The sequence below is a fragment of the Pseudochrobactrum sp. XF203 genome, assembly GCF_020341615.1.
Taxonomy (GTDB): Bacteria; Pseudomonadota; Alphaproteobacteria; order Rhizobiales; family Rhizobiaceae; genus Pseudochrobactrum; species Pseudochrobactrum saccharolyticum.
The window spans coordinates 2,932,844-3,110,000 of sequence record NZ_CP084392.1; the positions used below are offsets into that span (position 1 = coordinate 2,932,844).

Genomic DNA, 177,157 nt, shown 5'->3' on the forward strand with positions numbered 1-177,157 from the left:
GCCCAGACCGATGCCGTGGCTGCCGCCCCGAAAGATGAGGACTGAGCCATGCTGCAAGCAGGATCAACAATCGGGATTATCGGCGGCGGTCAGCTTGGCCGTATGCTGGCCATGGCGGCAGCGCGCCTGAGCTTCAAAACCATTATTCTGGAACCGCAGGCGGACTGCCCTGCCGCACAGGTCGCCAATCGTCAGATCGTGGCTGCCTATGATGATCGCGCCGCCTTGCTGGAACTGGCTGAAGCCTGCGATGTTATCACCTATGAGTTTGAAAATGTGCCGGTAGAAGCCGCACAGTTTCTGGCAACAAAAAACATTGTCTCCCCACCACCGCTGGCTTTGGAAATTTCTCAGGATCGCGTTGCCGAGAAACAGTTTCTCAATGAGAGCGGCATTGCCACCGCACCATGGCGTGTGGTTGACGATGTGCAGGATCTGGTCGCAGCGCTTGGCGCGCTGAACGAGCGCGGCATTCTGAAAACCCGCCGTTTCGGCTATGACGGCAAAGGTCAGGTGCGCCTGAACAGCCTCGATAATGACGCTGCGGCTGAAGCCATTGCTGCCATTAAAAATGCTCCGGCAATTCTTGAAGGCTTTGTGGAATTTACCCGTGAAGTTTCTGTCATTGCCGCACGTGACAAGGCAGGCAATGTCCGCCTTTATGACATTGCAGAAAATGTTCACAAGAACGGCATTCTCGATACCTCAACCATACCGGCATCAATCAGCTCTGAAACCGCAGCCGCCTGCACCGAGGCCGCACAGAAGCTGCTTCATGCGCTGGATTATGTTGGTGTGCTCGGCTTTGAATTTTTCGTTCTGCCGGACGGTTCTGTCGTTGCCAATGAATTTGCACCGCGTGTGCATAATTCCGGTCACTGGACAGAAGCGGCCTGTGCTGTTTCGCAGTTTGAGCAGCATATCCGTGCCGTGGCAGGTCTGCCGCTCGGTGATCCGCGACGTCACAGTGACTGTGTCATGGAAAACCTGATCGGTGATGATGTACTCAAAGTTCCGGCGATTCTGGCAGAATCGGATGCGGTACTGCATCTCTATGGCAAGGCCGAAGCACGTGAGGGACGCAAAATGGGGCATGTCACACGCATTAAAAACGGAAAATAACACCGTTTTGCGGGTTCCGTGCGCATCAATGGTTGACAATTGACCCATTCATTGACTATTTCACCTCAACCATTCAAACGTGCTCTTTGGCTCGCTCTGAAACATGCTCCCAAATACGGGAAACGGTTTTGGGAACAAGGCATGTATAGAAACAAAGAGCTGGAACGAGCGCAGCGTTTCTAATGAAATGAGACACGTTCCAGGAATATGCCCAATTCGGGCCAAACACATTGGTGAGTAACATGAAGATCAAGAATTCGCTTAAAGCGCTCAAAGGCCGTCATCGTGACTGCCAGCTGGTTCGTCGTAAGGGCCGCGTATACATCATCAACAAAACTGCTCCTCGCTTTAAAGCCCGCCAGGGTTAATACGCTGAGTGAGACAGCTCTGAGAGTTGTTTCAGACAGTAAGTTGTAGAGAATTTAAACAGCGCCGGTATTAATTTACCGGCGCTGTTTTTATGCCTTTAATCAGCCGGTTTCTGCTTTATGATAGCACTATGACCAAGACACGCAGCTCCCTCACCGTTTCTCTGATATCAGCCCTGATGATCACGGGCGCTGCGGGCTTTGCTGCGGCAGAAGATATCAGTGCTACCGGCAAAACAGAGCCGCAGCCCATGCCGCCTGCCGTAACCATACCTGAAGCTCCGAAACCGGCACCAATCAACAACACGACGGCAAAACCCAAAGAGAAACCGAAAAATCCCGATGTGGAAATGGCAGGGCCGCTCACAGAAACCCGCCGGAAAGAACAGGAGCAGCTGTTCACGGATTTGCGTAAAGCATCCACGCCGGAGAAGTCCCATGCTATTGCCAGCCGCCTGCGCCAGAGCTTTGTGCGCACCGGCAGCGATAGTCTGGATCTGATGCTGCGCTGGGCAGAAACAGCCCTCAATCAATCACGCGATGCGGAAGCGCAGGATTATATTGACGAGGTGATGGCACAGCGCCCTGACAATGCAACGGTCTGGCAATTGCGCGCTCGCCTGCATCTGCGCCGCAACGAGCTGGCTCCTGCCCTCAATGACATCAGACAGGCAATGATTTTAGAGCCGCGCAATTTTGATGTTCTCATCAATTATGCAACTTTGCTGCGCGAAACCGGAAACCGCAAAGGTGCCCTCCGGCTTTATGAACAGGCTTTGAGTGTTTATCCGATGATGAAAGAAGCGCAGGATGAAATGCTGAAGCTCACTGAAGCTGACAGCGATACCGCCCTCTGAACCCGCAATTAGAGCATAATTTTAAAGTGTTAGAGCGACCTTGTGTAGTGCCAAGTCTGGCACACGGCGCTCTAAAAGCCCCTTACGGGGCTTTTAGCTTATTCGCTGATGATTTTCACACGGTCGCCCGCAGAAACCGTACCGCCGCTCGGCAGAGCATTCAGAAGGCGGAAGAGATCAAGCTTGCGATCAGTTCCCTGCATCCGGTTGGCCAGCGAGCCGAGCGTATCTCCGGCTTTCACACTGATCACGCGGATGCGCAGCGGTTTCGCTGCAGCCTGCTCGGCTGGTGTCAGCACGCGGAAGCTTTGTGTGGTCGCTTGTGTCGTCGCGCTCAAAGCATTGCTGTTTTTCGGTGCGGCGATGAGGAAGCGATAAACTTTCTGGCCGGAAGCGATGACAACAATTTCAAACTGCCATTTATCGGCACTGGCGCGCGCAGTGGCTGCAGGCAAACCATTGATTGTGGTTGTCTGCACAGACTGCTCATCAAGGCCTGTCACCCATCCGCTGCGCAGATAGGCTGCAAGATCACCGCCCTGTGGCAGTGCTGCACCGTCAAAACGGATAGCCAGTTCACCCGGACCGCTGGCCATAACGGCACTGGCTGAATTATCAATCGTAAAGCCCTGCGGAACACTGAAAGTCACACCGAGTTTCGGGTGAATAAAGGTGCGCTCACGCACAAAACCTTCCTGCGGCGTGTCACCATAGAGCAGGCCGTCAATTCCGTTCAGGAATGAAGGGCGGTCAGTGGTGCCGACACCCGGTGCACCGATGCGGCGTGCATGGCCGATGGCCAGATCAACGCGCTGTGGTGTGGCCGGATGGCTGGCCAGAAAGTCGAGGCTGGCATCGGTCGCACCGGAGACAGAGCGGAACCCCGTATAGGCTTCCATCGACTGCAGAAAACGTGCCGAGGCAAACGGATCATAACCCGCAGCGCCGATCATTTTAATGCCGATTGCATCGGCCTGTAATTCCTGATTGCGCGAGAACTGGGCAAGGCGCAGCTTGCTGCGGATTGCCGCCTCACGACCGGCCGCATCATCATGCAACACCTCGGAGGCAACGCGCTTGGCAAGCACGGATTCCGCTTCTTTTGCCTGTCGCAGAATACCATGATTGGCCGTGACATGCCCCATTTCGTGGGCGATTACAGCAGCCACTTCGGATGAATCATTAGCAAGCGCCAGCAAACCGCGGGTCACATAGAGATAACCGCCGGGCAGCGCAAAAGCATTGATATTCGGGCTGTTGAGAATTGTAATGCGGTATGTCTGGTCAGGATTGTCAGAAACCGTTGTGAGATTGCCGACGATCTTTGCAACCATGCGCTCAAGCTTGGCATCTTTATATTCCCCGCCATAGGTGGCGAGAATACGCGGATGCTGCTGCGCGCCAAGCTGTGCCAGCTTGTCATTCTTGCTGACATTGGCAACCGTAACCGGATTGGACGACGGGCCGATCACATCGGGATCACTGAAATCTACAGTACGGCAGGCAGATAAAAGCGCGACCAGACCAATAGCGGCTGATCGTTTGAAAACTGGAGAAATAGAGGGCTTTTCCGCTGCGGAAAACCGTGCTGCCCTTAAAAGCATATCCAGTGTCGTGTCCCCGTTTACTTCAAAGCTGATTTGGCGGTGCCGGTTGCACGGCCTGTTCAGCGATTCTGTCTGCTCGTCTGCAAGCGAATTGCCCGCAATATAAACAATGCTCTTCTGAATAGAAGTGAAATGATTTTTGCGGTATTTCACAAATTGTCAGCTATTGCATCATTAGTAGATATAGGCTGCTTCTCTGTTTAACCAGAGCCGGTCGCATTAAATGATCGTAATGCACCCGCTCCGGATCGCCTGAACAGCCGCATAGGCGGCGGCTCAAGTCGAGCATTTAACTGCGCATGCTTTGTGTCAATATCACGTCATTCGCTATGATAATCTGATTATCATATTGTAATCAGGATGTTTTATGCTCTGACGTGCCCATATAGTCACGCACGGGCTGAGGGCCGGAGGGCGAGAGCATCATGGCTGCATCACCCTGCTCTCTGATTTGCCCGTCTTTGAGAAAAAACAGCGTTGAATCGAAACGCAGTGCATCTTCCGGCGTATGCGTCACCATCAGAATGGTGATACCGGTTTCCTGTTGCAATTCACGGATCAGATCCAGCATTTGCTGTCGCAAGGCGGGGCCGAGAGAAGCAAAAGCCTCGTCCAGTAGCAAAACAGGCTTGTCACGCACCAATGCGCGGGCAATCGCAACACGCTGCCTCTCACCACCGGAAAGCGCTTCCGGTTTGCGGTTTTCTTTGCCGGTCAGCTCCACACGGTCAATGGCATTCTGCACCGCAAGATGATCCGCCTCATTCAGTTTGAGCGAAGGTGACCGGCCAAGGCTGACATTGGCGCGCACATCAAGATGCGCGAACAGATTATTCTCCTGAAACACCATCGTAACCGGTCGTCCGGCGGGGGCCTCAGTGCTGATTTCCTCGTCACCGATCAGAATACGGCCGGATAACGGTGCTTCAAATCCGGCAACCAGATTGAGCAGTGTCGACTTTCCGGAACCGCTCGGCCCCACAATCACACCGGTTTCACCGGCCTTTAAATGCAGGTTGAACAGCATGTCTGTCGCTCCATAGGAGAAACGAACATTATCAAGGGTGATTGCAGCATTATGTCGTGTCATGAGGCATTCCGCTCAGTAGATTTGCCTGAATTGATCCGGTTGCCGGTTTTATCAGTGATAAGCATCAGTGCAAAACAGATTGCGGCAAGGATCAGCGCAAGGCCTGCTGCGTCACTGGTACGATAGCTGCCCATGCGCTGCAGTAGAAGATAAGGCAAGGTCTGCACCGCATCGCTGCCGAAAAGAGCAATCGTGCCGAGATCGCCCATAGACAGCGCCATGGCAAAGATAAAGCTCAGGATAAGCGGACGGCGGATGACCGGCCAGTCGATCAGACGCAGACGGTTGAGCCCGTTGATACCGAGCGACGTGCAGAGCCGGTTATTCTGTGCCGCTGCACTGTCCCATGCAGGACGCAGCAAGCGCACCGCAAAAGGCATAGCCATGACACCATTCACAGCAATGACCATGAAGGGCGCGAGCGTGAATACATCGGTGAACTGGCGCAGCAATATGAACCAGCCTGCACCGATCACAATCGGCGGAATAATCAGCACCAGACTGGAACCGCTGTCGAGGGCAGTGGTGAAAAAGCTGCGCAGCCGGTGCGGCGATTTAAGATTTTGCGCAGCACTAAATTCGCGTGCGGTGACCAGCGTGAGCGATAAAATCACACAAAGACTGGCTGCGCCAAAAGCCAGCAAAAGCGAGGTGATAATTGCCTGCTGCACCACGGCTTCATTCAGCAAACGCCACAGATCAGACCCCAGACCGGACAGAACCATCCCCAGAACAGGCAAGGCAATGAATAAGGTGGCAATGAGGATAATGATACCTGATGAGATTTTCGACCATCGACCGTGGTGAATATAATCCCTGCTGGTCGTGACCAGCGACAGCCCCTCTTCTGTCGGCTTGCCGGTCAGACGCAGCAGGCACAACACGCCAATAGTCAGCAGCAGCTGGGTGAGCGTGAGGGCAACAGCACGCGCCAGATCAAAGTCGAAATGCAAGGCCTGATAGATAGCAACTTCCAGCGTGGTTGCGCGGGGGCCGCCGCCTAAGGTCAGCACGATGGTGAAGGAACTGGCGCAGAGCATGAAGATCAGCCCTGCAATACCGCTCAGATTTCGGGCGATCACCGGCCACTCGATCAGCCGGAAACGGGCAAAGCTGCCCATGCCTAATTGCGCCGAGAGTTTCCAGTAATCTTGCGGAATGGATTCGAGACTGGCCAGCAGCAAACGTACTGCAAGCGGCATATTGAAAAACACATGCGCCAGCAAAATACCGGTCAGCCCGTAAATATCCGGTATCAGCGGCAGACCTAAAGCCGTACTGCCCTGCGCAATAAAACCATTGCGCCCGTAAATACTGGTAATACCGAAAACAGCAACCAGTGACGGCAATGTCAAAGGCACCGCGAAAAAGCGCAGCAGCAATTTGCGGCCGCGAAATGCCGTATTGGCATGGAGTGCACGGGCAACCGGCAGTGCAAATAACACGGAGAGCAGAACTGACAACAGTGCCTGCAGCAACGTAAAACGCGTAATATTCCACAAGTAACTGTCAAAAGCAGCAAGCGCATCGCTATCGGATTGCAGCCCCTGAATGCCAAGTGACAGCAAGGCCCCGCCGGTCAGCACCAGCAGCAGCATCAACGCGATAAAGCCTGAGACAGTTTTAAAACGGAAGGCCTGCATATTTCTCCGTAAATGCCCCGCCGCACGATGCGGCGGAAGCAGTCATGTTGAGCTCAGAAACAGTTGTACCTTAGCGGCTCATGGCTTTCAGCCACTCATCAACCCATGCTTTGCGGTTTTGTGCAACGGTTTCAGAAGCAATCAGCAGGCTCTTATCCGGTTTTGGCAGAGCATCAAAAGCCGCATCGAGCGGCGCAGATGTGTCATAGGCCGGATACATCCAGTTGGTCTGCGGAATAACATCCTGAAAACCGGCTGTGGTCATGAATTTCAGAAACTCTGCAGCACGCGGGTTTTTAGCACCGTTTATCGTCTGGCCGGCCAGTTCAATCTGGAGATAATTACCTTCCTCAAAAGTCACTGCTTTATAGCGCTCGGTTTTATCCGAGGTCATGTGATAGGCGGCAGAAGTCGTATAGGACAGCACCATCGGCGCCTCGCCTTTGGTAAACAGACCATAGCCCTCAGACCAGCCCGGTGTGACTGTCAGCACGCGTTTGCTGAGCTTCTGCCACTGTTCCCCAGCCTTGTCGCCATAGAGGTCTTTCACCCAGAGCATCATGCCCAGACCTGGCGTGGATGTGCGCGGATCCATCAGAATGATTTTCTGCGAAGCATCGCCGTCAATCAGTTCTGCCATGGATTTCGGCGGATTTTTCATCTTCTCACTGTCATAAATCACAGCGAAATAACTGTAATCATAAGGCAGGAAAACCTCGTCCTGAAAATTATCAGGCACATTGCTTTTCACATCGTTCAATCCGTGCGGGGCGAACAGGCCGGAGGCTTTGGCATCATTGATAAGATTGGTATCAAGCCCCAGCACAATATCGGCCTTGGTGGATTTGCCTTCCAGCTTCAGGCGGTTGAGCAAGGCCACACCATCGGCAACAGCGACAAAATTGACGGTGCAGCCGCAGGATTTTTCAAAATTCTCTTTAACCTTCGGCCCCGGCCCCCAGTCAGATGTAAAACTGTCATAGGTATAGATGGTCAGGTCCTGAGCCTGTGCTGCACTTGCGCCGAGGCTTAAAACGGACAGAAGACCGGTTGTGAGAAGTAGATTTCTGATAAACATGAGATAACAGCCGCGCGGGCTCTCCTCTGGTTATGAATTGATCCAAGGATTGAGCGCCGGAAGCCGGACAGCATCTAATCCCTCCGCCGGTACAAACCGGATCAGGTTCAGCGGGTTAGCCGGAGACCGGCCTCTCAGCCTCCGAAACCGAAGGCACCCCGTTAGAGCGAGCGGACAATAGGATAAAACAGCGTCACGGAGCAAGAGGATTGTTAGAGCATGTCGGGCTCGAATGGTTTCATTTGAGCTGCTGCGAACATGCGGCAATTAAAAAATCCGGAGCGAGCGCAGTGGGTACGATTAAACGCGACACGCTCCAGACTTCCGGTCTTTGAAACAGCGTGATATGCAGCACCATGTCAAAATTTCTCATTCTTCTCGGCGGTGATCTGACCGTCACTTCGCGGCTGAAAAAGCAGATTTCCGGTGCACGCGTTTTGGCGGCAGATAGCGGTATGCGCCATGCGGCCGGCCTTGGCGTGGTGCCGGAATTATGGCTCGGCGACTTTGATTCCACTGATACGACACTGGCAGCACAATATGGACACATTGAGCGGCAGGTCTTTCCCGTTGCAAAGAATATGACCGATGGCGAACTGGCATTACATGAAGCCTATGAACGCGGCGCAACAGAGGTGATTTTGGCCGGTGCTTTTGGCGGCGAGCGCACCGACCACACATTTCTGCATCTCAGCATGGCAGTAGCGAAGGCACATACAGGACGTAAAATATTTCTCTCCAGCGGCCACGAGGAAGCAACACCACTGATCTACGGGAAAACCGGTTTCGACCTGCCGGAAGAAACATTATTCAGTATTCTGGGCTTTGAGACATTAACCAGATTATCAATTTCCGGCGCCGAATGGCCGCTGGATAATGTAACTGTACCGTTTGGCTCTTCTTTAACGCTTTCAAATAGGGTAAAAGAAAACTTAACAGTGACGTTAGGTGGAGGCGCGGCAATTTTAGTCGCATCGCCTGCCATTGATTCAATCTGATGTGACTGAACGTAAAAACCTGTAAATTGTTTTGATAGTTGCCGTCTTCTTTTTGCTATAAAATGCAGGAGATTATGGCAAGTGAGTAGCCTCAACGGGAGTAACTTTAGATGAAATCACGTCTTTCTATGATCGCAGTAACAGCAGTGCTCGCGTTTTCGACTGTTGCCTGTACAACAGGCGAACAGCGCACCGCCGGTTACGGTGTGGGCGGCGCAGCACTCGGCGCGCTTGCCGGTGGCGCAATTGGCGGTAACGGCCGTGGCGCCCTGACCGGTGCTGCAATCGGTGCGGTTGCCGGTACGCTGCTCGGTGCAGCACAGACCCGTAACGGCGTTCAGTATTGCCGCTACCGCGACAATTACGGCCGCGTTTACGAAGCGCCTTGTAACTAATAGTTACAAAATTGAATTTAAAACAGGCCGGTTTCCGGCCTGTTTTTTTATGCCTGCGCATTGATCCAGGAATTTAGCAGTAAGGGTTCCTGTTTGCAGCAATATGCAGTAATGAGCAGTAACAATCTTCGGCCTCTCTTTTTAAAGCGTAATTATCCATGGCTCCTCCTCTTCTCCGACTTGACCAGATCAGCCTGACTTTTGGTGGCACACCGCTGCTGGAAGATGCAGGCCTGTCGATCAGTGAGGGAGAGCGGATTGCGTTGGTCGGGCGTAACGGCTCCGGCAAATCCACACTGTTGAAAATTGCAGCCGGTATGGTTGAACCAACCGGCGGCGAGGTTTTCCGCCATCCTTCCGCAACCATTCGCTATCTGGCACAGGCACCGGATATGGATGGTTTTGCCAATGTGCGTGATTATGTGGAAGCAGGTCTCGGCCCGACTGATGATCCGTATCGCGTGGCCTATCTTCTGGAAAATCTGGGACTGACCGGCGATGAAACACCGGAGCAGCTTTCCGGCGGTGAAGCACGCCGTGCGGCATTGGCGCGGGTGATTGCACCGCAGCCGGATGTGCTGCTGCTGGATGAACCGACCAACCATCTTGATCTCGCAACGATTGAATGGCTGGAACAGGAATTGCGCCAGATCCGCTCGGCGATTGTGCTGATTTCCCATGACCGTCGTTTTCTGGAAAATGTCAGCCGCGCCACGATCTGGCTGGATCGCGGTGTGACACGCCGTATTGAACAGGGCTTCGCGCATTTTGAAGAATGGCGCGACAAAGTTCTGGAAGAAGAAGAGCGCGATCATCAGAAACTCGGCCGTCAGATTGTTCGTGAAGAACATTGGTTGCGCTATGGTGTAACCGCACGTCGCAAGCGCAATATGCGCCGCCTTGGCGAACTGCACACAATGCGCCATGAATTCCGCACCCATCGCCATGCGCAAGGCGTGGCAACGCTGCAGGCCAGCGACGTGAAAGAATCCGGCAAGCTGGTGATTGAAGCAGATAAGATCAGCAAAGCCTATGATGAGCGTGTGCTGGTCAAGGATTTCTCCATCCGCGTCAATCGCGGTGACCGTATCGGTCTTGTCGGGCCAAATGGTGCAGGCAAAACCACATTACTGTCGATGCTGACCGGTAAACTTGAACCGGATTCCGGCACAATCCGTCTCGGTGTTAATCTGGATTTTGCCGAGCTGGATCAGAAGCGTGAGCTTAATCCGGATGAAACCCTGTCGCATTATCTGACCGACGGGCGCGGTGAATCGCTGGTGGTCAATGGCGAACAGCGCCATGTCGTTTCCTATATGAAAGACTTCCTGTTTCAGCCGGAACAGGCACGCACACCGATCCGTGAATTATCCGGCGGTGAGCGCGCACGTCTGATGCTGGCGCGGGTCTTGTCCCGTCCGGCCAACCTGCTGATCCTCGATGAGCCGACCAACGATCTGGATATGGAAACGCTGGATCTGTTGCAGGAACTGGTCTCCGGTTTTGCAGGCACCGTTATTCTGGTGAGCCATGACCGTGATTTTCTCGACCGCACGGTAACATCAGTGATTGCACCGGAAGGTGACGGGCGCTGGCTGCAATATGCCGGTGGTTATGCGGATATGATGGCACAGCGCAAAGAAACAGCGCTGGCACGCCGTCAGGTAAAATCTGCCGCACCCGCAGGTAGTGACAAGGCGGAAGCTGCCCCCGCACCAAAACGCGATGAAAAGCGCAAACTGTCCTATAAGCAGAAATTTGCGTTGGAATCACTGCCGGCGAAGATGGAAAAGCTGAGTGCAGAAATTACAGCACTTGAGGCGAAAATGGCTGATCCGGCACTTTATACCAAAGATCCTGCGCAGTTTGCCAAGATCGCCGCTGAGATTGAAAAGAAACGCAGCGAGAATGAAACTCATGAAGAAGAATGGCTTGAGCTGGAAATGCTGCGTGAGGAAATTGAAGGCTAATCAGTCCTCCACAATGCTCTGATAAAAGCCTGCCTGAATGATGTTTCAGGCAGGCTTTTTGTTTTATGCGCTGGCCTTGTTCAGAACATCCAATGCATCCTGATCGAGCGTCAGCTGAGTCGCTTTAATCAGCTCTTCCAGCTGCTCAATCTTGGTGGCGCTGGCAATCGGCGCGGTGATTGACGGCTGCGCCATCATCCATGCAACCGCAATTTGCGCCACAGTCACGCTATAGCGTTCCGCCACCTGATCCATAGCTTCCAGAATCTTCAATCCGCGTTCATTGAGATAGCTGGTGCCAACCCTGTTGCCACGCGGGCTAATGCCCAGATCTTTCTCGCTGCGATATTTCCCCGTGAGGAAACCGGCCGCCAGCGTATAATAAGGAATAACGCCAACCTGATTGGCGCTCACCACCGGCTCCAGCGTGGTTTCATAATCCTTGCGATCATAGAGATTATACAACGGCTGCAATGAGTTATAGCGCGGCAGATTATGTTTCTCAGAGATTTCCAATGCGCTTTGCAGGCGCTCGCCGGTGATATTGGATGCACCGATTGCACGGACTTTACCGGCTTTGATCAGATCCTGAAATGTACCGAGCACATCCTCAAACGGCGTATTCGGATCATCATAATGCGACTGGTAAAGATCAATATAATCTGTTTGCAGGCGCTTGAGCGAAGCGTCAACACATTCACGGATATGGGCAGGCGCCATGGTAAAGCCTTCGCCCATATCGGCACCAACCTTGGTGGCAATGATCATCTTGTCACGACTGCCACGGCTTTTGAGCCAGTTGCCGATAACGGTTTCCGATTCACCGCCCTTATGCCCCTCTACCCAGCGGGAATAGACATTGGCCGTATCAATAAATGTCAGGTCGGCATCGAGCAGGCGGTCGAGTAAGGCAAAAGATGTGGTTTCATCGGCTGTCCAGCCGAACACATTGCCGCCGAAGCAGAAAGGTGAAACCTGTAAATCTGACCGTCCGAGTTGTTTCATGCGCATTCCGTTTCCTCCGCAGGATATGCATTATTCGTTCAAAGCGGATTATGACCAAAAAGATGCGGAGGGAAAGAAAAAGCGCGACAAACTATTCTGATAACACAGCTTTGTGTTTCATGCCGGAGTGATATTCCCAAGGCTGAGCAGCATTGAGCGCAAAAAATCACCGTTACCGTTCAGAAGGTTATTTTCCAGTTCTGCATGGGTCTGCCGCCAGACAGACACGGCTTCTGCCAGCAGAGCTGAACCTTTGGGTGTCAACAGTAATAATCGGCTGCGCCGGTCCGTTGCATCTGGTATAATTTCTATCAGTGCTTTTTTCTGAAGCGGTTTAAGTGCGGCCGTTAATGTCGTGCGATCCATAGCGAGCAATTGGGCAACCGGTGCGATGGATGGCGGTTCAGGCCTGTTTAAAGCCATCAGCAAAGAAAACTGGCCGTTTGTCAGTCCGAAGGGCCTCAAAGCATCGTCAAAATAACGGGCTAAAGCACGGGCTGCGCGCTGTGCGTGCAGGCACAGACATGTATCACGGACTTCCAATGTGGTCGAAAATGGTACATTCATTGACATTTTACAATTATGTTGATATCAACATATTAAGTCAACGCAAGAATAAAGTTGCCCACAAGGAGGAGAATGAAAATGGGATATGTCGAGGGTTTTGTCGCTTCTGTGCCGGAAAACCGTAAAGAAGACTACCGTAAACATGCAGCTGAAGCGGCTGTGATTTTTAAAGAATTTGGCGCCACCCGCATTGTTGAGTGCTGGGGCGATGATGTGCCGGATGGCAAGCTGACGGATTTCCGTCGCTCCGTGCAGGCAAAAGACGGCGAAGTTGTCGTGTTCAGCTGGATTGAATTTCCGAACAAAACTGTGCGCGATACAACCTGGAAAAAAATGATGGAAGATCCCCGCATGCAGGCGATGGGTGAATCCATGCCTTTTGACGGCAAGCGGATGATCTATGGTGGTTTTGAGAAACTGCTTGATGTTTGACACTGATTTTTAGCAATAAAAAAGGGGGCGAAAGCCCCCTTTTTGTTTCAGCACTGCTGAAATCAGCTCATGCCGAGCGCGTCCATATAAAGCTGGATCATCGCTTCTTCTTCCTGACGCTCATGCGCTTCTTTCTTACGCAGGCGGATGATGGTGCGTACAGCTTTAGAGTCAAAGCCGGAGCCTTTCAGCTCAGCGAAAACCTCTTTGATATCATCAGAAATGGTTTTCTTTTCTTCTTCCAGACGTTCAATACGTTCAATAAATGCACGCAGCTGGCCGACTGCAATGGACTGGGCGTTGTCGCCGGTAATATCGTCGCTCAATATCATTCTCCGATTATAGACAAGACCATATGAAACGCTGGGCGAGTCGCAGGCCTTAAAACAGGTGGTCTTGGTTGCCTCACATGCAGCGCATGGTCAAGCAATGGATTTAAGAATCTTGGAACTTAAACTAGCCGCCAAGCGGTAAGATACTGGTTAAAATCTACAGAGTGGTTCAATTTTCGAGTGAAAACCCACTCTGTTTTTTATCTGTCGCTGCTTCGGGCAAAAAACCGGTAGCCACTTTTTCTGAAGCAGCTTTATTAGTGGCTTGGTTTTCGTGCAGAAAAAGCATCCTGCTGCGCCTGACTGGCCGGTGTCTGATATTTTTCCCGCCATTCATCATAAGGCATGCCGTAAATCTCGGCGCGTGCTTCGTCTTTGGTCAGCGCATTGCCATCAGCATTGGCCGCTTCCTGAAACCAGTTGGATAGGCAGTTGCGACAAAAGCCGGTCAGGTTCATCATATCGATATTCTGAACATCGGTGCGGTTGCGCAAATGCTCAACCAGCTTGCGAAAAGCGGCCGCTTCATAGGCCAGACGCTGATTACCTGTAATATTTGTCATGCAATTTCCTTTCGCAGCTCAAATCCGTTCAACGGAACCGGTGCGTGAACCATAATGGCGGATATCGTGAATACCATCCATCATATTGATATGTGCCAGCATCGGCGCAAGACGCTCAGCCCAAACCTGCACACCTTCCGGTGTTGCGATCAGATCCTGCCGCACTTCAATCAGCACATTGGCATAGCCTTTAGCGGTACAGTGGCGGAACAATGTGTCATTACGCAGAGCGCCGTCATAGGGCTCATTATCGCCGACAGATAATGTGCCGTCATCACGCAGCATCGATAAAAGCGGTGTTATCGCCCGGTCATCATTATCCCAGAGCAATGCAACCTGCCACGGGCGCGGTATGGTTTTCCAGACCGGCGTATAGGAATGAACAGAGACGACAAAAGGGGCGCGGCCACCAGCTTGCAGCATCTTGTTGCAGGCTGCATCAACCGCATTGTGATAAGGGCGGTAAAAGCGGTTCAGCCGGTTTTCGCGCTCTTCAGTCCGCATCGGATAATTGGCCGGAATAACAGCACCGTCCGACAACTGCATAATCAGCGTCGGATCATCCTCGCCGCGGTTCGGATCAATCAGCAGCCGCGAAAAACCGCCGAGCACCGCCGGACTGTTCAGCTTTTCTGCCAGCGCTCTGGTCAGCATCTCAACGCCGATATCATAGGCGATATGGCGCTCAAAAACACGCGGCTCCAGCCCGAGCGTGCCGTAATCTTCAGGCACTGCACGGCTGGCATGATCGGCAATCAGCAGCATGCCTTGCTCAAAATCACCGTCAATGGTCTCAAAAGGGGAAAAACCTGTCATCTCGTTTCCGGCTATGGATTGGATGATCAACATATAAATGGATTGCAAGGAATTGCGAGCCATTTGTGACCGGCGCTCCATTTTGCAAGATAGGCCAGAGCATGGCTGGTTCAAATGGATAGACGTAAAAACAAAAAGATAGAGCACACGCAGCGGATATAATTAAACGCGATACGCTCTAGTATCCGGTCGGAGTGTGGGCTATAGACAAAACAGCAATTAAATCGATTTGATTACAATTATGACAACTGAAAACCACTGAATTCGCAAAACAGGAGGTATTTTTCAGACTGTGATCCGTCACTATCTGCCGGAGATGATTACAAAGGTTGCCGATAGCGGCTTGACCGGCAAGACAGGCTATTTTGCAATTAGTTCTGATTTACAGCGGAAAACTGACCTCAGGCTCTTGAGTCTGCCTGCAACTTGCGTGAATTATGCGGCTTTACGGCATCGCATTTTCATGGTGAAGCAGATACGGTGCCGCAACCCGGTTGTTTACAGTGCTGTATCATTTGTTTCTGCCCGAAACAGAGCCGAACAAAAGATGCAGTCCGGTGGTAATGGTCAGGCTGTTACACCTTGCTGTCATATTTAAGCAGTACCGTGCGCTGAAAGGTTCTGGCGGATGCGTCTTCATTCTACCTTGTTCTATTGTCTGGCTTTTGTTTCGGTCACATTGATTTCTGTTATCTTTTCCGCACCTGAAGCCCGTGCCGATTTTCGCGTTTGTAATTCGACGCAAAATCTTGTCGGTGTCGCAATCGGCTATCGTGCCAAGAGCGGATGGATCACGGAAGGCTGGTGGCATATTAACGGATCAAGCTGCAAGACCCTGATCGAAGGCCCGCTGACCTCCCGCTATTACTATGTTTATGCTGAGGATTCAGAAGGCGGCGGCCGCTGGGACGGCAAGGTCAATATGTGTGTGGCTGAAAACGAATTCAAAATTAACGGCGTGAATGACTGTTTTGCCCGCGGTTATCAGCGCTCCGGTTTTCAGGAATATGATACGGGCGAACAATCAAGCTGGATGGTGCAGCTGACTGATGATGCACCGGCCGGCAATGCCACAGTGACAGGAACCAATCACCAATGAGACGTGCGCGTAAGGTAAAGATCCTCGCAACACTTGGGCCCGCATCTTCGGATGAAGCGGTTATTGAGAAATTATTCGCGGCCGGTGCCGATGTCTTCCGCATCAATATGAGCCACGCCGATCACGATCTGATGCGTGAGCTGGTGCGCCGCATCCGCAATGTAGAGCGCAAGCTCGGACGCCCGATCGGTATTCTCGCAGATTTGCAGGGCCCGAAACTACGTGTCGGCAAATTCAAAGACGGCAAAGTTGAACTCACACCGGGTCAGATTTTCACGCTTGATGATGATGAGACACTGGGCGATGAAAATCGTGTTTTCCTGCCGCATCCGGAAATTCTGCAGGCCGTACAGGCCGGTGACCGTCTGCTGATTGACGATGGTCGTTTAGCTTTGCAGGCTGAAGCGACCGACGGTAAGTCTATCCGTTGTAAAGTAATCTCCGGCACCAAAATTTCTGACCGCAAAGGCGTGAGCCTGCCGGATACGACATTGCCAGTCGGTGCGCTGACAGAAAAAGACCGCCGTGATCTTGATGCCGTACTGCTTGAAGATATTGACTGGGTAGCCCTGTCCTTCATTCAGCGGCCGGAAGATCTCGCGGAAGTCCGCAAGATTGCCCGTGGTCGTGTGGCACTGATGTCCAAGATTGAAAAACCACAGGCAGTTACCCGTCTCGATGAAATCATCGAATTGTCGGATGCGCTGATGGTTGCCCGTGGTGATCTCGGTGTGGAAATGCCGCTGGAAAGCGTTCCGGGCATTCAGAAGCAAATCGTCCGTGCCTGCCGCAAAGCCGGTAAGCCGGTCGTCGTTGCCACCCAGATGCTGGAATCCATGATTACAGCTCCGGTGCCAACCCGTGCGGAAGTCTCCGATGTGGCGACTGCCGTGTTTGATGGTGCCGATGCGGTGATGCTGTCTGCAGAATCCGCCGCCGGTGATTATCCGGTGGAAGCGGTTGCGACCATGGCGCGGATTGCTGAGAAAGTAGAACGCGATCCGAATTATCCGTCCATCGTCAATAATCAGCGTTCCGAACCGGAAGCAACCGGTGCAGATGCGGTATCGCTGGCAGCCCGCCAGATTGCTACCACGCTGAACCTCTCGGCGATCATCTGCTACACTTCATCGGGCACCACAGGCCTCAGAGCGTCACGTGAGCGCCCGCTGACACCGATTATTGCCCTGTCACCGGTCGTTGAGACAGCACGTCGTCTGTCGATCGTCTGGGGGCTGCATTGCGTGGTGACTGAAGATGCGCGTGATCTGGATGATGTGGTCAACCGCGCCTGTCATATTGCCCATCGGGAAGAGTTCGCCAAACCGGGTGACCGTGTGATTATCACTGTCGGTGTGCCGCTCAGAACCCCTGGCAACACCAATATGCTGCGCATTGCCTATATCGGCATGGACGGCCTGACAGGCATCTGACGACAGCTTCAACCTGAAACGAGAAAGCCCGCTTTAAAGCGGGCTTTTTTATAGGCACATTGGTCGTGCTCAGGCGTGATAGGCTGCAATACCATTCTGGGAAAGCAACGCAGCCCGCAGTTTTTCCAAAGCACGGTTTTCAATCTGGCGGACACGCTCTTTAGAAATACCAAGTTTTTCTCCCAGCATTTCCAGTGTCACGGCATCATCTTTCAAACGACGCTCGCGGATAATACGCAATTCACGATCATTCAGCACGGATAATGCCTGTTTCAGCCAGCTGACACGTCGCTCGCTGTCGATCATATTCTCAACAATTTCATCCTGCAGCGGGTGATCATCGACCAGAAAATCAATCTTCTCCGCACTGCTGTTGTCATCCGGCGAAACAGTCATACTTAAAGAACTGTCGGGGCCGGATAATCTGGAATCCATCAGTTCCACATCTTTTTCAGACACGCCGAGCTGATCGGAAATGCGGGTATATAATTCGCGCTTCGACAGGGTTTCATTGCTCTGCACCAGTTTGGCACGTAAGCGACGCAGATTGAAAAACAAAGCTTTTTGCGTTGAACTTGTACCACCACGAACAATCGACCAATTGCGCAGAATATAGTCCTGTATCGATGCTCTGATCCACCAGATCGCATAGGTGGAAAAACGCACCTCCCGCTCCGGTTCAAAGCGGAAAGCAGCCTCCATAAGCCCCACTGTCCCTTCCTGTATGAGATCGGCCATCGGCAGGTCAAATTTGCGGAACCGTCCGGCGGTGGAAATCACCAGCCGCATATGGGATGAGGTAATTTCATCCAGCGCATGCTGATCGCCCTGCTCTTTCCAGCGCTGAACAAGTTCCTGTTCTTGTTCCCGTTCAAGATAAGGGGCGGACATAGCACTGCGAATAAGATTTCTGGAGGATACAAAAGAGACGGTACGTTTCGTAACTTCGGTGGAGGAGGACGCTACAGGCTTCATTTCAATCTCCATAACGAAAATATCAACGCAACCTGCTTATGAGGATCACGTCATCCGCTAGAGCATTTCACAGTCAAGTTGGATCAACTTGACGCCCGTGATAATGCGGCCAAATAAAGAATCTAGAGCGAGCACTATGATCCAATTTGGACGTAAACCGCTCTAGGAGTTAAACGCATCAATGGAAGGCCGGTTCCTTCATCTTCTGCTAATTTTATGATTTTTTTGAACAGAGAGCTTGAAAAACATTTTTTGTGCTCCAGCACATGCTTCAGAGCAGATACATGCTGTGCAATCATTACTACGTAGCGAAAATATACATAAAACAATAACGCCGCTCTGAGTGAACAGAACGGCGTTATTGTTATAAAGGACTATATTTCAGCCTGAGTTGCGTAAAATTATGCAGCTTCGGCTTCATCATCCTCAACTTCAGCTTCATCAGTCTTCGCACCGCGTTTCGGTCCTTTAGCCAGATTAGCTTCAATGAGGCGTACAGATTCTGTATCAGACAGCTTATTTACAGCTGCAACTTCACGCGCCATACGATCCAGAGCTGCTTCATAAAGCTGACGCTCGGAATAAGACTGTTCCGGCTGGTTTTCTGCACGGAAAAGATCACGCACGACTTCTGCAATGGAAATCAGATCACCGGAATTGATTTTTGCATCATATTCCTGAGCCCGGCGCGACCACATGGTGCGCTTGATACGGGCACGACCCTGCAAGACTTTCAAGGCGCGTTCTACGAAATCACCTTCTGACAATTTACGCATACCAATGGTAGCCGCTTTAGCCACCGGCACTTTAAGGCGCATCTTATCTTTATCGAAATCAATAACAAAAAGCTCAAGCTTCATGCCTGCAACTTCCTGCTCTTCGATTGCAACGATCTGTCCCACACCATGCGACGGATACACAATCGACTCACCCGTCTTAAAACCCTGACGGACGGCGGCCTTCTTCTGCTGGGATGACATACGCTTCAATACTCCCTGTAGTGTCCGGCACCTGGAGCGCCGGTTTACACGCGGTGATACAATCAGTCCTGCGACCAGCCCCGCGGGAAACGGAACAGGCATAACAGCTGATTAAAACAAGTGCCGAAACAGAATGTAAAAGGGATGCTGAGGCAAAACTTAAGCAAAAAAAATCACAGGATAAACGGTGGGAGCAAAATTTAAAAACAAACTTGCCCCGGCACTATTTCAGCCTGTAATTTATATCAGCCTTTCAGTGAATACCTGTAGCCGCCACGAAATGACGCCTGCTCATCGACATTATCGTGGACAGTAACACAAAAAACCGGCAGAATCAACAAAATGCCGTCACAAGCCGCCCGACCGGGCGATTTGTGTTAATAAACCGTTAATTGACAGGGCTGATCCTGTGGTTATTCCGGCATATCAGCGGAGAATCAATCGCCTTCGCCAGGCTCTGCCGAGAAGAACTGTTCAAGCTTATTAGCGACGCCATCCATTTCAGCGGCTTCAGGCATCTGGTCTTTTTTCACGGTGAGATTTGGCCACTTCGCTGAATATTCAGAATTCAGCTCAATCCATTTATCAAGACCCGGCTCTGTATCCGGACGGATTGCTTCTGCAGGACATTCTGGCTCACATACGCCGCAGTCAATACACTCATCAGGATTGATGACGAGCATATTCTCGCCTTCATAGAAACAATCGACAGGGCAGACCTCCACGCAATCCGTATATTTGCAACGAATGCAGTTATCGGTCACGACATAAGTCATTGTCGAACTCCCAGAGCTTTGAACTGCCACACATAATCTGCGGCCAAAATTACAATCATATCATTTGGCATAACATCCGGCAGAGTGTCAGGATAACTGACTGATCCTGCCATCCGGTCTGCGAAACCGGAATGCCGTTTTTCAGCAACTGCGCTATATGAAATACGGCAGAAAACCTGTCTGTCAGGTAAAGGCTTTAGCCGCAGCTTGCAAGAGGGTTTTCCCTCAGCCGCGACGCTCCGCCGCAAAAAAGAACCACATTCTGTATCGCCGTAATTTCTGAAAAACTGCGTCCCCGCTGGCTTTTAACAAAGCACAATCCTTCCGCCGCATCATTCTTCATTCCGGACAGAAAATAAGCCAACACGAAGATTTGAAAGAATGGTCAGACCCGACTCAGTATCTCAAGCATAGTTCAGCTTCTGAAAACACCGGTCAGCCTGCGGAATTATGCTCTGAATGCGACTCACATCAGCCCGATCAAGCAGTTCAGAACTCATCAAAACCGGAACCACCTTGTTTCAGCCGTTCCGTTGCTCTGCGGTCACGTTTTGTCGGACGGCCGGAACCGGCATCCCGTTTTTCACCAACCGCAGCCATCTGCTCTTCCGTCTTTTCAGCTGGCGGTGTCAGATCTTCATAGAGCAATTGCGCTTCGGGAAAAGAGCCGCGACGCTCTCCGAGTTCGCGCACTTTATAAATCAATATGCGGCGATCCAGCGTGACCGTCACTACATCTCCGATTTTAATACCGTGAGATGCCTGATCTATTTTATCGCGGTTAATACGAACACGCCCGCCGGCAGCAAGTTTTGCCGCGAGCGAGCGTGATTTAACGACACGGGTGAAAAACAACCATTTATCAATGCGCTGTTTTAAAGCACCCGTATTCATGCGCTTATTTCTTCAGCTGCTCTTTCAGAGCAAGCAGCTTGGCGAATGGTGAATCAGGATCGATCTGCACCGGGCGCTCATTGCGCTCAACGCGTTTCTGATCCTGAGCATGATCCCGTTTGCCATGACGCGGCTTGCCGTGATGTTCATTACGGCCGGATTTCTGCTCACCGTTACGGAAGTCAACCCGTGCGGCTTTTTCAAACCGCTTGCTGCGACCTTCACGGTTCTGATTATCACCCGCATTATCTTTAGCTGCATCAGCCGGTGCGCCGTCTTTAGCAGGTGCACGGCGATTGCCCTGCGGACGGTTGCGATGCTGCTCGCGTCCCTTGCCCTGTTCGCGGCCACGGTTGTCGTGACGCCCCGGACGCCACAGCAGAACCATTTTCACTGGTTCCTCTGCAACTGCATCAGCAGTCTCAGCCGCTTCTGCAACCGGTGCTTCAGCTTCTTCCGTATTCACGGTTTCTGCCACAGCTTCCGGCTGTTCTTCAGCTTCTGCGGCAGCTTCTGTTACAGCTTCGCCGGTCTGCTTGGCAGCATCGGCTTCAGCAAAAGCATCAAGTTCTGCAAGCTTGGCAGCAACAGCCGGCGCTTCCATCGCTTCATGACGGTAGCCGAGGCTTTTCAGCACTTCTTCCATGTCTTCCGGTGTCGCACCAAGAATAGACATCATCGACGGCGTTACCATGAAACGGGCACCATCATAGGCACCTTCGGCGCGCAGACCTGCACCCGGACGCCAGGCCAGAGCCGGACGGATCAGATCAGCCAGACGCTCCAGAATGTCGAAACGCACAGCGCGGCGGCCAAGAACGCGGTAACCGGCCAGCGTGTAGAAAACCGGATCGAAAGCCGGATCAACAACAACCGAGGTACGACCTGCGGCCAGAACATGAACAACATCACCGTAACCGGCACGTTCACGGCCATCATTGCTTAGCGCCCAGAGCAGTGTCATCAGACCGGCAGGTGCCGGTTTCAGCAAGGCAGGGATAAACACATGATAGGCACCGAAGCGCACGCCGAAACGACGCAGAGCTGCACGGGAATCCTGATCGAGACCACGGATTTCCTCAGCAATGTCACGACGCTGGATCACGCCGAAGCTCTCAACCAGACGGAAAGCCAGACCACGGGTCATGCCGGTCAGGGCATCGGCCTCAGTCAGATCGTGCAACGGCTTGAGAACTGTCTCAATATGATGAGCGACAAAGCGGTCAATACGGCTCTGTACTTTCTCACGGGAAGCACCTGTCAGCTGCTCGTCAGCCAGCAGAACGCTGCGCGGACGCATCACGCTGTCACCGGCAACCAGAGTTGCAACCGGAGCGCCGACCCAGCGCAGAATACCATCCGAGCCAAGGGCGAAATCGCCATTGGCCGCAGCAGAGAAGCGCTCTGCACGACGGTCATATTCAGCGGCCAGCGCTTTTTGTGCAGCCCCCTTTACCGCTTTCGCGTCCGGCCCTTCGGCCTTGACGTCGGCGGTAAATCGGAATCCTTCCAACTGCCCGACATTGTGGTCTTCGACAAGTACATCCCCTGTCGGGCTAATTTCTGCTTCTAGCATGGCATTCTCTCTCAGGCGCTTCATAAGCACGCTTGTCCTGCGGTCTACAAAGCGTTTCGTCAACCGTTCATGCAGCGCGTCAGACAATCTGTCCTCAATTTCGCGCGTCTTTTCTTGCCAATGTGCCGGATCTGCCAGCCAGCCCGGCCGATGCGACACAAAAGTCCATGTGCGAATTTGTGCAATACGATGAGATAGAGTGTCGATCTCACCGTCAGTCCTGTCGGACCGATGCACCTGCTCGCTCATATAGTCTTCATCCACAAAACCTTTGCGGATGATATCCTTATAGATTGCGGCAATAATATCGGCATGTTGTGCCGGCGCAATCCTTCTATAGTCGGGAAGCGCACAGGCATCCCACAAAATTTCCACACGCTTGGGTGTATCCGCAAGCCGCATGATGTCTTCATCACGCGCCAGATTTTCAAGCGCCTGCATGTCAACCGCAGGTAGCGCCCGTGTCAACCCTTCCAAAGGCGCTGAACGGTCTAATGAGTGCTTCAATGCGCGAACAGATGAATAATCAAACTGAGCCGTGCGCCATTGCAACACTTTAACCGCGTCGAAATTATGCGATTCTATCCGTTCAACAAGATCTTTATCAAACGGATCAACCTGTCCGGTGACGCCGAATGTACCATCGCGCAGGTGACGACCCGCACGACCGGCAATCTGCCCGAGCTCACCGGGGTTCAGATCACGATACTGAAATCCGTCAAATTTACGCGCCTGCGCAAAGGCCACATGGTCAACATCAAGATTAAGTCCCATGCCGATCGCATCGGTGGCCACCAGAAAATCCACATCGCCGGACTGATAAAGCTCCACCTGCGCATTGCGGGTGCGCGGGCTCAAAGCGCCCATCACTACGGCTGCGCCACCGCGCTGACGGCGGATCAGCTCGGCAATCGCATAGACCTCATCAGCAGAGAAAGCGACAATGGCACTGCGGCGCGGCAGGCGGGTAATCTTTTTCGAACCTGCATAGGCCAGATGCGACAAACGCGGACGGGTAATAATATTGATACCGCGCAGCAATTTTTCGAGAATAGGCCGCATAGTTGCCGCGCCCAGCAGCAGGGTTTCCTGCCGGCCACGTAAATGTAAAAGACGGTCTGTGAAAATATGGCCGCGTTCCAGATCGGCAGCCAGCTGTATTTCATCAATAGCAACAAAAGCTGCATTGGTCTGGCGCGGCAGAGCCTCAACGGTACATACGGAATATTTCGCACCGGCCGGAATGATTTTTTCTTCGCCGGTGACCAGCGCCACTTTTTCAGGGCCGACTTTGGTAACCAGCTTATTATAGACTTCACGCGCCAGCAGGCGCAGAGGCAGACCAATGATTCCGCTCTCATGGGCGAGCATACGCTCCAGCGCCAGATGAGTCTTACCGGTATTGGTAGGCCCGAGCACAGCGGTTACATCGCGACCACTCACAATAAGCGGCGCTGTTCCCTGATGCAGAGACGCCGCCCCAAGCGGAGGCGTCAATGAGTTCTTCTGGTCATTCATGCGGAATTGATTATTCCCCGTCTCATGAAGTCGTTACACATGAAATCCGCCCCGCAGGTCAGTGCCATATTTTGCAATATAGCCAACCCGATCCGGCAAACCCCATTTTTTCTGTCTGCCTGCCGTCAGCCAGTACAGATTGAGCAAAGCAGGTAGCATTATCTGTCTCTGACTAAAAGGGTAACAACGGCACCTTTATGACTTCTTTTGTATCAAAACTTCAGAAAATGACAGGAAACCATGTCAGCTCTTCACAAAAACCCGGTCTTGTCAGAATTTTACGCGCATTTTAAGCGTTAGAATCCACTAAAATGCCCGCAAAAACCCTGTATTTTAATGAAAAGAACACGAGAAGAACAAAGAGGCTACGAATCAATGGTTTTCACGAGTTCTCATTTTGTTCAAAACAACATCCTGTGTTTTCTATAAACAGAGACACAATATACAGATTCAGCAGCACAGGAACAGCGCGGTAAAAAACAGAGAAATTAACTTTTACCGCCGATCGCACATAGCGATGTGGTAATATGCACATAATACCAATTTAAAAACCCGCACAGCATTAATAAAGATTAAAAATACATTACCGGAATGCGCTACATTGCAGCGAAACAACATGCTTTCATTAAGCTTTCGGCCAAACCCTGAACGAATCGGCGACGAATCGCTGCTATATGAAAGTTCCTGTTTCGTTTTCACAAAATACAGCATCAAAAAGGTCGATGCACACCACATATAGTATTAGACCTTTGTGAAACGCAGTTTCACTGCAACAAAAAGACCCGAAAAGGTTAATTTCTTTCGGGGCTTCGATTTTCGTAACAATACGCCTTGTTAACTTATCGGCAAACGCGCTCAGTCGCGCTCAACACAGAGCGCAACCCCCATGCCGCCACCGATACACAGCGTCGCCAGACCTTTCTTGGCATCTCGGCGCTGCATTTCATAAAGCAGCGTGGTCAGAACACGGGCACCGGACGCACCGATCGGATGACCGATAGCGATAGCACCGCCATTCACATTGACTATAGCCGGATCAAGCCCCAGCTCACGGGTTACACAGCAAGCCTGCGCCGCAAAAGCCTCATTGGCTTCAACCAGATCCAGATCTTTCACTGTCCAGCCGGCTTTCTCCAGCGCTTTGCGTGAGGCCGGAATAGGTCCTGTGCCCATCACTGCCGGATCAACACCTGCCGTTGCCCATGAGGTGATGCGCGCTAATGGTCTGATACCGCGACGCTCCGCTTCCGCTTCACTCATCAGCACAGTTGCTGCGGCACCATCATTAATGCCGGAGGCATTACCGGCAGTGACTGTACCTTCCTTGGCAAAAGCCGGACGCAGTTTCTGCAAAGCTTCAATCGTGGTGCCGTGGCGGATATATTCATCCTCACTCACAACCACCTCACCCTTACGGGTTTTGATGGTGACAGGCACGATCTCATCCTTAAAATGACCTGCGACTTGTGCAGCTTCAGCCTTGTTTTGGGAAGCAAGGGCAAAATTATCCTGATCCTCACGGGTCAGCTGCCAGCGATCAGCAATATTCTCCGCTGTCACGCCCATTGGATAGCCGTGGAAAGCGTCTGTCAGACCATCTTTCATCATGCTATCGATCATGGTCATGTCGCCCATTTTTGTGCCGGAGCGCAGATGTGCGCAATGCGGAGCCATCGACATAGATTCCTGACCGCCGGCAACAATCACCGACGCATCACCATTAGCAATCTGCTGCAAGCCCAGTGCAACAGAGCGCAAGCCGGAGCCGCAAAGCTGGTTCACAGCAAAACCGGTCGTCTCAATCGGACAACCGGCAGCAATCGCTGCTTGGCGCACCGGATTCTGTCCCTGCCCTGCTGTCAGCACCTGACCGAAAATCACTTCATCAACATCAGCGGCAGCAACACCAGCGCGCTCCAGCGCAGCCCTAATTGCTGTTGCGCCCAGCTCATGGGCAGGCACATTGGCGAAAGCCCCGTTGAATGAACCGACAGGAGTACGCGCAGCGCTGGCAATAACGACTGTTGTTTCTTTGCTCATGACAGATAACTTCCTCACATCCCAATAATGCCTGTTTTCCGCATATACGCAGAACCGGCTTTCCTTCAGTATAACGTCAGTTACAAATGATGCTGGTACTAATTGCGATCAAGGTTTTGAATTTTTCGCATAACCCCGTGCTGCATTACAGGCAGATTGCCGTGCTTTTGCGCAAAATACGCCAGAAACAACTGGTCCTCGCTGCACAGGTGATGCGCTGGCGGAATAGACAGGCAAATTGCAAACAAAAAAAGACCGGCTGAAAAGCCGGTCTTTTTAAAAGCTCCAAGAAAAAGCGAAATTACGCTTCCTTTGGCTCCAGAACCTGACGGCCGCGATACATACCGCTTTTCAGGTCGATATGGTGCGGGCGACGCAGTTCGCCGGAGTTCTTGTCTTCAACATATGTCGGAGCCTTCAGCGCATCAGCCGAACGACGCATGCCGCGCTTCGAAGGGGAAGTTTTTCGTTTAGGTACAGCCATTGATTCTGCTCCAGTGATTAGTCAATCGAATGTCCGGTGCCTTAAAGCAAGGCTGTCACATCGGACATTGTTCCGGAAAGTTTTGCTGCCTATACACGCTCAAACGTCTTTTGACCAGCAGGACTCGCATTTTTTTTATGCAAATCCCGATTTACCGGCTTAAAAACCTGCTCAGAAATGTATTTCAGTCGCTGCCCTATAGCATCATTCCCGGCCAAAGGACAAAAGATTTCGCGCTTTTGCTCAAATTTTGCTGATTTTATTGCACGCAACCGACATAAGCACCGCTGTTTTGGGCTCTGCGCTCAATAATACGGGAAATACGCACCATACCGCGGCTTGGCTTGGATGCATCGCGGAGAATCGGATTCGGAAGTGTAACTGCGAGATAGGCAGCCTGCCGCGCCGTCAATTTGGATGCGGGACGCTTGAAATAATGCCGGGCAGCGGCTTCAACACCATAAATCCCGTCGCCCCACTCCACGATATTGAGATAAATCTCCATCATCCTGCGCTTGGAAAGAATCAATGAAGCGGCCTGTGCCAGCGGGAACTCCAGCGCTTTACGTAGATAAGAGCGCCCGTTCCAGAGAAAGAGATTTTTCACAGTCTGCATCGGAATCGTCGATGCGCCCCGGCTTGGCTCACCATCACTGCCCAGCACAAGCTTCAGCTGGTTCCAGTCAATGCCATTATGGCTGCAAAACTGCCCGTCCTCGGACATCATCACCGAATTGACCAGTACCGGCGCAATATCCTCCAGCGGCACCCATTGGCGCTCATAACCTTGCAGCGTCACCAGATCCTTGATCATCAAGGTTGATACCGGATGCACAAAAGGCAACTTGTAAAGAAAAAGCAGAGCGAAAGGCGCAATTGCCAGCAACAGCAAAAAGCGCTTCAGCCAATACCACGGCCGCACGCTCACCGGATCCGCCACAAAGCTGGCGACGGTTTTCGGAGCTGCGGTTTCATGATGACCGTCCCCTTTATCTCCGTCCTCCTTATACATGACAAATTTTGTCATTGTGCCCGCAGTGTCTCCGTTACTTGCCATATCGTTACTGCATAATTTCGTCCGATTGAAAAGCCGGAGCGGCAAGACATATCAGTTTTCAGGCATTTTTTGTTGGTAAAAAACATTTCGCGGCTTTTCTGCATCACCTCTGATACAGAAATTTCATATTGAGCCGACCGGACAGGAGTTGATTATTACAGGCGAATGGTTCATGCCCTAGACCCATGAAAAACGATCATGACATTTCCGGTTTCGGTCAGCGGCTGGCAATCCATGCCGCATCTGTTGAACAATTACTGATCACGCTGCTGGATGAGCGCTCGCGTGCCGGTGAGGTTATCCGCCCGCCCCGCCTGATGGCTGCTATCCGTCATGGCGCATTGAATGGCGGCAAACGCCTGCGCCCGTTTCTCGTCACGGAAACCGCACGTCTCTATGATGCTGATCCCCAAGCTGCATTGCGTGTTGCCGCAGCACTGGAATGCATCCATTGCTATTCGCTGGTTCATGATGATCTGCCTGCCATGGACGATGATGATATGCGTCGCGGCCAGCCAACCGTTCATAAAGCCTATGATGAAGCAGCAGCGATTCTCGCCGGTGATGGTCTGCTCACTTATGCTTTTGACATCATCGCCGATGATGCCACAGAGCTGCCAGTGAAAACCCGTCTTGATCTGGTGCTGGCTTTGTCACGTGCCTCCGGTGTCGGCGGCATGGTCGGCGGTCAGGCACTTGACCTGATGGCAGAAACCACCAGCCCCGATGAAGCAGACATTATTACTCTACAAGCGATGAAAACAGGTGCGCTGATCCGCTTTGCCTGTGAAGCCGGTGCGATTATCGGCAATGCCAGCACGGAAGAGCGTGAGCGCCTTGCAGAATTCGGCTCAGCCATTGGTCTGGCTTTCCAGCTTGCCGATGATCTGCTGGATGTCACCGCCGATGCGGCCACTATGGGTAAAGCCACGGGCAAAGATGCTGCTGCAGGCAAAGCGACCCTTGTTTCACTCCACGGCATCGACTGGACGAAGAAACAGCTGGCCGGTCTGGTCGCGCAGGCAGAAGACCTGCTCGCACCTTTTGGTGAAAAAGCACAGGTTCTCAGAGAAGCTGCGAATTTTATCGCTCTGCGCCAGAACTAAATTCAATAAAAATCGCAAATAAAAAAGCTCTCATATTTCATGAGAGCTTTTTTATTATTCTTATTCTGCGGCTTCCGGCTTTTTCGCGCCGAGCCCGTAACGGTTTTCAATATATTCGGCCACCATTTTCTGGAAGTCTTCAGCGATTGCCGGACCGCGCAATGTCGCGACCTTCTTACCATCTACGAAAACCGGTGCGGATGGTGTCTCACCGGTTCCCGGCAGAGAAATACCGATATCCGCATGTTTGGATTCACCCGGACCGTTCACGATACAGCCCATCACCGCAACAGACAGACCTTCAACACCCGGATATTTCTCACGCCAGATCGGCATGTTAGTGCGGATATCATTCTGAATGGTCTGCGCCAGTTCCTGAAACACTGTTGAAGTAGTGCGGCCGCAACCCGGGCATGCCGCCACAATCGGGATAAACTGACGGAAACCCATCACCTGCAGCAATTCCTGCGAGACCTGCACTTCGCGGGTACGGTCGCCATTCGGCTCCGGTGTCAGGGAAATGCGGATTGTATCACCAATGCCCTGCTGTAACAAAATGCCCATGGCAGCAGAAGACGCCACAATACCCTTGGTACCCATACCGGCTTCGGTCAGCCCCAGATGCAGCGCATGATCGCAGCGCTTGGCAAGCTCTGCATAAACGGCAATCAGATCCTGTACCTGACTGACTTTGGCGGAAAGAATGATCTTCTCACGCGGCAGGCCGATTTCCTCAGCCAGATCAGCAGAGATCAGTGCAGACTGGATAATTGCCTCGCGCATCACTTCCTGCGCGGTCATTGGTGCACCGGCAGCCTGATTGCGATCCATCAGAGTGGTCAGCAATTCCTGATCCAGCGAGCCCCAGTTCACACCGATACGCACCGGCTTGTCATAGCGGATTGCCATTTCGATAATTTCGGCAAACTGCTTGTCTTTTTTGTCTTTGAAGCCAACATTGCCCGGATTGATACGGTATTTCGCCAGCGCTTCCGCACAGGCCGGATGGTCTGACAGCAGCTTATGGCCGATATAATGAAAATCACCGATCAGCGGAACATTGAGACCGAGGCGCTCAAGACGTTCACGGATTTTCGGCACGGCGGCAGCAGATTCATCACGGTCAACCGTGATACGCACCAGCTCGGAACCCGCATGATGCAGGGCAGCCACCTGCGCAACTGTACCGTCAATATCCGCCGTATCCGTATTGGTCATGGATTGCACAACCACCGGCGCATCACCGCCAACAATCACGCCGCCGACATTGACCCCGACAGATGTGCGGCGGGCAAAGGGATGGGCATAATAGTGCAGATTATCAGAAGCCATAATTATACAATCTTAAAGTGGGCAATCTTACAGTGATACGGGAACATCTCGGTTCAATGCTGTTCCATAACCGTGACGGAACAGCTTTTGAACCGCAATTGTGACAGTCTTACAGCAGGTCGTTCAAAACTTCTATTCTCTTTTCTGATCTGCGGCACTTGCGAGCGATGAAAGCATAAACACCACCACCAGCATCAGCGCCAGCACCATATAGACAGGACCAAAACCGATATACCCGCCGATATAGCCGATCAGTGACGGTGCAACCAGAATGCCTGAATAGCCCATCAATGTGACAAGACTTAACGCCGTGCCCGCATGGATGCCGCTCTGATTGCCTGCCGCCGAGAAAATGATCGGCACAATATTGGCCACACCAAGTCCGGCAACGGCAAACGCCAGAATTGCTATCCACGCATGTGGTGCAAAACCGCTGACAAACAAGCCCGCTGCGGCAATAATGATCGACACGCGGAATGTCCGCACGGCTCCAAACCGATTACGCACGCCGTCTCCGAGAAAACGAACCAGCGCCATTGTGGCGGAAAAAGCCGCATAGCCATAACCGGCTGTGGTCAGATCTGCGGAAAAGGCCTGCTGAATATAGACCGCTGCCCAGTCCAGCACCGCACCTTCCGGCACCATTGCAAACAGCGCCATCATACCGATCAGATAGATCACCGGCTGATTAGGCAGGCGGAAGCGGATTTTCTCGCTGGTCTGCTGCTGACGATCCATGACCAGTCGCGGCAAAGTTATCAGCATAATGATACCGGCAATCACGCTCACCAGTACCGCATGGCTGACTGCGCCCTGATAGTGCAGATAAAAGCTGCCAAGCGCACTGCCTGCAAAACCGCCAAGGCTCCAGAAACCGTGAGAGGAAGACATCAGCGCGCGACCGAGCGTTTTCTCCACCGCAACGGCATTGGCATTCATCGCCACATCCATACCGCCGAAAACCGCGCCCAGCATAAACAGCACCGGCACAGCCAGATAAAGATTATTGGTGAGGGCGACGACAATCAGCCAGAACGCCACGCCGACGGCAAAGCTTTTGGTGACGCGATCCGAGCCATAGCGCGCCAGCAACGGGCCGCACAGTCCCATGGCTGCCAGAGCGCCAAGACCGAAAACCAGAATGAGTAATCCGAAGACACCTTCAGAAACGCCCAACCGGCTCATCATCAACGGAATATGCAAAGCCCAGCTGCCGGTAACAAAGCCGTTGGAAAAAAATGCACCCGCCACTGCCCAGCGGTAATAACGCGCACCACTGTCTATGACAGCAGGCTGCACTGTACTGATCCCTGCATCTCCGCTCACAAAACCGCTCCATCAGGTTCAGAACATTATTTAAAGCGTATCCCGAAAAGCGAGAGTTGCTCCTGAGCCTCTGTTTAGTCGATTTTTATGACAAAAGAAATCACCTAACCGTCACAAGCCTGTCAGCTGTTGCAGCCAAAGAAAAAGGCGGCCGAAGCCGCCTTTTGTCTGATTATTAAAGCCTTTATTTCATGCCCAGCGTATGTGGCAGCCAGAGCGTGATCTGCGGCACATAGGTGACCAGCCCGAGGAAAATCAGCGTTGTGATAATCCATGGCAATGTCGATTTGGTCACGGCCGTGAGCCCCATTTTCGATATGGATGAGGCCACATAGAGATTGAGCCCCACCGGCGGTGTACACAGACCGATCTCCATATTCACCACCATCATCACCCCGAAATGCACCGGATCAACACCGAGCTTCACGGCAATCGGGAACAGGATCGGCGCCATAATCAGCACCACAGCAGAAGGCTCCATCACCATGCCGATCAGCAGCAGAATAATATTGACCATCAGCAGGAAGCCGATCATGCCAAAGCCCTGCTCCACAATCCATGCACTCATCTGCTGCGGAATTTGTTCCGAGGTCAGGATGAAGGCAAACATCACCGCATTGGTAATGATATAGAGCAGCATCGCGCTCATCGCCGCCGAAGACAGCAATACTCTCGGCACATCGCGCAGTTTAATGTCCTTATAGACAAAGACTGCAATCACGAATGCATAGACGGCAGAAACCGCAGCAGCTTCAGTCGGTGTGAAAATACCGCCATAAATACCACCCATAATGATGACGATCAGCATCAGCCCCCAGACGGAGGAGCGGAAGGCTTCCCAACGCTCACGCCAGCTGGCTTTCTGCATCCGCGGATAGCCGTTCTTCCATGCGCGCCAGATGGTTGTGCTGCCAAGCATTGCCGCCAGCATCAGCCCCGGAACAACACCGGCCATAAACAATGTGCCGATTGAGGCCGACATGACCGGCGCACCGTCCGGCCCGGTCACCACCATGCCGGAGGTTGCCACCGCATACATCACCATCACAATCGACGGCGGAATGAGAATGCCCAACCCGCCGGATGTGGCGATAACGCCGGTACCGAATTGCGGCGGATAACCCTGTTTGACCATTGCCGGTATCAGGATGGAACCAACCGCCATCACCGTTGCCGGTGACGAGCCGGAAATTGCAGCAAACAGCGAACAGGCGGCAACCGCAGCCAGCCCCATACCGCCATACCAGTGCCCGACCATCGAGGTGGCAAAGCGGATCATGCGCTTGGCTACCCCGCCATGGGTGAGGAAGTTACCGGCAAGGATGAAAAACGGGATCGCCATGATCTCGAATTTTTCAATACCGGTGAACAGTTTCAGCGCAATTGAATCCATCGGGATCGAGGTGAACCCGAAAAGGAAGGTGAAAACCGTCAGACCCAGCGCAATGGAAACCGGCATCCCTGTCACAAGCAGCAGCGCCAGAATGAGGAAGATAATCAGAGCGGTCATCGTGCGGCCTCCGCATCTTCCAGCCCGTCAACATGACCATGATCGTGATGGGCGATAGTGCCTGTGGTGAGATAGAGCCACAGCGCCTGAATAAAGCGGAAACACATCAGCGCGGAACCGAGCGGCACGGCGAGATAAACAATCCACATCGGCATTTCGAGATCAGCGGAAATCTGGCCGGTTTTGGAAATATGCCAGACGAAATCCGTGCCGATCCACGCCACGATACCCGTGAACAGGATACAGGCCAGAAAAGCGATAATAATCATCAGGCGCTGGTTTTTCGGTGACATACGCTCCACCAGCACATCAACGCCGACATGGATGCCAATACGCACGCCATAGGCCGCGCCGAATTTCGCCATCCATACAAACAGATAAATACAGGCTTCCTGAGCCCAGGTCAGATTGATTGATGCCAGCCAGCGATAAAAGCTGCGGGCATAGCCCTGTAATTCGGCATAATCATTGGCGCGTGCCCAGGACAGCACATCGGCAACCAGTCCGATAGAATAACGGTGAGCAACCGCGACAAAGATCAGCACAACGGCCGCTGCAATCAAAAAAGACAGCAATACTTCTTCAAAGCGGTCGAGGATACGCAACACCATAGGATGCTCCTCATGTGAGGGCGCACCGCTTTTCGGTGCTCCGTCTTGTTAATTATGAGCGCAAAAAACCAGCCGTGATAACAGCCGATACGCACAAATGTGATTGAAAACAGAATTCGGAAAATGTGCCTGCCCCAAGCACCATCGTCAGGGCAGGCAGGCCCGCTGCGATCGGAGAAACTCCGGCAGCGGGGCTTGAGAAGATTACTCTTTCATACCGACGGCTTCATAAACCTGCTTAATCAGGTCTGCGCCTACGCGGTCAGCCATTTCAGTATGCACAGGCTTGAGCGCTGCAACCCATTCTTCACGCTCTTCCGGTGTCAGTTCGTAGAATGTAGTCGTACCGGCCGCCTTCATTGCCGCCAGAGAATCGTCATTTTCTTTCTGGGCGATTTCGTTGGCAAAGGCAGTTGATTCAGCCATGGCTTTATCAAGCTGGGTGCGCACATCTTCCGGCAGGCCTTCCCAGAACGCTTTGTTGACGATCACCGCATAGCCCAGATAGCCGTGGTTTGAGACCGTGGCATGTTTCTGCACTTCATGCATTTTCTGGGTATACATATTGGACGGCGGGTTTTCCGTACCGTCCACAACGCCGGTCTGCAAAGCCTGATAGACTTCGGAGAAAGCCAGAACCTGCGGCACGGCACCCAGCGCCTTCATCTGTGCTTCCAGAATTTTGGAAGACTGAATACGCATTTTCAGACCAAGGAAATCATCCGGCACATGCAGCTGGCTGTTTGCCGACATCACTTTGAAGCCGTTATCCCAATAGGCCAGACCTTTGATGCCCTTGGCATCCAGCTTGTCGAGCAGCGCACGGCCAACCGGACCATCGGTGATTTTGCGCAGATCATTATAGTCTTTCATAATGAACGGCAGATCGAAAACTTCAAATTCACGCACGCCGAGCGGGCCGAATTTTGCCAGAGACGGTGCCAGCATCTGCACAGCACCAAGCTGCAGGGCTTCCAGCTCTTCTTTATCCTTGTAAAGCTGCGAGTTCGGATAGACCTCGACCTTCACTTTACCTTCGGTGTAGGATTCAGCGAGTTCCTTGAACTTCTCAGCGGCTTTGCCTTTTGGTGTATCAGGTGCCACAACATGGCTGAATTTAATAGTAATTGCCTGCGCAAGCGCAGTTGTGCTCACACCAAAAGCGAGAATTGCAGCAAGACCGGCAGTTGTAAGAAATTTCATTGAGAGGCCCTCCCAAGCCTGCATCTTTCAGTAAAACATTCCGGCGGATAAACCGGCACGGACTCCAAACGGAGTAAAAATCAGATAAAATCCTTAAAAGGAGTAGAGCCTCAATTCTATTGTGGAAACCCACAGTATTTCTATTGTGGTTTACCACAGGCATAACTTCGTGCAGACAAGAGGTTATGCTTATAAAGCATAGTGAGGATATTCAGACGAGCGCATGAAAATTCGTCATACAGCAGCAAATCCGCAAGACAACAGCCAGAGTCTCTCCGGCTTCCGCGCATCTGTGCGTGATTATACGCTGGCTATCCCCCTGCTCGCGATTCTGCTGATTGTGACCCTGATCGTCGCGCTGATTTGGATGACCTCGCGTGATAACCAGTCAGAAACAGAGAAAAAACTTACAACTGACGCGCTTTGGGTTGAGCAATATCTGCGTTTTCAGCTGCAAACCTTTGAGACAGAATTACGCGATCTCGGGGCAGATATCGAACGCGATCCGCAGCAGAAAGACACGATCAGAACCAAAGCCCAGCATCTAGTTTCCATCCATTCGGAATTCATCGATATCAGCTGGTTCACGCCGGACGGCCAATTGCTGGAAAGCGCACCACCCGGTCTCAATGTTATCGCCGACTATAAACCGGCACTGGCCGAGCATAGCCGCCTGTTCGGCAAACCGGTCTATTCTTCTCCCCGCCATACGAGCGAAGGCTGGGTGGTCGATATGGTGGCACCGGTTTATAATAATAACCGTTCCGCAGGCACGATCTGGGTCATCATCTCACTGGACAGGCTGCTCTCGCGCAATGTGCCCTGGTGGGTTGCGGGAAAATATCAGGTCTCGCTCACAGATTCAGGCGGCGATCCCCTGATCTCAAAATCCAGCATCATGCCGACCAACGATCAGGCGCGTCACACGATTTCTTTCGATCCGCCGCTGACCGGCACCTATATCACTGTCACGCCCTATCAGAGCCGTGCCGCCATCGGCCCGATTGTCATTTCCGCCGCCATTATCGGCCTGACCATTCTGGTGATTATCAATCTCTGGATGGCCTATCGCCAGAACCGGCGCAGAGCCGCAGCTGAACACGCTTTGCGCACAGAATATGCATTCCGGCAGGCGATGGAAAATTCCCTGACCATCGGCATGCGTGCCCGTGACCGCGACGGACGCATTATCTATGTGAATCCGGAATTCTGCCGCATGGTCGGCTATGAGGAGAAACAGCTGATCGGCATGATGCCACCGCATCCCTACTGGGCACCGGAAATCATGTCGGAAGGCATCCAGCGGCAGAATGATATGCGCAGTACCGGTATTGCCCCGCGTGAATTTGAAACACGTTTCATCCGTCCGGACGGTAAGCTGATTGATATTCAGGTCTATGAAGCACCGCTGATTGATGCGGATGGCACCCATATCGGCTGGATGGGTTCTCTTGTTGATGTGACCGAGAAAAAGAAACTGGAAGAGGCCCGCCAGACGGAAGCTGAAAAACTTCAGCATAATGCCCGTCTGATTACGATGGGAGAAATGGCCTCCACACTGGCGCATGAGCTCAACCAGCCTCTGGCCGCCATTACCAGTTATGCGACCGGCAGTCTCAATCTGCTGCAATCAGGCACGGTACAGCCGGTTGATCTGACCGGAGCCTTGCAAAAACTCTCCGATCAGGCACAGCGCGCCGGTACAATTGTTCACCGTGTGCATGATTTTGTGCGCAAGCGCTCCGTAACGCCGGAGCAACATGACCTGCGCAAAATTTTGCAGGATGCTGCCAGTTTTGTCAGTAGCGATATAATCAAGGGTGGCGGTCATATCGACATGCGCCTGCCCGATGCGCCGGTAGCCGTGCGGGCTGATGCGGTGCTGATCCAGCAGGTCCTGCTGAACCTGATCCGCAATGCCCGCGAGGCAGCCCTAGGCCTGCCGCGTAACCGGCAGAAATTACATATCAGCCTTGAGAGTGATGAGCATGAAGCCGTTATCACAATCACCGATCACGGGCACGGTATTCCGGAAGGTATGGAGAATGAGATTTTCACGCCCTTCATCTCATCAAAATCGGAGGGCATGGGCATGGGGCTACCGATCTGCCGTTCCATTCTGGAATCGCACAAAGGCCGCTTATGGTTGCAGGCAACACCTGACAGGCAAGGTGCCAGCTTCTGTCTTTCTTTACCGCTAAGCACGCAGGAAATCACGCAATGACCGTCCATATTGTTGATGATGATGAAGCCATTCGCGACAGCCTGTCATGGCTGTTTCGCTCCCGTGGTGTGGGCGTTGTCACATGGCCGTCCGGTGAGGCTTTTCTGCAAAACTGGTCGCCGGATCTTCAGGGCTGTATTCTGCTGGATATGCGGATGGACGGCATGTCCGGTCTTGAGGTTTTCGACAAGCTCATCAAGCTTCATGCCCGTCAGCCGGTGATTTTTCTGACCGGACATGGTGATATTCCGCTGGCCGTGGAATGTCTGAAACAGGGTGCCGCGGATTTTCTCGAAAAGCCGTTCAATGATAATAATCTGGTCGACAGGGTTCTTGCTGCCCTGCACAAAGCAAAAGAGCGTGCCGCCTCAGACCGCCAGCGCGATGAATTGCGGCGTAAACGCACCCAGCTTTCGCCGCGCGAGAATGAAGTCCTGTCGATGATATTGGAGGGTCTGCTCAATAAGCAGATTGCCGACAGGCTGGAGATCACCATCCGCACAGTTGAAGTGCATCGCGCCCATATTATGGAGAAAATGGGTGCGCGTAATGCCGTGGAACTGGCGCGCCTGATCAGTTTCAGCGAACAGAATTAACCGGCAGAGCAAATACACTCTGCCGGTCTGAATTTTATGCGTAAATAATCAACAGATCCTTGGCATCAATCTGATCACCGGCGCGTACCAGCACTTCTGCCAGCACACCGTCCCGCTCGGCATGAAGGGCGGTTTCCATCTTCATCGCCTCAATCGACAGCAAGACATCTCCGGCTTTCACACTCTGCCCGCTGGCCACCGCCACTGTCGAAACAATGCCGGGCATCGGCGCACCAATATGGGCCTCATTGTTCAGCTCGGCTTTGCGACGGGCGCCTTTGGCAGCACCGCGTGTACGATCCGGCACTTTGATACGACGCGGCTGACCATTCAGTTCAAAGAACACCGTGACCATGCCCTGATCGTCAACATCGCCCACCGCCTGATTGCGGATAACCAGTGTCTTGCCGCGCTCAATCTCAACAAAGACTTCCTGTTCCTGCGCCAGCCCGTAAAAATAGACCGGCGTCGGCAGCACGCTTGTCGGCCCGTAAAGGGTCTGCGCACCGGCAAAATCGGTGAAGACTTTCGGATACATCAGATAGGACGCAAATTCCTGATCGCTGATTTTGCGCTCCAGCTTGGTTTCAATCTCTTTGCGCTCAGCTTCCAGATCAGCCGGTTGCAGCAATGCACCCGGCCGCTCTGTAAACGGCTTCTCACCCTTCAGCACTTTGGCCTGCAAATCCTTCGGCCAGCCTGCTGGCGGCTGTCCGAGATCGCCGCGCATCATCGACACCACGGAATCCGGGAACGCAATATCCTTGGCAGGATTGGTCACATCCGCCGTTGTTAAGTCCTGACTGACCATCATCAGCGCCATATCGCCCACCACTTTGGAAGACGGCGTGACTTTGACAATATCGCTGAACATCAGATTCACATCAGCATAAGCCTGCGCCACCTCATGCCAGCGGCTCTCCAGCCCCAATGAGCGTGCCTGTTCCTTCAAATTGGTGAATTGTCCGCCCGGCATTTCATGCAGGTAAACTTCCGAGGCAGGGCCTTTCAGGTCACTCTCAAAAGCTGCATATTGATTGCGTGCCGCCTCCCAATAGAAGGAAATCCGGCGGATCGAAGCCGGATCAAGTTGCGGATCGCGCTCACTGCCTGCGAGTGCTTCAACAATCGAGCCGAGGCATGGCTGTGAGGTATTGCCCGACAATGCATCCATCGCCGCATCAACAACATCCACACCGCTCTCCACAGCCGCCAGCACTGTTGCTGCCGCAATACCGGATGTATCATGCGTATGGAAATGAATCGGCAGATCGGTTTCCTGCCGCAAGGCCGTGAATAATTTGCGTGCCGATTGCGGCTTCAGCAGCCCCGCCATGTCTTTAATGGCGATGATATGCGCTCCGGCCTTTTCAACCTCACGCGCCAGTTTCAGATAATAATTCAGGTCATATTGCGGGCGCGCTGCATTCATCAAATCGCTGGTATAGCAGATCGCTGCCTCGCAGAGCTTGCCCTCGCTCAGCACGGCATCCATCGACACGCGCATATTCTCAACCCAGTTGAGACTGTCAAACACGCGGAAGAGATCAATGCCGCCGCGTGCCGCTTCACGCACAAATTGCGTCACCACATTATCGGGATAGCTCTTATAACCCACGCCATTGGCACCGCGCAGCAGCATTTGCAGCAGCAGGTTCGGTGCACCATCACGCACCTTGCTCAGCCGCTCCCACGGATCTTCTGTCAAAAAGCGCATGGAAACATCGAAAGTCGCACCGCCCCAGCATTCCAGAGAAAACAGGTTCGGCAGCAGGCGCGCATAGGTTTCGGCAATCTGCGCAATATCATAGGTACGCATACGTGTGGCGAGCAAAGACTGATGCCCGTCCCGCATGGTCGTATCGGTTACCAGCACCCGCTTTTGCTCACGCATCCATTGTGCAAATTTCTGCGGCTCCAACTCTGCCAGTTTTTGACGGGTGCCGTGCTGAATATCCCCATCAGGCACATAAGGCACTTTTGGTGCAGCCGCATTCATGTCCGGCAAGGCACGGCCTTTGGTTTCCGGATGACCATTGACCGTCACATCGGCAATATAGGTCAGAAGTTTGGTCGCACGATCCTGTCGTTTCACATGCTCGAACAATTCCGGCGTCGTATCAATAAATCGCGTAGTATATTCGTTACTGCGAAATTTCGGATGCGTAATAATCGCTTCCAGAAAGGTCAGATTGGTCGACACACCTCGGATACGAAACTCCCGCAGCGCACGATGCATACGCAGGATCACCTCTTCGGGTGTCGATGCCCATGCGGTCACTTTCTCCAACAACGGGTCATAATAACGGGTGATGAAGGCACCGGAATAGGCTGTACCGCCATCCAGACGAATGCCGAAACCGGTCGCTCCGCGATAAGCCGTAATCCGCCCATAATCCGGAATGAAATTCTGCTCCGGATCTTCCGTTGTGATGCGGCATTGCAATGCATGGCCGCGCAGAACAATCTTGCTCTGCTCCGGCACACCGGATTCCGGCGAGCCGATAGCTGCGCCTTCCAGAATACGGATTTGCGCTTTGACAATATCAATGCCCGTGACTTCTTCCGTCACCGTGTGCTCCACCTGAATGCGCGGATTGACCTCGATGAAATAGAATTTTCCTGATGTCACATCCATCAGGAACTCGACCGTCCCCGCCCCGATATAATGAGTGGCGCGGGCGATCTTCAGCGCATAATCAGCCAGTTCCTGACGCTGCCCATCATTGAGGTAAGGCGCCGGTGCACGTTCCACAACTTTCTGGTTACGCCGTTGCACGGAACAATCACGCTCAAACAAATGCACGGCATTGCCATGGGTATCGCCGAGAATCTGCACTTCCACATGGCGCGCATGTTCAATGAGTTTTTCGAGATAGACCTCATCCTTGCCGAAAGCGGCTTTGGCCTCGCGCTTGGCTTCCGTGACCTCACGCGCCAGATCTTTGGCCTCGCGAATAGCGCGCATACCGCGCCCGCCACCGCCCCATGAGGCTTTGAGCATCAGCGGATAACCGATGCTATCAGCAATCTTGCGCACCTCATCCATATCCTCCGGCAGAGGGTCACTGGCAGGCACCACCGGCACACCGACCTCAACGGCCAGATTGCGTGCCGCAACCTTATTGCCGAGGCGGCGCATCGTATCGCCTTTCGGACCAATGAAGATAATGCCGTTCTCAGCGCAGGCATCGGCAAATTCAGGACTTTCCGACAGCAGACCATAGCCCGGATGAATGGCATCGGCACCCGAGAGCTTGGCAACGCGGATCACTTCCTCAATTGAGAGATAGCTTTCAATCGGTCCCAGATCACGCTGCAGATGCGGGCCGCGCCCGACCTGATAACTCTCATCGGCTTTGAAACGATGCAATGCAAGTTTATCTTCCTCTGCCCAGATCGCCACGGTTTTCATGCCCAGCTCATTTGCAGCGCGGAATACGCGGATAGCAATTTCAGAGCGGTTTGCGACAAGAATTTTATGGATAGGCAAAGCAGGTCTCCCTCACTGCAAAACTAGAGCGCCGTGTGCCAGACTTGGCACACAAAGGTCGCTCTAACACTTTAAAATTAGAGCATAATTTTACCTTAAACTGATCCAAGTTTAAGGAATTATGCTCTATTCTGACACATGCCGGTCGTTCCCGTGACCGGCAAAATTCCGCCTGCATACTGATCGTTTTTTTTGTGAAAGAACAGCGAAAATACGTCTTAAAATAACAATGCCCGACACAAGTGCCGGGCATTACTGAACCAATTATTCCAAAGTATTAGACCTCTTTTCAAGAAAGAGAATACTATTCTAATTCTGAAATAATTCCCTGATTTCAGGAATTATTTTTTCTGGAAATAATTATATTTTCCGTCGTCGCCTTTGCGCCATTCAAACATGACATAAGGCGAAAGATTCGGATCGCCCTTTTCATCATAGGAAATTTCGCCGAGAACCGTCTTGAACGGACCTTTTTCCTTCATGGCTGTCGCAACAGTCATAGGATCATTGGTACCGGCAGCCTTTGCCGCCGCAGCCAGAGACTGCACTGCCGCATAGGAATAGAAAGTATAGGCTTCCGGCTCAAATCCGGCATCACGGAATTTCTTGATCAGTTCAGCATTGGCCGGATCTTCACGCGGATCAGGGCCGAAAGTGTTCAGCACACCGGCAACCGCATCACCGGCAATCGAAGCCAGTTCGTTGGACACAATACCGTCACCGGAAATGAACTGCGCCTTCAGATCCTGATCGCCCATCTGACGGATAATCAGACCGGCTTCCGGATGCAGACCACCCCAGTAAATAACCGTAACACCGTCACGCTTCAGCTTGGCGATCAGCGCGGAATAGTCTTTTTCACCGACATTCACGCCTTCATAAACTGTCTCTTTCAGACCCAGTTCATTCATCGCGTTCTTGGTGGCGTCTGCAAGTCCCTGACCATAAGGGGTTTTGTCATGAACAATTGCGATTTTACCGTCTTTGAAATTATCGACGATATATTTGGCGGCAGCGATACCCTGATTGTCATCGCGGCGGCAGGTACGGAATGTATTCCAGAGACCACGATCGGTATAAACCGGATTGGTTGTGCCCGGTGCAATCGCAAGAATACCGTTTTCGGCATAAACTTCCGAAGCCGGAATGCTCACGCCCGAATTAAAGTGACCGATGACAAATTGCACACCATCGGCAGCAAATTTATTGGCAACGGACATGCCCTGCTTGGGATCAGAAACATCATCGCCATAAACAAGAACGATCTTTTCGCCGTTCAGACCGCCTTCTGCATTCACAACTTCAACAGCTGCTTCCACACCGTTTTTAATCTGTGCGCCATATGCGGCACCACCGCCCGTCAGAGGTGCACCAACACCGACCAGAATATCGGCCCATGATGAACCGCTAAAGGCCAGCATTGCAGACAGTGCAACACCGCAGAACAGAGACTTCTTCATATTTCCTACTCCCGTGAATATGCTCAAAAACTGACAAAAAGCAGGTTTTGAGGTCGCCGGAACACCGGCATTTTTCTGTCGGAATGAGACATCCGGCAGAATTTCTTTCGACAGCTCCTCTATGAAAACCGGTTTCATACGGAACTGTTCTGAAACAAAAAACTGTCTCCGCTGTCTGCAATACAGCTTTCAATCAAACGGGGCCGGACTGAGCCGGCCCCGCTGATTTTCAAAGACAGGTTTACTGCTGAATGTAAGTGAACTTACCGTCAGCGCCTTTTTCCCACTTATACATGACATAGCCCGGCAGCTTCGGATCGCCTTTCTCATCGAAAGAGATATCTCCGAGCACAGTCTTGAATGTGCCGGACTTCAGTGCTTTCGCAACTGTTTCCGGATCATTGCTGCCTGCAGCTTTCGCTGCACCGGCCAGCGACTGCATCGCGGCATAGGAGTAAAGTGTATAAGCTTCAGGCTCGAAACCGGCATCGCGGAACTTCTTCACCAGATCAGCATTGGCCGGATTGTTGCGCGGATCAGGACCGAAAGTATTCAGAGTTCCTTCAACCGCATTACCGGCAATGGAAGCCAGCTCATTGGAGACGATACCGTCACCGGAAATGAACTGCGCTTTCAGACCCTGATCGCCGAGCTGACGAATAATCAGACCAGCTTCCGCGTGCATACCGCCCCAATAAATAACGGTAATGCCTTCCTGCTTCATTTTTGCGATCAGTGCCGAGAAGTCCTTCTCGCCAATATTCACACCTTCATACAGGGTTTCTTTCATACCTGCTGCATTGAGTGCTTTCTTGGTTTCATCAGCCAGACCCTGACCGTAAGGGGTCTTGTCGTGAACAACAGCCACTTTGGCGTCTTTGAACTTTTCAGCAATATACTGACCTGCAACAATACCCTGCTGGTCATCGCGGCCGCAGGTACGGAATGTGTTCCACATACCGCGATCAGTATAAACAGGGTTGGTCGCACCTGGTGAAATCTCCAGAATGCCGTTTTCCTGATACACTTCCGAAGCCGGAATTGTTACGCCGGAGTTAAAGTGTCCGATAACGAATTTAACACCGTCAGCGGCAAACTTGTTGGCAACCGAAATGCCCTGTTTCGGATCGGAAACGTCATCACCAAGAGTGAAAACGATTTTCTCTCCGTTCAGGCCACCTTCAGCATTGATGACTTCTGCTGCAGCCTCGGCTCCTTTTTGAATCTGGAGACCATAAACCGCGTTCGGTCCGGTCAGCGGTGCGCCGATACCCACCAGAACATCCGCAAAAGCCGAGCCGCTGAAAGCCACGAGAGCCGACACTGCTACGCTGTAGAATAAAGATTTTTTCATATTAACTGCTCCCATTACAATGATTATGCCGGAAACCGTCTGCCGCAGATCAGTTTCCTTGTTTTATTAAATACGGAGATCAAAGTTTTGCGGTGCAATACCGATGATCGGCCGGTCATTTTTATTACAATCATTAAGCAGAAACCGGTTTCCCGGGCAGTTCATACCGGAGTGTTACACCGGCGTATCACAATACTCACTTCGTTCCCGCAAAGCGGAATATTGCAATTTCAAAACACCCCCAAATTCAATAATCAGCTCAGGGATGTTGTTTCTTGGTTCCCTTAAATCGCCTGTTATTTCGACTTATAGGAAAATGGTGAAGTCTGTTCATAGAGCCAGTTATATTGACGCACCATCTGCTTCACCTTTGTGAAACGATAGCCAAGCGTGCCAATCACCAGCAACACAACAAAATCGACCAGATAGTAATGCAGCGACAGCAATGTTCCTTCAAACATTGCAAAATGAATAAAACGAACCATCGCTGTCAAAGGCAGGAGATAGAGCACAAACATTGCATATGGACGCCATGTTTGTGCGCAGGCCCGCCCTGTCATCCATGCGGCCCAACCGCCGAGAATGCAGGTAATCAACAAAAACAGCCAGAATGACGGCTCTTCATAGAGAATGCCTTGCATCAATAATTCTCCCCAATTCACCGGATTTCTGAACGAAATTTCCGGCTGGTGCAGTTTCCGGAAGTGAGGCTGATTTTTGAGCGCCCCGGCTTGTCAGAAACTGCGTTAATTCGTCTAAAGCTGAACATTATGAAGAGTGCCGGACAATTTGTTTGTCCGGCTTTCCCATCAATGACGTCCGCCTTCCAGATAGGCTGCGCGGACTTCCGGATTTGCCAGAAGCTCCTGCCCGCTACCGCTCATAGTAATCACACCATTGACCATCACATAACCGCGATGGGCAAGTTTCAGCGCACCGAAAGCATTCTGCTCCACCAGAAACACAGTCAGTCCGGTGGTGCGGTTCAGCTCTTTAATCGCCTCAAAAATCTGTTTGACGATCAGTGGTGCCAGACCAAGTGACGGCTCATCCAGCATCAGCAATTTTGGCCGCGCCATCAATGCACGGGCAATCGCCAGCATCTGCTGCTCACCGCCCGACAGAGTACCGCCGCGCTGATTGATACGCTCTTTAAGACGCGGAAACAGATCAAACATCAGTTTCACATCTTCATCAAAGTATTTTTGATTATCGAGACTGGCACCCATTTGCAGATTTTCCATCACGCTCATGCGCGGGAAAATACGACGTCCTTCCGGAGACTGCGCAATACGCAGTTTTGCAATCTCGTGAGGCGGCATAGAAGTAATATCTTTGCCCTCAAAAAGAATGCGTCCGGTGCGGGCACGCGGTGTACCGAAAATCGTCATCATCAGAGTTGATTTTCCGGCACCGTTTGCACCGATCAGCGTGACGATTTCACCGGATTTAACCGTGACATCAACACCTTTCAGCGCGCAGATATTGCCGTAATAGGTTTCAACCTTATCGATAACCAGAAGCGGGTTCTGAGCCTGCATCATTTACCCCCCTCAGTTTTCTTCGTCGAATCTGTATCTTCGGATGTCTCATGGCTGGACGGTACTTTGCCGGCTTCCACACGGGATGAGAATTCCGTTTTTCCGCCGCTGGCCAGCTGACGTGCCTGCCCTACCCAGTCTTCACGGGCAATACGGCCGTCAAAGCTCAGATACATCTCAGCCTGTTTGATTTCAGCTTCTGTCCACGCAGCAATCTGATCGAAATGATAGATGCCATGGGCATTGAGCTTGGTCTCGTTAACACTGCCGATCCCTTTAATCAGGGTCAGATTATCAGCGATACCGCCGCGCGGCGCATCCAGACCACCGGCCAGATGCTCAGGTGCAGCAACCTCATCCGCAGGATCAACATCTGCAAGCTGCGTGACCAGCTGATCAACTTCCCCGACGTCACCGCCGGAGCCTTCAATCAGATCGGTTACCTCATCATCATCAACACCAAGATAGGCGGCGATAACTTTAGGGTCATTCTGCACAAAGCTCGGAGCGCCGTCAGAGATTTTCGTGCCATATTCAAGCACAATCACATGATCGGAAATTTCCATAACCACCGACATATCATGCTCGATCAGCAGAATGGACGTGCCTGTCTCTGCACGAATATCCAGCAAAAGCTTGTTAAGCTCCGCAGATTCTCGCGGGTTCAGACCGGCTGCCGGCTCATCAAGACACAGCATTTCCGGATCAGTGCACATAGCACGGGCAATTTCCAGACGGCGCTGATCGCCATAAGGAAGATCACCTGCCGGATCATCAGCACGATGGATCAGATTGATCTTCTCAAGCCAGATACGCGCTTTTTCAATCGCGTCTTTCGCTGCCTTTTTATAGCCGGGAAATCCGAGCAGTCCCAGAAAGGTAAAGCCGGATGACACCATCAGCGGATTATGCTGGGCAACCAGCAGGTTTTCCAGAACTGTCAGACCTGTGAAAAGGCGGATATTCTGGAAGGTACGGGCAACCTTGGCTTTTTTGGTAATCACAAAATCCGGCATCCGTTCCAACAGGAACTTATCGCCGTTTTTATGCTGCATTGTCACCATGCCGCCGGTCGGCTTGTAGAAACCGGTCAGGCAGTTAAACACGGTGGTTTTACCCGCGCCGTTCGGCCCGATCACCGCAGTGATCTCGCCGCGCTTGGCTTCAAAGCTCAGATCATTAATTGCCACCAAACCGCCGAAACGCATGGAAAGATGCTCGACTTTCAGAATGGTATCGGCGTTTTGTCTTTTTTCAGCAAGTTCAGAATTTGCCATAGTATTTATCCCCGCCATCAACCGTGACCTTCCTTGGTAAAGGAACCGGACACCAGCTTACGCTCATTCAGGAAGGCGCTTGGTTCACGATGACCGACAAAACCACGCGGTTTCCAGACCATCACAACAACCATAGCCAGACCGAAAATCAGCATACGATAGAGTTCCGGCGTAAAGCTTTGGCCGAACACGGCTTTCAGGAATGAAAGTTCGCGCAGGATTTCTGTACCGCCGATCATCACGATTGCAGCAATCGCAATACCGATCAGCGATCCCATACCGCCAAGAACCACGATAGCAAGAATAACCGCAGATTCGAGGAAGATGAAGGATTCCGGGCTGACAAAGCCCTGACGCGCGCCGAAGAAGGCACCGGCAAAGCCGCCAAACATCGCACCGGTTGCAAAGGCGGTCAGCTTGGTTGTTGTCGTATTGATACCCAGCGCACGGCAGGCAATTTCATCCTCACGCAGGGCTTCCCATGCACGGCCGATTGGCATACGGCGCAGACGGATTGTAACCCATGCGGTCAAAAGCGCCAGCAGCAGAATGACGTAATAGAGGAAGATTTTATAATGGGCTGCGGAAAATTGCAGACCGAACGTGGCAGCAAAACCATCAGGACCGGCTTTGAACGGAATACCGAAGAACGTGGCTTTGGCAATACCCGACACACCATAAGTACCTTTGGTGACCGCCGTCCAGTTTATCAGCACAAGTCTGATGATTTCACCGAAAGCCAGTGTCACGATCGCAAGATAGTCCCCCCGCAGACGCAGCACAGGGAAGCCGAGAATAATGCCCCAGAAGGCTGCGAGAATACCGGCAACCGGCAGCAGCGTCCAGAAAGACAGACCGAAATAGGAAGACAGCAATGCGTAGGAATAAGCACCAACCGCATAGAAGGCGACATAACCCAAATCCAGCAGGCCGGCGAGACCGACAACGATATTCAGCCCCCATGCCAGCATGATATAGATGAGGATCTGTACGCCGAAATTATCCACCCATTTCAGGGAGCCTTGAAAACCGAGTGTCAGAACAATCAGCACCGGATAGATAAACAGGAACAGGATTGCCAGTTTCGAAAAGTTCTTACGGAAGAACGAAACATCACCGCTGGCAACAACCTGTTTTTCGGATTTCCCGCGCTTTGCCATATATGGCACAAGAAAAGCACGGTGCAGAAAACGGCCGATACCTGCCAGAGCTACAAGGGTAAACAACAGCCCCCAGCGCTGAACCAGCACCAGCTCATTATTGATATTCTGCTCGGTTTTGAAACCGACGATCAGTACGAACAGGCCGAATGCCAGAATAGCTGCAATGATACCTTCGCGGATACCGGCTGCAATATCTGACGGTTCAGCCTTCGGTGCACCCGCCGGAGAAGTTTGAAAAGCATTGGTCATGTTACACCTTTTCAACTTCTGGACGGCCGAGAATGCCGGAAGGCATGAAGATCAGCACAATCGCAAGGATCGAGAACGCAGCAACATCTTTATAATCAATCGAGAAATAGGCAGACCAGAGCGCCTCGATCAGACCGATCAGCAAGCCACCGATCACAGCGCCCGGAAGCGAGCCGATGCCACCGAGAACCGCTGCGGTAAACGCTTTCACACCCGGAATAAAGCCGTCTGTAAACGAGATAACCCCGTAGAATGTGAGATAAAGCGTACCGGCCACGGCGGCCAGTGCGGCGCCCATAACGAAGGTCAGAGAAATCGTGCGGTCAACATTGATACCGAGCAGCGATGCCATTTTACGATCCTGTTCGCAGGCACGCTGGGCGCGCCCCAAGGATGTACGGTTAACAATATACCAGAAGATTGTGAGCAGAACGATGGTAACTGCAATGATAACGATCTGTTTCAGCGAGATGATAACACTGGTACCGAATAATGAATAAGAGTCATTAATCAGCGAAGGGATCGGCTTGTTACGCGGCCCCTGTGTGACCTGCACGAAGTTGGACAGCGCAATGGACATACCAATTGCTGTAATCAGCGGTGCAAGCCGGAAAGACCCGCGCAATGGCCGGTAGGCGACCCGCTCAATGGTCCAGCTCCACATACTGGTCAGGATCATAGCGACAATCATCATCAGCAGGATTGCAAGTACGACAGGTACTGCACCAACAAATGTTGTCAGCAATAAAAAAACAATAAGCGCCATAAAGGCGCCGAGCATAAAAACATCACCGTGAGAAAAATTGATCATGCCGATAATACCATAAACCATGGTATAGCCGATGGCGATCAATCCATAGATCGATCCGAGCGTGAGCCCGTTGATCACTTGCTGGATAAAATATTCCATTGCAAAGTCACCCTTTTATGATCTGAATTATTGTCACCTTTAACAGGCTCTTCCCTTATATTTCAGATCGTTTACTCCTACTGCACAATCCGGCAGGCAAAATCTGCCTTGGTACCGCCCAGCATTTATAGATCCGCCGCATGTCCCTGAGGACAGACCGGCATTATTCATTTCAGCATTTCAGGCAAAATTCTCCCCCGATAGTTTCTGCGTAGTCAGACAAGCTTCCCTCTGTCTTTGGCTGAACATGCGCCAAACCGGATAGCTCGCATACACAGAAACTATAGAAATAACGACTAGTAATATAGTATTATATTCCCCCTGCTCTGCTCCTGAAATTTAAGATTACTCATAATTTAATGCCGGTCAATCGCCCTTCTGCATTGTTTCAAAGATTGAACAATGTTCCGTTTGCGACGTCTTTAACGAACTACAAATCCGTGCGCGAACGGGTCACGGTCATCAATAAAAATCGTATTATATCCGGTCATGCGCGCCCAGCCGGCAACTGACGGAATTATCGCTTTCTTATCAGCAACTTGTACCTCTGCCTCCACACGTCCGTGGAACAGTGACCCGATCACAGATTCGTGAACAAAATCGTCGCCGGCCTTCAGCTCTCCGCGTGCCGACAGCTGCGCCATACGCGCCGAGGTACCGGTGCCACATGGTGAACGATCAATCGCTTTTTCCCCGTAAAAAACGGCATTTCGTGCATGAGCTTCCGGTTTCGTCGGTTTTCCTGTCCACAAAATATGGCTGAGGCGGTTGATATCAGCCAGTTCCGGATGCTGAAATTTATACAACTCATTGAGTCGCTGACGTAAAACAGGGCTCCAGCCGATCAGATCCAGTACCGAATAATCGGCAAGATCCGTGTAATTTTGTTGCGCCTCAACAATTGCATAGAAATTTCCGCCATAGCTGACATCAACTTTCAGCATGCCGAGATCAGGACATTCCACTTCCAGACCTTCCGCATAGAGAAATGCCGGCACATTTGTCAGTCGCACGCTCTCCACATACTGGCCGTTCTGCTCATATTCGATCGCGACTTTACCGGCCGGTGTATCCAGATTGATCTTGCCCGGTACTTTCGGTGTGATCAGCCCCTGCTCAATCGCCATGGTTACAGTACCGATCGTGCCATGTCCGCACATCGGCAGGCAGCCCGATGTTTCAATAAACAGCACTGCCACATCGCAGTCTTCCCGTGTCGGCGGATACAGGATCGAGCCGGACATCATGTCATGACCGCGCGGCTCAAACATCAGCCCTGTACGGATCCAGTCATATTCGGCCAGAAAATGAGCCCGCTTTTCCATCATGGTTGAGCCATGCAGGTTCGGCCCCCCGCCAGCAACAAGCCGGACGGGATTGCCGCAGGTATGACCATCAACACAGAAGAAGGAATGTTTTGCCATGATGTTTCTCAAAAACGTTTCGGACTGAAAGCACTGACAGGCAGTGCGGTTGTTTCGTGATTAAGCAGCTGCGTTACCAGCCGTGCTGTTGCCGCCGATTGTGTCAACCCCAGATGTCCATGGCCAAAAGCATAGACAATATCTTTGGAGGCCGATGAATAACCGATGACCGGCAGCGTATCCGGCGTTGAAGGACGATAGCCCATCCATTGCCGTCCGCCCTCAATATTCATCTGCGGCAGGAACTGTTTTGCTTTTTTCAGCATAGCTTCTGAACGCGCATAATTCGGCGGCAATGTCAGCCCGCCGAGTTCGACCGCACCGCCCACGCGCACGCCGGTTGTCAGCGGCGTAATCACAAAAGCATGTCCGGGGAATGTCAGCTGACGGCGAATGTCATAAGCCCCGACCGGCAGTGTCGTATTATATCCGCGTTCTGTTTCCAGCGGCACCGCATCGCCCAGCTGGGCACTCAGATGATGTGACCATGCCCCTGCGGCAACAATGAGTTTTTTGCACTGCAGCTTACTGCCGTCAGCCAGCGTGACTTCAGCTCCGCCCTGCATATGCGCGATTTTAGTAACAATACCCTGCTGATAGCGACTGCCGAGTTTCTCTGCATAAGCCCACAGAGCTTTGCCATAAAGTTTCGGATCAGAAACATTTTTCCATTTCGGAACAAAACAGCCAACCACAAAACGCGGTGATAATCCCGGTTGCAAGGCTGCCAGTTCAGCGCCACGCACCACAGTATAATCAATGCCCGCCTGTTTTTTGGCTTCCCAGCCCGGCATAGCCGCCTGCAGTTCAGCTTCACTTTCATAAAGCTCAAGATTGCCTTCATGATGGATCATGTCCGTCACACCGGCACGTTCAGCCAATGCCAGCATTTCACGCTCGGCAAGTTGCATCATCTGCCCTTGCACGACAGTACTGTTGCGCAAAGCCGAAGGGCTGCTGGCACGCCAGAAGCGATAAAGCCATGGCAGCAATTTCAACAAGTAAGACGGACGGATAGCGAAGGGCCCCAGCGGATCCATCAGCCAGCCCGGCACTTTTTTCATCACACCTTTGGAAGCGAGCGGCAAGACTTCAGAAAATGCCAGTGCCGCCGCATTACCGGAACTTGTCTCCTCACAAATACCGGTGCGATCCACAACCAGTACAGAATGCCCTGCCTCACTCAGCACAGCTGCTGCAGCGATACCGACAATACCTGCCCCGATTATAATAACTTCAGAATTATTCTGCTTCCCATCCACATTGACGCTATTGACCGACGCCATGTGCCCTCCTGCCTGCTACACTTATTGTTATTTCAGCTGGTGCAGACCTTACGCCGTAAAATACATTCTTGCTATGAAAAAACCCCGATTATTTTTGAATTAACCGGGGTTCAGATTGTCAGATTTTTGGCAGTTCAGGCCGTGTCGCCAGAGCCTGTTTTACAATCTTTTCGACCTGTGCACGGCGCTCTCCGCTCAGCGGCTGGCGCGGCAGACGAACACGGTCATTCGACTGAATAGCATGTACTTCAATCAACTTGAGATTCTGCACCAGATAGGTTGAAACATCGAGATCAAGCAGCGGACGCATCCAGCGATAAAGCGGCAGCGCTTCATCATAACGCTTCTGTTTGATGAGCTGATACAGAACCACAGTTTCACGCGGCAACGAAGTCACAACACCGGCAACCCAGCCGATTGCACCAGTTGTCAGTGCTTCAAAAGCCAGATTATCTACGCCGGTGAAAAGATCAAAACGATCGCCGAACTGATTGACGATATCGATTGTGCGACGGATATCATCCGAGGATTCCTTGATCGCAACGAACAGATCGTCCTTCGCCAGTTCCTCAAGGCATTCACCGGTCACATCCACACGATAGGCCATGCGGTTGGAATAGATCATCACCGGCAGACCACCGGCAGCAGCCATGGCTTTCAGCGTGGTGACAGTTTCCTGAGGATTGGTGAAATAGATCGGGCTTGGCACAACCATCAATCCGTCTGCACCGGCTTTCGCAGCAGCTTTGGCAGCAGCAGCACCTTCACGTGTACCGGCCTCGAAAACGGTCATCAGCACCGGACGTTTTCCGGCAACCGCACGGGCGGTTTTGAAAACTTCCAGCTTTTCCTCTCCCGACAGCATCGGGCCTTCACCCAGAGAGCCGCCGACAACAAAACCGTCAACGCCCGCATCAATCTGCAGACCGAAGCAACGCTCCATCTCTTTATGATCCAGAGCATCATTTTCAGTAAATTTTGTTGTGACTGCCGGAAAAATACCTGACCACATAATCATTCTCCCAATTGATATATTTCTGATATATCTAAATTCAGAATGCGCGTCAATTAAATTCTGCACGGGATAATGCAGACTTATAAACAATCGCCCAGCCAGGACGACCGGCACTCATATTGAGAAAACCGGCTTCTTGTAGTATCTCTCAGAAAAATATCATTGAAATTTATACATCCTGCATATTGCGCTTCAGCGATATCGGCTTCGCAAAAACTAAAAGCAGAGCACAGCTTGCCGCAAATCTTGCCGGCAGCAGAACTGCTATCAAGAACAAGGATAAAGCCTTTATGTCAGGGCAGTCAGACTATTCCGACGACCAGCAGACCGTAACCGCACTCAGCCTCTCGGATCAGGCTTACCGGTTGCTCGAACGCCATATTGTTACACTGCAGCTGCAACCGGGAAGTGTCACCAATGAACGTGTCCTGATCGAGCTCACCGGTATGGGCAGAACACCGGTGCGCGAAGCTATTCAGCGGCTGGCATGGGAAGGCCTGATGGAAGTGCGGCCGCGCTCGGGTATTGCGATTACGGCCCTTGACCCTAAGGATTTCACCAAGGTTCTGGATGCCCGCGAAGGTGTCGAGCAAATTCTTTGCCGCGATGCAGCGCGTTATTCCGGTGCTTATGAGCATGAGAAACTGCGCGAAGCTGCAGTCATGATGAAGCAAGCCGCCACAACGCAGGATATCCCGTTATTTCTGGACGCCGATAAAGCGTTTGATGAAGTTCTTGGCAGCGCCTCACTCAACAGCTATGCCACACGACTGGCCGCGCCTTTACAAAGCCACAGCCGTCGCTTCTGGTTCCGCCTGCGCCGTGACAACAGCTTGCAGGATTCTTCAACCGCCCATACGCAGATGATTGATGCAATTGTCTCCCGCGATGAAACAGCCGCCATTGAAAGCGCAAAACAGCTCATCGCCTATCTGCGTACACTCACCCCATAAGTGCCGTAATTGCTGCCGATAAGCCTGTTTCATCTCCGAAAGGCTTGTCGGCTATATGTTTGTTTTTAATTCGCATTTTTCATTCAAATTATTAGCAGCACCTTGCCTGCTATTCCTGTTCAGCAGTACCGGTTTTACGCAAACAGCTGAGAGTGATTATCAGGGGCCGGTTGTAACCAGCTGCAAGACCATTGGTACCCTTGCAGACAAATGGGACAAAACATCCGAACAATGGCCGGAAATTACTCTGCAGGCAAAAGTCAAAGCTGTACATGAGGCCAATCCGATTGCCGTAACAGAGCTTTGCCCGAACCAGAGACTGCAAGTCATCTGTCTTGAATATGACAATAGTGCATTGAAAGCCGGAGACCATGTTGAAGTCAGCGGTATGCTAACCAACAGCTTTGAGGGCGGAGTGGTGATTGATCCCTGCTCCACCCGCCTGCAGCAGGACTAAGTTCCTCCTATGCGGCCATTCAAACAGGTAATTTATTAAATACAGGAACTTATTACGCGCTGCATCGTTATCTCTTTGAATAGTTTTCTGAACCGGCAGATACCCGTCTCCGGTTTATGGCCATCACACAAGGAGATCACTATGGCTTCCAAATTGCGTAATGATGCAGAAAAGACATTTGAAGACCAGATTGCGGAACTGAAAAGCGAACTGGCTTCGGTGACCAAGAAACTCTCCGAGCAGGGTTCTGCATTTTACGATGATGCCCGCGAAAATGCATCCGAAACCTATGAGACTCTCCGTAAACGCGGCCGCGTTGCAGCAAGAGAAGTCAGACATCAGGCACAGGTCGTGACCGAAACAGCCAAAGAAAATCCTTTGGCAACCGCAGCGCTTGTCGCCGGTATCGGTCTGGTGCTGGCTCTGTTAGCCCGCCGTTAAGATCGTAGCTTTCAGCAAGACAGGAGTGATCCCTGTAATACGGGGATCGCTGAACAACACTGCACATCTGAGGTCTTATGAATAAAAACGGATTATATATTCTGCTCGGAGCGCTCATTGTAATTATTATCGGCTTTTCGATTTACACCTATCAGCAGGAATCCAAACCTAAGGGTGTCGAATTGAAAATCGATGAGCAAGGCGTATCGATTGAACAGAACTGATTTTGTAAATCTATTTAGATACAAAAAAACCGCGATAAATTTATCGCGGTTTTTTTATAATCAAAAGGCTGCAAACGCCCTGCATTATGCAGGCAGAATAGCGCCTTCAAGAGTTGTCAGTTGATGCAGGAACAATTCTGCTGCTGTGCGATGCTCCGGTGAAGCAGCATCATCAATCAGTTGACGTGCATGCTCGATGCGGGCAGCAATATCTTCACGCTTAACTTCATCAATATGAAGTGCGGATTCTGCCAGCAATGAGCAGCCTTCCGGTGTAATGTCAGTGAAGCCGCCGAAAACGATATAAGCATCGCTCTTACCGTCAGCAGTTTTGACTGTTACTTTACCGGGAATAATGGTGGTCATCAAAGGAGCATGACCGGCCAGAACTGTCAGATAGCCTTCGCTACCGGGAATGACCACTTCGCTCACTTCTGCAGAGAGCAACAGGCGTTCCGGTGATACCAGTTCGAATTTGAAGGTTCCAGCCATGATTCTCACTCAAATTTCCTGAACAAGCTGCTCTAGAGCAGTGTTCCGGCGTTGAATTCTATAGGTCAGCGTATCGAAACAACGCTGTCAGTTTTAACTCTGTTTTACAAGAGGGTTTGAAGAGACACACCTGTTGTAAGAACGGTCAGGCAGACCAAAGCCTGCCTGACCAATCACATTAAGCGGCCTGTGCCAGCTTCTGTGCTTTTTCAATCGCTTCTTCAATCGAACCGACCATGTAGAAAGCTGCTTCAGGCAGGTGATCGTAATCGCCTGCGCAAAGGCCTTTAAAGCCTTTGATTGTATCCTGAAGATCAACCAGCTTACCTGGCGAACCGGTGAAGATTTCAGCCACGAAGAACGGCTGGGACAGGAAGCGCTCGATCTTACGGGCACGGGTCACTGTCAGCTTATCTTCTTCAGACAATTCGTCCATACCAAGGATGGCGATGATGTCCTGAAGCGACTTGTAGCGCTGCAGAATTGACTGAACCTGACGGGCAGTCTCGTAATGCTCTTCACCAACGATCATCGGGTCAAGCATACGGGATGTTGAGTCAAGCGGATCAACCGCAGGATAAATACCCTTTTCAGCGATCGAACGGTTAAGAACCGTAGTCGCATCCAAGTGCGCAAAGGAAGTCGCAGGCGCAGGGTCAGTCAAGTCATCCGCAGGAACGTAAATTGCCTGCACCGAAGTGATCGAGCCTTTGGTTGTGGTGGTGATGCGTTCCTGCATCGCGCCCATATCCGTTGCCAGTGTAGGCTGATAACCCACAGCGGAAGGAATACGGCCGAGAAGCGCGGACACTTCCGAACCAGCCTGTGTGAAGCGGAAAATGTTATCCACGAAGAACAACACGTCCTGACCGTCATCACGGAAGCTTTCAGCGATCGTCAGACCGGAGAGAGCAACACGGGCACGCGCACCTGGCGGCTCGTTCATCTGACCGTAAACGAGAGCTGCTTTCGAGCCTTCGCCGCCACCCAGCTTGTTAACGCCGGATTCGATCATTTCGTGATAAAGATCGTTACCTTCGCGGGTACGCTCACCAACACCGGCGAATACCGAGTAACCACCGTGGGCTTTAGCCACGTTGTTGATGAGTTCCATGATGAGAACGGTTTTACCAACGCCCGCACCGCCGAACAGACCAATCTTACCACCTTTAGCGTAAGGGGCGAGAAGATCCACAACCTTAATACCGGTTACCAGAATCTCGGATTCAGGTGACTGTTCGATATATTCAGGAGCCGGCTGGTGAATACCGCGGGTCGCAGCAGTCACGATCGGACCAGCTTCATCAACTGGTTCACCGATCACGTTCATGATACGGCCGAGTGTTTCAGGCCCTACCGGAACGCGGATCGCATCGCCGGTATCACGTACTTCCTGACCGCGAACCAGACCTTCGGTCGAGTCCATAGCAATGGTACGTACTGTATTTTCGCCAAGATGCTGAGCAACTTCCAGAACGAGACGGTTACCGAGGTTGTCGGTTTCCAGCGCGTTCAGGATCAGAGGCAGATGATCATCAAACTGGACGTCGACGACAGCGCCGATGACCTGCTTGATACGGCCGACTGCACCAGATGCAGCCTCGCCGGACTTAGCCTTTGCCGTGGTCTTGGTAGTTTTCGGTGTCGCTGCTTTAGCCATCGATCCTTACCTTCCGATTAGAGCGCTTCCGCGCCCGCAATAATTTCAATCAGTTCTGTGGTGATCTGAGCCTGACGCTGACGGTTATATGTGATCGACAGCTTGTTGATCATATCGCCCGCATTACGCGTTGCGTTATCCATCGCGCTCATTTTTGCGCCCATTTCACCGGCCACATTTTCAAGCAGAGCGCTGAAAATCTGGACAGAGATGTTGCGCGGCAGAAGATCGTCAAGAATAGCAGCCGCATCCGGCTCATATTCATAGATCGCACCACCAGTAGAAACCGCTTCCCCAGCATCACCAGCCCCGCCATTGGCAGATGCCGGAATAAGCTGCTGAGCAGTCGGAACCTGATTAATCACCGACTTGAACTGCGAGTAGAACAGTGTCGCAACATCAAATTCGCCCTTGTTGAAAAGCGCGATCAGTTTGCGACCGATCTGGTCGGCATTGGCGAAACCAAGCTGCTTAACTTCGCGCAGATCAACGTGATCGATGATCTGACCGCTAAAGTCACGACGCAGAATGTCCGCACCTTTTTTGCCGACAGTAATGATTTTTACTGTCTTACCCTTTGCCAGCAACTGGCGGGCATGTTCACGGGCGAGACGTGCGATCTGCGAGTTGAAACCACCGCACAGACCACGTTCCGCAGTAGCGACGATGAGCAGATGCACATCGTCTTTACCGGTACCCGCCATCAGTTTCGGTGCATCATCACCGCTTACATTCTGGGCAATATTGGCCAGAACTGCACTCATCCGCTGAGAATACGGCCGTGCCGCTTCGGCTGCTTCCTGGGCACGACGCAGCTTAGCCGCGGCGACCATTTGCATCGCCTTGGTAATTTTCTGCGTCGCCTTAACCGAGGCGATACGGTTTCTCAGATCCTTTAGTGAAGGCATCCGTTCATCCCGTCAGAGTTAATCAAGCAAAGTTCTTGGCGAAAGCGTCGATAGCTGCCTTGAGTTTGCCCTTGATTTCGTCGCTGATTGCCTTCTGATCGCGGATCGCATCCAGCACATCTTTGTGCTCGTTGCGCAGCGATGCCAGAAGACCGGCTTCAAATTTGCCAACCTGATTAACAGCCAGCTTATCGAGATAGCCGTTAACACCGGCGAAAATCACAGCAACCTGTTCTTCGGTTTTCAGCGGCGAGAACTGTGGCTGCTTGAGCAGTTCAGTCAGACGCGCACCGCGGTTCAGAAGACGCTGGGTTGCAGCATCCAGATCGGAACCGAACTGCGCAAACGCAGCCATTTCACGATACTGAGCGAGCTCCCCCTTAATCGAACCGGCAACCTGTTTCATCGCTTTAATCTGAGCGGCAGACCCCACGCGGGAAACCGACAGACCAACGTTAACAGCAGGGCGGATACCCTGGTGGAACAGGTTGGTTTCAAGGAAGATCTGACCGTCTGTGATCGAAATCACGTTGGTCGGAATAAACGCGGAAACGTCACCGCCCTGAGTTTCAATAACCGGCAGAGCGGTCAGAGAACCTGCACCGAGTTCGTCATTCAGCTTAGCCGAACGCTCGAGAAGACGGGAGTGAAGATAGAATACGTCACCTGGGTAAGCTTCACGGCCCGGAGGACGACGCAGCAGCAGGGACATCTGACGATAAGCAACAGCCTGCTTGGAAAGGTCATCATAACCGATCAGAGCGTGCTGGCTGTTATCGCGGAAATATTCACCGATTGCGCAGCCTGTAAACGGCGCCAGATACTGCAGAGGCGCAGCATCGGAAGCAGTCGCAGCGATAACAACCGAATATTCCAGTGCGCCGCGCTCTTCGAGCACTTTAACGAACTGGGCAACGGTCGAACGCTTCTGGCCGATCGCAACATAGATGCAGAACAGCTTGTCTTTGTCAGGGCCGTTATCATGGATCGGCTTCTGATTCAGGAAGGTGTCGAGAATGATTGCGGTCTTACCGGTCTGACGGTCACCGATAACCAGCTCGCGCTGACCACGACCAACAGGAATAAGAGCGTCAATGGCTTTCAGACCGGTCGACATCGGTTCGTGAACCGATTTACGCGGAATGATACCAGGAGCTTTAACGTCTACGCGGCGACGCTCGGTTGCAACGATCGGGCCTTTGCCGTCGATCGGGTTACCAAGAGCATCAACAACGCGGCCGAGCAGGCCAGGACCGACTGGAACGTCAACGATGGCGCCGGTACGTTTAACGGTATCGCCTTCTTTAATGTCACGGTCAGAACCGAAAATAACAACACCAACGTTGTCGCTTTCAAGGTTGAGCGCCATACCGCGGATGCCACCCGGAAATTCGACCATTTCACCGGCCTGAACATTGTCCAGACCGTATACACGGGCGATACCGTCACCAACGGAAAGAACCTGACCAACTTCGGAGACTTCTGCCTCCTGGCCAAAATTCTTGATTTGCTCTTTCAGAATTGCGGAAATTTCCGCAGCGCGGATGTCCATCAGCCGACCTCTTTCAGTGCAAGCTTAAGAGAAGAAAGTTTAGTGCGAAGGGAAGTGTCAATCTGACGCGATCCCAGCTTCACAATGAGACCGCCAAGAATCGACGGATCGACAGTGACATTGATTGTCACGTCCTTGCCGGCCACACTCTTCAGCGTCGCCTTCAATTCATTTTGCTGCGCCTGCGTCAATTCGCGGGCAGAAGTCACATCAGCTGCAACTTCACCGCGGCTTTCAGCGGCGATCAGATAAAAAGCTTTGATCATGTCCGGCAATACGAAAAGCCGGCGATTACCAGCAACAACACGCAGGAAATTGCCGACCAGACCGGTGATACCGGCTTTGTCTGCAACTGCGGCGATTGCATGGAGCTGATCTTCAGCAGAGAAGACCGGGCTGTGGATCAGGCGGCGAAGTTCTTCGCTTTCACCGATCATAGCCTCGATGCGGCCAAGATCTTTCTCCACCTGAGCAACGGATTTAGACTCAAGCGCCAGATCAAACAGGGATCCAGCATAGCGCTGAGCAACACCGGAAATGAGCGAAGACGATCCTGTCACGAATAACCATCTCTCTTGGTTGAAATCCCGCTTTTAACGCATAGTTTATCCATGCACAAAAACAGCGATTTTATTGATGTTTTTCAATACCCCCCGATGAAGTGCCGATTTGCACCACCATCTGTGCCCTGCGGACGACCCGCCTGACTGCATTGAAATTCGAAAGCCGTCTAGCATAGACAATCAGGACTCGCAACACGCGAATCCCGCCGTTTCATGCGCTTTACAGTGCTATTTTGATGCGACGGACAGGTTTCATGAGCTAAAGTTCATAAGCACTGCAGGCTGCAAAAATCAGCGCCGCTTATAATTATTCAAATATAACAATAACTTAAATGAATATGCAGGATGATTTTACCGCGAAGAAAATGCCGGATTATCCAAACAGGCATTTCGCTAACCATTTGCAGAATTCCGGCAAAATTATGCTCACATCATACGATTTTTCTTTGGAGCATAATTCAGCCGCAACTGATTCCCGCTTCAGCCTCTGTCTGACAGATTCTGCTGAAGCGCGGCCTGTTTCAAAAGTCAGGCAACAAAGCCGAAAGCAAAGAGCAACGGGCCTGCGGCCAGCATCAGCTCGACCACAACGGCAATCCAGTTATAAAAACTGTTAGCCTTATCCGACATCATCGAAATCAGACGGCCGAAAAGCACAAAGCCCCAGACGCAACCCAGCGCCATCCATAAGAACGGTTGCGCGAATAACAGGCAGGCCACGCCAAGGCCGATATAAGGCCCTGCAATTGTCGCCCGTACCGATGAAAGAGCATTGGCACGCAGATCAGGAGCGTTGAGACGCAGAATTTTCAGCGAAATTCCCGGTGCAAACATCAGGATCAAACCAAAGAGCAACGTGATAACGCCCACAGTCCATGCCAGCCATTCACCCTGACTTGAAGGTAGATAAAACGCCACGTTACACCTCTTAAAACAGTCGTTGCTTCTCTGTGAGCAGCACCAAACATAACACGATAAGTGAGCTATATTCCTGACTTCGAGCCAAGCAAAGCAAAATTATCGGTTCGCATTGATACCGCTGCCAAGCAAGGCTTCTAAAACTCTGCAAGTTAAAGGAAGCTTTGCGGATCAATATCCACCTGCACCCGTAAGGAGCCGCGCGCTTTTGGCGCTGCCTGCAGCAATGCCCGCAAATAGGACTGCAGATCAGAACGTTTTGATCCCTGCACCAGCAACCGGAAGCGATGCCGCCCGCGAATCACTGCCAAAGGCGCTTCGGCAGGCCCCAGCACTTCAATCTCGCTATCTCTCGGCGCAGCACGTCGCAATGCACGGGCATGGCTCTCCGCTTCTGCTCTGCTGTCAGCCGAAATAATCAGCGCCGCCAGCCGCCCGAAAGGCGGAAGCATCCCGCGCTGACGCTCTTCAATTTCCCGTTCATAAAAAGCATGCGCATCACCGGCAATAATCGCTTTCAATACCGGATGATCAGGCTGATAGGTCTGAATCAGACCAACACTTTTACGCCCTGTACGACCTGCACGACCTGTCACCTGATTAAGCAACTGAAATGTGCGCTCTGCGGCACGCGGATCACCATTGGCCAGACCGAGATCGGCATCAATAACCCCCACCAACGTAATCAGCGGAAAGTTGTGGCCTTTGGCGACCAGCTGGGTGCCGATCACAATATCCGCCTCCCCTTTGGCAATCGCCTCCATCTCCATGCGCAGCCGTGTCACCCCGCCAAGCATATCGGATGAAAGCACGATAATTCGCGCATCCGGAAAGGTTGCAGCAGTTTCCTCGGCAATACGCTCCACACCGGGACCGCAAGCCACCAGATGATCCAGCGCCCCGCAGGACGGACAGGCTTCAGGACTTTTCTCGTGATAGCCGCATTGATGGCACATCAGCTGACCACGGAAGCGATGTTCCACCAGCCAGCTTGAACAATCAGGACATTGAAAACGGTGCCCGCAGACGCGACACAAAGTCAGCGGCGCATAACCGCGCCGGTTGAGAAACAGCAAAGCCTGTTCTTTACGCTGCAAAACCTGCCCGACAGCTTCTGTCAAAGCCGGCGACAAAAACCGTCCTGCCACTGGCGGAGAACGGCGCATATCAACCGGTTTCAGATCCGGCAATGCCGCATCGGCATAGCGTCCCTGCAACGGCACATAGCGATAGCGCCCCTGATTGGCATTGACCAGACTTTCAATCGACGGTGTTGCCGAGGCCAGAATAACAGGGAATTTGCCGATAGAACCACGCACCACCGCCATATCACGGGCATTATAAAACACGCGGTCTTCCTGCTTATAGGCGGGGTCATGTTCTTCATCGACAATAATCAGACCGGGATTAGCAAAAGGCAAAAACAAAGCCGAGCGCGCTCCGGCCACGACTTTGACCGTACCTTCCGCAATCTGCCGCCAGACGCGTTCCCGCTGGCGTGGCGCCAGATCAGAATGCCATTCTGCAGGACGCGTGCCAAAACGGCTTTCAAAACGGTCGAGAAACTGCTGGGTTAGCGCAATTTCCGGCAGCAAGATCAGAACCTGTTTGCCCAACTCGACAGCGCGCGCCACTGCTTCAAAATAAACTTCTGTCTTACCGGAACCTGTCACACCATGCAGCAGCGAGACCGAATAGACTTGCTCTTCCACCGCTTCGACAAGACATTGTGCTGCGGCCTGCTGATCCTCGGACAGATCCGCCTGCCCGTAAAACGGATCAGGTTCACCGACCACCGGCGGCGGCGGGATCATCACCTCTTCGAACAGCCCCTGTGCTTTCAGCCCTTCAACCACGCTGCCGGAAACACCGGCTGCATGGGCAAGGCCGGACTTCGTCCAGCTCAGACCATTATTGGCAACCTCCAGCACTTTTTCACGCGCTGCTGTCAGCCGCTCGGCTTTGCCGCCAATATAGCGCAAGCCCGGAATGAACGGTTCAGGATCGAAAGCGGCCGGTGCACGCAGCACCATTTTTGCCACCATACCGGGCGGTGACAATGTATAATCTGCCGTCCAGCGGATAAAGCGCAGCATATCGCGGCTCACCGGCGGGCAGTCGAAAACATGCAGGATGGATTTCAGCTTTTTAGGATCGACCTGATCGCTCGCATCATCGGTGACAATACCGGCCACTTCGCGCGGCCCCAGCGGCACGCGCACAATTGAACCGGCCTGAACGTCCATTTCCTCAGGAACCAGATAACTATAGGGACGTTCCGCCGGCATCGGCACAAGAACCGGAACAACACGGCGCGTCTTAATCTCTGTTTTCCCGTTCAAAAAATTATCCCGATCAGTTCCGGCATGCTGTTTTCACCGCTGTTTTTCACAACTGCACTTAACCGCAAACACTGCTTATATTCAATTCTTGATGAGATGCGCTGTTATTCACCAAAGGCAGTTTCGGTTTATAGAAATATGCGTTAAACAATCCTATCTTTGTCGGATATAATACCGTCTGTACAGCAAGCCCATAACGGAGGATAAGCTGAAATGAAATTCTTTGTGGATACCGCCGATGTCAAAGACATCCGTGAACTCAACGATCTGGGACTGGTTGACGGCGTTACCACCAATCCATCGCTGATCCTGAAATCCGGTGGCAACATTATTGATGTGACCAAGGAAATCTGCTCGATTGTTAAAGGTCCTGTTTCCGCAGAAGTCACCGCGACTGACTATGCAGGCATGATGAAAGAAGCAGCTGTGCTGGCGAAAATCGCCGACAATATCTGCATCAAACTGCCGGTAACGCTGGATGGTCTGAAGGCCTGTAAGGCTCTGACCTCTGATGGCCATGAAACCAACCTGACCCTGTGCTTCTCGGCCAATCAGGCGCTGCTCGCAGCCAAAGCCGGTGCGACTTATATCTCGCCTTTCATCGGCCGTCTTGATGATATCGGTCTGAATGGCATGGATCTGATCGGTGAAATCCGCACGATCTATGACAATTACGGTTTTGAAACCCAGATTCTTGCTGCTTCCGTGCGTACCGTCAATCACGTTAAGGAAGCTGCATTGATCGGCGCGGACGTCATCACTGCTCCACCTGCCACACTGAAAGCCCTCGTCAAGCATCCGCTGACTGATAAGGGTCTGGAAGCATTTCTGGCAGACTGGGCAAAAACCGGTCAGTCGATTGCTTAATCCGGCAATCATCGCATGAATAAAAAAGCCCGCTTTTTAGCGGGCTTTTTTAATATTCACGAAACACGGATATAGAACCTCGGTCAAAAATTGTCAGGCTGTGGCGAAAATGGTGATTTTTGAGCACCGGAACGGAATGTACTTTGAGGTACATGAGTACCGGAGCGCAGGAAATTGCCATTTGCAGCCCAGTCTGGCGGTTTTGGATCAGGTGCTATGGGAGTTTCTGCATATCCTGAGCCAGAGACAGTACAAGATACTGCGCCAGCTCTTCGGCTGCACGCTGCTGGGCATCACGATGGGCACGCAGGTTCGCAAATTCCTGACGCGGACGGTCATAGGATGAACTGACCTGACGGCGGCCGGTGGCTACAACCTTGCCATCCCTGTCACGCAGCACATAATTTGAGCTCATACGAACCGTACCGGCAGATGCACGGCCTTCCGTTGAATCACCCACATCCACTTCAACAGCAGATTCTGTGCTTGTCGAGAAACCAAGTGCCAAATGATAAGCCGGCTGTGACGGTTCCCCTGCCCCGCCGGACAGTCCGAAGATCAGGCGGTTACGCACCGCCTGCGCCGGAATGGAATCCACATCATCCACTTTGATGGTTGCCAGTTTGGTTTTAACACTGGAAGGCACACCACCGACACCGGCACTGCCACTTGATGAATAAAGCGGCTGCACCGTACAACCGGCAACAAACGCTGACAGGACGAGACCTGTCAGCACTGCCAGCCGCTTTTTGCGGATCGGAGATTTGTCTTTAGTGTGATGATCAGACAACGACATTCACAATCCTCTGCGGTACAACAACGAGCTTTTTAGGCTGACTACCGTTCAACGCAGCCTGAACAAAGTCAAGAGCCAAAACCGCTGCTTGCACTGTTGCCTGATCCGCATCACGCGCAATTGTAATGTCACCACGCTTCTTACCGTTAATCTGTACCGGCAGTGTAATGTCATTTTCAACGAGCAATGCTTCATCAATCACCGGCCAGCCACGGGTGGCAACCAGATCTGTCGCGCCCAGAACCGCATTACACTGTTCAGCCAGATGCGGCATCATCGGTGCAATCATTGCGATGAACATATCTGTCGCTTCACGGGTGGCAGCTTTGGTCACATCATCGGCTTTACCGGCAGCAACAGCCTGCAAAGGTGTGCTCAGCACATTCAGCAGCTCATAAAGACGGGCAATCGCACGGTTGAAAACGATTTTCTCAATATCGTCGCCAACGGCTTTCACAGTCTTATGGGCGGCCTTGGAAATCTGTGCGGCATCACCTTCATAGGCAGCTTTCGGAGCAACACCTTGCAGGTTTTCACCGGCTTCAGAAATCAGACGCCAGACGCGTTGCACAAAGCGATGCGCACCTTCCGCACCGGCTTCTGTCCACACAATGTCGCGCTCCGGCGGACTATCCGACAGAGTGAACCAGCGCGCGGTATCCGCACCATAAGATGAAATAATATCATCCGGATCGACAACGTTTTTCTTCGACTTCGACATTTTTTCAATCGAGCCGATTTCTACCGTTTCACCGGAATCCAGCATGGTTGCCGAACGAACACCGTTTTTGTCTTCGATACGGATTTCCAGCGGCGACACCCACTGACCATTATGCTTATAGGTTTCGTGAACCACCATACCCTGTGTGAACAGACCTTTGAACGGCTCTTCCACTTCCAGATGACCGGCCACTTTCATGGCGCGGGTGAAGAAGCGCGAATAGAGCAGATGCAGGATCGCATGTTCCACACCGCCGATATATTGATCAACCGGCAGCCATTCATCAGCAGCCTTGCGGTCAGTCGGTTCATTTTCCCAAGGAGCAGTGAAGCGCGCAAAATACCAGGATGAATCAACAAATGTATCCATCGTATCGGTTTCACGGCGGGCTTTGCTACCGCATTTCGGGCAGTTGATATGGCGCCAGCTGTCATGACGATCCAGCGGATTGCCCGGACGGTCAAAAGTAACATCATCAGGCAGCTGCACCGGCAGATCATTGCGCGGCACAGGCACGGTTCCGCAGGATTCGCAATGAATCATCGGAATCGGGCAGCCCCAATAACGCTGACGGGAAATACCCCAGTCACGCAGACGATATTGTGTTTTGCGGAATGCCTGCGGCTTGCCATAGAGATCAGTCTTTTCCAGACGATCCGCCACTTCATTAAACGCAGCTTCCGGTGTCATGCCGTCGAGGAAACGCGAATTGATCAGCGTACCTTCGTCGCTATAGGCCGTATCGGTGATAGTGAAGCTTGCAACATCCGCACCGGCAGGCAGAACAACCGGTGTAACGGTCAGCTTATATTTATTGGCAAAATCCAGATCGCGCTGATCATGTGCAGGGCAACCGAAGACCGCGCCTGTACCATATTCCATCAGCACGAAATTGGCGACATAGACCGGCAATGTCCATGAAGGATCAAACGGATGCTGAACGCGCAAACCAGTATCGAAACCTTTTTTCTCAATGGTTTCGAGCGTGGCAACAGATGTGCCATGCTGACGGCATTCAGCAGCAAAAGCAGCCAGACCTTCGTTGGTTTCAGCGAGCTGTTTTGCCAGCGGATGATCGGCAGCGATCGCCACAAAAGACGCACCGAACAGCGTATCCGGACGGGTTGTATAAACCTCAATATCGCCTTCGCGTTCAGCAAGCGCAAAACGCAGCTGCAGGCCTTCCGATTTACCGATCCAGTTCTTCTGCATCAGACGCACTTTGTCCGGCCACTGGTCAAGCGTATCCAGACCGGCGAGCAGCTCTTCGCTGAAATCGGTGATCTTGAAGAACCACTGGGTCAGTTCGCGCTGTTCAACCAGCGCACCGGAGCGCCAGCCACGGCCGTCAACAACCTGCTCATTGGCCAGAACCGTATTATCGACCGGATCCCAGTTGACCTTGGATGTTTTGCGGGTCACCAGACCTTTTTCAAACATATCAAGGAACAGCATCTGCTGACGGTGGTAATAATCCACATCACAGGTTGCGAATTCGCGTGACCAGTCCAGCGACAGACCCATGGTTTTGAGCTGACGTTTCATGGTGGCGATATTCTGATAGGTCCATTCTTTCGGATGAACCTTGTTCTGCATCGCCGCATTTTCTGCTGGCATACCGAAGGCGTCCCATCCCATCGGATGGAGAACGTTAAAACCGCGCGCGCGCTTATAGCGGGCAATCACGTCGCCCATTGCGTAATTGCGCACATGGCCGATGTGAATGCGGCCGGACGGATAAGGAAACATTTCCAGCACGTAATATTTTTCGCGTGGATCATCATTGGACGTTTCGAAGATCTTGTTTTCTTCCCAGATCTTCTGCCAATGGGCTTCGCTTACGCGCGGATTATATCGTTCGGTTGCCCGTTCAGTTACCATGGCTGTATTTACTCATGCAAAGAGAATGGAATATGTAGTGCGACCTTCATCATGGATTGGCCAAAGCGTCAACCTTCTCCCATAGTGAAGCGGCAGAAAAAGGAGATTTATACCATGAATGCACCCGCCAGCACCCTTGCTGACAATCTCAAAGCAGTTTGCACGGCTATTGCGCAAAGTGAACACGAAGCGCAGCGGACAGCAGGTTCGGTGCAGTTGGTTGCGGTTTCCAAGACCTTTGATGCTGCAGAGATTACACCTGCGCTGGAAGCGGGACAACGTATTTTCGGTGAGAACCGCGTTCAGGAAGCCGAAGCCAAATGGCCGCAACTGCGCGAGCGCTTCTCCGATATTGAGCTTCATCTCATCGGCCCGCTGCAATCCAACAAAGCGGCGGATGCTGTGGCTTTATTCGACGTGATTCAGACTGTTGACCGCGAAAAGATTGCCGCAAGCCTTGCCGGAGAAATCAGGAAGCAGAACCGCGCCGTCAAATTATTCGTTCAAGTTAATACCGGCAGCGAAGAGCAAAAAGCAGGTATTGATCCGCGTGAAGCTGTTGCCTTTGTTGCCCGTTGCCGTGATGTGCACGGGCTGGAGATTGCCGGTCTGATGTGTATTCCGCCGGTTGATGAAAATCCGGGGCCGCATTTTGCCCTGCTACGCAAGCTGGCGGCTGAAGCAGGCGTCTCTGAATTATCAATGGGTATGTCCGGTGACTTCGAGACCGCCATTGCTTTCGGCGCGACTTATGTGCGTGTCGGTTCGGCAATTTTCGGCAGTCGTCCGCCTTTAACAAAAGCCTGACCAAATCTTCTTTTCATGCTGTGCAGTTTTTCACTGTAATCTTACAGGACAACAACTTGTCGCAAATAATTGTCTTGCTTCACCCTGTAACAATTATAAACTCCGGCGCAATTCCGACAATTGTGCCGGAGGGATTACGCCGTCATTGAACCCTATGAGGGAACTCTATGAGGCACCCCGACACCAATACGGGAGCAGATCAGACTTTTTGCCTGATTTACGATGCGAACCGCACGCATTAACAATGGTGCGGTTTTTTATGCAATGTGCCGGCAAGGAGGGCCGCCGGCGCGAGGAGGAACTATGTCCGAGAAGAAATATCCGATTTTGCCGGAGGCGAAAGCGCGCGCGCTGATCGACAATGACACCTATCTTTCATGGTACAATGAAAGCATCAGCGACCCTGACGCATTCTGGGGCAAACACGGCAAACGTATTGACTGGTTCACACCTTATACCAAGGTGAAAGATACGTCTTTCGAAGATAACGTCTCTATCCGCTGGTATGAAGACGGCGTCACCAATGTCTCTTACAACTGTATTGACCGTCACCTCGAAAAGCGCGGAGATCAGACCGCGATTATCTGGGAAGGCGACAACCCTTATATCGACAAGAAAATCACCTATCGCGAGCTGCATGAAAATGTCTGCCGCCTTGCCAATGTGATGAAAAAACACGGCGTTCGCAAAGGCGACCGCGTTACTATCTATCTGCCGATGATTCCGGAAGCAGCCTATGCGATGCTGGCTTGTGCGCGTATCGGCGCAGTACATTCCATCGTCTTTGCAGGCTTTTCACCGGAGGCGCTGGCCGGTCGTATTATTGACTGTGAATCCACATTCGTCATCACCTCAGATGAAGGTATCCGCGGCGGCAAACCTATTCCGCTGAAAGAAAATACCGATACCGCGATTGATATCGCCGCTAAACAATATGTGTTTGTAAACAAGGTTCTGGTTGTGCGCCGTACCGGCGGCAAGATCAACTGGGGTCGCGGCCGCGATCTCTGGTATCATCAGGAAATTGCAAGCGTCGATGCGGTTTGCGAACCGGAACCAATGAAAGCTGAAGACCCGCTCTTCATCCTTTATACATCCGGCTCCACCGGCAAGCCGAAAGGCGTGCTGCACACCACCGGCGGCTACCTCGTTTATGCCTCGATGACCCATGAATATGTCTTCGATTATCATGAAGGCGATATTTACTGGTGTACAGCGGATGTGGGCTGGGTCACCGGTCACTCCTATATTGTCTACGGTCCGCTCGCCAATGGCGCCACCACGCTGATGTTTGAAGGCGTGCCGAACTTCCCGGATCAGGGACGTTTCTGGGAAGTGGTCGACAAGCATCAGGTCAATATTTTCTATACCGCACCAACGGCAATCCGTGCTCTGATGGGTGCCGGTGATGAATTCGTGACCCGCAATTCCCGCAAATCTCTGCGTCTGCTCGGCTCGGTCGGTGAACCGATCAATCCGGAAGCATGGGAATGGTATTATAATGTGGTCGGCGATCAGACCTGCCCGATTGTTGATACATGGTGGCAGACCGAAACCGGCGGCATTCTGATTACCCCGCTGCCGGGTGCAACCGATTTGAAACCGGGTTCGGCAACCCGTCCGTTCTTCGGCATCAAGCCACAGCTGGTGGACGCGGAAGGTGCTGTGATCGAAGGCGCGGCTGACGGCAATCTCTGCATCACCGATTCATGGCCGGGTCAGATGCGTACCCTTTATGGTGATCACCGCCGCTTCATCGAGGCTTATTTCACCACCTATAAGGGCAAATATTTCACCGGCGACGGCTGCCGCCGTGATGAAGACGGCTATTACTGGATTACCGGCCGCGTCGATGACGTGCTGAATATTTCCGGCCACCGCCTCGGCACTGCGGAAATCGAGTCGGCTCTGGTTTCGCACCACTCGGTATCGGAAGCTGCCGTTGTCGGCTATCCGCATCCGATCAAGGGTCAGGGCATCTATTGCTATGTCACGCTGATGACCGGCGAAGCAGAGCATGATGAAGATGCGCTGCGCAAAGAACTGACCAAGCATGTGCGCAGTGAAATCGGACCGATTGCAACACCGGATATGATCCAATTTGCACCGGGTCTGCCAAAGACCCGTTCGGGCAAGATCATGCGCCGAATCTTACGTAAAATTGCGGAAGATGATTTTGGTGCACTCGGCGATACATCAACTCTGGCCGATCCGGCAGTGGTGGATGATCTGATCGAAAAGCGTCAGAACCGTAAGTGACAGAATAAAAGGCCGGTTCAACCGGCCTTTTTATTTATATAGGCATCGGCCATTGCGGTCATATCCGGCTGGCCGTCATGATAGATAAAACCAGCTGCCTTCAGATCACTGCCATCAATAATCAGATCTTCAAAAAGCTGCTCATACATGGCTTTTTTGCCCAAGAGTGTCAGCCCTGCTTTCATCAGCGGGCGTGGCACAGGCACCATTCTGTTCGCTTTGCCCATTGTCTGCCGCAACCTTGTGACAAGCTGTTTTGTCGACAGCAAAACCGGATCAGCCAGATGGAAAATCCGGCGGTCAATTTGTGACTGACCGGCCAGAGCCATAAATTCCAGTGCCCGCACCACATTATTACAAGAAACAAAACTGCGCTGATTATTGGCACAGCCAAAGGGCAGAGGCACAGCACTGTCGCAGAGCTTCAATAACAGGCGCAGATTACCGGGGGCACCGGCACCATAAACCAGCGCAGGCCGTGCAATACCAATCTCAATGCCCTGCATTTTCAAAAGCCCCTGCTCCGCCAGCGCTTTTGCATGCCCGTAATCAGACAGCGGGCGATAGGACAAATCTGTTGTCAGCGATGACGGATGCCCCGCAACCACATTAATTGTCGAAACAAAGATAAAGCGCTTCACTCCCGCCATGCGTGCCTGTTCAGCCAAAGCCAAAACCAGCCGGTGATTAACCGCGTCCATTTCTGCGGGAGAGGCAGCATTGCTTCCGCTTCTGTGCGCAATGCCTGCACAATGGATGACACATTCTATACCGGAAAAATCAGGCTCACTCAGCTCATGACGTGTAATAATCCGAACTTCATGCGCCTGTTCGCGCAGATGCATGACAAGCCTGCGCCCGATAAACCCGCCAGCACCGGTAACCGCAATTTTCATCTGTCAAACCCGTATTTGAAATACCTGTTTTCCTGATAGCAATGCTCTGGCAATAATCATACCGCTTTGCAGCCAAATGAGGCCGGATCATGCATTTTCACTTCAGCCCCGCACGTTCAGAAGATTTCAGCAGATTATTGGAGCTGCGTCTGCTCACCATGCGGGAAAGCCTTGAACGGATCGGCCGTTTTGACCCGCAGCGGGCGTTTGAACGTTTTCAAAATAGTTTCCGTCCGCAGCACACACGCTTAATCTTGATCGGCAACCAGTTCGCCGGATGTGTTGCACTTGGGCCTGACGAAGGCGACTGGCTTCTGGAACATTTTTACATTGCACCGGCTTTTCAAGGGTGCGGTTTAGGAAGCCTTGTTTTAGCGCAACTGATTACCGAAGCTGAACAGGCAAAGAAAATTATAAAGCTCAGTGTCTTACAAAAAAGCGATGCTGCAAGGTTTTATGAAAAACACGGCTTTCACAAAACCGGCGAGGATGAATGGGACATCTATTATGCCCGTCTCCCGTCATTTCACGTGAATCATAGAACCGGAAAAATCCGCCTTTAAAAATCAATCGTGCGACCTTTGATTTCCCAATCGCCATAGCGCGCCGGATCTTTGCCGCCACGACCACCGATTTCTTTTGCCGCTTCTGCCTGCTGTTCTGCGGCGCGGCGCTCTTCAGCCTCCAGCAAAGCACGCTGGGCGGCAGGCGGCAGGTCTTCAAATTTTTTGCGTGGTGCAGGAGCATCTGTTTTTTGATAATCTGCCAATGAAACCACATTATTATTCACTGATGGTGTTTCATTATCCATGGGTTTTGTCCTGTCCGTCTGCAGCATATATCAAATTAAGTTTTAGCAGTGCTATCATAGCCCTTGTCTTATTGAAGATATAGTCTGCAAGCCCCATTTTATCATCACATGAAAATGACCTTATTGACGAACCGGAACGGAGATACTGAATGAACATGATGCGTACTGCCATGCTGATTGCCTTCATGACAGCCATGTTTATGAGTATCGGTTATCTGATCGGCGGCTCAGGCGGCATGATGATTGCTCTGGTGATAGCTGTTGCCATGAATTTCTTCAGCTACTGGAATTCCGACAAGATGGTGCTGCGTATGTATAATGCGCAGGAGGCGGATGAAAATACTGCACCGGAATATTACCGCATCGTCCGTGAATTGTCGGATCGCGCCGGTCTGCCAACACCTAGAATCTATGTCATCAACGAAGATCAGCCCAATGCTTTTGCTACCGGCCGTAATCCGGAAAATGCAGCTGTTGCTGCCACAACCGGCCTTTTGCAGCGCCTGAACAAGCAGGAAGTTGCCGCCGTGATGGCGCATGAGCTGGCGCATGTGCAGAACCGCGACACGCTGACCATGACGATCACCGCGACGCTTGCCGGTGCGATTTCCATGCTCGGCAATTTCGCTATGTTCTTTGGCGGCAATCGTGAAAACAACAATGCTCTGAGCATGATCGGCACAATCATCGCGATGATTGTTGCACCGTTTGCGGCCATGATTGTGCAGATGGCCGTTAGCCGTACCCGTGAATATGCTGCCGACCGGCGCGGCGCGGAAATCTGCGGCAACCCGCTCTGGCTGGCCTCGGCTTTGAACAAGATTGCACGCGGTGCCCATGAAACTGTGAATGAAGAGGCGGAGCATAATCCGGCAACCGCGCATATGTTTATTATCAATCCTTTGAGCGGTCGCGGTGCGGATAATCTGTTCTCCACCCACCCTGATACGGCAAACCGTATTGCCGCTCTGGAGGGCATTGCGCAGGAAATGGGCATTAATTCTGTCTATGATAATACAGATAATGGTTTTCAGAACCGTCAGTCTGGTGCATATAGCGCGACAAAGAGCCAATCACAGAACCGCCCGCACAGCACACCGACACGGAATAATCCGTGGGGGCAAACGCCGCAGAGTGGTTCATCACCGGATGATGAGCCGGAAAAACCCTATAAAGGACCGTGGTCTTGAACGATAAAAACCCTGCCGCAAAACGCACCGGCTTTCGCTCAGATAAAAAGCCGTTTGATAAGCAGAGTCAAAATCAGGATCATAATCTTGGTCAGTCCGAGGCCGAATATCGCGCAAAGCTTGAAGCAGAGCATCCGGGGCTGAATGTGCGCCAATGCGCTGCCAAACTGCTCAATGCCGTGGTTGCCAAAAACACATCGCTGGACGGCCTCACCGATGCGCATCACGGTCACCCGCAATATATGGAACTGGATGACCGCGACCGCTCACTGGTTCGCGCTATTCTCGGTACCGCCTTGCGCAACCGCAACACCATTGAAACAGCCTTGTGCAAGCTGCTCGACCGTCCGCTGCCTGCCAATGCGACTGCCTTGCAGCAATTGCTCCATGTCGGTGCGGCACAGATCCTCTATCTCGACGTGCCGGATCATGCAGCCGTTGATCTGGCTGTAACTTCCGCCAATATCGATCCGCGCAACCGCAAATATGCCAGCCTCGTCAATGCCGTGCTGCGCCGCCTCACCCGCAATAAAGAGCGCGCTATCGAGCTGAAAATTCCGAACGGCCCTGAATGGTATATTGAAGGCCTGACTAAAACCTATGGCAAGAAACAGGCAGAAGCCATTCTGGCCATGCAGGCCTATGAACCTTCCATTGATCTGACGGTTAAAAACAATCCGGCAGAATGGGCAGAAAAACTCGGCGGCACGCTGCTGCCAAACGGTTCTGTACGTCTTGGTTCTTTTGAAGGTGCCCTCACCTCGCTGGAAGGTTTTGCGGAAGGTGAATGGTGGGTGCAGGATGCGGCTGCAAGCCTGCCTGCCACATTGCTCGGTGATATCAAAGGCAAACGCGTTGCCGATCTTTGCGCAGCGCCCGGCGGCAAAACTGCCCAGCTGATTATGGCCGGTGCCCATGTCACCGCATTCGATATCAATAAGAACCGCCTCAAGCGTCTCAAAAGCAATCTCGACCGTCTGCAACTGGAAGCGGAACTGATCGCGACCAATATTCTCGACTATCAGACAGACGAGTTGTTTGACGCCATTCTGCTGGATGCGCCTTGCTCATCCACCGGCACAGTGCGCCGCCATCCGGATGTACTCTGGACAAAAACACCGGATGATATTGTCCGGCTGGCACAGGTACAGGCCAAACTTCTTCGTCATGCCATTTCTCTGGTCAAACCGGACGGCATTATTGTCTTCTCCAATTGCTCGCTTAACCGCGAGGAAGGTGAAGATATGGCGCAGGCTATTCTTGCAGAAGGCGTGCTGAAGTCCGAGCCATTCAACGTGCAAGAGCTGAAGGGCATGGAACCGCTGATTACAGATCAGGGCTTCCTGCGTTCAACGCCTGCTGATTTGCCTCATGATGAGCCGAAAATGGCCGGTCTTGACGGTTTCTTTGCTGCACGCTTCCGTCGTCCGGCCTGAAAACCAACCAATAACTTATCTGTTTCTTAAAAAAACATGCCGATCCACATCATTCCGCAGCTCTTGGTTAACAAAGAGTTCACTATTGCCGTGGAATGATAGATCATAGCGCATGAATAACGAAGCATATCGCCACCGGATTTATCCATGCGACATGCTCTAGAGCGTGTCGCGTTTAATCGTAGCCACTGCTGCGTTCGCTCTAGATTCTGTTAATTGTCGCATGTTCGCGGTAGCTCAAATGCATTCATTTGAGCGCGACATGCTCTAAGGAGTACCCTGCCGTGAATGTCGCGCTGAGCGAAACCCCGCATCTGTGGACACTGGCCGTTGCCCAAGGCTGGCGACGTTTCAGCAGACGTGTGCGGCGCGGGCCGATGTTTCGCTGGCGTTTTTCCGGCTTTACACCGGAACGCGTGCTGATTGCTCCGCCGGATTTGCGCGTTGCCGACCCGCAGCTGGCACAGGAATTTTATCACGGCCGCTATGCGCTGGCCGGTCGTCTGGTGGAAACCGGCGGCATCTCCCCTTTTGCCATTGAACCACCGACAGATGCATGGGAAGCCTCGCTGCATTCCTTTGGCTGGCTTCGCAATATGCGCGCCGCCGGAACCGAACTGGCTATGGTCAATGCCCGCGCTCTGGTCGAAGACTGGATCCGTATGCATGGCAAGCGCATTGAAGGCATTGCCTGGTCGCCGGAAATTACCGCGCAGCGTATTATCGCCTGGCTCCAGCATTCCAACATCATCCTTGCCACCTCCGATCTCGCCACCTATCGCAAATTCATGCGCTCGCTGGCGATGCAAGTACGCTATTTGCGCACCATGACCGGTGTGATGGATGATGGTGAAGACAAATTACGCGCACGTATTGCACTGGCCTTTGCCAGTCTTGCACTGCCGGTCTCGCAATCCATGGCGCGTTCGGCACGCCGCCATCTTGAATATGAGCTGAACCGGCAGATACTGGCCGATGGCGGCCATATTTCGCGCAATCCTGCCGCCATTCTGGAATTGCTGGCCGATCTGCTGCCACTGCGCCAGACCTATAGCAACGGCAATGAATCGCCGCCCAAAGCCCTGATTGAAACCGTTGAGCGGATGTTGCCAGCCTTGCGTTTCTTCCGTCATCAGGACGGCAGTCTGGCATTGTTCAATGGCGTGGGACCTACCTTGCCGGAGCGTCTGATTTCCGTGTTGCGTCATGACGAGACAGACGGCGCGCCGCTCACTCATGCGCCGCATTCCGGCTATGAGCGCTTGCATATGGGCTCGACCACAATCATTGCCGATACGGGTCTGCCGCCACCGGTCACCGCATCACGCGATGCCCATGCCGGTTGTCTGGCATTTGAAATGTCCTCCGGCCGTCAACGCTATATTGTCAATTCCGGTATTGACCGTTACGGCCCGCCGGAATTCCGGCCGCTTGGCCGCACGACTGCAGCCCATTCCACGGCGACGATCAACGACACGTCTTCGTGCCGTTTCAGTCTCAATTCCAGCATTTCCAGTGTACTCGGCACGCCGATTATTGCAGGCCCAACCAGTGTCAGACGTCAACGACTGGAAGGCATGGGCGAACAGGGATTTGTTGCCAGCCATGACGGTTATGTCCGGCTGTTCGGCTATACCCATGAGCGGCAGGTTGTGCTGTCTCATAATGGCAGTCTGATTGAAGGTGTTGACCGCTTTATCAAATCGCATCTGAAAACCACGCGCAGTGGTAAAAACAAACAGCAATCCGATCTGGTGACTGTGCGCTTTCATATTCATCCGCAGGTCTATATCCGCATGGATGAAGACGGTGTGGTGCATCTGACCGCCGATCACGATGACAGCTGGGCTTTTTCCTGCGCTGATGTGATGCCGCAGCTTGAAGATTCCATCTTCTTCGCCGGTTTCCGCGGCCCTGTGCGCTCGCGCCAGATCGTGCTGACCTTCTCTGCGACAGAGAGTGACCACGTCAGCTGGCGCTTTACCCGCACCGGTCTCGGTCAGTATGTATGAATGTCATAAAAATCTAGGATTCCTCGCGCGCCTGTGATACGCCGCCTTTGTCCCACTTTACCGGATTGATGTATGTGACGGGTAATCAGATCCGTCCAGACGCATTGTCCCGACATAAAGCACAAAGAGACCGTCATGGCTGTCAGCTCCAAACATATTCCCGCTCCTGATCTTTTCCCTGTGCACCGCGCACTGCTTTCCGTATCGGATAAAACCGGTCTGGTAGACTTTGCCCGCGCATTGCACGCAAAGGGCGTTGAGCTTCTGTCCACCGGCGGTACCGCCAAATCCATCGCAGCAGCGGGTATTCCGGTGCGCGACGTCTCGGAAATCACCAATTTCCCTGAAATCATGGATGGCCGCGTCAAGACATTGCACCCGGGCGTTCACGGCGGTCTGCTCGCCGTGCGCAATGATCCGGAACATGTCGCAGCGATGGAAGCCCACAATATCACCGGCATTGATCTGGTAGTAATCAATCTCTATCCGTTTGAAGAAGTGCGCTATCAGGGCGGTGACTACGATACCACCGTTGAGAATATCGATATCGGCGGCCCTGCGATGATCCGCGCTTCGGCCAAAAACCATGCCTATGTGACCATCGTCACCGATCCTAACGATTATGACAGCGTTGTTGCTGAGCTGGAAACCGGCAATGGCTCTTTGCCTTATGCCTTCCGTCAGCGCATGGCCGGCAAGGCTTTTGCCCGTACGGCTGCTTATGATGCTGCAATTTCCGGCTGGTTTGCTGAAACCACAAAGGAAGAAGCGCCGCTGCACCGCGCACTCGCCGGTAAACTGCATTCCGTGATGCGTTATGGTGAAAACCCGCATCAGCAGGCCGGTTTCTACCTGACCGGTGAAACCCGCGCCGGTGTGGCCACTGCCACCCAGCTTCAGGGCAAACAGCTATCCTATAACAATATCAATGACACCGATGCAGCTTATGAGCTGGTGGCAGAATTTGACCCGGCTAAAACCGCAGCCGTTGCCATCATCAAACACGCCAATCCATGCGGTGTAGCTGAAGGTGCATCGCTGAAAGACGCTTATCTCAAGGCCTATGCCTGCGATACAGTTTCAGCCTTCGGCGGTATTGTCGCTCTCAACCGTACACTGGATGCGGAAGCTGCTGAGGAAATCGTCAAGATTTTCACTGAAGTGATTATTGCACCGGATGCAACACCGGAAGCACAGGCCATAGTTGCCGCCAAGAAAAACCTGCGCCTGCTCGTTACCGGCGGCCTGCCGGATGTCCGCGCACCGGGCATTGCCGCGAAAACCGTTGCCGGTGGCCTGCTGATCCAGAACCGTGACAATGGCAATGTTGATGATCTCGACCTTAAAGTCGTGACCAAACGCGCGCCAACCGAACAGGAAATGATTGACCTGAAATTTGCCTTCCGTGTTGCCAAACACGTCAAGTCCAATGCGATTGTCTATGTTAAAGACGGCGCAACTGTTGGCGTTGGCGCAGGCCAGATGAGCCGCATCGACTCTTCCCGTATTGCAGCGCGCAAGGCAGAAGATGCAGCAGCAGTAGCTGGCGGCGAGCCGCTTACCAAAGGCTCAGTTGTTGCCTCGGATGCGTTCTTCCCGTTTGCTGATGGTCTGATCTCGGCTGTTGAAGCCGGTGCCACAGCTGTTATCCAGCCAGGCGGCTCAATGCGTGATGATGAAGTGATTGCAGCGGCTGATGCAGCAGGCATTGCCATGGTCTTTACCGGCATGCGCCACTTCCGCCACTAACAGGCATAGTCAAACGAAAAAGGCGGCTTTTCAGCCGCCTTTTTTATTATTCGGATTTTGCCGGATAAGGGGTTCTGATCGCCAGATATAGTCCGGTGACAAAGAACAGAACCAGTACCGCAATACCAAGGCGCGGTGAGCCACTGGCCGCTGTCATGCTCGCCACCAGAAACGGTGCCAGAAAACTGGTTGCCCTGCCCGCCAGCGCATAAATACCGAAATAGCGCCCAGCCTCATGCGGCTCGACACTGCGGGCAAACCACGAGCGGGAAGATGCCTGCACCGGCCCGAAAGCAATGCCAATCAGCATCCCGAAAGCCAGATAGGCTTTTTCCCCACCGGAGGAAAACAGCCCTGTATTACTGTCCGGCGGAAAATGCACCAGACCATAAAGCGTATAATCCGGCCCTGTGGAAACAATGCCCAATGTGGCAATCAGCAACAGCACCAGCGATATCACCACCACCCATTTGGAGCCGAACCAGCTATCGACATAACTGGCAAACCAGCAGCCGAAAATCGCCACGACATTGAGGATAATACCGAACAGACCAATCTCGGTGATTGACCAACCAAACATCGCCGCAGCAAAACCGCCGCCCAGCGCCAGCAATGCATTGACGCCATCCTGATAGATCATCCGCGCGATCAGAAAACGGAACAGAGCCGCCTTTTTGCGCACTTCATGCAGCGTTTCTTTCAGCTCTGCCAGACCTTCGCCAATGGCTGCTTTCAGCCCCATGCCCTTTTCCTGATCCGGCGTGAAGATAAACATCGGTAGAATGAAAATCAGATACCACAGCGCTGCAATCGGCCCTGTGATACGGGCATCCTCACCTTTCAGTGCATCCAGATGCCAGAGTGGTTCAATGCCGATCAGCGTTTTGCCGGTTTCCGGCGAGGCTGCCAGACAAGTCACCACAAAGATCAGCACAATCATTCCGGCGAGATAACCAAGCCCCCATGCAAAATTCGACACCCGCCCGATATGCGAGGCAGGGATAAGCCTCGGCATCATGGAATCGTTGAAAACGATAGAAAATTCTGCGGCAACGGAAGCGCAGATGAAGGCCAGCAATACCCAGACATAGCTTGATCCCGGCTCGGCATACCACAGCAAGGACAGGCTGATGATTTTGATGACAGCAAAGAAACCGATCCATGGTTTTCTTGCACCGGTTTTATCCGCAATAGAACCCAGCGCGGGAGACAGGATTGCGATGATTATACCGGCAAAAGCCACGCCATAGCCCCATGCCGCCTGCCCTGCCACCGGATCAGCCGACATACGCGAGATAAAATAAGGGCCAAAAATGAAAGTGGTGACGACGGTAAAAAACGGCTGAGCCGCCCAATCGAAAAACATCCAGCCCCAGATGCCTTTGTTCCACACGCTGTCATGCGCCGGTCGTTCTGCAGACGGATGTGTGATGCTCAAATCACTGCCCTCAATTCATTATTCAAGCGTATCCCGAAAAGTGTGAAGCGTCTACGCGAGGAAATCAGTTCGCTGGACTGATTTCTTATCCCGCTCCGATCAGATAAGATACGCGTAACAAAAAAGATGGCTCATATAAAACAAAAAGGCCGGTGAAATACCACCGGCCTTTTTGAGTTTCGCAAAATGAGCAAGATCAGCCCGCAAGATCCGCCATGAAACCGGCTGCCACGGCCAGACGGGAAACACTCAGATCTCCGCCTTCTGTCAGTGCAATCATGCGCTGACGCACACCGTCAATCCGCTCGGCATCGCGGGTCAGCCAGCTCTGTACCGGATCGGTCTCACCTTTGAATTTAGTGAGCGCTTCCATCGTCACAGCACGGGTTGCCTGTGTGATCGTGTCAGTCGCACGCGACAAGGCCAGACCATCATAATAATCTGTCACCGGTACTGCAGATGCAGCTTTTTCAATATTGGCAATGCGGAAAGCATCAACAATTTTGAAATAAGCCGTCGCAGCGGTCATCAGCTCTGCCTTGCCCTGATAGGCGATCAGCGCAATATCCGCCATCAGCTTAGCCGACTGCAGTCGGGCAAGTTTGCGTGCCAGCGCTTCACCGGCACCTTTGGCGATATATTTTGCTGTATCTGCGGTAATCAGATCCGCAATGAAATCAGGCATCAGCTCTTCGAGCTTCGGCTCCAGCGCCATGCGTGTCCGCTTCACCGCGCTGACCATTTCACTCAAAGTCGCATCAAAACGGTTATTGCGCAGCACCCATGCGGTGGTTGAGAACAGCATTTCCCCAACCAGCGCATAGAATTCATTCTGCACTTTGCCCGGAATCTTATTATCCAGCGCATTGATCGCCTGATAGAGTTGCTCGGTTTCAAAACCATCAGCCACAGCTACATAAGACCGCAAAATTTCTGCCGGTGCCTCAGCTGTCAGATCATTCAGACGACTGATAAATGTCGGCCCGCAACGATTGATGGCATCATTGGACAGAAGCGTTGCAATGATTTCGCGATGCAGACGGTGATGAGTAATATCCTTGGCAAAACGCTCCTGCATTTCCTGCGGGAAATAGCCGAACAGGCGTGAATGCAAATAGGTATCATCCGGCAGATTGCTGGCGATCAGATCATCGGACAGTACCATTTTACCATAGGCCAGAAGCACGGCCAGTTCAGGACGGGTCAGCGCCTCTCCGCGTTTCTGGCGGTCTGCGAGCACCTGATCATCCGGCAGATATTCCACCTTGCGATCCAGCAGTTTGCGGCGTTCCAGAGACGACATCATCCGCATCAGATATGGCAGTTCGGAAGCTCCGCGTTTTTCAACCAGCGACAGAGCCAGCGGTTGCTCATAATTATTATGCAGCACCAGCGCTGCCACTTCATCAGTCATCTGTGCCAGCAGCACGTCGCGTGCTTCACGGGTCAGACGGCCATCCTGCAGGCTTGGCGTCAGAGCAATCTTGATATTGACCTCAACGTCCGACGAATTCACGCCGGCCGAATTGTCAATCGCATCGGTATTACAACGACCGCCATTGAGGCTATATTCAATACGACCGCGCTGGGTGGCACCCAGATTGGCACCCTCACCGATCACTTTGGCGCGAACCTCACGACCGGTAATACGGATCGCATCATTGGCACGGTCACCAACTTGCGCATCACTTTCTTCGTTCGCACGAATATAAGTGCCGATACCGCCGAACCACAGCAGATCAACCTGCGCACGCAGGATCGCACCGATCACTTCATTCGGGCTTGCCGTCAGTTTACCCAGACCAATGGCCTCGGCTGCCGCTTCAGAAAGCGTAATCACCTTCTGCGAGCGGCTGAATACACCGCCACCGGCAGAGATTTTTGAGCGGTCATAATCCTGCCAGCTGGAGCGCGGCACATTAAACAGACGCTGACGTTCCACAAAACCGATATCGGTATCCGGCATCGGATCAATAAAGATATCGCGATGGTCAAATGCAGCTACCAGTTTGATTTTCGGCGACAGCAACATGCCGTTACCGAACACGTCACCGGACATATCGCCCACACCGGCAACAGTGAATGGCGTGGTCTGGATATCAATATCCATTTCGCGGAAATGACGCTTCACTGCCTCCCATGCGCCACGGGCGGTAATGGCCATTTTCTTATGGTCATAACCGGCTGAACCACCGGAAGCAAAAGCATCATCCAGCCAGAAATGTTGTGCCTGACTGATCGCATTGGCCGTATCGGAGAAAGTGGCTGTGCCCTTATCCGCCGCAACCACGAAATACGGATCATCACTGTCCTGACGGATAACATCGACCGGCGGCACGATCTTGCCTTCGATAATATTATCGGTGATCGAAACCATGGTGGAAATGAAAGTAATGTAAGCAGCGCGTCCAGCTTCAAATACCGCATTGCGATCACCGCCAACCGGCAGACGCTTCGGATAGAAACCGCCCTTGGCACCACCCGGCACAATCACCGCATTCTTCACCTGTTGTGCCTTCACCAGACCCAGCACTTCTGTGCGATAATCCTGCGCACGATCAGACCAGCGCAGACCACCACGCGCCACAGCGCCAAAGCGCAGGTGAACACCTTCCACTTCCGGCCCGTAGACGAAGATTTCACGGTAAGGGCGTGGTTCCGGCAGGCCGTCAACAGCACGCGGGTTAAGCTTGATCGCCAATGTCACCGGCGCATTGCCGTCCTTATCATGCATATAGGCATTGGTGCGCAGAGAAGCTTCAACCAGATTACGGTAACGGCGCAAAATCTGGTCATCATCAATGCTCGGTACTGCCTGCAAAGCTGTCTCAATGGCTTCAACAACAGCGCGTTCTTTCGCTTCTGTATCCGCCTGTTTTGCCAGTGCCGGATTAAAGCGCAGGTCAAACAATGTGTAGAGATGCGCGGCAATATCGGGATAACGATTGAGCGTTGCAGCAATAAAGTCCTGCGAATAGGTAATACCGGCCTGCTGCAGATAACGGCCATACATACGCAGGATCATGATCTGACGTGCTGTCAGACGTCCGCTCTGGGCAAGGCCATTATAACCGTCATTATCCGCCTGTCCGCTCCATACGGTGCGGAACACATCATCCAGCAGATCACCATCATCGCTGAGATCAACGGCTTTGTCCGATGCGCTGACAATCAGCATATCATGGACATGCACCATGTTCTTACCACCGGTTGCCGTCTGCACCGGCAGAGCGAAGGTCTGCTCACTGATGACACGGAAACCCATATTCTCCAGCAGCGGCACGCGCTGCGACAGCGCCAGTGCCTCACCGAAATGATAGAGTTTCAGGAAAGCCGCCTGCGGTTCCTGTGTGTCATAACGATAAAAATCAACATAAAGCGGGTTTTCTTCGATCAGCGCCTCAATACGTACGGCATCAACAAGTGCTTCGGACTCATTAAAAGTCTCACGATAGGATTCCGGAAAACCGGAAGCCAGACTGATCACACGCGGGGCGAAAGTCTGTGAGCTTTCCTCTGCCGCATCACGCACACCATCTTCCCATGTGCGAACGAAACTGCGGATCTGCTTTTCCAGAGCCTCGCGAGCCATTTCGCTCACGCTGCCGTCATGGCGGCGGATGATGAACTGAACGCGGGTCACGCCTTTATCAAGGAACACCGGATGGAATTCCACGGATTCCCCGTGATAAACATCCATCAGATAGTTGCTGATCGCCTCACGCACCACTGAGTCATAACGGTCACGCGGCAAATAGACCAATACACTGACAAAACGGCTGAAACGGTCAATGCGCGGCAATACGCGGACACGTGGACGTTCATCCAATGCCACGATCAGTTCAGCATGATCGGTCAGGGCATCCAGATCAATCTGGAACATATCATCACGCGGATAATCTTCCAGCACTCGCACCAGAGCCTTGCCGGAATGGTCAGCAGCATTGAAGCCCAGACGACCGATCACCGCTTCCGCTTTACCGCGCAGATAAGGAATCGTGCTCAGGAAAGATGTATAGGCCGTCGAAGTAAACAACCCGACCAGACGCATTTCGCCGGTTACTTTGCCATCTGCATCAAACAGTTTGATACCGATATAGTCGATATATTCGCGGCGATGGACGAGCGAGCGGCTGTTGCCTTTGGTAATCAGCAGGCTTTCAGAACCTTTGAGGAAGTCCTGCAATTCCTGTGCGATCGAAGCATTATCCTGCCCCTGACGCAAAACACGAACGGCTTCATCACGCAGAATCCCCAGTGATGGTGCATCAGCCTGAATAAGCGTACCCTGAGCCGCATCGTAACGAAATTCACGCATACCCAGAAATGTAAAATTACCATCGCGCAGCCATTTGAGCAGCGCAATAGCTTCACGACCTTCCGCTGTTTCCGGCAGACCTTTGACAGCGCTGTAAGAGGCAATCACCTCATCAAGACGCGCCAGCATCGGTTTCCAGTCACTGACAGCAGCATAAACCTGCCCCAGCACCATTCCGAGCGCCTGCTCCAGAGCTGTTCTTGCGCTTTCATCCAGTTGTGGCAGATGCAGCTGAATAACACTGACCTGTTCCGTTCCTGCCACGGATTTACCGGAGGTTGCTTCGCCATGAACCTCATAGCTGCTGCCATTAAAGGCAACATTGAGTACCGGATGCACAACCATATAGATCATGCCGGAGCGCTCGAGAATTTCCGCCATCGTCGAATCAAGCAGAAACGGCATATTGCGGTTGATCAGAGTTACAACTGTCAACGGACGACCGCGACGGCGCAGAATACTGTCATTATCGACGCTGATGACAGGCTTATCGGCCTGATAGGAACCAAGAGCTTTCAAAGCGAGCTTGGCAGCTTCTTCCATATCACCGGCATCATAGGCGGCAATATCTTCCGCCGGTGCCCATTCAAACAACAGCTTGGCGAACTGAGAAGCTACAGGCTCAGAGATATTCTGATAATCGACAACGAATTTGGTCTGAGCGGTATGGTCTGTATCGGCACTCACTGTAAAACTCCTCATTATACAGACCGCCTCTGCCTAAATTACCTTCGGCCTGCTCTTTCTCTCAAATAACAAGCAAATTGTGACAAAAGAACCGTTTTTTTCGATTTTTTCACCCGCAAACAAGCAAAAGTGAAATTAAATCGTTCTTAAAAATCATAAACCCGCTGCAAAAATAAAAATCAGCGGTGGATAAAATTCTTATAGTTCCACCAGATGGTCTTCCAGCTCGTTTTTGTCGCCATCCTCTTTAGGAAAATGCTGTGCCAGCAGATTGCCGGCTTTGGCAATCGACTCAACAAACCCTTCCGCAACACTTCCCTGTGCTGCATGACGACTAAGCGTGGCAACAATCGCATTCCATTCCTGCTGATCGACCCGCTCATTAATTCCCGCATCAGCCACCACTTCCGCATAGCGCTCAGCGAGGGAGACGAATAACAGGATACCCGTGCGTTTATTGGTCAGATGCACATTACGGGCGATAAATTGTTGCAAGGCATTCAGATGTGCCCGCCGGTAGCGCACCCGATGCGGCACCAGCACCATGCGCAATGCAGGTACAAAAGCCAAAAGCGCAACCAGACATATGAAGGCCGCCAGAATAGCCAGTGCGAATTTCGGCAGTGACAGATCAAACCAGTAATAATGCGCCACAAAGGCAGCAATCACTGCCGTGATGATCATACCACAACAAGCAATAAAACCCGCCACATAAAAATAATCATCGCTGCGCTGCGCCAGAACAGCATAAATTTCGCCGCCTGTTTGCGCTTCCGCATCGCGAATGGCAGAGGCAATACGCTGACGGTCTTCCTGAGAAATATGGTTACGCTGAGAATGTGTCATAGCCCTGCCCCTTTACCAGCTGCCCGATGCGCCGCCACCACCCGATGAACCACCGCCACCGGAAAAGCCGCCACCACCCGATGAACCACCGCCAAAGCCACCACCGAAACCACCTCCATAGCCGCCGCGCCCTGAAGAACCACCGCCGCCGCCCAATGCAATCGTCACACCCAGCCATTCATATCGGCCGGGGCCGATTTTTCTGCCGAAAACCGGAGCCAGCAAAGTAAAACCAAAACCGCCGAAAAAAATACTGATCCAGAAAATCAGAAAAATAACTTCAATCCAGTCCGTCTGGTCAGCAGCCTCTTTTTGATTGTGTTTTGCACGCGCCTGTAATTCCGCACCTTCTCCGCGCAGAACCTGCAAAATATCATCGGTACCTTTGGTAATGCCGGTGCCATAGTCGCCATTGCGGAATTCAGGAATGATCGCATTCTGGATAATGATTGCCGAGAGAGCATCCGTTACCGTGCCCTCCAGACCATAGCCGACCTCAATACGCACTTTGCGTTCATTGGGCGCTACCAGCAGCAAAATACCGTTATTCTCGCTCTTCTGGCCAATACCCCATGCACGATAGAGCCGGTTAGCATAGGTCTCAATATCCATACCATTGAGGCTTGGAACCGTTGCCACCACAATCTGATCGGATGACTCTTTTTCATAGGCGCTGAGTTTGGCAATCAGCTCCTGCTGCTGCGCAAAGGACAGCACCCCCGCCGCATCAACCACACGATCGGTTAAAGCAATAGCCGGTTTATCCGTGCTTTGCGCATAGGCCAGATTTGCAAATGCCAGCAGCAGCACCGCCAGAAACATTTTCAGTGCAAACCGGAAAGCAGCTTGTTCCGGAATGATACGCAGACCGGCGAGACGGGCAGAAATCATACCATTCTCCTAAATTGCCAGCAAAAGTTGAACGGGCAGGATTTCTCCTGCCCGCTGTCATCAGTTGAACTGTACTTTAGGAGCGGCCTGAGAAGCCGGATCAATGGTGAAAGTCGGCATCGGCTCATTGTTCCAGAACCACAATGTCTTCCACAACATGGTCGGCATGGTCTTCAGGCCGGTATTATAAACGCGTACCGCTTCAATATAATCGCGACGTGCCACAGCAATACGGTTTTCAGTACCTTCCAGCTGTGATTGCAGCGCGAGGAAGTTCTGATTGGCTTTCAGATCAGGATATTTCTCAACCACAACCATTAGACGGGACAGAGCACTGCTCAGATTGGCCTGATTATCCTGGAACTGTTTGAACAATTCCGGATTATTCAGCATTTCCGGAGAAATCTGTGTCTGCGTTGCCTTGGAACGGGCTTCAATCACCGCAGTCAGCGTTTCCTGCTCATGGGCAGCATAGCCTTTAACGGTCTCCACCAGATTAGGAATAAGATCGGTACGGCGCTGATACTGGTTCAGTACCTCGCTCCATGCCGCTTTTGCCTTTTCCTCATTGGTCGGAATAGTGTTGAAGCCGCATGCTGCCAGAAGCGGCATGAACATCAACACAACAAGTGTAAGCAGCGAGCGCAGTTTCAGCGGAAATGTTGTTACAACAGAAGTCTGACCGGTCATGGATATCTCCTCATCTTGCACAAGTTTCGCGCAGATCATTGATTATAAATAAACCGCAAAATCCCATTTGAAAATACACACTTAATAAATATGAAAAATACAAATAATGCGCAGCTTTTCAAACCGGTCTTTTAAGACAAAAAAATACCGTGCCGCTTTACAGAGGCACGGTATTTTAATCACGGATATTAACCCGCAAAAACTCTATTTTTATTTAGCGCATTATCCTACGCAAAACCGGTACCCACTTTTGCTGGAAATGCTTTGCTCAGAATTACTCTGCAGCCGGAGCTTCTTCAGCAGGCGCAGCAGCGGCAGCAGCTGCTGCTTCAGCGGCTTCTGCAGCCTTTGCAGCGGCTTCTTCTTCAGCCTGCTTAGCCATTGCCAGACGTTCCTGAGCTTTTTTGCCTGGTACGCCTTTGGTTGGGTTGTTGCCGGCTTCACGCTTGGCAATACCAGCCTGATCGAGGAAGCGCAGAACGCGGTCTGTTGGCTGCGCGCCGTGACCGATCCAATACTGAATGCGTTCTGCATTAACAACAACGCGCTCTTCTTTGTTAGCAAGAGTTGCATTCCATGAACCCAGCTTTTCGATGAAACGGCCGTCGCGTGGTGCGCGAACGTCTGCAACAACGATGTGGTAGTAAGGGCGCTTCTTGGAGCCGGCGCGTGCCAGACGGATTTTCAGGGACATAGTGTTTTCCTTAAAGTTTATGTCGTGTCACTTAAACAGTAACAATTTCTGAAATACGACCGTTAAAACGATCGCAATGGTTTTTTACACCGCAAAACGAACATCACTGTCCGGTATGGTTTGCGGCGGTATGCTCATGATGCCGGATCACTTCCTTCACGATGAAGTTCAGGAATTTCTCAGCAAAATCAGGGTCGAGACTGGCGTCCTGCGCAAGGTTACGCAGACGTTCCACTTGTCGTTTTTCACGCGCCGGATCAGCAGCGGCCAGACCGCGCTCGGCTTTCAGAACACCGACAGCTTTGGTGCAGCGAAAACGCTCGGCAAGCATATGGATCAGCGCCGCATCAATATTATCGATAGATGCACGCAAAGCGAGCAGTTCGGCAGGAATTGTCTGTTGTTCGCTCATCGTGCTCACTTCTTCTTAGGCAGGCCAGGCAGACCACCGCCAAGACCAGGAAGTTTCGGACCGCCAAGGCCAGGCAATCCCATCCCTTGACCACCACCGAGACCCGGCATACCGCCGCTCTTACCAAAACCGGCTGCTTCAGCCTGTTTCTGCAGAGCTTCCAGCTGTTTCGGGTCCATTTTAGACAGATCCGGCATTCCGCCCCCGAGGCCACCCATACCGCCGAGACCACCAAGTCCCATTTTACCGGCAAGGCCGCCCATCATCTGTTTCATCATGCCGCCTTTGCCTTTGCCCATGACTTTCATCATGTCAGCCATCTGGCGATGCATTTTCAGAAGCTTGTTAATGTCAGCAGCATTGCTGCCGGAACCTTTGGCAATACGCTGCTTGCGGCTGTGCTTCAGCAAATCCGGATTGGCGCGTTCAGCCTTGGTCATAGAACCGATAATTGCGAGCTGGCGGTCAAACAGCTTGTCATCAAGACCGGCAGCTGCTGCCTTGTCTTTCATGCCAGCCATACCCGGCATCATACCCATGATACCGCCCATACCACCCAGCTTTTTCATCTGCTTGAGCTGCTCGGCCAGATCATTGAGATCGAATTTGCCGGCCTGCATTTTCTTGGCCATTGCCGCTGCTTTTTCAGCATCAATGGTTTCAGCCGCTTTTTCGACGAGCGAAACAATGTCACCCATGCCGAGAATACGGTCTGCAATACGCTTCGGATAAAACTCCTCCAGCGCATCCATTTTTTCGCCGGTAGCAATCGCTTTAATCGGCTTGCCGGTAACCGCGCGCATCGAAAGCGCCGCACCACCGCGACCGTCACCGTCCATACGGGTCAGAACGATACCGGTAATACCAACGCGCTCATCAAAGTTACGCGCCAGATTAACAGCGTCCTGACCGGTCAGGCTGTCGGCAACCAGCAGAATTTCATGCGGATTGGCGGCTTTGCGGATATCCGCCATTTCCACCATCAGCGGTTCGTCAATATGCGTACGACCCGCAGTATCGAGGATCACCACATCATGACCACCGAGCTTCGCAGCCTGTACGGCGCGCGCGGCAATCTCAACCGGTGACTGACCGGCAATAACCGGCAATGTGTCAACACTGGTCTGAATACCGAGCTGGCGCAACTGTTCCTGCGCGGCAGGACGGCGCGTATCCAGCGAGGCCATCAGAACTTTTTTCTTCTGGCGATCTGTCAGGCGCTTGGCAAGCTTACCGGTGGTGGTGGTTTTACCCGACCCCTGCAAACCGACCATCATGATCACAACCGGTGCCGGTGCATTCAGGTCAATGGACACACCTTCGGTGCCAAGCATTTCCACCAGTTCGTCATGGACGATCTTAACGACCATCTGACCAGGCTTGATGCTTTTCAGAATTTCCGCACCAACCGCTTTTTCACGTACGCGGTCAGTAAATGAGCGAACCACTTCCAGCGACACATCCGCTTCAATCAGCGCACGGCGCACTTCTCGCAACGCGCCTGCAACATCGGACTCGGAGAGAGCCCCGCGTCCGGTCAGACCGTTCAGAATAGAGCCAAGACGCTCCTGAAGTGATTCAAACATCCAAATTTCCCAATCTCTGTTCAGACCGGTCATGTGCCGGATCTGAGTGCAGGTTCATCCCGAAATCATATATGACAGACGGTTTATAAACCGGAGCTGCATCCAAAGCAAAACAGCACCCGAGGGCGCATTGCGCTGTCGGATGTTGACCTCCGGGATCTCTTTATACCATACGGGTCCCGGTCGGCTGCCTGAGAACATATACTCATAGCGGAATTATCGCGCGTTCTTTACATGATCTGCAGTTTATGAGTCAAGCTTTTGCTGCGTCCTTTACAGAGGAAGCAATCATCAGACGCGTGATTAAATATAAAATGCTTCCACCCATTTTAAACTGTGACCTAAAAAACGCGGTCAGTCTCAAACGGGACTGTACAAAAACATTGCGCCTCATTCAGACCACATTCAACAGACATCGCCGTCATTCATATATATACAAGCCGGAATTATATTTTCTGTAAAACCCTGTTAACCATATAAATCTATAAAGCATCCGAGCAAAGTTCTAACGAGGCAGCTTCATGCAGTCAAAGACTATCAAATCTTCTCTCCGCCAGTTGGCAATTCGTGTAATCGGCGGATCAATCGCTGTGCTGGCCGTTTCCGGCGTTGCACAGGCAGCCCAGTGCGGCAATACCGGCGCTGGCTTTCCGGCATGGGTGCAGGGCTTCAAACAGGAAGCAGCAGCGCGCGGCATCAAAGGCAATGCATTGTCCGCTCTGGACAATGTAAAATACGCAACAGCAACCATTAATGCTGACCGCAACCAGAAAAGCTTCAAGCTGTCACTCGACGACTTCATGAAGAAACGCGGTTCAACCACAATCATCAATCGTGGTAAAACCCTGAAAAAGCAGAATGCAGCCCTGTTCGCCAAGATTGAACAGCGCTACGGCGTTCCTGCCGGCCCGTTGCTGGCCATCTGGGGCATGGAAACCGGCTTTGGCAATTATCTTGGCAAACAGCACACGCTTTCAGCTGTTGCAACACTGGCCTATGACTGCCGCCGTTCGGAATTCTTCACCAATGAACTTTATGCAGCTCTGCAGCTGATTCAGCGCGGCGATCTCAGCCCGAATGCTGTTGGCGCAATGCATGGTGAAATCGGCCAGACACAGTTCCTGCCATCCAGCGTCATTAAATTTGGTGCAGACGGTGACGGCAACGGCCATATCGACATGGTTGGCTCCCGCGCCGATGCACTGGCTTCGACCGCCAACTTCCTGAAAGCTCACGGCTGGCGCGCCGGTGCAGGCTACCAGCAGGGTCAGCCAAACTATGTGGCAATTCAGGGCTGGAACGCTGCAACCGTTTACCAGCAGGCTATTGCCATTATGGGTCAGGCCATCGACGGCAAATAATCGTCACTTAAAGACAACAAAAAACCGGCTGAAAAGCCGGTTTTTTTATTATCTGAATTCAGGTTCAGGCAGCCGGTGTTTCATTACTTTCAGGTTGCATCGGCATTTCATCCGTATCCGGACGAATAAAATCGCCGGTCTGCGAATCCATCACCCACAATTCACCGGTCGAAATATCGAACCATGCACCATGCAGGGAGAGACGACCCTTCTTCTCCAGAATATCAACGCATGGGAAACTGCGCAGATTATTCAGCGAGAAGCGGATTGAAATACGCTCAAGCGCAGTCTGCCGCTCTGTCTGTGTCATCAGCGTGTTGGATGTGACATTCTCTGCAGCCGGTGCCAGCAGGCTCATCCATTTGCCGATAAAGTCACCCGGAGACAGCGGGCTGCTATCCGTATCTAGCGCCGCTTTAATGCCACCGCATCGCCCGTGACCAAGCACAACAATATGCTTGACCTTGAGGCTCTGCACAGCGAATTCCAGTGCCGCAGAAGCAGCATGATATTCACCATCCGGCTCATAAGGCGGGATGAGATTCGCGACATTGCGCAAAACAAAGATTTCACCCGGACGGGTATTGAAAATGATTTCCGGCGCTGCGCGGGAATCACAGCAGGCAATGACCATCGTTTCCGGTGTCTGCCCCTGATCTGCGAGTTCCTTATAGCGCATTCTTTCATCGGCAAAATCCGATGCCATGAAGTTGCGGTAACCGGCGAGGAGTGTGTCTGGAAGATCTACCATGATTTTTCGATAAACCCATATTTTGCCAAGATCAATCAAAGATTAGTCAGAATTTCACACAGCACAGACATCGGGCAGAAATTACCTTGCTCAATTCACCCCGCATTTTTCGGCTCAAACCGGCAAAAACAACCTGTTTTCATCCAAAATCAGACTATTTCCGCTCTTTTTGATCGCAGCAAACAATCTATCAAAAAAAATTTTATCTACAAAAAATTTCAAGCTTTGATGCCCCACAATGCAAAAAGAGCGCCTCTAAGGCGCTCATCCCGCGACCTGGCCGTGATTTGGATGAACCAGACGACGCAACTGCACCATGGCCATCGGCCGCTCCAGACTCGCTGCATCGGCCTCCAGCATCAGTTCATCCGCACCGCGTTTCGCTGCGCGGGCAAGAATTTCAAACACGGCAGCTGTGGTCAGCTGCAATGATTTTTCTTCATTCATGCCGCTCATCTTACGGGCAAGGAACAAAGCCGAGGTCAGATCGCCCATACCATTGCCAGGTCCGTGAACTATCCGGTGTTCGGCCATCAAAGCCTGCGTCCGCGTCACCAGAACATTACTGATACTATCGCGCATCAGCGCAAAGGCAGAAGTGACCAGCATGGTCTCCGGTCCAGCACGCAACGCGGCTTCCATCAATTGCTGATTGTCAGCCGGTTCCGTTCCCGTCAACCAGCCCAGCTCATAACGGTTCGGTGTGGCGATATCGGCCAGCGGCAGCAACAGATCACGAATGGCAATGGCTGTGCTTTCCGCCACATAAAGCCCCTTCATATCCCCGATCACAGGATCGCAAATATATTGCAGGTTCGGATTTTTGGCTTTCATGGCAGCTATGAGATGCGCGACGGCTTCAACCTGCGCAGCATTGCTCATAAAGCCGGTCAGTACAGCACTCACCTCACCCAGCCATGGCGCGCGCTCCAGATCACCGATCAAGGAAGAAAACTGCGCGGCATCAGGAATAATCCGCCCCGCAGGCCCGTGCCCCGGATGCCATGGCAGAATAACGGTCGGCACAGCCCAAACCGGATAGCCAAGCCGCTCCAGTGCAAAGACAGCTGCTCTGTTGCCGATAGAGCCACGCACCACATGGCTGGAAATAACGATTACGGCATTGGTGCTTGTCGGCGCAGAAACGGTCATGGAAGATATCCGGCATGAATATAAATATGTCGCTATAGAACCCCCGCCGGATTCTATAGTAAAGTCAATTTTATAAGAAACAGGGCTACAGAGACGATAATCTGTCTTTCAGGCGTCAGCCACACTCTCTGCAGGCATCTCAACAGATGACTGATCTGCGATTTCCGGCATATGTAAACGTCGTTTATTCACATGCCCTTCCGCCTGCCCCTCGCCTTCAGAATCCGGCTTTTCGCCTTTGAAATAGAATTTCTGCCATGCCTGTTTAACAGTCTGCACATCACCATTCATAAGGTTCTGATTAAATTCCCGCCGTACCTTTGACCATGTCTCATATTCCTGCTGCAAAACCGGTGCGTCCTCGATCCTGCGGATCACCGGCTTGACCGCATCCATTTTATGATGCTCCGTCAGTTGGATAAAACAGAACGGCTCCCCTTTTTTAAAACGCACAATGCCCGGCCGTGTCATGATCCAGTTCATGGTAAAGGGAAAAGGCAGCCAGTCTGTCTCAACAAGACCGGTCAGAGGCTGAATACCATCCTTAACATGGTTGGGCGCACCACCTGCCAGCAATGCGCATTGCGGCGGTGTGCGGAACAGATAGCCGGTATGGAAAGTCACAACGCCGTGGCTGAAATGCGATTCCACAAAATGCGAAAATTCACGGTCGCGGCAAGATATAGTGACATCCGTCTTATCCTTACCGCCATTCCAGCAAATACGGATATCTGTCGGACAGAGGATTTCCCAGCCGGTCGTATTCGCCATGGTCAATGGAAGGCAGCGATAGGGAAATCGGATGTGAAAACCATCCATCCAGTCACGCTCGGCACGACCGGAAATAATCTGCGGCGCATTTTCCATGACGCGAAAACATTCCAGATACATGATGCACAACTCCGAATGTCAGAAAACACCCGTTGGCGACAGGAAGAAGTCCGGTCACCGCAGGTTGTTTATCAATGGCACGGAGCAACGGGCTTTGTTCACTGGCGGTTTTGTCAGGAAAATCCACCAATTGTGACCTTGCATGCATAATAAAACCCCCGTTTTTGCAAACGGGGTTTCAGAATGAGACGCTGCCAATATTTTGGTTATGGCGTGGCGAAAGTGGTGCTTTGCGAAAACCGGAGCGGAGCGTACTAAAATATGTGAGCCCTCATTAGCCCTGATTAGGGCTAATGAAAAACTAAAAAATGCAAGTGGAGCAAAGTGCCATTTGCAGTCCGCCAGAGCCGAAATATCAACTCATGGTCGGAATGACGAACTCTGCACCATCCTTAACACCCGACGGCCAGCGTGAGGTCACGGTTTTGGTCTTGGTGTAGAAGCGGAAAGCATCGGGGCCGTGCTGGTTAAGATCACCGAAACCGGAGCCTTTCCAGCCGCCGAATGTGTAATAGGCAATCGGCACAGGGATCGGCACATTCACACCAACCATGCCAACCTGAACACGGGAGGCAAAGTCGCGGGCGGCATCACCATCACGGGTGAAGATCGCGACACCATTGCCATATTCATGGTCATTCGGCAGGGAAAGTGCTTCTTCATAAGTCTTGGCACGGACAACGCTGAGCACAGGGCCGAAAATCTCTTCCTTGTAAATGCGCATATCTCTGGTCACATGATCGAAGAGACAACCGCCGAGATAAAAGCCGTTTTCATAGCCCTGCATTTTGAAATTGCGGCCATCAACAACCAGCTTGGCACCTTCTTCCACGCCGAGATCAACATAACCGCGTACACGATCCAGCGCCTGCTGTGTCACCAGCGGGCCGTAATCCGCAGACACATCCGTTGACGGGCCAACCTTCAGCGCTTCGACACGCGGGATGAGCTTATCCATCAGACGCTCGGCGGTGTCGTGACCGACCGGAATAGCAACCGAGATCGCCATACAACGCTCACCGGCAGAACCGTAACCGGCGCCGATCAGCGCATCCACAGTCTGATCCATATCCGCATCCGGCATAATGATCATGTGGTTTTTAGCACCACCAAAACACTGAACGCGCTTACCATTGGCGCAGCCGCGGGCATAAATATATTGCGCAATCGGGGTGGAGCCGACAAAACCGATTGCCTTGACATCAGGATCATCCAGCAGCGCATCAACCGCATCTTTATCGCCATTGACCACGTTGAAAATACCGGCTGGCAGACCGGCTTCCATAAACAATTCCGCAAAACGCATTGGCACGCCCGGATCACGCTCGGAAGGCTTGAGAATAAAGGCATTGCCGCAAGCAATCGCTGGGCCAGCCTTCCACAGCGGGATCATCGCCGGAAAGTTGAATGGCGTGATACCCGCCACAACACCGAGCGGCTGGCGCATGGAATAGACATCAATGCCGGTACCGGCAGCATCTGTAAATTCACCTTTCAGCAGATGCGGCGCACCAAGGCAGAATTCGATCACTTCCAGACCGCGCTGAATATCACCCTTGGCATCAGGAATGGTTTTACCATGTTCACGCGCCAGCAATTCCGCAAGGCTGTCATATTCGGCTTCAACCAGTTCCAGAAATTTGCGCAAAACACGCGCACGGCGCTGCGGGTTGGTCGCAGCCCAGGCAGGCTGCGCCGCCTTGGCATTTTCAACCGCTGCACGCACTTCGTCTTTGGTCGCCAGAGCAACCTGCCCCAGCACCGCACCATCCATAGGCTGATAAAATTCAGTCGTCCGGCCGCTTGCGCCTGCCACATGCTTGCCGCCGATAAAATGCCCGACCTGTCTCATCACAACTCTCTCCCGAATTTAAAATCTCTGCTCCATCATCGCCCTGCAAAAAATAGTTTTCAAGTAGGTGAAAAGCGTATCCGTTGTGCAAAAATATATATAAGCTTAAGCCATGAACTGGGATGATATTCGCATATTTCTGGCTGTTGCCCGCTCCGGACAAATTCTCGGCGCGGCCAAGAAGCTCGGCCTTAATCACACAACAGTCTCACGCAGGCTCACAGCACTTGAAGGCAGCCTGAAAACCACATTACTCAACAGGCGCACCAATGGCTCGGAACTCACGCAGGCCGGTGAAGAGTTTCTGCTCTCCGCAGAAAAAATGGAAGCAGAAATGCTCAGCGCCCATGCCCATCTGGCCAATGCGGATATTACTGTGGCCGGTACAATCAGGATCGGCGCACCGGACGGCTTCGGTGTGAATTTTCTCAGCCCGAGACTGGCACGTTTCTCAGCGCTCTATCCCGATCTGACCATTCAGCTCGTGCCCGTTCCCCGCTCTTTCTCACTCTCACGCCGTGAGGTTGATATTGCCATCAGTGTCGAGCGACCAGAGACCGGCAGACTGATCGCCCGTAAACTCACCGGTTATAATCTCGGCCTTTATGTGCACAAAGACTATCTTGAACGCTATGGCACACCGCAAACTGTTGAGGATTTAAATCATCACCGGCTGATCGGTTATGTGGAGGATCTGGTTGCCACACCGACACTGGATTATGCACGGGAAATCAGCCGCGACTGGCAGCCTGCCTTTGAGGTTTCCAGCGCTTTGGGACAGGTTGAAGCTGTCAAAGCCGCAGCCGGCATCGGTATTTTACACGGTTTCATTGCCCGCGAATATTCCGATCTGACCGAAATATTGCCCCATAAACGTATCAAGCGCTCCTACTGGCTGTCTTATCATGAAACAGCCCGCACCTTGCGCCGCATCCATATTGTTGCGGATTACATTTCCGGTCTGGTGGAGCAGGAGCGCCATTTATTTATTTAGGCGCGATGCTCACTTCTCTTTGAGCCGGTAAAAGACCAGCATCAGTGTCAAAACTGCGACGGGCAGTAAAAGCGACCAGATACCTGTGCCGGTATATAAAACGGCCCCGCAGGCTGCACCAAAGACCAGCGAAAGCCACACATAAATATGCTGCAGCCAGCGGTAACGCGGAGCCTGTCCGCGTAAACTATGCGCCAGATCATTGGCTGCGTTAAAAATCGTTCCGGTCACAAAAGTTGTACCAAGCCGTGCTGCCCCATGCGGTTTAAACACAGCATTTTGCGCACCCATTGCCGCCGCCAGCAAAATGACCGGTATTGATGCCAGTCCTTGGATCTGACCAAGCAGCATGGTGCTTAAGAGAAGCGTGATAACCAGCAGCATAACCCGTGCTGAATACCAGTGTTGCTCACGGGCACTGATAAAAGACGCAAGAAACGCCCCGCTGAAAAACAGCCCGATCAGCAGCAGCGGCATAAACAGGCTTTGTCCACGCAGCAATTGCAGCGCGCGACCATCGGGCCCGCTCATTGCCAGCCCGAGCTGCGTTGTATTTCCGCTCATGAAAGAGGCAAAATAACCGCCCAGCTCAATGAAAGCGAGCGCATCAACAAAACCGGCAACGGCAGTGAGAACCAAACCGGTCAGCAAACGGGCGGGAGGCGTCATCACAACTCACTAAAACAAGCGTCAAAACAAATGAAAGCCCGCCGGACTCTGTTCCGGCAGGCTGTAATAATGAATTTTAAAAGATCACGCTCGTTTTACAAGTCTCAGTATAACCAGCAAGATAACAGCACCGATAAATGCATTCACAATTGCGGCAATGACACCGCCGCCAATCGCGAAACCAAGACGCGGCAACAACCAGCCAGCCAGAAACGCGCCGATCACACCAACGACGAGATTTCCGAGCAAGCCGAAACCACCACCGCGCACGACCTGACCCGCGAGCCAGCCGGCGACGAGACCTACGATAAGAAAGACCAGTAAACTTTCTGCACCCATTATTATCTCCGATATTAATTGCTGCCTGTTTCAGAATTTACTGCATTCCGCTCATTATTCCGACAACAATGACCGGTCGCATCATCAGGATAACGCATTAAAGACCACATGGCTGCATAATAAAATCAATAAATATAACAGGATCAGAGCAGTGCCGGTAAAATCAGGAGCCGGTTTTTCATAAACACAAGGCACAGACATAAACAGACGATACAAAGCCCGGCTTTACAAATTAACACTATTTTAAGAAACGCCTTATTTTCATCCTCAAAATCAGAGATACTGCCTTCCAAATATTCCGCTTGTTAAAATCGTGTAAATTTATACATTTGCTAAAGTACAAGCTCGCATGGGGGATACGCAGGTGGAAGCCAGATGGGATACCTCAGTCAGTAATCTTTTCGGATTGTCCGAAGCATCTTCATTATTTCAGGCTGTTTTACCGCGCTTTACAATCATGAACGGACAAAATGATCCTGTTCTTGATAATCTGGTAGCGCTGACTGCCAGACTCTGCGACGCACCGGTCGCGGCTATCAATCTCATTTCCCAAGAGCAGCAGATTTTTAAAGCCGTTTACGGCCTGACGCTGAACGCCCCTCCTCCCGGACATAATTTTTGCCGCCAGACATTGCTCGCCGATGATATTTTTATCGTCAGCGATGCAAGCACAACGCCGCTCTTTGCCGGTGAACCGTTTGTAACCGGCACCTCACCTTACCGTTTTTATGCCGGAATAAAACTGACCGGCCATGACGGCACCATTTTCGGCACGATGCTGATACTCGATAAAAAGCCGCGTCATTTATCTGCCGAGCAACTCAAGGATTTTCGCAGGCTGGCACAGATTGCCGGTTCGCATATGGAAATGCAGGCGCGCCATCACCGGCAGCAACACAAAGAGCAGTTGAACCAGCTTATTATCGATAATGCGCTGGACTATGCGATTATCACCACAACACTGAGCGGTCAGGTCACCAGCTGGAATGCAGGTGCGCGCAGATTATTCGGCTGGACAGAAGAGGAAGTGCTGAAATCTTCAGTCGATATCCTGTTCACACCGGAAGAGCGTGAGAAAAATGTACCGGAAATGCGCCGTGTCAGCGCCTTGCATCACAAACAGGATGCGGTGGAGCGCTGGCATATGCGCAAGGATGGCAGCCGGTTCTGGGCAAGCGGCCAGCTTTTGCCACTCTACGATCAGGACGGGCATATGCAGGGTTTTCTCAAAATCCTCATGGACCGCACATTTGTTCGCGAGCAGCAGGAGCGCCTGCGCGAACAGGAAGAAATGCTTCGTCTTTCTCAGGAGGCCGGCGGGATCGGGGCATTCGATATAAATCTGATCAGCCGCACCATCACTGTCACCAACCAGATCCGGCAGATTTACGGTATTGCGCCGGACACCAATATTACGATTGAGCTTTTTGAAAAGCTGATGTCGCCCCGCAATTGTGACGAGCACAAAACCGATATGGCAAAATCCGGTTCTCTGGCTTTGCCCCGTTCCGGCTATAGCGAATATCTTATTCACCGGCTGGATAATAATGAACAACGCTGGGCTGCACTTTCAACGGAACTCATCAGTGACGATCAGGGTGCTGTGGTGCGTATGCGCGGTATCGTACAGGATATTACAAACCGCAAAAATGCAGAAGAACAACAGGCTATGCTGACCGCAGAACTGGCCCATCGCAGTAAGAATATTCTTGCGGTTATTCAGGGCATTGCCAATCAGACACTGCGCAGTACGACCAGCGCGGAAGATGCAAGAGCCGCCTTCGAAGCCCGTATTATGGCGCTGAGCAAAGCACAGGACGTGCTGACCCAAGGGGCAAAATCTGTCAGTGCCGAACTTGCGGATATTGTCACCAACAGCCTGTCCGTTCATGCCGGAACCGGTGAAAAACGCATAAATATCAGCGGCATTCCCGTTACGCTTGGGTCACGGCAGGCCTTATCCATGGTCATGGCTCTGCATGAGCTTGGTACCAATGCTGTCAAATATGGTGCACTCTCCACACCTGACGGACATATCGAAATCAGCTGGCGCGTGGAAAATGGCCGTTTCCGGTTCTACTGGATAGAAAAGAACGGACCACAAGTGGAGAAGCCAGCGCGGCGCGGCTTCGGCTCGCGACTGATTGAGCGTACCCTTGCAGCCAGTCTCGGCGGCTCTGCCGAGCTGCATTATTTATCGCAGGGGCTGGAGTTCAGGCTCGATGCTCCGGCCAATAATATGCGCTACGATCCGGCATAAAAAACGCCGCTCTGTCGGACAAGATAGGCATCCAAAAGAGCGGCGTTTTTGTAAGTGATAAAACCTCAGACCAGATGTCTGAAAGCCTGAATGACTTCGTCATAAACAGGGCGCTTGAACGGAACGATCAGTTCCGGCAGCTCCATCATCGGTTTCCATGCCCACATATCAAATTCAGCATCATGTCCGCCCGGTGGCGGGTTGATTGCAATCTCGCTTTCGTCGCCTTCAAAGCGATAGGCAAACCAGCGCTGTGTCTGACCGCGATATTTGCCATTTAAGGCAATACCGATCAGATGTTCCGGCAGGTCATAATTGATCCAGTCCGGCGCTTCTGCCAAAAGGCTGACGCTACGCATTCCTGTTTCTTCATAGAGCTCGCGCAGCGATGCCGTTGCCGGATCTTCACCGGCATCAATACCACCCTGCGGCATCTGCCAAAGCTGCGTTGCACCTTCCATCTCACCATTCGGCTCAATGATGCGGCGTCCTGCCCAGACTTTGCCTTCGCTGTTCAAAACCATAATGCCCACACAAGGGCGATAAGGCAGCGATGCGAAATCACGCTTTTCAGTCATGTTTTTCATTCCGTTTATCTATCACCAGAGACAAAAAACGCGGGGACTGCCCCGCGTTTTTCTGAAGTATACAAGCTTATTGTTTATCAGGCTTTGGCAGATCTTTCTTAGGATCCGGCGGGAATGCCGCATTGGCCATTTCACCGCGCAGCAGCTTCAGAGCTTCGCCCAGCTGAATATCGTCCTTTGGCTCCAGCGGCACATAGGCCGAAGAACCTGAACCACTGTCATCTTCCTCAGCACCCTTGATATGGCCTTTCAGTCCGGCCTCACCCTTGGTTGTGACATCACGGCCTTTCAGCTCATCCGGCAGCGGCTGTTCCACCTTGATATCCGGTGTAATGCCCTTGCCCTGAATCGACTTGCCCGATGGGGTGTAATAGAGCGCTGTCGTCAGACGCAGCGAGCCGTTTTCACCAAGCGGAATGATGGTCTGCACGGAGCCCTTACCGAAGGACTGTGTACCCAGAACCGTTGCACGGCGATGATCCTGCAAGGCACCGGCCACAATTTCAGACGCACTGGCCGAGCCGCCATTGATCAGAACGATAACAGGTTTGCCTTTGGTCAGATCGCCTGCGCGGGCATCAAAACGGGTAACATCCTGAGGGTCACGGCCACGGGTTGAAACAACCTCACCCTTATCAAGGAACGCATCCGATACAGACACAGCCTGATCGAGCAAACCACCCGGATTGAGACGCAGATCGAGCACATAGCCTTTGAGCTTGTTCTCAGGAATCTGTGACTGAATATCCTTGATCGCTTTTGTCAGATCGTCAGAGGTTTTCTCGGTGAAGGAAATCACACGCAGATAACCGACATCATTCTCAACGCGGTAGCGGACAGCTTTGACCTTGATGATTGCGCGTTTGATCGACAGTTTGATAGGCTTGTCTGCCCCCTGACGGATCAGGGTCAGTTCAATCGCCTCATCAACCGGCCCGCGCATCTTGTCGACAGCATCATTCAGCGACAAGCCGCGCACTTCCGCGCCATTGATCTGCGTGATCAGGTCACCGGCGAGAACGCCGGCTTTCGATGCCGGTGTATCATCAATCGGTGCAATGACCTTAACCAGATCATTTTCCATAGTCACTTCGATACCAAGACCGCCGAACTCACCCTTTGTCTGCACGCGCATATCCTGCGCGGCTTCAGGGTTGAGATAAGAGGAATGCGGATCAAGCGAGGTCAGCATACCGTTGATGGCGGTTTCTATCAGCTTCTTATCTTCCGGCGGCGTCACATATTGCTGGCGCACACGTTCAAAAATATCGCCGAAAATTGCGAGTTCTTTATAGGTATCATTACTGGCAGCATTTGCACTTGAAGCCGGAGCCCCCTGCACAGCAACCATCGCCGAAGCCCCCATCAAGGCACCTGCGAAAAGAAGCGACAGTTTACGTATCATCTTGTGTCCTTCCGGAATGCCTGTCGGTCCACCACGGGGTCGGATCGACGGATTTCCCATCTTTTCGAAATTCTATGTAAAGCATCGGTGAAGAATTACCACTCCCCAGTGAAGCAACACTGGTTAAAAGCTTATCTCCCATGGTTCCGACCGGCTCACCCGCCAGCACAAACCGGCCCTGCGCAACATTGATTCTGCTTAATCCTGCCATCACGATATGATATCCGCTGCCAACATCAAGGATTAAGAGTTGTCCGTAGGAACGAAAGGGCCCCGCATAAAGTACAACGCCATCAGAAGGTGACGTAATCGTGGCGTTTTGCGGCGTTTGCAGCATTTCTCCTGCACGCGGGCGGCCAAAATCATCTTTCTGACCGAATTTTTGTACGATCTTACCGCTGGCCGGTAGCACAAGTTGCCCGCGCAGAGATGCAAAATTCGCACGGGACACCAGCGAATTCTCGCCGGACTGTGCTGCGCGCTCCTGCCCGTCGGCCAGTCGCTGCTGCTCGGCATCGCGTGCGGCATCCGCTGCCATGCGGACTTTATCCATTCGCTCCTGCAACGAGGCAATCAGATCTTTCAGGCTGGTTGCTTTTTTAGCCAGTTCTGCGGCATGGGCACGTTCAGTCTGCAATTCTTCTTCAGACTGGCTGTAAAGCTTTTGCTTTTCTTCCAGCAGCAGTTCCTGTTTCTGGCGCTCTTCAAGTTGCGCAGTGCGGCTGGCAATCAGCCGCTCCTGCTCATCTTTGATCGAAGCCTGCAAGCGCTGCATCTCTTTCAGATCAGCCATCAGTTCCAGCGTCTGCGCCCGCATTTCCGGTACCACCGCACCGAGCAGCACGGCAGAACGCACAGAGGACAACGCATCATCAGGGCGCACCAGAATAGCAGGCGGCGGGTTCAGACCCATACGCTGCAAAGCTGCCAGTACTTCCGCCAGAACTTTACGGCGGGAACGCAAGGATAGCCGGATACCGTCTTCCTGCTCGCTGAGCGCAGTCAGTTTCTGCCCCGCGGCCTCAATATCTTCCGAGAGTTTCTTGTCTGTCTTGGCAGACTGGATCAATGCGGCGGTAATGGTTGCCTGATCTTTTTTCAGTTCTGAAACGCTTGTTTCCAGCTGCTGCAGCTTTTCTTTGGAAAGCGCAATCTCGCTGTTAATAGCATCCAGACTGCCCGAGACTTTTTGATGCTGTTCTTCCAGCGGTACCGGCGGCGGAGCAGATGGTGCTGCCTCCTGCGCAAGAGCCGGAACCGGCAACAGCAGCAACAAACCGGCAGAAAACACGCATCTGACCTGTCCGGCACAAATGCGGCTCATCTTAAAAAGCCGGAAGGAAATGCTGCTATTATTCATCAAAATTCGAATACTGATCCGTTGCGATCACTCAGTTATAGCGGTGAATCTATAACAAAGATTATCCGTGTCAAAATCCGTCTGTAAATGCTCTATTTATTTGTGATTATGCGTATCTTATCTGATCGGGGGATAAAAAATCAGTCCGGTGAACTGATTTCCCCGCGTAGGCGCTTCGCACTTTTCGGGATACGTTCAAATTACACCCGATGATACGGATGTCCGGAAAGAATAGTCACCGCACGGTATAATTGCTCGGCAATCAGAATACGTGCCAGCTGATGCGGCCAGGTCATCTTGCCCATCGCCAGCACCAGATCAGCCCGCGCCCGTAATTGCGGATCATGACCGTCCGGCCCGCCGATCGCTAAAATCAACTGTCTTTTGCCGCCGTCACGGATTTTTCCCATTTGCTCGGCAAAGGCTTCAGAGCCAAGTTCTTTGCCGCGCTCATCCAGCAGGATCAGCGCTGCGCCATTATCCAGTGCTTCATAAACACGTGCAGCTTCATCGGTCTTGCGCTGATCCGCATTGCCGCCCCTGCTTTCGGTAATCTCACTGACGCCGGTAAACTCAAATCCCAAGGCCGTTCCGGACTTGGCAAAACGGTCAAAATAACGCTCGGCCAGTTCCCGTTCGGGACCGGCTTTCATTTTTCCAACCGCAAAAACTGTAACACGCATAATCAAAAAACCTCTGCCTGCCATAGCATGTCAGGCAGTTTAAGCAGCATGCCGTCACAATCCGGCATGCCTGATCTTACAAATCATCGTGCAAATTAATGCACTGACTTTTTACGCGGATTAAATTCATCCGCTTCCGGTGTGAGCCAGATTTTTTCGATATTATAGAACTCACGGACTTCCGGATGGAAAATGTGGATGATGATATCACCCGTATCAACCAGAACCCAGTCTGCTGCTTCAAGACCTTCGATCTGAACATCACGCACACCGATTTCTTTCAGCGCACGCAGCATATGATCGGCCACAGCACCGACATGGCGCTGGGAGCGACCGGAAGCGATCACCATATAATCGCCCAAAGCGGATTTACCGCGCAGATCAATGGAAATGATATCTTCTGCCTTGGAGTCATCAAGGCTTGCAAGCAGAACCTCTAAAGCATGAGACACAGTGGCTTCGCCGCTGACCTCAGCTGGTGAAGGCGTGGTAACACCCTTCTTTTCAATTGCTGTTCTCAATGAGTACCTTTCCGTAAAGAACAACGCCACACGGCAACTACTCCCCGTGTAACTATAAAAGTGGCAGAGTCCTGTGTCTGTTTCAAGACACAGGCTCATGGAAATTTGACAGGAAAAATAACCTGCTGATTTTGCGTCTTATTCTCTCATCTCTTGCCGGCGCAATTGCGTGGATGAAAGATCAGACTGCGGCCCGTGGATAAAAACCCATGCCGGAGCCGGCTGTGTTGCAAGTTTTGCAGCCTCTGTTTCAGGCAGGCGTGCCGCCTCAAATTGCTGCGCCATCACGGAATCTTCCGCCGCCATATTCGAACCCGGCCGGTTGATGACAGCAATTGGATAGGTACGGGCAATCTCATCCCATTCCTGCCAGTGATGGAAATTCATCAGATTATCCGCGCCCATAATCCAGACCAGATGCTTGTCCGGATTGTGTTTGCGCACCAGCGCCAGCGTATCTGCCGTATAGCGCACCCGATAACTGGCTTCAAATGCCGTCACATGAATACGCTTATCAGTGATAAGCTCTTCACTCAGCGCAATGCGCCTGGACAGCGGCGCCAGTTCATTCACATCTTTCAGCGGATTGCCGGGTGTCACCACCCACCAGACCTGATCCAGCCCCAGCCGCTCCAGTGCCAATTCTGCCACCAGAACATGGCCTGCATGAGGCGGGTTGAAAGAACCACCGAACAGACCGATTTTAGCACCAGCCGGTGCAACGGGCATGTGCAGATATTCTTTTGCTACATCCTGAAATGCTTGCGGTACTGCGGTCTTGCCTGATTGATCTTTCACTGGTTTGGACATGCGTGTGTTTAAACCCGTGTCTGTCCGTTACCGCGCACGCGATATTTAAACGAAGTGAGCTGTTCCACACCAACCGGCCCGCGCGCATGCATTTTACCGGTCGCGATACCGATTTCCGCACCCATGCCAAATTCACCGCCGTCAGCAAATTGCGTTGAAGCATTGTGCAGCAAAATGGCTGAATCAATCTCGTTAAAGAACCGCTCAACCACCGCAGCATCTTCCGCAATCACCGCTTCCGTGTGATGGGATGAATAGCGGTTGATATGCGTCAGCGCACCATCAATTCCATCAACCAGCGCCACGGAAATGATCGCATCCAGATATTCCGTTGACCAGTCTTCCGCAGTCGCCGGTTCAGCCTGAGAATATAGCGCACAAACATCCACATCGCCACGGATCACACAACCTACTTTTGCCAGTTCATCCAGCACAGGCACCAGATGCGTCTCAGCCACTTTGCGATCAACCAGCAAAGTCTCTGCTGCGCCACAAATACCAGTGCGGCGCATTTTGGCATTGAGAACGATCTTCTTTGCCATTTCCAGATCAGCGCTGGCATCAATATAAACATGGCACAGGCCTTCGAGATGCGCAAAAACCGGCACCCGCGCCTCTTCCTGCACACGGGCGACAAGGCTTTTGCCTCCACGCGGTACAATCACATCAATCGCACCGTTCAGACCTTTGAGCATTTCACCAACAGCGGCACGATCTGTCACCGGCACCATCTGAATAGCAGCTTCCGGCAGACCTGCGGCCTTCAAGCCTTCAGCCAATGCGGCATGAATTTCACGGGATGAATGGGCGGAATCCGAACCACCACGCAGGATCACCGCATTACCGGCTTTCAGGCAGAGCGCACCGGCATCGGCTGTCACATTCGGACGGCTTTCATAAATCACGCCGATCACGCCAAGCGGCGTGCGTACGCGTTCAATATGCAGACCATTCGGGCGATCCCATTCGGTCATCACTTCACCGACCGGATCTCGCAAGGCCGCAATCGCACGAATACCGTCAGCCATCGCACGGATACGTGTTTCATCCAGTTTCAGTCGGTCAATGAAAGATGCGGCAGTGCCGGCAGCTTCCGCTGCTGCAACATCCAGCACATTGGCATTGAGGATCAGGTCTTTGCGACGCAGCAAAGCATCGGCCATAGCAATCAAAGCTGCATGTTTGCGCTCGGCACTGGCAATCCCCAGCGGGCCAGCAGCAGCACGCGCTTTGCGGCCAAGCTCTGCCATCAGTTCAGCAACTGCCAGAGTGTCCTGCTTATCCTGCATTGCACATTTCCCCCTCAGCGCTCGCAGCACCTTGCGCACGGCTGCCACGGATCACCAGATCATTGCGGTGCACCATCGAAGAACGCGCGAAATAGCCGAGAATTTCCTCAATCTCACCGCTCTTATGACCGGCGATCTTCACGGCATCGGCAGCATCATAACCGGCCAGACCACGAGCAACCTCACGGCCTTCCAGATTAAGGATGGAAACCGTATCGCCGCGCTGGAAATCACCGCGTACTTCCCGCACACCGGCAGGCAGCAGAGATTTACCGGATTTCAGCGCTTTCAAAGCACCGTCATCAATCACCAATTGCCCTGCGGCATCGAGATGACCGGAAATCCAGATTTTCCATGCATTGACCGGCGCATCGGAGGCTTTGAACAAAGTTGACCGCTCACCACGATCAATCGCCGCCAGCGGGTTCATCCGCGTACCGGAGGTGATAATCATCGCAGTTCCGGCCGCATTGGCAATCTTACCGGCATCCAGCTTGGTCTTCATGCCACCACGCGACAATTCAGATGCGGCAGCACCGGCCATCGCTTCAATATCCGGCGTGATTGCTTCCACGACCGGCAAAAACTGCGCATTCGGATCTTTATGCGGCGGCGCGGTATAAAGGCCGTCAATATCAGACAACAGAATGAGCAGATCAGCGCCGATCATTGTGGCAACACGTGCAGCTAAGCGATCATTATCGCCATAACGGATTTCATTGGTCGCTACCGTATCATTCTCATTGATAACCGGCACGGCCTTGAGTTTCAGCAGCGTTTCAATCGTTGCGCGGGCATTGAGGTAACGGCGGCGCTCTTCCGTATCAGACAATGTGAGCAGCACCTGCCCTGCCATAATCTGATAGGCACCCAGCACATCAGCATAGGCTTTCGCCAATGCAATCTGCCCTGCTGCTGCTGATGCCTGACTTTCTTCAAGTTTCAGAGTGCCCGAAGGTAGTCCCAGAACCGTGCGCCCAAGTGCAACCGCACCGGAAGACACAACCAGCACTTCCACACCTTGCGCCTGCAAAGCCGCAATATCGGCAGCAAGACTTGTCAACCAGCTCTGCTTCAGCCCCTGAGCACGATCAACCAGAAGCGCCGAGCCGATTTTGATAACAATACGACGATAATTCTTCAGCGCCCCGATCGTCATGATCTGCTCACTTACCTTTGTAATCCGACTTGGCTTTAGAGTCCGCTTTCGCAGCTTCCTGATCCGCCTCTTCCGCACGGCTCTGATCAATAATACGTGCCAGTTCGCGCAATGTTGTCTCAATACCTTCACGGCTCACAGCCGACAGCAACAACGGTTCACGACCACACGCTTTTTTCAACGCCTTCATTTTGTCTTTGCGCGCATCGGGATCAAGCGTATCTGCCTGTGACAATGCGACAATCTCAATCTTATCGGTCAGACCATGACCATAAGCTTCCAGCTCGCCGCGAATAACCTTATAGGCCTTCGCCACATCTTCTTCCTGTGCCGAAACCAGATGCAGCAGCACACGGGTACGCTCCACATGGCCGAGGAAACGGTCACCGAGACCAATGCCTTCGCTCGCACCTTCAATCAGACCCGGAATATCCGCGATCACGAATTCACGCGCATCCACACGGGCAACACCAAGATTCGGATGCAGCGTGGTGAAAGGATAATCAGCGATCTTCGGCTTGGCAGCAGTAACGCTGGCAAGGAAAGTCGATTTACCGGCATTTGGCAGACCAACGAGACCCGCATCCGCAATCAGCTTCAGGCGCAGCCACAAGGTGCGCTCAATACCTTCCAGACCCGGATTGGCACGACGCGGCGCCTGATTGGTTGAGGTTTTGAAATGCAGGTTACCGAAACCGCCATTACCGCCTTTTGCAAGACGGTAGCGCTGCCCGACTGTGGTCAGATCGCAGATCAGCGTTTCATTGTCTTCTTCAAAAATCTGGGTACCGACCGGCACTTTAAGAATGACGTCATCGCCTTTACCGCCGGTCATATTACGACCCATGCCGTGCATGCCGGTTTTCGCCCGGAAATGCTGCTGATAGCGATAGTCGATTAGTGTATTCAGACCATCCACGACCACAGCCCAGACGTCACCGCCGCGACCACCGTCGCCGCCGTCGGGACCACCGAATTCCAGAAACTTTTCGCGACGGAACGAAACCGCGCCAGCACCGCCATTTCCGGAGCGGATATAAATTTTTGTCTGGTCGAGGAACTTCATGTGCTTGCCTTTTCCGGCACAGGCCGGCTGTCGGATAGTCCGATATTAAGAGGTAATAAATTGCAGATATATGCGACCGCAATTTTAACTGAGATATTTAAACTGAGCCAATACAGCAAAAAACCGGACTTGAAAACCGCCGCCCGCTGCAGTTGCAAACTATAGTTTCAGTGCAGACGCACACAAAGTGAGCAGCGGCTTTTATTCTTATGTCGCAGTGCAGAGCATTATTGCCCTGCACCACGCAATTCCAGCCATTGCTGACGGGTCATGATATAGCACTCAACCGGCACATCTCCGTCAACAACAGAGTGGCCTATGGCAGAGCCCGTATGCCTGAAACCGCATTTCTCAATCACACGCTTTGAGCCTTCATTGCGGCTTTGCGCACTGATATAAATCTGCTCAAGCGACAATTCACGGAACGACAAATCGATCAAAGCCGTCGTTGCTTCTGTGGCATAGCCTTTGCCCCAGTAAGGCTCACCCAGCCAATAGCCGATCTCATAGCCAGGGCCATATTTATGATCGTGCAATGTAAGGCCGCCAATAAACTCGCCCGTATCGGCAAGTGTAATCGCATAAACAAATTGCCCGATCGCACCGGACGCTGCAAGCTTGATAAAATCAACCGCATGTTCGCGCGAATATGGATAAGGCAACCGCGCCAGCATACGCGCCACATTAATATTGTTTGCTAATGCAGCGACCGCATCAATATCTTCTTCATGCGGCGGGCGCAGCACAAGACGCTCTGTGAGCTGCACTGGGGAATCCTGCAAAGTCACTTTCGCACCATAGGCTCCTGTCAGCCCCGCACCTCTGAGATCATCATCCGTCGCCAGCGCAGCCTGTCTGCTTTCGCTTCTTAATTCTGTTCCGCTCTGCAATTTTGTCATTGTTGCTTTCAGGCCTGCCGGCCATCCTCCGGGAAAAATAAAAGGGGAGACGGTTTCCCGTCTCCCCTTCAATATTTTGTCCGTAAAGCGGCTTCATATATCGGGTTCAACAGGAACACCGGTATATGAATGGAGCACCGGTTACTCCGCAGCTTCAGCCATCGGGTTCACGGATACAAAGGTTCGGCCGTTTGCTTTTGTCTTGAAAGACACAACGCCGTCAGCCTTTGCGAACAGGGTATGATCTTTACCCATGCCGACATTTGCACCCGGATGCCACTGAGTACCGCGCTGGCGAACAATGATGTTGCCTGCGATAACAGCTTCGCTGCCGAATTTTTTCACGCCAAGGCGTTTCGACTCTGAATCGCGACCGTTACGCGATGAACCGCCAGCTTTCTTATGTGCCATCGGTATTCTCCTTTAATTCGTTGATTACTCAGCAGCTTCAGCTTTTGGCGCAGCCTTTTTCGGCGCGGCCTTTGCTTTAGCGGATGGCTTTGCGCCACCGGTGAGGATTTCCGAAATGCGGATTGTCGTCAGTTCCTGACGATGACCGCGTGTACGCTTGGAGTTCTGACGGCGACGCTTCTTGAACGCGATAACTTTTTTCGCACGGCCCTGTTCAACTACTTCCGCAGTTACAACAGCACCTTCAACGCGCGGAGCACCAACAGTGGCGTTTTCACCTTCGCCAACAATCAGAACTTCTGCAAATTCTACAACATCACCGGCTTCACCGGCAACTTTTTCAACTTTAAGCACATCATTGGCGGCAACGCGATACTGCTTACCACCTGTCTTAATGACTGCGAACATTTGTTTTCCTTTCGGGTCGTTCGTTTCCGGTTCTCCCGCCAAGCAGGGACCGTCTTCTTGTCAGTCGTGACAGTTTGATTATTTATCTTAGCAAAAACATCAGTTTAAGGTCTGATAAACACACAACAAAAGTCAAAGGGGATTCTCATCCTCCTGCGACGTGGCCGCATATAGTGGCAAAAACACCGCCACGTCAAGGTTTTTCAGACCTTAAAGCACATTATCTGCGAAATTATGGTGGGTTCGGAACGATTAGCACTTGTCTAAATCCGCTGTCCGCGTTATGAGCGCGACACACATTCAGCAAATCGCATGATTTGATATGAAAGCAGATCGTTTAGTCTGAAATTTTCATATGATGACACAGCGGAGAGGTGGCTGAGTGGTTGAAAGTACCGCACTCGAAATGCGGCGTGGGGGCAACTCCATCGTGGGTTCGAATCCCACCCTCTCCGCCAGTTGATTCAACAAAATCAAGAAATTACTTCAATTTTAATGTTGTGCACTTAAATTATAAAGCGCGCCCCACCAATATTTTTTATCAAGAGCCACGCTTACGGCACATCTTGTAAGCCTATTACTTAAGCCACTAGCAGTCTTTGGTTATATCCTGCAAAATATGAATTCCACACCCTATAATCTTGATGAAAATTTACTATAGCTGATAACTGAAAATGACTTTCTATACGTTCCTTCAGTGCCCCGCTGATGGGATCACGCTCGAGATGAACTACATTCCCATTATCGTCAGTGAAGGTTGCTTTTAGTATGTCACGATCAGTTAGCTGAATATGACGTGGCTCTAACCGGAGCTCGATACCGAGAGACTCGGCGATTTGAAGCAATCGGACAAAGCAATCATAAGCGAACTCCATCCCATCAAGATGATTATCGAGTTTAGCGAAGCGTTCAAACTCATCGCGATTGTGGATCAATCTAAACGATTTCCCTGCTTCAATTTCCTTCAGTTGGGTTATATCATCATAGAGCGGATAAACGAGCCGTGCGATCTTTCCCAAAGGACCACTTACGCTCTTAATCATGAGGCTATCTAACGTCACGGGATTGCTAGTCCCCATGCTATGAAGCGCAACTCCGCGATAGGTGGACATTTTTGAGATAATTAGATCGCCATCGACATCGTCAAACATTGCCGCATTGATCAAATCAACAGTAGGACTCAATTCACACGCAGCAACGGCTTTCTTTAGTGCACTAGTGCTGAAACTCCCTTCCTTTCCCAAGAGAATTTTGTAGACAATCACATTGATTGCATCACGCAAGCCATAGAGATCGTCGAGAAAGCTACCGAACTCATTGCCGATATTAGAAGCGAACTTATCTTGTTGAAATGAAACGCTACCATCTTCTGGAATTTTTTGAGAGGGCAAGGCCGATCTGTAGGACAATGAGAGTTTTTCTAATCGGCGGGTTGATTTAATAATTTGGGTGCTCAATCTGCGACAGATATGAGCACTTTCCGCAGCACCGTCTTGACTGAAACCATTTGCTACTCCACTCCAGAATGTATGCTGGTTAAATGCCAGACATTGGTTGGAGTGTGACGTCGAACGAATGGCGAAATTTGGAGAGATTGACTCCTTCATATCTTCCACGGTGGAAAATCGCGTTCTGCCAATAATCCTGATCTCAGGGTAGAAAGATAAAATATCCTCAGGGCCGTTCAAAGCTGACCAGATAAGCAAATGCTCCGTGTGCGCGTCCAGCAACCATGCTTGAGGTTCTCTCCAAGTAGTAACTGAAGCCCTCCAGAAAGATGGTAAAGGTTTAACGGAGGTTCAAACTTCAAGTCCATTACATTAACTTTCTTTTGCGAATCAATCAATTTAACACTTTCTATAGTTGTTGCACCGCAGCAAGACTTTCTCTCACAATCTATTCTCAAATCGTCTGCGATCACGAAATGGCCGGAATAACTCTTGGCTCCCCATCCGGGGCGTCCTACGTGTGTTCTTCAATCATTACCGGAGATCACGATGGCTACGATCCGAAAACTCAGAGGACGCTGGCAAGCACAAGTCCGCAGACGTGGAATGAAGCCACGCTGCAAATCTTTTGACAGCAAGAACGAAGCCGAAAAATGGGCGCGTGAATTGGAAGCCCAAGTCGACAAGTTCGGCGCTGCACCAGATACGCGCATTCTTGAAAGCACTACGCTCGGCGAATTGATGAAGCGATACGCCGAAGAAGTATCGCCAGCTAAGCGCGGTGCCACTCAAGAGATACAGCGCCTCGGTGTTCTCCAACGTCATGATATTGCTCATCGGACGCTCATAGGCTTATCTCAACAGGACATCGCCTCGTTTCGTGACGAACGCCTCCGGACAGTCAAACCAGCTACCGCTGTTCGTGAGCTTGCAATCCTCAGTCACGTTTTGGATGTAGCCATGCGTGACTGGGGTTATCCCCTCGCCCAGAACGTCGTGAAGATGATCCGTCGCCCGACCATTAATAATGCAAGATCACGTCGCCTTACTCCATCAGAAGAACAGCGCTTATTAGCCGCCTGTGACGACGGTAGGGTTGCATGCTTCCGTGCGCTGGCGATAGTAGCCATCGAGACCGGAATGCGTCGTGGTGAGCTTCTGGGACTCAAATGGAGCGACATTTCACATAACCGCCGGGTGATCTCATTAGCCCTAACAAAAAACGGAACAAGCCGGGAAGTTCCATTATCATCCCGTGCATGCGAAGCACTTATGTCACTTCATCACAATGACAGCGTAGATCAATATATGCCATTCGGTATGACGATCTCAGCTTTCGATCAAACGTGGAAACGAGTCATCAAACGCTCCGGTATCATTGATCTTAAGTTTCACGATTTGCGCCACGAAGCCGTCAGCCGTTTCTTTGAGCGAGGTCTAAACGTGATGGAAGTCAGCACGATCTCCGGACACAAAGAACTATCTATGCTGAAGCGCTACACACATTTGAGTGCTGATGCGCTGGTTGGTCGCCTTGGGTAAATGCATCCGGAAGTGAAACATAATGTTGTCACTACACCCAAAAGACACAAAAAATGACAACATAGTGCTCGGAAAACGCTCAATTTTGTCAACATAGCGCAACATAATCAGCGTCAACATTGATGGAAACGCCCGTTTTTGTTGCGCTATGTTGACAGAGTTTTACCTTATGTTGTCACTTTCGACCAAATTTTGCTGTTTTTGGAAATCTGTCAACATTGGCACGTGAGCTTTAACCGCCCACCATCAGCAAAAAAGCCATACGCTGTGCAGTAATCCGAATAGTAGATACATCTACAATCGCAATCATCTGAACACTACCTTTACCATTGCTCAAAACCCTTGTGGCACAGTGACGAAAACATATTTGCAGCTTTTTATCAGGCACCAGCAAATCAGCCTATAAGCTGCAATCTGTCACCATCTTCCGGATATTAATTTTATCACCGGATGACGCTGGATAAATCTCAATCGAAATGATTGGCATGATCTGGACGATTGTCAGAGACGCGCCGCCGTTATCTTTTCTCTGCTCTGGTGAAACGTAGCCTCCTCATTCATCGCACCGCGCTTCAAGCCATCCGGCTGATTGATGCTGCCGCAACAGTCGAAGTCCTAGACAAATGCAAGCCTAGTGATGGGGATGCCTTCTGGCTTCACCGCATCTTTGTGACTGAAACCTCCCATATTGGAGCAACGGCATAGAAGTTCACTGGCGAGCGTTAGTTATCCGGCAGCACAATGGCAGCAAAGAACACCACGGAACGCGCCCGTGAGAATCCTCGAGACAAATAGAAGATACCCGAAACACTTAACCGGTTGGCCGGAGCGTGTTTCATTGGATTTGTAATTTTATCCAATCTTCCGGCAAACAAAAAATAACCAGTGGACGCCGAAGGCGGCCGCAAGCCCGAAGGGCGCGCAGGCGAGCCGCGCTAGCGGCGAGGTATGAGCACATCTAATAAAACGTGACAGAGTAAGCGTCTTAACTATGTATCTGTTTTTGATTATTTGTATTTAAGTATATATATTATGCATGACGCTTTCTCTGGCACGATAAACTCTAAAAACCATTATTTTCGTCTTTTTGTGCAATCCCACCAACTACTCGCTATAATAAAATTATCTTTATTATCGGCGAGAATGATACCAAATGGGTAGGCCAAAACTTAATATGACACCGGAAGAGCGTAAGCTTCGCGATACCAAGGGCGCAACTCTGCGTAAACAAACGCAACGTAGAAAAGAATATGCTGCTAAACAGTTAGAGGGGCAACTCAGTAAAGATGAGCTTGACGAATTAATAGATATGTTATGCGCGATGCCTTTATACAAAGCATCCCTTACCCTTGCTGAAGTTCAGCGCAATTACAAAAAGCAATACGGAATTGAAATCCCCGGATTGCGCGAAGCTTCTTTTGCGGGCGATAAATTAGTAGACGAAACACAAGAAGAATATACTTACCGTAGCCAGCGTGCTCAGAAATTAGGCCTGATCCGTATGTTTGCGACAAGATCCATCCAGCGTTTAAAAGCCAATGCACGTAATAAAAAATATGAACTAAAGGAAAAGGAAGAAGCAGCAAAGCTTGGCCTTAACATTCAGACTTACAAGAAACAAAAACGCGCTTTAAAAATAATAACCAAGGCAAAAGCAACAGTCCCCCCATCCTCTTTGTGAGAACGATAGGCAACCAAACTTTCGTCCTAACTTTCTAAAAGCCTAATTTTTCACGGATAAACTCAAACGAAGCTGTGTGTATACGTACTCGCTCCCTGTGTTACATTGATTATATAGTAGCGTTGTCTGAAAGCCACTCCTCCAGCCTTATTATCAACTCCGGCTGAAGGCGCGTCCCCCGAAATAAAGCCATACCCAAAGACGCATTCAAACGAGGAAAGCCCATCTCAGCCATTACATCCCCCATTTTGAGACCACGTTTGAACATGATTTCACGTATGCGGGTTGCTACTGCTGGAACAAGCCGTCGATCAATGGTGATTGGTGTTGAGGACATTGAAACCACGGAAGTTGGTAGCTTGCTTTTTATCTCCGACTGAAGCCACTTCAAAAACTCACGCTGCTCCGGTCGGTCTGCTTTGCTCCAAGCATTTTTCAGTTCTTGCAGTCGCGTTCGTGTTCTCTTGATACCAGCAGCAATTGCAGCGTCCGTGACGGTTCGGTATTTTCCAGCTTTTAGCTCGCTGTAAATTATTGGATGTCTCCGTTTGAGCAAATCTTCATAATAAGCAGCATCACGCACTGGTTTCTTGGACATTCATCCCTCTGCACTATCTAATCTAGATCAAGCTCCAGATACTCGACGCGCATTTGGCACGCTCATTGCTAATCTGCAACCGCATATCCAATAGATTAGCCCTGAGGTTAGTAGTGTGCATGATGGAGAAAGTTACATTAAAGCAATAAACTCTGCCCATGACTCGTTGTGTGTCAACCAGAGCGCATTAAACGCTCATCCTACGAAGCATCTTGCTTAAGTATCCGGGTAAGACTTCGTGGGTGAATATTGTAGTCCGCTGCAACGTCCGAAACCGTCCGGCCATGTTTTTCAATCGCCATACGTGCAGCAATTCTATCAGAGTCCGTGAGTGAAGGTTTTCGGCCGATCCTGCTACCTCTCGCACGCGCAACTCTCATCCCTGCTTTAGTGCGTTCGCTGATAATTGCACGCTCAAATTCAGCCATAGCCCCCATAATATGAAAGGTAAGCCGACCGCCAGACGTTGAAGTATCTATTGCCTCGGTCAGTGAATGAAATTCAATTCTCTTCGCGGCGAGATCATTGATCAATGTGATCAGATCAACCAATGAGCGCCCGAGCCGATCAAGTCGCCAAACAACTAGCATATCTCCGGCGCGTAATGAATTCAGCGTTTGATTAAGTCCCGGCCGTTCAAATCCAGCACCGGAAATACCGTGATCGCTAAAAATCTCGGTGCATTCAGCTCGTTCCAACGCAGCCATTTGAAGATCAAGATTTTGATCGCTGGTCGATACACGACAATAGCCAATTTTTCGCAATCTGACTGCCCTCACTTTTAGCTCATATCAAGCACATTTACTTGACGGGTCAGAAGCCATCATAGGCACTAAGCCATTGACTAAAAGGAACCTTTTTGTGTGAGCGGGGTTTTCTGTTGACCACAGAAGACCTGCCAAAGGAAATCAGCAGGTTACTATGAAGGCGAAATAATCGGGTCAGTTATTGCGGAAGGGTTCCCTTTTGTGCAGCCAAACATCATGATTGCAAGACATATGAAGCTCGTTTCGTTAGCACTGACAGCCTTTACAATTACTCTCGGCACCATGAACGCTTCAAACGCCGAACAAGTAAACATCCCGCTGTTTCTGGAGGCACCAACGGCAGAAACGACAATCGATGCACTCAGAGTGAGCTTCCGCAGTGAACTGGTCGACCAAAACCTGACAGAACGCACAACAACAGAACGACCACGTGTCTCGCTGTCGTGCAACGACAAAAAATTACAGGTTCTCCATCTTTATATACCAAGAGATTTAAACCCTTGGAAATCGCTCACGGAAAGCTTCAGCACAAAAGGCGAAGTGAAATCTGTCAGTGCGTTTTCCGTCTTCATCGGAAGCGTATTCGCGGCAAATATTGGAGAAGGTCTTGATATCTCAATGGATGTTGGCAGCACGGCCGCAGGCATTGGCCGTTCTTGGTATGATGGAATGCCAATCACGATAGACATCCCATCTGCCGGTGATCTGCCGGCACTAAATATCGTTCTATTTGGAGCTGAGCCAAGACCACATTTCAGAACTGAAATGGCTGCTGCAATTAAGGCCTGTGAAATCCTATCCGGTTCATGACCTGATTTATGTATCGGAATGCGTAATCTGGTTCTATGTCCTCAGACGGTCGTCTGGATATTGCAAATAAATGCTGCAATATGACGATTGCAGCCAGTTGTTTATACAAACTCAGGTATCCACATCTAACTTCTCTATCTGCACAAATGCCCCAAACTCCAGCTTGTTAGCTTGCACGCCCTCATGCAGGGATACTTCTTAGCGCAATGATAAAAAAATTCCTGGAGACTGCTTTGAAAACAGATTTTGAAACGCTTTTGCATAGAGCAGGCTATTCTGTATCAACAGCAGCTAAAGCACTAGGTTACTCGGAAAGTCAAATTTACCGCTGGTTGCGCGGTGAAGACGCCCCCCGTGACAGTATTACTCGCTTACTCGAACTTGAGGCTAGTGCTCGTTGCAAAACAGCCTCGTCAGCTGGAGATTTTAGTTTCATTGATTTGTTCGCAGGGATTGGGGGCTTGCGTAAAGCAATGGAAACAGCTGGTGGACGTTGCGTATTCACTTCAGAGTGGGACAAATATGCCCAAAAAACATACTTGGCAAACTATCCTGACAATCGTCCAATAGCTGGCGATATCCGCGAGGTTGATGCCAAAGATATCCCGGACCATGATGTCTTAGTCGCGGGTTTTCCATGCCAGCCCTTCTCATTGGCTGGCGTTTCAAAGAAGAATGCTCTTGGACGTAAACACGGATTTCTGGATGAGACCCAAGGAACGCTTTTCTTTGATGTTTTGCGCATTTTAATGCACCACAGGCCCACAGCCTTTCTTTTGGAGAATGTCAAAAACCTTTGTAGCCATGACAAGGGGCGCACCTTCGAAGTTATCCGCCGTAGTCTTCAGGATGAACTTGGGTATCATATCCATACCAAAGTAATTGATGCGGCCCACTTTGTCCCTCAACACAGACAAAGGATCGTTATCGTTGGCTTTAGGGAAGATACTCCATTTTCATTCGATGATATGATTTTGCCTGAGCGGGGAAGCCGCCGCTTAAATACAATTCTGCACCCGGAGAATGGAACAGAGCAGCCCGAAGGGCACTTCACTTGTGGACCTGATGCCTCTGTAAATGAGAAATATATACTGACCGAGAAACTCTGGGCGTATCTACAAGCTTATGCCGAAAAACATCGCCTAAAAGGCAACGGTTTCGGCTTCGGATTAGTCACCAAAGACAGTATTTCCCGCACCTTGTCAGCCAGATACTATAAAGATGGCTCTGAGATTTTGGTAAGCCGCGGCTCTGGAAAGCGTCCCCGCAGGTTAACTCCCAGAGAATGCGCACGCTTGATGGGATACAATGATACTTTTCGTATTCCGGTATCCGATACTCAAGCTTATAAGCAATTCGGAAATTCAGTTGCAGTGCCCGTATTTGCTGAAGTGGCCCGTATCATGCGCCCTCATATTTTGAGCCAGATAAACCATGAAGAGTTTCAAAAAACCGGATGATGACCTTGTCTCTGCCGCACGCAGCCGGAATATGGCAGCTATACGCAGTAAGAATACAAAACCGGAGTTACTGATCAGGAAAGCTTTGCATGCTAAAGGCGCACGCTACAAGCTGCATGATATCAATCTCCCGGGTAAACCTGATCTCGTTTTTCCAAAATATCATGCTGCCCTATTTGTAAATGGGTGCTTTTGGCACGGCCATAATTGCCCGGTTTTTCACTGGCCCCAAACACGGACTGACTTCTGGCAAGACAAAATAGAAAAAAATATAATACGTGGTCAAAGCACACTAGCTGCACTGAACAGCTCGGGCTGGCGTGTTTGCACCATTTGGGAATGCGCACTAAAGGGCAAAAACAGGTTGATTTTTCATGAGGTTATTGACTCTGTGATGAATTGGCTTTCCTCTGATGTCAAAGATATTTGCATCGAAGGTAAAAAACTTGTCCAATCCGCTTGTTGCTCTACTGAACCAAATGGCCGCACACGGTGCTGAACGATTTTACGCCAAACGTCTCGCCCCAAATGACAACTCAAAGAACCAAGTTTATTTAGGCGGTGGTTTCTCAGCGCTAAACATTATTCCTCATGGTCCTATTGAAGATGATGTCAGCAACATAGCCGGAAGCGTTAGAGACAGAGCCAAAGCTTCAGTCCGTTTTTTCTGGCTTGATGAGCAAGGACTATCACCTGCTCCAAATGCCCAGCTCATTCTTTATCCGAAATATCCTGAAGTGCGTATGTCCGGCTTTCTTCTTAGAGCTGAACGAGCGCCTTCAGAACTGATGCGCTCCCGTGATGAAGGGCGAGTATTGTTTTTAGGCATATGTGAAGATGGGCGTGTGCTCGGGCAAGTTGCTCCCCATTACGCCCCGGCAGCCCAGACATTAGGCTCAATAAATGATCTCCCATCCTCCGGAGTCTTCCTAAATCTGGACAGCATCCGGTTAGGAGCTGATCCAAAAGCAGTATTACTGGCAGAGTTGCGCCGCATACACGAAAAAGGATGGATTGCGTCACAAAAGCTCGGTGTTAACGGCACACCTGCTCCCTACACAGCTCGTAACGGTGGCGGATACACTCTTGAGGCAGAGCTTGGAATTTCTCCTAACGGTTATTCTGAGCCCGATTTTATGGGCTGGGAAGTAAAACAATACGCTGTGGGAGACTTCATCACCTTCCGGGCGAAAGGTCCTGTTACACTATTAACACCAGAACCTACCGGCGGCTTTTATCGTGACGAAGGTGCTGAAGCTTTTGTGAGGCGTTTTGGGTATGCAGATAAATCCGGTAAAATTGGGCGTCTGAATTTCGGAGGAATCTACAGCACTCAGCACGATTTTCACAAAGATACGGGTCTCGCACTTAAGCTACAAGGCTTTGATATTGCTACAGGTAAAATTACAGACATGGACGGTGCTATTACTCTTGTCGATCAAAATGATACCATAGCCGCAACATGGGGCTTTAAAGGGATAATATCACATTGGAATCGTAAACATGCCATGGCTGCCTACGTTCCCTCAATTCACCGCACAGCTCCTGTAGAGTATAGTTACGGAAATAAAGTGACACTGTGTGAGGGAACCGACGTTTTATTGCTTTTAACAGCTCTATCCACCGGTAAAATTTATTATGATCCAGCAATTAAATTAGAAAACATGGATAGTGCCAAACCAGCACTTAAAAGACGAAGCCAATTCCGGGTAAAACACAGTGATCTGACCAGCCTCTACCAAACACACGCAACACACTCATTTGAATAGAGCGGTATTTATCGTAGAGCGAAAGGCCACTTTTCCGGCACGATACATCCACAAGGCTGTTTTAAAGGTTTACTTCAGGCTGAGACAAAAACCACTATCTCAGGCATTGAGCTGACATATCACACATCAAAGATAGGTCTTTCTCCCAAGACCCCGCACTCGAAATGCGGCGTGGGGGCAACTCCATCGTGGGTTCGAATCCCACCCCCTCCGCCACTTCGGTATAAAACCGGGAACGCCGATTCCCGCCGATTTCCCTCCTTTTGTGGCTATCAGCGCCCTCAACAGCGTGTTTTTGCTGCCGTTGATGTAGATCGCATCGTCCCCGACCTCGACATGCTGGGCGAAAGCCCGGACGTGATCCCGCCGATAACCGCCCTTTCCGAGCCGAAGCCCGGTCCGCGCTTCGCTCGCCAGCTCCCGCACGGCCGCGCCTGTGAGGCCCTTATGGGCCGAGCTTTTCAGCATGGCCTCGGTCCTTACGGCGTCGGCCCGTGCCTGATCCCGTATCGCCGTAAGGCCCGCGATGCGTTCGCCGAGGGCGGATTCGGCCGGGTCGAGCGAACCCGCCTCGATAGCCTCGTAGAGCCGCTTTAGCCGCATATCGGCCTCGGCCGCGCGCTGGTTCAACTCGGTGATGTGCTGGCTGCGCCGCTCGACGCTCTCCTGCCGGCGATCCAGCAGCGAGGCGAGCACGTCTTCGATCCGCTCGGGGTCCAGCAGCCTTTCCTCGATGTGGCTGACCACGATGCGGTCCAGCTTGTCCATCGGGATCGCGCGGCCCTTGCAGCCGGTTTCGCCCTGCCGTGCCCGGATCGAACAGGCATAGTAGCGGTAGCGGCCGTTCTTGCCCGTGCGCAGCGTCATGGCCCCACCGCAATTGCCGCAATAGCAAATGCCGGTCAGCAGGTTCGGGCCGCTGACGACGCGCGGCGGCGTCACCTTCGGATTGTTGACCTGCAACCGCTTCTGCACCGCCTCGAATATCTCAAGGTCGATCAGCGGCGGCACCGCGACGGTGACGACTTCTTCCTCGGGCTTCACCTCGCCTTTCTTGGACCGGCGGTTGAACCGATGTTCGCCGATATAGGTGCGGCGGGTCAGGACGCGGTGAAGCTGGCCGATGCCCCAACGTCCGCCGCTGCGGGTGAACATGCGGTTCCTGTTGAGGTAGCTGACGATGTTCTTGACGCCCATGGGGCCGGACGTGCCGTCGCCTTCCAATGCTAGGCGGAAGATCATCCGCACGGTGTCGGCGTGCAGCGGGTCGATTTCCAGCTTCTTCTTCATCTTCGTGCCGCGCTGCTCGGCATCGACGACGCGGTAGCCGATGGGCGGCAGCGAGCCATTCCAGAAGCCTTGCCGCGCGTTCTCCTTCAAGGCGCGCAGGACGTGCTTGGCGTTCTCCTTCGACTGGTATTCGTCGAACAGTGACATGATCCGCCGCATCATCTGGTGGATCGGATCGTCGCCAAGCTCCTGCGTCATGGATACGAGCTTGACGCCGTTCTTCGCCAGCTTCCGGTAGTAGTATTCCATTTCAAATTCGTCGCGGAAGAACCGCGAGAAGCTATGCACCACCACCACGTCGAACGCTGGCGGCTTCGACGTGCCGGCTTCGATCATGCGCTGGAACTCGGGGCGGCGGTCGTTGGTCGCCGATGCGCCCGGCTCGATGAAGGTTTCCACAAGCTGATAACCGCGAGACTCGCAATAGGCTTCGCCCTGCCGCTTCTGGTCGGGGATCGACACGTCATGCTCGGCTTGCCGCGCCGTCGAGACGCGCAGATAGAGCGCGGCGCGCAGGGCGACGTGTGGGGAATGAATGTTCATAGCGCGCCTCCTTTCGCCGCGCGGCGTTCGAGCAAGGGCAACGCCAGTTCAACACGGTCATGGACAACCTTGGGCGCGAGCTTGCGGCCTTCCTTCTCCAAGCGGACAAGGCCGTAGCTCTCCATCGTCTTCATGGTGCGTGACAGGTTGGATAAGGCCCGGCCGGTGATCTCCGAAAGTTCCTCCAGCGAGGCCGGAGCTTTCTCGGCGATGACGCGCAGCAGTTCGCGGTTCCCGGCCGACAGCACCTTGGCGAAGGATTCGGTTGATGTGAACCACACCTTCGGATCGTCCGCCGCCGGCTTTTCCTCGCCGCGCGCGATCCGCATGGTGCGGGCCTTCATCTCGTCGTAGCCGGCAATCCCAACTTTCAATGTGGTCATAGGGCACCTCGCTCCTTCAATACCGCGTCCACCGCCTGCCAGAAGTCGGCCAGCAGCGTGGCCGCATCCTCGTAGGCGTAGGGCTTCACGGTCTGGAGGCGGTGTCGATGGTCCATCGGCTCGCCCCTCCTGCCTCGGCCGACCGGATGGGCATTATCGAAGCCGACCAGCCGTTCGCCCGAAGGCCCGTGAAGCGTGAGCGAGTAATCGAGGCCGCGCGGCTTTTCCGGCGATGCCGGAACGCGGGTGATAACGAACTTCACCCAATGGCCGCCCTCGGGATCGACAACGAGCACCTGTCCGTCGAGGTCCAGAAGCGTGTCGAGGCTCGGGTCACGTTCCTCGCTCATGACTTATCCTTATCACTTTCTGATAAGTATGGCAAGGATTTATTCTCGGCTTCAAGGTCGATTGGGCCGAAAAGGCGGTCGAGCACATGACCGAAATACCGCTCGAAGATTTGTAGTTCTTCCTCGGTGATCGGCACCTTTTCGGGCCAGTCGTCGAAGACCGGCAGCGTCTCAACATCGACGATGCGAAGCGGCGAGCTGCGGCGTTCCCGGCCGTCTGGCGTGGGTTCGTCGGCGTAGTCGAAAAGATCGTCGGGAAGTGCTTCGGGGACCGGGTGTCGCGGTCGCCCTTTGCGGGCGCGGCGGCGCTCTGCGCACATGGAATCCTCCTTGGTTCTGGTGGATTCCGGGGCGCAATAGGCCCCGGAATTAGGCGAACCATGGAGGGCAGTCGGCGGCCTGTAGCGTGCCGCATTTGCGTCTATGCGCTGGCGGCACCCCTGCCGGGATGGGACTTAGTTGGCGGCTCGCCGCGCTCTCGCAAACCCCCGATCCGTTGCGATGAACCGCTCCAGCATCGGCACGATGAGCCTGACGGGATCGGCGACAGGCTGGCCCGTCTCGCGCGCCAGCACTTCGGCATAAGCGACCAGATCGCGGTGGAGCGGCGCGGGCAACTCCACCGTCACCTTGACGGGCTTGTCGTCTGGCAGCGGGCCGAGTTTCAGCTTGGTCATGGTCAACCTCCTGCCGGCTCGAACACAAGATCGCGGGTGACGATAATCCTGACCGGAAAGCCGGGCCGGATCGTCAGCGTCGGCGCGACCTGCAACTGGCGTTGGACGATCTGCTGGCCGGCCTGATTGACGGTATCCTGCGCCCCGTCGCGGATGGCGCGGATCAGCCGGTCCTCGTCGCTGGTCGCCAGCTCGGTGCCGACTGCGAGCAGCGTGGACAGCCCTGCGGCCTTCATCAGATCCCACCAATGATAATCGACGCCATCCTCAAGGCCAGCATAGCCGCTGGCGTCCGCGCCCGGCAGGCGTTCCAGAACGATGGACCGGCCGCCCGGCAGGATCAGGCGATTCCAGACCAGCAACACGCGACGCTGGCCGAAGGTCACGCCGTCATTGTATTGGCCGATGATGCGGGTGCCTTGCGGGATCAGCAGCAGCGAGCCGGTCGGGCTGTCATAGACGTTCTCCGTCACCTGCGCGGTGATCTGGCCGGGCAGATCGGAACGGATGCCGGTTATCAGCGCAGCGGGGATCACGGCCCCGGCCTGAAGGATGTAGGGCGATGCCGGCGGCGCAACGCGATCCGGGGCGACGGTCTGCCGGTCCACGGGTCCATTGAGAAATGCCGCGTGGCGATCCTGTGTCGCGGGCTGCCCGCCGAGGCCAAGCCCGGCAAGGCCGGGCATGGCGGTGCCGGCTGGCGCTCCCCTGCGGGGGCCGGACTGGAAAAAGACGTTGCTCAAGCGCGCGGCTTCTTCCTCGGCCCTGCGGCGTTCTTCCTCTGGATCGACGGCGGGCGTCGTGATTGCCGGCGTTACAATGGGCTGCCCCCGGTTCTGCGCGTCGAGGATCGGGCGGCCGAGGTCGCCGGGTAGCGCCGGGCCGAGCGCCGGGCCGCTATAGTCGCGCGGCAGGCCAGACAATCCGTCCGCCGTGGGGCGGTTCTCGGTCGAATAGAGTTCGTCCCCTCCCGGTCCTGCATCGCGGGTCTGGAGCGCATAGATCAGCGCCCCGCCGATGCCGAGAAGCGCGACGGCTCCGACGCCTGCCAGCATCTTGCGCGATAGGCGCGTGACACGGGGCGTTTCGGCGCGCAGGCGCATGGGGGCGGCGGTATCGGTATCGCTCATGAGGACGATCCTCCCGTGGTCGTGCTGGCTGGCTCTGCTGCGGCCTGCGTCGGGTTGGTGCGGACGATCCTGACGACCTGCTGGCGGTTGCCGCTGCCAAGGCGCAACTCGGCCGCGCCGAACAGGCGGTCCACGATCAGGACGTTCTGGTGGATGCGGGAATTGACGATCTGCGGCTCGCCGTTCGCGCCAAGCACGAAGATCGGCGGCATTTCGCCCTGCACAATCCCGGCCGGGAAGACGACATAGACGCGGCGTCCATCGTCGAACACCGAAACCGGCCGCCATGGCGGGCTGTCGCCCTGCACCTGCAAGCCATAGCGATAGTTCCGCGCAGCCTCGGCCGGGATGATTGGCGCGGCCGGGACGGCGCGGCGCTGGCCGGGCGTTGCGGGATAGGACCATGCGACGGAAGGCATGTAGAGCGATTCCCGCGCGCGCAGTTCGATCATGTAGGTGCGTCGGTCGGTGGTGACGACAAGGTTGGTGGAAATGTCCGGCCGTGTCGGCTTCACGAGGATATGGACACGGCGGTTCGCACCGCTGCCGCTCTCGGTGTCGCCGATGATCCAGCGGGCGGTGTCGCCGGCTGCAATCGGCCCCGCGCCGGTCAGACTCTCGCCCGGCTCCAGCGCAATGGTCGTGATCTGCCCGACTGCGGCATAGACCTGATAGAGCGCGCCTTCGCTCCACGGATATATCTGGATGGCGTTGTAGTAGCCTTCCCGGCGCGGCTCGACGCGGGCGGCGGCATTGGCGTTCTCGACGCGGCCGGTTGGCGTGCCTGCGGCGGTGCCGCCGCGCGCCACGGTCCATGCCGGGGGCACATGCAGCGGCCGAGGCGTGTTGTCGGTTGCCGCCACCTGCACGGTCGGCAGCGGCGGCACGCTGGCGTCGTAGCTGAATTGCGGCGTCCGGTTGGTCGCGCAGCCTGCCAAAGTAATTGCCACCGCCGACGCAAAAATCGCATAGGTTAGCGACTTCAGGATCAGTAAGGAGGAACCGACAGAATGGATTCTGTGCCGACGATTGTTGCCCGGTATATCGACGCCTACAACAGGATGAATGTTCAGGCGATGCTCGACTGCCTGTCGGGCGACGTTCGGTTTATCAACAGATCGAACGGAGAGATGACGAACGAAACGCACGGGATCGAGGCATTTCGCGCGCTGGCGGAACAGGGCGTCCAGTTGTTTGCTGAAAGAGAACAGACGATCCTCGACTGCATCGCCATAGACGACCGTGCAGCGGTGCGCATCGGCTATCGCGCCAAGGTCAAAACCGATCTGCCCAACGGCTGGAAGGCCGGGCAGGAGATCGAGATGACGGGCACCTCGTTCTTCATGATCTCCGAGGGGAAGATCAGCGAAGTGATTGATGCAAGCTGACGCTTTCATTGGCTCATCTCCCGCGACCACGAAATTGCATTGACGTATATTCCCAACGGATTGGCGCGCAGGCGCTCGGCGTCGCGCGGGGGCTGGATGACGATGGTGAGAATAGCCGTCCATCGTTCGGTCGTGGAAAGCTGGCCGTTCTCGAAATGCCTTTCCGTCCACGCCACGCGGAAGCTGTTGGGCGAGGCCCGGATGACGCTCGACACCTCGACGGCGACTTGGCTCCGGCCGACGCGGGTGAAGGGATCATTGGTGCGGGCGTAGTCGTTCAATGCCGCCGCACCGCGATCCGTGGTCCACTCATAGGCGCGAAGCCAGTTCTGGCGGACAATGATCGCGTCGGCCGGGATCGCGCGGACCTGCTCGATGAAGCGGCCGAGATGGAACGCGATCTGCGGATCGGTCGGGCGATAGTCGGCGCTCGCGGGGGCGACGGTCTGCGCCTGACCGAGATTATCGACCTGAACGACCCAAGGCACCACGGTCCCACGTGCGGACTGCCAGACCAGCGCCGAGGCAAAGCCGGCCGAAAGGATCAGGGAGCCGAAGGCCATGAGCCTCCAGTTCCTCGCCTGCACGCGGGCCGAGCCGATACGCTCGTCCCATGCCTGCGCGGCCTTCTGATAGGGCGTCTCGGGTTCGGGCGATTTGCCGTAATGGGTTGCTGGTCGTTTGAAGATGCTCATGAGCGGTCACTTTCGGAAAGGTTGACGGAGGAACCGGAGCCGTGGCTGTCGCCGGAGCGGACGGCATGGGCGGTCATGGTGGTGCCATGGTTCATGGCCTGCCGGCGCTGCATCCGCTGCGCCCAAGCCGGAGGACCGCCGGCCGGGCTGGATGGCGCGGCTGCGGGATCGGCACTCGCACCGCCGACCGTGCCCATGGTGGAGCTGCCGCCAGTCGCGCCGAAGCCGGCCTTTACGCCAGCGGAGAAGCTGGATTTGACGCTTTCGCTTGCGCGGGATGTTGCGCTGGAGGCTGCGCGTTTGAGCGGCGAGACGGCGGCCGAGCCTGCCGCTCGGGCGACACCGCCGAGGCCGGAGGCAACGCCCGCCGCGCCGGACTGGCCGAGCGAGCCGACGCTATAGGCAGCGGTCGCCGCGCCGCGCGGTCGCGCCGCGGACGGCCGCGGCCCCACCGGACAGCAGCAGCGCCGCCCTTCGCGGCAAGCATGGCCCGCCGCCAGCCGCCGCGCCGCCGGCAAGCACCATGCCGCCAGCGGCGAGGCCCGTGCCAACGGCCGCGCCTGCGCCGAGTTGCGGCCCGCCCGAAACGATGCCGTTGGCGATACCGGGGCCGAAGATGCCGAGGCCAAGCAGCGACAGCGCGGCGAGCACAATCGCCATCGCGTCGTCGATGGTCGGGGTCGCCCCGCCGAAACCGGCCGTGAATTGCGAGAACAGTGTCGAGCCGATGCCGATGATGACGGCGAGGACCAAGACCTTGATGCCGGACGACACTACGTTGCCAAGCACCTTTTCAGCCATGAAGGCGGTCTTGCCGAACAACCCGAACGGGATCAGCACAAAGCCGGCTAGCGTCACCAGTTTGAACTCGATCAGCGTCACGAAAAGCTGGATCGCCAAAATGAAAAAGGCCAGCACCACAAGCGCCCATGCGAACAGCAGGCAAGCGATCTGGATGAAATTCTCGAAAAAGCTGATCCAGCCCATCAGGTCGGAAATGGAATCGAGCAGCGGACGGCCGGCGTCGAGGCCGGTCTGCGCGACGCGGCCCGGCCGCATCAGATCGGTGACAGAAAAGCCGGTGCCCGACGCCATGAGGCCAAGGCCGGCGAAGCTCTCGAAGACGATCCGGGCGAGGTTGTTCCAGTTAGAAATGATGTAGGCGAAGACGCCGACGAACAGCGTCTTTTTCACCAAGCGCGCGATGATGTCGTCATCCGCGCCCCATGCCCAAAAGAGCGCGGCGAGCGTCACGTCGATCACGATCAGGGTGGTGGCGATGAAGGCGACCTCGCCGCCGAGCAGGCCGAAACCGCTGTCGATGTAGGAGGTGAATACGCCTAGAAAAGAGTCGATGACGCCCGTGTTGCCCATGGTCAGCGCCCTTCGCTGGATTGCGGTGCGGCGGGCGCTGGCGTGCGGCCGAGGAAGCGGTCGCGGGATTCAGCCCATGCGGCGAGGCAGTCGGCGTCGCTTGCCGCCGCCTCGCCGAGCTGCTGGCAACGGCGCAGGCTTTCGCGCAGCGGATCGGCCGGGGGCTGGAGGGCCGATGCGGGCCGTGGCGCGGGAGGTTCGTCCTTCCGCGCCATGTCGATTGCGGTCGCCGTAACGGCGATGGCGATGAACACAACGGCTGTAAGCCGCGCCAGCATCTTGCCGTCCATGGCGAGCCTCCCGGTCAGTTGTTACCGTTGAACATCTGCGCGTTGCCCGGCTGGTAGCCGGTGCCGGGCGTCAGGAACCGCTCGCGCTGGATGCGGCCCTGTTCGGCGGCAGTCGCGCGCTCTGCCTCGGTCAGCGCATCGGCGCGGCCATTCGCCGAGATGACCGCGATCAGGTCGGAAAGCTGTTGCGACTGGAGCGCGAGAAGCTGATTGCCGGCCTGCGTGGCTTGCAGCGCGCCGGTTGCGCCCTGACTCTGGCCGACCAGAGCGGCCATCTCGGCACGGTTGCCGTCGATATTGCCGACCGCGCCCGCCTGAACGCGCATCGCGTCCTGCAAGCCGCCGACCGTGTTCTCCCAGCGGCTACGTGCATCGGCGACAAGCTGGGCGTCGGTCGTCGAAAGCGAGACGTTGCCATATTGCTGCTGGAACGCTTGGTCGATCTGGCCGACCTCGAAAGCGATGTTCTGCGCTTGGCCCAAAAGCTGTTGCGTGCGCTGGACGTTCTGCTGGAGCTGCTGGAGCGATGAATATGGCAGGCTCGCCAGATTGCGGGCCTGATTGATGAGCATCTGCGCCTCGTTCTGGAGGCTGGTGATCTGGTTGTTGATCTGCTCCAGCGTGCGCGCTGCCGTGAGCACGTTCTGCGCATAGTTGCTCGGGTCATAGACGATGCGGCCGAAGCCGAATTGCGCATGGGCCGGGCTTGCCAGCATGGGCGAAAGCGCGACGGGCACGGCGAGCGCCAGCGTAAGGGCCGAGGCACCGACGATCTTGGAATAGGTCATAGAAGAATCTCCTGTGTGGGGTGGTTATCGAGCCGGGCCGGCACGGCGGATTCCGGCCGGTCGGCGAGATTGGTGAGGTTGGGGATCAGGTCGGCCGCCCAATCGACGCCGCGCGCCTGTAGCCATGCGGCGAGGAAGCCATCGCGGCCGTGTTCGGCGACGATCTGCGCGATGAGCGTCTGGTCGGATTTGGCGGATGCGGCGCAGAGCGCGAGGCCGACTTCGGACAGGCCAAGCTCGAACAGGCGATTGCCCCTGCGGCTTTGGCAGTAGTAATCCCGTTTGGGCGTGGCCCTTGCGAGGATTTCGATCTGGCGGTCATTGAGGCCGAAGCGGCGATAGATGGCCGTGATCTGCGGTTCGATGGCCCGCTCGTTCGGCAGCAAGAGCCGCGTCGGACAGCTCTCGATAATCGCGGGCGCGATGTTGCTGCCGTCAATGTCGGACAGGCTTTGCGTGGCGAAGATGACGCTGGCGTTTTTCTTGCGCAGCGTTTTCAGCCATTCGCGGAGCTGGCCGGCAAAACCTTCATCGTCGAGCGCGAGCCAGCCTTCATCTATGATGAGAAGCGTGGGTCGGCCGTCGAGCCGGTCGCCGATGCGATGGAACAGGTAGGACAGCACGGCCGGGGCCGCGCCGGTCCCGACAAGCCCCTCGATCTCGAACGCCTGCACGTCCGCCGAGCCGAGGTGTTCCGCCTCGGCGTCGAGCAGCCGGCCATAGGCACCGCCGACGCAGAACGGTCGAAGCGCCTGTTTCAGATCGTTGGATTGCAGCAGCACCGCAAGGCCGGTGATGGTGCGTTCCTCGACCGGGGCCGAGGCCAGCGAAGTCAGCGCCGTCCAAAGATATTCCTTCACCTCGGGCGTGATGGCGACGCCTTCGCGCATGAGGATGGCGGCGATCCAGTCAGCCGCCCATGCGCGTTCATAGGTGTCATGGATGCGGGCGAGCGGCTGGAGTGAAACGAACGCCTCGTCCCCTTCTGTCAGCCCGCCGCCGAGGTCGTGCCAGTCGCCGCCCATGGCGAGCGCGGCGGCGCGGATCGAGCCGCCGAAGTCGAAGGCGAAGATTTGGCTGCGTTCATAGCGGCGGAACTGCAAGGCCATGAGGGCGAGCAGCACGGATTTGCCCGCGCCGGTCGGGCCGACGACTAGGGTATGGCCGACATCGCCGACATGGAGACTTAGCCGGAACGGGGTTGAGCCTTCGGTCTTTCCAAAGAGCAAAGGGGGCGCACCGAAATGCTCGTCCCGTTCCGGCCCCGCCCACACCGCCGAAAGCGGGATCATGTGGGCGAGATTCAAAGTGCTGATGGGCGGCTGGCGGACATTCGCGTAGGCGTGTCCGGGCAGGCTGCCAAGCCATGCGTCAACTGCGTTGAGGGTCTCGGCCATGGCGATGAAGTCGCGGCCCTGAACGATCTTCTCGATCAGGCGCAGCTTCTCTTGCGCCACGCGCGGGTCGGCATCCCAAACGGTGACGGTCGCCGTGACATAGGCCATGCCCGCCACGTCCGCGCCGAGTTCCTGCAACGCCATGTCGGCGTCGAGCGCCTTGTTGGCGGCGTCGGTGTCCACAAGCGCGGACGCCTCGTTGGTCATCACCTCTTTCAAGATCGCCGCTACGGACTTGCGCTTGGCAAACCACTGGCGACGGATGCGGGTCAGCAGCCGGGTCGCATCGGTCTTGTCGAGCAGGATCGCGCGCGTGCTCCACCTGTAGGAGAACGGCAGCCGGTTCATTTCGTCGAGCAGGCCCGGCGTCGTCGCGGTGGGGAAGCCCACGATGGTCAGGACGCGCAGATGTGCATCGCCAAGGCGCGGCTCCAGCCCGCTGGTCAAAGGCTGGTCGGCGAGCAGCGCGTCGAGGTGCATCGGCACCTCGGGCACGCGCACGCGATGGCGGTTGGTCGAGATGGTGGAATGAAGATAGGTCAACGTCGCACCGTCATCCATCCAACGGCATTCGGGCATGAAGCCGTCGAGCAAGGCCAGCACGCGGTCGGTACGGTCGATGAAGCCGCGCAGCAGTTCCCACGGGTCCACGCCCGCTTTCTCCCGGCCCTCGTAGAGCCATGCCTCAGTGCGGGCGGCTTCCTCGGCCGGGGGCAGCCAGAGGAAGGTCAGGAAGTAGCCGGACACGAAATGCGCGCCCGCTTCCTCGAAACCGGCCTTGCGCTCGGCATCGACCAGCGCCGACGCGGGATCGGGAAAGGTGCTGTCGGGATAGGTCGCGGCCTCGCTGCGCTGCGCCTCAACGAAGATGCTCCAGCCGGAGCCGAGGCGGCGCACGGCATTGTTGATGCGGCCGGCGACGGCGACTAGCTCGGCGGCGACGGCGGAATCCAGATCGGGACCGCGAAACTTCGCCGTCCTCTGAAAACTGCCGTCCTTGTTCAAGACGACGCCCGAGCCGACCAGCGCGGCCCATGGGAGATAGTCGGCGAGCCGGGATGCGGTGCGGCGGTATTCGGTAAGGTTCATCATGGCCGCGCCCTCACACCGCCAGAAAAGCCGGGATGCGGATATGTCGCCGCCCGACCTCGACGAATTGGGGGTCGCGCTTCGCCGCCCACACGGCCGCGAAATGCCCGATGGCCCATAGCGCGATGCCCACCAGCCAGAGGCGCAGGCCGAGGCCCACGGCCCCGGCCAGCGTTCCGTTCATGATGGCGATGGCGCGCGGTGCGCCGCCGAGCAGGATATGCTCGGTCAACGCCCGGTGGACCGGGATCGAGAATCCCGGCACCGCGTCGAGCTGTTCGAGGCCGCCCGCCATCAAACGAGCGCCCCGCCGCCGAACGAGAAGAACGACAGGAAGAAGCTCGACGCCGCGAAGGCGATGCTGAGGCCGAACACGATCTGGATCAGCCTGCGGAACCCGCCGCTGGTATCGCCGAAAGCCAACGTGAGGCCGGTGGCGATGATGATGATGACGGCGACGATCTTGGCAACCGGCCCCTCGATGGACTGAAGGATTTGCTGAAGCGGCTGCTCCCACGGCATCGACGATCCCGACGCATGGGCGGCCGGGGCGAGCACGACACTGATGGCAAGGATGGATGCGGCGGTCGCCATGCGGCGATAGCCGCGCGAAATCGTGCGGATCATGAAGATTCTCCTGTGTTGGTGGGGATTGCCGAAGGGATGGGATGCGTGATGCGGTAGTCGCCGTCCGGCCCCAGCCCTTCGACGCGGGCAAGCTCGGCAAGCCGGCGCGCGGAACCACGCCCGGAAAGGACGGCAACAAGGTCGATTGTCTCGGCGATCAGGGCGCGCGGGACGGTGACGACAGCCTCTTGAATGAGCTGTTCAAGGCGACGGAGCGCGCCGATGCCGGTGCCGGCATGGATGGTGCCGATCCCGCCCGGATGGCCGGTGCCCCACGCTTTCAGAAGGTCGAGGGCTTCCGATCCGCGCACCTCGCCAATGGGGATGCGATCCGGGCGCAGGCGTAGCGAGGAACGGACCAGATCGGAAAGCGTTGCCACGCCGTCTTTCGTCCGCATGGCGACAAGGTTCGGCGCGGCGCATTGCAGCTCGCGCGTGTCCTCGATGATGACGACGCGATCCGCCGTCTTCGCCACCTCGGCGAGCAGCGCATTGGTCAACGTGGTCTTGCCGGTGCTGGTGCCGCCCGCCACGAGGATGTTGGCGCGGGAAGAAACGGCCGCGCATAGCGTCGCGGCCTGATCGGCGGACATGATGCCCGCCGCCACATAGTCGTCGAGGCTGAACACCGCGACTGCGGGCTTGCGGATGGCGAAGGTCGGGGCGGCGACCACCGGCGGCAACAGGCCCTCGAACCGCTCCCCGTTCTCCGGCAACTCGGCCGAGACGCGCGGGCTGCGGGCGTGAACCTCCGCGCCGACATGATGCGCGACCAGCCGCACGATGCGTTCGCCATCGGCGGCGGACAGCCGTTCGCCCGTATCGGAAAGCCCTTCGGACAGCCGGTCCACCCAAAGGCGGCCGTCCGGGTTCAACATCACCTCGGCCACGGCCGGGTCTTCGAGCAGCCGGGCAATGACGGGGCCGAGCGCGGTGCGCAACATGCGCGCGCCGCGCTGGACCGCTTCCTGCCTGTGGTGGTTGGTGGTCATGTCGGCCCCGCTTCTTCATGGGGCGCGACATGCGATCCCCGGATCGGGGTCGATTAAAAAAGCCCGGAATTGGGCTGGTTCAACAAGTATCTAGCTGCGTGCGGTGATCGGCGGCGAACGGCGGCAAATAGGATGGGTCCGAATACTTACTCTTGATCGCCGTTGCTCTCGGACTCGTCCGGCAACGGATCGTCGGGAAGTGAGTCGAGGTCACGCGACAGCTCTTTGAGGAACCTGTCGCCCGTCGCCAGACGCCGGCCGATATTTTGCATGAAGCCCTCGAACCGCTCCGCGCCTTTGGCGCGGGCAGCGGATTGTGCGGCTCCCGTGAGCGGCGGCGTGATGGTCATCCAGAAATGGATGAACTGCGCGACTGTCTCGCCGAGAACGGCGAGATCTAGGTCGAGCGTGTCGATCTGCCGGCCGAGCTTGTCCAATCGGCGCGACATGGCGGCTTCAAGCTGGTCGGCGGAATCGCCGGACAGGTAGGACATGACAGCCGCCTCCACGATGGCGGATTTCGAGACATTGCGGCGCAGGGCCACCGAGCGGCGCAGCGCCATCGCTTCGATCTGCGGAATGAGCGCGGGGTCGAAATAGAGATTCAGGCGGGTTCTGGTTGCCATGGGCGTGTCCTCAAAGGTCGATTCCATCATCGGGGTTCAGCGCCACCTGCCGCGCCACCATCCTCATGCGCTGGCGCATGGCGCGGGCCTTGGCCGCGTCAACGTCTGGCTCGTCGCCCAGGAACTCGAACTCCTGTTCGGGCGATGGCGGCGGGGTGACGATTTCCTCTTGGCTTGGCAATTCCGGCTCGCGGCGGATGCCGGCATTGGCCGGGTCGCCCTCGGCCTCGTCTGCGGCGGCCGTCGCGGAACGGCTATCCGCCGCGACCACGCGGCCGGACCAGTCATCGGCGGATGGGCTGGGCGCCAGCGGAGCGGCGACCAGATCGGGCGGGGTCAGGATGCGTTCCTGAAACCGCGCATCCTCGAAATAGCGGGCTTTGGTCGCGCGGATCGGCGGCGTGCCGGCGACCATCACGATTTCGTCCGTGGGCGGAAGCTGCATGATCTCGCCCGGCGTGAGCAGCGGCCGCGCCGTCTCCTGCCGTGACACCATCAAGTGACCTAACCACGGGGCTAGGCGGTGCCCTGCGTAGTTGGTGGAGTCGCGCAGCTCGGTCGCGGTGCCTAGTGCGTCTGAAACACGCTTCGCCGTCCTTTCGTCGTTCGTGGCGAAGCTGACGCGGACATGGCAGTTGTCGAGGATCGCGTTGTTCGGCCCATAGGCGCGCTCGATCTGGTTGAGGCTCTGTGCGATCAGGAAGCCTTTGATTCCATACCCCGCCATGAAGGCGAGCGCCGATTCAAAGAAGTCGAGGCGACCGAGTGCTGGAAACTCGTCCAGCATCAACAGCAGCCGATGGCGCTTGCCGGAGGTGGTCAATTCCTCGGTCAACCGCCTGCCGATCTGGTTGAGGATCAGGCGAATAAGCGGCTTGGTGCGGTTTATGTCGGATGGCGGCACGACCAGATAGAGCGTGACGGGCTGGCGGCTGCCGACCAGATCGGCAATGCGCCAGTCGCACCGCGCCGTCACCCGCGCCACCACGGGATCGCGGTAGAGGCCGAGAAACGACATGGCGGTGGAGAGCACGCCCGACCGTTCGTTCTCGGATTTGTTCAACAGCTCGCGCGCCGACGATGCGATGACGGGATGAACGCCCGCCTCGCCGAGATGCGGCGTGTCCATCATCGCGCGCAAGGTCGCCTCGACCGGGCGGCGCGGGTCGGACAGGAAGTTGGCGACGCCCGCCAAGGTCTTGTCCTTCTCCGCATAGAGAACATGCAGGATCGCGCCGACCAGCAAGCTATGGCTGGTCTTTTCCCAATGGTTGCGCTTGTCGAGACTGCCTTCGGGATCGACCAGAATATCCGCGATGTTCTGCACGTCGCGGACTTCCCATTCCCCTTGCCGGACCTCCAGCAGCGGGTTGTAGGCGGATGATACAGCATTGGTCGGATCGAACAGCAGCACGCGGCCATGCTTCGCGCGAAAGCCCGCTGTCAGCGTCCAGTTCTCGCCTTTTATGTCGTGGACAATGCAGCTTCCCGGCCATGTCAGCAGCGTCGGTACCACCAGCCCGACACCTTTGCCGCTGCGAGTCGGGGCGAAGCACAACACATGCTCCGGCCCGTCATGGCGCAGATAGTGCCGGTCGTATCTGCCGAGCACCACGCCATCGGGGCCGAGCAGACCGGCGGCGCGGATTTCGCGATCCTCCGCCCATCGCGCCGAACCATAGGTGGCGACGTTGCGCGCCTCCCGTGCCCGGATGATCGACATGAGGATGGCGGCGGCGATGGCGATGAAACCGCCGGACGCCGCGATGATGGCTCCTTCGACGAAGATTGCGGGCGCATAGGCGTCAAACGAAAACCACCACCAGAAGAAGGCCGGCGGATAATAGACCGGCCAGCCCGCCAGCTCGAACCACGGATTGCCAAGCTGGAGCTGGAAGCGGAGGCGGAACGCCGTCCATTGCGTCGCTGCCCACACCATCACCAGAACGATGGCGAAGACGACAGCGATCTGACCCCAAAGGATTCGGCCTCCGCGCAATGCAGCCTCCAGTCGGCAAAAGAGACGGAGCCGAACAGAGAGTAGTCAGAATCGGGATGGGCAACAGGAAAGAGGATGCCGGAGGGCTGCCGGATACTATCGGCGGCAAATAGGACGGGTTCCCTTCACGTTATCCGGCCGAGTGGTCGCCATCGCGCAACTGGCCGGGCGAATCGCCGAAACGCCTCATATTGTTTGCAAGGTTGAGCAGGTTTTTCAGCGCGGCGCTGCGATTGAACGGCAACCAGACAGCGGTAAAGGCAACCGGCTCTGGTTCATCCGCAAAAGGTAGGAAGACGATTCCGGTCGTCGGCAGCAGCGCCGTGGCCGCGCCGACGATGGTGATGCCGAAACCCTGTCCGACCATGGACAACATTGTTCCACGCTCCACATCGAAGCGCAGGATCGACGGCGCAGGCCAGCGTCCGGCATGGCGCAGCACGATATGGTCGTGGACTTGCGGGCCAGTGCCGCCATAGCGGACAAGGAAGGTCTCGCCGGCCAGATCGGCCCATGTGATAGCCGCCTGCCCGGCAAGGCGATGCTGTTCCGGCAGCACCGCCACCAGCGGTTCAGTCCAGATCGGGCGGGCATGGCAGTCGGGCAATTCAAGCTTGCCGGCGACGAACGCCACGTCGAGCCGGTCGGCGCGAAGCTGCATCACCGCGTCGCGGGCCGTGCCTTCGATCATCTCGATCTCGATGCCGGGATGGTCTTCCCGGTATTGTGCGATCAGATCAGCAAGGAAGCTGCCGGGGATCAGGGCATGGATACCGATGCGCAGACGACCCCATTTCCCTGCCGCCGTCATGCCTGCGGTCTTCACCGCATGGTCGAGCTGATCGACGCCGGCCGCTATCCGCTCGACGAAGTGGCGTCCGGCCTCAGTCAGTCGCACGCCCCGAGCATGCCGCTCGAACAGAAGGATGCCAAGGTCTTCCTCCAGCGCCTTTACGCGCGCGCTGACGCTGGATTGCGCCACGCCGAGCGCATTGGCCGCGTGGCGGAAGTTCAGATACTCAGCGACGGCAAGCGTCTGGATCAGCGATGCGAGGGGGATACGCGATCCGAGCGTGGTCGGCACGCCCCATGGGCAACCATTCATCGGTGCTGATCGCCGCCGTCGCATCGCTCAAATGCCACTACAGTGCTTCATTGCACGCCGTAGCGGACGCAGTTGCTTGGCTTCCTTAGAATGACGCATTGGATTGCCCCTCCCTCTATGTCGCCTACTACGCACAAGTGACTTGCATGATGGAAGTTACACCATTATGGATGTGTCATGCAACGAACAAGCTTTCTGTCATTAGAGTGTCCCGCAGCCCGAGCGCTGGAAAGCGTCGGTGACTGGTGGAGCATCTTGATCCTGCGGGACGCCTTCCAAGGGTTGAGCAAATTCGATGAATTCGAGAAGAATCTCGGTATTTCCGCGAACATTTTGGCGAGGCGATTGAAACATCTCACAGCCGAAGGGTTGTTTGAAAGGCAACGATACAATGATCATCCGCCTCGATTTGAATACGTCCTTACCGACAAAGGGCGAGATTTCTATCCGGTAGCAATCGCCCTGTTCGCATGGGGAAACCGGAACCTTGCGCCCAATGAAATAGCCATGCGCCTTGGCGACAGGGAAACTGGTAGGGAACGAAACGCCATCATAGTCGATGCGGATACTGGAGAAAAAATCACTCCTGAAAACACGGTTCTTCTAGCAGGCCCAGCGGCAACGGAAGAAACGATGCGCGTCATAAACCGCGTGAAGCGGATAAGCTCAGAAAAAGGAGCGGAATAATCCAATGCGTCGAATTGTTGTGACCGGCATGGGTTTAGTCGGCCCTCTTGGTTCCGGGGCTGAAATAAGCTGGAACAGACTCCTTGATGGAAAATCAGGCATTAGAACATTGCCTGATGAAATTTCCAGCAATCTACCAGTGAAAATCGGGGGACTCGTTCCTAGCCTGATTGAAGATTCCGAAGCCGGTTTCGATCCCGATTTGATCGTTGACACAAAGGATCAACGAAAAATGGATCGCTTCATTCTGTTTGCACTTGCGGCCGCAAAGGAGGCTCTTGAAACGGCGGGATGGCATCCCGCGAGCGACTACGAATTTGAGCGCACAGCAACGATTATTGCTTCTGGTATAGGCGGGTTTCCCGCTATCGCTTCGGCAGTTCGCATAACCGACACTCGGGGGCCACGGAGGCTATCACCGTTTACCGTACCATCGTTTCTTGCCAACCTCGCGGCGGGACAGGTTACCATCAGGTATGGATTTACAGGCCCAATTGGCACGCCTGTAACCGCCTGCGCTGCCAGCGTTCAGGCCATCGGCGACGCCGCGCGGCTGATACGCTCCAACGAAGCCGACATCGCTCTGTGCGGCGGGGCAGAAGCGTGCATTGATACGGTTAGTCTCGGGGCATTTGCTGCCGCGCGAGCACTATCCATGGGGTACAATACTACGCCGGAAATGGCGTCGAGGCCGTTCGACACCGAGCGCGATGGTTTCGTAATGTCCGAAGGGGCGGGTCTGATCGTCATAGAGGAATTGGAACATGCCCTGGCTCGGGGTGCCACGCCCATAGCCGAATTGGTGGGATACGGCACAAGCGCTGATGCACACCATATGACTGCCGGTCCAGAGGACGGTCGAGGTGCGGCCCGTGCGATGAAAATCGCGCTCCAGAGTGCCGGGTTGAAGCCAATCGATATTCAACATTTGAACGCTCATTCCACCTCCACTCCCGTAGGAGATCGAGGAGAAATTGCCGCGATAAAATCCGTGTTTGGCAATCATGATGTGGCCGTAAGCGCCACGAAATCGGCGACGGGGCACCTACTTGGTGCCGCAGGTGGTATTGAGGCAATCTTCACGATACTCGCCCTACGGGATCAAATCGCTCCCCCCACGAGAAACTTAGAAAACCCCGATCCTGTTGCCGCAGGTATCGACCTAGTTCACCGATCTGCGCGGCCCGTTCTCATGGAACATGCCATTTCCAACGGATTCGGCTTTGGCGGCGTTAATGCAAGTGTCGCTTTCCGGCGATGGCAATAACAGTCCCGGACGGTGCTTCCGCGACCACTTCGGCTCACGCCCTCGCTATCCGTGGCGGTACTGAATTCGTGCAGACCTGCCGGCCCATGTCGCTGGCGACCGTGAGCAGGTTGCGCAGCGCGGCGCTGCGGTTGGACGGCGACCAGACAGCCGAGAAGGCGACCGGCTCGGGCTCATCGGCGAAGGGCAGGAAGACAATGCCGGTTGTCGGCAACAGCGCCGAGGCGGTCCCGACGATGGTGATGCCGAAGCCCTGTCCGACCATGGACAGCAGCGCGCCGCGCCCCACGTCGAAGCGCAGGATCGACGGCGCGGGCCAGCGTCCGGCATGGCGCAGCACGATATGGCTATGAACCTGCGGGCCGGTGCCGCCATGCCGAACAAGGAACGTCTCGCCCGCCAGATCGGCCCATGTAACGGCCGACCGCTCGGCGAGCGGATGCTGCTCCGGTAACACCGCCAAGAGCGGTTCGGTCCATATGCGGCGGGAATGGCAGTCGGGCAACTCGGGCGTGCCGGCGACGAACACCACGTCCAGCCGGTCGGCGCGAAGCTGCATCACCGCTTCGCGGGCTGTGCCTTCGGTCATTTCGACTTCAACGCCGGGGTGGTCTTCGCGGTATTGGCCGATCAGCTTTGCGAGGAAGCTGCGAGGGATCAGGGCATGGATACCGATGCGAAGCCGGCCGCTTTCTCCGGCTGCCGCCATGCCGGCGGTCTTCACCGCATGGTCGAGTTGGTCGATGCCTGCGGCTATCCGCTCGACGAAGTGGCGTCCAGCCTCGGTCAACCGAACACCCCGCGCATGGCGCTCGAACAGAAGGATGCCAAGGTCTTTTTCCAGCGCCTTCACGCGGGCGCTGACGCTGGATTGCGCCACGCCGAGCGCATTGGCGGCGTGGCGGAAGTTCAGATATTCGGCGACGGCGAGAGTGTGAACTAAGGTCATCATCGGCACTCGCCCCGAGAGGAGATGATGGCTCAACGGATTTAATCCGTCATTCCTCGTAAGTCTACGCATACCAATTCGCCATGACTCAATCACAATGAAGTTGCGAAAGGTCTGAGTAGTATTGGCAGACATATTAAATAGAGGATCGCGCCGACAATCCAAACCCAACCGTTCCATGCTCCTATGGTGGCAGAATAGAGTGCCGTGAAGCCAAGCGGTCCCGCGATAGAGCTTAGATTGGTGAGGCTTGTAAGCGTTCCCTGTAAAGCTCCTTGCTTGTTACTGCTGACATTGTTTGAAAGCATTGCCTGCAAGGCCGGCATGCCAACACCTCCGGCGGCAAGCAGCAACAAAATCGGGAACACCATCCATCCCTGCGTGGCAAAAGCCAGAAGAATGAAGCCAGTCGCATCCGCAGCCATGCCAAAGAGTAGCGTGCGCCGCTCTCCAAGCCGGCTTGAAAGCGGGCCGGTAACAAACGCTTGGAAGATCGCATGTGTTGCTCCAAATGCCGCAAGCGACAAACCAACAGTCGTGGTGTCCCACTGAAAACGGTCCTCGCCATAGATGACCCATAGGGCCGCAGGCACTTGGCCGATCAGTTGAATAATGAAGAAGACTGCGAAAAGCGCAGCTAGCCCGCGCAATGCATCATCCAGCCGGAACAGAACGAATGGTTTGATGCGAACCGGCTTTCCGGTCCCGCCATGGCTGTGATGAGTCTCCTTGAGAAAAATGCAGGCAAGCAGGAACGCGAAGCCGTTGAGAAGGGCAGCGGCGATAAACGGAGCATGGGCAGAAATACCACCGAGCATGCCACCAAGTGCTGGCCCGGCAATCATGCCTGCTCCATAACAGGCCCCCATGTAGCCGAACCAGCGTGCGCGAGAACCTTCCCCCGTCGAATCGGCAATGGTTGAGGCAGCTACGGCTCCGGTTGCTCCCGTGACGCCAGAAACGAGTCGGCCGATATAGAGAACCCATAAGACCGGCGCTGATGCCATAATCGTGTAATCGACTGCGGCCCCCGCAAGAGAAGCCAGAAGCACCGGACGCCGGCCGTAAGCATCTGAAAATTTTCCAAGCACGGGCGCGAAGACGACCTGCATCAACGCATAGAGTGACAGCAAAGCACCATAGTGACCAGCGACCTGTTCCGCCGGCACAAGCTCGCGCAGAAGCGTCGGAAGGACCGGCATGATGAGGCCGAGTCCCATGGCGTCGAGACTGACGATCAGCAGGGCGATGATGGCAGAGCTGCGCACCTGAAACTCCAGCGCCGCTCAATGCGAGCGACTTTATCAATGATAAGAACATAGACATAGAAATTATCGTTGATAAATTGTCAAGCACTGGCAGAGGAACGTGAATGACCAAACTGGACAAAGGCACCGTGATCGCAGCGGCGCTGGAGCTGCTGAACGAGGTTGGCATGGACAACCTGACGACGCGAAAGCTCGCTGAACGCCTCAAGGTTCAGCAGCCTGCGCTTTACTGGCATTTCCAGAGCAAGCGCGCGCTGCTTGACGCACTTGCGGAGGCGATGTTGACGGAACGCCACACCCGCTCGCTACCCGAAGAGAACGAAGACTGGCGGCTATTCCTGAAAGAGAACGCCCAGAGTTTCAGAACGGCGTTGCTCTATTATCGCGACGGGGCGCGCATCCATGCCGGCACTCGACCGACAGAACCGAATTTTGGCACTGCCGAGACACAAATACGCTTTCTCTGCGCGGCGGGCTTTGGTCCGAAGCACGCTGTTTGGGCGCTCCGGGCGGTCAGTCACTATGTGGTCGGTTCCGTTCTCGAGCAGCAGGCATCTGATGCCGATGAGAGAATGTCGGACAGATCAGATGTGTCCGGGCAGGCAGCATCGTCCTTCCTGCACGATCTGTTTCACGAGTTGGAAACAGAAGGCATAGATGCTGCGTTCAACTTCGGACTTGACAGCCTCATCACCGGTTTCGAGCGGCTACGTTCATCTACAACAGATTAGAGGCTTATCCCCCTCTGCCGCGCGAGTTGCCACGATTCCGATCCGCCCTGCACGACGCCCATGACCTCGCGGCCGAGCTGGCGGTCGATGACCGGCCGCCAGCGGTGCCCTCCGTGATTTCGATGTCGAGATTGGGATGGTCCTTCCGATACTGGCCGACCAGCTCTGCAAGGAAGCTGCCCGGAATCAGGGCATAGACACCGATGCGTAGCCGGCCGCATTCGCCTTGCGCTGTCATGTCGGCGGTCTTGACGGCGTGATCGAGCTGATCGACGCCCACCGCGACCAGCTCCATGAAATGTCTGCCTGCATCCGTTAGCCGGACGCATCGCGCATGGCGCTCGAACAGCAGGACACCAAGATTTTCTCCAGCGCCTTCACGCGCGCGCTGACGCTCGACTGACTGACGCCGAGCGCGTTGGCCGCGTGCCGAAAATTCAGATGCTCGGCAACGGCCATGAACTGAACAAGGGAAATGAGCGGTATCCTGCCGGACAGGATACCGCCATTCATGAAGCTGCGATGACGGGTGCGCCGCATGGGTGCCGACCGTCCTGCCAGTCGCCGGTCAGACGACCGGCGACCTCTCGGCGTGAACGTCACGGAATCGAAGTAGCGCAAGACCCGTCGAAACTAGCATCGCCATCGTCGTGGCGTAACAGATCACGGGCCAAGCCGTATCTCCGTTCAACAGCGTTACCGCTAGTGTCCCGACGATGCTGACGATCAGGCTTTGGACGCAGAAATAGAAGGCGACTGCCGATCCTGCGATGTCGTCGAACTGTGCGAGAGCACCATTGGCGGTGACGGACACCGTGAAGACAATACCGACTGCCATTACCCACATTGGCAGGATGAAGCTGAGGAACGATGGTGAGCCGAAAAATTCACCGATTCCCAACAGAATCGCCCCGCAAACGAGCAACGCCATCCCACGCGCCGCGCATCCCGCAATGCCCCATCTGGCTACAAAGGACTTCGCGAAACGGGTTGTCACAATCATGGCGAGTGCGACAGTGGCGAAAGCCAAACTGAACCCGATTTCGGAATAATCGGCTTGGCCTATGAGCACTCGGGGGGCTGTCGAGAAGAAGACGAAGAAGGTGCCCATGCCAGCGCTAAAGCCGACCGTGTAAACCCAAAAGGTTGGACTCACGAAGATAGGCAAAACGGAACGGCGTGTGTTTACTTCATCCGAGGGGCGGGTTTCGTGCCATCTGAAACCGGCGTTCAAGAGTGCAGGCAACGCAAGTGCAGCCAGCGTGACGAATATCGCCCGCCATCCGAAAAACTCGCCGATCAGTGCTCCGGCGATGGGGCCAAGGGCGGGCACGAAGGCCAGCATCGAACTGAAAAGACCGTAGATGACGACACCCTCGGGGCGGCTGGCATAAACGTCGCGAACCGTCGCGAACGTCGCTACCAACGCCGCCGACGCGCCGACCGCTTGTAGCAGGCGAAAAGCGACGAAGGCTGCGGCCGTTGACGACCATGCCGCTCCGAGAGAAGCGACGATGAAAAGCGCCCCACCCGCAAGCAAGATCGGCCGTCGCCCGATGCGATCCGATATTGGGCCAAAGATCACCTGTCCCACGCCGAGCATGACCATGTAGAGGCTCAACGTGAGCTGGATCATGGATGGCGTCGTGTTTAGGATGCCGGGCATCGCTGGGACGACGGGGAGATAAATATCCATCGCCAGTGACGCGAGGATGTCGAAGGGAGCCATCAGCAGCAGGGCTGCCGGCAACGTATAGGCCCACGCGGGGCGTGTGATAGTCATGACGAATCAACCGCTCGATTAAAGATTCCGGGCGGCGTCTGCTCGTCAACAATCAGATTGGGATTGATCTTACAGAACGCCGCAACAACAGTGCTTGTTGTTGCGGCTTACTTGTCTGCTGACTTAGCGTTTCCCATGCTGATAGCTCCACACTTGGCAATACGAATATCTATCTCCTATCCGAATAGCGCCGGTGTCGCAACGCCGTTTCAGGTGCTCTAAAGTCCCAACCCCCTTTGCCGCCCTAGCTGCCACAACACCGATCCGCCCTGCACGACGCCCATGACCTCGCGGCCGAGCTGGCGGTCGATGACTGGCCGCCAAGGGACAAGGGTGAACTCATGAGATTGCTCGACCACCGCGAACTTGCCGCTCGATAGCTGCACGGTGCCGGTGAACTTGCCGCTGACGTTCTCGCCGTCCGTGGCGGCGCGGAACGGCAGCCCCTTCCTTTCGGCCATCTCCGCGCCGACGCGGGCGACCTCCCGCTCGCGCAAGGTGGCGAGAAGGCTGCGCCGATAGAAGATGCGGCCGTTCCGCGCTCGGGCAGCGTCGCCCTCTTCGATGTGATGCTCGCGGCGCTGGTCCATCGCCTCACGCACTTGCTGTCCGAAGCCGGCCGGCGCAAGATCGTCCGTTTCGCTATGGACCAATCGCCGGTCCAGCCAGGTCGCGCCATCCGATCCGACCTGCTTGCCTAGATCGAACGGGGACAGGACGCGAACGCTGGCCTGCCGGTCGCGGCCGGCGTCATGGACGGCGGCGCGGCTGACCAGATCATCGGGAATGCGCCATTGATCTGCGTCGATGCGTTCGACGATCCCGGCCCGGCGTAGCGCCTCCAGTCGGCGGACATGGGCATCGACATAGCCCTCATAGTCGCCGCTCGGAACGCGGCCCTCAAACTTCGCCTGCTCCAGATGGCGGCTCGGCCGATAGATGCCGTCCTCGGCGATGGCTGTGATGGAGCGGTCGGACGGTCGGGCCGTGGCCTCGGCCGGGCCGACCTCAATGACGCTGCCGATGCGGACATCCTCCAGCCGCTCGGGCGCGATGCCGGCGATGTGGTGCGTGCGGCCGTCGATCCCGTCCACCACAACGGTCAGGTTCTCCCCCAGCTCGTCGGACAGGTGCTTGTCCACGACGCGACCGACGATAGGCGTCTCGGGCGCTCCGTCATGGATTTGGAAGCTCATGGGATCGCGTTCGCCTCCCTGCGGGCCGAGCGCCTTCTGCATGGTGCGGATAATGTCGCCACGCTCGCCTAGCTCGCGCAGGGCAGGCTCCATGTCCTTGCTCAATTCCCAAACGGCGGGCGCGTGCTCGGTCGCCAGCCCCATCTTCTCCAGCTTGCCGAGCCTGCGCAAACGCAGCGTCCGCTCGAACTGCCGCTTCGGCTCCGCCGGTTCATGGCGCAGGTCGAGGAAACGGGCATCGGCTTCCTCGACCATGGCGCGGTCGATGCGGGTGAAACGGTCTTGGTCGATTTCGGCGGACAGCTTGCGGGTCTGCTCGATCTCGGTGACGGGGCCGAGTTCCAGACTGGCAAGCTCGCTGGCGCGTTCGCGCAGGCCAGCGGACAGATAGTCGCCATTGATGACTAGATCCCCGCCCGTATCGTCGCGGCCGTTGACAATGACATGCACATGGGAATGGCCGGTGTTGTAGTGATTGACGGCGACCCAATCGAGTTTCGTGCCGAGGTCGGCTTCCACCTGTTTCATGAAATCGCGGGTGTAGGCCGTGAGGTCCGACAACTCCGCGCCGTCCTCGGGCGAGACGATGAATCTGAACTGGTGGCGGTCGTCCTTGCCGCGATCAAGGAAGGCGTCGCCATCGGCGCGGTCCTCGGTCGCCGAATAGAGCCTGCCGCGCTCGCCATCGCGTGACGTGCCGTCGCGCTGGACATAGCGCAGATGTGCGCGGGCGCGGCCGCCCTTCCATGCGGCCCGGATGCTGCGCTGCTTGACGATCACGCGGCGGCTGCCCGGCTGGCGATGATGCCAGTGGCCGGAGATGTTCCGGGCGCGCACGAAGCTCGTGCCACGCCCGCGCTTCACGCCCTTGCCGCTGGCGACCATGGCGCGGGACCGCCCCGGCGATGACGGGCGAGCGGATGACGGCATGGAAGGATCGCGGGAGGCTGCCGCCTGATGCTGGCGGGTGATCTTCTTGACCTGCGTGAAAAAGCTCTTGGTCTTGCCGGCCTTCGGCGTGTCGGATCGGATGCGGCCGGGCTTCGGACGGAAGCGGTTTTCGTCGTCGGCGCTCACGGGCGCGACTCCTGACGAAACCGCCGAAAAACGGCCGATATCGGCCTATGGTGCCGCTCGAAACCCTGCAAAGCCAAGGCTTTGCGCGAAATCGCGGCACGCGGCCCCTCAAAACCATGGTGCCGGAACCGGCAACCTAACCAGTGTGCAGACAACAATAATTTCCAGAAGCGGCCCGATATGGTGCCGTCTTCTTTAATCTTGCCCTCCACCCTTCCTGCCTTTTCTGCCCCTCCAGCCTTCATGATCCTGCTCCATCCGCTGCACGATCCTGCACACCGCGAGGCGCTGCGGAGCGCGCCGCCGGCTCGTCCGGCAAAGCGAATTTGAGCCGCCATGTGCGCCACGCTTGGGCAACCGCCCCGGTGCCGGGAAACAGGTCGTCGAGCGTATCGTCGGGACGCGCGGCGACCATCTCGAAAGCCCAATGGCAGACCGCTTCGGGCTTCGCGCCAGTGAGGCCACGGCGAAGCGTAATGCTCTCCTGAATCCAGTCCCGCATCACCAGCCGCTTGCTGACGACAGGCTTTCGCGCTGCCTTCACGATGACCGGCTCCCATGCAAAGGCGACCGGGATATTGCGCTTGAACGCCGCAAATCCCTTCACCCATGCCATCCATCGCGCGCCCGTCCGCTCGACCAGCGGGGCAAGCGTTGCGATGGAGCGCGGCGTGGCGGCGGCGTGCAATATCCAACCGTCATAGTCGCGCTCCAGCCGCTCGATTAGGCGCACATGATCGACCTCGCCCGCGTAGTCTGGATGGTCCCGATAGAGGTGCGCGCAGCCGATATAGGGCGGGTCGGCATAGGCGATCTTCATCGGCGATCCGGCTCCGAAACGGCAGCAAACAGATCGCCAGATTGCGCCTCGGCCGGCAGCGCAGGCGCAGTTTGGGCGTCGGTCGAGCGTGTGACAAACATCGGTGATTCACGCCAATCGGGCGGCGGTGATGGTGCCGATGACGGCGGTTCGGTTGCAGCCGCGCCGCCGAGGATCGGCGCGAGCGCGGCGACATAGGCCCGCGTCTCGGCCGGCAGCGTGCGGCCGGTCGCAAGGTATTCGTCATAGCGGCCGGGACCGGCATTGTAGGCCGCCAGCATCGCCGCGACATTGCCATAGCGGTCGAACATTTCGCGCAGGTAGGCCGTGCCTGCGAGGATATTGTCGCGCCGGTCGTAGGGATCGCGGCCGAGGCCGTAGCGGACGCGCAGGCCCGCCCATGTGTCGGGCATCACCTGCATCAATCCCATCGCGCCAGCCGACGAAATCGCGCGCACGTCGCCCGCGCTCTCGGCGCGCAGCACGGCACGAATCCAGTGCTCGGGGATGCCGAACCGCTGCGACGCCTCGGCGACGTGGGTCGCATAGGGATGAGCGGCGGCCGGGCGCTCGACGGGCGCGGATTGCGCGACCGCGACGCCCGATCCGGCGCAGACGGAAAGCGCGCCGGCCAGTATCAGGACGGCATAATGCCATGCAGTCCTGTCTCCGCTTCGACACCAGCCTGCCAGCGTGCTCGCTGCGGTCAAGGGCAAGGCGCAAGCGCCGGCCGTCCGGTGGCCGAGCGGGACAGAGGGATGAGACGGCTTTTCCGCGAACAAAGGGATGACGATCTTGGACCGGATGGCGGGCCGGACGCGCGCGGCCGTCATTCCTCGTCCTCGACTTTCCGGGGGTGCTTCCAACGTAGCGTCCAGACCGATGAATCGTCGTTGGACTGGAACAGCTTGGCGCGGATCGGGAACGGGAAGATCGGCCCCTCCAGTCTCATGGACACAAAGTCGCCGGCATTTTCGCTGGAGTCTTTCCATGCGGGGCCAGCGTCCGGGCCGTCCTCGCTATCGAGGCGCAGGCGATAGTCGGGCGCGTTTTTCATGTCGCTCGGCTTGGCCGGAACGATGAACAGCTTTTCGTGGAGGCCGAACGAATGAAGCTCCCCGGCATAGCCGGTTTCGGTGCGCGTGAAGGTGCCTATTTCTGCCATGGGAAATCTCCTGTGGTTGGCTTTCGGGGGTGGTTTCAATGCGTCGGTGCGCGCCACTCGTAGCGGCCGACGCCTTCCTCATCGGTCCAGAGCGGGATCGCTCGGCCGATGACGAAAGCTGCGGGGATGGGTCCGAAATAGCGGCCGTCGAGGCTGTCGCGGACTTCCCAATTCATGAGGAAAAGCTGGCCGTCGCCGATCACGCGGCAGCCCTGCCAGACGGGCAGATCGCGGCCGAGGCTGTCACGCTCCAGCGCCTCGCCCATCTCGATCCCGTCAACCGTGATCGCGCGGCCGGTGCGGCAAACCTGCTGTCCCGGCAGGCCCAAGGCGCGCTTCAACAGCGGGACGCCGCGCGCGATATAACCGCGCTCGACCATGAAGGCGGCGAGCGGTTCGGGCGGCATGACGGCGACCAGCTCGGGCACGCCGAGCGCGTCGGCCGGCTCGATGGTGTAGAAGCCGATGGGTACGCTGGCCGTGGCGTTCCAGATGAGTTTCACGGGCCAATCGACGGCGCTGGCGGCGGCGATGCCGATGGCGGCGAGCGCCGTCACCGTGAGGATGCGGCGGCGCGTCACGGCTCGATCCTACGGCGGTGAAGCCACGCGGCATGTCGCTCGGGCGTGTAGGCGTGCGGCTCCAGATTGGCAGTCAAACGGTTGTGGACGTGCCGCCAATGCTCCGGTGCGGCGTCAGCTGGGTCGAGGCCGAGCGATTCCACGGCGTCGATGGCGGCAAGCCCGCGCTGCACCTTGGGCCAGCCGTCGAGGCGCAACAGGATTTCGCCGCCGGGGCGGACGAATGGCAATGTCTGGAACGGCTCGCCGCGCCCGATGGCCCGCACAATGTCGATGCGGGAAACGACCGTGCCATGCTCGCCATTCGCCCATCGGACGAAGGCGAAGACGCTGCCCGGCGCGAACCCGACGACGCTGCGGCGGCGGTCGATGATCTGTTCATAGCTCTTGCGGCCGAACCTGATCCAATGCTCGATGCCGCGTTTCTCGAAAGTCAGCTCGACCAATGTGGTGAAGGGCGCAGGCCCGTCCGGCAGCGGACGGCCGTGCGCGCTGCGATGGGCGCGACGGGTCATTGTGCGTCTCCGGCGATGTGCTGGTGGGGATTGCGCGCGTGCGCTGCGTCAACGGCGGGCGTCATAGCTCGCCGTTCCCGGCAGAACCGGCACCACGCTTCGCCTGCGCGCGCGTCAAAGAAAAAGAGTTAGCTGGGGTAACTGTTTCTGTTCTCGTCGCGTGTGGAGAAAGCGCCTCTTGCCATACCGTAAACGGTGATCTGGCTGGCTTATGCCGGTCCACCATCAACCGGAATGGAGAGAGACCATGGGCTACTTTGCAGGACTGGATGTTTCCCTTGAGATGACGAGCATCTGCATTGTGGATGCTGACGGGACCGTGATGAAGGAGGCAAAGGTTGCTTCCGAACCGGACGATCTTGTCGCGTTCTTCGCGCAATGCGGCATGGTGATGAAGCGGATCGGCCTTGAAGCCGGCGCTCCGTCGCAATGGCTTTACGGCGGTATGGCCGAAGCGGGTCTGCCGGTCGTGTGCATCGAGACGCGGCACGCCAAGGCGGCGCTGTCGGCAATGCCGAACAAGACCGACCGCAATGATGCGCGCGGAATCGCCAACATCATGCGCACCGGCTGGTTCCGCGCCGTGCATGTAAAGACGCAGACCGCGCAGGAACTGCGCTTCCTGCTGGTGGCCAGGCAGACGCTGGTTCGCAAGCTGATGGATATCGAGCTGGCGATCCGCGGCATGCTGCGCAGCTTCGGTCTGAAGATGGGCGTGGTGTCGAAGCGCGACTTCGAGGCGCGCGTTCTGGAACTGGCAGGCGACCGTGCGATGCTGATGCGGGCGCTCAATCCGATGTTGACCGCGAGGCGCGCTCTGGCTGTCGAATATGCCAACCTGCAAAAGGTGGCGATGGACTTCGCCCGTGACGACGAGGTGTGCCGGCGGCTGATGACCGTTCCCGGTGTCGGCCCCATCGTGGCACTGACCTATCGCGCGACCATCGACGTGCCGTCGCGGTTCCGGCGCTCCAAGTCCGTAGGCGCGCATCTGGGGCTGACGCCGCGCGCCTACCAGTCTGGCGAGGTCGATTGGACCGGGCGCGTGTCCAAGAGCGGTGACGCGATGGCGCGGGCTGCGCTCTACGAGGCCGCACACATCCTGCTCGTTAGGGTGAAGCGCTGGTCGTCCCTCAAGGCATGGGGCATGCGGCTGGTGAAGAACCGGGGCCATAAGCGCGCGGTCACCGCGCTTGCGCGCCGGATGGCCGTTCTGATGCACCGCATTTGGGTCGAGGGAACCACCTTCCTCTGGAAGACGGGTGACGGCCAGGCAATCGGGCAGAAGCCCATTCCTGCTGTTTAAGGTCGTCTGCTTGTCATCCGCATGGATGCCGGCTGACATAGGCTGAGAGTTCCGCTGCGGCGGAGAGATGTCCCCCGAGGGGACGAGGGTTCGGGTGAGCACGTTCAGAATCTTGTCCGCATCGCATTCTGCGACAGCGAAGACGCGAGTTAGCTTGGCTGCCCGACCTTCCGATCCCTGCTTGTGGCGATCCTGATATCGACCACGGAAAGAAGCGTGAGCCGCTCGGGGTGATGTCGATGATCCGCTCATGGCGTGTCCTCCGGCTCAATGTCTGGAATCCACGGAAGACGGGCAGATCGGGATGGTTCTTTCGCAGCTTGTTGCGAACGCGCACGATCATTGGCAAGATGATCGCGGGTGGCACTGGGCGCGTGCTCCGCACCCACAGAAACAGTTAAAGAAGATTCTCTGTTAGATAAGTTAGCGGTCGGATTCCGCGTTTCAGGCCAAAGCGTTAGCTGTGGTTCGTGCGCCTGATGTGCCGATAGTCGTGCGCCTGATGTGCCGATACCCCGTGCGCCTGATGTGCCGATGGTATTCACACCCTTATCAACAGTGCCTGTTGATAAGTTTTCGGGGCGGATGCGCAGCAGCTCGCGGCCGTCTTCCCGCTCGATCTGGAGGCGGTAGCCGGGGAGTTGCTGGCGGGCCGCGATCCGGCGCAGGTCCAGCGCGAAGTCGGACGGCCGGGCGAGGCTGCCGGATTTCTGATGAAGGTGCGCGACCTCGAAAATCCAGCCATGGCGCTGGTGCCCGGCGTGCTTTCGGGCGACGCGATAAAGCCATCGCTCGATGCCGCCAGTCAGCCGGAAATAGGCCGGGTCGATGGTCAGGACCAGCGAGCGGTCAATGACGCTGTTGTAGAACCATTCGGGCAGGACGAACTCCATGCCCTCGACGCGGCCGGCGCGCGTCGTCATTTCCTCCCACTCGTTGATCCATGAGAATTGCCGGCGACGCCAATGCGGGCCGTTGCGGATCGTGGTGGCGATGACAGTCGATTGCAGCCGCGCCAGCGCGGCCTTGAGCAATAGATATTGCCGGTTGCCGGTCGGCCGGCCGATGGCGCGCAACAGATGGTAGGGCGTGAAGCGGAAGAAACGCGATGTGGTGAGGCCGTTGTTCTCGGCCGCGACGATCTGCGAGGCCGCCCATATCAGCACGTCGGCGTCCCAAATGGTCGCCATCCCATGCTCGGGCATCCCGAACACCTGCACCTCTATGTCGGCGGCCTTATAGAGAATCGGCTTGGTGCGCGGGGTCTTCGCCAGCGAGAAAAACGGCCGTTCCATCAAGTCGCGCTGGTCGCGCGGCGGCGCATCGCCCGTGGCAACCACGAAAGGGTCTAGGCGGCTGCGCTCGCTGTCCTCGGTCGGCGGCGCGGGGGCGTGATCGTCCTCGCGCAGCATTTAGCACTCGTCCCGTTCTTCGGGCGTGAGCGGACGGGCGGGAAAGACTGTGCCGGCGGTCTTGTCGCGGGTGGATTTGCGTTCGCCGACCGCGCTCCAGTCTTCCAGATCGCGGACGGTGTAGAGGACGCGACCGCCGACCTTGCGATAGGTCGGGCCGGTGCCATAGGTGCGATGTTTCTCAAGGGTGCGGATGGATATGCCGAGGAAGCGCGCGGCTTCCTTGGTGCGCAACAGGCGCGGCGGCAGGCCCGCAAGCGGGTTGGGCATGGATCACCTCCAGTCGGGATTGGGCTGCCGGGGGGCGGCAGCGGACTGTGGCGAACCATGGCGAGGGATCGGCGGCGCGTAGCGTGCCGCATTTGCGCCTATGCGTTGGCGGCACCCCCCTCGGGGCATCTTGCGGCTAATTGGTGTGGGATTTCAGCGGCCCGTCGCGGTGTCACGCCGAAAAGGCAAAGACATTCCCGCGCAGTTCGGCTAAGATTGCGGGTGGAGCAGACGCGCTGCTCTGGGGCGTAGTAACCCCTCACGGATGGCCGGTGCCAGCCAGAACGGCACCAACTCCTTGACCTATGGTCGGGGAGCCTGTGGCGTATACAACAGGCTTTCCGAGCTAAAGGCCATGGGGCCGTTTCGTGACGGTTACTAACTCCCCGATCACCAAGAGTCAGAGAGAATCGTTTGCGGGGGCGCACCGCAGACAAGCTCTGTCAGATACGGGGAATGACTATGCGGGTTCCTGTCGAACTCGATCCCGATGTGGACGACGAAGCGCCGACCGGCGACACCATAACCGTCTATGACGAACGGCATTTCGTGACCTATCTACGCTTGCTGGATGCCAAGGCCGAGGGCGCGGACTGGAAGGTAGTCGCGCGGATCGTGCTTCACCGCGATCCGGCTGCCGAGGAACTTCGGACCTATCGTTGTTGGCAAAGCCATCTCGAACGCGCGCAATGGCTTTCGCATGAGGGCTATAGGAAGATTCTGGAACAGGCGGCAGCTAACAAGGCGTGAGCATCGGCGGTTTTTAGCTTACTTCACCTCGCAAGCTTTGGAATTTCACAATATCCGACCGGCAGGAATCGACCTCATCGCTGACGTTTCGAGTGGCTTTGTCGCGTCCTAAAAGCTGATATGTCTCTCAATTGTTGGCCCATTCTGAACAGGACAACTCATACGTTACCTCGCCGTGCTCCGTGCCGGGTATGGGGTCGGGAAAATCCAAGAAATCCGTCCGCGTGTGTATCATGCCAACCTTCTCCATTACACGGCGTGACCCTTGGTTGACCGCCATTGTATTGGCCACAATCTTGTCATATCCCGCAACCTCGAAGCCCCAACCGATAAGAGCCAAAGCTCCTTCAGTTGCCAGCCCCTGACCCCAAGCTTCCCGGCGCAGTCGATATCCGATCTCAGCTAACGCCCTCCCTTTCGGCAACAAGCAGAACCAGCCGACGAACTCGTCATCCTCATTGCGTCGCGCTGTCCAGACGTTCGGCTCGGTTCCTCGTGGCATGAGAAACGGCGCGGTCGTCGAATCGATCCTGTCATGATCAACCGCACCATTGTTAAGAAACCGCATCACTTCTGGGTCAAGCTCTAGCTGGATGAAGTTAACACGATCCACCGGGGCGCAAGGACTGAGAATCAAACGCAGCGTCTTTAGTAAGGTCATGGTAAATTTCCTCAAAATAAATTTCAGGCATGGTCGTGCGAAATCATGGATTGCGCAACGAGTTATTCAGCTGAGCAGCCGCCTTGCCGTTCATGAAACATGAAGCAGTCTGTTAGCTCCACTCCATTCCTGCTGAAGTTCTCACAGGAATTCTAAAGTCCGCAACATTTCCCCGAGGGCTGGCTTTCCGGCTCTTTTCGTGTCGCACCTCTTTGTTGCAACTGGCAGTAAGTTTGCGACTTGCAACAACACGGTGCTCGCTAACGATCAACGCTTGCCGGGCTTGATAGGGTAGTGGAGCAACAGGCGATAGCCGCCGCACATCATCTTGATGCCGTGCGCAACCAGACGGCGGGCCTTGTTCTTGCGCGGGTCGTTCTCGAAATCCTCCTTGGAGCCGCGAAAGCCGAGCAGGACTTCGGCGATGGTGCGATAGCTTTCTCCGCGCAGTCGGGCGTCGAGCGCGCGCAGGGACAGGATATGCCATTGCCGGAGTTGGGCAGGAACGGCCCGGAAGTCGGGACCGGGCGCGCGGCCGTTGAGGGACCGCCAGAAACGGCGGGCAGCGTGAGCGCGAAGCTCCAGAAAGGAATCCATCGGCAGGGTGACGGCATAGAAGGCGGCTGCGTCGGGCACCGCCTCGGGAAGCCAGAATTGATGTGTGACGCCATCAACCTGCCAGATACCATGCCAGCCATCGGCAGCGCGGCGCAGATCGAGGCCGGCGAGTTGCGCAAGCGTCAATATCGGTTCGGTGTCGCCGTCCTTATGCTCGACGGGCGACAGCATCACCGCTTGCGGTTGAAGGTTCGGACTCCAGATTGGCGGCGGCCGGTCATGCGGCGCGTCGGGATCGCATGGGAAATCGCAACCCCCAGCGATCCGCGAACGCTTCAAGGTCACGGCCGGACGGTCCTCCGGTTAGTGCGATGGTCAGGAAATCCTGACGATAATCGTTATTCCGGCGCAGATATTCCCAAGCGAAACCGGCGGCCGAAATGTGCTTCGCGTGCCTGTATGCCGCCGGCGAACGCCAGTCGATGCTAAGCATGGCGTCACCTCCCAAAGCCGGGGCGCGCAAGGCAGCGCCCAGCCCTTAGAGGTTCAAAGATCGCTAGAAATATAGAAGCCGCTCAAAGCAGATACGTTGAGCGGCCAACCCGATCAATATTGGTTATTTTCTGCTTAACACTATTTCGATGTTTCCGCGACACGCCCGCCCGCAAAAGTGCGGGCAAGGCGCTCCGGCTTTCATTGGCTGGAAAACACATGCACTTCGTCATGTGCGGTTTCGACTGTGAAAAACTCGCCGTTCATTTCAGCGTCACGGGCCATTGCTTTCCAATCAATATAGTAGCGCAGCGCCTCGGGAATCGTGACGCCGCTTTCAGCGGTCAAATCCTCCATGAAGTCGGCAAGGCTGGGGAATTGGCCATGATAGCAGTCCCGCAAAGCGGTTTCGGCTTGGTCCATGTCACCGACGAACTGCTCCAGCAAGCCAGCGCCTAGCGCGCCATGCTCGGCGATGAAAGCGCCCATGCGTGCCACGGTGTCGATGCCGGCATATTCCTTGATGCTGACGCCTTCGAAACCCTCATAGTCATGAATGGCGTATTCCTCCGCGCCCTTGATCGGCGAGCGCGCTAGCATCGCGGCAATCTCGTCCCTGATTTCGTCCGCGCCCTGATCCGCGTCGATCCAAGCGCCGTGCAGATACCCGTTATTGTAGGCGGCAAGGCAGGCGACATAGATGCGGGGATTGCTGTCGGAAAGGTTGGTCATGTCTCTGATCCTCGGGTTTGGGGTTCAGAGCAGCGAAGCGCCGCTCCTGAACCCTTGCCCGGCGGCGAGCCACGGGTAGCAAGGTGCAGGAGAAGTCTTTGGCACCGTGGAATAAATGGAGGGGACCCGCTTGCGGGGAGCGGGCCGTTTATGCCGCGAAAGGCCGGAGAGTTTTCTTGCGCCGCGCGAGGGCAACGCCCTTAGCAACCTTCTTCCTAAGATGAGACGCGGCGGCAGCCGCGCCGGCCCGGAGGCGAACGCGCTTCCACATTGCGCTGTAGAGAGCCGGAGGGCCGCCAGTAACAATGTCCCGGCGCATTAGCGCCGGGTCTGCATATCAGCTTGAAGGCACAAACGCGCGTGGTTGCCGAACGCAAAGATCGGAAACCGGCAAGAACGTCTCTATGAGAAGGTGCGGCCTTGGTGCGGTCATTTCGGATGCAGCGACATATCTCAAGGCGTATTCGGACGCCGCCGTGTGCAGCGCATTGATGGCAGCGAGGTATTCTTCCAGAAGGGCCACGGGATCATCATCAAAACGATCCAGCCATTTCCCATCGGCTTGGGCGTTCTGCCAAACCTTCCGAGCTTCCGATGCAGCCTCATCTCGCAGAAGTTGGTTCAGATCATCCGCCCAAAGCGCCGCGATGCTGTGACCATATTTCTTTTTCACATCGTCAAGCGTGAGTCCCGCCCCAAGCAGATTTGCTTTTAGCAGCACCTCAATTCCGTGCGCTGTGAGATGGAGGACCGGAGTAACTAGCACTCTGGATGACTGGTATTCCTCCGACCGCCGGAGCACGTCTGCTGCGGTCAAGAATCGCTTGGCCGTTGCGAGCAGCTTCCAATGATCGGTATCGCTAAATTGCTCGGTCACGGCCCCTCGCTGCTTCTGCCAACCTCAGCGAGCAGGCGCGGGACTGGAGGGCAATGGTGTGGCCAGTCGCATCAAAGCCGACACGCCAACGAATCCGCCGCCGACCAGACAGAAGATTTGCCGCCAGATTTCAGAGGGCACCGCCTCTTTGGTGATGCCATGGACCAGCGCATAGCCCGCGACGGCGGCGGGTGCGGCAAAGATCAGCGCCACGATCTAGCGCAGGATGGGCGTGCGCAACGTCTCGAACAGCAGAGCGAGGATGCCAAACGCCACGCCAGCGGAAACGAGGCCGACCAGCCCGGCACCTATCACGCCGGAGCCGGTCTGATAGGCGAATTGCGCAGCAGTCAATCCAAGCATGAAGGGCAGAGCATAGACTGCGAGCTTATAGGCCACGACGCAAAGGACGGCGACTAGCGCCACGCTCATCAACATCACGACTACCATGGTTCTGCTCCTTCACGCTGCGCGCGGATTGTCCTTGCATCGCTCCTGCGGTTGGACACGGGCAACATAATGCCAACCCGTGCCCCTTCTGTCGATCTTCGGCGGCTTTCAGGTGTCATTTTGGAGGGCTATAGCGTAGGTGTAGTTCTCGGTTTCTTCGTCTCCCGCCCGCCACACCGCCGATTGCCCTCTATAGCGCGATATTGCCGCCGATTACCGCCGATGGCCGCAACGTCACCAAGTAGCATACGCACCGTCGATCACCGCCGTTTCTACGATAAATCCTGACATCTCAGCGGCGGCAACAATGAATGATCTTACGGATGACGCGTTATCGTCCGTGTTGTCGAGGACGGACTATTTAGCGAACACAGTCGGCGGCGCTACCGCTACTGAAAGCGGAAAAAGACTGCCAAAAATTTTTTGCGTGTGCCTACCGATGATGGTGTGCACCCTTATTTAAGAGCGCTTATCTTAGCTCACCCACTATTTAAGCCAAAAGCTGATTGCTTAAATAACGCCGCGTTCGCATAATGTGGCATGTCCGAATCAGCTTCCAACCTCCGGCTAGGCCGCATTGTCGAGACCCCTGTTGCGGGGGAAATCGTGCGTGCCTTCGTACCGCCCCCACTGCCGCCGGAACCGCCGATCGACGTGCTGACCCTTCTGGAGCGGCTAAGTTTTGCGGAACGTGCCTTGGGGCGTCTGGACGGCATCACTATGCTGCTGCCGCGCCAAGAACTGTTTCTCTACATGTACGTGCGGAAGGAAGCCGTCCTTTCATCCCAGATAGAGGGCACGCAATCGACTCTTTCGGACCTGCTCCGCTTCGAAACCGAAGCACAGGCCGGCCAGCCGATCGACGATATCCGCGAAGTCTCGAACTACGTCGATGCGATGATGTATGGGCTGGAACGGCTGGAAGACCTACCGCTATCACTGCGTCTGATCCGTGAGATGCACGAACGCTTGCTGCAAAGCGGGCGCGGAGGAACGAAAAATCCCGGCGAGTTTCGGCGGTCTCAGAACTGGATCGGTGGTTCACGTCCAGGCAACGCATTGTTCGTGCCGCCGCCGCCGACCGAGATGGATGCTTGTCTCGATGCGCTTGAGCGCTTCATGCACGAGGACGGTTCGCGTTTGCCCGCACTGATCAAGGCCGGGCTGCTGCATGTCCAATTCGAGACCATCCACCCGTTCCTGGATGGAAACGGCAGGATCGGTCGCTTGTTGGTGACGCTGTACCTGTGTGTCAACGGTGTGCTGCGCAAGCCGCTCCTCTATTTGAGCCTGTACCTGAAAACGCATCGCGCCGACTATTACCGCCTGCTTCAGGAGGTGCGCGAGCACGGGGCATGGGAAGCCTGGCTCGATTTCTTCCTTGCCGGTGTTGCGGATACGGCCAATCAGGCATTCGAGGCCGCCACCCGGATTGTCGATCTGTTCAAGGAGGACCGCGAGCGGATCACGACAGAGAGCGACCGGGCAGGCTCCGCGCTGCGTATCCACGATCTGTTTCAGCAAAACCCGTTCCTGACGGCCAACCAACTCGTTCAGCAAACAGGTCTCTCAGCCCCCACGGTCAATGCCGCGCTCGCCGATCTGGAACGGTTCGGCATCGTCGAAGAAATCACCGGCCGTAAACGGGGGCGCGTGTTCAGTTACCGGCGATATCTCGCCATCTTGAGCGAGGGAACCGACCCGCTCCCCACGACGGCTTAAAAGGGGGGAGTCCGTGCCGATAAAAACTATATCCGCCGCACAATTCGCGACCGCCTTCGATCTCAGGCCAAACCTCGTGGCATGGTTTCTCGGTGCTGGTGCATCGGCCGCCTCCGGCATTCCGACTGGCTATGCCATGATCCGCGATTTCAAGGCGCAAATCTTTTGCCGCGAAACAAACCTGTCAAAGCGCGAGATCGATACCGCTGACCCGATCTGGATCGACAGGATCGATGCCTTTTTCCGCCAAAACTCGCTGTTGCCACCTGACGGTGATCCTACAGAATATGCCAAGGCCTTCGAAGCGGTCTATCCAGAGGCTCGGCATCGCCGACAGTATATAGACGATGCGATCTCCAAGGGTACTCCCTGTTTTGGACATAAGGTGCTTGGCAGTCTTATGGCTGCTGGCAAGGTCGATAGCGTTTTCACCACGAACTTCGATCCGCTTATCGAGGAGTCGGCGCATTCGGCAAATGCGATCCTTCCGATAGACGGCCAGAACCGCCCGACTGTGGCGGCGATCGATTCCGCCGACCGTGCCATGCGGTGCCTCAATGAATCGGACTGGCCGTTGGTCGCTAAGCTCCACGGTGATTATCAGTCGATCGCGATTAAGAACACGGGATCGGAACTAGAGAAACAGGACGCCCGGATGCGGCATGTGCTGGTGGAATCCGGCAAGCGCTTCGGAATGATCTTCGTCGGCTATAGCGGACGCGACGCTTCGATCATGGAGGCGCTGAACACGGTTCTCGATGCGCCTTCGCCATTTCCGAACGGAGTGTACTGGCTCACCTCTTCAGCTTCGCGTTTACTGCCCGCAGTGATCGAATTCCTGGAGCGCGCCGGAGCGGCGGGCGTGGATGTGGCCGTCGTTGAGTGCGCGACCTTCGACGAACTGGCTGCCGATATCATCAAGGTAACCGATTTACCCAAGCCGCTTCTTGATCGGGTGATGAAAGGGCGGCCTACGCCGCGTCTCGTACCCGTTCAGATTCCAAATGCCAAAGCCCGCGCATTCCCGGTGCTGCGCTATTCGGTAATTCTGCTCCAATCGATGCCGACCGCGGCCAGGCGCATCAGGTTGAGCCAACCGATAACATCGGCAGAGGTGCGCGAGACCTTCAAGGCGAAGGGATGTCGGGCGACGGCGGCCGCTTTGGGGCGTGAGCTAGCGGTGTTCGGGCGTGACCAGGAAATCCTGGATGCCTTGGCTCCGCTCGGCCCATCGCTCGCTGGAACGATCGACCTGGATCCGGTCGCTGATAGCTGGGCGATGGGATTGCTCTACGACACGCTCGTGCGATCTCTCGCCCGACAGCGCCCGCTCATCCCACGCTACAGGCGTTCGGGCCATTCGCTCGTCGTTGCAACACCGCGCGACGGCGATGATCCTGATCGAACGCGGCGTCAGCAACAAACCCTATCCCGGCTGCGCGATGCCTACGGCACCAGTCTGTTTGGCACAGTGCCCAAGCTTGGCTTCCCGTTTCAGGAGGGTGTCCATCTCAAGCTGGAACAGGTCGATGGAAAGTGGTGGTGCGGCTTCGAGCCTTACACGTTCGTCCAGTTGCCCCGACAAGACACTTCCCAAACGGACGGTGAGGAGGGGCTGGTCGCAGAAGAAGCTCCCGCTGAAATGGGCATGCGAGCCGAGCGCCGAGGTGATCCTGCCGGTGACTGGCGCCGCGAGCGATGGGCCCCGCGCTATAATAGAAATTGGGCCAGCATTATTGGGGCCTGGGCACACCTTCTAACCGAAACGGGAGGCACGACCCGAAGTGCCTTCGGCCTCGAAGATGGCACTGGCATTGATGCCGTTTTCAAGGTGTCACCCGTCACCGGGTTTAGCCGACCGTCCCATCACCATCCCTACTTCGACAGGAGCAAATGATGGCGAACCCAGCCCTCACCGAGCTGCCGCCATTCACGCTGTTGGATGAGCCGGACCTGTCGTTTTCCCCATCCGACGCCACCCAGGTAGATGTCCATCCACTGCGCGGCCTCCTGAACTTCGGGCCGTACTCGAAAGGATCGTTTAGCGGATACACTCCCCGCATTCGAATCGCGACGGTTGGCCCGGAGAGCGCTTTCCATCGTCGTGGCGATCTGATGAAGCTGTTGCGCGGCGTGCATTGGCCTTCCGACCGATCAGAATATGTGCCGGAATATCCCGGCTTTGAGCGCCTGTTCCGCGTGTCGCTAGATCCTGCGCCAGCGAGCGCGCACATCAAGTGGCCTGAACACCTCGACCAGTTGCCGGGTGACGGCAACGCGCAGCATCGCCTATACCTTGCAATGGATGCCGCGCTCCGCCGCCTCGACGCCGTTCGCAACGAGTTCGACGTTGTGCTGGTTCACTTTCCTGACAACTGGGACACGGCGACACGCGGAAAATTCTTTGACGCACACGACGTGCTGAAGGCTCTGGGCGCCAAGCATAATATTCCGACCCAGGTTCTGAACGATCGCGTCTTCACCTTCAGCTTTAAGGCCTCGCTCGCGTGGCGCCTTTCAACCGCGCTGTATGTGAAGGCTGCGGGCACACCATGGAAGCTCGCGCCGCTGAAGGGTGTGCCGGCGGACACCGCCTATATCGGGTTGGCTTATGCCCTGCGTGGTGACCAACAAGACGCGCACTATGTGACGTGCTGCTCGCAGGTATTCGACATGGACGGTGGCGGCATGCAGTTCGTCGCATTCGAGGCACGAGACCCGGTGGCCGACGTAGCCGAAGCCCGCCGGAACCCCTTTCTAAGTCGCGACGACATGCGGGCGGTCCTCGCGCGTAGCCTGGAACTCTATCAGGGGCGCAATGGCGGCAACCTACCAAAACGCATGGCCATTCACAAAACGACCGCGTTCAAGGAAGCTGAGATTGAGGGCGCATTTGATGCGCTTGCCGGCGTTGCGGAAATAGAGTGCGTGGAGGTCAGTTCGGCGTCGTGCTGGCGCGGCGTCTGGCTGATAAAGTCGGGCGTAGAGAAACCTCCGTCAAAACCCTCAGGGTTTCCCGTGCCACGCGGGACGATGGTCGTCCGAACGGGCAATTCCGCCTTGGTATGGGTCGCGGGCAACGCTCCCGAGGTCTCGACCAAGGGCGATTACTATCAGGGCAAGAAGAGCATCCCCCGGCCGCTACAACTCATTCGTCATGCCGGTAGCGGGCCACTTGAACTCACAGCCCATGAGGCGTTGGCCCTCACGAAGATGGATTGGAATAACGACGCGCTCTACGACCCAGTGCCGGTTAGCATTCGCTATTCGCAGAAACTGGCCCGCACGATAGCGAACGTGCCGGACCTACCTCGCAACGTGTATCCCTATCGGCTGTTCATGTGATAATCACAAGAATTCTCAGCACGCAGGCAATACAGATACTTCCTGTACTTGAGTTAAGCATTTCTAGAGTTAGTATCTTCGTCATTAAAAATAACGTATTTGGAAGGATTTAAGGATGCTGAATACGGAGGGGCACCGGTTACTATGAATCCCATTACCCTTGCGTATGAGGCAGATCTGCTGGGTAATATTCAGCAGGCCTTGGCTGGCCTGCAGGGTTTTGGTGTTATGGCGCTCGAACTCATCCAGAATGCGGACGATGCGGGAGCGGAGAGCCTCGTCTTTGACGTGACCAAATCTGGTCTGTTTGTAAGGAACAGCGCGGAATTTTCGACCTGCGGCCTTCATGAGATTCGCTGCCCTTGGGAGCAGAATGGAGACCCTGACGGCCATAAGCGAGCATGCAACTTCCATGCGATCTCTCGCATGGGTAGCAGAAGCAAGATACGTGTCGCCTCTCAGATCGGGCGTTTCGGGATCGGGTTCGTTTCCGTCTATCAGGTCACCGATGCTCCCATCGTGCGGTCGAGGGGAATCGAGATGCAACTGATTCCCATCGACGGTTCAGGTGAGACGAAGGTGATCCCGCGCAGTGGGGGAACTGAGTTCGAATTGCCGTGGGCCGCTCTGGATTCCGATACTCGCAAGGGCCTCAATGCGTCCCCAACACCGGCAGATGTGGTTCGCCTCGTGGTCGACGCGATCTCAGACGTTATGGCAAGAGGGCTCTTCTTCCTTCGCAACCTGAGGACCATCGAACTCTCCGAGAACGGCATTCTCGAACGCTCTGTAACCATTACCCGCCATGGAGGCGTGGTCGATCTCAAGATTGAACCGGAGGGGAAGCAAGAGAAATGGCAAATCCTGACGCGGGACGCATCTGATCTTGCGGTCGAGAGGCGAATTTTTGACGATTTTCCCACCCTAGTCGAGCTGGATCGCTCACCGATCGTGAGTATCGCGATGCCGGTCCACGACGAATCTGTTGATGGCCTACTCTATGCCTATCTGCCGACGGAACAGACGTCCGGCATGCCACTGCATATCAATGCCGATTTCTTTCCGCACCCCACACGGCGCACGATCACGCTTACCGGAGAGCAGCACGAGAGGTACTGGAACGAACTACTCCTGGACGCGGCCGCCAAGGCGATAGCGGAAAGCTTCGATGAGGTGCGGGATCTCATCGGCCCGCGCCGGCTATGGTCCTTGGTAGGCACCGCGTTCGCCTTGAAGGACAAGGCCTCGTTCCAATCCTTCTGGCTGGAGATACAGGTCGCCGCGAAGGCATCGCATAGCGTGCTGACGGTGGACGAACAGATGGCGCTGCCAAGCGACTGCCATCTCCCTGAGCAGCTTTCTGCCGAAGCTCAGGCCGCCCTCGCGTCAATTGAACTGAAACTCCTCCATCCAGACCTTCGCCCTTATTGGTCGGTTTTCCAGGCCCTCTCTGCATCGCCCTTGCGTCTGCCAGCTCTGATTTCCGCGCTTGAAGTCAAAAAGATCACCGCAGAAGATGCCAATCTGCAGGACCTATGGGCTGCTGTTGATGCGATCTTGGCGCAATCGAAGGCGCGCCAAGATCTTCCGGCCCTGGTCAACCGGTTGAAGGCCATCAAGTTCATTCTGGACCATGATGGCGCGCTGGCGTCGATCGACGACATCTATCGCCCGCCTGTGGGGATCGCGACAGCGCGGATTCATCGGTTCTTGCCGGGAACGCCTATGGTCCAGCGCGAGGTACTTGCGTTCGAGGCGCTCGCAGCGTTGATCGACGTGTATCGCTTCGACGAGTTTGCTCGGGACCTTGCAGCTGCAATCCCTGATGAAGATAGGGCGAGCGCGGTGATCGGTCTCGGCGATGAGGGCCAGCGCGAACTCTACGATCTTTTGCCCGCGTTCATACCCGATGGAGTCACCGCAGCGTCCTGCTCCAAGCTTGCGGCCACCCCCTTCCTGCGGACAGGTTCCGGGTTTGTCGCGCCTTCGCGCGGCCAACTGCCAGGCGGTTTCGTAGATCCGGTCGGCTATTTCGAACTTGTCGACACAAGTTTGATGTCGGACAGCGTACAGGCCTTTGCGCGGGACTGGCTGCGCGTCGACGTGCTCACCTTTCAAGCATATGTCGACGATCATCTCGAGGACATCCTCAAGGGAGAGCCGACCCGGGAACAATATGTTGCACTCCTGAACGAGATTCTGAAGCATCGCGCTGAACTGGACGCGGGAGGTGGCCTACGGTCGCTAGCGGGCCTTTCCTTTGTCCGTACTCGGGCTGGGACCTATGTCCGACCCACTGAGTGTTATTTTTGGTCGGCGCAGATCGACGCGCTGCTCGGCGGCGAGGAGCGATATTTCGTAGATGAGAACTGGATGCCGGCAGGACAGGCAGCGGCGCGTTTCCAGGACGTTCTGGAAAGCCCACTCGGCATGCGCCGCACGGTGTCCATCGAACATCTGGTTTCACGCATCGATGCGATAGCCACCACCGGCACCATCGATCAGATTGCAGACCGGACGCAGCCGATCGTCCGCCACATTTTGGAGCGCTTTGCTCGCCTGACTGTTGAGGAGCGAACCGCGCTCGAAAGGCTCAGGTCGATCTCCTGGCTGCCTGCGGCTATCAGCGGAGAGCGGGTCGAGGGAAAGCGCTTCGGCCCCACGGGCCTCTATCGATCGTTCCGCGCCGCAGGCTACGCGTCGCAGGTGAATGTTGTCGATCTACCGATCCTACGGGGCGGCGGGCAAGCTAGTCGTTCGCTTGTCGACTTTCTCGACTTCCTCGGAATGAAGGCGGAGCCTCCAACGGAGACCGTCGTCGCCCATCTCGAACACTGCATGGCGAACGGCAGCCCTGCGTCCGATGTCGTCTACGCCATGCTGAGCGAGCGCCTCGCGGGGGACGACGCCACGTCCATAGACAGGCTCTCCGGAACTGCGTTCATCTACGATCCCGAGCTGGACGAATATCTTCGTGCAGATCAGATCTTTTGGGAGCCCACCTATTTCCGTGGCTATTGGCATGCCCCAAGCCCGCGAATGCGGTTGCGTGAGGGGCTCTATCGTCATCTCGGCGTCGAAGACGCTCCGACCGCTTCAAGTTACGTCACTCTCCTGAAGAGCATCGCCACAAAGGCGAGCATCGACGAGCTCGACGAAGACGTGCATCGGCGATGCCTTGCTTGGCTCGCTAACGCACTCGAGCGGGAAGACCAGGGCGCTCTTGCCGAGCTTCGGACAGTCGGTGAAGAGCCCGTTCTGCTAAACCTCAACGGCGCGACGATCTGGGCCGATGAAGCTGCGTGGCTGGATTCGCCGATCCTTGTCGAACCTTTCGCCGGCGCCCTCGACGAGAGACTCGTGTCGCCGCCCGCGGTCTCGCGGGTTGCAGCGACGCGGCTCTATCGGGAACTCGGTGTCGCCAGGTTCTCTGATATCGGACGCCTCGCACTGGCCGAGATCCCGGACGGGGTTTCAGCGCTGGCGGCGACGGAGCGCCTGCGGACGCGCGGCGATCTCCTGCTTTGGCTGGCACCGAATGTGGAGTTTCGCGATCGGTTGCGGAGCATTTTGAGCCGCATCGAAGTGCAGACGGTTGAGCGACTGCGGGTCCATGTCGAGATTGTCGAGTTTGATCCCCCGGTCCGCTCTCCTGTGAGCCAAGCCGACGCCTATTTCGACGTGGAGACCTCACTGCTCTTCGTCCGGGCCGCGCCGGGAGAGAGTTTTGACTGGTCCGCTGCTTTCAAGGCGATCTTCGCGCCGTTGGAGCAGCTCACCATCGGGGTGGATTTGCCGCCGGTAATCATGACGGCGGCGTACATTGTAACTATTCCGACTAGGGCTGACGCCGAACGGGCGCTCAAGAATGCGAACTACCATCCACCCGAGGCCCCCTACGAAGATCTGCCCGAGACCGAGGATTTGCACGATTCCGAGGACGAACACGCCGCTGAAACGGTCGCGGGCGACGAGGAGGTGTCCATCGGCGGAGGTGGTGCCGACGACGAAGCGATCAACGGGCGGGCGGCTGGTGATGATCACGACGATGCCTCTGACGATCTATCGCTAGAGGGCGACGAGGCTGAGACCGACGTTGAAGGAGTCGACGCCGACGTCGATGCGACCGGTCATGGAACGAGTGCGGACGAACAATCAGGGGAGAGCGAGAGAGCCGAAGATACTACCTTCTCATCCAAAGCCGACAGCGGCGAGTTCGGAGCTGAAACCGGCGAACCCACCGAAGGCGGAGTATCCGGTGGCGGCGGCTGGGGGTCGAGATCGCGCAGCCGGCCAGGGCCTTCAAGGGCCGAACGACAGGAGCGACGATCTCGCCTGCTTTCCTATGCGAACGCGACGCCCCGAGAGGGAGCATCCGGTGATCAGTATGCTTCGGGCGAAGATATTGGCTCGCTGATCGATGTCGCGGCGATCGAAGCGGTCCTCAAATATGAGAGGCGAGCTGGGCGTGAGCCCATCGAGCAGCCGCATAATAATCCGGGCTTCGACATCGTGTCAGCTGTCGCGGACGGTACGCCGCGTCGCCTAATCGAAGTGAAGGGCCTTGAGGGTGAATGGACGGAGCGCGGCGTGAAGTTATCGCACATACAGTTCGCGACAGCCCAGACCTATCCGGACGAATATTGGCTTTACGTAGTGGAACATGCGCGCGACCTGAAAAACCAGCGGGTAAGCGCAATCGCCAACCCGTTCTCAAAGGTCGTAGAATACTGGTTCGACCATGGATGGAAGGGCGTGATCGAAGAGGTCGGGGCGGCCGCCGACCTCAATCTGGAAGTGGGTGTCAAGCTGAGGCATGCCGTGTGGGGCATCGGCACCATCGAACAGGTCAATCGTCGCGGAATTGCGATCTCACTCTTGATGAATTTCGGTGACGAGGGGCGCAAGCTGATCCCGTTCAATTCCAGCTTAGAATTCGTGGAGTGACGATGGCGATCTGTATTCCACCGCTGGATGCATTGACGGAATCCTCTGCCGAGAGGAAGCTCTATGAGGCGCTCCGATCGGGACTTGGCGACGACTTTCTCGTGCTTCATTCGGTTAAGTGGATCGCGAAACCCCGAGGGGCGGGCCCGCGCGATGGGGAGGTGGACTTCCTCATCTGCCACCCGAAGCACGGCCTTCTGATCGTCGAGGTGAAAGGCGGAGGCGTGATTCTCGACTACGCTACGCGTCGTTTCGCATCGATCGATCGACATGGCGACGAGCACGAGATCACGAACCCGTTCGAACAGGCGATGAGGGGTAAGTTCGCGATCCTTGAGAAGCTTAAGGAAAGCCCGTTCTGGCAGAAGTTGGGCTTGGGCCGCATCCCGCTCGGGCATGCCGCCTTCTTTCCGGATGTGGACGGGGTTGGTGGCCTCGTAGGCCCTGACGCACCTCTCGATATCATCGGCGGTCGCCAAGACATTACTTTAATATCGCAGTGGGTCGATAGGGCTTTTACCTACTGGGCAGGTCCCGGCGGTCAGGGCGGACTGTCCGAGCTTGGCGCAGGCGGTGTCGCGACAGTGCAGCGTATATTAGCTCGCGTATCGACAACCCGACCCTTGGTATCGGCGCGACTAGTCCAGGAGGAGCAGACCCGGATCGAGCTAACGGAACGACAAGCGGCGATCCTTGACCTTCTGTCTCGGCAGCGGCGTGTCATGGTTGCGGGCGGCGCGGGAACAGGTAAGACATTAATCGCTCGCGAAAAGGCGGTGCGCGCGGCCGAGGAAGGCCTCAAGACCCTTCTTGTCTGCTATAATCGCGGGCTTGCCGACCATCTGCGCGAGCAGTGCGAGGGCATTGAGGGACTCGACGTCGCCACCTTCCACCAGCTTTGTAAGCGCTGGATCGATAAGGCGAAGTCCGAGTTGGGCCGCGACCTGATGGCTGAGGCGCGACGCGACTATCCCGGCGGAACGGAGTTCGACCATCACCAGCCGATAGCCCTCGCATTCGCGATCGACGCGTTCGGACCGAATTATGATGCGATCGTTGTCGATGAAGCACAGGACTTTGGCGATGAGTTCTGGCTGCCGATCGAGATGATGCTTTCCGATCATACCGATGGCTTACTTTACGTATTTTTGGACGAGAACCAGAATATTTACGGGCGCTCGGCCGCGATTCCTATCAAAGGCGAGCCGATGCTGCTCGATAAAAATTGCCGAAACACGATGACCATTCATGCTGCCGCGTATCGATACTATAGGGGTGCTAGAATCGAGGCTCCAAAGATCACCGGTACGGAAATTGAGCTTCTGACCGCACCCGACATCGATCGGCAAGCGCGCGCAATTTCTGGTCTTGTCACGCGCTTGGTTGCTGTCGAAGGCGTGGCACCCCACGACATTGGCATCCTGCTTTGCGACGGGCGTGCCCGCTCGTCATTCGAGCGGGCGTTGGCGGCAACGACAATCCCAAAAAGCTCTCGATGGGGTCATCTCGAAGGATATGGACCGGGTTCAATCACAGTGGACAGCGTAGCAAAGTTCAAGGGGCTCGAGCGCGCAATTATAATACTGTGGGGACTGGATGCGTCTGATCCAGTTGTTGACCGAGAGACCCTATATGTTGGTATGTCGCGAGCGAAATCGATGTTGTTTCTGTGTGGAACGGTCGCAGCATGTGGTCGTGTACTTGATACTGGGGTGGCCTAAGAGGGCGGACTGCACATGGAGAGCGAATTAGATCCCGACCGCATTGGCCGCATCGGCGAACGGCAGTTCGAAGTGCTCTGCGAGCGCGCGGGCCTTTATTGCAACAAGAGCGCCGTCGACGTGATGGGCTGGGATTTCATCGTAGAGTTCGCGATGGGGCTAGCCGGTCAGGCACTACCTCTCGATCAACGCCCCACCAACGCAGCACGGGTGCAGTTGAAGTCCACACTCGGCCGCACCGGCAATCGTATCCGCCTCAGTCTGTCCGCCATCGATCGCCTTGCCAAGGACCCTCGGCCGGCGCTCATCGTCGTATTTCGGTTGCGAGCCGACGGCGAACTCCAATCCGCTTATCTCGTCCATCTTATCGGGAATGAGCTCGCGCGTGTTCTCAGGCGATTGAGACTAGCGGAGGCCCGCAAGGCTCACGATATCAACCACACCGATATTAGCTACGACTACGAGAAAGTCGGGGTACGCTTCGAGCCGACCCCCGCCGGCTTATTGGCAGCCCTGACTGCTGCCTGCGGGCAAAATCCCGGTGCCTATACAATCGAGAAGCAACGACAGCTCGCCGAACTTGGCTATGAAAACGGCCAGTTCGAGGCCGAGGCACTCATCCAGATCGAGGGTCCGGAGCATTTCAGCAATCTGTTGCTCGGCCTCGCGCCCTTGAAGCCGCATAGACTCCGCGTGTTCGACAGCCGGTTCGGCATACGTCTGCCCTACCAAGGTACGCTGTTCGACGACATCGAAGAGCTGCGCCTTACGCCTCCTACTCTAGGTTCTTGTGAGATTTCGATCCGCGGACCCAACTTCGGACAAGCGGCGCGGTTCGACGGCGAAATGTTCATCGGGCCGCCGATGGCGGAGCCTCATGGAGCAGAGCTTCTCATCCGCACCCAGGACTTCATCATCCGGCTAACACCACCGGCCATCAAGTTCGAGAGCGTCGGCTCGATCGACGACATGGAGCATTCCCTGGAGGAGTGGGCGGAGTTGCTTCGCGCTCTCACACTCATGGCGACGGGGCGAGCGACCCTGACGATCGCCGGAAATAACCGCATCCCGTCGATTACCTTCCCGGTCGACCAACCCATCACCGGACCGTACCTTGAGGAGATTCCGCTGATCTCCGCATTCTTGGACGGATGGCTTCAGCTTCTCACGAATGCAGGCCTTCGTTCGACCGCTAGATTCAAGTTCGATGCGTTTTGGGAGGCCCATGAAGCACGCATGGCGGTGGACATCCTGCTCAAGCCACAATCCGACGCCCGCTTCGAATTCCAGACTCTTGAGATTGAAGAGTCGTCGGCGCCGCCTGAGGGCCTGTATTTCAACAGCACCTCCTTCGCTGGCACCAGTATAACCTTCAGCGCGAAGGTCTTCTTTAAGATGACCGACGATCCGGAATGGCGGTACAGATCGACAGGCTTCGAAGCGCTCGATGTTAGACCAGAGGTCGACGACCTTGAAGAATATGGAATGGATCAGGCGACGGCCTGCGATCTGAAACTCCTCATCGACCCGCGGAACATCACATTGACGCCTCGGACGGATACCCCTGAAAAGCCGACACCGTCCTCCAGCACTAGGTATGAGAGACGATAGCGGCTGGCTAAAGAACGGACACCAAATGAGTATGCAATGGCTATTGGCAAAAGCGCCGGGATTTCAGGCGCTACCCGAAGCAGATCGCGGCGCGATCTTCAACTTCACCTTCCTGTGGAGCCTGTTCGAGGCCCAGGTCATGGGCAATTTCGCGCGCGCCGACCTAATCTGCGCAAAAATCGACGAATGGCGAGATAGCGGCACGCTCGATGCCGACCAATATGGCGCCGAGCTGGCCTATTTTCAGCATCGCTACTACGCCAACGGCGGCTTCACGCACCACTATCCGCACCTCCATCTGCGCCCGGCAGACCAGCCCGGTATCGTCCAGTCGGTCCTCGATGGAAGCAACACCGCTCCGCGCGATCGGCTCCTCACGGTGATGATGATCGTCTGGCGTTTCCGAAACAATCTTTTCCATGGCGAGAAGTGGGCGTACCAGCTTCAAGGTCAGCTCTCGAACTTTACGCATGCCAATGCCGCCTTAATGCGTCTTCTTGAGCAACATGGGCAGTTGGCAAACTGACGGCACAAATTCCAGGCGGCTTCCGCTAGAACGGATCGGCCGCATAGACCCGTCGCTCGTCTGCCTACCAATGGCTACATACTAAGTAATGCCGTCATGCTAAGCTGATCGTGCTGCCCAGAGACCGTTTACGGTTTTTTCTTGTTAGGACTGGGACGACTTCACTACGATATGGTGCCGCACTTGCTTCTGACTTAGCCTAATCTGTGGATATGCATTTGAGGGACACTCGTTGACGGTTACGCTCGAAGAGGAGCTCCTCACCCATCTCGATTCCGCCATCCCGGAAGGCGAGACCAAGGCCCGCAACATCGACGTCGTGGCCTTCTTCAACGGCTTCGGCTCGTCGACCTGGCCGACGCTCGAGGAGACCGGTCAGCATTTCGGCGGCATCACCCGCGAACGCACACGTCAGATTATCGCTGCGAACTACCGCGATCGTGTCGGTGCCGAGGACTTGCCTGAACTGCGCGCCTGCGCCGAACGGATCTCGGCCTTCGGCATCTGGTTCGCCTCCGATCTCGCGGAACTTCTGGTCGACGAAGGCTGGGCCGACGAGGACGCTAACATCCTGGGCGTGCTGAACATGATGCAGGGTCTCGGCCTCTGCACCCAGTACGGCCTCTACGACGGCCGCATCACTTCCCTGACCCGTTCCAAGCTCGACGAGGTCGAGGACTATCTGATCCTCGACGGCGAGAGCGTCAAACTCCTCAAGGCCGCGGTCAAGGAGACGCGGCGCATCCCGGGCCTCGTCGGCTTGGCGGACGTCGCGCATCTCTCGCAAATCGATGTCGAGCTCGAGACGCTGCTTGCAGTCATCCGCCTCCATCCCGAGGCTTGGGTCGGCGAATCGGGCGGCATCACGCGCTACTGCTTCGAGGATCGCGAGAACGTCCTCGTCAACATGTCCGCGAAGGTCTTCTCCGTCTTCGACAAGGTCGAGATTTCCCGCCTCTCCGCGACACTCGCCAATGCACTGCGCCGGCGTTCGACAAACCTGTCCTATCCCGACCAAGCAGCCATCGAGCAATACATCCGGGGCTCAAAATTCTTCCAGTGCGGCAAGCGCATGGCCAGATTCGAGGGCGAGACCACCGAGCTGACAGATATCGAGACCGACATCGTCGACTTCCTCGACGAAAACGGCCCGTCCGATTTCGTCACGGTACGCGCGCATCTTGTGTCGCTCGGATACGGCATCCCTCTTTTCATAAAGACGATCGGCGCGAACGCGTTGGTGAACGTCGACCGGTCCGCCGGACGCAAGCAGTTCGTCTACAGCCTCGTCGGCCGACCCAGGCCGTTGGAACGCCAGCCCGTGGACGACGCGCCCACCGACGACGACCGCTATTCCCGCTTCGCGGCGCGCCTCCAGAGAATCGGCGCAATCGGCAGCACGGATGCCGACGTGCAGAGCACGCGCCGCCGCGAGCAATCGATTCTGTCCAAATACCTCTTCGAAGGCCGCAAGACGCACCGCTGCGCAATCTGCGGCGAGGAGCACGACGTCGCCTCCCTCGTCACGGCGCACAAGAAGAAGCGATCCCTCTGCAACGAGCGCGAACGTCTCGACCCACATATCGTCATGCCGCTCTGCGTGTTCGGCTGCGACCATCTCTACGAGCGCGGCTTGCTTCAAATCTTTGGCGGGCGAGTGACCGGCGATGCGTCGAAGGCAACAGGTGCGGCGACCAAGGCATTCATCGACAGGATTGCCGGGAAGCGTGTTTCGAAGGAATGGCTCCAAGGCGGCGACAGCTACTTCCAGCGGTAAGGCTCTACTCCAGATCGGGCACTTCGCCGTGCTGCCATAGCACCTCGGGCTGGCCGAATTCGCCCTCGTCCGGGTTGGCCGGCATAGCTCCGCGACATCAGCTTTGCCCGGGCGACGGCATCATCCTAGCTCGGCATCTGCTGCGCTTCGAATGCCGGCCTCAGGTCGCCGTCCTGGCCCCGCTCGAACGCGGCAAGAACGATGAGCGTGGTGTTCTTGCCCCGTTGCTGCTGCCCCATCAACTGTTGAACGCGGCGCATCGTGATCGCTCCAATCGGGACTCCTGCGCGATCCCGTGATCAGAACATATAGGAAACGCTGAGCAATCTCTATGCCCCGCGTTGCCCCAAAGACGATCACGTCTAGGCTTATTTTGGAGGGTTATAGAGGGCTATGGAGTAGATATAGTTCTCATCGCTATCCCGCATGGCCCGCCAATTAATTCTATTAAATCAATTAATTATTGAATGATAGTTTCATTTTAATTGGCTTAACTTACACTATCTGCTGACCATTATCAGACAAGAACCCGATTTGTAGCGCAAAGAAGATCACATTGAAATGCGGACTCCGCAGCTTCCCATATTCGTGTTATAACAACGATAAGTGGCCTTTCCTGCCGCTTTAGCCGCATATAAAGCCGTATCTGCATTAACAAAGACGTCCGGTACTGAATCACCAACTATTCTTGCGATGCCAATTGACGCTCCGAGCTTCAGCAATTGCTTTTCGAATATGAACGGCTCGCTCAAACAATCAATAATGCGCTGTGCAAATTTTTGAACAGCTCTTATGTCCTGAATTTCAGTAGTGATAATGGCAAACTCATCACCACCAATTCTGAATATCTCTTTATAAGAATGATTAATCGATTTTAGTCGATTACTTATTTCTTTCAGACATTCATCACCTGCAATATGGCCATATTCATCATTGATCGGCTTGAACCCATCCAAGTCGATTAACAACAGATACCCATGTCCGCTAGCTACTTGATCTCCTTGAATGGCAGATGATAGTTTCAGAAGGAATTGGCTTTTGTTCGCTAAACCAGTCATCTGATCATATTCCGCAAGATACATCATATGATCAAATGACAGTTTTTGATCAGTAATATCTTGTTTCATGCCAAAAATCCGAACAGGTATGTCGTTCTGACACTCAATTGATGCCGTAATACGTATCCAGCGACTCTTACCGCCAAAAGTTATTATTTCAGCTTCCAATGTAAAACCGCTACGCGCAGCAATTGCATCTGAACGTCGCTTCACAAGCTCCGCACGAGAGGCTTCAGTATAACAAGCCAAAGTATGAGACCTATCAAGTCGAGTTCCTCTCGGCAATTCAAACAGATCATAGGTATAATCAGACCAAGTCAATTCCTCAGTAGGTAATGCGCACTCCCAAATACCTATTTGTGCAACGATAGAAGACTGACCATATATCTTTTTGTAGTGTGAAAATGTTTGAGCTTGCTCTTTTATCAGCTTCTCTTTTTCAGCCAACTCTTGCTTTAAACGCTTGATTTCTTTCTGAAGCTGGCTCGGCATAAAAAGTCCTACTGCTTGTTACAGCTGAAATTATAAATAATCATAACTTCTAAATTATTAAACTCCAAACAACATACTTCAGCATGAACCTATCTAGGTCACGCACTACAAAGGCATGTGAAGTAAGTTACCGTGAATCGGTGACATTGCGAAGAAGAGCACGACACGTAAATAGATGACATTAACGTGCTTATAGCGGCAGAAGAAGTTTTACCTTTATTTCCATCGCTTGCTGGCGCTGCACCATCAAACATAAAGTGGTAGATTGTTACCGCTTTATGCATTCAAAATATTCAAGCGGAACAATGCTCATGCCGGTATGTTTTTATTCAGGTTGTATTCAGACGCCTATCGGTGAGCTAACCGTTATTGTGAATGATCAGGGCGCGGTTATGCGCCTTGATTTTGAGAATGACAGCCGCGTTCATCCGGCCAATGCACAAATCCCTGTTACACAGCACGATGATGCGGCTGTAGGCCATGTCGCGGAGCAGATACATCAGTATTTTGCAAGGGAGAGACGTCATTTTGATCTTACACTAGCACCGCTTGGCACACATTTTCTAAAGGCAGCATGGCAGGAGCTTGCAAAAGTGCCTTATGGTACAGTCGTCACCTATGGTGAACTTGCAGAACGTGCCGGTCATCGCGGCTCTGCGCGTGCTTTTGGCCGCGTGAATGCGATTAATCCGATTTCGATTATTGTTCCCTGCCACCGTGTTATCGGTGCCAATGGTCAGTTAACAGGCTTTAGCGGCGGTCTAGCCAAGAAAGAGGCACTATTGCGTCTGGAAGGCAGCCTTTATCAAGAACGCTTACTCTGACAACGTGAGTAACGTTTATAGCTTTCCCACTCAGTCACTTAAGCGACTAAGGTGAGGCTTTATAGCAGAGGCTTACTTATCGACTTTAGGCTGGTACGGTCTGCTGCAAGAGTTTTGCTTGCTAGCACAGCTATTGAATTTCTGATGTATTTTGGGATTTTGTTTTGTTTGCAGGATTTGTGGTTTTGTATCCCGCTTTGTCGGCTTTGCCTCCTTGCGGGCGCCTGACTAGGCTTAAAATCTACGACCCCTTACCAAAAAAATCCCGCTCAAAGAGCGGGCTGTTTGTTTGGTTGCGGGGGCAGGATTTGAACCGTTCGTCGTGCAATTGATATTGTATCACTTGCTTTTCCTCCTCCGCCTTCAGGTTATGAGCGTGATGAGGTGAGAGCGTATAGAAATCGATTGCTTATCGATTTTAGCTCGAACGGGCTGGTCCCGAATGCATTGACACGCCTATAGGAATGGCGTCTGGATCGTGGTTTTAATTGTTTTGAGAGGATTTGGTTGCGGGGGCAGGATTTGAACCTGCGGCCTTCAGGTTATGAGCCTGACGAGCTACCGGGCTGCTCCACCCCGCGCCAGGGTAATTTATGAGCCGGTATTGGAAGTATTGGTTTTATTGACTGTGAGATGTTTTTATTTCTGAGCCTTTTGCAGACCTGGCAGCGACCTACTCTCCCGTGTCTTAAGACAAAGTACCATCGGCGCTGGAGCGTTTCACGGCCGAGTTCGGAATGGGATCGGGTGCAGCCGCTCCGCCATAACCACCAGGTCAGCAAAGGGCACAGAAACAAATAAGAAGCTGGGATTTTCGTGCATTGTTTTCAGTCAGTGGCGCCTCGAACACTCAGTGTTCGCAAGGCCGACTGGCCGTCGCGGTTTGTACCGCGCCCTCTCGGAGCCATTCACGAAGTGAATTAGGCGTGAGAGCAAACAATCCTATCATCGACGACCCTTGGTCGTCGCTGATGGATATTGATAATGAGAACAATCAAGTCGATCGAGCTATTAGTACCGGTCAGCTGCATGCATTACTGCACTTCCACATCCGGCCTATCAACGTGGTGGTCTTCCACGGCTCTGATAGGGAATACTCGTTTTAAGGTTAGTTTCCCGCTTAGATGCCTTCAGCGGTTATCTAGTCCGTATATAGCTACTCTGCTATGCCGTTGGCACGACAACAGATCCACCAGAGATACGTCCATCCCGGTCCTCTCGTACTAGGGACAGATCCTTTCAATATTCCTACACCCACGGCAGATAGGGACCGAACTGTCTCACGACGTTCTGAACCCAACTCACGTACCGCTTTAAATGGCGAACAGCCATACCCTTGGGACCTGCTCCAGCCCCAGGATGCGATGAGTCGACATCGAGGTGCCAAACAACCCCGTCGATATGGACTCTTGGGGGTCATCAGCCTGTTATCCCCGGCGTACCTTTTATCCGTTGAGCGATGGCCCTTCCACACGGGACCACCGGATCACTATGACCGACTTTCGTCTCTGCTCGACTTGTCTGTCTTGCAGTCAGGCGGGCTTATGCCATTGCACTCGACGAACGATTTCCGACCGTTCTGAGCCCACCATCGCGCGCCTCCGTTACTCTTTAGGAGGCGACCGCCCCAGTCAAACTACCCACCATACA

Annotated in this window: 157 protein-coding genes, 2 tRNA genes, 2 rRNA genes, 5 pseudogenes and 1 riboswitch (2 of these 167 cut by a window edge); of the genes and pseudogenes, 51 read left to right on the forward strand and 115 right to left on the reverse strand. The window is 54.7% G+C overall.

Annotation, left to right across the window (positions count from 1 at the left end):
* The 4 genes from purE to LDL70_RS13390 all read left to right on the forward strand — a co-directional run.
* Positions 1-45: the end of a 5-(carboxyamino)imidazole ribonucleotide mutase gene (gene purE / locus LDL70_RS13375; protein ID WP_075657284.1), read on the forward strand. It extends 462 nt beyond the left edge of the window; only the last 45 of its 507 coding nucleotides appear in the window; its start codon lies beyond the left edge, outside the window; its stop codon occupies positions 43-45.
* Positions 46-48: 3 nt separating this feature from the next.
* On the forward strand, positions 49-1,122 hold the full coding sequence (locus tag LDL70_RS13380; protein WP_022709092.1) for a 5-(carboxyamino)imidazole ribonucleotide synthase: 1,074 nt from the start codon (positions 49-51) through the stop codon (positions 1,120-1,122).
* Positions 1,123-1,364: 242 nt separating this feature from the next.
* The gene (gene ykgO / locus LDL70_RS13385) at positions 1,365-1,490 is read left to right on the forward strand and encodes a type B 50S ribosomal protein L36 (protein WP_075657282.1); all 126 of its coding nucleotides are present in this window, start codon (positions 1,365-1,367) and stop codon (positions 1,488-1,490) included.
* Between the two features lie 131 nt (positions 1,491-1,621).
* Complete coding sequence (locus LDL70_RS13390) at positions 1,622-2,347, forward strand: hypothetical protein (protein ID WP_225685276.1); 726 nt, start codon at positions 1,622-1,624, stop codon at positions 2,345-2,347.
* 98 nt (positions 2,348-2,445) lie between these two features.
* Here the strand turns inward: LDL70_RS13390 and LDL70_RS13395 are convergent, their stop codons facing one another.
* The 4 genes from LDL70_RS13395 to thiB form a co-directional block, all read right to left on the reverse strand.
* The gene (locus LDL70_RS13395) at positions 2,446-3,951 is read right to left on the reverse strand and encodes a M48 family metalloprotease (protein WP_051138948.1); all 1,506 of its coding nucleotides are present in this window, start codon (positions 3,949-3,951) and stop codon (positions 2,446-2,448) included.
* Between the two features lie 358 nt (positions 3,952-4,309).
* A complete protein-coding gene (locus LDL70_RS13400; protein ID WP_225685277.1) occupies positions 4,310-5,044 on the reverse strand; it encodes an ATP-binding cassette domain-containing protein in 735 nt (244 codons plus the stop codon).
* Positions 5,041-6,687, reverse strand: coding sequence for a thiamine/thiamine pyrophosphate ABC transporter permease (gene thiP / locus LDL70_RS13405; protein WP_225685278.1), 1,647 nt, complete (start codon positions 6,685-6,687; stop codon positions 5,041-5,043). Before thiP ends, LDL70_RS13400 begins: the two co-directional genes overlap by 4 nt.
* Before the next feature lie 70 nt (positions 6,688-6,757).
* A complete protein-coding gene (thiB, locus tag LDL70_RS13410) occupies positions 6,758-7,765 on the reverse strand; it encodes a thiamine ABC transporter substrate binding subunit (RefSeq protein WP_370637691.1) in 1,008 nt (335 codons plus the stop codon).
* Between the two features lie 61 nt (positions 7,766-7,826).
* Positions 7,827-7,936: riboswitch (TPP riboswitch) on the reverse strand.
* Between the two features lie 185 nt (positions 7,937-8,121).
* Here thiB and LDL70_RS13415 point away from each other — a divergent pair.
* The 3 genes from LDL70_RS13415 to LDL70_RS13425 all read left to right on the forward strand — a co-directional run bounded on the left by LDL70_RS13415 (position 8,122) and on the right by LDL70_RS13425 (position 11,128).
* Positions 8,122-8,763: a thiamine diphosphokinase gene (locus LDL70_RS13415; protein ID WP_225685279.1), complete on the forward strand. Its 642-nt coding sequence runs from the start codon at positions 8,122-8,124 to the stop codon at positions 8,761-8,763.
* 110 nt (positions 8,764-8,873) lie between these two features.
* Positions 8,874-9,158: a glycine zipper 2TM domain-containing protein gene (locus LDL70_RS13420; RefSeq protein ID WP_075657278.1), complete on the forward strand. Its 285-nt coding sequence runs from the start codon at positions 8,874-8,876 to the stop codon at positions 9,156-9,158.
* A gap of 158 nt (positions 9,159-9,316) precedes the next feature.
* Positions 9,317-11,128 (forward strand): ABC-F family ATP-binding cassette domain-containing protein, encoded by a 1,812-nt coding sequence (locus LDL70_RS13425; protein WP_225685280.1) that lies wholly within the window; start codon positions 9,317-9,319, stop codon positions 11,126-11,128.
* A 63-nt stretch (positions 11,129-11,191) separates the two neighbouring features.
* Here the strand turns inward: LDL70_RS13425 and LDL70_RS13430 are convergent, their stop codons facing one another.
* Positions 11,192-12,139, reverse strand: coding sequence for an aldo/keto reductase (locus LDL70_RS13430; RefSeq protein ID WP_225685281.1), 948 nt, complete (start codon positions 12,137-12,139; stop codon positions 11,192-11,194).
* A gap of 111 nt (positions 12,140-12,250) precedes the next feature.
* Complete coding sequence (locus LDL70_RS13435) at positions 12,251-12,706, reverse strand: MarR family winged helix-turn-helix transcriptional regulator (RefSeq protein ID WP_225685282.1); 456 nt, start codon at positions 12,704-12,706, stop codon at positions 12,251-12,253.
* Between the two features lie 72 nt (positions 12,707-12,778).
* Here LDL70_RS13435 and LDL70_RS13440 point away from each other — a divergent pair, with 72 nt between their 5' ends.
* Positions 12,779-13,132, forward strand: a complete 354-nt coding sequence (locus tag LDL70_RS13440; protein WP_075657275.1) for a DUF1428 domain-containing protein — start codon at positions 12,779-12,781, stop codon at positions 13,130-13,132.
* Between the two features lie 62 nt (positions 13,133-13,194).
* Here the strand turns inward: LDL70_RS13440 and LDL70_RS13445 are convergent, their stop codons facing one another.
* The 3 genes from LDL70_RS13445 to LDL70_RS13455 form a co-directional block, all read right to left on the reverse strand.
* Positions 13,195-13,464: a DUF2312 domain-containing protein gene (locus tag LDL70_RS13445; protein WP_033315879.1), complete on the reverse strand. Its 270-nt coding sequence runs from the start codon at positions 13,462-13,464 to the stop codon at positions 13,195-13,197.
* A gap of 257 nt (positions 13,465-13,721) precedes the next feature.
* Positions 13,722-14,027, reverse strand: a complete 306-nt coding sequence (locus LDL70_RS13450) for a DUF1244 domain-containing protein (RefSeq protein WP_151160270.1) — start codon at positions 14,025-14,027, stop codon at positions 13,722-13,724.
* An 18-nt stretch (positions 14,028-14,045) separates the two neighbouring features.
* Entirely contained in the window at positions 14,046-14,843 is a 798-nt protein-coding gene (locus LDL70_RS13455) for an N-formylglutamate amidohydrolase (protein ID WP_225685283.1), read from the reverse strand.
* 292 nt (positions 14,844-15,135) lie between these two features.
* Between LDL70_RS13455 and LDL70_RS13460 the strand changes: the two genes are divergently transcribed.
* The 3 genes and pseudogenes from LDL70_RS13460 (at position 15,136) to pyk (ending at position 17,375) form a co-directional block, all read left to right on the forward strand.
* Positions 15,136-15,441 carry a hypothetical protein gene (locus LDL70_RS13460; RefSeq protein WP_151160272.1) on the forward strand — a complete coding sequence of 102 codons (306 nt, stop codon included), beginning with the start codon at positions 15,136-15,138 and terminating at the stop codon, positions 15,439-15,441.
* Between the two features lie 108 nt (positions 15,442-15,549).
* Positions 15,550-15,942, forward strand: a pseudogene (locus tag LDL70_RS13465) (DUF1036 domain-containing protein); the annotation flags it as partial.
* Positions 15,939-17,375, forward strand: a complete 1,437-nt coding sequence (gene pyk, locus LDL70_RS13470) for a pyruvate kinase (protein WP_075657271.1) — start codon at positions 15,939-15,941, stop codon at positions 17,373-17,375. The pseudogene LDL70_RS13465 and the gene pyk, both read left to right, overlap by 4 nt.
* A 69-nt stretch (positions 17,376-17,444) precedes the next feature.
* Here pyk and LDL70_RS13475 read toward each other — a convergent pair whose 3' ends face one another.
* From LDL70_RS13475 to mtgA, 8 genes are all read right to left on the reverse strand, one after another.
* Positions 17,445-18,350, reverse strand: a complete 906-nt coding sequence (locus LDL70_RS13475) for an RNA polymerase factor sigma-32 (protein ID WP_075657358.1) — start codon at positions 18,348-18,350, stop codon at positions 17,445-17,447.
* Positions 18,351-18,751: 401 nt separating this feature from the next.
* Entirely contained in the window at positions 18,752-19,330 is a 579-nt protein-coding gene (locus tag LDL70_RS13480; protein WP_028233395.1) for a CarD family transcriptional regulator, read from the reverse strand.
* A gap of 437 nt (positions 19,331-19,767) precedes the next feature.
* Complete coding sequence (gene fdxA, locus LDL70_RS13485) at positions 19,768-20,106, reverse strand: ferredoxin FdxA (protein ID WP_022709929.1); 339 nt, start codon at positions 20,104-20,106, stop codon at positions 19,768-19,770.
* A 489-nt stretch (positions 20,107-20,595) separates the two neighbouring features.
* Positions 20,596-21,000 carry an RNA-binding S4 domain-containing protein gene (locus LDL70_RS13490; protein ID WP_022709926.1) on the reverse strand — a complete coding sequence of 135 codons (405 nt, stop codon included), beginning with the start codon at positions 20,998-21,000 and terminating at the stop codon, positions 20,596-20,598.
* Between the two features lie 4 nt (positions 21,001-21,004).
* Positions 21,005-24,073, reverse strand: coding sequence for a helicase-related protein (locus LDL70_RS13495; RefSeq protein WP_370637836.1), 3,069 nt, complete (start codon positions 24,071-24,073; stop codon positions 21,005-21,007).
* 876 nt (positions 24,074-24,949) lie between these two features.
* Positions 24,950-26,134 (reverse strand): acetyl-CoA C-acetyltransferase, encoded by a 1,185-nt coding sequence (locus LDL70_RS13500; protein ID WP_225685285.1) that lies wholly within the window; start codon positions 26,132-26,134, stop codon positions 24,950-24,952.
* A 301-nt stretch (positions 26,135-26,435) separates the two neighbouring features.
* Positions 26,436-26,618 carry a 50S ribosomal protein L32 gene (gene rpmF / locus LDL70_RS13505; RefSeq protein WP_022709922.1) on the reverse strand — a complete coding sequence of 61 codons (183 nt, stop codon included), beginning with the start codon at positions 26,616-26,618 and terminating at the stop codon, positions 26,436-26,438.
* A 259-nt stretch (positions 26,619-26,877) separates the two neighbouring features.
* Positions 26,878-27,645: a monofunctional biosynthetic peptidoglycan transglycosylase gene (mtgA, locus tag LDL70_RS13510; protein ID WP_225685286.1), complete on the reverse strand. Its 768-nt coding sequence runs from the start codon at positions 27,643-27,645 to the stop codon at positions 26,878-26,880.
* Between the two features lie 215 nt (positions 27,646-27,860).
* Here mtgA and LDL70_RS13515 point away from each other — a divergent pair, with 215 nt between their 5' ends.
* Complete coding sequence (locus LDL70_RS13515) at positions 27,861-28,781, forward strand: polyprenyl synthetase family protein (RefSeq protein WP_225685287.1); 921 nt, start codon at positions 27,861-27,863, stop codon at positions 28,779-28,781.
* Positions 28,782-28,841: 60 nt separating this feature from the next.
* On the opposite strand, the gene ispG is transcribed toward LDL70_RS13515, so the two are convergent.
* The 5 genes from ispG to LDL70_RS13540 form a co-directional block, all read right to left on the reverse strand.
* A complete protein-coding gene (gene ispG, locus LDL70_RS13520) occupies positions 28,842-30,113 on the reverse strand; it encodes a flavodoxin-dependent (E)-4-hydroxy-3-methylbut-2-enyl-diphosphate synthase (protein WP_220158534.1) in 1,272 nt (423 codons plus the stop codon).
* Between the two features lie 132 nt (positions 30,114-30,245).
* Complete coding sequence (locus tag LDL70_RS13525; RefSeq protein ID WP_225685288.1) at positions 30,246-31,439, reverse strand: MFS transporter; 1,194 nt, start codon at positions 31,437-31,439, stop codon at positions 30,246-30,248.
* 184 nt (positions 31,440-31,623) lie between these two features.
* The gene (locus tag LDL70_RS13530) at positions 31,624-32,949 is read right to left on the reverse strand and encodes a TRAP transporter large permease (RefSeq protein ID WP_225685289.1); all 1,326 of its coding nucleotides are present in this window, start codon (positions 32,947-32,949) and stop codon (positions 31,624-31,626) included.
* Positions 32,946-33,560 carry a TRAP transporter small permease gene (locus LDL70_RS13535; protein ID WP_225685290.1) on the reverse strand — a complete coding sequence of 205 codons (615 nt, stop codon included), beginning with the start codon at positions 33,558-33,560 and terminating at the stop codon, positions 32,946-32,948. The genes LDL70_RS13530 and LDL70_RS13535 overlap by 4 nt, the downstream gene beginning before the upstream one ends.
* A 204-nt stretch (positions 33,561-33,764) precedes the next feature.
* Positions 33,765-34,763: a TRAP transporter substrate-binding protein gene (locus LDL70_RS13540; RefSeq protein ID WP_028233390.1), complete on the reverse strand. Its 999-nt coding sequence runs from the start codon at positions 34,761-34,763 to the stop codon at positions 33,765-33,767.
* A gap of 223 nt (positions 34,764-34,986) precedes the next feature.
* On the opposite strand from LDL70_RS13540, the gene LDL70_RS13545 reads away from it, so the two are divergent.
* Both LDL70_RS13545 and LDL70_RS13550 read left to right on the forward strand, forming a co-directional pair.
* Positions 34,987-36,987, forward strand: coding sequence for a PAS domain-containing sensor histidine kinase (locus LDL70_RS13545; RefSeq protein WP_225685291.1), 2,001 nt, complete (start codon positions 34,987-34,989; stop codon positions 36,985-36,987).
* Complete coding sequence (locus LDL70_RS13550; protein WP_116089084.1) at positions 36,984-37,583, forward strand: response regulator transcription factor; 600 nt, start codon at positions 36,984-36,986, stop codon at positions 37,581-37,583. Before LDL70_RS13545 ends, LDL70_RS13550 begins: the two co-directional genes overlap by 4 nt.
* Before the next feature lie 34 nt (positions 37,584-37,617).
* Here LDL70_RS13550 and pyc read toward each other — a convergent pair whose 3' ends face one another.
* From pyc to LDL70_RS13605, 11 genes are all read right to left on the reverse strand, one after another.
* Positions 37,618-41,076, reverse strand: a complete 3,459-nt coding sequence (pyc, locus tag LDL70_RS13555; protein ID WP_225685292.1) for a pyruvate carboxylase — start codon at positions 41,074-41,076, stop codon at positions 37,618-37,620.
* 341 nt (positions 41,077-41,417) lie between these two features.
* Positions 41,418-42,536, reverse strand: a complete 1,119-nt coding sequence (locus LDL70_RS13560) for a branched-chain amino acid ABC transporter substrate-binding protein (protein ID WP_028233389.1) — start codon at positions 42,534-42,536, stop codon at positions 41,418-41,420.
* A 241-nt stretch (positions 42,537-42,777) separates the two neighbouring features.
* Positions 42,778-43,890 (reverse strand): branched-chain amino acid ABC transporter substrate-binding protein, encoded by a 1,113-nt coding sequence (locus tag LDL70_RS13565; RefSeq protein ID WP_028233388.1) that lies wholly within the window; start codon positions 43,888-43,890, stop codon positions 42,778-42,780.
* 296 nt (positions 43,891-44,186) lie between these two features.
* Positions 44,187-44,531 (reverse strand): DUF6867 family protein, encoded by a 345-nt coding sequence (locus tag LDL70_RS13570; protein ID WP_022709909.1) that lies wholly within the window; start codon positions 44,529-44,531, stop codon positions 44,187-44,189.
* 168 nt (positions 44,532-44,699) lie between these two features.
* Complete coding sequence (locus LDL70_RS13575; RefSeq protein ID WP_370637837.1) at positions 44,700-45,431, reverse strand: ABC transporter ATP-binding protein; 732 nt, start codon at positions 45,429-45,431, stop codon at positions 44,700-44,702.
* A complete protein-coding gene (locus LDL70_RS13580; protein ID WP_225685293.1) occupies positions 45,431-46,708 on the reverse strand; it encodes an ATP-binding cassette domain-containing protein in 1,278 nt (425 codons plus the stop codon). Before LDL70_RS13580 ends, LDL70_RS13575 begins: the two co-directional genes overlap by 1 nt.
* 17 nt (positions 46,709-46,725) lie before the next feature.
* Positions 46,726-48,120, reverse strand: a complete 1,395-nt coding sequence (gene livM, locus LDL70_RS13585; RefSeq protein WP_225685294.1) for a high-affinity branched-chain amino acid ABC transporter permease LivM — start codon at positions 48,118-48,120, stop codon at positions 46,726-46,728.
* Between the two features lies 1 nt (position 48,121).
* Positions 48,122-49,030, reverse strand: a complete 909-nt coding sequence (locus LDL70_RS13590; RefSeq protein ID WP_022709905.1) for a branched-chain amino acid ABC transporter permease — start codon at positions 49,028-49,030, stop codon at positions 48,122-48,124.
* Between the two features lie 422 nt (positions 49,031-49,452).
* On the reverse strand, positions 49,453-50,454 hold the full coding sequence (locus tag LDL70_RS13595; protein ID WP_225685295.1) for a 4-hydroxyproline epimerase: 1,002 nt from the start codon (positions 50,452-50,454) through the stop codon (positions 49,453-49,455).
* A gap of 8 nt (positions 50,455-50,462) precedes the next feature.
* Positions 50,463-51,740: an FAD-binding oxidoreductase gene (locus LDL70_RS13600; protein WP_151160282.1), complete on the reverse strand. Its 1,278-nt coding sequence runs from the start codon at positions 51,738-51,740 to the stop codon at positions 50,463-50,465.
* 118 nt (positions 51,741-51,858) lie between these two features.
* Positions 51,859-52,752 carry a dihydrodipicolinate synthase family protein gene (locus LDL70_RS13605; RefSeq protein WP_028233386.1) on the reverse strand — a complete coding sequence of 298 codons (894 nt, stop codon included), beginning with the start codon at positions 52,750-52,752 and terminating at the stop codon, positions 51,859-51,861.
* Between the two features lie 293 nt (positions 52,753-53,045).
* Between LDL70_RS13605 and LDL70_RS13610 the strand changes: the two genes are divergently transcribed.
* The 4 genes from LDL70_RS13610 (at position 53,046) to LDL70_RS13625 (ending at position 54,830) form a co-directional block, all read left to right on the forward strand.
* On the forward strand, positions 53,046-53,708 hold the full coding sequence (locus LDL70_RS13610) for a GntR family transcriptional regulator (protein WP_220158541.1): 663 nt from the start codon (positions 53,046-53,048) through the stop codon (positions 53,706-53,708).
* 55 nt (positions 53,709-53,763) lie between these two features.
* The gene (locus tag LDL70_RS13615) at positions 53,764-54,165 is read left to right on the forward strand and encodes a hypothetical protein (protein ID WP_225685296.1); all 402 of its coding nucleotides are present in this window, start codon (positions 53,764-53,766) and stop codon (positions 54,163-54,165) included.
* 141 nt (positions 54,166-54,306) lie between these two features.
* Complete coding sequence (locus LDL70_RS13620) at positions 54,307-54,606, forward strand: YqjD family protein (protein WP_116089090.1); 300 nt, start codon at positions 54,307-54,309, stop codon at positions 54,604-54,606.
* A gap of 77 nt (positions 54,607-54,683) precedes the next feature.
* Positions 54,684-54,830, forward strand: coding sequence for a hypothetical protein (locus tag LDL70_RS13625; RefSeq protein WP_225685297.1), 147 nt, complete (start codon positions 54,684-54,686; stop codon positions 54,828-54,830).
* A gap of 84 nt (positions 54,831-54,914) precedes the next feature.
* Here the strand turns inward: LDL70_RS13625 and LDL70_RS13630 are convergent, their stop codons facing one another.
* The 7 genes from LDL70_RS13630 to LDL70_RS13660 all read right to left on the reverse strand — a co-directional run bounded on the left by LDL70_RS13630 (position 54,915) and on the right by LDL70_RS13660 (position 63,211).
* Positions 54,915-55,322, reverse strand: coding sequence for a F0F1 ATP synthase subunit epsilon (locus tag LDL70_RS13630; RefSeq protein WP_022709897.1), 408 nt, complete (start codon positions 55,320-55,322; stop codon positions 54,915-54,917).
* Positions 55,323-55,500: 178 nt separating this feature from the next.
* Positions 55,501-56,982 (reverse strand): F0F1 ATP synthase subunit beta, encoded by a 1,482-nt coding sequence (gene atpD / locus LDL70_RS13635; protein WP_022709896.1) that lies wholly within the window; start codon positions 56,980-56,982, stop codon positions 55,501-55,503.
* A 17-nt stretch (positions 56,983-56,999) separates the two neighbouring features.
* Positions 57,000-57,890 carry a F0F1 ATP synthase subunit gamma gene (locus LDL70_RS13640; RefSeq protein ID WP_022709895.1) on the reverse strand — a complete coding sequence of 297 codons (891 nt, stop codon included), beginning with the start codon at positions 57,888-57,890 and terminating at the stop codon, positions 57,000-57,002.
* A 22-nt stretch (positions 57,891-57,912) separates the two neighbouring features.
* A complete protein-coding gene (atpA, locus tag LDL70_RS13645; protein WP_022709894.1) occupies positions 57,913-59,442 on the reverse strand; it encodes a F0F1 ATP synthase subunit alpha in 1,530 nt (509 codons plus the stop codon).
* The gene (locus LDL70_RS13650) at positions 59,442-60,002 is read right to left on the reverse strand and encodes a F0F1 ATP synthase subunit delta (protein WP_022709893.1); all 561 of its coding nucleotides are present in this window, start codon (positions 60,000-60,002) and stop codon (positions 59,442-59,444) included. Before LDL70_RS13650 ends, atpA begins: the two co-directional genes overlap by 1 nt.
* A 531-nt stretch (positions 60,003-60,533) precedes the next feature.
* Positions 60,534-60,923, reverse strand: coding sequence for a DUF4345 family protein (locus LDL70_RS13655; RefSeq protein ID WP_022709892.1), 390 nt, complete (start codon positions 60,921-60,923; stop codon positions 60,534-60,536).
* Between the two features lie 152 nt (positions 60,924-61,075).
* Positions 61,076-63,211, reverse strand: coding sequence for a primosomal protein N' (locus LDL70_RS13660; RefSeq protein ID WP_370637838.1), 2,136 nt, complete (start codon positions 63,209-63,211; stop codon positions 61,076-61,078).
* Positions 63,212-63,478: 267 nt separating this feature from the next.
* On the opposite strand from LDL70_RS13660, the gene fsa reads away from it, so the two are divergent.
* Complete coding sequence (gene fsa, locus LDL70_RS13665; RefSeq protein WP_075657254.1) at positions 63,479-64,132, forward strand: fructose-6-phosphate aldolase; 654 nt, start codon at positions 63,479-63,481, stop codon at positions 64,130-64,132.
* Between the two features lie 214 nt (positions 64,133-64,346).
* On the opposite strand, the gene lptE is transcribed toward fsa, so the two are convergent.
* Positions 64,347-64,928 carry an LPS assembly lipoprotein LptE gene (lptE, locus tag LDL70_RS13670; protein ID WP_075657253.1) on the reverse strand — a complete coding sequence of 194 codons (582 nt, stop codon included), beginning with the start codon at positions 64,926-64,928 and terminating at the stop codon, positions 64,347-64,349.
* Positions 64,915-67,530: a leucine--tRNA ligase gene (leuS, locus tag LDL70_RS13675; protein WP_225685299.1), complete on the reverse strand. Its 2,616-nt coding sequence runs from the start codon at positions 67,528-67,530 to the stop codon at positions 64,915-64,917. Before leuS ends, lptE begins: the two co-directional genes overlap by 14 nt.
* Positions 67,531-67,644: 114 nt before the next feature.
* Between leuS and LDL70_RS13680 the strand changes: the two genes are divergently transcribed.
* Together LDL70_RS13680 and acs are read left to right on the forward strand one after the other, a co-directional pair.
* Positions 67,645-68,337 carry a YggS family pyridoxal phosphate-dependent enzyme gene (locus LDL70_RS13680; protein ID WP_225685300.1) on the forward strand — a complete coding sequence of 231 codons (693 nt, stop codon included), beginning with the start codon at positions 67,645-67,647 and terminating at the stop codon, positions 68,335-68,337.
* Positions 68,338-68,640: 303 nt separating this feature from the next.
* Positions 68,641-70,596: an acetate--CoA ligase gene (gene acs, locus LDL70_RS13685; RefSeq protein WP_225685301.1), complete on the forward strand. Its 1,956-nt coding sequence runs from the start codon at positions 68,641-68,643 to the stop codon at positions 70,594-70,596.
* 17 nt (positions 70,597-70,613) lie between these two features.
* On the opposite strand, the gene LDL70_RS13690 is transcribed toward acs, so the two are convergent.
* Positions 70,614-71,492, reverse strand: coding sequence for an NAD-dependent epimerase/dehydratase family protein (locus LDL70_RS13690; protein ID WP_225685302.1), 879 nt, complete (start codon positions 71,490-71,492; stop codon positions 70,614-70,616).
* An 89-nt stretch (positions 71,493-71,581) separates the two neighbouring features.
* On the opposite strand from LDL70_RS13690, the gene LDL70_RS13695 reads away from it, so the two are divergent.
* A complete protein-coding gene (locus LDL70_RS13695; protein WP_225685303.1) occupies positions 71,582-72,055 on the forward strand; it encodes a GNAT family N-acetyltransferase in 474 nt (157 codons plus the stop codon).
* On the opposite strand, the gene LDL70_RS13700 is transcribed toward LDL70_RS13695, so the two are convergent.
* Positions 72,052-72,303 (reverse strand): DUF1674 domain-containing protein, encoded by a 252-nt coding sequence (locus LDL70_RS13700; RefSeq protein ID WP_225685304.1) that lies wholly within the window; start codon positions 72,301-72,303, stop codon positions 72,052-72,054. The genes LDL70_RS13695 and LDL70_RS13700 overlap by 4 nt on opposite strands.
* Before the next feature lie 149 nt (positions 72,304-72,452).
* Between LDL70_RS13700 and htpX the strand changes: the two genes are divergently transcribed.
* From htpX to purH, 4 genes are all read left to right on the forward strand, one after another.
* A complete protein-coding gene (gene htpX / locus LDL70_RS13705) occupies positions 72,453-73,493 on the forward strand; it encodes a zinc metalloprotease HtpX (RefSeq protein ID WP_370637692.1) in 1,041 nt (346 codons plus the stop codon).
* Positions 73,490-74,929: an RsmB/NOP family class I SAM-dependent RNA methyltransferase gene (locus LDL70_RS13710; protein WP_370637693.1), complete on the forward strand. Its 1,440-nt coding sequence runs from the start codon at positions 73,490-73,492 to the stop codon at positions 74,927-74,929. Before htpX ends, LDL70_RS13710 begins: the two co-directional genes overlap by 4 nt.
* 284 nt (positions 74,930-75,213) lie before the next feature.
* Entirely contained in the window at positions 75,214-76,941 is a 1,728-nt protein-coding gene (locus LDL70_RS13715) for a heparinase II/III family protein (RefSeq protein WP_022709880.1), read from the forward strand.
* A 135-nt stretch (positions 76,942-77,076) separates the two neighbouring features.
* A complete protein-coding gene (gene purH / locus LDL70_RS13720) occupies positions 77,077-78,690 on the forward strand; it encodes a bifunctional phosphoribosylaminoimidazolecarboxamide formyltransferase/IMP cyclohydrolase (RefSeq protein WP_225685305.1) in 1,614 nt (537 codons plus the stop codon).
* A gap of 46 nt (positions 78,691-78,736) precedes the next feature.
* Here purH and LDL70_RS13725 read toward each other — a convergent pair whose 3' ends face one another.
* The 8 genes from LDL70_RS13725 to ffh form a co-directional block, all read right to left on the reverse strand.
* The gene (locus LDL70_RS13725; protein WP_225688570.1) at positions 78,737-80,056 is read right to left on the reverse strand and encodes an MFS transporter; all 1,320 of its coding nucleotides are present in this window, start codon (positions 80,054-80,056) and stop codon (positions 78,737-78,739) included.
* Between the two features lie 268 nt (positions 80,057-80,324).
* Positions 80,325-85,148, reverse strand: a complete 4,824-nt coding sequence (locus tag LDL70_RS13730; RefSeq protein WP_370637694.1) for an NAD-glutamate dehydrogenase — start codon at positions 85,146-85,148, stop codon at positions 80,325-80,327.
* 183 nt (positions 85,149-85,331) lie between these two features.
* A complete protein-coding gene (locus LDL70_RS13735) occupies positions 85,332-85,979 on the reverse strand; it encodes a TPM domain-containing protein (protein WP_116089101.1) in 648 nt (215 codons plus the stop codon).
* 12 nt (positions 85,980-85,991) lie between these two features.
* Positions 85,992-86,786, reverse strand: coding sequence for a YgcG family protein (locus LDL70_RS13740; RefSeq protein WP_370637839.1), 795 nt, complete (start codon positions 86,784-86,786; stop codon positions 85,992-85,994).
* Between the two features lie 144 nt (positions 86,787-86,930).
* A complete protein-coding gene (locus LDL70_RS13745) occupies positions 86,931-87,560 on the reverse strand; it encodes a LemA family protein (protein ID WP_225685306.1) in 630 nt (209 codons plus the stop codon).
* Between the two features lie 274 nt (positions 87,561-87,834).
* Positions 87,835-88,254: a 30S ribosomal protein S16 gene (gene rpsP, locus LDL70_RS13750; protein ID WP_022710765.1), complete on the reverse strand. Its 420-nt coding sequence runs from the start codon at positions 88,252-88,254 to the stop codon at positions 87,835-87,837.
* 103 nt (positions 88,255-88,357) lie between these two features.
* Positions 88,358-88,675 (reverse strand): chorismate mutase, encoded by a 318-nt coding sequence (locus tag LDL70_RS13755; protein ID WP_028233597.1) that lies wholly within the window; start codon positions 88,673-88,675, stop codon positions 88,358-88,360.
* Entirely contained in the window at positions 88,672-90,252 is a 1,581-nt protein-coding gene (gene ffh / locus LDL70_RS13760) for a signal recognition particle protein (RefSeq protein ID WP_075657353.1), read from the reverse strand. The genes LDL70_RS13755 and ffh overlap by 4 nt, the downstream gene beginning before the upstream one ends.
* Before the next feature lie 521 nt (positions 90,253-90,773).
* On the opposite strand from ffh, the gene LDL70_RS13765 reads away from it, so the two are divergent.
* Positions 90,774-91,613: a lytic transglycosylase domain-containing protein gene (locus LDL70_RS13765; protein WP_022709787.1), complete on the forward strand. Its 840-nt coding sequence runs from the start codon at positions 90,774-90,776 to the stop codon at positions 91,611-91,613.
* Between the two features lie 64 nt (positions 91,614-91,677).
* On the opposite strand, the gene LDL70_RS13770 is transcribed toward LDL70_RS13765, so the two are convergent.
* The 4 genes from LDL70_RS13770 to LDL70_RS13785 all read right to left on the reverse strand — a co-directional run bounded on the left by LDL70_RS13770 (position 91,678) and on the right by LDL70_RS13785 (position 96,259).
* Positions 91,678-92,364, reverse strand: a complete 687-nt coding sequence (locus LDL70_RS13770) for a carbonic anhydrase (protein ID WP_022709788.1) — start codon at positions 92,362-92,364, stop codon at positions 91,678-91,680.
* 264 nt (positions 92,365-92,628) lie between these two features.
* Entirely contained in the window at positions 92,629-93,516 is an 888-nt protein-coding gene (gene pdxY, locus LDL70_RS13775) for a pyridoxal kinase PdxY (protein WP_022709789.1), read from the reverse strand.
* 108 nt (positions 93,517-93,624) lie between these two features.
* Positions 93,625-94,407 (reverse strand): DUF6065 family protein, encoded by a 783-nt coding sequence (locus tag LDL70_RS13780; RefSeq protein WP_225685307.1) that lies wholly within the window; start codon positions 94,405-94,407, stop codon positions 93,625-93,627.
* 355 nt (positions 94,408-94,762) lie between these two features.
* Positions 94,763-96,259: a CoA-acylating methylmalonate-semialdehyde dehydrogenase gene (locus LDL70_RS13785; RefSeq protein WP_225688576.1), complete on the reverse strand. Its 1,497-nt coding sequence runs from the start codon at positions 96,257-96,259 to the stop codon at positions 94,763-94,765.
* Positions 96,260-96,371: 112 nt separating this feature from the next.
* Between LDL70_RS13785 and LDL70_RS13790 the strand changes: the two genes are divergently transcribed.
* The gene (locus LDL70_RS13790) at positions 96,372-97,253 is read left to right on the forward strand and encodes a LysR family transcriptional regulator (protein ID WP_225685308.1); all 882 of its coding nucleotides are present in this window, start codon (positions 96,372-96,374) and stop codon (positions 97,251-97,253) included.
* Between the two features lie 9 nt (positions 97,254-97,262).
* Here the strand turns inward: LDL70_RS13790 and LDL70_RS13795 are convergent, their stop codons facing one another.
* On the reverse strand, positions 97,263-97,922 hold the full coding sequence (locus tag LDL70_RS13795; protein ID WP_225685309.1) for a YoaK family protein: 660 nt from the start codon (positions 97,920-97,922) through the stop codon (positions 97,263-97,265).
* Positions 97,923-98,006: 84 nt separating this feature from the next.
* Positions 98,007-98,261: a GlsB/YeaQ/YmgE family stress response membrane protein gene (locus LDL70_RS13800; RefSeq protein ID WP_022709794.1), complete on the reverse strand. Its 255-nt coding sequence runs from the start codon at positions 98,259-98,261 to the stop codon at positions 98,007-98,009.
* 349 nt (positions 98,262-98,610) lie between these two features.
* On the opposite strand from LDL70_RS13800, the gene LDL70_RS13805 reads away from it, so the two are divergent.
* A complete protein-coding gene (locus tag LDL70_RS13805; RefSeq protein ID WP_225685310.1) occupies positions 98,611-100,521 on the forward strand; it encodes a PAS domain S-box protein in 1,911 nt (636 codons plus the stop codon).
* A gap of 65 nt (positions 100,522-100,586) precedes the next feature.
* Here the strand turns inward: LDL70_RS13805 and LDL70_RS13810 are convergent, their stop codons facing one another.
* From LDL70_RS13810 to rplU, 12 genes are all read right to left on the reverse strand, one after another.
* Positions 100,587-101,099, reverse strand: a complete 513-nt coding sequence (locus LDL70_RS13810) for an RNA pyrophosphohydrolase (RefSeq protein ID WP_225685311.1) — start codon at positions 101,097-101,099, stop codon at positions 100,587-100,589.
* Between the two features lie 76 nt (positions 101,100-101,175).
* Complete coding sequence (locus LDL70_RS13815) at positions 101,176-102,513, reverse strand: S41 family peptidase (RefSeq protein WP_022712243.1); 1,338 nt, start codon at positions 102,511-102,513, stop codon at positions 101,176-101,178.
* Positions 102,503-103,873 (reverse strand): murein hydrolase activator EnvC, encoded by a 1,371-nt coding sequence (locus tag LDL70_RS13820; RefSeq protein WP_370637840.1) that lies wholly within the window; start codon positions 103,871-103,873, stop codon positions 102,503-102,505. Before LDL70_RS13820 ends, LDL70_RS13815 begins: the two co-directional genes overlap by 11 nt.
* A gap of 200 nt (positions 103,874-104,073) precedes the next feature.
* On the reverse strand, positions 104,074-104,556 hold the full coding sequence (gene rlmH / locus LDL70_RS13825) for a 23S rRNA (pseudouridine(1915)-N(3))-methyltransferase RlmH (RefSeq protein WP_116089148.1): 483 nt from the start codon (positions 104,554-104,556) through the stop codon (positions 104,074-104,076).
* 95 nt (positions 104,557-104,651) lie between these two features.
* Entirely contained in the window at positions 104,652-105,077 is a 426-nt protein-coding gene (gene rsfS, locus LDL70_RS13830; protein WP_028233940.1) for a ribosome silencing factor, read from the reverse strand.
* 138 nt (positions 105,078-105,215) lie between these two features.
* Positions 105,216-105,875: a nicotinate-nucleotide adenylyltransferase gene (locus LDL70_RS13835; RefSeq protein ID WP_370637841.1), complete on the reverse strand. Its 660-nt coding sequence runs from the start codon at positions 105,873-105,875 to the stop codon at positions 105,216-105,218.
* Between the two features lie 20 nt (positions 105,876-105,895).
* A complete protein-coding gene (locus tag LDL70_RS13840; RefSeq protein ID WP_225685313.1) occupies positions 105,896-107,176 on the reverse strand; it encodes a glutamate-5-semialdehyde dehydrogenase in 1,281 nt (426 codons plus the stop codon).
* Positions 107,166-108,335 (reverse strand): glutamate 5-kinase, encoded by a 1,170-nt coding sequence (proB, locus tag LDL70_RS13845; RefSeq protein ID WP_225685314.1) that lies wholly within the window; start codon positions 108,333-108,335, stop codon positions 107,166-107,168. Before proB ends, LDL70_RS13840 begins: the two co-directional genes overlap by 11 nt.
* 7 nt (positions 108,336-108,342) lie before the next feature.
* Positions 108,343-109,401 (reverse strand): GTPase ObgE, encoded by a 1,059-nt coding sequence (gene obgE / locus LDL70_RS13850; protein ID WP_225685315.1) that lies wholly within the window; start codon positions 109,399-109,401, stop codon positions 108,343-108,345.
* Between the two features lie 227 nt (positions 109,402-109,628).
* The gene (locus LDL70_RS13855) at positions 109,629-110,300 is read right to left on the reverse strand and encodes a GNAT family N-acetyltransferase (RefSeq protein WP_225685316.1); all 672 of its coding nucleotides are present in this window, start codon (positions 110,298-110,300) and stop codon (positions 109,629-109,631) included.
* Positions 110,301-110,441: 141 nt separating this feature from the next.
* A complete protein-coding gene (gene rpmA / locus LDL70_RS13860; RefSeq protein ID WP_022712235.1) occupies positions 110,442-110,711 on the reverse strand; it encodes a 50S ribosomal protein L27 in 270 nt (89 codons plus the stop codon).
* A gap of 24 nt (positions 110,712-110,735) precedes the next feature.
* Positions 110,736-111,119 carry a 50S ribosomal protein L21 gene (gene rplU, locus LDL70_RS13865; protein WP_022712234.1) on the reverse strand — a complete coding sequence of 128 codons (384 nt, stop codon included), beginning with the start codon at positions 111,117-111,119 and terminating at the stop codon, positions 110,736-110,738.
* A gap of 368 nt (positions 111,120-111,487) precedes the next feature.
* Here rplU and LDL70_RS13870 point away from each other — a divergent pair.
* Positions 111,488-111,577 (forward strand) — tRNA-Ser (locus LDL70_RS13870).
* Positions 111,578-111,700: 123 nt separating this feature from the next.
* On the opposite strand, the gene LDL70_RS13875 is transcribed toward LDL70_RS13870, so the two are convergent.
* On the reverse strand, positions 111,701-112,825 hold the full coding sequence (locus LDL70_RS13875; RefSeq protein ID WP_225685317.1) for a hypothetical protein: 1,125 nt from the start codon (positions 112,823-112,825) through the stop codon (positions 111,701-111,703).
* 291 nt (positions 112,826-113,116) lie between these two features.
* Here LDL70_RS13875 and LDL70_RS13880 point away from each other — a divergent pair, with 291 nt between their 5' ends.
* A complete protein-coding gene (locus tag LDL70_RS13880) occupies positions 113,117-114,109 on the forward strand; it encodes a site-specific integrase (protein ID WP_225685318.1) in 993 nt (330 codons plus the stop codon).
* Between the two features lie 1,174 nt (positions 114,110-115,283).
* On the forward strand, positions 115,284-115,790 hold the full coding sequence (locus LDL70_RS13885; protein WP_225685319.1) for a hypothetical protein: 507 nt from the start codon (positions 115,284-115,286) through the stop codon (positions 115,788-115,790).
* 109 nt (positions 115,791-115,899) lie between these two features.
* On the opposite strand, the gene LDL70_RS13890 is transcribed toward LDL70_RS13885, so the two are convergent.
* Together LDL70_RS13890 and LDL70_RS13895 are read right to left on the reverse strand one after the other, a co-directional pair.
* Complete coding sequence (locus tag LDL70_RS13890) at positions 115,900-116,388, reverse strand: hypothetical protein (RefSeq protein WP_225685320.1); 489 nt, start codon at positions 116,386-116,388, stop codon at positions 115,900-115,902.
* 200 nt (positions 116,389-116,588) lie between these two features.
* Positions 116,589-117,152 (reverse strand): recombinase family protein, encoded by a 564-nt coding sequence (locus LDL70_RS13895; protein WP_225685321.1) that lies wholly within the window; start codon positions 117,150-117,152, stop codon positions 116,589-116,591.
* 204 nt (positions 117,153-117,356) lie between these two features.
* Here LDL70_RS13895 and LDL70_RS13900 point away from each other — a divergent pair, with 204 nt between their 5' ends.
* The 4 genes from LDL70_RS13900 (at position 117,357) to LDL70_RS13920 (ending at position 121,194) form a co-directional block, all read left to right on the forward strand.
* Positions 117,357-117,965, forward strand: a complete 609-nt coding sequence (locus tag LDL70_RS13900) for a hypothetical protein (protein ID WP_225685322.1) — start codon at positions 117,357-117,359, stop codon at positions 117,963-117,965.
* 206 nt (positions 117,966-118,171) lie between these two features.
* Positions 118,172-119,425 carry a DNA (cytosine-5-)-methyltransferase gene (gene dcm, locus LDL70_RS13910; RefSeq protein WP_304651002.1) on the forward strand — a complete coding sequence of 418 codons (1,254 nt, stop codon included), beginning with the start codon at positions 118,172-118,174 and terminating at the stop codon, positions 119,423-119,425.
* Positions 119,400-119,924 carry a very short patch repair endonuclease gene (locus tag LDL70_RS13915; protein WP_225685323.1) on the forward strand — a complete coding sequence of 175 codons (525 nt, stop codon included), beginning with the start codon at positions 119,400-119,402 and terminating at the stop codon, positions 119,922-119,924. Before dcm ends, LDL70_RS13915 begins: the two co-directional genes overlap by 26 nt.
* Positions 119,839-121,194 (forward strand): MvaI/BcnI family restriction endonuclease, encoded by a 1,356-nt coding sequence (locus tag LDL70_RS13920; protein WP_225685324.1) that lies wholly within the window; start codon positions 119,839-119,841, stop codon positions 121,192-121,194. The genes LDL70_RS13915 and LDL70_RS13920 overlap by 86 nt, the downstream gene beginning before the upstream one ends.
* A 126-nt stretch (positions 121,195-121,320) precedes the next feature.
* Here the strand turns inward: LDL70_RS13920 and LDL70_RS13925 are convergent, their stop codons facing one another.
* The 7 genes from LDL70_RS13925 to trbG all read right to left on the reverse strand — a co-directional run bounded on the left by LDL70_RS13925 (position 121,321) and on the right by trbG (position 126,559).
* Positions 121,321-123,027 carry a recombinase family protein gene (locus tag LDL70_RS13925; protein WP_225685325.1) on the reverse strand — a complete coding sequence of 569 codons (1,707 nt, stop codon included), beginning with the start codon at positions 123,025-123,027 and terminating at the stop codon, positions 121,321-121,323.
* Positions 123,024-123,410 carry a helix-turn-helix domain-containing protein gene (locus LDL70_RS13930; protein WP_023516013.1) on the reverse strand — a complete coding sequence of 129 codons (387 nt, stop codon included), beginning with the start codon at positions 123,408-123,410 and terminating at the stop codon, positions 123,024-123,026. Before LDL70_RS13930 ends, LDL70_RS13925 begins: the two co-directional genes overlap by 4 nt.
* Positions 123,407-123,760: a DUF6516 family protein gene (locus tag LDL70_RS13935; RefSeq protein WP_023516014.1), complete on the reverse strand. Its 354-nt coding sequence runs from the start codon at positions 123,758-123,760 to the stop codon at positions 123,407-123,409. Before LDL70_RS13935 ends, LDL70_RS13930 begins: the two co-directional genes overlap by 4 nt.
* Positions 123,757-124,080 (reverse strand): hypothetical protein, encoded by a 324-nt coding sequence (locus LDL70_RS13940; protein ID WP_023516015.1) that lies wholly within the window; start codon positions 124,078-124,080, stop codon positions 123,757-123,759. Before LDL70_RS13940 ends, LDL70_RS13935 begins: the two co-directional genes overlap by 4 nt.
* Before the next feature lie 135 nt (positions 124,081-124,215).
* Positions 124,216-124,437, reverse strand: a complete 222-nt coding sequence (locus LDL70_RS13945; protein WP_047581001.1) for a DUF2274 domain-containing protein — start codon at positions 124,435-124,437, stop codon at positions 124,216-124,218.
* Positions 124,438-124,439: 2 nt separating this feature from the next.
* Entirely contained in the window at positions 124,440-125,567 is a 1,128-nt protein-coding gene (locus LDL70_RS13950; RefSeq protein ID WP_023516017.1) for a TrbI/VirB10 family protein, read from the reverse strand.
* The gene (gene trbG, locus LDL70_RS13955) at positions 125,564-126,559 is read right to left on the reverse strand and encodes a P-type conjugative transfer protein TrbG (protein ID WP_037405078.1); all 996 of its coding nucleotides are present in this window, start codon (positions 126,557-126,559) and stop codon (positions 125,564-125,566) included. The genes LDL70_RS13950 and trbG overlap by 4 nt, the downstream gene beginning before the upstream one ends.
* 18 nt (positions 126,560-126,577) lie before the next feature.
* Here trbG and LDL70_RS13960 point away from each other — a divergent pair, with 18 nt between their 5' ends.
* On the forward strand, positions 126,578-126,955 hold the full coding sequence (locus LDL70_RS13960; RefSeq protein WP_024269984.1) for a nuclear transport factor 2 family protein: 378 nt from the start codon (positions 126,578-126,580) through the stop codon (positions 126,953-126,955).
* A 5-nt stretch (positions 126,956-126,960) separates the two neighbouring features.
* On the opposite strand, the gene trbF is transcribed toward LDL70_RS13960, so the two are convergent.
* From trbF to LDL70_RS14015, 11 genes and pseudogenes are all read right to left on the reverse strand, one after another.
* Positions 126,961-127,650, reverse strand: coding sequence for a conjugal transfer protein TrbF (gene trbF / locus LDL70_RS13965; protein ID WP_023514515.1), 690 nt, complete (start codon positions 127,648-127,650; stop codon positions 126,961-126,963).
* Positions 127,647-129,024: pseudogene (trbL, locus tag LDL70_RS13970) on the reverse strand (P-type conjugative transfer protein TrbL). The gene trbF and the pseudogene trbL overlap by 4 nt, the downstream one beginning before the upstream one ends.
* 2 nt (positions 129,025-129,026) lie before the next feature.
* Complete coding sequence (gene trbK-alt, locus LDL70_RS13975) at positions 129,027-129,314, reverse strand: putative entry exclusion protein TrbK-alt (RefSeq protein ID WP_225685326.1); 288 nt, start codon at positions 129,312-129,314, stop codon at positions 129,027-129,029.
* Positions 129,315-129,328: 14 nt separating this feature from the next.
* On the reverse strand, positions 129,329-130,102 hold the full coding sequence (gene trbJ, locus LDL70_RS13980) for a P-type conjugative transfer protein TrbJ (RefSeq protein WP_023514518.1): 774 nt from the start codon (positions 130,100-130,102) through the stop codon (positions 129,329-129,331).
* Positions 130,099-132,591 (reverse strand): conjugal transfer protein TrbE, encoded by a 2,493-nt coding sequence (gene trbE, locus LDL70_RS13985; protein ID WP_225685327.1) that lies wholly within the window; start codon positions 132,589-132,591, stop codon positions 130,099-130,101. Before trbE ends, trbJ begins: the two co-directional genes overlap by 4 nt.
* 10 nt (positions 132,592-132,601) lie before the next feature.
* The gene (locus tag LDL70_RS13990) at positions 132,602-132,883 is read right to left on the reverse strand and encodes a VirB3 family type IV secretion system protein (protein WP_023514520.1); all 282 of its coding nucleotides are present in this window, start codon (positions 132,881-132,883) and stop codon (positions 132,602-132,604) included.
* Positions 132,883-133,215 carry a TrbC/VirB2 family protein gene (locus LDL70_RS13995; RefSeq protein ID WP_225685328.1) on the reverse strand — a complete coding sequence of 111 codons (333 nt, stop codon included), beginning with the start codon at positions 133,213-133,215 and terminating at the stop codon, positions 132,883-132,885. Before LDL70_RS13995 ends, LDL70_RS13990 begins: the two co-directional genes overlap by 1 nt.
* Positions 133,212-134,207 (reverse strand): P-type conjugative transfer ATPase TrbB, encoded by a 996-nt coding sequence (gene trbB / locus LDL70_RS14000; protein ID WP_023514522.1) that lies wholly within the window; start codon positions 134,205-134,207, stop codon positions 133,212-133,214. The genes LDL70_RS13995 and trbB overlap by 4 nt, the downstream gene beginning before the upstream one ends.
* A 146-nt stretch (positions 134,208-134,353) precedes the next feature.
* Positions 134,354-134,833 (reverse strand): hypothetical protein, encoded by a 480-nt coding sequence (locus tag LDL70_RS14005; protein WP_023514523.1) that lies wholly within the window; start codon positions 134,831-134,833, stop codon positions 134,354-134,356.
* Between the two features lie 10 nt (positions 134,834-134,843).
* Positions 134,844-136,832, reverse strand: coding sequence for a conjugal transfer protein TraG (locus LDL70_RS14010; RefSeq protein WP_047573889.1), 1,989 nt, complete (start codon positions 136,830-136,832; stop codon positions 134,844-134,846).
* 130 nt (positions 136,833-136,962) lie between these two features.
* Positions 136,963-137,937, reverse strand: coding sequence for a LysR family transcriptional regulator (locus LDL70_RS14015; protein ID WP_047573892.1), 975 nt, complete (start codon positions 137,935-137,937; stop codon positions 136,963-136,965).
* A gap of 177 nt (positions 137,938-138,114) precedes the next feature.
* Here LDL70_RS14015 and LDL70_RS14020 point away from each other — a divergent pair, with 177 nt between their 5' ends.
* Together LDL70_RS14020 and fabF are read left to right on the forward strand one after the other, a co-directional pair.
* Entirely contained in the window at positions 138,115-138,624 is a 510-nt protein-coding gene (locus LDL70_RS14020; RefSeq protein WP_037405040.1) for a helix-turn-helix domain-containing protein, read from the forward strand.
* Positions 138,625-138,628: 4 nt separating this feature from the next.
* Positions 138,629-139,891, forward strand: a complete 1,263-nt coding sequence (gene fabF / locus LDL70_RS14025) for a beta-ketoacyl-ACP synthase II (RefSeq protein WP_037405038.1) — start codon at positions 138,629-138,631, stop codon at positions 139,889-139,891.
* A 34-nt stretch (positions 139,892-139,925) separates the two neighbouring features.
* Here the strand turns inward: fabF and LDL70_RS14030 are convergent, their stop codons facing one another.
* Both LDL70_RS14030 and tet(G) read right to left on the reverse strand, forming a co-directional pair.
* Positions 139,926-140,843: a LysR family transcriptional regulator gene (locus LDL70_RS14030; protein ID WP_047573899.1), complete on the reverse strand. Its 918-nt coding sequence runs from the start codon at positions 140,841-140,843 to the stop codon at positions 139,926-139,928.
* Positions 140,844-140,932: 89 nt separating this feature from the next.
* Positions 140,933-142,108, reverse strand: coding sequence for a tetracycline efflux MFS transporter Tet(G) (gene tet(G), locus LDL70_RS14035; protein WP_024269981.1), 1,176 nt, complete (start codon positions 142,106-142,108; stop codon positions 140,933-140,935).
* A 104-nt stretch (positions 142,109-142,212) separates the two neighbouring features.
* Between tet(G) and tetR the strand changes: the two genes are divergently transcribed.
* Positions 142,213-142,839, forward strand: a complete 627-nt coding sequence (tetR, locus tag LDL70_RS14040; RefSeq protein WP_023517523.1) for a tetracycline resistance transcriptional repressor TetR — start codon at positions 142,213-142,215, stop codon at positions 142,837-142,839.
* On the opposite strand, the pseudogene LDL70_RS14045 reads toward tetR, so the two are convergent.
* The 9 genes and pseudogenes from LDL70_RS14045 to LDL70_RS14085 all read right to left on the reverse strand — a co-directional run.
* Positions 142,836-142,940, reverse strand: a pseudogene (locus LDL70_RS14045) (DUF3363 domain-containing protein); the annotation flags it as partial. The gene tetR and the pseudogene LDL70_RS14045 overlap by 4 nt on opposite strands.
* Positions 142,940-143,379 (reverse strand): annotated as a pseudogene (locus LDL70_RS14050) (LysR family transcriptional regulator); the annotation flags it as partial. The pseudogenes LDL70_RS14045 and LDL70_RS14050, both read right to left, overlap by 1 nt.
* Before the next feature lie 28 nt (positions 143,380-143,407).
* On the reverse strand, positions 143,408-144,622 hold the full coding sequence (floR, locus tag LDL70_RS14055) for a chloramphenicol/florfenicol efflux MFS transporter FloR (protein WP_024269980.1): 1,215 nt from the start codon (positions 144,620-144,622) through the stop codon (positions 143,408-143,410).
* A gap of 218 nt (positions 144,623-144,840) precedes the next feature.
* Positions 144,841-146,748 carry a relaxase/mobilization nuclease domain-containing protein gene (locus LDL70_RS18080; RefSeq protein ID WP_369523895.1) on the reverse strand — a complete coding sequence of 636 codons (1,908 nt, stop codon included), beginning with the start codon at positions 146,746-146,748 and terminating at the stop codon, positions 144,841-144,843.
* A gap of 388 nt (positions 146,749-147,136) precedes the next feature.
* Entirely contained in the window at positions 147,137-147,715 is a 579-nt protein-coding gene (locus tag LDL70_RS14065; RefSeq protein WP_023512090.1) for a hypothetical protein, read from the reverse strand.
* On the reverse strand, positions 147,712-148,548 hold the full coding sequence (locus LDL70_RS14070; RefSeq protein WP_023512089.1) for a lytic transglycosylase domain-containing protein: 837 nt from the start codon (positions 148,546-148,548) through the stop codon (positions 147,712-147,714). The genes LDL70_RS14065 and LDL70_RS14070 overlap by 4 nt, the downstream gene beginning before the upstream one ends.
* Complete coding sequence (locus LDL70_RS14075; protein WP_023512088.1) at positions 148,545-148,880, reverse strand: DUF736 domain-containing protein; 336 nt, start codon at positions 148,878-148,880, stop codon at positions 148,545-148,547. The genes LDL70_RS14070 and LDL70_RS14075 overlap by 4 nt, the downstream gene beginning before the upstream one ends.
* A gap of 35 nt (positions 148,881-148,915) precedes the next feature.
* Positions 148,916-149,461 carry a S26 family signal peptidase gene (locus LDL70_RS14080; protein WP_023512087.1) on the reverse strand — a complete coding sequence of 182 codons (546 nt, stop codon included), beginning with the start codon at positions 149,459-149,461 and terminating at the stop codon, positions 148,916-148,918.
* Positions 149,458-149,976, reverse strand: a complete 519-nt coding sequence (locus tag LDL70_RS14085) for a DUF2840 domain-containing protein (protein WP_225685329.1) — start codon at positions 149,974-149,976, stop codon at positions 149,458-149,460. Before LDL70_RS14085 ends, LDL70_RS14080 begins: the two co-directional genes overlap by 4 nt.
* 247 nt (positions 149,977-150,223) lie before the next feature.
* Here LDL70_RS14085 and LDL70_RS14090 point away from each other — a divergent pair, with 247 nt between their 5' ends.
* Entirely contained in the window at positions 150,224-151,282 is a 1,059-nt protein-coding gene (locus tag LDL70_RS14090) for an IS110 family transposase (protein WP_024269979.1), read from the forward strand.
* Positions 151,283-151,530: 248 nt separating this feature from the next.
* On the opposite strand, the gene LDL70_RS14095 is transcribed toward LDL70_RS14090, so the two are convergent.
* Entirely contained in the window at positions 151,531-152,694 is a 1,164-nt protein-coding gene (locus LDL70_RS14095; RefSeq protein WP_225685330.1) for a replication initiator protein A, read from the reverse strand.
* Complete coding sequence (locus tag LDL70_RS14100; protein ID WP_023516906.1) at positions 152,695-152,964, reverse strand: AlpA family transcriptional regulator; 270 nt, start codon at positions 152,962-152,964, stop codon at positions 152,695-152,697. It lies immediately after the preceding gene.
* 462 nt (positions 152,965-153,426) lie between these two features.
* Here LDL70_RS14100 and LDL70_RS14105 point away from each other — a divergent pair, with 462 nt between their 5' ends.
* On the forward strand, positions 153,427-153,714 hold the full coding sequence (locus LDL70_RS14105) for a DUF2285 domain-containing protein (protein ID WP_023517584.1): 288 nt from the start codon (positions 153,427-153,429) through the stop codon (positions 153,712-153,714).
* 127 nt (positions 153,715-153,841) lie between these two features.
* On the opposite strand, the gene LDL70_RS14110 is transcribed toward LDL70_RS14105, so the two are convergent.
* From LDL70_RS14110 to LDL70_RS14135, 6 genes and pseudogenes are all read right to left on the reverse strand, one after another.
* Positions 153,842-154,375, reverse strand: coding sequence for a GNAT family N-acetyltransferase (locus LDL70_RS14110; protein WP_023517585.1), 534 nt, complete (start codon positions 154,373-154,375; stop codon positions 153,842-153,844).
* 267 nt (positions 154,376-154,642) lie between these two features.
* Complete coding sequence (locus tag LDL70_RS14115; RefSeq protein ID WP_023511901.1) at positions 154,643-155,164, reverse strand: DUF2285 domain-containing protein; 522 nt, start codon at positions 155,162-155,164, stop codon at positions 154,643-154,645.
* A 46-nt stretch (positions 155,165-155,210) separates the two neighbouring features.
* Positions 155,211-155,426 carry a transcriptional regulator domain-containing protein gene (locus LDL70_RS14120; protein WP_082009501.1) on the reverse strand — a complete coding sequence of 72 codons (216 nt, stop codon included), beginning with the start codon at positions 155,424-155,426 and terminating at the stop codon, positions 155,211-155,213.
* Between the two features lie 200 nt (positions 155,427-155,626).
* Positions 155,627-156,157 carry an antirestriction protein ArdA gene (locus tag LDL70_RS14125; RefSeq protein ID WP_047573184.1) on the reverse strand — a complete coding sequence of 177 codons (531 nt, stop codon included), beginning with the start codon at positions 156,155-156,157 and terminating at the stop codon, positions 155,627-155,629.
* A 337-nt stretch (positions 156,158-156,494) separates the two neighbouring features.
* Positions 156,495-157,034, reverse strand: coding sequence for a hypothetical protein (locus LDL70_RS14130; protein ID WP_225685331.1), 540 nt, complete (start codon positions 157,032-157,034; stop codon positions 156,495-156,497).
* 24 nt (positions 157,035-157,058) lie between these two features.
* Positions 157,059-157,484 (reverse strand): annotated as a pseudogene (locus tag LDL70_RS14135) (hypothetical protein).
* Between the two features lie 540 nt (positions 157,485-158,024).
* On the opposite strand from LDL70_RS14135, the gene LDL70_RS14140 reads away from it, so the two are divergent.
* The 8 genes from LDL70_RS14140 to LDL70_RS14175 all read left to right on the forward strand — a co-directional run bounded on the left by LDL70_RS14140 (position 158,025) and on the right by LDL70_RS14175 (position 173,133).
* The gene (locus LDL70_RS14140; protein WP_225685332.1) at positions 158,025-159,206 is read left to right on the forward strand and encodes a Fic family protein; all 1,182 of its coding nucleotides are present in this window, start codon (positions 158,025-158,027) and stop codon (positions 159,204-159,206) included.
* Between the two features lie 13 nt (positions 159,207-159,219).
* Positions 159,220-161,103: an SIR2 family protein gene (locus tag LDL70_RS14145; protein WP_225685333.1), complete on the forward strand. Its 1,884-nt coding sequence runs from the start codon at positions 159,220-159,222 to the stop codon at positions 161,101-161,103.
* The gene (locus tag LDL70_RS14150; RefSeq protein WP_225685334.1) at positions 161,100-162,551 is read left to right on the forward strand and encodes a nuclease PIN; all 1,452 of its coding nucleotides are present in this window, start codon (positions 161,100-161,102) and stop codon (positions 162,549-162,551) included. The genes LDL70_RS14145 and LDL70_RS14150 overlap by 4 nt, the downstream gene beginning before the upstream one ends.
* Before the next feature lie 144 nt (positions 162,552-162,695).
* The gene (locus LDL70_RS14155; protein ID WP_225685335.1) at positions 162,696-167,498 is read left to right on the forward strand and encodes a DUF3883 domain-containing protein; all 4,803 of its coding nucleotides are present in this window, start codon (positions 162,696-162,698) and stop codon (positions 167,496-167,498) included.
* A 2-nt stretch (positions 167,499-167,500) separates the two neighbouring features.
* Complete coding sequence (locus LDL70_RS14160) at positions 167,501-169,219, forward strand: UvrD-helicase domain-containing protein (RefSeq protein WP_225685336.1); 1,719 nt, start codon at positions 167,501-167,503, stop codon at positions 169,217-169,219.
* Between the two features lie 15 nt (positions 169,220-169,234).
* On the forward strand, positions 169,235-170,830 hold the full coding sequence (locus LDL70_RS14165; RefSeq protein WP_225685337.1) for a hypothetical protein: 1,596 nt from the start codon (positions 169,235-169,237) through the stop codon (positions 170,828-170,830).
* A 25-nt stretch (positions 170,831-170,855) separates the two neighbouring features.
* Positions 170,856-171,356, forward strand: coding sequence for a hypothetical protein (locus LDL70_RS14170; RefSeq protein WP_225685338.1), 501 nt, complete (start codon positions 170,856-170,858; stop codon positions 171,354-171,356).
* 232 nt (positions 171,357-171,588) lie between these two features.
* The gene (locus LDL70_RS14175; RefSeq protein WP_225685339.1) at positions 171,589-173,133 is read left to right on the forward strand and encodes a hypothetical protein; all 1,545 of its coding nucleotides are present in this window, start codon (positions 171,589-171,591) and stop codon (positions 173,131-173,133) included.
* 125 nt (positions 173,134-173,258) lie between these two features.
* On the opposite strand, the gene LDL70_RS18015 is transcribed toward LDL70_RS14175, so the two are convergent.
* Positions 173,259-173,393 carry a hypothetical protein gene (locus LDL70_RS18015; protein ID WP_255618274.1) on the reverse strand — a complete coding sequence of 45 codons (135 nt, stop codon included), beginning with the start codon at positions 173,391-173,393 and terminating at the stop codon, positions 173,259-173,261.
* Between the two features lie 291 nt (positions 173,394-173,684).
* Positions 173,685-174,683, reverse strand: coding sequence for a diguanylate cyclase domain-containing protein (locus tag LDL70_RS14180; RefSeq protein WP_225685340.1), 999 nt, complete (start codon positions 174,681-174,683; stop codon positions 173,685-173,687).
* 311 nt (positions 174,684-174,994) lie between these two features.
* Here LDL70_RS14180 and LDL70_RS14185 point away from each other — a divergent pair, with 311 nt between their 5' ends.
* A complete protein-coding gene (locus tag LDL70_RS14185; RefSeq protein ID WP_225685341.1) occupies positions 174,995-175,507 on the forward strand; it encodes a methylated-DNA--[protein]-cysteine S-methyltransferase in 513 nt (170 codons plus the stop codon).
* Positions 175,508-176,011: 504 nt separating this feature from the next.
* On the opposite strand, the gene LDL70_RS14190 is transcribed toward LDL70_RS14185, so the two are convergent.
* The 3 genes from LDL70_RS14190 to LDL70_RS14200 all read right to left on the reverse strand — a co-directional run.
* Positions 176,012-176,088: transfer RNA gene (locus LDL70_RS14190), tRNA-Met, on the reverse strand.
* Between the two features lie 79 nt (positions 176,089-176,167).
* A 5S ribosomal RNA gene (gene rrf, locus LDL70_RS14195) occupies positions 176,168-176,282 on the reverse strand.
* A gap of 215 nt (positions 176,283-176,497) precedes the next feature.
* Positions 176,498-177,157: ribosomal RNA gene (locus LDL70_RS14200) — 23S ribosomal RNA — on the reverse strand (it continues 2,147 nt past the right edge of the window).

Bases quoted from the DNA above. Each gene is read 5' to 3' on its own strand.
- LDL70_RS13380 (WP_022709092.1), top strand. From the start codon at position 49: ATGCTGCAAGCAGGATCAACAATCGGGATTATCGGCGGCGGTCAGCTT.
- ykgO (WP_075657282.1), top strand. From the start codon at position 1,365: ATGAAGATCAAGAATTCGCTTAAAGCGCTCAAAGGCCGTCATCGTGAC.
- LDL70_RS13390 (WP_225685276.1), top strand. From the start codon at position 1,622: ATGACCAAGACACGCAGCTCCCTCACCGTTTCTCTGATATCAGCCCTG.
- LDL70_RS13395 (WP_051138948.1), bottom strand. From the start codon at position 3,951: ATGCTTTTAAGGGCAGCACGGTTTTCCGCAGCGGAAAAGCCCTCTATT.
- LDL70_RS13400 (WP_225685277.1), bottom strand. From the start codon at position 5,044: ATGACACGACATAATGCTGCAATCACCCTTGATAATGTTCGTTTCTCC.
- thiP (WP_225685278.1), bottom strand. From the start codon at position 6,687: ATGCAGGCCTTCCGTTTTAAAACTGTCTCAGGCTTTATCGCGTTGATG.
- thiB (WP_370637691.1), bottom strand. From the start codon at position 7,765: ATGTTTATCAGAAATCTACTTCTCACAACCGGTCTTCTGTCCGTTTTA.
- LDL70_RS13415 (WP_225685279.1), top strand. From the start codon at position 8,122: ATGTCAAAATTTCTCATTCTTCTCGGCGGTGATCTGACCGTCACTTCG.
- LDL70_RS13420 (WP_075657278.1), top strand. From the start codon at position 8,874: ATGAAATCACGTCTTTCTATGATCGCAGTAACAGCAGTGCTCGCGTTT.
- LDL70_RS13425 (WP_225685280.1), top strand. From the start codon at position 9,317: ATGGCTCCTCCTCTTCTCCGACTTGACCAGATCAGCCTGACTTTTGGT.
- LDL70_RS13430 (WP_225685281.1), bottom strand. From the start codon at position 12,139: ATGCGCATGAAACAACTCGGACGGTCAGATTTACAGGTTTCACCTTTC.
- LDL70_RS13435 (WP_225685282.1), bottom strand. From the start codon at position 12,706: ATGTCAATGAATGTACCATTTTCGACCACATTGGAAGTCCGTGATACA.
- LDL70_RS13440 (WP_075657275.1), top strand. From the start codon at position 12,779: ATGGGATATGTCGAGGGTTTTGTCGCTTCTGTGCCGGAAAACCGTAAA.
- LDL70_RS13445 (WP_033315879.1), bottom strand. From the start codon at position 13,464: ATGATATTGAGCGACGATATTACCGGCGACAACGCCCAGTCCATTGCA.
- LDL70_RS13450 (WP_151160270.1), bottom strand. From the start codon at position 14,027: ATGACAAATATTACAGGTAATCAGCGTCTGGCCTATGAAGCGGCCGCT.
- LDL70_RS13455 (WP_225685283.1), bottom strand. From the start codon at position 14,843: ATGACAGGTTTTTCCCCTTTTGAGACCATTGACGGTGATTTTGAGCAA.
- pyk (WP_075657271.1), top strand. From the start codon at position 15,939: ATGAGACGTGCGCGTAAGGTAAAGATCCTCGCAACACTTGGGCCCGCA.
- LDL70_RS13475 (WP_075657358.1), bottom strand. From the start codon at position 18,350: ATGAAGCCTGTAGCGTCCTCCTCCACCGAAGTTACGAAACGTACCGTC.
- LDL70_RS13480 (WP_028233395.1), bottom strand. From the start codon at position 19,330: ATGTCATCCCAGCAGAAGAAGGCCGCCGTCCGTCAGGGTTTTAAGACG.
- fdxA (WP_022709929.1), bottom strand. From the start codon at position 20,106: ATGACTTATGTCGTGACCGATAACTGCATTCGTTGCAAATATACGGAT.
- LDL70_RS13490 (WP_022709926.1), bottom strand. From the start codon at position 21,000: ATGAATACGGGTGCTTTAAAACAGCGCATTGATAAATGGTTGTTTTTC.
- LDL70_RS13500 (WP_225685285.1), bottom strand. From the start codon at position 26,134: ATGAGCAAAGAAACAACAGTCGTTATTGCCAGCGCTGCGCGTACTCCT.
- rpmF (WP_022709922.1), bottom strand. From the start codon at position 26,618: ATGGCTGTACCTAAACGAAAAACTTCCCCTTCGAAGCGCGGCATGCGT.
- mtgA (WP_225685286.1), bottom strand. From the start codon at position 27,645: ATGACAAAATTTGTCATGTATAAGGAGGACGGAGATAAAGGGGACGGT.
- LDL70_RS13515 (WP_225685287.1), top strand. From the start codon at position 27,861: ATGAAAAACGATCATGACATTTCCGGTTTCGGTCAGCGGCTGGCAATC.
- ispG (WP_220158534.1), bottom strand. From the start codon at position 30,113: ATGGCTTCTGATAATCTGCACTATTATGCCCATCCCTTTGCCCGCCGC.
- LDL70_RS13530 (WP_225685289.1), bottom strand. From the start codon at position 32,949: ATGACCGCTCTGATTATCTTCCTCATTCTGGCGCTGCTGCTTGTGACA.
- LDL70_RS13535 (WP_225685290.1), bottom strand. From the start codon at position 33,560: ATGGTGTTGCGTATCCTCGACCGCTTTGAAGAAGTATTGCTGTCTTTT.
- LDL70_RS13540 (WP_028233390.1), bottom strand. From the start codon at position 34,763: ATGAAATTTCTTACAACTGCCGGTCTTGCTGCAATTCTCGCTTTTGGT.
- LDL70_RS13545 (WP_225685291.1), top strand. From the start codon at position 34,987: ATGAAAATTCGTCATACAGCAGCAAATCCGCAAGACAACAGCCAGAGT.
- LDL70_RS13550 (WP_116089084.1), top strand. From the start codon at position 36,984: ATGACCGTCCATATTGTTGATGATGATGAAGCCATTCGCGACAGCCTG.
- LDL70_RS13560 (WP_028233389.1), bottom strand. From the start codon at position 42,536: ATGAAGAAGTCTCTGTTCTGCGGTGTTGCACTGTCTGCAATGCTGGCC.
- LDL70_RS13565 (WP_028233388.1), bottom strand. From the start codon at position 43,890: ATGAAAAAATCTTTATTCTACAGCGTAGCAGTGTCGGCTCTCGTGGCT.
- LDL70_RS13570 (WP_022709909.1), bottom strand. From the start codon at position 44,531: ATGCAAGGCATTCTCTATGAAGAGCCGTCATTCTGGCTGTTTTTGTTG.
- LDL70_RS13575 (WP_370637837.1), bottom strand. From the start codon at position 45,431: ATGCAGGCTCAGAACCCGCTTCTGGTTATCGATAAGGTTGAAACCTAT.
- LDL70_RS13580 (WP_225685293.1), bottom strand. From the start codon at position 46,708: ATGGCAAATTCTGAACTTGCTGAAAAAAGACAAAACGCCGATACCATT.
- livM (WP_225685294.1), bottom strand. From the start codon at position 48,120: ATGACCAATGCTTTTCAAACTTCTCCGGCGGGTGCACCGAAGGCTGAA.
- LDL70_RS13590 (WP_022709905.1), bottom strand. From the start codon at position 49,030: ATGGAATATTTTATCCAGCAAGTGATCAACGGGCTCACGCTCGGATCG.
- LDL70_RS13595 (WP_225685295.1), bottom strand. From the start codon at position 50,454: ATGGCAAAACATTCCTTCTTCTGTGTTGATGGTCATACCTGCGGCAAT.
- LDL70_RS13600 (WP_151160282.1), bottom strand. From the start codon at position 51,740: ATGGCGTCGGTCAATAGCGTCAATGTGGATGGGAAGCAGAATAATTCT.
- LDL70_RS13605 (WP_028233386.1), bottom strand. From the start codon at position 52,752: ATGTGGTCAGGTATTTTTCCGGCAGTCACAACAAAATTTACTGAAAAT.
- LDL70_RS13610 (WP_220158541.1), top strand. From the start codon at position 53,046: ATGTCAGGGCAGTCAGACTATTCCGACGACCAGCAGACCGTAACCGCA.
- LDL70_RS13615 (WP_225685296.1), top strand. From the start codon at position 53,764: ATGTTTGTTTTTAATTCGCATTTTTCATTCAAATTATTAGCAGCACCT.
- LDL70_RS13620 (WP_116089090.1), top strand. From the start codon at position 54,307: ATGGCTTCCAAATTGCGTAATGATGCAGAAAAGACATTTGAAGACCAG.
- LDL70_RS13625 (WP_225685297.1), top strand. From the start codon at position 54,684: ATGAATAAAAACGGATTATATATTCTGCTCGGAGCGCTCATTGTAATT.
- LDL70_RS13630 (WP_022709897.1), bottom strand. From the start codon at position 55,322: ATGGCTGGAACCTTCAAATTCGAACTGGTATCACCGGAACGCCTGTTG.
- atpD (WP_022709896.1), bottom strand. From the start codon at position 56,982: ATGGCTAAAGCAGCGACACCGAAAACTACCAAGACCACGGCAAAGGCT.
- LDL70_RS13640 (WP_022709895.1), bottom strand. From the start codon at position 57,890: ATGCCTTCACTAAAGGATCTGAGAAACCGTATCGCCTCGGTTAAGGCG.
- atpA (WP_022709894.1), bottom strand. From the start codon at position 59,442: ATGGACATCCGCGCTGCGGAAATTTCCGCAATTCTGAAAGAGCAAATC.
- LDL70_RS13660 (WP_370637838.1), bottom strand. From the start codon at position 63,211: ATGCCGGCGGAACGTCCCTATAGTTATCTGGTTCCTGAGGAAATGGAC.
- fsa (WP_075657254.1), top strand. From the start codon at position 63,479: ATGAAATTCTTTGTGGATACCGCCGATGTCAAAGACATCCGTGAACTC.
- lptE (WP_075657253.1), bottom strand. From the start codon at position 64,928: ATGTCGTTGTCTGATCATCACACTAAAGACAAATCTCCGATCCGCAAA.
- leuS (WP_225685299.1), bottom strand. From the start codon at position 67,530: ATGGTAACTGAACGGGCAACCGAACGATATAATCCGCGCGTAAGCGAA.
- LDL70_RS13680 (WP_225685300.1), top strand. From the start codon at position 67,645: ATGAATGCACCCGCCAGCACCCTTGCTGACAATCTCAAAGCAGTTTGC.
- acs (WP_225685301.1), top strand. From the start codon at position 68,641: ATGTCCGAGAAGAAATATCCGATTTTGCCGGAGGCGAAAGCGCGCGCG.
- LDL70_RS13690 (WP_225685302.1), bottom strand. From the start codon at position 71,492: ATGAAAATTGCGGTTACCGGTGCTGGCGGGTTTATCGGGCGCAGGCTT.
- LDL70_RS13695 (WP_225685303.1), top strand. From the start codon at position 71,582: ATGCATTTTCACTTCAGCCCCGCACGTTCAGAAGATTTCAGCAGATTA.
- LDL70_RS13700 (WP_225685304.1), bottom strand. From the start codon at position 72,303: ATGGATAATGAAACACCATCAGTGAATAATAATGTGGTTTCATTGGCA.
- htpX (WP_370637692.1), top strand. From the start codon at position 72,453: ATGAACATGATGCGTACTGCCATGCTGATTGCCTTCATGACAGCCATG.
- purH (WP_225685305.1), top strand. From the start codon at position 77,077: ATGGCTGTCAGCTCCAAACATATTCCCGCTCCTGATCTTTTCCCTGTG.
- LDL70_RS13725 (WP_225688570.1), bottom strand. From the start codon at position 80,056: ATGTTTTTCGATTGGGCGGCTCAGCCGTTTTTTACCGTCGTCACCACT.
- LDL70_RS13730 (WP_370637694.1), bottom strand. From the start codon at position 85,148: ATGAGGAGTTTTACAGTGAGTGCCGATACAGACCATACCGCTCAGACC.
- LDL70_RS13735 (WP_116089101.1), bottom strand. From the start codon at position 85,979: ATGACACATTCTCAGCGTAACCATATTTCTCAGGAAGACCGTCAGCGT.
- LDL70_RS13745 (WP_225685306.1), bottom strand. From the start codon at position 87,560: ATGACCGGTCAGACTTCTGTTGTAACAACATTTCCGCTGAAACTGCGC.
- rpsP (WP_022710765.1), bottom strand. From the start codon at position 88,254: ATGTCCCTGAAAATCCGTCTGGCACGCGCCGGCTCCAAGAAGCGCCCT.
- ffh (WP_075657353.1), bottom strand. From the start codon at position 90,252: ATGTTTGAATCACTTCAGGAGCGTCTTGGCTCTATTCTGAACGGTCTG.
- LDL70_RS13765 (WP_022709787.1), top strand. From the start codon at position 90,774: ATGCAGTCAAAGACTATCAAATCTTCTCTCCGCCAGTTGGCAATTCGT.
- LDL70_RS13770 (WP_022709788.1), bottom strand. From the start codon at position 92,364: ATGGTAGATCTTCCAGACACACTCCTCGCCGGTTACCGCAACTTCATG.
- pdxY (WP_022709789.1), bottom strand. From the start codon at position 93,516: ATGACCGTTTCTGCGCCGACAAGCACCAATGCCGTAATCGTTATTTCC.
- LDL70_RS13780 (WP_225685307.1), bottom strand. From the start codon at position 94,407: ATGTATCTGGAATGTTTTCGCGTCATGGAAAATGCGCCGCAGATTATT.
- LDL70_RS13785 (WP_225688576.1), bottom strand. From the start codon at position 96,259: ATGAGACAGGTCGGGCATTTTATCGGCGGCAAGCATGTGGCAGGCGCA.
- LDL70_RS13790 (WP_225685308.1), top strand. From the start codon at position 96,372: ATGAACTGGGATGATATTCGCATATTTCTGGCTGTTGCCCGCTCCGGA.
- LDL70_RS13795 (WP_225685309.1), bottom strand. From the start codon at position 97,922: ATGACGCCTCCCGCCCGTTTGCTGACCGGTTTGGTTCTCACTGCCGTT.
- LDL70_RS13800 (WP_022709794.1), bottom strand. From the start codon at position 98,261: ATGGGTGCAGAAAGTTTACTGGTCTTTCTTATCGTAGGTCTCGTCGCC.
- LDL70_RS13805 (WP_225685310.1), top strand. From the start codon at position 98,611: ATGGGGGATACGCAGGTGGAAGCCAGATGGGATACCTCAGTCAGTAAT.
- LDL70_RS13810 (WP_225685311.1), bottom strand. From the start codon at position 101,099: ATGACTGAAAAGCGTGATTTCGCATCGCTGCCTTATCGCCCTTGTGTG.
- LDL70_RS13815 (WP_022712243.1), bottom strand. From the start codon at position 102,513: ATGATACGTAAACTGTCGCTTCTTTTCGCAGGTGCCTTGATGGGGGCT.
- LDL70_RS13820 (WP_370637840.1), bottom strand. From the start codon at position 103,873: ATGAATAATAGCAGCATTTCCTTCCGGCTTTTTAAGATGAGCCGCATT.
- rlmH (WP_116089148.1), bottom strand. From the start codon at position 104,556: ATGCGTGTTACAGTTTTTGCGGTTGGAAAAATGAAAGCCGGTCCCGAA.
- LDL70_RS13840 (WP_225685313.1), bottom strand. From the start codon at position 107,176: ATGCAGGATAAGCAGGACACTCTGGCAGTTGCTGAACTGATGGCAGAG.
- proB (WP_225685314.1), bottom strand. From the start codon at position 108,335: ATGACGATCGGGGCGCTGAAGAATTATCGTCGTATTGTTATCAAAATC.
- obgE (WP_225685315.1), bottom strand. From the start codon at position 109,401: ATGAAGTTCCTCGACCAGACAAAAATTTATATCCGCTCCGGAAATGGC.
- LDL70_RS13855 (WP_225685316.1), bottom strand. From the start codon at position 110,300: ATGACAAAATTGCAGAGCGGAACAGAATTAAGAAGCGAAAGCAGACAG.
- rpmA (WP_022712235.1), bottom strand. From the start codon at position 110,711: ATGGCACATAAGAAAGCTGGCGGTTCATCGCGTAACGGTCGCGATTCA.
- rplU (WP_022712234.1), bottom strand. From the start codon at position 111,119: ATGTTCGCAGTCATTAAGACAGGTGGTAAGCAGTATCGCGTTGCCGCC.
- LDL70_RS13880 (WP_225685318.1), top strand. From the start codon at position 113,117: ATGGCTACGATCCGAAAACTCAGAGGACGCTGGCAAGCACAAGTCCGC.
- LDL70_RS13885 (WP_225685319.1), top strand. From the start codon at position 115,284: ATGACACCGGAAGAGCGTAAGCTTCGCGATACCAAGGGCGCAACTCTG.
- LDL70_RS13890 (WP_225685320.1), bottom strand. From the start codon at position 116,388: ATGTCCAAGAAACCAGTGCGTGATGCTGCTTATTATGAAGATTTGCTC.
- dcm (WP_304651002.1), top strand. From the start codon at position 118,172: ATGATAAAAAAATTCCTGGAGACTGCTTTGAAAACAGATTTTGAAACG.
- LDL70_RS13915 (WP_225685323.1), top strand. From the start codon at position 119,400: ATGAAGAGTTTCAAAAAACCGGATGATGACCTTGTCTCTGCCGCACGC.
- LDL70_RS13920 (WP_225685324.1), top strand. From the start codon at position 119,839: ATGTCAAAGATATTTGCATCGAAGGTAAAAAACTTGTCCAATCCGCTT.
- LDL70_RS13925 (WP_225685325.1), bottom strand. From the start codon at position 123,027: ATGAACATTCATTCCCCACACGTCGCCCTGCGCGCCGCGCTCTATCTG.
- LDL70_RS13930 (WP_023516013.1), bottom strand. From the start codon at position 123,410: ATGACCACATTGAAAGTTGGGATTGCCGGCTACGACGAGATGAAGGCC.
- LDL70_RS13935 (WP_023516014.1), bottom strand. From the start codon at position 123,760: ATGAGCGAGGAACGTGACCCGAGCCTCGACACGCTTCTGGACCTCGAC.
- LDL70_RS13940 (WP_023516015.1), bottom strand. From the start codon at position 124,080: ATGTGCGCAGAGCGCCGCCGCGCCCGCAAAGGGCGACCGCGACACCCG.
- LDL70_RS13945 (WP_047581001.1), bottom strand. From the start codon at position 124,437: ATGACCAAGCTGAAACTCGGCCCGCTGCCAGACGACAAGCCCGTCAAG.
- LDL70_RS13950 (WP_023516017.1), bottom strand. From the start codon at position 125,567: ATGAGCGATACCGATACCGCCGCCCCCATGCGCCTGCGCGCCGAAACG.
- LDL70_RS13960 (WP_024269984.1), top strand. From the start codon at position 126,578: ATGGATTCTGTGCCGACGATTGTTGCCCGGTATATCGACGCCTACAAC.
- trbF (WP_023514515.1), bottom strand. From the start codon at position 127,650: ATGAGCATCTTCAAACGACCAGCAACCCATTACGGCAAATCGCCCGAA.
- trbK-alt (WP_225685326.1), bottom strand. From the start codon at position 129,314: ATGGACGGCAAGATGCTGGCGCGGCTTACAGCCGTTGTGTTCATCGCC.
- trbJ (WP_023514518.1), bottom strand. From the start codon at position 130,102: ATGACCTATTCCAAGATCGTCGGTGCCTCGGCCCTTACGCTGGCGCTC.
- trbE (WP_225685327.1), bottom strand. From the start codon at position 132,591: ATGATGAACCTTACCGAATACCGCCGCACCGCATCCCGGCTCGCCGAC.
- LDL70_RS13990 (WP_023514520.1), bottom strand. From the start codon at position 132,883: ATGGCGGGCGGCCTCGAACAGCTCGACGCGGTGCCGGGATTCTCGATC.
- LDL70_RS13995 (WP_225685328.1), bottom strand. From the start codon at position 133,215: ATGATCCGCACGATTTCGCGCGGCTATCGCCGCATGGCGACCGCCGCA.
- trbB (WP_023514522.1), bottom strand. From the start codon at position 134,207: ATGACCACCAACCACCACAGGCAGGAAGCGGTCCAGCGCGGCGCGCGC.
- LDL70_RS14005 (WP_023514523.1), bottom strand. From the start codon at position 134,833: ATGGCAACCAGAACCCGCCTGAATCTCTATTTCGACCCCGCGCTCATT.
- LDL70_RS14015 (WP_047573892.1), bottom strand. From the start codon at position 137,937: ATGAATGGTTGCCCATGGGGCGTGCCGACCACGCTCGGATCGCGTATC.
- LDL70_RS14020 (WP_037405040.1), top strand. From the start codon at position 138,115: ATGCAACGAACAAGCTTTCTGTCATTAGAGTGTCCCGCAGCCCGAGCG.
- fabF (WP_037405038.1), top strand. From the start codon at position 138,629: ATGCGTCGAATTGTTGTGACCGGCATGGGTTTAGTCGGCCCTCTTGGT.
- LDL70_RS14030 (WP_047573899.1), bottom strand. From the start codon at position 140,843: ATGATGACCTTAGTTCACACTCTCGCCGTCGCCGAATATCTGAACTTC.
- tetR (WP_023517523.1), top strand. From the start codon at position 142,213: ATGACCAAACTGGACAAAGGCACCGTGATCGCAGCGGCGCTGGAGCTG.
- floR (WP_024269980.1), bottom strand. From the start codon at position 144,622: ATGACTATCACACGCCCCGCGTGGGCCTATACGTTGCCGGCAGCCCTG.
- LDL70_RS18080 (WP_369523895.1), bottom strand. From the start codon at position 146,748: ATGCCGTCATCCGCTCGCCCGTCATCGCCGGGGCGGTCCCGCGCCATG.
- LDL70_RS14065 (WP_023512090.1), bottom strand. From the start codon at position 147,715: ATGAAGATCGCCTATGCCGACCCGCCCTATATCGGCTGCGCGCACCTC.
- LDL70_RS14070 (WP_023512089.1), bottom strand. From the start codon at position 148,548: ATGACGGCCGCGCGCGTCCGGCCCGCCATCCGGTCCAAGATCGTCATC.
- LDL70_RS14075 (WP_023512088.1), bottom strand. From the start codon at position 148,880: ATGGCAGAAATAGGCACCTTCACGCGCACCGAAACCGGCTATGCCGGG.
- LDL70_RS14085 (WP_225685329.1), bottom strand. From the start codon at position 149,976: ATGACCCGTCGCGCCCATCGCAGCGCGCACGGCCGTCCGCTGCCGGAC.
- LDL70_RS14090 (WP_024269979.1), top strand. From the start codon at position 150,224: ATGGGCTACTTTGCAGGACTGGATGTTTCCCTTGAGATGACGAGCATC.
- LDL70_RS14095 (WP_225685330.1), bottom strand. From the start codon at position 152,694: ATGCTGCGCGAGGACGATCACGCCCCCGCGCCGCCGACCGAGGACAGC.
- LDL70_RS14100 (WP_023516906.1), bottom strand. From the start codon at position 152,964: ATGCCCAACCCGCTTGCGGGCCTGCCGCCGCGCCTGTTGCGCACCAAG.
- LDL70_RS14105 (WP_023517584.1), top strand. From the start codon at position 153,427: ATGCGGGTTCCTGTCGAACTCGATCCCGATGTGGACGACGAAGCGCCG.
- LDL70_RS14110 (WP_023517585.1), bottom strand. From the start codon at position 154,375: ATGACCTTACTAAAGACGCTGCGTTTGATTCTCAGTCCTTGCGCCCCG.
- LDL70_RS14115 (WP_023511901.1), bottom strand. From the start codon at position 155,164: ATGCTGTCGCCCGTCGAGCATAAGGACGGCGACACCGAACCGATATTG.
- LDL70_RS14120 (WP_082009501.1), bottom strand. From the start codon at position 155,426: ATGCTTAGCATCGACTGGCGTTCGCCGGCGGCATACAGGCACGCGAAG.
- LDL70_RS14125 (WP_047573184.1), bottom strand. From the start codon at position 156,157: ATGACCAACCTTTCCGACAGCAATCCCCGCATCTATGTCGCCTGCCTT.
- LDL70_RS14140 (WP_225685332.1), top strand. From the start codon at position 158,025: ATGTCCGAATCAGCTTCCAACCTCCGGCTAGGCCGCATTGTCGAGACC.
- LDL70_RS14150 (WP_225685334.1), top strand. From the start codon at position 161,100: ATGATGGCGAACCCAGCCCTCACCGAGCTGCCGCCATTCACGCTGTTG.
- LDL70_RS14155 (WP_225685335.1), top strand. From the start codon at position 162,696: ATGAATCCCATTACCCTTGCGTATGAGGCAGATCTGCTGGGTAATATT.
- LDL70_RS14160 (WP_225685336.1), top strand. From the start codon at position 167,501: ATGGCGATCTGTATTCCACCGCTGGATGCATTGACGGAATCCTCTGCC.
- LDL70_RS14165 (WP_225685337.1), top strand. From the start codon at position 169,235: ATGGAGAGCGAATTAGATCCCGACCGCATTGGCCGCATCGGCGAACGG.
- LDL70_RS14170 (WP_225685338.1), top strand. From the start codon at position 170,856: ATGAGTATGCAATGGCTATTGGCAAAAGCGCCGGGATTTCAGGCGCTA.
- LDL70_RS18015 (WP_255618274.1), bottom strand. From the start codon at position 173,393: ATGCGCCGCGTTCAACAGTTGATGGGGCAGCAGCAACGGGGCAAGAAC.
- LDL70_RS14180 (WP_225685340.1), bottom strand. From the start codon at position 174,683: ATGCCGAGCCAGCTTCAGAAAGAAATCAAGCGTTTAAAGCAAGAGTTG.
- LDL70_RS14185 (WP_225685341.1), top strand. From the start codon at position 174,995: ATGCCGGTATGTTTTTATTCAGGTTGTATTCAGACGCCTATCGGTGAG.